198 protein-coding genes, 2 tRNA genes, 1 pseudogene and 1 riboswitch (1 of these 202 running past the window's edge) are annotated in these 224216 nt (G+C 69.4%); of the genes and pseudogenes, 104 read left to right on the top strand and 97 right to left on the bottom strand.

Annotated elements, in window-relative coordinates; all coding sequences use genetic code 11:
• Positions 1-75, bottom strand: the beginning of a protein-coding gene (locus ACWGSK_RS07665; protein WP_452455464.1) for an MFS transporter. 1179 nt of this gene lie to the left of the window's left edge; the window shows 75 of its 1254 coding nt (coding positions 1-75); its start codon is at positions 73-75; its stop codon lies beyond the left edge, outside the window.
• 263 nt (positions 76-338) lie between these two features.
• Between ACWGSK_RS07665 and ACWGSK_RS07670 the strand changes: the two genes are divergently transcribed.
• Both ACWGSK_RS07670 and ACWGSK_RS07675 read left to right on the top strand, forming a co-directional pair.
• Entirely contained in the window at positions 339-1094 is a 756-nt protein-coding gene (locus tag ACWGSK_RS07670; RefSeq protein WP_358515232.1) for an SDR family oxidoreductase, read from the top strand.
• Between the two features lie 173 nt (positions 1095-1267).
• Complete coding sequence (locus ACWGSK_RS07675) at positions 1268-2896, top strand: AMP-binding protein (RefSeq protein WP_452455465.1); 1629 nt, start codon at positions 1268-1270, stop codon at positions 2894-2896.
• A gap of 40 nt (positions 2897-2936) precedes the next feature.
• Here ACWGSK_RS07675 and ACWGSK_RS07680 read toward each other — a convergent pair whose 3' ends face one another.
• Together ACWGSK_RS07680 and ACWGSK_RS07685 are read right to left on the bottom strand one after the other, a co-directional pair.
• The gene (locus ACWGSK_RS07680) at positions 2937-3206 is read right to left on the bottom strand and encodes an HPr family phosphocarrier protein (protein WP_358515227.1); all 270 of its coding nucleotides are present in this window, start codon (positions 3204-3206) and stop codon (positions 2937-2939) included.
• 64 nt (positions 3207-3270) lie between these two features.
• Positions 3271-4212 carry a 1-phosphofructokinase family hexose kinase gene (locus tag ACWGSK_RS07685; RefSeq protein WP_452455466.1) on the bottom strand — a complete coding sequence of 314 codons (942 nt, stop codon included), beginning with the start codon at positions 4210-4212 and terminating at the stop codon, positions 3271-3273.
• 286 nt (positions 4213-4498) lie between these two features.
• Here ACWGSK_RS07685 and ACWGSK_RS07690 point away from each other — a divergent pair, with 286 nt between their 5' ends.
• The 6 genes from ACWGSK_RS07690 to ACWGSK_RS07715 all read left to right on the top strand — a co-directional run bounded on the left by ACWGSK_RS07690 (position 4499) and on the right by ACWGSK_RS07715 (position 10256).
• Positions 4499-5260 (top strand): DeoR/GlpR family DNA-binding transcription regulator, encoded by a 762-nt coding sequence (locus ACWGSK_RS07690; protein ID WP_452455467.1) that lies wholly within the window; start codon positions 4499-4501, stop codon positions 5258-5260.
• Between the two features lie 60 nt (positions 5261-5320).
• A complete protein-coding gene (gene mtlA / locus ACWGSK_RS07695) occupies positions 5321-6415 on the top strand; it encodes a mannitol-specific PTS transporter subunit IIC (RefSeq protein ID WP_452455468.1) in 1095 nt (364 codons plus the stop codon).
• Between the two features lie 62 nt (positions 6416-6477).
• Positions 6478-6786 (top strand): PTS lactose transporter subunit IIB, encoded by a 309-nt coding sequence (locus ACWGSK_RS07700; RefSeq protein ID WP_067604073.1) that lies wholly within the window; start codon positions 6478-6480, stop codon positions 6784-6786.
• A complete protein-coding gene (locus ACWGSK_RS07705) occupies positions 6776-7216 on the top strand; it encodes a PTS sugar transporter subunit IIA (protein WP_452455469.1) in 441 nt (146 codons plus the stop codon). Before ACWGSK_RS07700 ends, ACWGSK_RS07705 begins: the two co-directional genes overlap by 11 nt.
• 92 nt (positions 7217-7308) lie before the next feature.
• A complete protein-coding gene (locus tag ACWGSK_RS07710) occupies positions 7309-8349 on the top strand; it encodes a zinc-dependent dehydrogenase (protein ID WP_358513771.1) in 1041 nt (346 codons plus the stop codon).
• 176 nt (positions 8350-8525) lie between these two features.
• The gene (locus ACWGSK_RS07715) at positions 8526-10256 is read left to right on the top strand and encodes a phosphoenolpyruvate--protein phosphotransferase (RefSeq protein ID WP_452455470.1); all 1731 of its coding nucleotides are present in this window, start codon (positions 8526-8528) and stop codon (positions 10254-10256) included.
• Between the two features lie 272 nt (positions 10257-10528).
• On the opposite strand, the gene ACWGSK_RS07720 is transcribed toward ACWGSK_RS07715, so the two are convergent.
• The gene (locus ACWGSK_RS07720) at positions 10529-11170 is read right to left on the bottom strand and encodes a TetR/AcrR family transcriptional regulator (protein WP_358513767.1); all 642 of its coding nucleotides are present in this window, start codon (positions 11168-11170) and stop codon (positions 10529-10531) included.
• Between the two features lie 158 nt (positions 11171-11328).
• Here ACWGSK_RS07720 and ACWGSK_RS07725 point away from each other — a divergent pair, with 158 nt between their 5' ends.
• Positions 11329-12903, top strand: a complete 1575-nt coding sequence (locus ACWGSK_RS07725; RefSeq protein WP_452455471.1) for an MFS transporter — start codon at positions 11329-11331, stop codon at positions 12901-12903.
• Between the two features lie 95 nt (positions 12904-12998).
• Here the strand turns inward: ACWGSK_RS07725 and argJ are convergent, their stop codons facing one another.
• Entirely contained in the window at positions 12999-14159 is a 1161-nt protein-coding gene (gene argJ, locus ACWGSK_RS07730) for a bifunctional glutamate N-acetyltransferase/amino-acid acetyltransferase ArgJ (RefSeq protein WP_452455472.1), read from the bottom strand.
• Between the two features lie 175 nt (positions 14160-14334).
• Between argJ and ACWGSK_RS07735 the strand changes: the two genes are divergently transcribed.
• Positions 14335-15369 (top strand): serine hydrolase domain-containing protein, encoded by a 1035-nt coding sequence (locus tag ACWGSK_RS07735; protein ID WP_452455473.1) that lies wholly within the window; start codon positions 14335-14337, stop codon positions 15367-15369.
• Here the strand turns inward: ACWGSK_RS07735 and otsB are convergent.
• On the bottom strand, positions 15338-16183 hold the full coding sequence (otsB, locus tag ACWGSK_RS07740; protein ID WP_452455474.1) for a trehalose-phosphatase: 846 nt from the start codon (positions 16181-16183) through the stop codon (positions 15338-15340). The genes ACWGSK_RS07735 and otsB overlap by 32 nt on opposite strands.
• A gap of 144 nt (positions 16184-16327) precedes the next feature.
• On the bottom strand, positions 16328-16612 hold the full coding sequence (locus ACWGSK_RS07745; RefSeq protein ID WP_358513759.1) for a DUF3263 domain-containing protein: 285 nt from the start codon (positions 16610-16612) through the stop codon (positions 16328-16330).
• Positions 16613-16842: 230 nt separating this feature from the next.
• Between ACWGSK_RS07745 and ACWGSK_RS07750 the strand changes: the two genes are divergently transcribed.
• From ACWGSK_RS07750 to ACWGSK_RS07760, 3 genes are all read left to right on the top strand, one after another.
• Positions 16843-18009: a S8 family serine peptidase gene (locus ACWGSK_RS07750; protein WP_452455475.1), complete on the top strand. Its 1167-nt coding sequence runs from the start codon at positions 16843-16845 to the stop codon at positions 18007-18009.
• Between the two features lie 308 nt (positions 18010-18317).
• Positions 18318-19094, top strand: a complete 777-nt coding sequence (locus tag ACWGSK_RS07755; protein ID WP_452455476.1) for a class I SAM-dependent methyltransferase — start codon at positions 18318-18320, stop codon at positions 19092-19094.
• Positions 19095-19331: 237 nt separating this feature from the next.
• Positions 19332-19928: a GrpB family protein gene (locus ACWGSK_RS07760; protein WP_452455477.1), complete on the top strand. Its 597-nt coding sequence runs from the start codon at positions 19332-19334 to the stop codon at positions 19926-19928.
• Between the two features lie 12 nt (positions 19929-19940).
• Here ACWGSK_RS07760 and ACWGSK_RS07765 read toward each other — a convergent pair whose 3' ends face one another.
• Positions 19941-21377 carry an alpha,alpha-trehalose-phosphate synthase (UDP-forming) gene (locus ACWGSK_RS07765; protein ID WP_358513751.1) on the bottom strand — a complete coding sequence of 479 codons (1437 nt, stop codon included), beginning with the start codon at positions 21375-21377 and terminating at the stop codon, positions 19941-19943.
• Positions 21378-21697: 320 nt separating this feature from the next.
• Positions 21698-21836, top strand: a riboswitch (SAM riboswitch).
• A 13-nt stretch (positions 21837-21849) separates the two neighbouring features.
• On the opposite strand from ACWGSK_RS07765, the gene thrC reads away from it, so the two are divergent.
• From thrC to groL (ACWGSK_RS07795), 6 genes are all read left to right on the top strand, one after another.
• Complete coding sequence (gene thrC / locus ACWGSK_RS07770; RefSeq protein ID WP_358513749.1) at positions 21850-23109, top strand: threonine synthase; 1260 nt, start codon at positions 21850-21852, stop codon at positions 23107-23109.
• Positions 23110-23161: 52 nt separating this feature from the next.
• Positions 23162-23440 carry a ubiquitin-like small modifier protein 1 gene (locus tag ACWGSK_RS07775; RefSeq protein WP_358513747.1) on the top strand — a complete coding sequence of 93 codons (279 nt, stop codon included), beginning with the start codon at positions 23162-23164 and terminating at the stop codon, positions 23438-23440.
• Positions 23441-23545: 105 nt separating this feature from the next.
• Positions 23546-24151: a PadR family transcriptional regulator gene (locus ACWGSK_RS07780; RefSeq protein WP_452455478.1), complete on the top strand. Its 606-nt coding sequence runs from the start codon at positions 23546-23548 to the stop codon at positions 24149-24151.
• 116 nt (positions 24152-24267) lie between these two features.
• On the top strand, positions 24268-25239 hold the full coding sequence (locus tag ACWGSK_RS07785; RefSeq protein ID WP_358513743.1) for an ATP-binding cassette domain-containing protein: 972 nt from the start codon (positions 24268-24270) through the stop codon (positions 25237-25239).
• On the top strand, positions 25236-26033 hold the full coding sequence (locus tag ACWGSK_RS07790) for an ABC transporter permease (RefSeq protein WP_452455479.1): 798 nt from the start codon (positions 25236-25238) through the stop codon (positions 26031-26033). The genes ACWGSK_RS07785 and ACWGSK_RS07790 overlap by 4 nt, the downstream gene beginning before the upstream one ends.
• A gap of 369 nt (positions 26034-26402) precedes the next feature.
• A complete protein-coding gene (gene groL, locus ACWGSK_RS07795) occupies positions 26403-28034 on the top strand; it encodes a chaperonin GroEL (protein ID WP_358513740.1) in 1632 nt (543 codons plus the stop codon).
• Positions 28035-28128: 94 nt separating this feature from the next.
• Here the strand turns inward: groL (ACWGSK_RS07795) and ACWGSK_RS07800 are convergent, their stop codons facing one another.
• On the bottom strand, positions 28129-28596 hold the full coding sequence (locus ACWGSK_RS07800) for an NUDIX hydrolase (RefSeq protein ID WP_358513738.1): 468 nt from the start codon (positions 28594-28596) through the stop codon (positions 28129-28131).
• A 101-nt stretch (positions 28597-28697) separates the two neighbouring features.
• Positions 28698-29450, bottom strand: a complete 753-nt coding sequence (locus ACWGSK_RS07805) for an SAM-dependent methyltransferase (RefSeq protein WP_452455480.1) — start codon at positions 29448-29450, stop codon at positions 28698-28700.
• A 137-nt stretch (positions 29451-29587) separates the two neighbouring features.
• Between ACWGSK_RS07805 and ACWGSK_RS07810 the strand changes: the two genes are divergently transcribed.
• Complete coding sequence (locus ACWGSK_RS07810) at positions 29588-30190, top strand: Uma2 family endonuclease (protein ID WP_452455534.1); 603 nt, start codon at positions 29588-29590, stop codon at positions 30188-30190.
• 10 nt (positions 30191-30200) lie between these two features.
• Here the strand turns inward: ACWGSK_RS07810 and ACWGSK_RS07815 are convergent, their stop codons facing one another.
• The 4 genes from ACWGSK_RS07815 to ACWGSK_RS07830 all read right to left on the bottom strand — a co-directional run bounded on the left by ACWGSK_RS07815 (position 30201) and on the right by ACWGSK_RS07830 (position 34353).
• Complete coding sequence (locus ACWGSK_RS07815; RefSeq protein ID WP_452455481.1) at positions 30201-32024, bottom strand: ABC transporter ATP-binding protein; 1824 nt, start codon at positions 32022-32024, stop codon at positions 30201-30203.
• Positions 32021-33757, bottom strand: coding sequence for an ABC transporter ATP-binding protein (locus ACWGSK_RS07820; protein WP_358513732.1), 1737 nt, complete (start codon positions 33755-33757; stop codon positions 32021-32023). Before ACWGSK_RS07820 ends, ACWGSK_RS07815 begins: the two co-directional genes overlap by 4 nt.
• 75 nt (positions 33758-33832) lie before the next feature.
• Complete coding sequence (locus ACWGSK_RS07825; protein ID WP_358513730.1) at positions 33833-34090, bottom strand: type II toxin-antitoxin system RelE family toxin; 258 nt, start codon at positions 34088-34090, stop codon at positions 33833-33835.
• Entirely contained in the window at positions 34087-34353 is a 267-nt protein-coding gene (locus ACWGSK_RS07830) for a type II toxin-antitoxin system Phd/YefM family antitoxin (protein WP_358513728.1), read from the bottom strand. Before ACWGSK_RS07830 ends, ACWGSK_RS07825 begins: the two co-directional genes overlap by 4 nt.
• A 128-nt stretch (positions 34354-34481) precedes the next feature.
• On the opposite strand from ACWGSK_RS07830, the gene ACWGSK_RS07835 reads away from it, so the two are divergent.
• Complete coding sequence (locus ACWGSK_RS07835; protein WP_358513726.1) at positions 34482-35357, top strand: CPBP family intramembrane glutamic endopeptidase; 876 nt, start codon at positions 34482-34484, stop codon at positions 35355-35357.
• Here ACWGSK_RS07835 and ACWGSK_RS07840 read toward each other — a convergent pair.
• Positions 35350-35778: an NUDIX hydrolase gene (locus tag ACWGSK_RS07840; protein ID WP_358513724.1), complete on the bottom strand. Its 429-nt coding sequence runs from the start codon at positions 35776-35778 to the stop codon at positions 35350-35352. The two genes, ACWGSK_RS07835 and ACWGSK_RS07840, sit on opposite strands and share 8 nt — an antisense overlap.
• Before the next feature lie 134 nt (positions 35779-35912).
• Here ACWGSK_RS07840 and ACWGSK_RS07845 point away from each other — a divergent pair, with 134 nt between their 5' ends.
• Both ACWGSK_RS07845 and ACWGSK_RS07850 read left to right on the top strand, forming a co-directional pair.
• On the top strand, positions 35913-37010 hold the full coding sequence (locus ACWGSK_RS07845; RefSeq protein WP_452455482.1) for a zeta toxin family protein: 1098 nt from the start codon (positions 35913-35915) through the stop codon (positions 37008-37010).
• A gap of 11 nt (positions 37011-37021) precedes the next feature.
• Positions 37022-37609: an LURP-one-related/scramblase family protein gene (locus ACWGSK_RS07850; RefSeq protein WP_358513720.1), complete on the top strand. Its 588-nt coding sequence runs from the start codon at positions 37022-37024 to the stop codon at positions 37607-37609.
• Positions 37610-37658: 49 nt separating this feature from the next.
• Here ACWGSK_RS07850 and ACWGSK_RS07855 read toward each other — a convergent pair whose 3' ends face one another.
• Positions 37659-38633 carry a R2-like ligand-binding oxidase gene (locus ACWGSK_RS07855; protein WP_358513718.1) on the bottom strand — a complete coding sequence of 325 codons (975 nt, stop codon included), beginning with the start codon at positions 38631-38633 and terminating at the stop codon, positions 37659-37661.
• A gap of 217 nt (positions 38634-38850) precedes the next feature.
• Here ACWGSK_RS07855 and ACWGSK_RS07860 point away from each other — a divergent pair, with 217 nt between their 5' ends.
• The gene (locus ACWGSK_RS07860) at positions 38851-39087 is read left to right on the top strand and encodes a hypothetical protein (RefSeq protein WP_358513716.1); all 237 of its coding nucleotides are present in this window, start codon (positions 38851-38853) and stop codon (positions 39085-39087) included.
• 31 nt (positions 39088-39118) lie between these two features.
• Here ACWGSK_RS07860 and ACWGSK_RS07865 read toward each other — a convergent pair whose 3' ends face one another.
• From ACWGSK_RS07865 to ACWGSK_RS07885, 5 genes are all read right to left on the bottom strand, one after another.
• Positions 39119-40765, bottom strand: coding sequence for a DNA repair helicase XPB (locus ACWGSK_RS07865; protein ID WP_358513714.1), 1647 nt, complete (start codon positions 40763-40765; stop codon positions 39119-39121).
• A gap of 72 nt (positions 40766-40837) precedes the next feature.
• A complete protein-coding gene (locus tag ACWGSK_RS07870; protein WP_452455483.1) occupies positions 40838-41293 on the bottom strand; it encodes a hypothetical protein in 456 nt (151 codons plus the stop codon).
• A 51-nt stretch (positions 41294-41344) separates the two neighbouring features.
• Complete coding sequence (locus ACWGSK_RS07875) at positions 41345-41839, bottom strand: hypothetical protein (protein ID WP_358513710.1); 495 nt, start codon at positions 41837-41839, stop codon at positions 41345-41347.
• 117 nt (positions 41840-41956) lie between these two features.
• On the bottom strand, positions 41957-42379 hold the full coding sequence (locus ACWGSK_RS07880) for a hypothetical protein (protein WP_452455484.1): 423 nt from the start codon (positions 42377-42379) through the stop codon (positions 41957-41959).
• 83 nt (positions 42380-42462) lie between these two features.
• Positions 42463-44904, bottom strand: a complete 2442-nt coding sequence (locus tag ACWGSK_RS07885; RefSeq protein WP_358516268.1) for a helicase-associated domain-containing protein — start codon at positions 44902-44904, stop codon at positions 42463-42465.
• Positions 44905-45070: 166 nt separating this feature from the next.
• Here ACWGSK_RS07885 and ACWGSK_RS07890 point away from each other — a divergent pair, with 166 nt between their 5' ends.
• The 4 genes from ACWGSK_RS07890 to ACWGSK_RS07905 all read left to right on the top strand — a co-directional run bounded on the left by ACWGSK_RS07890 (position 45071) and on the right by ACWGSK_RS07905 (position 51192).
• On the top strand, positions 45071-45829 hold the full coding sequence (locus ACWGSK_RS07890) for a hypothetical protein (protein WP_358516265.1): 759 nt from the start codon (positions 45071-45073) through the stop codon (positions 45827-45829).
• A gap of 510 nt (positions 45830-46339) precedes the next feature.
• On the top strand, positions 46340-46723 hold the full coding sequence (locus tag ACWGSK_RS07895) for a cold-shock protein (RefSeq protein ID WP_358516262.1): 384 nt from the start codon (positions 46340-46342) through the stop codon (positions 46721-46723).
• A gap of 311 nt (positions 46724-47034) precedes the next feature.
• A complete protein-coding gene (locus ACWGSK_RS07900; RefSeq protein WP_358515162.1) occupies positions 47035-47790 on the top strand; it encodes a DUF3027 domain-containing protein in 756 nt (251 codons plus the stop codon).
• Between the two features lie 261 nt (positions 47791-48051).
• Entirely contained in the window at positions 48052-51192 is a 3141-nt protein-coding gene (locus ACWGSK_RS07905; RefSeq protein ID WP_358515112.1) for a sacsin N-terminal ATP-binding-like domain-containing protein, read from the top strand.
• Positions 51193-51252: 60 nt separating this feature from the next.
• Here the strand turns inward: ACWGSK_RS07905 and ACWGSK_RS07910 are convergent, their stop codons facing one another.
• Positions 51253-52128 carry an MOSC domain-containing protein gene (locus ACWGSK_RS07910; RefSeq protein WP_358515115.1) on the bottom strand — a complete coding sequence of 292 codons (876 nt, stop codon included), beginning with the start codon at positions 52126-52128 and terminating at the stop codon, positions 51253-51255.
• 134 nt (positions 52129-52262) lie between these two features.
• Between ACWGSK_RS07910 and ACWGSK_RS07915 the strand changes: the two genes are divergently transcribed.
• On the top strand, positions 52263-53795 hold the full coding sequence (locus tag ACWGSK_RS07915; protein ID WP_452455485.1) for an MFS transporter: 1533 nt from the start codon (positions 52263-52265) through the stop codon (positions 53793-53795).
• A 15-nt stretch (positions 53796-53810) separates the two neighbouring features.
• Here the strand turns inward: ACWGSK_RS07915 and ACWGSK_RS07920 are convergent, their stop codons facing one another.
• Together ACWGSK_RS07920 and ACWGSK_RS07925 are read right to left on the bottom strand one after the other, a co-directional pair.
• The gene (locus tag ACWGSK_RS07920; protein WP_358515120.1) at positions 53811-55307 is read right to left on the bottom strand and encodes a class I SAM-dependent methyltransferase; all 1497 of its coding nucleotides are present in this window, start codon (positions 55305-55307) and stop codon (positions 53811-53813) included.
• Between the two features lie 41 nt (positions 55308-55348).
• Positions 55349-55624, bottom strand: coding sequence for a DUF2530 domain-containing protein (locus tag ACWGSK_RS07925; protein WP_358515123.1), 276 nt, complete (start codon positions 55622-55624; stop codon positions 55349-55351).
• 218 nt (positions 55625-55842) lie between these two features.
• Between ACWGSK_RS07925 and ACWGSK_RS07930 the strand changes: the two genes are divergently transcribed.
• Both ACWGSK_RS07930 and ACWGSK_RS07935 read left to right on the top strand, forming a co-directional pair.
• Entirely contained in the window at positions 55843-57303 is a 1461-nt protein-coding gene (locus ACWGSK_RS07930) for an NCS2 family permease (protein ID WP_452455486.1), read from the top strand.
• 191 nt (positions 57304-57494) lie between these two features.
• On the top strand, positions 57495-58871 hold the full coding sequence (locus ACWGSK_RS07935; protein ID WP_452455487.1) for an MFS transporter: 1377 nt from the start codon (positions 57495-57497) through the stop codon (positions 58869-58871).
• Here the strand turns inward: ACWGSK_RS07935 and ACWGSK_RS07940 are convergent.
• Positions 58861-59604, bottom strand: coding sequence for a sulfite exporter TauE/SafE family protein (locus ACWGSK_RS07940; RefSeq protein ID WP_452455488.1), 744 nt, complete (start codon positions 59602-59604; stop codon positions 58861-58863). The genes ACWGSK_RS07935 and ACWGSK_RS07940 overlap by 11 nt on opposite strands.
• A 76-nt stretch (positions 59605-59680) precedes the next feature.
• Between ACWGSK_RS07940 and thpR the strand changes: the two genes are divergently transcribed.
• The 3 genes from thpR to ACWGSK_RS07955 all read left to right on the top strand — a co-directional run bounded on the left by thpR (position 59681) and on the right by ACWGSK_RS07955 (position 62035).
• On the top strand, positions 59681-60262 hold the full coding sequence (thpR, locus tag ACWGSK_RS07945; RefSeq protein ID WP_358515131.1) for an RNA 2',3'-cyclic phosphodiesterase: 582 nt from the start codon (positions 59681-59683) through the stop codon (positions 60260-60262).
• Between the two features lie 161 nt (positions 60263-60423).
• Complete coding sequence (locus ACWGSK_RS07950) at positions 60424-61641, top strand: MFS transporter (protein ID WP_452455489.1); 1218 nt, start codon at positions 60424-60426, stop codon at positions 61639-61641.
• A gap of 40 nt (positions 61642-61681) precedes the next feature.
• A complete protein-coding gene (locus ACWGSK_RS07955) occupies positions 61682-62035 on the top strand; it encodes a MerR family transcriptional regulator (RefSeq protein WP_358515136.1) in 354 nt (117 codons plus the stop codon).
• A gap of 31 nt (positions 62036-62066) precedes the next feature.
• Here ACWGSK_RS07955 and ACWGSK_RS07960 read toward each other — a convergent pair whose 3' ends face one another.
• The gene (locus ACWGSK_RS07960) at positions 62067-62792 is read right to left on the bottom strand and encodes a 3-keto-5-aminohexanoate cleavage protein (RefSeq protein ID WP_452455490.1); all 726 of its coding nucleotides are present in this window, start codon (positions 62790-62792) and stop codon (positions 62067-62069) included.
• A gap of 91 nt (positions 62793-62883) precedes the next feature.
• On the opposite strand from ACWGSK_RS07960, the gene ACWGSK_RS07965 reads away from it, so the two are divergent.
• Positions 62884-63957 (top strand): hypothetical protein, encoded by a 1074-nt coding sequence (locus tag ACWGSK_RS07965; RefSeq protein WP_358515143.1) that lies wholly within the window; start codon positions 62884-62886, stop codon positions 63955-63957.
• A 7-nt stretch (positions 63958-63964) separates the two neighbouring features.
• On the opposite strand, the gene ACWGSK_RS07970 is transcribed toward ACWGSK_RS07965, so the two are convergent.
• A complete protein-coding gene (locus tag ACWGSK_RS07970) occupies positions 63965-64561 on the bottom strand; it encodes a CGNR zinc finger domain-containing protein (protein ID WP_358515146.1) in 597 nt (198 codons plus the stop codon).
• Positions 64562-64626: 65 nt separating this feature from the next.
• On the opposite strand from ACWGSK_RS07970, the gene ACWGSK_RS07975 reads away from it, so the two are divergent.
• Entirely contained in the window at positions 64627-65076 is a 450-nt protein-coding gene (locus ACWGSK_RS07975) for a VOC family protein (RefSeq protein WP_358515149.1), read from the top strand.
• 128 nt (positions 65077-65204) lie between these two features.
• Here ACWGSK_RS07975 and ACWGSK_RS07980 read toward each other — a convergent pair whose 3' ends face one another.
• Complete coding sequence (locus ACWGSK_RS07980; protein ID WP_358515152.1) at positions 65205-65795, bottom strand: hypothetical protein; 591 nt, start codon at positions 65793-65795, stop codon at positions 65205-65207.
• The gene (locus tag ACWGSK_RS07985; RefSeq protein ID WP_358515155.1) at positions 65792-66328 is read right to left on the bottom strand and encodes an ATP-binding protein; all 537 of its coding nucleotides are present in this window, start codon (positions 66326-66328) and stop codon (positions 65792-65794) included. The genes ACWGSK_RS07980 and ACWGSK_RS07985 overlap by 4 nt, the downstream gene beginning before the upstream one ends.
• Before the next feature lie 218 nt (positions 66329-66546).
• Between ACWGSK_RS07985 and ACWGSK_RS07990 the strand changes: the two genes are divergently transcribed.
• Together ACWGSK_RS07990 and ACWGSK_RS07995 are read left to right on the top strand one after the other, a co-directional pair.
• Entirely contained in the window at positions 66547-67410 is an 864-nt protein-coding gene (locus ACWGSK_RS07990) for a helix-turn-helix domain-containing protein (RefSeq protein WP_358515157.1), read from the top strand.
• Entirely contained in the window at positions 67407-67619 is a 213-nt protein-coding gene (locus ACWGSK_RS07995) for a DUF397 domain-containing protein (RefSeq protein WP_358515160.1), read from the top strand. The genes ACWGSK_RS07990 and ACWGSK_RS07995 overlap by 4 nt, the downstream gene beginning before the upstream one ends.
• 138 nt (positions 67620-67757) lie before the next feature.
• On the opposite strand, the gene ACWGSK_RS08000 is transcribed toward ACWGSK_RS07995, so the two are convergent.
• The gene (locus ACWGSK_RS08000; protein ID WP_358506856.1) at positions 67758-68762 is read right to left on the bottom strand and encodes a glycerophosphodiester phosphodiesterase family protein; all 1005 of its coding nucleotides are present in this window, start codon (positions 68760-68762) and stop codon (positions 67758-67760) included.
• Positions 68763-68860: 98 nt separating this feature from the next.
• Positions 68861-69982 (bottom strand): phosphoserine transaminase, encoded by a 1122-nt coding sequence (gene serC / locus ACWGSK_RS08005; RefSeq protein ID WP_358506858.1) that lies wholly within the window; start codon positions 69980-69982, stop codon positions 68861-68863.
• Between the two features lie 223 nt (positions 69983-70205).
• Between serC and ACWGSK_RS08010 the strand changes: the two genes are divergently transcribed.
• The 5 genes from ACWGSK_RS08010 (at position 70206) to ACWGSK_RS08030 (ending at position 79337) form a co-directional block, all read left to right on the top strand.
• Positions 70206-73934, top strand: coding sequence for an ABC transporter substrate-binding protein (locus tag ACWGSK_RS08010; protein WP_452455491.1), 3729 nt, complete (start codon positions 70206-70208; stop codon positions 73932-73934).
• A gap of 87 nt (positions 73935-74021) precedes the next feature.
• On the top strand, positions 74022-74675 hold the full coding sequence (pdxH, locus tag ACWGSK_RS08015) for a pyridoxamine 5'-phosphate oxidase (protein WP_358506862.1): 654 nt from the start codon (positions 74022-74024) through the stop codon (positions 74673-74675).
• Positions 74676-75056: 381 nt separating this feature from the next.
• The gene (locus tag ACWGSK_RS08020) at positions 75057-75755 is read left to right on the top strand and encodes a metal-dependent transcriptional regulator (protein WP_358506864.1); all 699 of its coding nucleotides are present in this window, start codon (positions 75057-75059) and stop codon (positions 75753-75755) included.
• Between the two features lie 152 nt (positions 75756-75907).
• A complete protein-coding gene (locus tag ACWGSK_RS08025; RefSeq protein ID WP_358506866.1) occupies positions 75908-78211 on the top strand; it encodes an ATP-binding SpoIIE family protein phosphatase in 2304 nt (767 codons plus the stop codon).
• 394 nt (positions 78212-78605) lie between these two features.
• Positions 78606-79337, top strand: coding sequence for an NPP1 family protein (locus tag ACWGSK_RS08030; RefSeq protein WP_358506868.1), 732 nt, complete (start codon positions 78606-78608; stop codon positions 79335-79337).
• Between the two features lie 129 nt (positions 79338-79466).
• On the opposite strand, the gene ACWGSK_RS08035 is transcribed toward ACWGSK_RS08030, so the two are convergent.
• A complete protein-coding gene (locus ACWGSK_RS08035; protein ID WP_358506870.1) occupies positions 79467-79634 on the bottom strand; it encodes a hypothetical protein in 168 nt (55 codons plus the stop codon).
• A 241-nt stretch (positions 79635-79875) separates the two neighbouring features.
• Positions 79876-81018, bottom strand: a complete 1143-nt coding sequence (locus ACWGSK_RS08040; protein ID WP_358506872.1) for an acyl-CoA dehydrogenase family protein — start codon at positions 81016-81018, stop codon at positions 79876-79878.
• Positions 81019-81224: 206 nt separating this feature from the next.
• Here ACWGSK_RS08040 and ACWGSK_RS08045 point away from each other — a divergent pair, with 206 nt between their 5' ends.
• The 3 genes from ACWGSK_RS08045 to ACWGSK_RS08055 all read left to right on the top strand — a co-directional run bounded on the left by ACWGSK_RS08045 (position 81225) and on the right by ACWGSK_RS08055 (position 84856).
• Positions 81225-83279 carry an MDR family MFS transporter gene (locus ACWGSK_RS08045; RefSeq protein WP_358506873.1) on the top strand — a complete coding sequence of 685 codons (2055 nt, stop codon included), beginning with the start codon at positions 81225-81227 and terminating at the stop codon, positions 83277-83279.
• Positions 83280-83384: 105 nt separating this feature from the next.
• A complete protein-coding gene (locus ACWGSK_RS08050; protein ID WP_358506875.1) occupies positions 83385-84527 on the top strand; it encodes an acetyl-CoA C-acetyltransferase in 1143 nt (380 codons plus the stop codon).
• A gap of 104 nt (positions 84528-84631) precedes the next feature.
• Positions 84632-84856: a hypothetical protein gene (locus ACWGSK_RS08055; RefSeq protein ID WP_452455492.1), complete on the top strand. Its 225-nt coding sequence runs from the start codon at positions 84632-84634 to the stop codon at positions 84854-84856.
• 106 nt (positions 84857-84962) lie between these two features.
• On the opposite strand, the gene ACWGSK_RS08060 is transcribed toward ACWGSK_RS08055, so the two are convergent.
• Positions 84963-86210 carry a winged helix-turn-helix domain-containing protein gene (locus tag ACWGSK_RS08060; protein WP_452455493.1) on the bottom strand — a complete coding sequence of 416 codons (1248 nt, stop codon included), beginning with the start codon at positions 86208-86210 and terminating at the stop codon, positions 84963-84965.
• Positions 86211-86470: 260 nt separating this feature from the next.
• Here ACWGSK_RS08060 and ACWGSK_RS08065 point away from each other — a divergent pair, with 260 nt between their 5' ends.
• Complete coding sequence (locus ACWGSK_RS08065; protein WP_452455494.1) at positions 86471-87295, top strand: exodeoxyribonuclease III; 825 nt, start codon at positions 86471-86473, stop codon at positions 87293-87295.
• An 8-nt stretch (positions 87296-87303) separates the two neighbouring features.
• Positions 87304-88209, top strand: a complete 906-nt coding sequence (locus ACWGSK_RS08070) for a ribokinase (protein WP_358506883.1) — start codon at positions 87304-87306, stop codon at positions 88207-88209.
• A gap of 71 nt (positions 88210-88280) precedes the next feature.
• On the opposite strand, the gene ACWGSK_RS08075 is transcribed toward ACWGSK_RS08070, so the two are convergent.
• Both ACWGSK_RS08075 and argS read right to left on the bottom strand, forming a co-directional pair.
• Complete coding sequence (locus ACWGSK_RS08075) at positions 88281-88883, bottom strand: YceI family protein (RefSeq protein WP_452455495.1); 603 nt, start codon at positions 88881-88883, stop codon at positions 88281-88283.
• Between the two features lie 287 nt (positions 88884-89170).
• Positions 89171-90916, bottom strand: coding sequence for an arginine--tRNA ligase (gene argS / locus ACWGSK_RS08080; RefSeq protein ID WP_452455496.1), 1746 nt, complete (start codon positions 90914-90916; stop codon positions 89171-89173).
• Positions 90917-91026: 110 nt separating this feature from the next.
• Between argS and ACWGSK_RS08085 the strand changes: the two genes are divergently transcribed.
• Positions 91027-91467 (top strand): protein-tyrosine phosphatase family protein, encoded by a 441-nt coding sequence (locus ACWGSK_RS08085; RefSeq protein WP_452455497.1) that lies wholly within the window; start codon positions 91027-91029, stop codon positions 91465-91467.
• Between the two features lie 25 nt (positions 91468-91492).
• On the opposite strand, the gene plsX is transcribed toward ACWGSK_RS08085, so the two are convergent.
• Positions 91493-92566, bottom strand: a complete 1074-nt coding sequence (plsX, locus tag ACWGSK_RS08090; RefSeq protein ID WP_358506891.1) for a phosphate acyltransferase PlsX — start codon at positions 92564-92566, stop codon at positions 91493-91495.
• Positions 92567-92873: 307 nt separating this feature from the next.
• Here plsX and ACWGSK_RS08095 point away from each other — a divergent pair, with 307 nt between their 5' ends.
• On the top strand, positions 92874-94235 hold the full coding sequence (locus tag ACWGSK_RS08095) for a KamA family radical SAM protein (protein WP_358506893.1): 1362 nt from the start codon (positions 92874-92876) through the stop codon (positions 94233-94235).
• A gap of 292 nt (positions 94236-94527) precedes the next feature.
• Here ACWGSK_RS08095 and ACWGSK_RS08100 read toward each other — a convergent pair whose 3' ends face one another.
• Both ACWGSK_RS08100 and ACWGSK_RS08105 read right to left on the bottom strand, forming a co-directional pair.
• A complete protein-coding gene (locus ACWGSK_RS08100) occupies positions 94528-94761 on the bottom strand; it encodes a DUF397 domain-containing protein (RefSeq protein WP_358506895.1) in 234 nt (77 codons plus the stop codon).
• 375 nt (positions 94762-95136) lie between these two features.
• Complete coding sequence (locus ACWGSK_RS08105; protein ID WP_358506897.1) at positions 95137-96063, bottom strand: helix-turn-helix domain-containing protein; 927 nt, start codon at positions 96061-96063, stop codon at positions 95137-95139.
• A 286-nt stretch (positions 96064-96349) separates the two neighbouring features.
• On the opposite strand from ACWGSK_RS08105, the gene ACWGSK_RS08110 reads away from it, so the two are divergent.
• Both ACWGSK_RS08110 and ACWGSK_RS08115 read left to right on the top strand, forming a co-directional pair.
• Positions 96350-96880, top strand: coding sequence for an ATP-binding protein (locus ACWGSK_RS08110; RefSeq protein WP_358506898.1), 531 nt, complete (start codon positions 96350-96352; stop codon positions 96878-96880).
• Positions 96881-97055: 175 nt separating this feature from the next.
• On the top strand, positions 97056-97415 hold the full coding sequence (locus tag ACWGSK_RS08115) for an STAS domain-containing protein (RefSeq protein WP_358506900.1): 360 nt from the start codon (positions 97056-97058) through the stop codon (positions 97413-97415).
• 73 nt (positions 97416-97488) lie between these two features.
• Here the strand turns inward: ACWGSK_RS08115 and glmS are convergent, their stop codons facing one another.
• Entirely contained in the window at positions 97489-99342 is a 1854-nt protein-coding gene (gene glmS / locus ACWGSK_RS08120) for a glutamine--fructose-6-phosphate transaminase (isomerizing) (RefSeq protein ID WP_452455498.1), read from the bottom strand.
• 333 nt (positions 99343-99675) lie between these two features.
• Here glmS and coaA point away from each other — a divergent pair, with 333 nt between their 5' ends.
• The 3 genes from coaA to ACWGSK_RS08135 all read left to right on the top strand — a co-directional run bounded on the left by coaA (position 99676) and on the right by ACWGSK_RS08135 (position 104715).
• Positions 99676-100581, top strand: a complete 906-nt coding sequence (gene coaA, locus ACWGSK_RS08125; protein ID WP_358507052.1) for a type I pantothenate kinase — start codon at positions 99676-99678, stop codon at positions 100579-100581.
• A gap of 198 nt (positions 100582-100779) precedes the next feature.
• Complete coding sequence (locus tag ACWGSK_RS08130) at positions 100780-102939, top strand: HelD family protein (protein ID WP_452455499.1); 2160 nt, start codon at positions 100780-100782, stop codon at positions 102937-102939.
• Positions 102940-103059: 120 nt separating this feature from the next.
• On the top strand, positions 103060-104715 hold the full coding sequence (locus tag ACWGSK_RS08135; protein ID WP_358507054.1) for a hypothetical protein: 1656 nt from the start codon (positions 103060-103062) through the stop codon (positions 104713-104715).
• A 7-nt stretch (positions 104716-104722) separates the two neighbouring features.
• Here ACWGSK_RS08135 and ACWGSK_RS08140 read toward each other — a convergent pair whose 3' ends face one another.
• Positions 104723-105451, bottom strand: coding sequence for a DUF998 domain-containing protein (locus ACWGSK_RS08140; RefSeq protein ID WP_452455500.1), 729 nt, complete (start codon positions 105449-105451; stop codon positions 104723-104725).
• Between the two features lie 232 nt (positions 105452-105683).
• Between ACWGSK_RS08140 and ACWGSK_RS08145 the strand changes: the two genes are divergently transcribed.
• Together ACWGSK_RS08145 and ACWGSK_RS08150 are read left to right on the top strand one after the other, a co-directional pair.
• Positions 105684-106586, top strand: coding sequence for a universal stress protein (locus ACWGSK_RS08145; protein ID WP_358506907.1), 903 nt, complete (start codon positions 105684-105686; stop codon positions 106584-106586).
• A gap of 402 nt (positions 106587-106988) precedes the next feature.
• Complete coding sequence (locus ACWGSK_RS08150) at positions 106989-108797, top strand: phosphoenolpyruvate carboxykinase (GTP) (protein WP_452455535.1); 1809 nt, start codon at positions 106989-106991, stop codon at positions 108795-108797.
• A gap of 94 nt (positions 108798-108891) precedes the next feature.
• On the opposite strand, the gene ACWGSK_RS08155 is transcribed toward ACWGSK_RS08150, so the two are convergent.
• Positions 108892-109434, bottom strand: a complete 543-nt coding sequence (locus ACWGSK_RS08155; protein WP_358506909.1) for a hypothetical protein — start codon at positions 109432-109434, stop codon at positions 108892-108894.
• A 199-nt stretch (positions 109435-109633) separates the two neighbouring features.
• On the opposite strand from ACWGSK_RS08155, the gene ACWGSK_RS08160 reads away from it, so the two are divergent.
• Positions 109634-110407 (top strand): bestrophin-like domain, encoded by a 774-nt coding sequence (locus tag ACWGSK_RS08160; RefSeq protein ID WP_358506911.1) that lies wholly within the window; start codon positions 109634-109636, stop codon positions 110405-110407.
• Between the two features lie 5 nt (positions 110408-110412).
• Here ACWGSK_RS08160 and ACWGSK_RS08165 read toward each other — a convergent pair whose 3' ends face one another.
• The 13 genes from ACWGSK_RS08165 to ACWGSK_RS08225 form a co-directional block, all read right to left on the bottom strand.
• Positions 110413-111021, bottom strand: coding sequence for a hypothetical protein (locus ACWGSK_RS08165; RefSeq protein WP_452455501.1), 609 nt, complete (start codon positions 111019-111021; stop codon positions 110413-110415).
• A gap of 77 nt (positions 111022-111098) precedes the next feature.
• Positions 111099-112754, bottom strand: a complete 1656-nt coding sequence (locus ACWGSK_RS08170; protein WP_452455502.1) for a sodium/solute symporter — start codon at positions 112752-112754, stop codon at positions 111099-111101.
• On the bottom strand, positions 112751-113176 hold the full coding sequence (locus tag ACWGSK_RS08175) for a hypothetical protein (protein WP_358506916.1): 426 nt from the start codon (positions 113174-113176) through the stop codon (positions 112751-112753). The genes ACWGSK_RS08170 and ACWGSK_RS08175 overlap by 4 nt, the downstream gene beginning before the upstream one ends.
• Entirely contained in the window at positions 113177-113965 is a 789-nt protein-coding gene (locus ACWGSK_RS08180; RefSeq protein WP_358506918.1) for a LytR/AlgR family response regulator transcription factor, read from the bottom strand.
• Positions 113962-114978, bottom strand: coding sequence for a sensor histidine kinase (locus ACWGSK_RS08185; RefSeq protein ID WP_358506919.1), 1017 nt, complete (start codon positions 114976-114978; stop codon positions 113962-113964). Before ACWGSK_RS08185 ends, ACWGSK_RS08180 begins: the two co-directional genes overlap by 4 nt.
• A 323-nt stretch (positions 114979-115301) precedes the next feature.
• On the bottom strand, positions 115302-116999 hold the full coding sequence (locus ACWGSK_RS08190) for a solute symporter family protein (protein ID WP_358506921.1): 1698 nt from the start codon (positions 116997-116999) through the stop codon (positions 115302-115304).
• Positions 116996-117403 (bottom strand): DUF485 domain-containing protein, encoded by a 408-nt coding sequence (locus ACWGSK_RS08195; RefSeq protein ID WP_358506923.1) that lies wholly within the window; start codon positions 117401-117403, stop codon positions 116996-116998. Before ACWGSK_RS08195 ends, ACWGSK_RS08190 begins: the two co-directional genes overlap by 4 nt.
• Positions 117404-117758: 355 nt before the next feature.
• Positions 117759-118565 (bottom strand): HAD family hydrolase, encoded by an 807-nt coding sequence (locus ACWGSK_RS08200; protein WP_452455503.1) that lies wholly within the window; start codon positions 118563-118565, stop codon positions 117759-117761.
• Between the two features lie 67 nt (positions 118566-118632).
• Positions 118633-119526: an STM4011 family radical SAM protein gene (locus ACWGSK_RS08205; RefSeq protein WP_358507058.1), complete on the bottom strand. Its 894-nt coding sequence runs from the start codon at positions 119524-119526 to the stop codon at positions 118633-118635.
• Between the two features lie 44 nt (positions 119527-119570).
• Positions 119571-120905 carry an STM4012 family radical SAM protein gene (locus tag ACWGSK_RS08210; RefSeq protein WP_358507060.1) on the bottom strand — a complete coding sequence of 445 codons (1335 nt, stop codon included), beginning with the start codon at positions 120903-120905 and terminating at the stop codon, positions 119571-119573.
• Between the two features lie 11 nt (positions 120906-120916).
• Positions 120917-121765, bottom strand: a complete 849-nt coding sequence (locus tag ACWGSK_RS08215; RefSeq protein ID WP_452455536.1) for an STM4013/SEN3800 family hydrolase — start codon at positions 121763-121765, stop codon at positions 120917-120919.
• 44 nt (positions 121766-121809) lie between these two features.
• On the bottom strand, positions 121810-122973 hold the full coding sequence (locus ACWGSK_RS08220; RefSeq protein WP_452455504.1) for an STM4014 family protein: 1164 nt from the start codon (positions 122971-122973) through the stop codon (positions 121810-121812).
• Positions 122970-124040 (bottom strand): STM4015 family protein, encoded by a 1071-nt coding sequence (locus ACWGSK_RS08225; protein WP_452455505.1) that lies wholly within the window; start codon positions 124038-124040, stop codon positions 122970-122972. Before ACWGSK_RS08225 ends, ACWGSK_RS08220 begins: the two co-directional genes overlap by 4 nt.
• 177 nt (positions 124041-124217) lie before the next feature.
• Between ACWGSK_RS08225 and ACWGSK_RS08230 the strand changes: the two genes are divergently transcribed.
• Both ACWGSK_RS08230 and ACWGSK_RS08235 read left to right on the top strand, forming a co-directional pair.
• Positions 124218-125009 carry a class I SAM-dependent methyltransferase gene (locus ACWGSK_RS08230; protein ID WP_358506930.1) on the top strand — a complete coding sequence of 264 codons (792 nt, stop codon included), beginning with the start codon at positions 124218-124220 and terminating at the stop codon, positions 125007-125009.
• Between the two features lie 129 nt (positions 125010-125138).
• Positions 125139-126377, top strand: a complete 1239-nt coding sequence (locus tag ACWGSK_RS08235) for a phospholipase D-like domain-containing protein (protein ID WP_358506932.1) — start codon at positions 125139-125141, stop codon at positions 126375-126377.
• Positions 126378-126473: 96 nt separating this feature from the next.
• Here the strand turns inward: ACWGSK_RS08235 and ACWGSK_RS08240 are convergent, their stop codons facing one another.
• Positions 126474-126689 carry a calcium-binding protein gene (locus ACWGSK_RS08240; protein WP_358506934.1) on the bottom strand — a complete coding sequence of 72 codons (216 nt, stop codon included), beginning with the start codon at positions 126687-126689 and terminating at the stop codon, positions 126474-126476.
• A 280-nt stretch (positions 126690-126969) separates the two neighbouring features.
• Positions 126970-127045 (bottom strand) — tRNA-Arg (locus tag ACWGSK_RS08245).
• Positions 127046-127460: 415 nt separating this feature from the next.
• Here ACWGSK_RS08245 and ACWGSK_RS08250 point away from each other — a divergent pair.
• On the top strand, positions 127461-128570 hold the full coding sequence (locus tag ACWGSK_RS08250) for a D-alanyl-D-alanine carboxypeptidase family protein (protein WP_358506936.1): 1110 nt from the start codon (positions 127461-127463) through the stop codon (positions 128568-128570).
• Between the two features lie 67 nt (positions 128571-128637).
• Here the strand turns inward: ACWGSK_RS08250 and ACWGSK_RS08255 are convergent, their stop codons facing one another.
• The 4 genes from ACWGSK_RS08255 to ACWGSK_RS08270 all read right to left on the bottom strand — a co-directional run bounded on the left by ACWGSK_RS08255 (position 128638) and on the right by ACWGSK_RS08270 (position 131162).
• Positions 128638-129063: an MscL family protein gene (locus ACWGSK_RS08255; RefSeq protein WP_358506938.1), complete on the bottom strand. Its 426-nt coding sequence runs from the start codon at positions 129061-129063 to the stop codon at positions 128638-128640.
• An 86-nt stretch (positions 129064-129149) separates the two neighbouring features.
• On the bottom strand, positions 129150-129800 hold the full coding sequence (locus tag ACWGSK_RS08260) for an SAF domain-containing protein (RefSeq protein ID WP_358506940.1): 651 nt from the start codon (positions 129798-129800) through the stop codon (positions 129150-129152).
• Positions 129801-129978: 178 nt separating this feature from the next.
• Positions 129979-130341 carry an FmdB family zinc ribbon protein gene (locus tag ACWGSK_RS08265; RefSeq protein ID WP_358506942.1) on the bottom strand — a complete coding sequence of 121 codons (363 nt, stop codon included), beginning with the start codon at positions 130339-130341 and terminating at the stop codon, positions 129979-129981.
• Between the two features lie 155 nt (positions 130342-130496).
• A complete protein-coding gene (locus ACWGSK_RS08270; RefSeq protein WP_358506944.1) occupies positions 130497-131162 on the bottom strand; it encodes a 5-formyltetrahydrofolate cyclo-ligase in 666 nt (221 codons plus the stop codon).
• A gap of 172 nt (positions 131163-131334) precedes the next feature.
• Here ACWGSK_RS08270 and galU point away from each other — a divergent pair, with 172 nt between their 5' ends.
• The 8 genes from galU (at position 131335) to ACWGSK_RS08310 (ending at position 138620) form a co-directional block, all read left to right on the top strand.
• Entirely contained in the window at positions 131335-132273 is a 939-nt protein-coding gene (galU, locus tag ACWGSK_RS08275; RefSeq protein WP_358506946.1) for a UTP--glucose-1-phosphate uridylyltransferase GalU, read from the top strand.
• A gap of 101 nt (positions 132274-132374) precedes the next feature.
• Positions 132375-133604, top strand: coding sequence for a molybdotransferase-like divisome protein Glp (glp, locus tag ACWGSK_RS08280; protein WP_358506948.1), 1230 nt, complete (start codon positions 132375-132377; stop codon positions 133602-133604).
• Between the two features lie 132 nt (positions 133605-133736).
• Positions 133737-134240 carry a cyclic pyranopterin monophosphate synthase MoaC gene (moaC, locus tag ACWGSK_RS08285; protein ID WP_358506950.1) on the top strand — a complete coding sequence of 168 codons (504 nt, stop codon included), beginning with the start codon at positions 133737-133739 and terminating at the stop codon, positions 134238-134240.
• The gene (locus ACWGSK_RS08290; RefSeq protein ID WP_358506952.1) at positions 134230-134754 is read left to right on the top strand and encodes a MogA/MoaB family molybdenum cofactor biosynthesis protein; all 525 of its coding nucleotides are present in this window, start codon (positions 134230-134232) and stop codon (positions 134752-134754) included. The genes moaC and ACWGSK_RS08290 overlap by 11 nt, the downstream gene beginning before the upstream one ends.
• Before the next feature lie 252 nt (positions 134755-135006).
• On the top strand, positions 135007-135726 hold the full coding sequence (locus ACWGSK_RS08295; protein WP_358506954.1) for a GNAT family N-acetyltransferase: 720 nt from the start codon (positions 135007-135009) through the stop codon (positions 135724-135726).
• 404 nt (positions 135727-136130) lie between these two features.
• Positions 136131-136787, top strand: coding sequence for a divisome protein SepX/GlpR (gene sepX, locus ACWGSK_RS08300; protein ID WP_358506956.1), 657 nt, complete (start codon positions 136131-136133; stop codon positions 136785-136787).
• A gap of 69 nt (positions 136788-136856) precedes the next feature.
• Positions 136857-136930, top strand: a tRNA-Ala gene (locus ACWGSK_RS08305).
• 1150 nt (positions 136931-138080) lie between these two features.
• Complete coding sequence (locus ACWGSK_RS08310; RefSeq protein ID WP_358506958.1) at positions 138081-138620, top strand: hypothetical protein; 540 nt, start codon at positions 138081-138083, stop codon at positions 138618-138620.
• 33 nt (positions 138621-138653) lie between these two features.
• Here ACWGSK_RS08310 and ACWGSK_RS08315 read toward each other — a convergent pair whose 3' ends face one another.
• From ACWGSK_RS08315 to ACWGSK_RS08325, 3 genes are all read right to left on the bottom strand, one after another.
• Complete coding sequence (locus ACWGSK_RS08315) at positions 138654-138965, bottom strand: sec-independent translocase (protein WP_067600557.1); 312 nt, start codon at positions 138963-138965, stop codon at positions 138654-138656.
• 179 nt (positions 138966-139144) lie between these two features.
• The gene (locus tag ACWGSK_RS08320) at positions 139145-139348 is read right to left on the bottom strand and encodes a cold-shock protein (RefSeq protein ID WP_017603347.1); all 204 of its coding nucleotides are present in this window, start codon (positions 139346-139348) and stop codon (positions 139145-139147) included.
• Between the two features lie 326 nt (positions 139349-139674).
• Entirely contained in the window at positions 139675-141312 is a 1638-nt protein-coding gene (locus ACWGSK_RS08325) for a dolichyl-phosphate-mannose--protein mannosyltransferase (RefSeq protein ID WP_452455506.1), read from the bottom strand.
• Positions 141313-141424: 112 nt separating this feature from the next.
• On the opposite strand from ACWGSK_RS08325, the gene rsmI reads away from it, so the two are divergent.
• Both rsmI and ACWGSK_RS08335 read left to right on the top strand, forming a co-directional pair.
• Positions 141425-142300 carry a 16S rRNA (cytidine(1402)-2'-O)-methyltransferase gene (rsmI, locus tag ACWGSK_RS08330; protein WP_358506963.1) on the top strand — a complete coding sequence of 292 codons (876 nt, stop codon included), beginning with the start codon at positions 141425-141427 and terminating at the stop codon, positions 142298-142300.
• An 89-nt stretch (positions 142301-142389) separates the two neighbouring features.
• Positions 142390-143052, top strand: a complete 663-nt coding sequence (locus ACWGSK_RS08335) for an AIM24 family protein (protein ID WP_358506965.1) — start codon at positions 142390-142392, stop codon at positions 143050-143052.
• Between the two features lie 86 nt (positions 143053-143138).
• Here the strand turns inward: ACWGSK_RS08335 and secD are convergent, their stop codons facing one another.
• Positions 143139-145814: a protein translocase subunit SecD gene (secD, locus tag ACWGSK_RS08340; RefSeq protein WP_452455507.1), complete on the bottom strand. Its 2676-nt coding sequence runs from the start codon at positions 145812-145814 to the stop codon at positions 143139-143141.
• A gap of 142 nt (positions 145815-145956) precedes the next feature.
• A complete protein-coding gene (locus ACWGSK_RS08345) occupies positions 145957-146415 on the bottom strand; it encodes a hypothetical protein (RefSeq protein WP_452455508.1) in 459 nt (152 codons plus the stop codon).
• A 281-nt stretch (positions 146416-146696) separates the two neighbouring features.
• Between ACWGSK_RS08345 and metG the strand changes: the two genes are divergently transcribed.
• Together metG and ACWGSK_RS08355 are read left to right on the top strand one after the other, a co-directional pair.
• A complete protein-coding gene (gene metG / locus ACWGSK_RS08350) occupies positions 146697-148562 on the top strand; it encodes a methionine--tRNA ligase (RefSeq protein WP_452455509.1) in 1866 nt (621 codons plus the stop codon).
• An 89-nt stretch (positions 148563-148651) separates the two neighbouring features.
• Positions 148652-149575, top strand: a complete 924-nt coding sequence (locus tag ACWGSK_RS08355) for a TatD family hydrolase (protein WP_358507064.1) — start codon at positions 148652-148654, stop codon at positions 149573-149575.
• Here ACWGSK_RS08355 and rsgA read toward each other — a convergent pair.
• From rsgA to tnpA, 4 genes are all read right to left on the bottom strand, one after another.
• Entirely contained in the window at positions 149572-150687 is a 1116-nt protein-coding gene (gene rsgA / locus ACWGSK_RS08360; RefSeq protein ID WP_452455510.1) for a ribosome small subunit-dependent GTPase A, read from the bottom strand. The two genes, ACWGSK_RS08355 and rsgA, sit on opposite strands and share 4 nt — an antisense overlap.
• Before the next feature lie 268 nt (positions 150688-150955).
• On the bottom strand, positions 150956-151831 hold the full coding sequence (locus tag ACWGSK_RS08365) for an MHYT domain-containing protein (protein ID WP_452455511.1): 876 nt from the start codon (positions 151829-151831) through the stop codon (positions 150956-150958).
• A gap of 127 nt (positions 151832-151958) precedes the next feature.
• Positions 151959-152729, bottom strand: a complete 771-nt coding sequence (locus tag ACWGSK_RS08370) for an MHYT domain-containing protein (RefSeq protein WP_358506977.1) — start codon at positions 152727-152729, stop codon at positions 151959-151961.
• A 296-nt stretch (positions 152730-153025) separates the two neighbouring features.
• A complete protein-coding gene (gene tnpA / locus ACWGSK_RS08375; protein ID WP_358506979.1) occupies positions 153026-153442 on the bottom strand; it encodes an IS200/IS605 family transposase in 417 nt (138 codons plus the stop codon).
• A 28-nt stretch (positions 153443-153470) separates the two neighbouring features.
• Between tnpA and ACWGSK_RS08380 the strand changes: the two are divergent.
• A pseudogene (locus tag ACWGSK_RS08380) lies at positions 153471-154667 on the top strand (RNA-guided endonuclease InsQ/TnpB family protein); the annotation flags it as partial.
• A gap of 109 nt (positions 154668-154776) precedes the next feature.
• On the opposite strand, the gene ACWGSK_RS08385 reads toward ACWGSK_RS08380, so the two are convergent.
• Positions 154777-155319, bottom strand: a complete 543-nt coding sequence (locus ACWGSK_RS08385; RefSeq protein WP_358507066.1) for a TetR/AcrR family transcriptional regulator — start codon at positions 155317-155319, stop codon at positions 154777-154779.
• A gap of 490 nt (positions 155320-155809) precedes the next feature.
• On the opposite strand from ACWGSK_RS08385, the gene ACWGSK_RS08390 reads away from it, so the two are divergent.
• The 3 genes from ACWGSK_RS08390 (at position 155810) to ACWGSK_RS08400 (ending at position 157150) form a co-directional block, all read left to right on the top strand.
• Positions 155810-156301 (top strand): hypothetical protein, encoded by a 492-nt coding sequence (locus tag ACWGSK_RS08390; protein WP_358506983.1) that lies wholly within the window; start codon positions 155810-155812, stop codon positions 156299-156301.
• 98 nt (positions 156302-156399) lie between these two features.
• Positions 156400-156771 (top strand): hypothetical protein, encoded by a 372-nt coding sequence (locus tag ACWGSK_RS08395; RefSeq protein ID WP_358506984.1) that lies wholly within the window; start codon positions 156400-156402, stop codon positions 156769-156771.
• Between the two features lie 136 nt (positions 156772-156907).
• Positions 156908-157150: a hypothetical protein gene (locus ACWGSK_RS08400; RefSeq protein ID WP_358506986.1), complete on the top strand. Its 243-nt coding sequence runs from the start codon at positions 156908-156910 to the stop codon at positions 157148-157150.
• Between the two features lie 32 nt (positions 157151-157182).
• Here ACWGSK_RS08400 and ACWGSK_RS08405 read toward each other — a convergent pair whose 3' ends face one another.
• The 16 genes from ACWGSK_RS08405 to ACWGSK_RS08480 all read right to left on the bottom strand — a co-directional run bounded on the left by ACWGSK_RS08405 (position 157183) and on the right by ACWGSK_RS08480 (position 176991).
• Entirely contained in the window at positions 157183-158187 is a 1005-nt protein-coding gene (locus tag ACWGSK_RS08405; RefSeq protein WP_358506988.1) for a sugar phosphate isomerase/epimerase family protein, read from the bottom strand.
• Between the two features lie 40 nt (positions 158188-158227).
• Positions 158228-159625, bottom strand: coding sequence for an alkaline phosphatase family protein (locus ACWGSK_RS08410; RefSeq protein WP_358506990.1), 1398 nt, complete (start codon positions 159623-159625; stop codon positions 158228-158230).
• 43 nt (positions 159626-159668) lie between these two features.
• On the bottom strand, positions 159669-160832 hold the full coding sequence (gene eboE / locus ACWGSK_RS08415) for a metabolite traffic protein EboE (protein ID WP_358506992.1): 1164 nt from the start codon (positions 160830-160832) through the stop codon (positions 159669-159671).
• Entirely contained in the window at positions 160829-161698 is an 870-nt protein-coding gene (locus ACWGSK_RS08420; RefSeq protein ID WP_358506994.1) for a TatD family hydrolase, read from the bottom strand. The genes eboE and ACWGSK_RS08420 overlap by 4 nt, the downstream gene beginning before the upstream one ends.
• Entirely contained in the window at positions 161699-162355 is a 657-nt protein-coding gene (locus tag ACWGSK_RS08425) for an EboA domain-containing protein (protein WP_358506996.1), read from the bottom strand.
• Positions 162352-163197, bottom strand: a complete 846-nt coding sequence (locus tag ACWGSK_RS08430) for a sugar phosphate isomerase/epimerase family protein (protein WP_358506998.1) — start codon at positions 163195-163197, stop codon at positions 162352-162354. Before ACWGSK_RS08430 ends, ACWGSK_RS08425 begins: the two co-directional genes overlap by 4 nt.
• A complete protein-coding gene (locus ACWGSK_RS08435; protein ID WP_358507000.1) occupies positions 163194-164075 on the bottom strand; it encodes an SCO3242 family prenyltransferase in 882 nt (293 codons plus the stop codon). The genes ACWGSK_RS08430 and ACWGSK_RS08435 overlap by 4 nt, the downstream gene beginning before the upstream one ends.
• Positions 164072-165229: an inositol-3-phosphate synthase gene (locus ACWGSK_RS08440; RefSeq protein ID WP_358507002.1), complete on the bottom strand. Its 1158-nt coding sequence runs from the start codon at positions 165227-165229 to the stop codon at positions 164072-164074. The genes ACWGSK_RS08435 and ACWGSK_RS08440 overlap by 4 nt, the downstream gene beginning before the upstream one ends.
• Positions 165230-165243: 14 nt before the next feature.
• Positions 165244-165999, bottom strand: a complete 756-nt coding sequence (locus tag ACWGSK_RS08445) for a hypothetical protein (protein ID WP_358507004.1) — start codon at positions 165997-165999, stop codon at positions 165244-165246.
• A gap of 74 nt (positions 166000-166073) precedes the next feature.
• Positions 166074-169901: a ThuA domain-containing protein gene (locus tag ACWGSK_RS08450; RefSeq protein ID WP_358507006.1), complete on the bottom strand. Its 3828-nt coding sequence runs from the start codon at positions 169899-169901 to the stop codon at positions 166074-166076.
• Between the two features lie 190 nt (positions 169902-170091).
• Positions 170092-170976: a sugar phosphate isomerase/epimerase family protein gene (locus tag ACWGSK_RS08455; RefSeq protein WP_358507008.1), complete on the bottom strand. Its 885-nt coding sequence runs from the start codon at positions 170974-170976 to the stop codon at positions 170092-170094.
• On the bottom strand, positions 170977-172191 hold the full coding sequence (locus ACWGSK_RS08460; RefSeq protein WP_358507010.1) for a substrate-binding domain-containing protein: 1215 nt from the start codon (positions 172189-172191) through the stop codon (positions 170977-170979). It abuts the gene before it with no gap.
• Positions 172192-172197: 6 nt separating this feature from the next.
• Positions 172198-173241, bottom strand: coding sequence for an ABC transporter permease (locus ACWGSK_RS08465; protein WP_452455512.1), 1044 nt, complete (start codon positions 173239-173241; stop codon positions 172198-172200).
• On the bottom strand, positions 173238-174326 hold the full coding sequence (locus ACWGSK_RS08470) for an ABC transporter permease (protein WP_452455513.1): 1089 nt from the start codon (positions 174324-174326) through the stop codon (positions 173238-173240). Before ACWGSK_RS08470 ends, ACWGSK_RS08465 begins: the two co-directional genes overlap by 4 nt.
• Positions 174323-175837, bottom strand: coding sequence for a sugar ABC transporter ATP-binding protein (locus ACWGSK_RS08475; protein WP_358507016.1), 1515 nt, complete (start codon positions 175835-175837; stop codon positions 174323-174325). Before ACWGSK_RS08475 ends, ACWGSK_RS08470 begins: the two co-directional genes overlap by 4 nt.
• The gene (locus ACWGSK_RS08480; protein WP_358507068.1) at positions 175834-176991 is read right to left on the bottom strand and encodes a Gfo/Idh/MocA family protein; all 1158 of its coding nucleotides are present in this window, start codon (positions 176989-176991) and stop codon (positions 175834-175836) included. The genes ACWGSK_RS08475 and ACWGSK_RS08480 overlap by 4 nt, the downstream gene beginning before the upstream one ends.
• A 115-nt stretch (positions 176992-177106) precedes the next feature.
• On the opposite strand from ACWGSK_RS08480, the gene ACWGSK_RS08485 reads away from it, so the two are divergent.
• Positions 177107-178291, top strand: coding sequence for an ROK family transcriptional regulator (locus ACWGSK_RS08485; RefSeq protein WP_358507018.1), 1185 nt, complete (start codon positions 177107-177109; stop codon positions 178289-178291).
• A 3-nt stretch (positions 178292-178294) separates the two neighbouring features.
• On the opposite strand, the gene ACWGSK_RS08490 is transcribed toward ACWGSK_RS08485, so the two are convergent.
• Both ACWGSK_RS08490 and ACWGSK_RS08495 read right to left on the bottom strand, forming a co-directional pair.
• Positions 178295-179704, bottom strand: a complete 1410-nt coding sequence (locus tag ACWGSK_RS08490) for a DUF6177 family protein (RefSeq protein WP_452455514.1) — start codon at positions 179702-179704, stop codon at positions 178295-178297.
• A 156-nt stretch (positions 179705-179860) separates the two neighbouring features.
• Positions 179861-180484 carry a DUF6069 family protein gene (locus tag ACWGSK_RS08495; protein WP_358507022.1) on the bottom strand — a complete coding sequence of 208 codons (624 nt, stop codon included), beginning with the start codon at positions 180482-180484 and terminating at the stop codon, positions 179861-179863.
• An 89-nt stretch (positions 180485-180573) separates the two neighbouring features.
• Between ACWGSK_RS08495 and alr the strand changes: the two genes are divergently transcribed.
• From alr to ACWGSK_RS08525, 6 genes are all read left to right on the top strand, one after another.
• Positions 180574-181701, top strand: coding sequence for an alanine racemase (gene alr / locus ACWGSK_RS08500; RefSeq protein ID WP_358507024.1), 1128 nt, complete (start codon positions 180574-180576; stop codon positions 181699-181701).
• Positions 181702-181818: 117 nt separating this feature from the next.
• Positions 181819-182331 carry a tRNA (adenosine(37)-N6)-threonylcarbamoyltransferase complex ATPase subunit type 1 TsaE gene (tsaE, locus tag ACWGSK_RS08505; protein WP_358507026.1) on the top strand — a complete coding sequence of 171 codons (513 nt, stop codon included), beginning with the start codon at positions 181819-181821 and terminating at the stop codon, positions 182329-182331.
• Positions 182332-182342: 11 nt separating this feature from the next.
• Positions 182343-183014, top strand: coding sequence for a tRNA (adenosine(37)-N6)-threonylcarbamoyltransferase complex dimerization subunit type 1 TsaB (gene tsaB, locus ACWGSK_RS08510; protein ID WP_452455515.1), 672 nt, complete (start codon positions 182343-182345; stop codon positions 183012-183014).
• A gap of 23 nt (positions 183015-183037) precedes the next feature.
• Positions 183038-183478: a ribosomal protein S18-alanine N-acetyltransferase gene (rimI, locus tag ACWGSK_RS08515; protein ID WP_358507029.1), complete on the top strand. Its 441-nt coding sequence runs from the start codon at positions 183038-183040 to the stop codon at positions 183476-183478.
• Positions 183471-184502, top strand: coding sequence for a tRNA (adenosine(37)-N6)-threonylcarbamoyltransferase complex transferase subunit TsaD (gene tsaD, locus ACWGSK_RS08520; protein WP_358507031.1), 1032 nt, complete (start codon positions 183471-183473; stop codon positions 184500-184502). The genes rimI and tsaD overlap by 8 nt, the downstream gene beginning before the upstream one ends.
• A 44-nt stretch (positions 184503-184546) precedes the next feature.
• The gene (locus ACWGSK_RS08525) at positions 184547-185503 is read left to right on the top strand and encodes a zinc-binding dehydrogenase (protein ID WP_452455516.1); all 957 of its coding nucleotides are present in this window, start codon (positions 184547-184549) and stop codon (positions 185501-185503) included.
• A 76-nt stretch (positions 185504-185579) separates the two neighbouring features.
• Here ACWGSK_RS08525 and ACWGSK_RS08530 read toward each other — a convergent pair whose 3' ends face one another.
• From ACWGSK_RS08530 to ACWGSK_RS08540, 3 genes are all read right to left on the bottom strand, one after another.
• The gene (locus tag ACWGSK_RS08530; protein ID WP_452455517.1) at positions 185580-185966 is read right to left on the bottom strand and encodes an aegerolysin family protein; all 387 of its coding nucleotides are present in this window, start codon (positions 185964-185966) and stop codon (positions 185580-185582) included.
• 364 nt (positions 185967-186330) lie between these two features.
• A complete protein-coding gene (locus tag ACWGSK_RS08535) occupies positions 186331-188301 on the bottom strand; it encodes a hypothetical protein (protein WP_358507037.1) in 1971 nt (656 codons plus the stop codon).
• 349 nt (positions 188302-188650) lie between these two features.
• The gene (locus ACWGSK_RS08540; protein ID WP_452455518.1) at positions 188651-189910 is read right to left on the bottom strand and encodes a class I SAM-dependent methyltransferase; all 1260 of its coding nucleotides are present in this window, start codon (positions 189908-189910) and stop codon (positions 188651-188653) included.
• 230 nt (positions 189911-190140) lie between these two features.
• Here ACWGSK_RS08540 and groES point away from each other — a divergent pair, with 230 nt between their 5' ends.
• From groES to ACWGSK_RS08570, 6 genes are all read left to right on the top strand, one after another.
• The gene (gene groES, locus ACWGSK_RS08545) at positions 190141-190452 is read left to right on the top strand and encodes a co-chaperone GroES (RefSeq protein ID WP_067600482.1); all 312 of its coding nucleotides are present in this window, start codon (positions 190141-190143) and stop codon (positions 190450-190452) included.
• Positions 190453-190559: 107 nt separating this feature from the next.
• Positions 190560-192158: a chaperonin GroEL gene (gene groL, locus ACWGSK_RS08550; RefSeq protein WP_358507041.1), complete on the top strand. Its 1599-nt coding sequence runs from the start codon at positions 190560-190562 to the stop codon at positions 192156-192158.
• A gap of 282 nt (positions 192159-192440) precedes the next feature.
• Positions 192441-192995: an RNA polymerase sigma factor ShbA gene (gene shbA / locus ACWGSK_RS08555; protein WP_358507070.1), complete on the top strand. Its 555-nt coding sequence runs from the start codon at positions 192441-192443 to the stop codon at positions 192993-192995.
• A 295-nt stretch (positions 192996-193290) separates the two neighbouring features.
• Positions 193291-194781, top strand: coding sequence for an IMP dehydrogenase (gene guaB, locus ACWGSK_RS08560; protein WP_358507043.1), 1491 nt, complete (start codon positions 193291-193293; stop codon positions 194779-194781).
• Positions 194782-194896: 115 nt separating this feature from the next.
• Positions 194897-196003, top strand: a complete 1107-nt coding sequence (locus ACWGSK_RS08565; protein ID WP_358507072.1) for a GuaB3 family IMP dehydrogenase-related protein — start codon at positions 194897-194899, stop codon at positions 196001-196003.
• A gap of 169 nt (positions 196004-196172) precedes the next feature.
• The gene (locus tag ACWGSK_RS08570; RefSeq protein WP_358507045.1) at positions 196173-197048 is read left to right on the top strand and encodes a lytic transglycosylase domain-containing protein; all 876 of its coding nucleotides are present in this window, start codon (positions 196173-196175) and stop codon (positions 197046-197048) included.
• On the opposite strand, the gene ACWGSK_RS08575 is transcribed toward ACWGSK_RS08570, so the two are convergent.
• Positions 197030-197413, bottom strand: coding sequence for a SpoIIAA family protein (locus ACWGSK_RS08575; protein ID WP_358507046.1), 384 nt, complete (start codon positions 197411-197413; stop codon positions 197030-197032). The two genes, ACWGSK_RS08570 and ACWGSK_RS08575, sit on opposite strands and share 19 nt — an antisense overlap.
• A 199-nt stretch (positions 197414-197612) precedes the next feature.
• Positions 197613-198056 (bottom strand): DUF3224 domain-containing protein, encoded by a 444-nt coding sequence (locus tag ACWGSK_RS08580; RefSeq protein WP_358507048.1) that lies wholly within the window; start codon positions 198054-198056, stop codon positions 197613-197615.
• 96 nt (positions 198057-198152) lie between these two features.
• Here ACWGSK_RS08580 and ACWGSK_RS08585 point away from each other — a divergent pair, with 96 nt between their 5' ends.
• Together ACWGSK_RS08585 and ACWGSK_RS08590 are read left to right on the top strand one after the other, a co-directional pair.
• Positions 198153-199136: a helix-turn-helix transcriptional regulator gene (locus ACWGSK_RS08585; protein WP_452455519.1), complete on the top strand. Its 984-nt coding sequence runs from the start codon at positions 198153-198155 to the stop codon at positions 199134-199136.
• Between the two features lie 926 nt (positions 199137-200062).
• The gene (locus ACWGSK_RS08590; protein ID WP_452455520.1) at positions 200063-201430 is read left to right on the top strand and encodes a DUF222 domain-containing protein; all 1368 of its coding nucleotides are present in this window, start codon (positions 200063-200065) and stop codon (positions 201428-201430) included.
• Positions 201431-202620: 1190 nt separating this feature from the next.
• Here ACWGSK_RS08590 and ACWGSK_RS08595 read toward each other — a convergent pair.
• Positions 202621-203127, bottom strand: coding sequence for a MarR family winged helix-turn-helix transcriptional regulator (locus ACWGSK_RS08595; protein ID WP_358516165.1), 507 nt, complete (start codon positions 203125-203127; stop codon positions 202621-202623).
• Between the two features lie 102 nt (positions 203128-203229).
• Between ACWGSK_RS08595 and ACWGSK_RS08600 the strand changes: the two genes are divergently transcribed.
• From ACWGSK_RS08600 to ACWGSK_RS08615, 4 genes are all read left to right on the top strand, one after another.
• Positions 203230-204624, top strand: coding sequence for an MFS transporter (locus ACWGSK_RS08600; RefSeq protein WP_358516168.1), 1395 nt, complete (start codon positions 203230-203232; stop codon positions 204622-204624).
• 98 nt (positions 204625-204722) lie between these two features.
• A complete protein-coding gene (gene glpD, locus ACWGSK_RS08605; protein WP_358516170.1) occupies positions 204723-206456 on the top strand; it encodes a glycerol-3-phosphate dehydrogenase in 1734 nt (577 codons plus the stop codon).
• Between the two features lie 76 nt (positions 206457-206532).
• Entirely contained in the window at positions 206533-207213 is a 681-nt protein-coding gene (locus ACWGSK_RS08610) for a response regulator transcription factor (RefSeq protein WP_358516172.1), read from the top strand.
• 9 nt (positions 207214-207222) lie between these two features.
• Entirely contained in the window at positions 207223-208635 is a 1413-nt protein-coding gene (locus ACWGSK_RS08615; protein WP_452455521.1) for a sensor histidine kinase, read from the top strand.
• 7 nt (positions 208636-208642) lie between these two features.
• Here the strand turns inward: ACWGSK_RS08615 and ACWGSK_RS08620 are convergent, their stop codons facing one another.
• Positions 208643-209647, bottom strand: a complete 1005-nt coding sequence (locus ACWGSK_RS08620) for a TAXI family TRAP transporter solute-binding subunit (RefSeq protein ID WP_452455522.1) — start codon at positions 209645-209647, stop codon at positions 208643-208645.
• A gap of 165 nt (positions 209648-209812) precedes the next feature.
• On the opposite strand from ACWGSK_RS08620, the gene ACWGSK_RS08625 reads away from it, so the two are divergent.
• The 8 genes from ACWGSK_RS08625 (at position 209813) to ACWGSK_RS08660 (ending at position 222883) form a co-directional block, all read left to right on the top strand.
• A complete protein-coding gene (locus tag ACWGSK_RS08625) occupies positions 209813-210862 on the top strand; it encodes a TAXI family TRAP transporter solute-binding subunit (protein ID WP_452455523.1) in 1050 nt (349 codons plus the stop codon).
• Positions 210863-210868: 6 nt separating this feature from the next.
• The gene (locus tag ACWGSK_RS08630; RefSeq protein ID WP_452455524.1) at positions 210869-211411 is read left to right on the top strand and encodes a DUF1850 domain-containing protein; all 543 of its coding nucleotides are present in this window, start codon (positions 210869-210871) and stop codon (positions 211409-211411) included.
• Between the two features lie 14 nt (positions 211412-211425).
• A complete protein-coding gene (locus ACWGSK_RS08635; RefSeq protein ID WP_452455525.1) occupies positions 211426-213543 on the top strand; it encodes a TRAP transporter permease in 2118 nt (705 codons plus the stop codon).
• Positions 213544-213562: 19 nt separating this feature from the next.
• Positions 213563-214588, top strand: coding sequence for a hypothetical protein (locus ACWGSK_RS08640; RefSeq protein ID WP_452455537.1), 1026 nt, complete (start codon positions 213563-213565; stop codon positions 214586-214588).
• A gap of 43 nt (positions 214589-214631) precedes the next feature.
• Entirely contained in the window at positions 214632-216104 is a 1473-nt protein-coding gene (locus tag ACWGSK_RS08645) for a 3' terminal RNA ribose 2'-O-methyltransferase Hen1 (RefSeq protein WP_452455526.1), read from the top strand.
• Complete coding sequence (locus ACWGSK_RS08650; protein ID WP_452455527.1) at positions 216101-218668, top strand: polynucleotide kinase-phosphatase; 2568 nt, start codon at positions 216101-216103, stop codon at positions 218666-218668. The genes ACWGSK_RS08645 and ACWGSK_RS08650 overlap by 4 nt, the downstream gene beginning before the upstream one ends.
• A gap of 118 nt (positions 218669-218786) precedes the next feature.
• Positions 218787-220817: a GTP-binding protein gene (locus ACWGSK_RS08655; RefSeq protein ID WP_452455528.1), complete on the top strand. Its 2031-nt coding sequence runs from the start codon at positions 218787-218789 to the stop codon at positions 220815-220817.
• Between the two features lie 245 nt (positions 220818-221062).
• Complete coding sequence (locus ACWGSK_RS08660; RefSeq protein ID WP_452455538.1) at positions 221063-222883, top strand: endonuclease/exonuclease/phosphatase family protein; 1821 nt, start codon at positions 221063-221065, stop codon at positions 222881-222883.
• A gap of 21 nt (positions 222884-222904) precedes the next feature.
• Here the strand turns inward: ACWGSK_RS08660 and ACWGSK_RS08665 are convergent, their stop codons facing one another.
• The gene (locus ACWGSK_RS08665) at positions 222905-223264 is read right to left on the bottom strand and encodes a gamma-glutamylcyclotransferase family protein (protein WP_452455529.1); all 360 of its coding nucleotides are present in this window, start codon (positions 223262-223264) and stop codon (positions 222905-222907) included.
• Positions 223265-224216: the final 952 nt, after the last annotated feature.

Consider the following 224216-nt stretch of genomic DNA (forward strand, 5'->3'; position numbering starts at 1 on the left):
GCCGAGTGAGTACACGGTGAATCGTCGAAGTAGTGACCGTTCTCCGGGCGGTGCGGGATATTCTGTTTCGGCCATGGGCGTTCTTCCCAAGCGGTGGAATTGCAGCGGAGGATGAATTCCGCCGAAAATACCATGGTGTTTCGCCCGGGGTCACGGGTTATTTCGCGTCCTCGGTCCGGATGGATCAGCCCCGGTGCGCGAGGTAGAGGCGGATCACGGCAGCGAGGTCGTCCAGGTCGTCCGGATCCTCTGGCACGGTGGCGCGGGTCCTCCCGTTCGGCGACCCACCCGCCCGGATACGCTCGGCGCGACAACGTCAGTCCTGGGGAGGAACCAACATGACAGCGACCGCGGTCGTCACCGGAGCCAGCAGCGGGATCGGCGCGGCCACCGCTCGCGGACTCGCCGCCGAGGGCTACGAGGTGGTCCTGGTCGCCCGTCGCGCCGACCGGATCGAGGCCCTGGCCGAAGAGATCACCGAGGCCGGCCGGGTCGCGCGGGCACAGGTCCTCGACGTCACCGACCGGGCCGCCGTCGATGCCTTCGCCGAGGCACTGGGCTCCTGCGACGTGCTCGTCAACAACGCGGGCGGCGCGATCGGCACGGAGACGGTGGCCACCGGCGACCCCGCCGACTGGCGGCGGATGTACGAGGTCAACGTCCTGGGCGTGCTCAACATGACCCAGGCCCTGCTGCCCAAGCTCATCGCGAGCGGGGACGGCACCGTCCTCCTGGTCTCCTCGGTGGCCGGGCACGTCGTCTACGAGGGCGGCGGCGGTTACGTGGCGGCCAAGCACGGCGCGCACACCCTGGCGGCCACGCTCCGCCTGGAACTGGTCGGGGAACCGGTCCGGGTGCTGGAAGTGGCCCCCGGCATGGTCAAGACCGAGGAGTTCTCGCTCAACCGCCTGCGTGGCGACAAGGAGGGCGCCGACGCCGTCTACGAGGGCGTCCCCGACCCGCTGTCCGCGGAGGACGTCGCCGACACCATCGTGTGGGCGATCACCCGCCCCTCGCACGTCAACATCGACCTGTTGGTGCTCCGCCCCCGCGCCCAGGCCGCCCAGCACAAGGTCCACCGGGTCAAGGAGTAGACCGGCGCTCCGGTTGCGGGGGCCTTCCCACCGGACACCGGTGGGAAGGCCCCCGACGTGCTTCACAGGCACCCGACCCTCGTGATACGTGTGATCCGGCGCACATGACCACAAAGGTGACGACGAGTCCCCGGTCATGGCGTCCTCCGTCTCTCACATCCAGGAGTCCGGACTTGAGTACAACCGAACCCCGACCGAGTTACGCCTCCGGAACGTCGACCACACCCTTGCTCGGCGACACGATCGGCGTGAACCTGGCGCGTACCGTCGCCGCCCATCCCGACCAGGACGCGCTGATCGACCGGCCCGCCGGGCTCCGGCTCACCTACCGGGAGTTCGACGCCGAGGTCGACCGCGTCGCCCTCGGCCTGCTCGCCCTCGGAGTGGTCAAGGGCGACCGCGTGGGGATCTGGTCCCCGAACCGCGCGGAGTGGGTCCTCATCCAGTACGCCACGGCGCGGATCGGCTCGGTACTGGTCAACATCAACCCCGCCTACCGGACCCACGAACTGGAGTACGTCCTCCAGCAGTCGGGGACCTCCGTCCTGGTCGCCGCGCCCTCCTTCAAGACCTCCGACTACGCGGGCATGATCGAGGAGGTGCGCGGCAAGTGCCCGGACCTGCGCGAGGTCTTGCTCTTCGGCGGGGCCGGCTGGGACTCCCTGCTCGAAGCGGGCGGTCGCGGTGATCGGTCGCGACTGGCCGAGGTGGAGGCGACCCTGTCCCCGGACGACCCGGTCAACATCCAGTACACGTCGGGCACCACCGGGTTCCCCAAGGGCGCGACCCTGTCCCACCACAACATCCTCAACAACGGATTCTCCGTGGGAGAGCTGCTGGGGTACACCGAACGGGATCGAATCGCGATTCCGGTGCCGTTCTACCACTGCTTCGGCATGGTGATGGCCAATCTCGCGGCCACCAGTCACGGGTCCTGCATGGTCATCCCCGGGCCCGGATTCGACCCGGCGGCCTCGCTGGAGGCGGTCCAGGCCGAACGCTGCACCTCGCTGTACGGGGTCCCCGCCATGTTCATCGCCGAGCTCGCCCTACCGGACTTCGACGACTACGACCTGTCCTCGCTGCGCACCGGCATCATGGCCGGCTCGCCCTGCCCGGCGGAGATCATGCGCAAGGTCATCGACCGGATGGGCATGTCCGAGGTCTCCATCTGCTACGGCATGACCGAGACCTCTCCGGTGAGCACCCAGACCCGGCGGGACGACTCGTTGGAACGCCGCGTGTCCACGGTGGGCCGCGTCGGCCCACACCTGGAGGTCAAGGTGACCGACCCGGGGTCCGGGGTCACCGTCCCGCGCGGCGTCCCGGGCGAGCTGTGCACCCGCGGCTACTCGGTGATGCTCGGGTACTGGAACGATCCGGAGAAGACCGCCGAGGCCATCGACTCGGGACGCTGGATGCACACCGGCGACCTCGCCGTCATGGACGAGGACGGGTACGTGAGCATCACCGGCCGGATCAAGGACATGGTGATCCGCGGTGGGGAGAACGTCTACCCGCGCGAGATCGAGGAACTCCTCCACACCCACCCCGACCTCTTGGACGCCCAGGTCATCGGGGTCCCGGACGAACGGTACGGCGAGGAACTCATGGTGTGGGTCCGCATGAGGGACGGGGCCGATCCGTTGACCGTCGAGTCACTGCGGGCCTTCTGCGAGGGGCGTATCGCCCACTACAAGATCCCGCGTTACGTCCACGTGGTGGACGAGTTCCCGATGACGGTGACCGGCAAGGTGCGCAAGGTCCAGATGCGCGAGGAGGCCATCCGCCTCCTCGGGTGACGCGGCGGGCCCCTCACCGTCGGGTGAGGGGCCCACGCGCCTATTTCGGGTCGAGTTCCTTGCCGAGTAGCTCCACGAGGCCGTCCAGCGCCTCGTCCGCGCCCTCGGCGTCGCAGGTCAGGGTGACGGTCTCCCCATGAGAGGCCCCCATGGACATCACGGCGAGGACGCTGCGCGCGTCCACCTCCTTGTGTCCCTCGCGGGAGATCATCACGGGCAGGCCGGTCTCGTTGACGGCCTGCACGAACAGGGCCGCGGGGCGGGCGTGCAGGCCCAGCTGGGAGCCGATGGCTACGGTGCGTTCGGACATGTCGGTCCTCGGGGTCTCGTGGTTCGTGGCCGGTGGTCGGGTGTTCATGGCCGCCGATGGGTGGTCAGAGCTTGTCGATCCGCCACAGGGGGTCGGGTCCGGTCATCGAGACGATGCCGTCGTCGGTCACGTCTTCGGGGCGGGGGACGGTGGTCCCCGGCAGGGACACGGCGGCGGTGCCCCAGGCCACGGCCCGACGCAGCCGTTCCTCGGGGGTGCCCTCAAGGGCGAGGAAACCGGCCAGCGCGCTGTCACCCGCGCCCACGGTACTCCGGGTGCGTACCCGGGGTCCCCTGGCCCACAACACTTGCCCGGCGTCCACGTACAGGGCCCCGTGTCCGCCGAGGGTGACCAGGGCGGCGCCGTTCCCCCCGGCGAGGACCTCGCGCGCCGCGCCGGTGACCTCCCCGATGGTCGTCGGCGTGCGGCCGACCAGGCCGGACAGCTCCTCCAGGTTGGGCTTGAGCAGTTCCACCGAACCCGCACGCGCCGCGGACCCGAGTGGGGCGCCCGAGGTGTCCAGCGCGAGCGGTACCCCGTGGCCGGCGGCGAGTTCGGCCACTCGAACGTAGAGGTCGTCGGGGGCGCCCACGGGCAGGCTCCCACTGGCCACCATCCAGTCGGGACCCTTGGCGAGTTCGTCCTCCACGGCTCGGAGCAGGGCCCGGACCTCGGCGGGGGAGAGCGTGGGGCCCGCGGCGTTGAGCTTGGTGGTGGTGCCGTCGGACTCGGTGACGGCGAAGTTGCCGCGGGTCTCGCCCTCGATGGGGACGGTGACCCGGGGCAGGCCACCGAGGAGGGCGGTGAGTTCGGCGCCGCCGCCCCCGCCGACGGGAAGGATCGCGCGGGTGTCGACGCCCGCTTCGAGCAGGGCTCGGGCGACGTTGACGCCCTTGCCGCCGGCCTGGGCGCGTGTGGCGCGTATCCGCACGACCTCGCCTCGGACGAGGCCGTCGACCTCAAGAGTGTGGTCGACGCTCGGATTCGGGGTGAGGGTCAGGATCATGGGAGCTCTTTTCGAGGGGTGGGGCTGCCCGGCCTGCGTGTGGGGATGGTTTTGATTATGTGTGTTTGCCTGCGCCTGTCAACAGCGTGGGATGTGGTGGGGGAAGGATGGGGGGTCGGGCGGGAGTGCCCCTGTGTGCTGTGATGGCCAAGGTGGTTGACCAGAGTTTTCCTGAAATGGCGCGATCATCGTGAGTGCTGGGATATTGGGTGGAGATACCCCTTGTGTGTCCCACGCAACACGATTATGCTCACCCAAAACCACACCGAAACACAGGTGATCCCACATGTACGCGGAAGAGCGCCAGCAGGTGATCCTCGAACGCGCCCGCCGTGACGGCCGGGTCGACGTCACGGGGCTCGCCTCGGAGTTCGACGTCACCTACGAGACCATCCGCCGCGACCTCACCGCCCTCGAACGGCACGGGGTCCTGCGCAGGGTCCACGGCGGCGCGATCCCCGTCGAGCGTCTGGGTTTCGAACCCACGCTCAACGTGCGCGACTCCGTCATGACAGAGGAGAAGGAACGGATCGCCAAGGCGGCGCTGGCCGAACTCCCCGAGGAGGGCGCGGTCCTCCTCGACGCGGGCTCCACCACCGGCCGCATGGCCGAACAGCTGCCCACGGACCGGGAGCTCATCGTCGTCACCAACTCCCTCTCCATCGCCCTCACCCTCACCACCCGCCCCAACATCAACCTCATGTTGCTCGGCGGCCGGCTACGGAACCGGACCCAGGCAAGCGTCGACGCCTGGGCCCTACGATCCCTCGCCGAGTCCTACGTCGACGTCGCCTTCATGGCCGCCAACGGAGTGTCCGTCGAACGCGGGCTCACCACCCCCGACCCGGCCGAGGCCGAGGTCAAGCGGGCCATGATCGCCTCCGCCCGACGCGCAGTCCTGCTCGCCGACCACACCAAGGTCGGCAACGACCACTTCGCCCGTTTCGCCAACGTCGAGGACCTCGACCTGATCGTCACCGACGACAAACTCGCCGATGGTCTGGCCGACGAACTGGAGTCGGCGGGACCGGCGGTCCAAGTGGTCTGACCCCACACCGTCCACTCCTCGGCGGGCCACCACCGCCGCACCTCTCAGGAGGTTCCCCCCATGTCCACCCAGCAGAGCGAGAGCCGATTCGCCTCGGTCCGCTCCGGAGTCCAACGCTTCGGCGGCTTCCTCGCGGGCATGGTCATGCCCAACATCGGCGCCTTCATCGCCTGGGGCCTGATCACCGCGCTGTTCATCCCCGACGGCTGGTGGCCCAACGAACACCTCGCCCAGCTCGTCGACCCGATGATCGCCTACCTGTTGCCGCTGCTCATCGGCTACACCGGCGGTCACCTGGTCTACGACAAGCGCGGTGGTGTCGTCGGCGCGATCGCGACCATCGGTGTCATCGTCTCCGCGGACATCCCGATGTTCCTCGGCGCCATGGTCGTCGGACCGCTCACCGCCTACCTGATGAAGCAGTTCGACCGTGTCGCCCAGCCGCGCACGCCGTCCGGCTTCGAGATGCTCGTCAACAACTTCAGCGCCGGAATCCTCGGCGGTGTCATGGCGGGCCTGGGGCTGTACGCCATCGGCCCGGTCGTGACCGCCGTCGCCGGCTGGCTGGGCTCCGGGGTCCAGTTCCTCATCGACATGTCACTGCTGCCGCTGGTGTCGTTGATCGTGGAACCCGCCAAGATCCTCTTCCTGAACAACGCCATCAACCATGGTGTCCTCGGCCCCTTGGGCGTGGCCCGAGTGGCCGAGCAGGGCAAGGCGATCGAGTTCCTCGTCGAGACCAGTCCCGGCCCCGGCCTGGGCATCCTGTTGGCCTGCATGCTGTTCGGCCCCAAGCTCAGCCGGGCCACCGCCCCGGGCGCGATCGTCATCCACTTCCTCGGCGGCATCCACGAGATCTACTTCCCGTACATCCTCGCCCAGCCCAAGCTCCTCCTGGCCGTGATCGGCGGAGGCATGTCCGGCGTGACCACCTTCATGCTCCTCGACGCCGGACTCGTCGCCACCCCGGCACCGGGCAGCATCATCGCCCTGATGGCGGTCACCCCGCGCGGCGACCACATCGCGGTCCTCGCCGGTGTCCTCATCGGTACGGTCGTCTCGTTCCTCATCGCCTCGGCCCTACTCGGCTTCGGGCGCGCCGAACGCAAGGCCGAACGCGAGGCCGCCGCGGTGGCGGAGACCAAGGACGCCTAGCCGTCCGGGCCCATCCGGGCCGCAAGACCACCCCCAGTCCAGGTTCAGCACAGGAGGGCCACATGGCCACCATCGAAGGATCCGCCGTCAAGAAGGTCGTCGTCGCCTGCGACGCCGGCATGGGCAGCAGCGTCCTGCTCACCACCCAGCTCAAGAAGACCCTCGCCCCCTACGACGTCACCGTGGAGCACTCCCCGGTGGACCGCGTCCCCGACGACGCCGACCTCGTGCTCTGCCACTCCGGCCTGGTCGCCCGGGCCCGGACCCGCGTGCCCGACACCGTCGTCATCGGTTTCCAGATGTTCCTCGGCGACCCCGTGTTCACCAAGGTGGAGGCGGCCATCCGGGACGGTGGGACCCTTGGCGACTGATCTCGTCCTCAACGCGGACGCCGTCCGGCTCGGCCGCACCGCCCGCGACCGCGCCGACGCCATCGACCAGTGCGGCGCCCTGCTGGTGGAGTTGGGCGCGGTCGACCCCGGATACGTGAGCGCGATGCACGAACGGGAGGCCTCCATCCCCACCTTCGTGGGCGAGGGCGTGGCCATCCCGCACGGCACCGACGCCTCCCGCGTCCTCGTGCGCAAGGCGGCGCTCGCCGTCGTCCAGTTCCCCGAGGGGGTCGACTGGGGCGGTCCCACCGTGCACGTGGCCATCGGCATCGCCGCGTCGGGCGAGGAACACCTGCGGGTGCTGTCCTCCCTGGCCGGGGTCCTCACCGACCCCGAAAGGGCGGCGCGGCTCCGGTCGGCGGAGGACCCCGACGAGGTCCTCGAACTGCTCGCCCCCGCCGCGGGCTGATCACCGCGTACCCCCGGTGGACCCGTGCCACCGCTTCCTCGAACGGTCGGGGGCGGACACCCCGCCCCCGACCCCACAAGAAAGGCCCCACCATGCTCGTCGCCCGTTTCTACGCCCCCGGGGACATCCGCCTGGAACAGGCGCCCGAACCCACGCCGGGGGCGGGGCAGCTCAAGATCGCCGTCGCCAACTGCTCCACTTGCGGCACCGACGTCAAGATCTCCCGACACGGTCACCACCACATCCGTCCGCCCCGGGTGATCGGACACGAGATCTCCGGTCGGATCGTGGAGGTCGGCGAGGGGGTCACCGGCTGGTCGGAGGGGGACCGGGTACAGGTCATCGCCGCCATCCCGTGCGGCACCTGCGTGGAGTGCGCCGACGGCCGGTTCACGGTGTGCTCGCGCCAGGAGTCCATGGGCTACCACTACGACGGCGGGTTCGCCGAGTACATGATCATCCCCGAGGCGGTGCTGGCCGTGGACGGCGTCAACCGGGTGCCCGACAACGTCTCCCTCGCCGAGGCTTCCGTGGCCGAACCCCTCGCCTGCGTGCTCAACGGTCAGGAGATCGCCGGGGTCGGCGAGGGCGACAAGGTGGTGGTGATCGGCGCCGGACCCATCGGCTGTCTGCACGTCCGTCTGGCCCGGGCCAAGGGCGCCTCCGAGGTGTACCTGGTGGACCTGAACCGGGGTCGCCTGGACATGTCCGCCGAACTGGTGCGTCCCGACGCCGCGATCTGCGGGTCGGACACCGACGCCGTCGCCGAGGTGCTGAAGCTGACCGGCGACCGGGGCGCGGACCTGGTCATCACCGCGGCCGCGTCCGGCAAGGCCCAGGAGGACGCGGTGCGGATGGTGGCGCGCAGCGGCCGGATCAGCCTCTTCGGTGGGCTGCCCAAGGACGCGCCGATCATCGCGCTGGACGCCAACGCGGTCCACTACCGGGAGCTCTCGATCTTCGGGGCCAACGGCTCCAGCCCCGAACACAACAAGCGCGCCCTCGACCTCATCTCCACCGGGGCGGTGCCGGTCGCCGACCTCATCACCGAACGGATGCCGCTGGCCGACGTGCACAAGGCGATCGAGACGGTCGCGGCGGGCACCGCGGTCAAGGTGACCATCGAGCCCTGACCGTTCCGGGAGACACCCACGCCCGGCCCCGGTAGGCGCGCACGCCGGCCCCTGCCCGGTTATCCACAGATTCGGGATCGGGGCCGGCGCCGGCGCCGTTTTCGGGGTTGGCTGGACCCGACGGATCATCGTCCCCACCATCACAGCTGGCCCCCATCAGTCGCAGGAGAGCACACATGGCGCAGACGGAACCCGTCCAGAACCCGGCCTCCGGCCCCGCCCCCGAGGGCCCGCTCAAGGGCATCGCCGCCGGGCCGGGCGCCGCGGTGGCGCCCGTCGCCCGGATGGCCGACCCGCCCGCCCTGCCCGCGCACGAACCCGTGGTCGACGATCCGGCGGCGGAGGAGGGCGCCGCCCTCGCCGCCCTGGACGAGGTGGGCGCGGAACTGGACGCGCGGGCGGCCGACGTCGAGGGCGAGGCCGCCGCGGTGCTGACCACCCTGGCGATGATGGCCCGAGACCCCGACCTGCGTAGGCAGATCGGCGAGCTCGCCCGGGGAGGTCGCCCGGCGGCCTGGGCGGTCCATACGGCGTGCGGCCGCTACCAGGAGCTTCTGCTCGCGGCCGGAGGGTACCTGGCCGAACGCGCCGCCGACCTGGCCGACATCCGGGACAGGGCGGTGGCGGTGTTGCTCGGACTCCCGATGCCGGGCCTGCCCGATCCCGGACATCCGTACGTGTTGGTCGCCCGGGACCTCGCGCCGGCCGATACGGTGCGGCTCGACCCGGCGAGGGTGAAGGCCATCGTCACCCGACTGGGCGGTCCCACCAGCCACACCGTGATCCTGGCCCGCTCCCTGGGTCTGCCCGCGGTGGTGGGCTGCTCGGGAGCGGAACACCTGGTGGACGGTGTGACGGTGGCGGTGGACGGCGACGCGGGCACCGTCGAGGTGGACCCGGACACCGAGGTCGTCGAGCGTATCCAGGGGCGGGCCGAACGCCGCCGGATCCTGCTGGCCGAGTCCGGTGGGCCGGGCCGTACCGCCGACGGTGTGCCGATCGCGTTGCTGCTCAACGCGGGCGAGGGCGACCCGGACGAGGCCGGCGCGCACGACAGCGAGGGGATCGGGCTGTTGCGCACCGAGTTCCTCTTCCTCGACCGGGCGGAGCCACCCACGGTGGCCGAGCAGACCGAGGCCTACACCCGGTTGTTCCGGGCCTTCGCCGGTCGGGTGGTGACGGTGCGGACCCTGGACGCGGGTTCGGACAAGCCCCTGGAGTTCGCGCCGACGGGTGAGGAGGCCAACCCGGCCCTGGGCGTGCGCGGGTTCCGTACGTCGAGGCTTCACCCACGGCTGCTCACCGACCAGCTCACCGCGATCTCCGCGGCCGAACACGCGGCCGCCGCCGACGGGGCCTCCGCCCGGGTCCGGGTGATGGCTCCGATGGTCTCCACCCCGGCGGAGGCGGGCGAGTTCGCCGAACTGGCGAGATCGGCCGGGATCACCGAGGTCGGTGTGATGGTGGAGGTGCCGGCCGCCGCGCTGTTGGCCGACCGGCTGCTGCGCCGTGTGGACTTCGTGTCGATCGGCACCAACGACCTGGCGCAGTACACCATGGGGGCCGACCGGACTCTGGAGAGCCTGCCGGAGCTGCTGGACCCATGGCAGCCGTCGCTGTTGCACCTGCTGGCCAAGGTGGGGCGGGCGGGGGAGGCGCTGGGCCAACCCGTGGGGGTGTGCGGTGAGGCCGCGGCCGACCCACTGCTCGCCGTGGTGCTGGTGGGTCTCGGGGCGACCAGCCTGTCCATGGCGTCCCCGGCGCTGCCCGCGGTGCGCTACGTCCTGTCCCGGCACTCGCACGCCCAATGCCGACGCCTGGCCGAGCTGGCCCTGGCGGCGGAGGACCCGGAGCGGGCCAGGAAGGTGGTGCGCGAGGCGGCGCATCCGGAGGCCCTACGGCTCTGATCCGAGGGGTCGTGTTCCGCGAACACGACCCTGCCGCGCGGGGCCCCGGAGCCCCGGCGGCACCGTCACGGCGTCCTCATCGGTCGACGGCCGAACCCGGGCCGACCGTGAGGACGTGCGGTGACTTCGCCGACGGACCCGACCCACGTGCCGAGCCACACCGGGACGCTCCGGGGGACCCACCGTCCGGGCCCCCGGAGCGGCGCCTCACCACGAGCGCCCTCACCACACGCGGCCCCATCGCCTCCGGGCTCGTCGGGTGGTGGGCCCGGTCAGGTGCCGGTGGGGGTGCCCCAGCCGCCGCCGACGGCTTCGGGGACCAGGTCCAGCTGTTCCAGGAAGCAGGCGAGCAGGCGGCCGAGGTCCTCGCATCCGGAGGCGCACCAGATCTGGTGGCCGTTGCTCAGGGCGGCGAAGAACACCGAGGCGACCAGTGACGGGCGGTGGTCGGTGGTCGGGTCCACCCCCGCGCGTTCCCCCAGGACCTTGGCGAGGCGTGCCTGGCGCCGATGGTGGTAGCGCATGTTCGCCTCGATCAGCTCGGGACTGCGGGCGATGAGGTTGCTCGCGCTGCCCTGGAGGTGCAGGTCCTCGCGCTCCAGGTACTCCCAGTGGTCGCGCATCGCGTTGCGCAGGGCACGGAACGGTGCCTCGTCGGCGGGGCGTTCGCGCAGGGAGTCGAACAGACTCTGGTCCACGCCCTCCGCGGCCTCCAGGACCACGTCCTCCTTGGAGGCGAAGTACCGGAAGAACGTGCGCTGGGATACGTCGACGGCTGCGGCGATCTCCTCCGTGGTGGTCCCCTCGAACCCGCGCTCGTGGAACAGGCGGATCGCCGCGTCGATGAGGTCCCTGCGCATGCGCGCCTTCTTGCGCTCACGTAGACCGGTCGGTTCGGAGCTCGTCACGGTCATGGACGGCCTCCTTCCTCGGTGGCCTCGGATCTCGCACCCACTGCGAGGATACATGCGGGCCAGTATGACGTCAGTCACTGACTTCTTGCATGGATTGCGAAGTGTCAGTGGCTGTCATAATCTCGCCCGGTAGCCAACGGGGAACCATCGGGGGAGCCATGACCGCACAGACCGCCGCACCACCGACACGGGTGGCCGAACGCCTCACCCGGAGCCCCTGGGCGACGCTGGTCGCCATCGCCTTCGGCGTGATGATGGTGGCCTTGGACGGGACCATCGTGGCCGTCGCGAACCCGGCGATCGGCGCGAGCCTCGGGGCGTCCCTGGCCGAGTTGCAGTGGGTCACCCACGGCTACCTGCTGGGCCTCGCCGTCTTCCTCATCACCGCGGGCAAGCTCGGCGACCGCTTCGGCCACCGGAACACCTACCTGGTGGGCGTGGTCGGCTTCGTCGTGGCCTCGGTGGCCATCGCCCTGTCCTCCGGGGTCCTCATGTTGGTCGCCTTCCGGATCGTCCAAGGCGTTTTCGGGGCGCTCCTGCTGCCGTCGGCCATGGGCCTGATGCGCGCGAGCTTCCCGCCCAGCAAGCTCGGCCGGGCCTTCGGGGTGTTCGGCAGCCTGATCGGCGCGGCCACCGCCGGCGGTCCCATCCTGGGCGGCGTCCTCGTCGACGCGCTCAGCTGGGAGGCGGTCTTCTACATCAACGTCCCGGTGGGCGTGATCGCCCTGGTCCTGGGCCTGTGGCTACTGGCCGCCAACCGGCCCACCGACCCGGGAAGCCGCATGGACCTGCCCGGCATCGTCCTCATCAGCATCGCAGTCTTCGCCCTGGTGTGGGCACTGGTGGAGGCGCCGAGCATCGGCTGGGGCCACCCCGTCACCCTGGGTTCCCTGGGTGGGGCGATCCTGTTCGCCCTCGCCTTCGTGCTCTGGGAGCGCAAGCCCGAACAGCCGCTCATCCCGCTCGCGCTGTTCGCCAACCCCTCCCTGGCCATCGGTGTGGTGCTGATGGTGTTCATGGCCGTGAGCCTGATGGGCTCGCTGTTCTTCATCACCTTCTACCTACAGGGCGTGCGAGGGATGAGCCCCGCCCAGACCGGAACGCAGCTCATCTCGATGACCGCGACCATGGCCATCGTCTCTCCGATCGCGGGACGGATCCTCGACCGGGTCGGCGCACGGTTGCCCACCACCATCGGCCTGCTGTCCGCGGCGGCGGGCATGTTCCTGCTCTCCCGACTGACCCTGGACACCTCGGTGGTGTACCTGTCGATCGGGTTCGTCCTGCTGGGAGTGGGGCTGAGCCTGGTGATGACCGGTGCCACCGCCGCGATCATCGGGAACGCGCCGGTGCGCTTCGCCGGTGTCGCCTCCGCCGTGCAACAGGCGGCGATGCAGCTCGGCGGTTCGCTGGGCACGGCGGTCCTGGGCGCGGTCATGTCCGCGACCATCGTCACGAGGCTGCCGGACCACTACGGCGCCTTCGGCCAGGACGCGCCCTCCGGTGGTGAACTGAGCTCCATGCAGAGCGTCATCGCCCAGGGCGGCGCCGTCCTGCCCGAAGGGGCCGACGCCGACACCGTCTCCGCGATCACCACGGCGAGCAACCTGGCCTTCCTGGACGGCCTGCACCTGGCCTTCCTCATCGCCGCGGGGCTGCTGTTCGCGGGCGCGATCCTGTCGCTGTTCATGCGCGGGGGGAGGATGACCGACGGCCCCGCCGTGCACATCTGACCGCGGCGCGGTCCCGAGAGCGGCGTGCCCCCGAAACACCGTGGCCCCGGAGGAATCCGTTCCTCCGGGGCCACGTCGTCGTTCGTGGGGGTGGCTCAGGTCGTGTAGTCGGCGTTGATCCGGATGTAGCCCTCGGTCAGGTCACAGCCGTAGACGGTGAAGTCACCGTCGGCGATACCCAGGTCGACCCCGATCAGCACCTCCTGGCCCTTCATGTGCCGGGCGGCGCGCTCCAGGGTCTCCTCGGTGGCCTCTGCGGGGAAGGTCTCCACGTCACCGAAGACGATGCGCACGTTCTCCGGCAGCACGTCGGTCTCGTCCGAGCACTTGCCCACGGCCATCGCGACCCGGCCCCAGTTGGGGTCGGCCCCGTGCACGGCGGTCTTGACCAGCGGAGAGTTCACCACGGCCTTGCCCACGCGCTTGGCCTGCGCGTCGTCGCGAGCTCCGGTGACCCGCACCTCGATGAGCTTGCCCGCGCCCTCGCCGTCGGAGGCGATCATCCGGACCAGCCTCAGCGCCGTCTCGTACAGCGCTTCCTCGAACTCGGCGACGTCCACCGGGCCGGCCACACCGTTGGCGATGATCGCGGCGGAGTCGCTCGTGGAGGTGTCGGTGTCGATGCTGAGCGCGTTGAAGGTGCGGTCCACCACCCGGCGGAACACCTCGTCCAGAACCGGTTGCTCCAGCTCGGCGTCGGTGAAGAACCAGGCCAGCATGGTCGCCATGTTCGGCTCGATCATGCCCACACCCTTGGCCATGCCGGTGAGGGTCGCCCCGCCCACCTTCGCGCCGACGATCTTGGGGTGGGTGTCGGTGGTCATCATCGCCGACGCGGCGCGGTCCAGGTCGGCCGGCGGGAACTCGGCCGGCAGCCCGTCCAGGTAGGCGCGGACCCGTTCCATCGGGTAGGGGCGTCCGATGACGCCGGTGGAAGCGATCAGGAGTTCGTCGGGGTCGACGCCGGCGGCCCGGGCCACCCGGTCCCGCACCTCGCGCGCGTCCCGGGTGCCGACCTGTCCGGTGGCCACGTTGGCGTTGCGGGCTATCACGGTGACTCCGCGGGCACGGCCGGCCGAGGCCGCCTCCCGGCTCAGGCGCACACTGGGCCCGGCGAACCGGGACCTGGTGAACACGGCGGACACCACCGCCGGGGTCTGGGAGACGACGGCGAAGAAATCGTCGTCGGGGTCCTTGATCCCCATGTTTCCGGCCACGCCGACGAAACCGGCGGGAACGGGGGTCTGGCTGCTCATCGTCCTCCTCGGGAAACTCCTGAACGCCAGCCTACTTCGCCACGCCCGACCCCCTCGATTACGGCCTCCACCTGCGCGGGTTTCGTACTGTTCGTTGACGACACGGGTGTGACAAGCCGGATCGAACGGGGTATCCGCCGAGAGTGGGGGAAGACCGCTCGGGGGGAGGCGTGTGGTGCACGATGGTGACTGGCTCACGGAGACGGGGGCACGGATCCGTGGGGTCCTGAAGGTGATGGTGGACGCCGACTGGCTACCCGGTGGGGCCGCGGTGGTCGGTACCGGTGGCATGTGGGAGTTCGTCGCGGTCGGTCGGATCGACGACGAACACGACACCGCGCCGGACGTCTCCTACGACGTCGCGAGCCTGACGAAGGTGATGGCGACCTGGCCGCTGGTCGGTAGGGCGGTCGCCGAGGGGGTTTTGGACCTCAACGCTCCGATGTCCGAATACTTCGAGGGGGAGGACCTTCCCGGGGCCTGGGTGACCACCAGACAGATCCTCACGCACACCAGCAGACTCAACCAGGTGACCTGGTTGGAACGGTACGTGGGCACCGACCAGGACCTGGCCGAGGCCATCCTGTCCGATCCTTTGGAGGATCCCGGCTACCTGTACATCGACCGTGGGTTCATCCTGCTGGGGTTGCTGCTGGAACGCCTGTACGGCAAGGGCCTGGACCGATTGGCCGCCGACTTCTGGGCCGGCTTGGGCATGCGCTCGACCACCTTCGGTCCGCTGCCACGCTCGCCCGGCGTGGCCCCCACCGAGCGTCGACTCGTCGGAACCGCTCCCACCTGGGGCGTGGTGCACGACGAGGCCGCGGCGCTGATGGGCGGTGTGGCCGGGCACGCCGGGGCGTTCACCACCGCCATCGACCTGGGCACCTTCGCTCGGGAGATGCTGCGCCTGCACGAGATCGGGGCGGAGGGGGAGATCCCCGGTTCGTACGTGCGGGAGAGCTGGACCCCGCAGGTGGACGCGGGAGGGCGGCTCTCCCGCGGGTTGGGTTGGCTGGTCACACCGGAAGGGGTGGTCTACCACAACGGGTTCACGGGGACGAGCCTGTTCATGCACCCCGAGAGCGGACGGTACGTGGGCGTGCTCACCAACGCCGTCCACCACGGGCGAGACCGCACCGGCCTGGTGGACCTGCGCGGCGCCGCCCGGTCGGCGCTCACGCCACAGGCCCACGAATCCTCTCCGTGATCTCCCCAAGGAACACGGCGAGCCCGGCGGGACCGGGGACGGTCAGGTCGGCGGCCTCGGCCACCGCGGTGACCTCGTCGGAGGACGAACAAACGGTGAGCCCGGGTGTCCCGCGTTCGCGCAGGGCCGTGACGGCCGCGAAGGCCGGCAGGTCACCGAGGTCGTCACCGGCGTAGAGGATCGAACGCGCGGCCCTCTCCTCCACCAGGGAGGTGAGGGCCGCGCCCTTGTCCACGCCCTGGGGGCGGAGCTCGATCACCATCCTCCCGGGCTCCAGTTTGAGGTCGGCGCGTTCGGCCAGGTCGGCCAGTGGTCCGGACAGCAGTTCCAACGCCCGGTCGGGGTCGTCGGCGCGGCGGGTGTGCACGGCCAGCGAACGGCCCTTGTCCTCGATCCAGGTACCCGCGGGAGCCCCGGACGCGTCGACCAGCGCGGGGAGTTCGGCGCGGACCAGGGCCACCCCCGGCGGTGGATCCGCGGCGATCACACGGCCGTCCACCCAGCGTTCGGCCCCGTAGTGGCCGAGGACGACGATGCCGGGCACCTGGTCCAGACCGCCCAGACGCACCGCGGTGGCCGCGGGGCGGCCGGTGATCACCGCGACGGTTCCGACCAGTGCGGACAGCGCGGCCAGCGCCTCCACGACCCCGGGTTGGGGTGCGGAGGCGCGGGGGTCGGCGACGATGGGGGCGAGTGTGCCGTCGAAGTCGAAGCCGGTCAGCGCGGTGGAGGGTTGGTCGAGTAGCGCCCGCAGGCCGGCGCGTCCGGCCTCGGTGCCGGGTGCGAGCGGGTTACCGGGCTCGATCGGGGACATGCGGAAGACCTCGTCGTAGTCGTCGATGGGCCGCGCGGCGCGGGCCCTGGCGTGGACGTGTGGTCTCCGCCGAGGGGAGAGCGCGCAGGTTCGGCTTCGTGCGGATGCGGGGATCGTCCCTGGCGCACGTACCGGCCCGGTGGGTCAGATCTGAATGCCCAGGCGGCGGGCGTTGCGTTGTCGTCGACGGTCGGCGCGCAGACGGCGCAGACGCTTGACGGTCATGGGGTCGAAGGCGAGCGCCTCCGGGCGCTCGACCAGACCGTTGAGCAGTTGGTAGTACCGGGTCGCGGAGAACCCGAACTCATCGCGGATCGCCTGTTCCTTGGAGCCCTCGAACTTCCACCACTGGCGTTCGAAGGCGAGGATGCGCTGTTCGCGTTCGGCGAGGGCCGACTGACCGTCCTTGGACGGACCGATATTCGGCATGGGACACCCCCTGGACGGGTAATTGGTTTGTCCGGATCGGCGCGACTCATGCTAGCGACTCGACATGCCGGATGAGGAGCGGAAAACTCAGGAGTGGCACCAGGGCTACAGTTGCCTTCCCTACCCGGGTGGTCACTTGTCCAAGCTTGGAACCTGTGCTCGTGACAGAATCGCGAGGGTCCGGGGAGGGCCCGGCGGAACGCCGACCGCAACGTTCGAGGGAGCCTGACGTGCTCGGGGGCAACAGCCGTAGCAGGACACATTCGCGCCATCTGTTGGGCGCCACGGCCGGGACCTGCGCGTCCTTGGTCGTACTGGGGTTGACGGTGGCGCCCGCCGCCTCCTCGGAGATCCCCGACTTCCGTCCCGATCAGTGGGCCTTGACGTCCATCGGGGCGCAGGACGTTTGGGAGGAGACCCAGGGACAGGGCATCACCGTGGCGTTGCCCGGGGTGTCGGTCGATGAGGAACATCCCGACCTGCGCGACAACGTGGAGATCGACGACGGGTTCGGCTCCAACGGGGCCGACGACGAGCAGGGGACCGCGGCGGCCGGCCTGGTGGCGGCGCACGGCCACGGCATGGACGCCGACGGTGGGGTGCTCGGGGTCGCCCCCGAAGCGAACGTCCTGGTGCTGCCCACCGAGGACGACCTGCCCGGTGCCATCCGTCACGCCGTGGACGAGGACGTTCAGATCGTCCTGCTGCCCGATGAGGTCGGTGACGACGAGGACCTGACCGAGGCCATCGCGGCGGCCGCCGGCGGGGGAGCCCTGGTGGTGGGCCCCGCGGGTGGGAACACGGACGAGAACGTCCTGACGGTGGCGGGGGTGGACGAGGACGGCGCGCTCATCCCGGACTCGCCCGACGCCTCCGCGATCGACCTCGTGGCACCCGGCGCCGAACTGCGGACCGCCGGCCAAGACCTGCGCCAGGCCGACGTGACCGGGACGCCCTACGCGGCCGCCGTCGTCGCCGGCGCGGCCGCGCTGCTGGCCGCCGAGTACCCGCAGCTGAGCCCGGCCCAGGTGCGCGAAGCCTTGGTCGATGGGGCTCAGCCGGGTCCCGACGGCCTGCCGTCGTTGCAGGTGGGCGATGCGGTGGCCCAGGCCTCGGGTACGGCCGAGGACGTCCCCCTCGTCGACGAGAACCTGGTCCAGGAGGAGGACGAGGGCGTCCCGGTGTGGGTGTGGTTCGCCCTGGTCGGTGTGGTGTTCGCGATCGTCGTGCTCGTGCTGGTGCTGTGGGTGCGCCGCAGCAGCGCCGACCCGTACGGGGTGAAGGCCGAACGGGAGGCCGAGGACGCGGAGTTGGCGGCGGCCCGGGCCGAGCAGGCCAAGGCCGAGGAACGCCCGTCCCGGCGCAAGAAGGGCGGCCGTCGCCGCAAGGCCAAGTAGCGGTGAGGCCGGGTGACCGGGTGACCGCGTGACCGGGTGATGGTGGGGTCGCGTGGCCGGTCGCTGGAGGACGATGACGTGTGGTGTGGGGGCGTTCCCGGGTGGGGAGCGCCCCCTCGTGTGTGCGGGGTGGGTCATGGGCAGCACGAGGTGGGCGGGGCCCAGAGCCCCCCGAATACGACGTTACGGCTCACGCGGGCCCTGGAACAGCGGCGGACCCGGAGCCTGTGGAAAACCCCTGGGGGCGGGAAGGGGGCACGGTTTAGGGTGGCACCGCCCCCCACCCCTTCCACGACGGGAGAAGCCGCATGGCGCGTAAGGCGGACGGAAGCGCGGGTGACGCCGACTACGGCGTGATCGCCAGGACCTACACCGACCACCGTCGGCCCGACCCCCGGATCGCCTCCTTCGTGCACGCGGCCCTGGGCGACGCGCGCACGGTGCTCAACGTCGGGGCCGGCGCGGGCTCCTACGAGCCGGCGGACCGGAAGGTCACCCCGGTGGAACCCTCGTCCAGCATGCGGGCCCGCAGACCCGACGACCTCCCGAAGGCGGTGAACGCCACCGCCGAGTCCCTGCCCTTCCCCGACGGTTCCTTCGACGCCGCCATGACCACGTTCAGCGTCCACCAGTGGTCGGATCCCACGGCCGGACTGGCCGAGGTACGACGGGTCACCGATGGACCGGTCGCGGTGCTCACCTGTGACCCGGACCTGGTGCGCCGTTTCTGGCTGTACGAATACGCCCCGGAAGTCCTGGACACCGAGGCGCGACGCTACCCGTCCATGTCCGACCTGTCCGAGGGTCTGGGCGGGCGCACCACGGTCACCCGGGTGCCGATCCCCCTCGACTGCTCGGACGGTTTCAACGAGGCCTACTACGGGCGGCCGGAGGCGCTGCTGGACTCCACGGCCCGGCAGGCCTGTTCGGCGTGGAGCTTCGTCTCGGAGGAGGTCCACGAACGCTTCCACGCGGACCTGTCCCGAGCCCTGGACGATGGCACATGGGACCGAGACCACGGTCACCTTCGATCGACCCCGGAACTGGAGGGTTCCCTCGTCCTGCTGGTCTCCGTTCCCGAATGAGCCGGGTGGTCGTCCGGGGGCCGTTCGACTTTGCTTCCAGGGGCTTTCGGGCGACCGTCCGGGTACCTTCGCCGGGTGTGGTGTAGTCCGGTTCCCGGTACCAGGGGAAAGGCGAAGGAAAGCACCATCGCCGAACGTCACCGCAGGTCGACGTATGGTCACGTCACAAATGCGCGTGCATATGTAAGCCACGCGAAGGCCCTTGACTCGAACAGCGCGGACGGCAAGGCTTTGAAAATGTCCTCCCTGGAATCCCCGTCCCTGCCCTCGCGCGGCGCCACCCGGACCGATTCGCACGACCACAACCTGGTCAACGGTCGGGTCAACGTCGTCCCCTACGACCCCAAGTGGCCCTACCTGTTCCAACGGGAGGCCGATCGCGTCCGTCAGGCCCTCGGCGAGCGTGTCCTGGTGATCGAGCACATCGGGTCCACCGCCGTTCCCGGTCTGGACGCCAAGGCCTGCATCGACATCCGCCTGGGGGTGGCCGACCCCACGGACGAGCCCGCCTACCTGCCGGAACTGGAGGAGATCGGGTACAGCGTCCGCGTTGGCTTCGAGGGCGAGCACGACCACCGACTCCTCAAGGGCTCACGCGTCAACGTGAACCTCTACGTCGGTACGAGGGAGTGCCCGGCGCTCGAACGCATGAGCCTGTTCCGCGACCACCTGATCGCCGACGCCGGCGCGCGCGAACGCTACGCCGCCGTCAAACGCGAGTTGGGCGAGCGGGAATGGGAACACCTCCAGGACTACACCGGGGCCAAGGGGGAGATCATCACCGAACTCATGGCCGAGGCCGAGTCCTGGAAGGCGTCCCGGAGTCCGAACTGACCTCCGTTCCGCTCAGCCCAGGGAACGGATCTGGTCCTGGAACCAGCGACGAGGCGGCAGCGCCACCGCCGCCTCCGCCAGCCGCTCCCGACGCTTGCTCCGCTCCGCCTCCGGCATCGTCAACGCCGCGTGCAGCGCCTCCGCCGTCTCCACCGTGTCATAGGGGTTGACCAGCAGCGCGTCCTCGCCCAACTCGTCGGCCGCGCCCGCCTCCCGGGACAGCACCAGGACGGAGTCGCGCTCGGACAACACCGGGCCCTCCTTGGCGACCAGGTTCATCCCGTCCCGGATCGGGTTGACCAGCAGCACGTCCGCGATCTGGAACGAGGCCAGCGACCGCGGGTAGTCGTCGTTGACCTCCAGCACCACCGGCGTCCACTCGGGGGTGGCGAACTCCTCGTTGATCTCCTTGGCCGTCCGCAGCACCGAGTCGGTGTAGGTCCGGTACTCGGGCACGTCGCCCCGGCTCGGGTAGGCGAACGCCAGGTGCGTGACCCGCCCACGCCACTCCGGGTGCGCCCTCAAGAGCTCCCGATAGGCCTCCAGGCCGCGCACGATGTTCTTGGACAACTCGGTGCGGTCCACTCGCACGATCAGCCTGGTGTCGCCGACCAGGTCGATCAGTGTCCGCCGGCGCTCGGCCACGGCCGGTTCCGAGGCGCTCTCCCGCAGCCCGTCGGCGTCCGCGCCCAAGGCGTGCACACCCACCTCGACCACGCGGCCGCCGTACTCCACCGTGCGCTGCCCGAGGTCGACGTCGGCGCGCAGGATCTCGGCGCAGCAACGCAGGAAGGCCTCGGCCCATCGAGGGCTGTGGAAACCGAGCCGGTCGGCGCCGAGCATGCCCTCCAGCAGTTCCCGGGCCACATGGGTCGGCAGCATCCGGAAGTACTCCGGGGGAGCCCAGGGGGTGTGCGAGAAGTGCGCGATCCGCAGGTCGGGGCGGCGGGTGCGCAGAATGCGCGGCACCAGGGCCAGGTGGTAGTCCTGCACGGCCACGCGGGCGTTGTCCGAGGCCCCGCTCACCAGGGCCTCGGCGAAGGCGTTGTTGTAGGCGGAGTAGTCCTCCCAACGCCTGCGGAAGTCCGAACCGAAGGAGGGCTTGTTCGGGGTGTCGTACAACATGTGCTGCACGAACCACAGGATCGAGTTGGCCACTTCGGTGTAGGCGCCGGCCAGGGTCTCCTCCGGAATGTCCAGCATGTGGACGCGCATGCCGTCGAGGTCGTGCGTCCGGTCCAGTCGGGCCTCCGGGGCCTCGGCCGCGGCGCGCCGGTCGGCGTCGGACAGGCCCGCGCACACCCACAGGGCGTCGATCTCGGTCGCCACCGAACTCATCCCCGACACCAGTCCACCGCCGCCCCTGCGGTGCTCCAGGGAGCCGTCGGCCGTCGTGGAGAAGGAGACCGGTCCTCTGTTGGAGGCGATGAGGATCTGTGCCTTGTCCACGTGTGAGGTCCTCTCAAGTGCGCGAACGAGTGTCGCGGTGGGAAGGTGGGGAAGTCGTGGATGCACCCCCGGCGATCCGGAGGCGCACCCTAGGTCTCGCCGGAGCGCCCGGGCCCCAAACCCACCCCTGGTCAACGGGGAGGATCATCACGCTCCACGGGCACGACACGCGCGCGACGCGGCGCCGATCGGGGTCGTCTCATCCTGTGTCGAATAGCGAGACGCTTGGTGTAATCCGGATCACCCGGCATGGAAAACCGGTCAGGGCGTCGGTTACAGTGACGGTGCGTTCTCCGAGCGGAGAAGCCACAACTTCATATTGCTCATCCAGAGGGGTGGAGGGACCGGCCCTACGAAGCCCCGGCAACCATCTCGACATGTGGACGCACCATCGCGTACCGGTCGAGGCAGGTGCCAACTCCGGCCTGGGGCCAAGGTGGCCACCAGGGAAGATGAGGGGAGACACCTCGCCATGGCGATCGCCGCCGCTGAACCCACCGCTGTCCGCGCCTTCGGCCCCGGAACCGCCCTTTCCTGTCGAGAGTGCGGCGAGCGTTATGAACTTTCGCCGAGCTTCGCCTGTCAGTTCTGTTTCGGCCCCCTGGAGATCGCCTACGACTTCGGGACCGTCACCCGCGAGGAGATCGAGAGCGGCCCCAAGAACATCTGGCGCTACCGCTCCCTCCTGCCGGTCCCCACGAACGTGGCCGAGCTGCCCAACATGAACCCCGGCTTCACGCCCCTGGTCGGGGCCGACCGCCTCGCCGCCGAACTCGGGCTGAAGTCCCTGCACGTCAAGGACGACTCCGCCAACCCCACGCACTCCTTCAAGGACCGCGTGGTCGCGATCGCCGTCGAGGCCGCCCGCACATTCGGATTCACCACCCTGTCCTGTTCCTCCACCGGGAACCTCGCCGGCGCGGTCGGTGCCGCGGCCGCGCGGGCCGGCTTCGAGTCGTGCGTGTTCATCCCCGCCGGGCTGGAGGAGGGCAAGGTCGTCATGGCGGCCGTCTACGGCGGCAAGGTCGTGGCCATCGACGGCAACTACGACGACGTCAACCGCTTCTGCTCCGAACTCATCGGCGACGAGGCCGGTGAGAGCTGGGGTTTCACCAACGTCAACCTGCGGCCCTACTACGCCGAGGGTTCCAAGACGCTGGCCTACGAGATCGCCGAGCAGCTCGGCTGGCGACTGCCCGAGCAGATCGTCGTCCCGATCGCCTCCGGCTCCCAGCTCACCAAGATCGACAAGGGCTTCCAGGAGCTCATCAAGGTCGGCCTGGTCGAGGACCGCCCCTACAAGGTGTTCGGGGCGCAGGCCACGGGCTGCTCCCCGGTCGCCAAGGCGTGGGAGAACGGCCACGACGTCATCCAGCCGGTCAAGCCGGACACGATCGCCAAGTCCCTGGCCATCGGCAACCCGGCGGACGGGCCATACGTCCTGGACATCGCCGAGCGCACCGGTGGTTCGGTGGAGCACGTGGGCGACGACGAGATCGTCGACGCCATCAAGCTGCTGGCCCGTACCGAGGGCATCTTCGCCGAGACAGCGGGCGGTGTGACCACCGGCGTCCTGCGCAAGCTGGTCCGCGAGGGCCGGATCGACCCCGAGGCCGAGACCGTCATCGTCAACACCGGTGACGGGCTCAAGACCCTCAACGCCGTCGACTCCGGCGTCACGGCCACCATCAAGCCCTCCCTCGACGCGTTCAAGGCCCAGGGCCTGGTCTGATCGTCCGGCCACGCGCCACCACCCACCACCGCACTCACCAGGAGATCCGCACATGAGCGCCAGCGTCCGCGTCCCCACCATCCTGCGCACCTACACCGACGACGCCTCCGAGGTCACCGCCGAGGGCGCCACCCTCGCCGAGATCCTCGACGACCTGGAGGCCAACCACCCGGGTATCCGGGCCCGCATCCTCGACGACAACGGCAAGGTGCGCCGTTTCGTGAACGTCTACGTCGGTGACGAGGACGTGCGTTTCGAGAAGGGCCTGCAGACCGAGGTCAGGGCCGGTCAGCAGGTGTCGATCATCCCCGCGGTCGCCGGGGGCTGCTGACCGTAGGAACGATGAGGGGGCGGGCGCTCGACGCGTCCGCCCCCTCACTTCTTCTCCGCGGGCCTCATAACCTGGGAGGAGGTTTCTTCCGGGACGAGGGTGGCGATGTCGGCGACACGGTTGTTGGTGCTCGGTGTGGTGCGCGTCCACGGGGGGACGCACGGCTACCGCGTGGGCCGTGACCTCATGGACTGGGGAGCCAAGGAATGGGCCAACGTGAAGTGGGGGTCGATCTACCACGCCCTGCGCAAGCTGTCCGAACAGGGAAAACTCCGTGAGTTCGTGTCCCCGGGCGATGAGATCACCGACCGCACCTCCTACGAGCTCACCGAGGAGGGCGAGGTGGAGTTCCGCCGGCTGTTGCGGGGGGCACTGCGCCACGCCGGCGACGACCACGCCCTGTTGTACGCCGGGGTCACTCTGATGCCCTGCCTGCCCCGGGCGGAGGTGATCGAGGCCCTGCGAGAGCGGTTGATCGCGTTGGAGAAGAGCAACGTCGAGACGGCGGCGGCGATCGACTCCTCGGCGGCGGAATGGGGCAAGCCCGCCCACGTGCGTGAACTCTTCCGGCTGTGGCACATCACCGTCGAGGCGGGGGCCGAGTGGACCCGACGGCTCCTCGGGGAACTGGAGGCGGGGGAGTACGTGATGGCCGACGAATCGCCCGACGCCTTCGGCAATCCGGCCACCGGGCCCGCTCGGCCCTCCTGACCGCCGGCCCCATGCGGCTTCGCCTCGGGCCACTCGGGCCTGAGTATTAAAACTTGAGTATCTGGCTTCGGTAGTGCATCCTGATCCGTGTATTCAAATTTTAATAGGAGGATCGCGTGATCCGAACACACGAGCTGACCCGGGACTTCCGGGTCGGCAAGGACACCGTCGAAGCCGTACGCGGAGTCGACATGGAAGTGGTCGAAGGAGAACTCGTGGCGCTCCTGGGACCCAACGGAGCCGGCAAGAGCACCACCCTGCGCATGCTCACCACACTGCTCGAACCCACCTCGGGTACCGCCGTGGTCGCCGGACACGACGTGCGCGCCGAGCCCGCCGAGGTGCGACGCCGGATCGGCTTCGTCGGGCAGGGACACAGCGGGGCCGATGACCAGCGCGCCCGCGACGAACTCCACTACCAAGGGCGGCTCTACGGCCTGGACCGACGCACCGCCCGGTCCCGCACCGACGAACTCCTGGAGATGCTCGACCTCACCGCGGTCGCCGACCGTGAGACGACCACCCTCTCCGGCGGTCAACGACGCAGGCTCGACATCGCCATGGGACTCATCCACCGACCCGGCCTGCTCTTCCTCGACGAGCCCTCCACCGGGCTGGACCCGCAGAGCCGCGCCGACCTGTGGGAACACGTGGCCCGGCTTCGGTCGGAGTACGGCACCACCGTCGTGCTCACCACCCACTACCTGGAGGAGGCCGACAACGCGGCGGAACGGGTGCTGGTCATCGACCACGGTCGCCTGATCGCCGACGGCACCCCCGACGAACTCAAGGGGCGCGTCTCCGGGGACCTGATCCGGTTCACCCTCGACGAGACGCACCTGGCGGAGAAGGCCGCGGAAGTGGCCGCGACCCTGAGCGACGGAGCGGTGCCCGAGGTCACCGAGGTGGAAGCGAGCGGCGCGGAGGTGGCCCTACGGGTCGAACGCGGGGACGCCTTCCTGCCCGGGTTGCTGCGCGCACTCGACGAGTCCGGTGTCCAGCCGAGCAGCGTCCAAGTGCAGCGGCCCACCCTGGACGACGTCTTCCTGACGCTGACCGGCCGCAGTCTGCGCGAGGAGGGGCGATGAGCCGGGCCACCACCGGATCGGCGATCCGGCGACCCGCCGTGCCCGGATTCGTGCGCGACACCGGGATCGTGTTCGCCCGCCAGATCCGCCCGATGCTGTACCGGCCCCACCTGATCGCCTTCGGGATGCTGCAACCCCTGCTCTACCTGGTGCTGTTCGCACCCCTGTTGGGCGGGCTGGCCGGGGTCGAGGGCGAGAATCCCTGGCAGTGGTTCGTCCCCGGGCTGCTGGTGATGATGGCGCTGTTCTCGGCCGGGTTCTCCGGGTTCGGGCTGCTTCCGGAGATGGCGTCGGGGGCGCATGAACGCCTCCTGGCCACGCCGGCGGGCCGGGTGCCCCTGCTGCTCGGCCGGGTCCTGCGGGAGATGGTGGTCGTGGTGGCACAGATCCTGCTGATCCTCGTGGTGGTGGTGCCGTTGGGCTTCCGCACCACACCGGTCGGGGCCCTGTCCGGTGTCGCCCTGTTGGCGGTCCTCGGCATCGGGCTGTCCACGCTGTCCTACCTGGCGGCGCTGGCGGCCAAGCAGACCTACGTGTTCGCGCCGATCATCCAGACCGTGATGATGCCGCTGCTCCTGCTGTCCGGGGTGCTGTTGCCGATGGAACTGGCGCCCGGGTGGCTGTACACGCTGTCCAGGCTCAACCCGATCGCGCACGTGGTGGACGCCGCCCGGGTGCTGTTCGGCGGTGGTCCCTGGGACACCCCGGTCCTGGTCGGTTGGGCCATGGCGCTCGCGATGACCGTCCTGGCCCTGGCCGTGGGATCGCGTGCGATGCGACGGATGAACACCTGAGCCGAACCGATCGGTGACGGTGGGTGCTCACCCGGACCTTCCCGGATGAGGGAGCGACGGAGTCGCCACCGGGTCCAGGTGTCACCATCTGTTCGCCCAACGCTCAAATGCCCCGGTTCGGGCACGTCATCGCAGGTGATGGGTGTTTTCGAGGTCATGGAAATCGTGACCACATCGTTTGCACTCTCCAAGGCCGAGTGCTAAAAAGATGAGTGGTTAGCACTCAGCATGGCCGAGTGCTAATCGGATCGAGGCTGCGAGATCGTGGGCCTCCGGCAGCAGGGTTGCCGGATCGACCACGGTCGTCCGTCGCGGGCGCACGCCTCGTCCCATCGCGTATCAGCCCGGTCACGGGAGGACAAGAACTCAATGGCAGCCAAACTGATCGCGTTCGACGAGGAGGCCCGTCGCGGCCTCGAGCGTGGCATGAACCAGCTCGCGGACGCCGTGAAGGTCACCCTCGGCCCGAAGGGCCGCAACGTCGTCCTGGAGAAGAAGTGGGGCGCCCCCACGATCACCAACGACGGTGTCTCCATCGCCAAGGAGATCGAGCTCGAGGACCCCTGGGAGAAGATCGGGGCCGAGCTGGTCAAGGAGGTCGCCAAGAAGACGGACGACGTCGCCGGTGACGGTACGACCACCGCCACCGTCCTGGCCCAGGCCCTCGTACGCGAGGGTCTGCGCAACGTCGCCGCCGGCGCCAACCCGGTCGGCCTCAAGCGCGGCATCGAGGTCGCCGTGGCTCGCATCAACGAGGAGCTCGGCAACCTCTCCAAGGACATCGAGACCAAGGAGCAGATCGCCTCCACCGCCTCGATCTCCGCCGGCGACGACCAGATCGGCGAGAGCATCGCCGAGGCCATGGACAAGGTCGGCAAGGAAGGCGTCATCACCGTCGAGGAGGGGCAGACCTTCGGGCTCGAGCTGGAGCTCGCCGAGGGCATGCGCTTCGACAAGGGCTACATCTCGCCCTACTTCGCCACCGACCTTGAGCGCATGGAGACGGTCCTTGAGGACCCCTACATCCTCATCGTCAACTCCAAGATCTCCAACAACAACGAGTTCCTGCCCGTTGTCGAGAAGGTCCTGCAGGCCGGTCGTCCGCTGATGGTCATCGCCGAGGACGTCGCCGACGGCGCCCTGCAGACCCTGGTGGTCAACAAGATCCGCGGCACCTTCAAGTCCGTCGCCGTCAAGGCTCCGGGCTTCGGTGACCGTCGCAAGGCTCAGCTCGGCGACATCGCCGTCCTGACCGGCGGCCAGGTCGTCACCGAGGAGGTCGGCCTCAAGCTGGAGAGCACCGAGCTCGACATGCTGGGTCGCGCCCGCAAGGTCGTCGTCACCAAGGACGAGACCACCATCGTCGACGGTGCCGGTGACGCCACCGCCATCGCCGGTCGCGTGAACGAGATCCGCAACGAGATCGAGCGCACCGACTCCGACTACGACCGCGAGAAGCTCCAGGAGCGTCTCGCCCGTCTGGCCGGCGGCGTGGCCGTCATCAAGGCCGGTGCCGCCACCGAGGTGGAGCTCAAGGAGCGCAAGCACCGCATCGAGGACGCCGTCCGCAACGCCAAGGCGGCCGTCGAAGAGGGCATCCTGCCCGGTGGTGGCGTCGCGCTGCTGCAGGCCAGTGTCCCCGCCTTCGAGAAGCTGGAGCTGGAGGGTGACGAGGCCATCGGCGCCGACATCGTCCGCCGCGCCATCGCCGAGCCGCTCAAGCAGATCGCGATCAACGCCGGCCTTGAGGGCGGCGTCGTGGCCGAGAAGGTCAGGAACCTGGAGCCCGGCTTCGGTCTGAACGCCGCTTCCGGTGAGTACACCGACCTGTTCAAGGACGGCGTCATCGACCCGACCAAGGTCACCCGTTCCGCTCTGCAGAACGCGTCCTCGATCGCCGGTCTGTTCCTGACGACCGAGGCCGTCATCGCCGAGAAGCCGGAGAAGGCCGCGGCTCCCGCCGGCGACCCGACCGGTGGCATGGGCGGCATGGACTTCTAAGAGGTTCAGGAGTCCGAGGTCCGGATACGCGACCTCGCCCGCGACGACCGGGCGGCCCTTCACGGGGCCGCCCGGTTTCGCTGTTTCCGGGGCCTCAGGTGAGAGTGTCGCGGTGGTCGAGCCACTCCCGGACCGCGGCCTTCACCTGCGGGGTGAGATCGCTGTCGGAGTGCTTCTCGGCCGGGAACCACCGAAAGTCCGTGTGCTCCTGCGACAACCGCACGGGTGTGCCGTCATGTGGTCGCGCGAACGTGAACTGGCGTTTGCGCTCGCCGTGCCGTGAGTCGTAGTCGAACCAGCTCACGAAGGGCTCCAACAGGAGTGGGGCGCCCACGGGCGTGCCGATCTCCTCGTGCAGTTCCCGGGCCAACCCGCCGAGGAGGGTCTCGCCCGGTTCCACTCCACCCGAGGGCAGACTCTCCGCCCCTGGGAAGGAGGTCTCGTCGTCGCGACGGCGCAGCAGGAGGATCTCCCGCCCGAAGTCCCGGTGGACGATCGCGCCCGCCGAGAACCCCTCGATCCCCGACCGTCGGGCGTCGTCGGCGAGTGCCCGCGTGTCCATAAGCCTCCTCCCCCGGGGAACCGGCCGGCCCCCGGAAACGATCATGCGTGCGCCGGGACGCGCGCGCAACCGGCGCCCGGAGAACCCGTGGACAACCCTTCTCAGACCCGCAGGAGGGTCAGGTAGGCGAAGCCGAGCACAGCCCGACCATGCAGACGGAGTCGCCGGTGGGCGTCGGTGCGCCGGACGACCTCGTCGAAGTCGGGGGAGTGGGGGTTGTCCCGGATCCAGTCCTCCATGCCCCACGCGTTGCCGTTCTCGAAGTGGTCCCACTCGTCCACCGTGGCCTCCGACAGGGAGTACAGCCGGAAACCATGGGAGAGCGCGAAGTCGACCAGGTCGGGCAATGACCGGTACTGGTCACGGGGGACCACCGCCATCGCGGTGATCTCCTCCTCGGTGGGCGGACGCTTCCAGTAGCACTCACCGAACAGCACCCGGCCGCCCGGACGCGTCAGGTCGGCCAGGGCGGAGAGCGCGTTCCCGGTGTGCGTGATGGGGTCACCACCCCACACATGGGTGGCGCCCACGTTGAACACCACGTCGGAGGCTTCGCCCTTCCACGCACCGACGTCCCCGACCTCCAGTTCCACCCGGCCGGCCAGCCCCCTGGCCTCGGCGCCGGCCCGACCATGCCGGATGTTCTCCTCCCCGAGGTCGATACCGAAGCCGGTGGCCTCCGGCTCGGTGGCCAGGGTGCGAAGGAGGAGTTCGGCCCAGCCACAGCCCAGGTCCACGACGTGGCGCCCCTCCAAGGGGCCGAGTGAGTGGATCAGACGCGTGGCCCGCTCGTCGGAGAGGGGACCGTTGAAATCGAGGTCGCGGTGCATGGGAGGGAACGCCGGGGAGGTCATCCGAGCAGTGTCCTTCGCCCCGACGGGCTCGTCCAATGTTTTTCCGCGCCCGTCGGGGTTATCGTGCGAAGTGTCGGGTGGACAGGCGCGCAAGGCGCTAGGTTCCTGTCCGGAGGTGCGAGGAAATGAGTCTGACGATGACGGAGACCGTTCCGGCGACGGGGATGTCGCGATGGGACCACGCCCTGAGCACCTGGAAGGAATTGGACGTGCCCGACGGCTGGCGGGCCGAGATCGTTGATGACAACGGAGTCTTGCTCGTGGCACCCCCATCCGACCCCCACAACTTCATCGCGGTTCGGATCACTCGTGCGCTGAACGGGGTTCTTCCGGATGACTGGGACGTGTATCAGACGCTGGGAATCCAGATCCCCGCCATTGAGCGGCTCTACGTGCCTGATCTGGTGGTTATGCCGGAATCGGTCGTTCTCGATCCCGGACAGACCCCCAACCCGGCCGACGGGGCCGAACTGGTGGTCGAGATCGTCTCCAAGAGCAGTATGGACATCGACCGTAAGAAGAAGCTGTGGGGCTACGCGCACGCCCCTGTTCCGCTCTACCTGCTGGTCGACGCCTGGGACGAGACCGGACCTTCTGTCACGTTGTACGAACAACCTGGAAACGGTCGCTACAACCACGCCACCACCGTGGACTTCGGCGAGAAGATCCGGCTTCCGGAGCCCTTCGACCTGGAGATCGACACCTCCCGGTTCCCTCGCCCGGACCAGTGGCCTTCGTGAGGTCGCCGGTCTAGGTATCGCCGTGCCAGGCGTGCCACAGCCGGGCGTACGAACCTCCTCGATCCAGCAACTCCTCGTGGGATCCGAGTTCGGCGACCGTTCCGTGTTCGACCACCGCGACGCGATCGGCGTCGTGGGCGGTGTACAGGCGGTGGGCGATCGCGACCACGGTGCGGCCGGACAGCACAACGGCCAGGGAACGCTCCAGGTCGCGGGCGGAGCGGGGGTCGATCAGGGACGTGGCCTCATCCAGCACCAGGACCTGAGGATCGGCGAGCATGACCCGGGCCAGGGCGAGTTGTTGCACGTGGGCCGGGTCGAGGGCGTCCTGCCCCGAACCCACCCTCGTGTCCAGGCCCTCCGGTAGGGAACGCACCCAGGCGTCGGCGTCGACCGCCTCCAGGGCGTGCCACAGACGGGCGCGGTCGGTGTCCTTCTCGTCGAGGGCCAACGCGAGGTTGTCGGCGATGGTGCCGCGGAACACGTGGCTCTCCTGGCTGAGCAGGATCACCCGCTCGCGACGTTCCTCGGGGGTCAGGGACGCCAGGTCCACCCCGCCGACGCGCACACTGCCCGAACCCGGGAGATACGTCCCGGCCAGCAGCTTGCCGAGGGTGGACTTGCCCGCGCCACTGGGCCCCACCATGGCCAACCTCTCGCCCGGACGCAGGTCCAGGTCCACGCCGTGCAGCACGTCGGTACCGGAGGCGTAGCCGAACCGGACGTCGCGGATCGACACGGTTCCGGGATCGCGGGGCTCGGTCCCCGCCCCGGGACAGGTCTCCTCGGTGGCGAACCGTACGCCCAACAGCCGACGTAGCGCGGTGAAGCCCACCATCACGTTGTCGACCTGGTCGATCATGTGTTCCAGGGGCCTGGACATCTGCACGGTCAGGAAGACGGCCGTGGCGATCTGCCCCAGGGACAGTTCGCCCTGGGTGAACAGCAACCCCGAGACCAGGAACGTCGTGGCCGCGGCGAACAGATAGGAGAACTCCAGCGGCGGGTACCACACGCAGCGCAGCCACAGCGTGTACCTCTCGGCGGCGTAGGCGCGTCGAACGTCGGCGTCGGTGCGCAGGTCCTGCCACTCCTGGCGGCCCAGCGCCTCCAGGGTGTGCGCGCCCTCCACCGTGTCGGACACACCCTGGGTCAGCCGCGAGTACGTACCCATCTCGGCGAGGTAGCCGTCCGCCGCCCGGCGGGCGTACCAACGGGAGGACATCCAGATGAGCAGGGCGGACGGAACCCACGCGAGGAGGAGGGCCGGGTGCAACACGGCCTGGGCCGCCAGGATGACCAGCACCGTCGTCAGACCGGTGGCGATCACCGGTACCGATCGGCGCACCATGGTGCTGAGCGAGTTGATGTCGCGCCCCGTACGGGAGACCAGGTCACCGGTGCCGGCGCGTTCCACGGTGCCGAGCGGCAGCCTCAAGACCGCGTGCACGAACTCCTCGCGCAGTTCGGCCAGCAGCCCCTCACCGAAACGGATCGACTGTGACACCGCTCCGAGCAGCAGAGCGGCGTTGACCAGGAGGGAGACCACGATCAGCAGGGCCATGACGTCCACGTGCGCCGGTGCGGCGCCCTCGCGAACGGCGTCCACGATCATCCCGAGCATCCAGGGGGCGACCAGCGCCGAAGCGGTGGCCAGGGCGTACAGAACCACCACGAGGAACAGCAGCGGGCCGTGTTCGCGGCCGGCTCGGCGCAACCGCACCCATACCGCCGAAACGGGTGCGACGGGCAGCGCCGTCGGTTCGATCGGCGCGGTGGGCGGCCCATCGAACATCGGCCCGGGTGAGGACGGGGGTTCGTCGATGCGGGTCATACCTTCTCCTCCGTCGTCTCCCCCGTCGCGCGCAGGACGGTCGCGGCGTAGGCGTCCAGGTGGAGAAGGTCCCGGTGGGATCCCTCGGCCACCACGCGGCCGGCCTCGACGAACTGGACGTGGTCGGTGCGGTCGAGCAGCAGCGGGTTGGTGGTGACCACCCCGGTGGTGCGACCGAGGCGGGCCTCGACGAGACGTTCGGCGATGGCCGCCTGGGAATGGGCGTCGACCGCGGAGGTGGGTTCGACCAGCAACAACACCTCGGGGTCCATGAGCAGGGCGCGGGTGAGCCGAAGCCGTTGCTGTTGGCCGCCGGAGTACTCACGGCCGCGTTCGGTGAGCTTCGCGTCGAAGCCCCTCGGGGACTGGGCGAGCACGTCCTCGGCCGCGGCGGCCCGGATCATCGCGGTCAGTTCCTCGTCGGTGCGGGCACCTCGGGGGTCGAGTTCGTCGCGCAACCGGCCGGAGAACAGGTGGGCGTCGTTGCCGGCGACCAGGACGCGATGGCGTACCTCCCGCAGTGGGAGGTCGCGCAGCCGGACGGAACGATCGCCGACCAAGACGGCTCCCTCGCCGTCGTCGCGGTAGCGCCCCAACCGTTCGACGAGGGTGGCCGTGTCGGAGTGGTCGGCGCAGACGACCCCGGTGACACGTCCGTGGACGAGCCGTACCCCACTGTCGGGGTCGTACAGGTCGCAGGGGCCGTCGGGGAACGGCGCGGGGGTCCGGGGATCGGGCAGGTCGTGGTCCAGGCTCAGGACCCGGACCACCCGCGAGGCCGCCACCCGGGCGGTCACCAGGTCGGAGAAGAAGCGCATGAAGAAGCGCACGGCCGTGGCCAGGGCACCGGTGTATCCGTAGAAGGCGACGAGTTGTCCCACGGTGATCTCGCCGACCAACGCCAGTCGCGCGCCGTACCAGACGATCCCCACCAACAGCAGCCCCGGATAGAGGGTGCGGACGGCCTCCAGGGCCGCGTCCATCCATCCGACACGGACCCCGGCGGCGCGCACCCGCTGGGACTCGGCCCGGTAGCGTTCGCCCACCGAACGTTCGCCGCCCACTCCGCGCAGGACCCGTAGTCCGGCGACCAGGTCGGTGGCCCTGGTGGTCAGGTCGGCCTGCCGATCCCGGTGGGTGCGCGTACGACGGTTGAGCGGCCGTAGCAGCGGGCTCATGCCGACGACGATCACCGGTACCGCGATCAGCGAGATCAGCCCGAAGGTGACGTGCGAGGTCAACATCAGGAAACCGACCATCAGCACCGAGACCACGGAGGAGACCATCAGGTTGGAGCGTTCGAAGAAGCCGCCGATGTGATCGATGTCGTCGGTGCCGACCGCCACGACCTCGCCGGTGGGAAGACGGCGGGTGAGGGTCGGGCCGAGTCGGGAGGAGTGGCGGGTGACCGACTGCACCGTGCGGTAGGCGGAGGCGTACCAGTTGAAGCAGGCGGCCCGTTCGAACAGGGGGGCGACCAAGGCGGCTGTCACCAGGGAGCACAGCGCGATGAGGGTGAACCAGTACAGCAGGGAACCGAGGTCACCGGCGGCCAGGTCCGAGTCCAGGGCGGCACCGAGCAGGTAGGAAACCAGGATCGTGCCCAGGACGTAGACCGAGGCGATCGACGAGGACCACAGCAGGGAACCCCACTCCCGCCGGGCCAGCCAGAGCAGGTAGTGGTCGGCCGAGCGGTGGTCGGGGGTGCCCGGGGGCTGAGGCAAGTGGCGCACGTTCAAGGACTCTAACCAGGGGAACCGAAGGCGGCCACCGATTTTTCGCGTCCAGGATGAGTGGCCCGCGCTAGATCAGTCGTACACCGTGGACCGGTGCCCGACGTGCACCACCCAGACGACGAGTTCTTCGTCTTCCACCGTGTAGACGACTCGATAGTCGCCCACCCTGAGACGCCGCACCTCCGGGTTTCCGACCAATGCCGTGGTTCCGTAACCCAGGGGGTCGTGCTCTAGTTCAGTGAGCTTACGGAATACCGCCATGGCTATATTGCGCGGAAGTTTGCGAAGTTCTGAACGGGCTTCCGGGCGAAAGATCGTCCGATAGTTCACTCGGGACCGTCCAAGATCTCCGCCATGACTTCTTCCATCGGGATCCCCTGCGCAGGATTGCTCATACGTTCCCGGACCATGCGCATGATTTCCTGCTCTTCGAATTGCTGGTATCGACGCAGGAGGTCGATGGGTACAACCGCTGCCACCTCTCTTCCGCGTCTGGTGATCACTGTCGGCGAGTCTTCGCGATCCGCTCGGTCAACGACGTCGGCGATGTGATCGCGTACTTGACGGATGGTCTCCACCTGCATTTCGCTCATGGAACCAATGGTACACCTGGTCCCTTCGGTACGTGTGGACCAGGGAATGCGTCACGCCGGCGGGGTCAGGGAGGTTTCCGGGTGATTCCGGATGTCGCCGGCCGCGGTGGGAGGGGAAGGATGCGGACATGGACGAAACCAGCCCCCAGGAAGTCCGTGTCGACGACATCCCTCGCCCGAACCTCCCCCTGCGGATCCTCGCCGTCATGGCGGGGTCCGTGCTGATCTGGTACTCGCTCTCGGCGCTCAACGAGCTACTGCCCTTGCGACCCGGCGGTGGCGGCAACCTCGCCCACTGGATGAACGCCTTGTTCGTCACCGTCCTGGCGCTGCCCATGGTCTGGGCGGCCCGCCGTTTCCTGGACCGACGCCCGTGGAGCGGTCTGGGTCTGACCGGGGTCCGTGAGGCCTGGCGGCCGTTGCTCGTGGGCGCGCTCTCCTGGCTGCTGCCCGCGTCGGTGGGGCTGGGGGTCGCCCTCGCCCTGGGTGCTTCGATCAGCCCCAGCGCCCCCGCCGGCGAGATCGTGTTCTCCCTGGCCGTACTGACGGTCCTGGTGCTGCTCTACGAGGCCCTGCCGGAGGAACTGATCTTCCGGGGATACCTGTTCCGCAACCTGGAGACCGCGATGCCCGCCTGGCTCGCGGTGGTGGCCCAGGCGGCGCTGTTCACCCTGTTCGGCACGGGTCTGTGGGTGCTCGGCGGTGGCTGGGAGGTGTTGGCCGAACGTCTGCCGCTGTTCCTGGGCATGGGCCTGGTGCTCGGCTGCATCCGGGTGGTCGCCGCGAACGTCTGGGCCTGTGTGGGATTCCACCTGGCCTTCCAGATCGCGGCCCAGGCCCTGTTGAGCTGGGAACTGTTCGAGGTGCGGGGCCTGGACACGGTCATGGGGACCGTCTTCCTGCTCCCGTTCGTGCTCGGGGTGACCGTCGCGATGCTGCTGCTGCGCGACACCGGTTCCTGGTCGGGGAGGGCCCCCGACCCCGTGGCGGAAACGGTCAGGTGACCAGGCCGCGGGCGTGGAGCAGTCCCACCAGGTCGCGGACGGCGGGGGCGCACCGCTCACGTTCGGCGTGGCCGATCCACTCCAGCTCGGTGATCTCGTTGTCGGCGACGAGCTCCCCGTCGTGCTCGGCGGTGTAGCACACCAGTTCCACGCGGGTCCCCGGTGCCTGACCGTGCGCCTCCTGGTCGATCACCGCCACGCGTTGGAACGTGCCGGGGCGCAACACCGCGCCGACCTCCTCCAACGCCTCGCGCGCCACGGCCTGCTCATCCGTCTCACCCGGATCGCGCTTGCCGCCGGGCAGGTACAGCCGGTCCCGGTCCTCCGGGCGAACGCACAACAGGCGTCCGTCACGTACGTGGACCCAAGAGAGCGCCTCGATGACGACGGGCGCTTCGGCGGTGAAGGAGGTCGAAGACATGTGGCCACTTTAGGCCGGACGGGAACCGGGCCGTTCGCCGACCCGAGGTGACGCGAAGCACTAAAATCCGGGGTGCCGGCGGTAGCCCACTCGCGCGTCCCACGGAGGCGTGCCACGGCAGAGATCGGACGTACATGACCCCCTCCAGCACTGGAACCGAACCCGGCCTCGGCCCCGACCCCGTCGGTGGGACTCCCCTGACGCGGGTCGCTCCACTGCTCTCGGAGAGCTCCAGCGGCGGCGTCCCACCCCAGTCCGCCGAGCGACGTCAGGCCGTCGAACGCGCCTACAACCTCTACAGCGCGGCCATCGGCGCCTGCCTGGCCCGGGGGGAGGACGACCCGGGACTGGTCGAACGCGCCGCCCTTCTCCTGGCGGAGGAAGCACGCCTGCCGTTCCTGACGTCGGAGGAGGTCGACCGGGCCTGTGCCGTCCTGCCCGGTGCCATCGCCGAGCTGCGCGGCGCACCGGTGCGAGCGCCCGCCGGTTCCACCCCGGACGACCTGCGTGAGCTGTCCGAGGAAACGCTGGATTCCCTGTTCGACCTGGCCCTGCGGGATCGGCTTACCGGGACCCCGCGCGAGCACCCGCGACTGCTGCTGTTCGGCGGCCAGCCGGGCTCGGGCAAGTCCACCCTCCAACGCCTGCTCCTGCCGGTCCTGCCGGAGGGCACGGTCGGCTACGACGGGGACGACCTGCTGCGCCTGTCGCCCGACTACGAATGGGCCATGAGCGCCGACGACAAGGTCGCCTCCAACTCCGTGTCCAAGCAGGTCGGCGCCCTGCACCGGCGGGCCATGGAACACGTTCGACGCGGACGCTACGACGTCGTGTGCAGCCACCCCTTGGGTCGCGCCGACTGGGCCGCCTCCTGGGTCTCGGGCTTCAAGGAGGCCGGTTACCGGGTCGAGGTGGCGTTCGTGGCCACCCATTCCTCCAACAGCGGTTTCGCGATCGTGGACCGGCATGCCCGTGCCACCCGCGACCAGGGTTTCGGCCGATGGTTGCCGAAGATCCACCATGACCGCTTCTACCTTGGTGTTCCCAACAGCATCGAGTTCCTGGAGACCCACCGTCTGGTCGACTCGATGTACGTGATGTCCCGCGAGGGCGAGGTGCTCTACGCCGACCACCAGGACGGCGGAGAGTGGTACCGAGAGCCGTTCGGCCGGATCGCGTTGGAGGCCGAAAGGGGCCGACGCGAACTCTGGCGCGTCGAGGACGACGTCTAGGATCCCTGCCCATGGACATCTTCAACGCGAACCCCCTGGTGGTACGCCAGCCCAAGCGCTTCATGGTCGACGTCTCCGACTACGAGGTGTACGACGCCTACGGCCGCCCCATCGCGCAGGTGCGCGAACAGGGAGCCGACGGCGGCATGCAGGTGCTCCGGGCCCTGTCCCGCGACACCGGTGGGTTCGAACGGCGCGTGCACGTCAACGACATGTACGGACGGACCGGGCTCGTCATCCAGAAGCACTGGTCCTGGATGACCGCCTCCACCAGCGTGAACCTGCCGGACGGCCGGCCGGTGGGGACCATCGAACAGGACCTGAAGTTCTTCGGCTCCAAGTTCACCCTGATGGACCCCTGGAAGCGGGTGGTCGGCGGTATCGAGGGCGACTTCATCGGTATGGACTTCCGGCTCAAGGACCACGCCGACCACGAGATCGCCCGTGTGGACCGTCGTATGCCCGACCTGGGGGAGATGTTCACCTCGGCCGACAGCTACGCGCTGCACCAGCGCTACCCGTCGCTGCCCCAGCCCCTGGGCACGCTGGTGGTGGCCGCCGCCATCGTCATCGACCTGGTCCTGAAGGAGGGCAAGTGACCCGGCGGGCCCGGCCTCGGGCCCACCCGCCCCGCGCGGCCCAGGCCGTTCACCCCTCCAGGGCGGCCATGGCGGCGCGGTCCTCCTCGCCGAAGCGTTCCTCCAGGGCTTCGGGGGAGGCGTCCAGGTCGATTCGGGCCACCGGGATCCCCCGGGCGGACTCGATGGCGCCCAATCGTCGGGTCGCCCGGTCGGCGGCGTAGTCGAGCAGTTTGCCGGGAGGCAGCTCGTACCGCTGCGTCTCAGGATCGTCGGAGGGGGTGTCGCCCCGTTCGACGGTGCCCAGCACGTGGGGCAACAGTTCTTCGAGGCGTTCGCTCACCACGTCCCAATTGCGGTCGTCGGCGGCCACGTGGCGCCGACAGGTGAAGGTTCCCCAAGCCATGTGGCGGCGCTCGTCGTCGCCGATCCGGCGGATGATCCGCCGCATCCCCGGGAAGATCCCGCGCACGGTGCACACGTGGTTCCAGGCGTAGTAGCCGGTCAGCGCGAGGGAACCCTCGATGATGTGGTTGTAGGTGACCGAGGCGCGCACCTGGTTGCGCGGGCTCGGGTCGTCCAGGAGCGCCTCCAGGGACCGGGGGAGTTCCTCGTAGAACAGCGCCCGGTAGCCGGGATTCTTGTCGACGAACCCGTGCAGGTCGTCGTGGACCCCGAGCGCGTCCAACCACAGGCGGAAGGCCTGGACGTGCTTGGCCTCCTCGAACGCGAACTGGGTCAGGTACATCTCGTCGCCCAGACGGCCCTCCGCGGCCATGGCGCGCAGGAACGGCTGGATGTCCTCGGTGACGGCCTCCTCTCCGGCGACGAAGAGCGAGCACAGCCGTAGGATCCGGGTCCTGGCCTCGTCGTCGAGCCTCTTCCAGTCCTCGGCGTCCTGTTCCAGGTCGATGTCGGTCGGGTTCCAGAACTTCGCGTTGCCCTTGACGAACAGCTTGAGGGGAAGCGAGTCCCAGTTCAGGCCGCCGCCGCGCAGTGAGTGGAAGCCGTCGCGCCGGGGTCTGTCGGGGATCGTCGTGGCCATGTCGCATACCTCCGTGGGGGGTGGGGTCGCACTCATGATTGGACACGAGGACCTTCCGTGTAAACCCCTGGGGGTGGTCCAGGTCACCGGAGACCCGGGTTCCACGCGCATCGCCTGATGGGGGCGGGATCCGGTCGGAGTCGGCGGCGATCCGACATCGCCGAAACGGTACGGTCGAAGGAATACGCTCGCTTGAACGATCCGATCGGGGGACGACGTGTTCTGTGGTGATCCCGGCAGTGCCGGCTACTCCGCGTGCGCCGCCCAGTCCCAGCTCTTCGCGCTGGCCTCGGTGATCCCCGCGCTGCTCGGCCTGGCCCTGCTGGTGGCCGCCTTCACGGCGCCCTCCGTGCGCGGGGACCGACTGCTGCGCACCCGAACCCTCAGCTACTCCCTCGTGGCCTGGGGGATCGCCGCGGGAACCTACGTGATGGGCGGCCTGCCCTCCCTGTAGTCCTGCGCCTTCCGCCTCGCCGGTGGCGTGATCAGATCTCCTCGCCGGCGAGCAGGTCACCGGCGTCGGCGATCCGGTAGGCGTACCCTTGCTCGGCCAGGAACCGCTGCCGGTGGGCGGCGTAGTCCTGATCCAGGGTGTCGCGGGCGACCACCGCGTAGAAGCGGGCGGTCCGGCCGTCCGTCTTGGGGCGCAGGACCCGGCCCAGCCGCTGGGCCTCCTCCTGCCGGGAACCGAAGGAACCCGACACCTGTACCGCCACACCCGCCTCGGGCAGGTCGATCGAGAAGTTCGCGACCTTGGACACCACCAGGGTGCGCAGCTCACCGGAGCGGAACGCGTCGTACAGCCGCTCGCGTTCCTTGTTGCGGGTCTCGCCCTTGATCACCGGGGCGCCCAACCGCTCCCCGAGTTCGTCCAACTGGTCGATGTAGGAGCCGATCACCAACACCTGGTCCTCGGGGTGGCGATCCACGATCTCGCGCACGACCGACGTCTTGGACTCCGTGGAGGCGCAGAACCGGTACCGGTCCTCCGGTTCGGCGGTCGCGTACGCCAGCCGCTCGGACTCGGTCAGGTCCACCCGGACCTCCACGCAGTCCGCCGGGGCGATCCACCCCTGGTTCTCCATGTCCTTCCATGGGGCGTCGTAGCGCTTGGGGCCGATCAGGGAGAACACGTCACCCTCGCGGCCGTCCTCACGGACCAGGGTCGCGGTCAGTCCGAGGCGCCGCCGGGCCTGCAGGTCGGCGGTCATCCGGAAGATCGGCGCGGGCAACAGGTGCACCTCGTCGTAGACGACCAGGCCCCAGTCGCGAGCGTCGAACAGCTCCAGGTGCGTGTACACGCCCTTCTTGCGCGAGGCCATCACCTGGTAGGTGGCGATGGTGACCGGGCGGATCTCCTTCTTGGTGCCCGAGTACTCGCCGATCTCGTCCTCGGTGAGGGAGGTGCGGCGCAGCAGCTCCGCCTTCCACTGGTGCACCGAGACCGTGTTCGTCACCAGGATGAGCGTGGTCTTGCCGGTCATCGCCATGGCCGCCGCGCCCACGATCGTCTTGCCCGCTCCGCATGGCAGCACCACCACACCGGATCCGCCGGCGTGGAAGCTCTCGGCGGCCTCCCGCTGGTAGCCGCGCAGGTCCCAGTCGCCGTCGGCCAGGTCGATCGGGTGCTTCTCCCCGTCGACGTATCCGGCCAGGTCCTCGGCGGGCCAACCGATCTTCAGCAGCGCCTGCTTGAGGTTGCCGCGCTCGCTCGGGTGCACCGAGACGGAGTCCTCGCTCAGTCGTTCGCCCAGCATCCCCTTGAGCTTCTTGGCCCGGACGACCTCCTCCAGGACCGCGCGATCGGAGGACTCCAGGACCAGACCGTTCCGAGGGTCTCCGACCAGCTTCAGACGCCCGTACCGCCCCATCGTCTCGGCGATGTCCACGAGCAGCGAATGCGGCACCGGGAACTTGGAGAATCGGATGAGGGCGTCCACGACCTGCTCGGCGTCGTGCCCGGCGGCCCGCGCGTTCCACAGGGCCAGCGGGGTGATCCGGTAGGTGTGCACGTGCTCGGGCGCACGCTCCAGCTCCGCGAACGGGGCGATGGTCCGGCGGCACTCGCCGGCCTGTTCGTGGTCGATTTCGAGGAGGAGGGTCTTGTCGGACTGGACGATCAAACAGGACACGCAGGGACCTTCCGAAGCGCGGTGAGAGGGGTGGCCTCCGGTGCAACACCGGAGACCGCCCGAACATGCCCGTCAGGCATCGATGGCGATCACGGTGATGATGAACCCGAAGAACAGCACCAGGAGACCTATGACCACGCCGTTGGCGATCCAGGCGTAGCGGGTGAAACGGGAGACCCTCTCCTGGTCGACCGTCTCACTGACCGCCATGATCGAGAAGATGAGTCCGATCGCGGCGAAGATCCCGTAGCAGGAGATCACCAGGAGGATCGACGTGACCAGCGCGCCGATCGCGCCGCCCTTCGCCAACGGCACCGGGTACATCGGGTAGGCCGGGTACGCCTGCGGCGGCGGGGGCGGATAGGCGGGCTGCTGCGCCATGTAGGGGTCCTGGTAAGGGGCCTGGTACGGGCCGGGCGGGGGCGGCCCGTAACCCGGTCCGTACCCTGGACCGCCGTACGGATCGGAAGCGGAGTAACCACCCGTGTTGTCGCCTTCCGGCGGGCCCTGGTTCCTGTCGTCGTACATGCCGTGCCTTAGGGGTTCGGGCTCCATGCCGGGAGCCGGGGGAAGGGGCGGTCAGAATCCGAGAAGCATGGCCAGGGCCGCGAAGACGATCACGGGGACCACGAAGACCACGGACAGCGCCACGTAAGCGAAGTTACAGGCCCAGGTGTAGCGGATGTACCTCTCCACCTGGACCGCGTCGGGGATCTTGCGCAGGGCCATGATCCCGAGCACGATGCCCGGGACGTTGGCGACGAGCACGAAGAACCACAACCCGAGTGAGAGACCGAGCGCCGGGACGATCAGTGTGAGCCCGGCGACGACCAGCGCGGCGACGGCTCCGCCGACCCTGGCAGGGGGGCCGGAAGGGCCCGGGGCCGCCGGGGCCGATAGTGGCTCCGAGACGTTCGGCGAGCCGGTGGCGGGAGGCGTCGTCGGTGAGGGTGAGGTCCCCGTGGGCGCGGCGCCCACGGGACGCATGGGGCGTCGGCGTGTGGCCGCCACGTGGGACGTGGTGCCCTGTCCTCGTTCCCAGAAGGCGCGAGGATCGCTCCGGTCGCTGCGCAAGGCCTACCGTGCCTCCCTGGTCCAAAGGCGGAAATGTCGGGTCCGGTCCCTTGCTCGCATACCCGCCCTCATCGGTTCGGACGCGGAACGCAGGCTCTCGGTTCCGCCAACCGGCGGTCAGTACTGCGTCACATCGACGATGCCCTGGATCCAGTCGCCCGCCTGCGTGAACATGACGAACGTCAACACCGCCATCACGAAGAACATCACCGCCGCGGCGCCCAGGCAGTACCAGGAGTAGCGGGTCAGGACCTCGGCCTGGTCCGGACGGCCCCGGTCCCGGGCGTGCGCCGCTCGGACCGCGAAGGTGATCCCCGCGATGCCGAAGATCCAGTTGGCGCAGCACAACGCCGTCACCAGGTGCAGGATCAGCGCCATGGTGGAACTGTTGGCGCCTCCGCCCGCGACGGGCGAGGAGGACGTGGAGCGGTCCTCGTCGCGTTCCCTTTCGGGCGCCCGGTCCCGTCCCACGTGTTCGCGGTCCTCCCGCCCCCGGTCACGGGGGGAAGAGGCTCCGGGGGGCAGCGAAGCGTTGCTCATTCGGGGTGTCTCTCGCCGTTGGTGGTCGACAGGGCCACTCTAGTCCGTGTGGTTCGGAGCGTGAGTGGGATGGGGGTCAGGGGTCAGGGGTCGGGGGAGAGTTCGGCGACGCCGGTGACCCGGTGGAGCGCGAACCGGTGCACGGCGTCACGGGTGGTGTCGTAGGCGGTGAGGAAACCCCCGTCCACGCGGGTGGGCACGACGATCCGGCTGACCTGGCGGCCGTCGGTGTCGGTGTAGCCGATCCACACCCGTCGCTCATCGGCCAGGACCCGTTCGAGCACCTCGACGAGCGCGTTCACGCGCGCCGCCGGGCCGTCGTTCTCCGGCAGCTCCACCGGAATCCGTGCGACGTTCGTGGCCTCGTCCCCGGCGCGCAGCGCGCGGACGGCGGCGCGGGCGAGTTCCGGATCGCCCGCGTGCTCGCGGACGGGGAGCCCGTCCGGTTCGGCGCGGCGTACCTCGGGCCGACTCAATCGGATGGTCCCGTCTCCGCTCTCGGCCACCGGGTGGTAACCGAGTCGGTCCAAGCGCTCCGTCAGGGCGGCGCGGGTGAGCCCGCTGACCACGACGGTGGGGGCCAGGAGCACCAGTTCCAGATCGGTGGCCCGACGGTCGCCGACCAGTTCGGTGAGCAGGGCGGGCTCGTCGCAACGCAGATAGCTGGTGGCGGACCCGGCGCGCAGTCTGCCGTGCCTGCGCCCCACGTCCGAGATCAGGTAACGCAGTGCCTGGGGCAAGGGCGTACGCGAGTGGCGTTCCAGCATCGCGGTGAGGTCGGCGACCCCGCGTCCGGCGTCCAGCGCCCGGCGCACGGATGACTCGGTGAAGCGGTAGACCGTGGCACCGCCGGTGGACTCCACGTCCGCGGTCAAGGCGAGTTCGCGCGCCAGTTGGGTCACCAACGGACCCGGGGCCACCGCGGTCATGTCGCCCTGCACCAGCACGTAGTCCAGCGGCTGGGGCAACTCGGTGGCCAGGAGTGCCGCGGAGGCGTCCTCGTCGCCGGAGAGCCACGGGCGGGTGTGGGCGGCGAGGGCGCCCATTCCGGTCAGGCCCAGAGTGGCCGCCTCGGCCACCGTCGCCTCGACCAGTTCGGTGTACAGGGGCGACTGGCGGCGGGGATACCGCCAGGCCAGACGGGCCCTCAGGGAGTCGGCCTCCGGGACGCTCCCCGGAGCGGCCGACGCGAGTTCGGTCAGCACGTCACGGCGAACCTGCGGCGCGGCCGGGCGTGCGAGTCCCGGGCCGAGCACGTTGTGCGAGCGCCCACCGGAGTCCTGCGATCCGGCCAGGGAGGGCACCCGGTCCGAATCCGCCCAGGCCCGCGCCAAACGCGACCAGCGACGTTCCGGAGGACTCTCCCGCCACAGGTCGTACTCGCGGGTGGGCAACCATTCCCCGGACAGTCGGTCGTCGGTGGCGAGCAGCCCGGCGGCGTGGGCCGTCTCCAGGAACAGGGCGGCGGTCGTGTCGTCGGTGTCCATGCCCTGGGCGGCGCGGCGCAGGTCGCGCACGCCCAACCCCCCGTTACGCAGCACCGCGGCGGGTTCCTGGGACCAGCGTTCCAAGAGCTCCTCGATGGCGCGCAGCACCACGAAGGCCTGCCCCGCGGCGGCGCGGGAGACCGTGTCGGGATCGACGGAACGCCCTTCGAAGTCGGGCGGTGCGGTGCCGACGTCCTGGAACAGCACCCCCGAACGAAGGAACAGCCCGACCTCGCGCGGCAGCGTCAGCGTGTCGTCGCCGGTGGGCAGGAGCAGGCCACGGGCGATGAGGGAATCCACCGGTGAGGACGCCGTGGCGAGGGAGACCTCTCGTCGGGCGTCCGTGACGGTGCCGTTGGGCGGCCCCCAGGTGAGACTGTCCAGCAGTCGACGGGCGGAGGCGTCGACCTGTTCGACGAGGGCGCGTACCCGGTCGGGGTCGGACAGGGCGGTGGCGACCGACTCCACCGGCGACCCGGCGGTGGAGTGGGGGACCAGGTCGTCGGCCAGACGTTTGACCGCCCCGTGCGGCAGGGCCGCCAGCGGAACCCGCGCGGGCGGGCCCAAGCGTGCGGGGTGCGGCAGTAGCTCGCGCAGGACCTGCACCGGGCGCAGTCGGCCCCGGTCGGGCCAGATCAGGGCCAGGGACCGTAGGGCGTCCAGGGCGGTGTCGAGAGGTTCCGTTCCGAGCGTGTCGGCGGGGGTGAACCCGAGTCCGTGCGCGAGGTCGGAGGGGAGCGCGCCGACCGGTTCCGACAGGCGGTCGTCGCCCAGGGCGACCACGGACTCCAACACCTGGAGCGTGAACCGGTCCAGTCGTTCCAGGGCGCGCAGCGTCGCGTTGCGCGAGGTCGCACGGTGGGCCAGCGCCCCGATGTCCGCCGGGACCGGGCGACCCAGGTCGGGGCGGCCCCGCAGGAGGGCGGTGAGTTCCTCGTCGGAGCGGGATCGCAGCCAGGACGTGAACGTGGGGGGACGCCCCGACGTCGAATCGTCGGGGCTGTCGCTTGAGGACTCTGGCCGTGCGTTGTGCGTCATCGGTTTCAACGCTAAGCGATCTTGCTCCTTGGATCGCACCGCCTCACCAACAGGCCCCCGCGACACCGTGATCACACCGCCTCGGGCCGATTCCAGGGGGAATTCGCCGGCCGAAAATCGGTGGGGAGGGGTTAAAAGGCAGGTCAATGTGGGCCAATATGGGGCCATGACCCAGCGCTCGGAACAATTGGTACTCGACTATCTCTCCGAGGTCGGACTCGCGCTGTACGGTCGTGTCTCGGCGAAGGAACGGACCGCCTATCTGACGGCTCTGCGCGCGCGTATCGACGAGCGCAGAGGGGCGGCCGGCGACGACGTCGACACCGTGCGGCGGATCCTTCGTGGCTTCGGAGCCCCGGAACACCTCGTTCGGGAGGAGTTGACCGGGGAGGCCTTCGACCTTGAGGACGACGAAATGATCCCGGCCAGACCCAGGCACGCGGATCGACCCCCGCCGCCCTGGCGCGGTGGCCCCAGCCAAGGCTTCATGTCCCTGCTGGAGGGCCCCGGTCAGACCGAGTTGCGGATGGACGGTCGGACCAGGCGCCGCAGGTCCGGGACGATGCGCAACGGCCTTCTCCTGGTCCGCCACCACACCCCCGAAGCGGTCGCGCTCGGCGTGTTCGTGCTCGCCGGCGTGTGGTGGGACGCGGCCTTCGTGTGGGTGCTCGGAGCCGCGCTCCTGCTGCTCAGCCATGTGTGGGGGGCCCGTGAGAAGTGGGTCGGGGTGGGGTTTCCGCTCCTGGCCTGTGTGGTCGGGGTGGCCCTGTGGGACGGTGACGCGAAGTTCGTCGACCTCTACATCCAGCAGGCCCTGCCCTCGACCGGGGTTCCGGCCCTGGGCATCGCCTCCCTCGTATGCGTGCTCTACCTCTTCCCCAAGGCCGCCCGCTCCGCTCGGGCCGCCGACCGGGCCGGAGGCTGACCGAACCGGGCGACCGACCGAGCCGGGAGCCATCGCCCCGGACTCGTCCCCGCCGGTCATCGCTTGGCAAATCCTGGGGAATACCTTTTCCGGTCGGCCCGTTACGGAGCATCCACGGTCGACATCTCGGGTAGTCAGGTCCATATACCGCCGTTTTCGCTACATGGCGGTCACGTCGGGTGGTCCGGCCGCCAGCTCGGGCACCGACCCGTCGACGGAGTCCCCGATTCCGCCGAGTCCCGTCCCACACTCCGCACCCAGCGGTGACGGGGGCGACGTCGACATCCACGAGGCCCGGGTGAGCCGTATCCGGGCCTCGTTCTCATGTCCGGCCGCCACTTCCTCCCCCTACTCCGGCCACGCACAATTCCCTCTCGCCTTGGCGAGTACGCGGGTACTAGCCTTGACCCCAACTATGGAAACCAGGGGTCGCCGGGGTGGGGAAAGGGTGGACGGCACCGCTTTCCACGCCCTCGCGTCGCCCGCCAGTGAAAGCATGAGGTCACTACCGTGCCCACCGGCAAGGTCAAGTGGTACGACGGCGACAAGGGTTTCGGCTTTCTCACCCGGGACGACGGCGGTGAGGTCTTCGTCCATTCCACAGCCCTGCCCTCCGGCACCACCTCACTGCGCCCCGGTCAACGGGTCGAGTTCGGTGTGGCGGAGGGGCGTAAGGGCGCGCAGGCGCTGCAGGTGCAGCTACTGGAGACCCAGCACTCCGTGGCCAAGGCGCGGCGCAAGAAGCCCGACGAGATGGTGGTCATCACCGAGGACCTCATCAAACTCCTGGAGAACGTCTCCAACAACTACCGGCGGGGCCGACACCCCGACAAGCGCGAGGCGGGCAGGGTCGCCCAGGTACTACGTGTGGTGGCGGACGACCTGGAGGCCTGACCGGTGAGGGGTCGTGGTGGCCGTCGAGGCCGGCCACCACGACCGAGTCCCGGGCCACTCGGGTTCCCCGCATGTGACGAATCAGGAGACGATCGTTACCGGAAGACGCGGGGGAGGGGTGGAGAGCGGCCGGTTCCGGCCGGCCGCAACGACCTTCCAGGCAGACGGTGTGACAAGAGATGACCAAGAGGTCGCAATCGGACGAACCTTGACCGGCCTTGTGGTCAAATCGGTGCCCGCGATCAGTGAGAATGGGGGACGTGAGCCCTTCTCGACGTTCTCCTGTACCGGACAAGGCATGTATCGACGCGGTGGATCTGGCCCGCTCGGTGGCGGCGGAGGTCGGGCGACCCGAATGGGTGGGTGAGCACCTCACCGCCCAGGTCGAGGACACACGCCTGGTCACCCACTACTTCGAGTGCCTGGACCCCTCATACCCGGGATGGACCTACGCGGTCACCGTGGTGCGCGCTTCGCGTGCCAGGAACGTCACGGTCAACGAGGTGGTCCAGCTTCCCGGAGAGGGTGCGCTCATTGCACCCGAGTGGGTTCCATGGAAGGAACGAGTGCGCCCCGGCGACCTCGGCGCGGGAGACCTCCTGCCCACCGAGGAAGGCGACGAACGACTCGTCCCCGGTTACGCGCAGGTGCCCGACAGCGAACTCGACGCCGAGGGCATGGACAAGCAGATGGTGTGGGAGCTCGGACTGGGCCGTCGCCAGGTACTCTCCGAAACCGGCCGTGAACAGGCCGCGGAGCGCTGGTACAACGGCGACGCCGGACCGCGCAGCCCCGTCGCCACGGCCGCGCCGGCCCGCTGCGGCACCTGCGGCTTCATGACCCCGCTGGCCGGTGAGCTGCGCCAGATGTTCGGGGTGTGCACCAACGAGTTCGCCCCCGACGACGGCAAGGTCGTCTCGCTCGACCACGGCTGTGGCGCCCACTCCGAGGTCCGTCGACCCGGCCCGCAGAACGAGCCGGTCGGACCGGTCGTCGACGAGATGGGTTACGACCACATCGTCTTCGACGACACCACGGAACTGGAACTGGTCTCCTCCGACTCCTGAGAGTCCCACCACGGGCACGGATCCACCCGGAAAACACGAAACGAGGGCCCCGTCGCACACCGCGGCGGGGCCCTCGCACGTCCCGACCCCGTTCGCCCCTCACACCCCGGGCACCACGCGCCGCGCCGCCTCCACGGCCGGGGGACGGGGGGAGGGAGGTGGGCTAGGGTCGAGCCGACCCATTGGCTCACCTCGCCCGGATCGTGCGCGCCCACGCGCCGAACCGATCGCACCGTGTGCCCCGCGCAGGAGGAGACCATCATGGCCGAGCCGGTGACCGCGTCGGTGACCGATCCTTACGACACCGCCGAACTACGCAGACGCGTGCTGTCGGCGTGGGCGGACGCGCCCGCCCGCTTCCGGGAGGACGCCAACGCCGAAGAGGACTTCGCGCTGGGCGGCTACCGGGACCGGGTGGTGGTGGAACTGGCGCAGAACGCCGCCGACGCCGCACGACGCGCCGGGGTGCCCGGGCGGCTCCGCCTGGAACTGGCCGGCGACCGTCTCACCGCGGCCAACACCGGCGCCCACCTGACCTCGGACGGGGTGGAATCGCTCGCCACCCTGCGAGCCTCCACCAAACGCGGTGACGAAGACTCCGTGGGCCGGTTCGGGGTCGGTTTCTCCGCGGTGGCGGCGCTCAGCGACAACGTCGTCGTGGACTCAGGGCACGGGGCCGTGCACTTCTCCGCCGAACGCGCCCGCGCCGTGGTCACCGACCTGCTGGACGTCAACGGCACCCACGCCGACCTCGCGGACGAGGTGGCGCGGCGCTCCGGGCACGTACCGATGCTGAGGCTGCCCTTCCCCGCCGACGTGCTGCCGGAGCGTCCCGAGGGCGACTTCGACACGGTCGTCACCTTGGTGCTCCGGGACGAGCGGGCCCGCGAACGGGTGCGGGAACTGCTGGAGCGCACCGGTGAAGCGCTGCTGCTCGCCTTGGAGGGCCTGTCCGAGGTGCGCGTCGTGGTCGACGGCGCCGAACGACTGCTCACCCGATCCGAGGGTGACGAGGCCGCCGGGATCGACCTGGTCACCACCGGCCACAGCGACGACGGCACCCGGGTCACCCGTTGGCGGACCCTGTCCCGCTCCGGCGAGTTCGACCCCCACCTGCTCTCGGACCGGCCCACCGAGGACCGCGAACGCACCGCGTGGTCGCTGACCTGGGCCGTACCGATCGACGAGGAGGGCCGGGTCGGGGCGCTGCCCGCCGACGTCGAGAGCGTCGTGCACGCGCCGACCCCCACCGACACCGAACTCGACCTGTCGGCGGTGCTCATCGGAACGTTCCCCTTGGGTTCGGACCGTCGTTCGGTGCAACCCGGAGGCACCACCGACCTGCTGCTCACGGAGGCGGCCGACGCCTACTGCGCGTTGCTGCGCCGATTCGACCCCCGCGACGCCCTCGACCTGGTGCCCGCCACCCGGGTGGGCGGCGGTGCCATCGACGCGGTCTTCCGGGCCCATGTCGCCGAACCGCTCCTGGACACCGCGTTCCTGGTCACCGCCGTCGGACACCCCGTCGCACCGCGCGACGCCGTCCTCCTGGACACGGGCGGTTCCAGCGGGGTCCCCGAACTCGTCGACCTGCTCGCGGAGTCGGCCCCACCGCTGCTGCCCGGCACGTGGAGTCCTCGCCACCCCGCACTCGTCTCGCTTCGCGTGCGCCGCTTGGGCCTGGCCGACCTCGCCGACCTTCTCGGGGACGCCCAACGGCCGCCCTCCTGGTGGGCCTCGCTTTACAAGGCCCTGGCCACCGCGGGCACCGCCGGCGCCGACCTCGACGAACTCGGGTCCCTACCGGTGCCCTTGGCCGACGACCGGCTCGTCCGCGGTCCCCGCTCCCTGCTGTTGCCCACCGACGACTGGGCCCGGGTGGTCGACGCCGAGGGCAACCGGCTCGACCCCGCCGTCCTGGCGACCCTGGGCGTGCGCGTGGTCCACCCCGAGGCCGTCCACCCGCTCCTGTTGCGCCTGGGCGCGGTCGAGGCGGAGGCCGCCACGGTACTGGCCGACCCCAACACCGAGGGCGCCGTCCGTACGTCCCTGGACGCCGAGGACCCCGAACCGATCGCCGAGGCCGTCCTGGACCTGGTCGCCGCCGCCGGTGTCACCGTCGAGGACCTGCCCTGGCTGTCCGAGCTCGCACTGCGCGACGACGAGGACGGTTACTCCGTCGCCGCCGAACTCCTGGTCCCCGGCGCGCCGTTGGCCGAACTGCTGGTCCACGACGCCCCGTTCGGGACCGTGCACGAGGACCTCGTCCGCAGGCACGGATCCGACGCGCTGCGGGCCGTGGGCGCCCTGTGGGGGCTCACCGTGGTGCGCGCAGAGGAGGTCGCCCTGGGGGAGGACCCGGGTTCGATCTTCGACGGGGCCGCGGGGGAGGACGGTCCGGAAGGGCTGGAGGACTGGTCCGACGAGCTCCTGGAACGTCTCGGCGATCCGGAGCTGCCTCCGGTCGTCCCCGAGCTGGTGTGCGTGGCCGACCTCGACTACATCGCCGACGACGCCTGGCCCAAGGCCTTGACGATGCTCTCCTCCGGGTCCCTGCGTGCGGCCGTCACCGAACCGGCGCGGTTGTTGACGTCGGACGGCCGGGTCGTGGACACGCCCTCCTATACCGCCTGGTGGTTGCGCACCCGTGCCCTGCTGAACGATCGCGCGCCGGTGGAGCTGCGCACCGCCGACGCCGACCCCGGGCTCCTGGGCCTCTACGACGAGGTGCCCGCCGAGATCGACCCCGAGTTCGCCCGGGCCCTGGGGGTGCGCAGGAGCCTTCCCGACCTGCTCGCCGACCCCGATGGCCCCGACGACCTCCTGGGGCGACTGGCCGATCCGGCCCGGCACGTCGACCGTTCCGCGCTGCGGCGTCTGTGGACCGCCCTGGCGGATCTGGACGCCGACCGAGTCGCCCCGCCCGACCTGGTGCGGGCCGTCCGGGCCGGCTCGATCGTGGTCGCCGACTCGGATGACGCCGTGGTGGTGGACTCACCGGACCTGCTGCCCCTGTTGGAGGACCGGCCGCTGGTGTTGGCCGCGGCCGACGCCGCCGAACGGTTGGCCGACGTCCTCGACCTGGATCTGGCCTCCGAGGTCGTCACCGGGAAGGTGAACTCCACGGGGCGGATCCGCGCCGTGCCGGACGAGGCGGCGCTGTTCCTCGACGGGTCGGAGGGTTTGGACCGTACCTACCTGCACCATCAGACCCTCACCGTGGACGGGGTCGAGGTGGACTGGTACGCGGGTGACGGGACGGTGCACGCCTCCGGCACGGAGGGGCTGGCCCGGGCGCTGTGCTGGCGTGCCGGGCAGTGGTCGCGCCGCCACCTGTTGGCGGCGGTGCTGCGCGATCCGTCGGCCGCGGCGCACCTGCTCGCCGAGTCCGACCTGGATTAGGCCCCTCCCACCTCCCCGAGGATCTCGCCACCGGCCCGCTACCGGTGGCGAGATCACGGCTCAGGCGAGGGCGTCCGCCAGGCGCGGGCCCAGACCCTGCTCCGGCTCGGCCCACTCGGTGACCTCCAACGGGTCGCCGACGGACACGGCGCCGGGGGCGGTCACTGCGAACTTCGAGCAGAACGCCACGCCGCCGTCGTCCGCGCGTCGGTATCCGGCCAGGGCGCGCAACGGTTCGGGTCCGCGCTTGTCACCGGTCTCCTGGTCGACGGTGGTCACCGCGCACCGGATGCACACCTTCGCGTAACCGAGCTCCGCGGTGCCCAGGCGGACCCTGCGCACCCGGTCCTCGGTGTGCGCCTCCGGCCAGCCGGACACGATGACGTTGGGTCGGAACCGCGAGATCGGTACGGGCTCGCCCCCGGTGGCGAGGATGCGTTCGTTGAGCAGGTCCAGTGAGGACAGCGAGGCCAACACGGCGGCGTGGCCGTCGGCGAACCCCGCGGTGCCGGTGGTCAGGCCCCTGGTCTCGCGCCGGTGGTCGTCGGGCACCCGCACGAGCCTGCTGGACGAACCGAGCACCTCCGTCAACCACGCGGCGGCCTCCTCGCCCTGGTCAACGCCCTGAAAGGGGTTCCCGTGCACGGTGACGTCCAGGCGCGGGCCGTCGAGGGTGGTCTTGAGTTCGAGTGGTTCGGCCCCGGGGGTCCGCAGCGTCAGACGGGTGGCGTCGGCGTCGATCTCCGGGACGAGCCGCGCCATCCGAGGGTCCCTCCGCTGGCTGCGGAAGGTGCCGGAGTCGTCGACCACCATGAAGGAGCGGTCGTGGGCGAGACCGGCGGCGGTGACCTTGGAGGTCGACAGCGGGACGCCCGCGCACCCCTTCACGGGGTAGGTGACGAGCACGCTCACACGGGCGATGGGTTCAGGGGCCATGCGACCAAGTTAGTGGAACCACCGCTCCGACCGCTCCGACCACTCCGACCCGATCGCCCTGGGCGTCGTGACCGCCCTGATGGTGCGTTCCGTCGACCGGACCGGCAGGATGGGGAGTGGCGAAAGGGGCGTTCGTGAGCGACGTGAGGAATGGGACCGAAGCACCGGTCCTGGGTCCGGCCCGAAGGTGGCTGGTCCTGGCCGCGGTCTCCGCCGGGCTGCTGCTGATCTCGGTGGACATGACGGTGCTGTACACGGCGCTGCCCACCTTGAGCGCCGACCTCGGCGCGAACGCCTCCCAGCGTCTGTGGATCATCAACGCCTATCCCCTGGTCATGGCGGGGCTGTTGCTGGGCGCCGGGACCCTCGGCGACCGGGTCGGGCACAAACGCATGTACCTGATCGGGCTGGTCCTGTTCGGGTCGGCGTCCCTGGTGGCCGCCTACGCCACGATCCCGGAGATCCTGGTCGCCGGGCGCGCCTTCCTCGCGGTGGGCGCCGCCGCGATGATGCCCGCCACCCTGTCGCTGATCCGGATCACCTTCACCGACGAACACGAGCGCGGCATCGCGATCGGCGTGTGGGGGACCATGGCCATGGTGGGCGCCGCCATCGGACCGATCGTCGGCGGGCTCCTGCTGGCGTACTTCTGGTGGGGCTCGGTCTTCCTGGTGAACGTGCCGATCGTGCTGGTGGCCCTGGTGCTGGCGGCCGTGGTCGCGCCGGGTGGCTCGGGCGGTTCCGACCACCCCTGGGACCTGATCGGTTCGGTCCAGGTGATGGCCGGTCTGGCGGGCGCGGTGTACGCGATCAAGGAGGTCACCGGGCCGGAACCCCGGGCCACGGCGGTGCTCGCGGCGCTGGTGGTCTCGGTGGCGGGTTGGTGGACCTTCGTACGTCGCCAACGAGGACGCCCCTACCCGTTGATCGACTTCGCGCTGCTGCGCGACCCGCGCATCCTCATCGGGGTGCTGGCCGCGGCCATGGCGATGTTCGCCGTCGCCGGGGTACAGCTGGTGCTGACCCAACGCCTTCAACTGGTGCTGGACCTGACCCCGTTCCACGCGGGGGCGGTGGTGGCCGCCATGGCCCTGGGCGCGCTACCGGTCGGTGTCACCGCCGGGGCGCTCCTGTCCCGTCTGGGCACGCGACCGGTGATCGGCACCGGCCTGTTGGTGACCGCGGCGGGCACGGCGTTGGTCCTGTTCACCTCGAACCTCCCGCTCGCCTGGACGGTCACCGGGTTGCTGGTTGCGGGCGCCGGCACCGGGGCCGCGATGACCGCCGCCTCCGCCGCGATCGTGGGGTACGCGCCCGAACACCGGGCCGGGATGGCCTCCTCTGTGGAGGAGGTCTCCTACGAACTCGGCAGCCTGACCGGCGTGGCGATCCTGGGCAGCCTGCTCTCCGCCGTCTACGCCCGGACCGTCGCCCTGCCCGAGGGCGCCCCCGCCGAGGCGGCCGGCGGGCTGGACGAGGCCCGCGGGGTCGCCGCGGGGATGGAGGAGGACGCCGCGGCCGCACTGCTGGCGGAGGCCGTCCACGCCTTCGACAACGGCTACCGGGCGACCCTGCTCATCGCCGTCGTCGTACTGACGGCGAGCGGCCTGTTCGGATTCCTGTACAAGCGGGGGAGCGCCTCGGAGACGACCCCCGCGCAAGGGTGAGCCGCCCCCGTCGGATCAGCGGGTGACGCGGAAGAAACCCTCGGAGATGAGGGTGCGCAGCGCGTCCGGGGTGCGTTCGCGGACGGTCTCCTGGTCCTCGCCCATGAGCTCGGCGATCGCGTCCAACAGCGGACCGACCGGCATGGTGCCGTCGCAGACGCTGGCCAGGGCCGCCTCCACGGTGCCGATCCGGGCCACCCGGTGCAGGCCCTCCCGCTGCCGGAGCAGGATCTTCTCCGGGTCGGGCGCGCCCGGCACGCCCACTCGCTCCTCGACCACACCGGGTGCGAGCGCCACGTGCGCCGCCAACAGGGCGGCGTCGGTGAGCCGTCGCGCGGTCATCGATCCGTCCACCACGTCCGGCAGGTAGCGCCCCACGGGCTGCTCGATGTCGTGTCGCAGTTCCTCGACCCGGACCGTGGCGTCCTGGGCGACGTCGTTGCGCAGACTGATCCAGCCGAACCCGATGCCCTTGATGCCCTCGCGCTCGAAGTAGTCCAGCCAGGCGTCGTAGCGCCGCGTGTACTCGGGGGTCCCGTGCTCGCAGGAGTCTCGTAGCCACAGTTCCACGTACTCGGCCGGGTCCTGGACGTCGCGCTGGACCACCCAGCCAGAACAGCCGGTGCCGGTGATCCATCCACCGACCCGGTCCTCCCAGTCGTCGCCGTCGGTGTGGGTCCAGTTGGCCAGGAACTGGGCCCAGCCGCCGTCGGTGAGATGGGCGGGGGCCTGTCTGACCAGTTCGGCGCAGACGGTGTCGCCCGGCAGGTCGGACTCGCGGTAGGTGTATCGGGCCGCGTCGGGGGTGATGACGAAGGGCGGGTTGGACACGATCAGGTCGAAGCGTTCGTCCTTGACCGGTTCGAACAGCGAACCCTGGAGCAGACGGGCGTCGTGGACCCCGGACAGCGCGAGGCTGATCCCCGCCAGGTGGACGGCGCGCGGGTTGAGGTCGGTGGCCACCACCTCACGTGCCCTGGAAGCCAAGTGCAGGGCCTGGACCCCACAGCCGGTGCCCAGGTCCAGTGCGCGTTCGAAGGGCCCGTCGACCATCAACCGGGACAGGTTCGCGGAGGCCCCGCCCGTGCCCACGACGTGGTCGTGGCCGGGGACGTCACCGCTGCCGGGACGCACCTTGGGGTCGGACACCACGAAGCCCGGGCGGCCGTCCTCCAGTTCCCAGGGGCCCAGGTGCACCAGTGCTCGGACCACCTGACCCTCGGGTCCGTCGTCGACGCGCACCAGGCCGGCTTCGGCGAGTTCGTCCACGGGAAGGATGCCGCGGGCGGCGCGGAGCGGGACGGCGCCGCGCAGCCACCACAGGCGCAGCAGCAGTCCGAGGCGTTCCTCTCCGCCGGTGGCGCGCAGGGCGGGCACCAGCTGTTCGCGGGCCAAGGCCTTTGCGGCGGCGTCGCCGAGCCGGTCGCGGACCCCGGACACCGTGTAGTCGGCGTCGATGAGGATGCCGCGAAGACGGTCGGCGAGACCGCGCGGGAATTCTGTCTCAGACACTCGCCCATTATCGGGCAGGTTCACGGTGCGGCCGGCACAGGTCAGGGGGTTTCGGAACGGTCCTCGATCCTTCCGTCGGCGTGTTCGACCGTCTCTCCGCGCTTGCGGAGGAGATGGGGGATGTAGAGGAAACCGAAGACGCCGAGGGCGATTCCGGTCACACAGACACCGATCCACCAGCGTTCGGAGTCGGGCAAGGAGTCGCCCATGACGAGCAGCACGATGAGCGCGACCGCCCACGCGCCGGTACCGATGGCGGCCGGCACTCGGTAGTCGGTCTCGTGAACTTCCGGGTCTGGTCGGCGAGGTTTGCGCACGGGTTCAGGCTATCCGGTGCCGCCGGTCCGAGGGGGAGGATGCGTCGTGGGAGGTCGGAGCGGAGATGCGTTGCTCACATTTGGAGATCCGATCATCCGATCACATGGCGATTTGTACAAAACTGGAGTGACTCCAGAGGATGCTGTTGTACGAATATGCAACTAATCTGGCGCACAATCCTTGATGTCCCGTAACACGAGCAGGTCAGGCTGACGACGTGAACGCATCGAATCCATCCCCCACCGACGAACACACCAGACGGCCCACGGGGCCGATCGACCGCTACTTCAAGATCACGGAACGTGGTTCGACCCTCGGAACCGAGATCCGAGGCGGCATGGCGACCTTCTTCGCCATGGCCTACATCGTGGTCCTCAACCCACTGATCATCGGCACCGCCGAGGACGTCAACGGGGACACCCTGGGGCTCCCGGGCGTCGCCGCCATGACCGCGCTGGTGGCGGCCCTCTCCTGTGTCCTCATGGGTGTGGTCAGCCGCTACCCGTTCGCCATCGCCGCGGGTATGGGCCTCAACGCGGTCGTCGCTTACGGGATCGCTCCCCTGATGTCCTGGGCGGACGTCTTCCTGCTGATCATCGTCGAGGGCGTCCTGCTCTTGATCCTGGTACTCACCGGGTTCCGTACCGCCGTGTTCGCCGCGATCCCGCCCGGCCTCAAGGTCGCGATCGCCGTCGGTGTGGGCCTCTTCCTCGCCCTGATCGGCCTGGTGAACGCCGGCTTCATCCAGGCCGGTGACGGCACCCTGGTCCAGCTGGGCAACGGCGGTCTCAACGGCTGGCCCATCCTGATCTTCGTCATCGGTCTCCTGGTCAGCATCGCCCTCTACGTGCGCAACGTCCGAGGCGCCCTGCTCCTGGGCATCGTGGTCGCCACGGCCCTCGCCATCCTGGTGGAGACCCTGCTCGGTGACGGCGCCGAGGGCCTCGGCTGGGCGCTCACCGTTCCCAGCATTCCCACCAGCGTGGACGACCTCGTGGCGGTGCCCGACGTCTCCCTTCTCGGCCTCTTCACCGAAGGCGGGTTCAACATCGCCGAGCGGTGGTCCGACGTCGGTGTCGCCACCGTGATCATGCTGATCTTCACGCTGCTCCTGGCGGACTTCTTCGACACCATGGGCACCATGGTGGGCGTCGCGCACCAGGGTGGCCTGGCCGACGACGACGGCAACATCGAGGGCACCCGTGAGGTCCTGGTCGCCGACTCCGTGGGCACCATCCTCGGTGGTCTGGGTTCGGCGTCGGTCGCGACCCTGTACGCCGAGTCCGCCGCGGGTGTCGGTGAGGGCGCCCGTACCGGTATCGCGCCGATCGTCACCGGTGCGATGTTCATGATCGCGACGCTCTTCACCCCGCTGGTGAGCCTGGTGCCCTTCGAGGCCGCCACACCGGTGCTGGTGATCGTGGGCTTCATGATGCTCACCCAGGTCACCAACATCGACTTCAAGGACCCGGCGATCGGCATCGGCTCCTTCCTGGCGATCATCATGATGCCGTTCACCTACTCGATCGCGAACGGCATCGGGTTCGGTCTGCTCGGCTTCGCCTTCGTCATGTTGGTCACGGGGCGCGCGCGCCGAGTGCACCCGCTGCTCTGGCTCATCTCGGTGGTCTTCCTGATCCACTTCGCGGAACCGGCGATCTACGCCCTGATCGGCTGATCCCGCCGCGGATCGAACCGCGTTCCCCGTCACACGTGGGGTCGTCCCACGGGTGACGGGGAATGGAAGCGGCGGTGAACGGCGTTGACCCGAGTGATGAGTCAACGCCGTTTACTTCTTTGTTCCCGTACCTCCGCCACGATGCTGGTTTCAGCCCCCCTCCACGGGTTCGCCCGACAGGGGAGGGGATGATGCGACGTATCGCGATGTTCCGTTCGCTGGGCGTGCGCAACTACCGGATCTACGCCTTGGGCCAGCTCGTGTCCAACCCCGGCACCTGGATGCAGCGCATCGCCCAGGACTGGCTGGTGCTCCAGCTCAGCGGCGGAAGCGGTATCGCGCTGGGCATGACCACCGCCCTACAGTTCCTGCCCATGCTCTTCTTCGGGCTCTGGGGCGGCGCCATGGTCGACCGTTTCGACAAGCGTCGCCTGCTGGTCCTGACCCAGGCCGCCATGGGCGTATTGGCCGTGGCGCTCGGTGTGCTGGCCACCCTCGGCGCCGCCGAGGTCTGGCACGTGTACCTCTTCGCCTTCGGCCTCGGCATGATCACCGTGCTCGACAACCCGGGGCGGCAGGCGTTCGTCCCGGAGATGGTCGACCGCGACCTGCTGCCCAACGCGATCGCCCTGAACAGCGCCAGCTTCCAGCTCGGACGGGTCACCGGGCCCGCCATCGCCGGTCTGTTGATCGGCCTCATCGGCAGCGGCCCCGTGTTCATGATCAACGGCGCCTCGTTCGGTTTCACGATCGTGGCGCTGCTGATGATCCGCGCCGGTGAGCTCAACTCCACCGACCGCGTGCCGCGCGGCAAGGGCCAGATCAGGGAGGGGCTGCGCTACATCGGTGGCAGACGCGACCTCGTCGTGCTGTTGGCCTTGGCGGCTTCGGTGCAGTTCTTCGGCGCCAACAGCCAGAACCAGATCGCGCTCATGGTCAACAACGTGTTCGAGAGCGGAGCCGAGGCGTTCGGAGTGGCCGCCGCGGCCCTCGCGGTGGGCGCGCTCGCGGGCGCGCTGTTGGCCGCCCGACGCGAACACCCACGGCTGCGACTGGTGCTCATCGGTTCGATGGGCTTCGGGGTCACCCAGTTGATCGCCGGGTTCATGCCCGGCTACGTGGCGTTCGTCGTGGTCCTGGTCCCCATGGGCGTGCTCTTCATGACCTACGTGACCACCCTCAACGCCACCTTCCAGCTCAGCGTCGACCCTCGGATGCGAGGACGGGCGATGAGCATGTTCCTGTTGGTGTTCATGGGCGTGGCCCCGATCGGCGCCCCGGTGGTGGGCATGCTCGCCGACGCGTTCGGCCCCAGGGTCAGCCTCATCGTGGGCGGTGCGGTCACCATGGTCGTGGTCGCCGTGCTCTCGGCCATGCTCCTGCGGATCAAGGGCGTCCACGCGCGCGAACTGCTGCCGGCCCGCCGGCGCGGCTCCACCGGAGTCGCGGCCGACCCCGAATCAGGTACGGCGTCCGGTTCGCCGGAGGTTCCCGAGACGGATCGACGGGGTGTTCCCGAGGCGGACCGCGTCGCGGCACCGGAGGGGGCGCGGGGAGTCAGGCGGTGACCACCCGCGTGACCATGGACACCGAACTCACCACCAACAGCACCAGGACGGTGCGGCGGAAGAGTTCGGCGTCCAACCTCCGGAACAACCGTTCCCCGGCGAAGGTGCCGAGCAGCAGGGCCGGAACACCCACCGCCACCAGGCCGCCCACCTGCGGGGTCAGCTGACCGCCGAACCCGAACCCCACCAGCGTCGCCGCACTCGTGACGGAGAACGCCACCGCCAGCGTGGCGCGTTGGATCCTCGGTGGGAGATCGGCCAGCCGGGACCCCTGGAGGCCGGCCACCAGGAGCGGCCCGTCGATCGCGGTCGCGGCGAAGGACGCACCGGAGAGCACGCTCATCCCCGCCACCGCGCCCATCCCACCGGGCACCCGTACCCGCAGCCCCACCAGCAGGGTCCCCACGACCACCGAGAGCGCGATCAGCAGCAACAACGTCGACTCGGGCACGACGTTGAGCGCCCACAGACCGAACGGGACCCCGACGAGCACACACCCCGACAACAACACAGAACCCTTGCGGTCCACGTGCGCCCGGTCGCCGATCGCCACCCACAGGTTCAGCGGAACCGACAAGGTCGCGGCGAGCACCACCGAGGTCACCGGGTCCAACAGCAGCGCCAGCAAGGGGACGGACACCAGGGCGAAGCCGAACCCGGCGGCGATCCGGACCAGCGCCGCCAAGGTGAGCACGACGAACACACCGGCGAGGACGAACATGGGGCGGCTCACGGGGAAGAGTTCGGAGGGGACCCGGCGACCCTAACCCGAGCAGGACGTTTCGCCTACGAGAGGAGGGGATGACCCCATGAGGTTGTTCGTCGCGCTGTGGCCTCCCCGGGAGGTCCTGGACGCACTGGGCGAGGCCGTGCGCCGAGGACGTGGGCACGAACCGGGGTTGCGCTGGACCCGACGCGAGGAGTGGCACCTCACCCTGCTGTTCCTCGGTGAGGTGGCCGACGAACGCGCCCCCGGGCTCGCCGACGCGCTGGAGCGCGCCGTCCACGGCCACCCCGCACCCGACCTGGCGCTCGACGGTTGGGGCGCCTTTCCCCGAAGCGACGGTCCCGCCTCGGTGTTCTGGGCGGGAGTGACCGGCCCACTGGAAGGGCTCGTCCACGACCTGACCGCGGTCGCGCGCACGAACGAGGTGCCCGTCGCGTCACGTCCCTTCGTGCCGCACCTCACCCTCGCCCGCGCCCGCCCACCGCGTTCCCCCGCCCAGATCCTGCACGCGCTGGGACACCCGCCTCGGATCGGTTGGCGGGCCGATCGAATCGACCTGGTGGAGAGCCGGCCCGGAAGGGCGGACCGCTACCGGACCGCCCGGACCTGGCGACTACCCTGGGATGGCGAATCCCAACGAGCACCGGAGCGCGGCACGTCATGAGCATGCTGACCAACAACCGCAAGCAGCGCTGGCTGCTGCCAGTGGTGCTCGCCTCGATCATGGCGATCGTGATCCTGGGCGCCCTCCTCGGCTGACCGGGCCGGGCCCGACCGAGGCGCGACTTGACCCTGACACCTGTGTCAGGGTTTTAGCGTTCCGGCATGTCCTCACGCACACCACGTCCGGGGTGGCTGCTCTGCCTGACCCTGGCCGCCTTCGCCGTCGGTACCGACGACCTGCTCATCGCCGGACTCCTCCCCGTCATCGCCCAGGACCTCCACGTGGGCACGGCCGCGGCCGGACAGCTGGTCACGGTCTTCTCGATCACCTACGCCGTCGCGGCGCCGCCGTTGGCCGTGGCCACGGCCCGCCTGCCCCGACGCGCCCTGCTGCTCGGCGCGCTCGCCCTGTTCGCGCTGGTCAACCTGATCACCGCCCTGGCCCCCGGGTACGTCGCGCTGATGGCGCTGCGGGTCTGCGCCGCGCTGGTGGCGGCCCTCATCACCCCGGTGGCCTTCGCCATGGCGGCGGGGCTGTCCGCGCCCGAACGCACCGGTCGCGCGGTCGGAATGGTGGCGGCGGGCCTCACCGTGTCGCTGTTCCTGGGGGTACCGGCCGGCACCTTGCTCGGGGCCGCCTTCGGCTGGCGCGCGGCCTTCGTCGCCGTGGCCGCCCTCACCTTCCTGGTCCTGCTCGCTTCGGCCGTTCTGTTGCCCTCGCTCCCCGGATCCTCGCAGACGGGCCCGCGTGAGCAGTTCAGGGTGTTGGCCCGTCCCGCGATCCTGTTCTGCGTCACCGGGACCGTCCTGGGCGCGAGCTGCGGGTTCATGACCTACACCTACGTCGCTCCGGTCACCGTGGACCTCACCGGTTCCTCGGGCGTGGTCCTGGCTCCCCTGATCGCCACGATCGGTGTGGCCGGCGCGCTCGGCACCCTGGCGTGCGGGCGGGCCACCGACCGGTGGGGCGCCGACCGGGTCCTGTTGGTCACCTTCGTCGGGATGGTGGCCACCAGTGTCGTCCTGGCGCTCCTCGCCCCGCTGACCGATGGAGGGCTCCCGGTGTGGGCCCTGGGCGGGGTCTTCGCGGTGTGGGGTTTCGCCGCCTGGGGTTTCGCCGCGCCCATGAGCGCCCGACTGCTCCGCCTGGCCGGGGACGCCGGCACCGAGGCCCTCGCCCTCAACACCGGCGGACTCTACGTGGGCACCGCGGTTGCGAGCATGGTCGGTGGGGCGGTGGTGGCCTCCTCCGGGGGCGCGGCGGTGCCCGCGGCCGCCGCGGTCATCGGACTCGTGGCCCTGGTGGTGATGGTCCTGTCCGTTCGCCGATACCCCACCGAGGTTCCCGAGCCCCTGGTCCGCCAGGGGAGCGGAGCCTAGTCTGGGACGGATGGTGACGGCGACGGGACACGGAGGATCCATGCGCATCGGAGAACTCGCCGAACTCAGCGGCGCCAGCGTGCGCTCCCTGCGTTACTACGAGAAGCGAGGACTCCTGGCCTCCGAACGGGCCGAGAACGGCTACCGCGAATACGGACCGGACGCGGTCGACCGGGTCCGCAACATTCGGTTGCTCCTGGAGTCCGGGCTGACCTCCGAGGACATCGGGGAACTGCGGGCCTGCCTCGAACTGGACCTGATCCGCGAACCCGACTGCGCCGCGGCCGTCGCCCTCTACGAGCAAAGGCTCCGGGCGGTCCGCGAACGCATCGACGCGCTCTCGGCGACCGAGGAACGTCTCGAACGTCGACTGGCCGAGAACCGCGGGGCGTAGAGGCGCGGAACGTGGGAGGGCGCGATCGGACTCAGGCGGTGGTGGTGGCCAGACCGACCGCGTGGGCGACGAGCGCGGCGTTGTCGTAGGCCTCCGTGCCGTCCGGCAGCCGCATCGTGTCCTCCAGGCCCATCCGGACGTCGTACCCGGCGTCCAGGGCGGCCTCCAACATCGGCCACGCCGTGGCGTCCGCTCCGTGCAGCAACCGCGGCGTGCGCACCCTCGCACGGTCCAGCAGGGTGTTGATCGCGTCCGCGTTGCGCCGCGCGTCCTCGATGGCCACCTGGGTGGGCTCCACCAGCACGGTGGCGACCTCGATCCCGGTGGCCACCAGGATCCGGGCCGCGTCCACCGTCCACACCCCGGCCTCCACCTCCACGCGGCGATCGCCCAACAGGTGGATCAGGTCCACCGACCCCGCCTCGTGCAGGTTCACCGAAACCGAGTCGGGCAGGGTGGGTGACGCCCACCTCTGCACCAGGTCGTAACGTCTCCACGGGTCCGACTCGGCGGAGAGGGACGTGGTCAGGGACACCGGGACGTCGGGGCCGTCGGCCCGTAACCGCTCCATCAGCGCCGACACCACGGACGGCTCCAGCGACTCGGCTCCACTCGGATCGCGTGGGTGAACGTGGAGGGCGGTCGCACCCGCTTCCACCACGGAGTGGGCGTCGGCGACGAGTTGGTCGACGGACACGGGCAGGGAGGGGTGGGCACCCGGGCGGCGATCACCGTTGAGACAGGCGACGATCCTCATAGGACTCTCCTTACGGCGCTCTGTAAGCCGAATGTGCCCGTTCGCGCCCGGGTGCAAGCCACTTGTGCCCGCCCCTGGCAGGATGGCCGGTATGAGAACTCCTCTGGCCCTCTGCGCGGCTGCCCTGTTCCTCCTCGCCTCCGCGGTGCCCGCCGCGGCTGAGACGGAGCTTCCCGAGGACGGGGACGGGGGGACGGACTACCCGCGCGGTGGGGAGGGGCCGGAGGGGTCGGAGATCGCCTTCGAGTTCGAGGACCCGCGCATCTCCGAGTCCAGCGGGTTGGCCCCGTCGCTGCGCCACGAGGGCGTGTGGTGGACGCACAACGACAGCGGTGACCACCCCAGCGAGGTGTACGCCGTGAACGAGGACGGGGAGACCGTCGCCACGGTCACCCTGAACCTGGAACGTCGTGACTGGGAGGCCGTCAGCGTCGCCGAGGGGCCGGAGGGGGAACCGACGGTGTTCGTCGGCGACATCGGCGACAACTTCGGCGGCGGCTGGCCGAACATCCGGGTGTACCACTTCGCCGAACCCGAGGTCCTGGGCGACATGGTCCTGGATCCGGCGGTGCTGACCTTCACCTACGAGGACGGCGGTCGCGACGCCGAGGGCATGATGATCGACCCGCGCGACGGGCATCTGTACGTGGTCTCCAAGGAGTTCTCCGGCGGTGTGTACGCGGCCCCCGAGAACATGGACCCCGAGGGGGAGAACGTGCTGGAGCGGGTCGACTCCGCGCCCCTGTTCGCCACCGACGCCGCGTTCAGCGCCGACGGCACCCGTTACGCCATCCGTACCTACTGGGGCGTGACGATCTACGACTCCGCGGACGGTGTCCCGGGTACTTCCGTGGGCTCCTTCGACCTGCCGGAGAGCGACCAGGGCGAGTCGATCGCCTTCACCCCGGAGGGAACCGGGCTCATGGCCGGCACCGAGGGCGAACACGCCCCGGTCTGGCGGGTGCCGTTGGAAGGGGACCAACGGCCCGAACACGCGGTGGTGGACGAACCGGCGGAGTCGTCCCCGGACACCCCGGAGGGGGCGACCGAGGACGTCGAGGAGGAACAGGGCGCGGCCATCGGCTCCACCCCGCTCATCCTCGGGGGCGTCGCCGTCGCGGTCGTGTTGATCGGCGCCATCACCTGGCTCGCCCGCCGAGGCTGAGTCGGATTCACGGGGCCTCGGCCCGCCGTTCGCGCAGGGCGCGGACCTTGGCCCGGTTCCCGCAGCGTTCCATGGAACACCAGCGGCGCTTGCCCGGCCGTGAGGTGTCCACGAACAGCAGTCGACAGTCGTGCGCGGAACACTCCCGGACACGGTGGGCGTGGTCACCGGTGAGTAGGTCGATGGCGTCGCGGGCGAACTCCGACAGGGCCTGTGCGGCGTCGCAGGGCAGAACCCAGGTGGTGTTCCCGTCACCGAGCAACCGGGGCGCGAGCGGCGGATGCTCCGCGGCCGCGTTGATCCGTGCGACGTCCGCTTCGTCGGGAGGCTCCGGCAGGGCGCGCAGCGCGCGGTGGAGGGTGTCGCGCAGCTCCCGGGCGTCGCGGAGCTCGGCCTCGGTGACCCGGACCCGGGCGGGGTCGAGGCGCAGGCCGCAGTCGGCCAGCCAGCGCGCCAGGTCGTCGGGTTCGCGCAAGGCCTCCCACCTGGCGAAATCACCGGGGCCGCCGGTGACCAGCAGCTCCAGGCACAGGCTCCCCGGGTCGAAGAGGTAGGCGGAACCATCGGACGGTGTCATCGGCAAGCCGGTTGTGCTCTGTCTCACGTAACCAGTATAACTGGAATCAGAGGTCGGGGTAGGGTCCCGTCCCTGATCGGAGGAGTTGGACGATGGCTCTCGACTACCAGATCGTCGTGGACTGTGCCGCGCCGCTCACGCTCTCCCGCTTCTGGGCGGCGGCGATGGGTTACGAACCGGAGGACAACAGCGCCCTCATCGAACACGTGCTCGCTCAAGGGTTGGCAGGGGAGGACGACTACACGGTCGTCGACGGGCGCAAGGCCTGGCGCACGATCGCGGTCATCCGTCATCCGGAGGACCCCGTGCACGAGTTCACCGGTGCCGGCCTGGGGCGACGCATCCTGTTCCAGCAGGTGCCCGAACCCAAGACGGTCAAGAACCGGATGCACCTGGACCTACGGACGGCGCCGGGGGAGCGTGACGTCGAAGTGGCTCGTCTGGAGGGACTGGGCGCCGTCTCCGTCGCCGTCGTCGAGGAACCCGGGGCCTCACACGTGAGCATGAGGGACCCAGAGGGCAACGAGTTCGACGTGCAGTAGTCCTCACCTGCTCGGCTGAGAGGCCGTGAAGTGGTTCTCATGCCTGGTCGTGTCCTGTTTTCCTCCCGAACCCCGGCCGCACCGCTCTCCGTGCGCCGGTGCGGCCTTTGGAAGTGGGTTCTGGTGGGTCAGCTCAGGAGGGTGATCAAGGGTTGGGCCATGGCGCCGGCCAGTGCGGCCAGGGCGTAGCCGGTCAGCAGGTGGCCGATCCGGCGGCGGGGTTTGCGGTGGCTCGCCGGACGGTGCGGCCGGTCCGACCTGCGTGGGAGCGGCGGGGGCGGCACTTGTTCTCGGCGGGGGCGCGGGATCGGTAGCGGATGGGCGGGCTCGCGGTCCGGGTCCGGGGCCGGGGCTCGGTCGGGCACCTGGTCATGCCACCAAGGGAGCGGTTGGGGCCGGTCGGGTTCTTCGGCCCGTCGTGTGGCGGCGATCCGCATCCATTCGGGTAGGTCTCCGCGTTCGAGTCGGCGGCGGAGTCCGGGGGTGTCGGGCATGTGGGCCAGGAGGGCACGTTCCCTGGGGGTACGGCCCAGCGAGACCAGCGGCGGGAGTGACGTGGGGCCGGTTTCGTTGCTCTGGGGGGTGTCGATCGGTGCCGGTCGTGGTGCCGATGTCGTTGCCGGGCGGCTTCCCGGGCGGTGTGGGGTGTGGCTGAAGCGTCGACCCCGGGGTGCGTCCAGCACCCGGCGCAGGTCCATGGGGATGGTCGCGTTGCTCATCGCCCACCCCCGCAGACGCAAGTGGTGGTGGACGCGGGCGTGGGGTAGGTGAACTCGGCCCACAGCACGGTGCCGAGCGCGGCGGGCAGAGACGGGTCGGTCCAGCGCTGGGTGCCCCACTCGCTCGCCAGTTGGTGGATGAGCAGCAAGCCGCGCCCGGACTCGGCCTCTTCCCATTCCTCCACCGAACCCCGGACCGGCGGGCACAAGGGCTGGGTGTCCAGGGGTCCGTCGTCGATGACCGATAGGCGCACGGTGGTCTCGCGGCCCATGACGATCGGGGTGGAGAGCAGGCGGACCACTGTGCCGCCAGGACGCTGAGAGCGGGAGTGCGTGACGGCGTTGGCGAAGGCCTCGCTGCCGCACAGCTCGATGTCCTCGCACAGGGAGCGGGGTACCCCGGCCAGGGCATGCAGGTCAGAGCGCAGTTCCGCCCGGAAGCGGGTGCAGGTGGAGCGGGTTCCGGGGTAGTGGCGGGCTTGCCAGCGCCGCCCCGGGTAGGCGGGCGTGGGGATTTCAGGGACAATGGACATGTCGGCAACTCCTGCTTGAAGGGTTGGTTGTCGGCCCGGCTCTGGCGGGTGTCATCAGCACCTGCCAGAGCCCTTTTCGTGTGCGGAACCGGTCGCCAGCTCCACTAGCTCTATGGTGATACACCAGAGACAAAAAATCCATGTATTGGAAAAAACAAGAGTCGTATATCCGAAAAGTGTATTTTGCGATTGCTGGAATAATGGGGCAGGTCCACTACATGCACGAGGAGACAGCCGTGGCCCAGGGTTCCCCCGTTCGCCGCCGTCATCTGGTCAGCCAGCTCAAGCGGCTCCGCGCACATGCGAAGCTGTCGCAGGAGGAAGTCTCCAAACGCATGGGCTGGGACCCCGGAAAGATCATCAGAATCGAGACCGGCAAGTTCATCCGCCTGAACTCGGCCGACGTCTCCGAGCTGTGCCGCCTCTACGGCTCCACCGATGAACTACGCGAGGACCTGGTCGACATCGCCAAAGCCTCGCGCACGCAGAAGCCCTGGTGGTTCCAGTACAAGGACGTCAGCATCGGAGCCTTCTACGGCCTGGAGCATGAGGCGGCCAAGATCCAGCACTACACAGTCGGCCTGATCCCCGGCCTGCTCCAGCACCCGGACTACATCGAGGCGATGATGGCCCGGGGCTTCGTCCCAGATCAGGAAGAGCGCAGTCGGCGGGTGGAGGCGCGTATGCAGCGCCATACGAATGTCCTGCAACGGGAAGCGCCTCCACGCATCTGGATGATCTTGGACGAATCCTGTCTGCGCTGCGTCATCGGCGGACCCGAGGTCATGGCCGTCCAGCTCGACCACCTGTTGACCCTCTCAGCGCGCGCCTCGACCAATATCCAGGTGCTACCGGCATCCGTGGGCATGTCCCGCACCTATGGGTTCTCGCTGCTCACCTTCGAGGAGAACGACCGCGCGTTGTTCGTCGATGTTCCCCCGAACGGGTTGTTCTTCGAGGACCAAGCGGACATCGTGGAACACGAGATAGCTTTTGACCAACTACAGGCGTCCGCGCTCTCCACCTCCGAGTCGCAGACCCTCCTCAAGACGCTGATCGACGAATATAGAAGGCCGTCATGACTCCGAATACGACCACCGACGAATCCTTCATCCCCGCCGTCCCTTGGCACAAGGCGAGTTACACGAACGACCGTGGAGAATGTGTCGAGGTCGCGGAGGGGCCGATCACCGGGGTTCGCGACACCAAGCACCGTGAACTCGGAGCGCTCTTCTTCTCCAGCGGCGAGTGGGAGTCCTTCCTCCACACCGCCAAGCGCGACCTCGGCTGACGAAGCCCCCACAACCGTCGCGGGTGGGGCGCAGAGGCCCCACCCGCAACGGTGGTCTTGTACTTGTGGTCGACTCCGGCGCCGGAGTCGACCACAAGTACAAGACCACGGGGGATCAGGGCCCGGTGCCGGGACGGTCTAGTCGGTCGGCTGGGGGTCCAGGAAGTGCTCTCGACACAAGAAGGCGTGCCGAGAGAAATCACTGAACACGCCGTCCACGCCGACCTCGAAGAACGCCTCGTACTCGGCGGCGAAACCCCCGTAGTCCTTGGGGTCACCGTCCGAACGCAGGTCGGTGGGCAGGAAGTGGTTCTCGCTGCGGAAAGTGAACGGGTGCACCAGCAGCCCGGCCTCGTGGGCGTCGTCGACCAGGGTGGTGGGCTGACCCAGCGAACCGTCCTCGTTGGTGGTGATGACCAGGCTCTTGTGCGGTCCGATGGCGTGCGCGAACGTCGCCACCTCGGCCAACCCCTCCGGCGTCGTGTAGTGCAGCCAGTGCTCCTCGGTGCCCATCAGGTACACCAGCGGCAGCCCGGTCTCGGCGAGCTTGCGCAGGCTCTCGGCCTCGAAGGACTGGAGGAACACCGGGACCCGGGGCTCCTCGCCGACCAACTCCGCCTCACGCAGCGCCGCGATCAGCTTCGGCTCCAGGTCCAGACCCTGCTCGACGTGGTGGGCGGGGTGCTTGGTCTCGGGGTAGATCCCGACCGGGCGACCCAGCTCCTGGGTGAGGGTCAGGGCCAGCTCGATGACCTCCTGGAGCGTGGGGATCTCGTAGGTGCCGTCCATCACCGCGTTGTCCGGCCGCACCTTCGCCATACGCTCGATCGCGCGCAGGGTCTTGATCTCGGCCAGGGTGAAGTCCTGGGCGAAGAACCCCTCCACCGTGCGCCCGTCGATGGTCCGGGTGACCCTCCGATCGGCGAACTCGGGACGGCCGGCCACGTCCGTGGTCTCGCCGATCTCCTGTTCGTGCCGGCAGATCAGGTGGCCGTCCTTGGTGGCGACCAGGTCCATCTCGATGAAGTCGCCGCCGTGCCTGGCCGCCAGCTCATAGGAGGCCAGGGTGTGCTCGGGCCGGTGACCCGAGGCTCCCCGGTGCGAAATGATCTTGATGGGGATTTCTTGCTTGTTCCTGCGCACAGTCGAACCGTCCTGAGAAACGATGAGCGGTAGTAAGAGGAGGAGGCCGACCCACGCACGGCGGGTCGGCTTCCATTCTCCAAGGTCGTCGGACCGGGTCAGGACAGCTTGGTCAGCACGTGGTCGATGCACTCGGTGAGTGCGTTGACGTCGCTGGGCTCCACGGCCGGGAACATCGCCACACGCAGCTGGTTACGGCCGAGCTTGCGGTAGGGCTCGGTGTCCACGACGCCGTTGGCGCGCAGCACCTCGGCGATCCTGGCGGCGTCGACGTCCTCGGAGAAGTCGATGGTGCCGACCACCTGGGAACGCTGGGCCGGGTCCGCCACGAAGGGCGAGGTGACCGAGGTGCGGTCCGCCCAGTTGTAGAGGATCGAGGAGGACTCGTGGGTGCGCGCCACGGTCCACTTCAGCCCACCCTGCTCGTTCATCCACTCCAGCTGCTCGGCCAGGAGCAGCAGGGTGGCCACGGCCGGGGTGTTGTAGGTCTGGTCCTTGGCGGAGTTGGAGATCGCGGTGGGCAGGGAGAAGAACTCGGGGACGTAGCGTCCGCTCGCGGCGATCTCCTCGACCCGGGCCAGGGCCTTGGGCGACATGATCGCGATCCACAGCCCACCGTCGGCGGCGAAGCTCTTCTGTGGGGCGAAGTAGTAGACGTCGGTCTCGGCGATGTCCACCGGCAGACCACCCGCGCCACTGGTGGCGTCCACGAGCACGAGGGCGTCCTCGTCGGCGCCGGCCACACGCTTGATCGGCGCGGCCACACCGGTCGAGGTCTCGTTGTGGGTGAGGGCGTACACGTCCACGCCGGCCTCGGCGACGGCCTCGCCGTGGGTGCCGGGGGCGGTGCTGATGATCGTGGGCTCCGCCAACCACGGAGCGCCCTGGGCGACCTTGGCGAACTTGCTCGAGAACTCACCGAAGGACAGGTGCTGCGACTTGGAGCGCAGCAGTCCGTGCGCGGCGATGTCCCAGAAGGCGGTGGTGCCGCCGTTGCCCAGGACCACCTCGTAGCCGTCGGGCAGGGAGAACAGGCCGCGCACCCCGGCACGGACCCGACCCACGAGGGACTTCACCGGCTTCTTGCGGTGGGAGGTGCCCATGTAATGGGAACCGGAGGCGGCGAGGGCGTCGAGTTGCGCGGCTCGGACTTTGGACGGGCCGCTCCCGAAACGACCGTCGGCGGGCAGCAGGTTCGCGGGAATCTGAATCTCGGTCACACCGCACAGCGTAGTGGTGGACCCGGTGACGCCGCCGGTCAGGGCGGCGATTGGTCGCGTGAAATCACGTGAACGTCGGTAGGTGCCTTCACACGATTGTTCGGTGTCCGGTATTGGACAGCGACGATTTCGCTTCGCCCGGTGAAAAACCGTTCACCTTGTTGTCTAATGGGGCGCTTCCCAGGGGTGATGAGCGATACGAACGGTGGAAGGGAGGCGCTTCGTGACGGACCGGAACGGCAGCGATCGATCGGATGGCACGCCCCGGAGGGCCGGTGACCTGCCCGGTTTCCTTCAGGTCTTCGAGGCGTTGAGGTCACGTCCGCGATGGGGCCTGCATCGAAGGCTGCGTCGTATGGAGGCCCGCGTCGCCCATCGGCGCCCCGCCGGCAAGGGCAAGGTCCAACGCGGCGATCTGGCCGAACCCCCGCCCGTGCTCGACCTGGTGCTGGACGACGCCACCGATCACGCCGAGGTCCGGCGCATGCTCGTCCAACAGTGCGCCGTAGATCCCGTTTGGCTTCTCCCACCTCGGTCCACCGAGAAGCCGGAGGAGACCAGGGAGCCGGGAAAGGCGCGAATGGCCGACCCCGCCCACGATCCGCGTGAATGGTTCAAGGATCAAGGAACGCGTCCCCTGGGTCCCCAGGCCCGCCCCGAACTGGCCGACACCGTGCCGCGCGGCCTGCCCCGGGGGCGCTACGAGGCACTCGACTCCGACACCGACGTCACCACCGACGAGCTCTACGACTACATCGAACACCTGGTGAACGACGGGTTCGCCTGGAAGGACTCCCCACCGAAACCGAAGAGGGGTCGCAGACCTCCACCTCCGCCACGTCTGCCGCGTCTGAACTCCCTGCTGTGGCTGCGCCGCTGCGATCTCATCGAGATCAGGAGCAGGGCGAGCGGTGACCGATCCGAGAAGACCCCCGAACACGGCCGTCTGGAGAACACCAGCCAGGGGCAGACCGCGGTCATCAACGGGTTGCGCGAGGCTCGCCTGAACTACGCGATCCAGTATCGGGCGGACCTCCTGGACCGCGTCGAACAGGCCGGACACGGTTCGAGCGAGGAAGAACCACCCTCGCGTGGCGAGATCTTCAGCGCCACCGCGCTCGTCCACTGGCGCAGACTCGCGCGGGTCGCCGCCGTCACCTCACGTTGGGTCACACGGATCTCGGGCAAGGCCACCTTCGGGCTGGCGGACGAGAAGATCCTCACCCCGCTGGCCTTCATCGTCTCGCTCGTCGTCACCGCCACCCCCTTCGCCTTCGTGGGTCTGGCCGCCCAGCAGCTCGGTGAGATCGTGTCACTGCTGACCGGCGTGTTCCTGGCGGTCGTGTACCTGCTCACCGTTTTCTTCTTCTTCCTGCCGTGGCGCCCCTACCGGTGGCTCAACCACCACCGGTACGTCATGGACCCGGTCGAGGACGACTCCCGGCAAGCACAGGAACCCGCGCCCGAGGGCCAGGGAAGGGTCGGGCGGCACCGCGCACGCGGTGTGCACCTGCTCAACGAGCTCCACCACCCCCAACGCAACAAGGGGCGGATCGGCGGCGCCGATCCGCGGAAGGGGGCCCACCCACCCGGCACCCATCGCATCGCGGTGAACGCGCTACTCGACGACCTCCACCAGGTCTACGGCGCGAACCGAAGTCGCGGGCGGGCCCGTGCCTCCCGCCCCGTCCTCGTCTACGACCAGCGGGGCCTGGGCCGCGTGGGCCGCTACCTCATCCGATTGATCGAGGACGAACGGCTGCGGCGCGCTCTGCCCGACCCCCTGCTGCTGGTGCAGATCCGGGATCGTGACGGGGAGAAGCCGCTGATCGGCGGTGAGATCGCCGTCGCCAGGTACAAGAATCTGCCGGAGTTCGACGGGACCGACTCGGTCCCCAAGGAGATCCGTGGCTGGCACCGTGAACGCCACCTGTCCGGCGCGCTCGGCGCCCGACGCACCCTTACCCTGCACGTCGCCGGGCGGCCACCGGAGTCGCGGGAGAGGAGCTGGCGGACCGAACCCACGTGGGTGATGACCCGCCCCGTCAAGGCCGCTGCGGTGAGCACGGGCGCGGTCGCGGTGACCGGCTTCCTCGTACTGGCCGGTCTGGTCCTGATCCCGGAGCAAGCACAGGCGCTCCATCCGTGTATCGATGAGGGGTCCTGGGTGCCCCAGGGCATTACCAGGGTCAAGGGCAAGGATCGGAAGGAATGCTATGGGGTGACCTTCGGCGACTTCGTATTCGACGAACGGCTGCGGGAGGTCACCGAGCTGATCGGGGACCAGAACGACGCGGTGGACGACTCGGGGAAGCCCTACGTGACGATCGCCTATGTCGGGGAACTGAGCGCTGCGGATTCCAAGGACGCTAAGTACGTCGAGGACGTTAAGGCCTTCAAGAAGGACACCAAGGACTCCGAGGACTCCTCTCCGGTCGAAAACGACGGCTCCGAGCTGGCAGGGGTCCAGGGCGAACTGCTTGGTCTCGCCTACCAGCAGGAACTACAAAACGATGAACGGGGAAAGGATCGGCCCAACATCAAAATCCTCCTCGGCAACGTGGGGGAGGACTGGACGTACTCCAAGGAGACGGCCAAGGAGATCGTCGATATGGCGAAGGACGAGAGCCTCGCCATGGATCGACCGATCGCCGCCATCGGCTTCGGGCACAGCGTGGTCAACAACAGCTTGGCCATCAGGGAGGTCGGCAAAGCGTCCCTGACGATGATGGGGACCACCGCCACCTTCGACGACGTCGCTCGTTCCGGGGCCGGAGGGCACAATCGCTTCTTCTTTCCGGTGGCGCCGTCCAACAGTCGCATCGCGGCGCAGGCCGCCCAATGGGCCTTAGAGGGTGTCTCTTGGACCGACCCCGAGGGGGCGGAACACGGCCTACCCGAGCATAAGACGGCCGTGGCGCTCGCTGACGCCGAGACCGACGCCAAAAATAATGAGCACGAACAGTACGGTCGGCACTTGGCGCAGGAGTTCATGGAGGCCTTCGTCAAGGGCAGTGAGACAAAAGACGGTGAGATAAATGGAGAGGCCTGGCGCAGCTCGGAGGTCCTCGACTCCGACGAGTACGACAGCCAGGGGGTTCTGCTTTACCAGGACAAAACGACCCTCCGCGAACAACTGAGGGGAATCTGCTCGGATGACCCGCCCGACCTGATCTACTACGCCGGTCGCTCGGAGGACTTCTCCGGGTTCTACAACGCACTCATTCATTCCAAGGGAGCGAAGTGCAGCAGCGGTGAAGTGACCATCCTCGGTGGTGACGACATATCCAAGCACCTCTCCGACGAGGAGCAGACCATCGAGGATTCTGCCGAAACCCATCCGGTCTTCTACACGCCGCTGGCACCCAGCGGCCCCTGGGGAACCGAAGAGGAAGAGGAAGGTCTCAGCGGTAGCGGCCAGGGCTTCTACTCCGCTATGAGTCGACTCGTGTGCGAGCACTACGGGAGAGGGTCCCAGCAGGACTGCGCCGATAAGGAGTTGTGGGATAAGAATCTGCTGTCCGCGGACTGGTTGCCCTCCATTGCCCACGCGGCCATCGGCAACGACGCCCTCCTGGTTATCGCCGACGCCCTGCCTCCCACCGGACCGACCAAGGGGGAACCGGCGAACGACGGGTTGCGGCAGCGGCTCGGTCTCGACCAGCAGCCCTTTCTGCGCACCGATGACGACTACGAGGAGAAGCGGGACGAACTGTACGGCCAGGTCGAGGAGTTCGAAGGGCTAACCGGGGTCTCCGGGTACATCAACTTCGACAACGACAACGACGGCAACTGGCTCGGCGGGCGCATGGTCCAACTGGTGCTCGTCGGCCCCAGGGTCACCGACCAGACCGGCGACGTGCAACGTCAGCACGTCCTCCAACGCTGCGGTACGCGCAATTCCACCACCGTCGAGCCGGGCCCGCAGTGCCTGCCGGTGGACGTGGGGTGATGACGGGCGGCGGGGGAGGACCCGTGGACACGCGGGAGGCGGGGGGCGGCCGGCGCCGCCCGGCCCCGACGCGAGATCATGCCGGGTGTGGACCACCAGAACCCCGCCGAGCTGCGGAAACCGTACATGGGTGAGCCCTTGCGTCGATCGGATCTGGCGGAATCGCCGATGGCCCAGTTCCACCTGTGGTTCGACCAGGCCTGCGAGGCGGGTCTGGCCGAACCCAACGCCATGGTGCTGTCGTCGGTGGAACCGTCGGGCCTTCCCCGGTCGCGCACGGTGCTCATGAAGGGCTATGACGGCTCGGGACTGCGCTTCTTCACCAACTACACCTCGCGCAAGGGTCGTGCCCTGGCCGCCGATCCGCGGGCGTCGGTGGTGTTCCCCTGGCACGCGATCCGCCGCCAAGTGCTGTTCGCGGGTGTGGTGGAACGCCTCGACGACGAGGAGAACGACCGCTACTTCGCGTCCCGACCACGCGGCTCCCAGCTGGGCGCCTGGGCGAGTGAACGGCAATCGCGGCCGGTCGCCGATCGCGAGGAGTTGGATCACCTGTTCCACGAGTTCGACTCGGTGTGGGGCGAGGACGAGGCCATCCCGCGGCCCGAGTACTGGGGCGGGTATCGGCTGATCCCGCAGGAGGTGGAATTCTGGCAGGGTGGTCCGGACCGCATGCACGACCGGTTCCGCTACCTGCTCGGCGCGGACGGGGAATGGACGATCGACCGCCTCGCTCCCTAAGGGAACCGGGTGGCCGGGCCGCTACGGGGTGATGTTGGTCGCTTCGTACATGAGTTCGGGAGTCGTCGAGTCACGATTCGGGACGTGGGCAGGGGTCTTAAGTAGTTCATTTTTCAACCGAATGGCCTGCACACCTGTGACCTCGGTCCCTTGCGTCACATGAGTCTCACGGGTCGTTCGTGTCCGCATCGTGAGACGAAGGGGAAAATCAGGCTCGGCGCGCCAGGATATGCTTGGTGCATCGGTGGTCGCTCCAGCGGTACCTCGGACGTCCCGGTCCCACCCGGCCCCAGGGAATCACGTGGTCCCGGCCTGTGTTGAGAGAGACCTGCCGTGCTTGTCGTGACCGCGCGACGAGCACAGAGCCTTGGGAGGGGAGTCTTGACCGCACACGGGCTGATCGACACCACGGAGATGTATCTCCGTACGGTCTTCGAGCTCGAGGAAGAGGGCATCGTCCCGCTTCGAGCGCGTATCGCCGAGCGCCTGCACCAGAGCGGACCAACGGTGAGCCAGACGGTCGCCCGTATGGAGCGCGACGGACTGCTGCGGGTCGAGAACGACCGTCACCTGGTGATGACCGAGGAGGGGCGCAGGCTGGCCACCCACGTCATGCGCAAGCACCGGCTCGCCGAGCGCCTTCTGGTCGACGTCATCGGGCTGCCCTGGGAGGACGTCCACATCGAGGCCTGTCGCTGGGAGCACGTCATCTCCGAGGAGGTCGAGAAGCGCCTGGTGACGCTGCTCAACGCCCCCTCGGTGTGCCCGCACGGCAACCCGATCCCCGGCCTCGACGAGCTGGGCCTGGAGGGGTACGCCCCCGAACCGTTCACCGACGACTCCATCGTGCCGATGGTGGACGCGGCCTCGAACACGGACACCACCGTCACCGTGCGTCGCATCAGTGAACAGCTCCAGCCGGACGCCGACATCATGCTCACCTTGCGCGAATCCGGGGTACAACCCGGACAGGAAGTGGTCCTTCGGGCTTCGGACGGCGGAGTGCGGATCATCGGCGAGGACGGTCACAGCGACCTCCCCGCGGATGTCGCCGGGCACATCTTCGTCGCCAAGCCGTGAAACGTCCGTACACGTTGATTGGTTGTTCATCGGGATTGTCTCATTGCGCTGCGGGAACGTTGACGGTGTTGCTACGCTCGCCCCAAGGTGCGGTCGTTCGGGGTACCCGGAGCGGGCATGTATGCAGCTCATGACGGCGAGGTGGCGGCTAGATGACACGGTGGGGTGAGCCCTTCCGGGAGAGTGACGCGCTCGCCACGGCAGAGGTCGTGGATCAGGCCGAGATCGCCATCGTCGTCATCGACCGGTTCAGCCTCCTTCGGTACTGGAACCCCTACGCTCGCGAGCTGTTCGGGTTCATGGGCGGTCGTGACCACATCGGCCTGTCCCTACTGGACATCGGCATCCACGAGTCCGACCGCGAACACGCCTCCCAACTGGCCCGCCGCGTCCTTCGCGGCGAACCGTGGGAGGGCACCTTCGCGGTGCTCAAGGGCGACTCCACCTGGATCCACGTGCGAGCGCAGGCCGTGCCCATGCGCGACGACTCGGGCGAGATCGACGGCATAACCCTCATCGCCCGCGAGGCCCTGCGCAGTGGTCGGGTCGAGGAACAGTACGGGCTGCTCGAACGGATCGGCAGCCGCCTGGCCGGCTCCCTGGAGTTCGACTCCACCGTCAAGGGCGTGGCCGGGATCCTCGTCCCCCAGTTCGCCGACCACTGCTTCATCGACCTCTACGACCACGAACGGTTGGTCCGGCAGGTCTCCGTGCACGCCGAGGGCTGGACGCCCCCGCCCCGCACCTGGTTCGACGTCGGGGACGAGGTCCGCTACCCCGAACGCCACTTCGTCACCCAGGCGCTGCGTCGACTCGAAACCGTGGTCAGCAGCGACTACCTGTACGAGAACTCGCCCAACGACCGCTCCGACCGGGTCTCCCGCCAGGTCGGCGTCACCTCCGCGATCGCCGCGCCGCTCCGTGCCCGTGGTGAGGTGCTGGGCGTGCTCACCCTGGCCCTGTCCGGCCTCTCCCCTCGACAGAAGAGCAGCTACGGCGGCTTCGACCGCGACCTGGTCGGCGCCATCGCCTCCCGGGTCGCCCTGGCCATCGACAACGCCCGTCTGTTCGAGCAGGAACGCTCCACGGCGCTGGCCTTCCAGAACAGCCTGTTGCCCGGTGACTTCCCTCCCCTGGACGGGCTGACGGTCGCCAAGCAGTACCTGCCGGCCGGTCCGCTGGAGGCGCACGGCCACGGGGTGCAGACCCAGGTGGGCGGAGACTTCTACGACGCCATCCCCCTGTCCGCCGGACGGGTGGGCCTGGTCATCGGTGACGTGGAGGGCCGCGGCCCGCACGCCGCCGCCGTCATGGGCCAGCTGCGCGCCGCCCTGCGCGCCTTCGCCCAGGCCGACCGCGAACCCGCCGACATCCTGCGCGAGCTGGACGAGTGGGTGCGCCAGCTGGGCACCCCCGACGACAAGGGCGGGGTCTGGATCCCCAGCGTCAGTTGCCTGTACATGGTCTACGACGCCTGGTCCCGGGAGTTGTCCTACGCCAACGCCGGGCACGCGTCGCCCCTCCTCATCAACTCCGACACCGTGGAGACCCTGGACCTGGAGGTCACCGACCGCATGCTCGGCGTTCGCGCCAAGGGCGGGTCGGGGGAGGACATCGTCTACCACCAGGCCGACCTGCGCCTGCCCACCGGCGCGACCCTGGTGATGTACACCGACGGTCTGGTGGATCGCAAACCCGTGGGCGGCAAGTCCGACCCCGAACGTGCCCTGGCGCAGCTGACCGAACGCGTCGCCGAGGTCGCGGACAAGGACGTCGAACAGATCGCCGAGGCGGCCGTGTACAGCGTGCCGGGCGAGCTGGACGACGACACCGCGCTGTTGGTCGTGCGCACGCACTCCGAGGAGTTGGCGCTGCGCGAGGGCTGGTTCCCGTCCGAGGCCTCCACCGTGGGCGAGGCCCGACACCTGGCCGCGGACACCTTCAAGGAGTGGGGCGTCGATCGGGACCAGGCCGAACTGGCCTGCCTCCTCGTCTCGGAGATCGTCACCAACGTGGTCATCCACGCCACCCCTCGCCCCGTGCACCGTGAGTTCACCGGCGGCGGGGTGCTGGACTCGGAGACCCCGCTGGAGGGCGGCGGAGCGCCCGACGAGTTCGACGAGGACTGGAGCGACCTCTTGGAGGCCGTCGCGGAGGAGGACGAGTCCAGCGACGACTCCGGCGACAAGGAGTTCCTGCTCCGGTTGCGCCGTGGCGCCAACGCCGTGTGGGTGGAGGTCTTCGACCACGACCTGCGACTTCCCCGGATCCGCAGCGCCGCCGCCGACGACGAGGGCGGACGTGGCCTGTACCTGGTGGAGCAGCTCGCCAGCCGGTGGGGTTCGCGTCCCACACCGGACGGCAAGGCCGTGTGGTTCGAGATGCCGATGCACGCCCCCGAAGAGGCCGAGGACGTGGCGGCCGACGAGGCGGAGAAGGTCGACGAGGACGTCTGAGCCGGCGTGCGGCGGTGTGCCGGGCGGGTCACCGCCGCACACCGCCGCCCCGACCGACCCGGTCCTTCCGGTCTGCGACCACCACCATCGGCCACGGGGATCTCGAAGTGCCGATTCGATGATTCACCCTCTTTTCCCAGGTGGGGTAACGTGCCCCGTTAAACCTGTTCCGGGTCGCTGAAAAAAGGCCGTCAGAACACCTTGCCTTACTGTAGTCGGATGGTTACTTTATCCAGTGGTAAACGGACATCCCGCTGCGGAAATGGTGGTGTGTGCATTGTCGTCCGGGGCGGGAAAACTGGTCCTGAGTTCCACCGGTGATTTCGGGGGAGAAAGCCCCGATGGGATCGCCGGCCCCCTTCGGCGACCCTGGGTGTTCGCCAAGAGGGGTGGTGTGTCCCTCCTCGGGGCCTTCGCGATCGTGCTTGCCCTCGCGGCTCCGGCGTTCGCCGAGCCCCCGACCTCCCTGCCCGCGAATTCCTCCGAGGCCGAAGCGAAATGGCAACCGGCCTTCGACTACGACACGGACGGTTGTTATTCGACGCCCGCGATCGGACCCGATGGCAGTGTCGCCGAAGGGTTGAACACCTCGGGGGCACTGAACGGAAACTGTCGCGACCAGTCCGACCTGGACAACACCAATTCTTATTCTCGCGCCAAGTGTGATGACAGTGGTTGGTGCGCCTACATGTACGCCCTCTACTTCGAAAAGGACCAGGTCCTGCCCGGATGCTGTGGGCATCGGCACGACCTGGAACACGTCGTGGTGTGGGTCCTCGACGACGAGGCGCGCCACGTGTCGGCCTCGGCGCACGGAGACTACGACACCCGGGCGGCGGAGGACCTCCTCTGGGAGGGCACCCACCCCAAGATCGTCTACCACAAGGACGGCGCCTCCACCCACGCCTTCCGGTTCGCCGCCGACCACGACGACCCACCCGAGAACCACTACGGGGTCTGGCAGTACCCGGACCTGGTGGGCTGGGACGGCTACCCCGAGGGGATCAGGGACATCCTCGTGAGGGCCGACTACGGCTCCGCGCAGCTCGACCTCAAGGACGAGCGGTTCGGTGACTCGCTCGCCAAGGCCGTTCCCGACGGGATCGACTTCGACCCGTACGCCTGAACCATCGAGGCCGAGGCTCGGGCGGCCGGTCCCCACCCGCCTATGGGATCGTTCGTTCGTGCCTCGCCGATTCTCCGGACGCCGAAGGGCCCGCCTCGTGAGGCGGGCCCTTGGTGTGTTCGACGTCGGTCAGCGCCAGGACCAGGCCCACAGCAGCATGCAGACGAAGATGAAGACCAGGACGATGGCACCGGTCTTCCACGGAATGTGGACCTTCGGACGGAGCTTGCGGACGCCGAGGACCAACAGGATGACCAACAGCCCCATCACGATGAGGCCGTCCCACGCTCCGCTCATGACCGGGACCCTTCCGAACGGGGGTTTAGGGCATGTTCCGCGAATACATACCCTGCTGCGCGGCGCCCCAGCGGCACCGTCACTGCGTTCTCATCAGTCGACAGCCAAACCCGGGCGGGCCCCCGCTGTGCGACACTGCCGAGCTTGCGAGGCCGTGCACAGTAGGGGCACTCCTTCTTCGGCCTTGTGCCGGCACCACTGGATGCGCCGCTCGCGACGGGCAGCATCCACGGAATACGCCCTACAGACCCAGGCCCCGGCCCACGATCTCCTTCATGATCTCGGTGGTGCCACCGAAGATCGTCTGGACGCGTGAGTCCTGCCAAGCCCGTGCCACGGGGTATTCCATCATGTACCCGTACCCACCGTGAAGCTGGAGGCAACGGTCCATGACCCGGTTGCACATCTCGGTGGTCCACCACTTGGCCTTCGCGGCGTCCTCGACGGTGAGCTCACCCCGGTTGAGCAGCTGGACCGCCCGGTCCACGTAGGTGCGGCCCAGGTCCACCTCGGTGGCCGACTCGGCCAGGACGAAACGGGTGTTCTGGAAGCGTCCGATAGGTCGACCGAAGGCGGTGCGGTCACGGCAGTACTCGATGGTGTGCTGGAGCATGAAGTCGGCCGAGGCCACCGCGCAGGTGGCGATGGACAATCGCTCCTGCGGCAGGTTCCGCATCAGGTGGATGAAGCCCTGGCCCTCGGTGCCGATGAGGTTGGCCGCGGGCACGCGCACGTCGTCGAAGAACAGTTCGGCGGTGTCCTGCGCCTTCATGCCGACCTTGTCGAGGTTGCGGCCACGGTCGAAGCCGGGCGTATCGCGTTCGACGCAGATCAGGGAGAAGCCCTGCGCACCCGCCTCGGGGTCGGTCTGGGCGACCACGACCACCAGGTCGGCGTTGATGCCGTTGGTGATGAAGGTCTTGGCGCCGTTGAGCACGAACTCGTCGCCGTCGCGTACCGCGGAGGTCTTGATCCCTTGGAGGTCGCTGCCGGTCCCGGGCTCGGTCATGGCGATGGCGGTGATCAGCTCACCGGAGGCGAAGCCCGGCAGCCAGCGCTTCTTCTGCTCGTCGTTGGTCAGGCCCACCAGGTAGGGGGCCATGACGTCGTTCTGGAGGGTGACGCCGAGGCCTGTGGCGTGGGCACGGCAGATCTCCTCGTTGACGATCTGGTTGTAGCGGTAGTCGTGGACGCCGGTACCCCCGTACTCCTCGGGCACGCCGTGACCGAGCAGCCCGACCCGGCCCGCCCCGACCCACACCTGACGGGGGACGACGCCGTCCTTCTCCCACTGGCCGTGGAAGGGCTGGACCTCCCGCTTGAGGAACTCCGCGACCGATTCGCGGAAGAGTTCCTGGTCGGCGTCGAAGAGTTCCCGCTTCATGTGCTGCTCCGAGGGTGTCGGGGATCACTGTGTTCCCACACGGTAACCGAATCACGTTCGGTTATGAAGGTCGGGAGGCAAGTGGGGGCAAAGTTCCCGTTCCCCCTGGCGGTTCCCCGACCCGAGGAGGAAGGGGCTTCCTAGTGTGGCCGCAGCGGGGGCGCCGGACGGTGAGCGTCGCCTGCCACGATCGGGGAGGCGATTCGATGGCCCGTGGCGGCGGCGCCGACCAGGGCGCGGAGGATCGGCGCGAGCACCAAGGTGCGCGGATCGCGTTGATCATGACCGCCCTGATGCTCACGGTCCTGTTGTCCGCGCTCGACCAAACGATCGTGTCGACCGCGCTGCCGACGATCGTCGCCGACCTGGGCGGGCTCAACCACCTGTCCTGGGTGATCACCGCCTACCTCCTGGCCGTCACCGCCAGCACCCCGCTGTGGGGCAAGCTCGGCGACCAGTTCGGCCGCAAGAAGCTGTTCCTCACCTGCATCGCCGTGTTCCTCGTGGGCTCGATGCTGTGCGGGATCGCCCAGAACATGCTCCAACTGATCCTCTCCCGCGGCTTCCAGGGGATCGGTGGCGGCGGTCTCATGGTGTTGGCCTCGGCCCTCATCGGCGACGTGGTCTCACCACGCGAGCGCGGCAAGTACCAAGGGCTCTTCGGAGCGGTCTTCGGCGTATCCAGTGTCGCGGGCCCTCTCCTGGGCGGGTTGTTCGTGGACCACCTGTCGTGGCGGTGGGTGTTCTACGTGAACCTCCCACTGGGGCTGCTGGCGTTCGTGACGGTCCTGCGCTTCCTGCCCGGCCGTTCGCCCTACGGACGGCAGAACATCGACTACGCGGGCATCGTCCTGCTCGCCGCCACCGCCGTGTGCCTCACCCTGGTCGCCTCCTGGGGCGGGAGCGTGTACGGCTGGCTGTCCTGGCAGATCATCGGCCTGTCGGCGGGCGCGGTGGTCCTCGGCCTGGGCTGGTGGCTCACCGCCCGTCGGGCCACCGACCCGGTCATACCGCTGGGTCTGTTCCGTGATTCCACCGCCGTGGTGGCCATGGCCATCGGCTTCTGCGTGGGCTTCGCGATGATGGGGTCGATGGCGTTCCTGCCGTTGTTCCTCCAGATCGTGCACGGACTGTCTCCGACGGCGTCCGGTCTGCATCTGCTGCCGATGGTCGTGGGCATGCTGATCACCTCCGTCACGAGCGGTCGCCTGGTGACGCACACCGGAAGGTACAAGCCCTATCCGATCGCGGGAATGGCGCTCACCGCGACCGGCCTGTTCCTGATGTCGGGGATGGGGCCGGACAGTTCGCTGCTGGAGATGAGCCTGTACTTCTTCGTCCTGGGCGTCGGCCTGGGCCTGGTGATGCAGGTGGTGGTCGTGGTGGTGCAGAACGCCGTGGCCTACGAGGACCTGGGCGTGGCCACGTCGACGGCCACCTTCTTCCGGTCGATCGGGGGTTCGTTCGGCACGGCCGTGTTCGGCGCGGTCTTCGCCGGACAACTCGCCTCGAACCTGGCCGAGCGCGCGGAGGAGATCCGTCTGCCGCCCGGGGTGAAACCCATGGATCTGGAGTCCGACCCCAGGGCGCTGGATCAACTGTCGCCCGGCGAACAGGCGGGCTTCCTGGAGGCCTACGCCGACGCCATCGACGTCGTCTTCCTGACGGCCGTTCCCGTGGCGATCATCGGGTTCGTGCTGGCGGTGTTCCTGAAGCAGATCCCGTTGCGCACCACCATCACCACCCCGGACCTGGACGAGACCTTCTCCCCGGTGGCGGCGCCGAGCCGGACCACGATCGCTCAGGTCGAGCACGAGATCTACCAGGCCACCGGGGCCGAGGGCGCCGAGACGATGTACGGAAGGTTGCGGGAGGCCGCCGGTCTGGACGTGTCCATCGAGGGCTGCTGGGCGCTCAGCCACCTGGGCGTCAAGGGTCCGCTCTCGGTGGACCAACTGCATCGGTTCTCCGGCCTGGCGGTGTCCCGGTGGAGGAACGTGCACCAAGAACTCTTGGAGAACGGCTACCTGGTCTCCGACAGCGAGCCGTGGGAGTTGAACTGGCGCGGTGAGGACGCCGTCCGCAGACTCTACGAGGCGCAGCGCACCGCGTTGCGCTCCCTGCTCTCGGACTTCGACCCGGACGAGCATCCCGACGTGTTCGAGGTCCTGGAGAAGGTCACCGGGGACACCCTGGGCGATCAACGCGACGCGGGCCGCCTGGGTGACGCCGACGGGGGCCCGGATCGAGAGCGCGGCTGAGCTGGGCCGAGGGCGGGAAGTCGGGGGCGGGGGCTTGCCAGGGAGGTGAAACCGAATACAGTTCGGTTCAATAGGACGTCACATCCCAGCCCCTTGGAGGACCCCGTGGCCGAGGCATACATCGTCGGCGCAGTTCGTACCCCCGTCGGCACCAAGAAGGGCGCGCTCGCCGCGGTGCACCCGGCGGACCTGGGGGCGCACGTCCTCAAGGAACTCATCGAGCGCACCGGGGTCGACCCCTCCGCCGTCGAGGACGTCATCATGGGCGTGGTCAGCCAGGCCGGACCGCAGGCCCTGGACCTGGCCCGCACCGCGTGGCTCTCCGCGGGACTACCCGAGACCGTCGCCGGTGTCACCATCGACCGCCAGTGCGGCTCCTCCCAGCAGTCCATCCACTTCGCCGCCCAGGGCGTCATGTCCGGGACCCAGGACCTCGTCGTGGCGTCCGGTGTGGAGAACATGGGCATGGTGCCGATGGGCTCCAACGTCCAGCACGCCATCGAGAACGGCATCTCGCTGTACGGCGAGGGCTGGATCGAGCGTTACGGGACCCAGGAGATCTCCCAGTTCCGCGGCGCCCAGCTCATGTGTGAGAAGTGGGGCTACAAGCGCGAGCAGCTGGAGCGGTTCGCCCTGGAAAGCCACCGTCGCGCCGCCGCCGCTCTGGAGGCGGGCCACTTCGACTCCCAGATCGCGCCGATCGCCGGCGTCTCCCAGGACGAGGGCGTGCGCCCCGACACCACCATGGAGAAGATGGCCGGACTCAAGCCGCTGCGCGAGGGTTGGGAGCTCACCGCCGCGATCGCCAGCCAGATCTCCGTCGGCGCCGGCGCCCTGCTCATCGCCTCCGAACGCGCGGTGAAGCAGCACGGCCTGACCCCGCTCGCCCGCATCGTCCAGCTGTCGCTGATCGGCGACGACCCGGTCTACATGCTCACCGCGCCCATCCCCGCGACCAAGATCGCCTTGGAGAAGGCCGGTCTGAGCATCGACGACATCGACGTCACCGAGATCAACGAGGCGTTCGCGCCGGTGCCGATGTCGTGGATCGACGAACTGGGCGCCGACCCGGCCAAGGTCAACCCCAACGGTGGCGCCATCGCCCTGGGCCACCCGCTGGGCGCCACCGGTTCGGTCCTGATGACCAAACTGGTCAACGAACTGCACCGCACCGGCGGTCGCTACGGCCTGCAGACCATGTGCGAGGGCGGTGGCCAGGCCAACGTCACCATCATCGAACGCGTCTGACCCGCGCCCCCGAACGGGCCGCGCACCCACGGTGCGCGGCCCGTTCTCGTATCGGATCCAGGAAGCCGCTTGATAGCAGGCATGCAGGCGGTCACGATTCAGGTATGAGTCAGAGCGAGCACCCCACCCGGATGATGCGCGCGGTCACCGACCCGGGCCTGGAGGATGACGAGGCTCGGACGGTCCGAGCCAAACTCGCGCGGGCAGGCCTCCTGGATGAATCGGGTACCCCGCGCTCTCGGCCGAGTCGGGAGGCCGTCGAGAGGGCTCGCCGTGCCGCTGGAGGGGGAACCCCTTTGGAGGGTCTGGTGACGGAAGGCCGCGAGTGAGCGTATTCGCCGACACGTCCGCGATGACCAAGCTCTACGCGGACGAGCACGGAAATCGTGCGGTTCGTGCTCTGGAGCGGTTCACACCGGCGTCCGAAGAGCCCCCTCAGGTCGGGCGTCCCGGCCGGCGTGGGGTGGGGAGCGCCTCGCCGCCCACGCCGTTGTCCAGGCCGAGCCAGTCGGCCATCTCGGCCAGCTGTTCCATGAGCGCCGGCATGGTGTCGGCCGGGGCGTCCTCCTCCAGGGTGATCCGGCGGGCCAGGAGGGTTCCCGACGCGCGGTCGGCCTTGAGGTCGACCCGGGCGACCAGGTCCTCTCCCAGCAGGAACGGCAGCACGTAGTAGCCGTGCACGCGCTTGGCGGCGGGCACGTAGATCTCCAGTCGGTAGCGGAACCCGAACAGCTCCTCGGCCCGGTCGCGTGTCCACACCAGGGAGTCGAAGGGGCTCAGCAGGGCACGGGCCTCGACCTTGCGGGGGATTCGGGCGTCCTTGTGCAGGTAGGCGGTGCGCTCCCGGCCGCGTACGGACACCGGGACCAGTTCACCGGCCTCCACCAGGTCGCCGATGGCGGCGCGGGTCTCGGCGCCCTTGAGCCGGAAGTAGTCGCGCAGATCGGGTTCGGTGGCGATGCCGTGGGCCCGGGCGGCGATGGCCACCAGCTCCCGGTGCGCCTCCTGCGGGGTGGGGTGGGCGAGACCGTGCACCGCGGAGGGCAGCACGCGTTCGGGCAGGTCGTAGCGGCGTTCGAACTGGACGTTGCGTCCGTTGGTGGTGAGGTCGCCGATCCAGAACAGGTATTCCAGGCACTTCTTGACCTCGGACCAGTTCCACCCCCAGTGCTCCTTGGTGCGAGGCGCGTCCTGGGCCAGTGAGCCCTCGACCTCGCGGGCGGTGGCCGGACCGACCCGGGCCACCTCTTCGTAGACGGCCTTGACCAGGTGCGGCTTCTCCTCGCGGATGCCGTTCAACCAGCCGACGCGTTCCTGGGCGCGGTTGCGTTCCATCCGGTGCCGCATGAGCCGGTGGGTTCCGGGTGGCACCAGGCTGGCCTCATGGGCCCAGCACTCGACCAGCCGGGCCGGGCCGGACCCGACGGCGGTGGTGGTCGCCCGGTCCAGCAGGGCGGGGTCGTAGGCGCCCAGGCGGGCGAAGACCGGCAGGTACTGGCTGCGGGCGAGCACGTTCACGCTGTCGATCTGTAGGATCCCGATCCGGCGCAGCACCCGTGCCAGGTGGGCGAGGGTGGGTTCGCCCTTGGGACGTGGATCGGCGAAACCCTGGGCGGCCAAGGCTATGCGGCGGGCCTGGGATGGGGAGAACTCGGCGTCGCGACGGGGGTGCGGTTCGACCATGCGACCCAACCTAACCTCCGGCACCGACGATCCGAGGTCTTCTCGGTTTCGGAGGGCTTTCCGGCCGATCGACGAAAAAACCTTGCGCACAATGCGAACCGTAGGGAAGACTCGGCCGTCCAAGGAAGCGCGACGGAAAACAACCGAGCATGTGCCGGGAGTCGCACGACCCCGGTGCGGAGGACGGCCGCACCGGGGTTTCCTCATGTCAGGGGCCTGCCCGGGGCCGGGACGTCGGCGGGATGACTTAGCCTTCTGCTGTGCGTATCGCGACATGGAATGTGAACAGTGCCCGGGCCAGGGCCGAGCGGATCGGTGACTGGTTGGACCGCAGCGACGTCGACGTCGTCGCCATCCAGGAGACCAAGGCCCGCGACGACCAGTTCCCGGCGTCGGTCTTCACCGACCGCGGCTACGAGGTCGCCCATCACGGCCTCTCCCAGTGGAACGGGGTCGCGATCGCCTCGCGGGTGGGTCTCGACGACGTCCGGATCGGCTTCCCCGGCCAGCCCGGCTTCGGCGACCCCGAGGAACGCGAGGCCCGCGCCATCGCCGCCACCTGCGATGGTGTCCAGGTGTGGAGCCTGTACGTGCCCAACGGGCGCGAGATCGGCCACCCCCACTACGACTACAAGCTGCGCTGGTTGGAGGCCCTGCGTCAGGCCGGCACCGCCCGCCTGGCCGAGGACCCCCAGGCGCAGATCGCCTACGTGGGCGACTTCAACATCGCCCCCCAGGACGACGACGTGTGGGACGTCGCCGCCTTCGAGGGGCTCACCCACGTCACCGAACCCGAGCGCGCCGCCTTCACCGGGCTGGTCGAGGCCGGGTTCGAGGAGGTCGTGCGCGAGTACACGCCGGGCCCGGGCGTGTACACCTACTGGGACTACAAGGGGCTGGCGTTCCCCAAGCGCAGGGGCATGCGCATCGACTTCGTGCTCGCCTCGCCGGCGCTCAAGGCCCGGGTGACCGGCGCGAGCATCGACCGCGAGGAACGCAAGGGCAAGGGCGCCTCGGACCACGCGCCCGTCATCGTGGCGTTGGACGGGGCCGACAGTCGGCCCGTCGACCGGGAGAAGAAGTGAGCGACGACGTGAATTCCAGAGTGCCCCGCCTGGCGGTCTTCGGCAGCGTCAACATGGACCTGGTCGCCTACGTGGGACGGATGCCGGGCGGTGGCGAGACCGTCACCGGTACCGACTTCCGGCAGGTTCCCGGCGGCAAGGGCGCCAACCAGGCCGTGGCCGCGGCGCGGGCGGGTGCTCGGGTGGCCTTCCTCGGCGCCGTCGGTGAGGACACCTTCGGGTCGGAGTTGCGCGCCAACCTGGAGGCGGAGGGGATCGACGTCAAGGGACTGCGCACCGTGCCGGGCGTCTCCGGCATCGCCCACATCGTGGTGGAGGGGGACGGCGGCAACCGCATCATCGTGGTCCCCGGTGCCAACGGTGAGGTCTCCGGGGTACCGGAGTCCGACCGCGGGCTGCTGGAGGGCGTCGACGCGCTGCTGCTCCAGTTGGAGTTGCCCATGGAGGCCGTGGTGGCCGGGGCGCGGATGGGTCGTGAGACGGGTGTGCCGGTCTACCTGACCCCCGCGCCCGCGCGTGAGCTCCCCGACGAGCTCCTGGCCGACGTGGACGTGCTGGTCCCCAACCAGCACGAGGCGGCGGCGATCACCGGACACGACGAACCGGTCGCCGCGCTGGCCGCGCTGCTGGAGCGTGTTCCGGAGGTGTTGCTGACCCTGGGTTCGGCCGGGTCGCTGTACGGGCGTCGCGGTGAGGAGCCGGTGGCGGTCCCGGCGCGGCGGGTGAAGGCGGTGGACACCACCGCCGCGGGTGACACCTTCTGCGGGTCCTTCGCGGTGGCCCGGGCCGAGGGGCGTTCTCCGCGAGAGGCGATGGAGTTCGCCGCGACCGCGGCCGCGATCTCCGTGGGACGGCACGGAGCGAGCTCATCGATGGCCACGCGCGATGAGGTGGAGGCCCTGCTCAAGGGCTGAACCGAGGACGCGAGCGTCGCTCTGTCGGGCGCACGACTTGAGGGCCCGGGTGGGTACGGCACCCGGACGGTTCAGGGCGTGTGCCCGATCTGCTTGAGGAAGGGCGCGGGGTCCTGGTTCTGGACGCGGACCTCCAGCACGACGTCGACCAGGTCGCCGACCATCCGGCCGCCCCAGGGGAGCGGGCCGCCGTCTCCCACGCCGAACTCGGACAGGTGCAGCTGGGTGGTGGCGGAGAAGAAGTGTCCGTAGGTGTCGTTCGGGGACACGTAGTCGGGTGCCTCACCGACCCATTCCGCGGCCAGGCTGACGGGACGTGAGCGGCCGTGCAGTTCCAGGTCTCCGTGGACCCGGAAGGAGTTCTGCCGGCGGCCGGGCTCCAAGGAGGTCGAGGTGAAGCGCAGCTTCGGGTGGTTCGTGACGTCCAGGAAGTCGGCCGAGCGCAGGTGGTCGTCCCGGGCCCGCACCCCGGTGTTGACGCTGGCGGTGGCGATCTCCACCTCGACGGAGGAGAGGGTGGGGTTATCGGTCACGTGCAGCTGACCGTACGCGTCGCCGAAGGTTCCCTGAACCCGACCGAAGCGCAGGTAGTGGGCGACGAAGATCAGGCTCGAGTGCAGTGGATCCAGGTACCAGGTACCCGGACCGGGGCCGAAGCCCGCGGCGGCTGTCATAGACGATATCTCCCGCTTGTCTGGTATGGGGCTTTTGTCCACATACTGTAAGTGTGATGTTCCACCGCAACGTGGAGTTCCGGTTCGAGTCACCACGAGAGATTCGACTCGCTCTGTCCGGGAAGTCCTCGAAAGCGACCATGACCAGCGACATCGAACCCCCTGGGAGGGGCTCTCGGACGGTCGGTCCAGGGCGGCCCCGACCGGTTCCGGCCATCGCGGGACGGGAGGGGCCGGAGAACGAGAAAGGGCCGGGGCGTTCACCCCGGCCCTTCGTCCACTCGCGACTACATGTACTCGGGGGACTCCACACCGAGCAGGTCCAGGCCACGCACCAGCACCCGCAGCGCCACCGCGACCAGGGCCAGTCGCGACTCGCGCTCGGCGTCGGTCGCGGCGGTCAGCACCGGGCAGTGCTCGTAGAACGCCGTGAGCGTCTGAGCCAGCTCGAACAGGTACGAGGACAGACGGTGCGGCTGTAGCAGGTCGCCGGTCTGTTCCACCACGGGGCCGAAGCCCAGCAGCTTCAGCGCCAGATCGCGCTCGGCGCTCTCGGACACGGTGATCCGACCCTCGATCCCGGTCGGGTCCACCTCGCCCTTACGGAAGATCGAACGGATCCGCGCCTGCGCGTACTGCAGGTACGGGCCGGTGTTGCCGGTCAGCGCCAGCATCCGGTCGAAGTCGAACACGTACTCGGTGTCGTGCGAGACCGACAGGTCCGCGTACTTCACCGCGCCGATGCCGACCTTGCGGGCGATCTCGGCCCGGCTCTCCTCGTCCAGGTCGGGGCGGGTCTCGGCGACCACGGCGGCGGCCCGGTCGACCGCCTCGTCCAGCAGCTGCATGAGCCGGACCGGTTGGCCGCTGCGGGTACGCAGGATCTTGCCGTCCGACCCCAGCACGTTGCCGATCTGCACGTGCGTGGTCTCCACGTCCGCCGGCAGCCACCCGGCCTTGCGGGCGGTGGACCACACCATCTTGAAGTGCATGGCCTGCGGAGCGCCCACCACGTACAGGACGCGGTCGGCCTTGAGGTCGTCCACCCGGTAACGGATGGTCGCCAGGTCCGTGGTGGCGTAGCCGTAGCCGCCGTCGCTCTTGCGGATGATCAGTGGCACCGGCTTGTCCTCGCGGCCGGTGAAGCCGTCCAGGAACACGCACAGGGCGCCGTCGCTGACCTCGGCGATGCCCTTGGACTCCAGCTCCGCGCACACGTCGGCGAGCATGTCGTTGTAGCTGCTCTCACCGGCCAGGTCGTCGTCGGTGAGGGTCACGCCGAGCCGGGCGTACACCTTGTTGAAGTAGACCTTGGAGAGGCCCACCAGCTTGCGCCACAACCGCAGCGTCTCCTCGTCGCCGCCCTGGAGGGCGACCACCCGACGGCGGGCGCGCGCGGCGAAGTCGCCGTGGTCCTCGCCGGAGGAGTCGAACTTGGTGCGGGCCGCCTGGTAGAAGGCGTTGGGGTCGGTGGTGAGCAGGTCGGACTCGGGGGAGTCCTCCCCGACCTCCAGCAGGTGCTCGATGAGCATGCCGAAGGGGGTGCCCCAGTCGCCGATGTGGTTCTGCCGGATGACGTTGTGACCCAGGAACTCCAGGGTGCGGGCCAAGGAGTCGCCCACGACCGTGGTGCGCAGGTGCCCGACGTGCATCTCCTTGGCCACGTTGGGCGCGGAGTAGTCGAGCGGGATGTTCTTCCGCTCCTGCAGGGGCACGCCGACGCGGTCGTCGTCGAGGAGCAGGCGCGCCTGGTCGGCGATCCAGTCCTCGCGAAGCGTGAGGTTGATGAAGCCCGGGCCGCTGACCTCGACGTCACGGCAGACGTCGGAGACGTCCAGGTGCTCCATGATCGCCGCGGAGACCTCGCGGGGCTTTCGGCCCAGACGCTTTGCGAGCGCGAGTGCGGCGTTCGCCTGGTAGTCAGCGAACTGGGACGGGCGGATGACGGGGTCGGTGTCGGCGAACTCGGGACCGAAGGCGGCGCCGAGGGCGGACTGGACCCGTCGCGAGAGTACTTCCTGCGGGTCGGCCATGGCTCCAAGCCTACCGACCGGCCACACCCGTCCCTACTGATATGGCCCAGGCCACATCCAGGACTTTCGGGGGCTGTGCGGAACCCCGACCCCTCCCTAGGCTTGAAGACATGAGAGACAGGAACCAACTGTGGGATCCGGCCTCCCCCGGAGTCATGCGACTGCCCTCCGGACGCCTGGTGCGCGGTCGCGGACTCGCCCTGCCGCTGCCGGCCGGCCCGCGCCCGGAGTTCGCGGTGTACCTGCTCGACCATGAACCGCCCACGGTCCAGTGGGTGGCCAGGTGGGTGCGCTGGGAGGACTTCGGGCTACCCACGGACGACACGGACACCCTGGAGCGCCTGCGGGAGGCGCTGGAGCGTTCGGGGGAGCAGCGGGTGGAACTGGCCTGTCTCGGCGGCCGGGGACGTACGGGGACGGCGCTGGCCTGTCTGACGGTCCTCGACGGCGTGCCCGCGAAGGACACGGTGGGTTACGTGCGCGAGCACTACTCGACGCTCGCCGTGGAGACCACCGAACAGGAGGAGTACGTCCGCGGCCTCGCCGTGTAGTTCTGCGCCCTCGGCGGGGGGCCGATCAGCGTTCGTCCTGTGGGCGCCGGTGGAGCCAGACCGGTGAACGGTGGTGCACCCGTCGGCGTATCCGCTCGTCCATCCGCCCGCCCGCCAGGTCGTTGGCGAGCCGACAGGCGTGGGCCACGCTCGTGCGGTTGCTGTCGCCGTGGGCGATCACCACCGTGCCGTTCAGGCCGAGCAGGGCGGCGCCCCCGTAGGTCTCGCTGTCGAAGCGCTCGCGCAGTCGGCGCAACGCGCCTCGTTGCAGCACGGCCCCGGCCTTGGCGATGGTGGAGGAGGTGATCGCCTCCTTCATGGCGTTGAGGGTGAACCCGGCGGTCCCCTCGACGGTCTTGAGCGCCACGTTGCCGGTGTGCCCGTCGGTGACCACCACGTCCACCTTCCCGGTGAGCAGGTCGTGGCCCTCGACGTTGCCCTGGAAGTCCAGGTCCGGAACCTCGGCCAGCAGCTCCACCGTGCGGCGGACCAGCTTGTTGCCCTTCCCCGGTTCGGAACCGATGGTCAGCATGCCCACCCGCGGGTTCTCGACGCCGAACGCCGTCTGCGCGTACGCGCAACCCAGGTGCGCGAACTGCACGAGCATCTCCGGCTTGGCGTCGGCGTTGGCGCCGGCGTCCACCAGGATCGTGGGCGTGGGCAGGGTGGGAAGGGTCACCGCCAGCGCGGGTCGTAGGACCCCCGGTCGGGTGCGCAGGCGGACGGTGGAGGTGGCCACGATCCCTCCGGTGGAACCCGCCGAGACCAGGGCGTCGGCGTCGCCGCGTCGGATGAGTCGGCAGGCGACGGCGGCGCTGGACCGGGGGCGCCGCCAGCTGGCCAGGGCGCCCTCGTCCATCGCGATGCTGTCCTCGGCGTGTACGACCGGGATGTCGCGCAGGGCGCCCTCCTCGGCGAGCATCGCCGCGATCTCGGTGCGTCGGCCCACCAGAAGCACGCGAAGGCCCAGGTCGCGGACGGCCGTCACGGCCCCGCGCACGATCTCTCGGGGTGCGTTGTCGCCACCCATGGCGTCCACCGCGATGATCGGCGGTGACGTTCGCGGAGCGGGGGATTCCGCGTCGGGTGTGCCACTCATCGTCGGTTGGTTCCTCACAGTCCGGGGATGCTACCGCGTCACCCTCGTCACGCCTTTATCGGGCGCGTTCGTACACTCATGCGAGGATACTTCCAGAATGTCCAGGTCAGGGCTGGATTTAACGTGGGGTGGGTACAAGACCCCCTGCGGGGGTATATCCGCTCGCCGGCTCCCCTGCTCGGAACACTCCGTGCACGGGAGACAACCGAATTTTCATCCAGAGGTGGTCCACCGGTACCCGTAATGCCGGAGCCACCCGCTCAGGGCTGCCTTCCGGGCACCCTGCCTACCGCAGGAGAGGAGAGGCGTGAGCGTTACGCCTGACGCGGCACAGTCCCCGTCCGCCGGACGTCGGTTTCGTGCCTACACGACGAAACACCTCGACGAGTTCACGGCGCGAGCCGGTCTCTCGACCGATGAGCGGCTCGCGGTCAAGGCGGTGGCACACGTGCTGCCGTTCCGCGTCAACAGCTACGTCATCGACGAGCTCATCGATTGGGACGCCGCTCCAGACGATCCGATCTACCGACTGGTCTTCCCCCAGTCGGACATGCTTCCGAAAGAGGACGTCGCCCGCATCGCCGACCTGCTGAGCGCCGGTGCCGGGCGAAAGGAGCTCAACGAGGCCGCCAACCAGGTCCGCGCCAAGCTCAACCCGCACCCCGCCGGACAGATGGACCTCAACGTGCCCACCATGGGCAACGAGGAGCCCATCCCCGGCATTCAGCACAAGTACAAGGAGACGGTGCTCTTCTTCCCGAAGCAGGGGCAGACGTGCCACGCGTACTGCACCTACTGCTTCCGTTGGGCACAGTTCGTCGGTGACGCCGACCTGAAGTTCGCGTCGGGCGAGATCGACCAGATGGTCGAGTACGTGCGTTCGCACCCCGAGGTCACCAGCGTCCTGTTCACCGGTGGCGACCCGATGATCATGGGCGAGGGGGTCATCTCCCGCTACATCGAGCCGCTGCTGGAGATCGAGCACCTCGAAGCGATCCGGATCGGTACGAAGGCCCTGGCCTACTGGCCGCAGCGCTTCACCACCGACCCGGACGCCGACGACACGCTGCGCCTGTTCGAGAAGGTCGTCGCCTCGGGCAAGAACCTCGCGTTCATGGCGCACTTCTCGCACCCGAACGAGATGCGTCCGGAGCTCGTGCAGGAGGCCGTGCGCCGCATCCGCGCGACCGGCGCCGTCATCCGCACGCAGGCTCCGCTGATCCGCACGATCAACGACGACTCCGCCACCTGGGAGAGCATGTGGCGGACGCACGTGCGGCACGGCATGGTGCCCTATTACATGTTCGTGGAGCGTGACACCGGCCCGCAGGACTACTTCGCGGTGCCGCTGGCCGAGGCCTACGACATCTTCCGTGGTGCCTACCAGAAGGTCTCGGGTCTGGCCCGGACGGTCCGTGGACCGTCCATGTCGGCGACCCCGGGCAAGGTGTGCGTGGACGGGGTGACGGAGATCGCGGGAGAGAAGGTCTTCGTCCTCCACTTCATCCAGGCGCGCGACCCGGAGCTGGTCGGCAAGCCGTTCTTCGCCCAGTACGACGAGAACGCGGCCTGGTTGTTCGACCTCAAGCCCGCCCTGGGCGCCACCCACCTGCCGTGGGAACAGGCCCCGGTCGGCGCCAACGGTCTGGTCGACCCCACTCGCATCTGACACGGAGCGTCGGACGCGTGAGGTTCAAGCGGTCCCGTCGGCCCATCCCTTGGGGCGGGCGGGACCGGGCGAGGTCGGCGGTCCCTTACCGCCGAACGTGCCACGCACCGGAACGACCTCCGATGAACAGACGGAGCCCGGCACCTGGTTTGGGGCCGGGCTCCGCTCGTGTGTACGTCGTGGACGGATGTCGGTCCGCGTGGCACGGGAGTGGACCACGCGGACCTCGACGTACACACGTTCCCGGGCTGGCTCTTCGTGGGGGGGTGGGGTGCCCGGGGTGGGGCGAGGGTCAGCTCAAGAGGGCGTCGAAGTCACCGGTCTTGGCGCCTCGAACGAAGGCCTTGATCTCCTCGGGGGTGTAGACGAGGGCGGGACCCTCGGGATCTCGGGAGTTCCGTACGGCGATGTCGCCGTCGGGGAGGGTGGCGACCTCTACGCAGTTCCCGTCCGGGTTGCTCCAGCTGCTCTTGGTCCAATCGACCCGTAGCCGGTCCGCGGGAACGCCGTTGTAGATCGGATACATCCTCAACCTCCTGGAACTTCGGGGGACTCGCGGGTGGTCCACAGGCGGCTCCAGCGCGCCGCACTCATCGGATCGGGCCGCCACGGTCCCGCCGATCGGGTCGGCCGCGCCACCGGATGGTCCTGATGTCCCCTTGCGAGGCCAAAGCGTAGTGCATGCACGTGCATCCGTGATTGCATCGGCAAGCACTCATGGGTCCGCGCGTAGAACCCCGGTGGAGGAACCGCATGTCAGGCCTAACGCGTGACGGGCGCCGATGGTTCGCCGTTTTCGGATCGTTCTTCACTCGTGGCCGAAGTAGGACACGCGGGGAAAGGACGAAGCCCCGGGCGTGAGACGACCGGGGCGGGTGGGGAAACGGGGGGAAGGTGGTGGTCAGTCGCCGTAGCGCTCCAGGAAGCCTTTGAGGATGCCCTCGGTCTGCGCCGGTAGCGGGGCCTGGGTGGCGAGGTGGTCCATGGTCTGGGCGTAGCCGCTCGTGTCGTCGTACTTGTCGAAGTACAGCGCGCTGTTCAACTGTTCCAGATACACCACGTCGGGCAGTTGCGGCGTGGGGAAGCGCATGATGCTGAACGGGCCGCCCGCCGCGGGGTGACCGCCCATGTCGAACGTGGCGATCTGGATGGTGATGTTGGGTCGCCGGGCCATCTCGATGAGGTGTTCGATCTGCTCGCGCATCACCTTCGAGTCGCCGTAGGGCCGGTGCAGCACCGCCTCGTCGATCACCGCCCACAGCCGCGGGGCGGGGATCTCCGCGTCGGGTCCGTCGGACAGACGACGCTGCCGATGCATGCGCATCTTCACGCGACTGTTCACGTCGTCGTCGGAGGTGGCCGTGCGGGAGAGGCGGATGACGGAGCGCGCGTACCCCTCGGTCTGCAGCAGTCCGGGGACGAACTGCACCTCGAAGGTACGGATCACCGACGCGGCCTCCTCCAAACCGACGTAGACCCCGAACCAGTGGGGCAGCACGTCACCGTACTTGTGCCACCACCCCTGGGCGTTGGCGCTGGAGATCAGCCCCAGGAGGGCCTCGCGCTGCTCACGCTCGTCCACTCCGTAGAGCTTCAGCAGGTCGTCGACGTCACGACGCTTGAAACTGACCTGACCGAGCTCCATTCGGCTGATCTTGGCGTGGGACGCGCGGATGGCGTATCCGGCGTCGTGCCGGGAAATGTCCTTCTCCTGGCGCAGCCGTCTGAGCTGGGTGCCCAACAGAATGCGCAGCACTGTGGGCCCACCACTGGAATTGGCCAGGAAATCCTGTGTGGCCTGGTGGTTCTCGACGGGATCGGCTACCACTTCGCCTCCCTAGGAGTGGTATTGGCGCGAGCGACCGCTCAGTATACCGATGCTGTTCTCGCCTCGACAGGTCTCGACGTGGATTCGGAGTGGGACCAAGGTCCCGTTCTACGAATCAACGGCGATGAGGGTGAATTCTTCGCCAGGCCCCTACCAATAAGGCCGAAGCTTCCTATAGGGTTGCCGAACGTTGATCTGCACGTGCATCTGTGTCTTACGTCTGTAAGCGACATACAGGACACTGCGGAAGCGGACTCGCGAACCGACATCACCCGTGAGGACAGTGATGAACGCAGAGCTGATGCCCTCGGAGCTGCAGACCAGGGCATCCTGGGGCCACCCGGCACTACCGCGGGGTCGGTGGGACGTCGGGCTCGGCGACCTGAGGATCGGACAGGGCACGCTCGGGCTGGGCGCGGCCGCGCACGCCTACGCCGCGGTGCCCACCTCGGTCGGCGCGGCCCGACGATTCGCCGTCAAGTGCCTGAACGAGTGGGGGATGTCCGAGGTCACCGAGAACCTCTGCCTGATCGTCTCCGAACTCGTCGGCAACTCCTGTCGCCACGCCGTCTCCGGACGCGTCCCCGAGGACACCCGTGTCCTCCTCCAACTCCGACCACTGCCCTCCGTCGACGCCGTGGTCTGCATGGTCGCCGACCCCGAGGCGCGAGGGCCGATGCGGGTCTCCGCGCACCAATTCGCCGAATCCGGCCGGGGCCTCGGCCTCGTCGCCGCTTTCGCGCGTGAATGGGGATGGAATCCCATCACCGGACACGGAAAGGTCGTCTGGGCGGAGTGCGGCCCGGACCCCTTCTGACCTCGAAAGGCATCATCGGGCATCTCCCTGGCCCACTCCGGAACGGAAAAAGCGGAAGGGAACGCGGGAGAGCGGTTACGACTCCTCTGGGCGAGTAGGCTGTCAACGCATGTCGGTATTCGACCGGCAGCGATAGACGAACAACCCCACAGACCCCGAACCGTGGGAGTGAGGCGTGGCCGTACTGGACCCCGACCGTGAGCACTTCCCCTGCGATGGCACGACCATCGTGCGCTTGGATGGCGAGATCGACATCGCCACCGCCGAGGAGGCCTACTCCCGGTTGAGCGCCGCCGTCCTGGAGGCGTGCGCGATCGTCGACCTGTCCGACGTCGGCTTCATCGACGCCTCCGGGGTCAACGTCCTCATCGGAGCGGCCCGACTGGCCTCCGGCCGTCAGCGGCACCTGCTGATCGCGGGCGCCCCCCGGCAGCTCCATCGGATCCTCGACGTACTCGAACTGCGCTCCGTGCTGCCGACCCACCCGGATACCCTGGCGGCCCGCGCCACCCACGCCGCATGGGCGGCCCACTGAGCGGTACCCGAAAGGGACGGGGCGTGCCGCCCGGGGGAACACCCCCGTTCGACACGCCCCGCGAGGGACGTTCCTACTCCACGGTCACGCTCTTGGCGAGATTGCGCGGCTGGTCGACGTCGTTGCCCTTGGCCAGGGCCAGCTCACAGGCGAACACCTGCATGGGGATCGTCGAGACGATCGGCTGCAGCAGGGTCGGCACCGCGGGGATCTCGATGAGCACGTCCGAGTACGGTCGGACCGACTCGTCGCCCTCCTCGGCGATCACGATGGTGCGGGCGCCACGGGCGCGCACCTCCTGGATGTTCGACACGATCTTGTCGTGCAGCACGCTGCGGCCCTTGGGGGAGGGGACCACCACGACGACCGGCAGGCCCTCCTCGATCAACGCGATCGGGCCGTGCTTGAGCTCACCGGCGGCGAACGCCTCGGCGTGCATGTACGCCAATTCCTTGAGCTTGAGAGCACCCTCCATCGCCACGGGGTAGCCCACGTGGCGGCCCAGGAACAGGACCGTGTCCGCGTCCGCCAGCGAGTGGGCCAGCTCACGGACCGGCTGGATCGTGTCCAGGACCTTCTCGATCTGCTCGGGCATCGTGGCGAGCTGGGCGATGACGGCGTTGATCTCGTCGCCGAACTTCATCCCGCGGACCTGCGCCAGGTAGAGACCGACCAGGTAGCAGGCGGCCAGCTGGGTGAGGAAGGTCTTGGTGGCGGCCACCCCGACCTCCGGACCGGCGTGTGTGTACAGCACACCGTCGGATTCGCGCGGGATGGTGGACCCGTTGACGTTGCAGATCGCCAGGACCTTGGCGCGCTGCTCCCGGGCGTAACGGACCGCCATCAGGGTGTCCATGCTCTCGCCGGACTGGGAGATGGCGATGACCAGGGTCTGCTGGTCCAGGATCGGGTCGCGGTAGCGGAACTCGCTGGCGACCTCCACCTCGCAGGGGATCCGGCACCAGTGCTCGACGGCGTACTTGGCGATCAGACCCGCGTGGTAGGAGGTACCGCAGGCGATGATGACGATCTTCTCGACGCCGCGCAGGTCGGCGGGGCTCAGACGCATCTCGTCCAGAGTGAGCTGGCCGTCGACGGTCACCCGGCCCAGGAGGGTGTCGGCCACCGCGCGCGGCTGCTCGACGATCTCCTTGAGCATGAAGTAGTCGTAGCCGTCCTTCTCGGCGGCGGAGGCGTCCCAGTCCACGTGGTACTCGTTGACGTCCACGGGGACGCCGTCGTAGTCGGTGACGACCACGGAGTCGGCGCGCAGTTCCACGACCTGGTCCTGGCCCAGTTCCACGGCCTCGCGGGTGTGGGCGATGAACGCCGCCACGTCGCTGGCCAGGAAGTTCTCGCCCTCGCCACGGCCGACGACCAGCGGGGAGTTGCGGCGGGCCGCGACGACCAGGTCGGGGTCGTCGGTGGAGACCGCGACCAGGGTGAAGGCGCCCTCCAGACGCTTGCAGACGTCGCGCATGGCGCCGGCCAGGTCACCGTCGCCCCGGCTCGCCAGCGTGGTGCTGAGCAGGTGGGAGGCGACCTCGGTGTCGGTCTCGGACAGGAACTTGCAGCCCTGCTCCTCCAGCTCCACCCGGAGGGTGGCGAAGTTCTCGATGATGCCGTTGTGGACGATCGCGACCCGGTTGTCGTTGTCGACGTGGGGGTGGGCGTTCACGTCGTTGGGGGCACCATGGGTGGCCCAACGGGTGTGCCCGATCCCGGCGCCGTCCCCGGAGATGGGTCGCTCTTCAAGGGCCTGACGCAGGTTGGCGAGCTTACCGGCTCGCTTGTCCGTGTGCAGGGCGCCCTCGCCCAGCACGGCGACACCCGCGGAGTCATATCCGCGGTACTCCAACCTCGCGAGGCCGTTCACAACGACCTCAAGCGCCGGTTGCGGCCCGACGTAGCCAACGATTCCGCACATGGCCGCCAGCGTAAGTGAAAAGGTGGGCTGGTTCGACCAGTGAGAGGTCCATACCACTCACTGTTTTCGCAGGTCTCGGTATAGACCATTTGGTGTATGCGGAGTGGATCGCGCAGGTGGGGGGACTGGTCTGGTCCACGAGTGGAACCGGTTCCACTCCGTCCGGATCAGGACAAAAAACCTTCGGAGTCGGCGTGGTGAACGTGTGGTTTCGGGAACGATCGCGCACCAGGTCGGCCAATGAGGGGGCCGGCCGCCCGGGACGGCGGAGCGGCTGCTCTAGGGTGGTCAACCGTGTCTCACGTGACGAAGAACGGCTTCTCCTCACCGTACGTGGAGTTGGACCGCCCGGCCTGGGCCGCGCTCCGCGCCTCCACGCCCCTGTCCCTGACCGAAGCCGACCTCAACGAGCTTCGCGGGACCAACGACCCCACCTCCCTTGAGGAGGTGCGCGACATCTACCTGCCCCTGTCCAGGTTGCTCAACCTGTACGTCGGCGCCACCCAGCAGCGGCACGCGGCGGTGCGCGCGTTCCTCGGCGAGTCCGATCGCCCGGCCCCGTTCATCATCGGGGTCGCCGGCAGCGTCGCCGTGGGCAAGTCCACCACCGCGCGGCTCTTGCGCTCCCTGCTCGCCCAGTGGCCCAACCATCCCGACGTCGAACTGGTCAGCACCGACAACTTCCTGTACCCCAACGCCGTCCTTCAGTCCCGCGGACTCATGCGGCGCAAGGGGTTCCCGGAGAGCTACGACCGGCGCGCCCTGGTCAGGTTCGTCTCGGAGATGAAGGCCGGTGCCGAGCGCCTCGACATTCCGGTGTACTCCCACCTGCACTACGACGTGGTGCCCGACGAACGCCAGACGGTTCACCGGCCCGACATCCTCATCGTGGAGGGCATCAACGTCCTGCAGCCCGCCACCGCCGGACGCCTGGCCGTCGCCGACTTCTTCGACTACTCCATCTACGTCGACGCCAAGGTGGAGAACGTCCGCAACTGGTACCTGGACCGGTTCCGGGAACTGCGCCGGACCGCCTTCTCCGACCCGCGTTCCTACTTCCACCACATGGCCACCACCATCGGCGAGGACGAGGCCGTGGATTTCGCGGCCAACACCTGGCGCACCGTCAACGAGGTCAACCTCCTGGAGAACATCCGCCCGACCCGTGGCCGCGCCACGCTCGTGCTGTTCAAAGGCGAGGATCACCGCGTCAGCCGGGTCCGCCTGCGTAAGACCTGAGGGACGAAACCGGCCAAAGGCTGCACAAAAGGGCGGGGTTCGCCCGTTCGGGTAGATTGGATCGTTCGGTCTCGCGACCCCACGGGGTCGTCTGTGCGCGCTCAATGGATCGGAACGAACCGGACCTCATCGGTGACCGGGGCGGGACCCCGCGCACGCGCGAAGCCGCGTCCTGTCCCGCCGACCAGAGGTCCGCCCATGACCACAGCCGATCCCACGACCATGCCTCCCGAGTCCGAACCCGATCCCGAACTCGCATCCGAACGCCGTCATCTCGCGGCGGCCCGCGCCGCCCTGAACCGCATGCGCGAGCACGTCGACGCCACCGAGCTGCTCTTCGGTGACGTGGTCAAGGACAAGGTCACCGACGCCGCCCTGCGCCGCGGCCGTGAGCGTCGACTCGCGGAGCTGACCGACATCCCCGACGCGCCCCTGTACTTCGGACGCCTGGACTTCGACCACGGCACCGTCTTCCTGGAGGAGGACGAAGAGGGCGGGTCCGGACCCCGGGCCGCCGACGAGCCCGACCGGATCCACATCGGCCGACGCCACGTGTACGACGCCGACGGCCGCCCCATGGTCCTGGACTGGCGCGCGCCCATCAGCATCGCCTACTACCGGGCCTCGCCCGCGGACCGGATGCTGGTGCGCATCCGGCGCCGCTACGGGTTCACCACCACGCCCGACGCCGACGGTGAGCCTCGGACGCTCCTCACCGCCTTCGAGGACGAGGACCTCCTGGCCGACCCGGACGCACCGGCCCCCGCCAGTGAGCTCCTCACCACGGAGATCGAACGGCCGCGCACCGGACCCATGCGCGACATCGTCGCCACCATCCAGCCCGAGCAGGACGATCTGGTCCGAGCACCGCTGGAGACCACCCTGTGCGTCCAGGGCGCTCCCGGCACCGGCAAGACCGTCGTGGGCCTGCACCGCATCGCCTACCTGCTCTACACCGAGCGCGCACGGCTCTCCCGCACCGGGGTGGCGATCATCGGGCCCAACCGCTCCTTCCTGTCCTACATCCGCGACGTCCTGCCCGCCCTCGGCGAGGTGGACGTCCACCAGACCACCGTCGTCGACCTGCTCACCCGGGACCTGCCCGAACGGGCCAGGCACGCCCAGGGATGGATCCGCCGGATGGAGACCCCGGATGCCGCGCGGGTCAAGGGTTCCGCGGTCATGGCCGAGGTGCTCCGGCGCGACCTGTGGGCGAACCTGCGCGAACCGGAGGAGACGGTGATGGTGCGCGAGGGCTCGCGCCGGTGGCGGCTGTACCCGGAGGACGTGCGCCCGCTCGTCACCGAACTGGCCGAACGCGGGGTGGCCTACGGTTCGGGGCGTGAACTGCTCTCGCACCGCATGGCGCACGTGATCCTCACCCGAATGGAGGCCGAGGGCCGGACCTGTGACGACCGCACCCACACACGGGTACGCAGGGACCCGGCGATCCGTACGGCGGTCACCGCGCTGTGGCCCAAGGTCGACCCACTGAAGATGGTGCTGGGGCTGTTCACCGACCCCGAACGCCTGGCCCGCGCGGCGGAGGGCCTGCTCACCGCCGAGGAACAGGCCCTGCTGCGGCTGCCGGGCAACCCGCGCGGCCCCAAGTCCGCGAAGTGGTCGGAAGAGGACCTGGCGCTGGTGGACGAGGCGGCGGCGCTGATCGAACGCCCTTCCGGGATGGGGCACGTCGTGGTGGACGAGGCCCAGGACCTGAGCCCGATGCAGTGCCGGGCGATCGCGCGACGCAGTGGTTCCGGGTCGCTCACGGTCCTCGGGGACATCGCCCAGGGCACGAGCCCCTCGGCCGCGCGAAACTGGTCGACGCTCCTGGAACACCTGGGAAAGCCCACCGGCCACCTGCACGTGCTGGACCGTGGCTACCGGGTGCCCGCGCAGATCATCGACTTCGCCGCCCGACTGCTGCCCACCATCGCCCCGGGGCTGGGGGTTCCGTCCGCGGTGCGCCGGTCGCCGGGGGCGCTGCGTCTCTCCCCGGCCGTGGGCGACCTGGCCCCCACGGTGGCGAAGGCCTGCCGCGCCGCGCTCAAGGGTGAGGGGTCGGTGGGCCTGATCGCCGCCGACCACCAGATCGCCGAACTGAGGTCGGCCCTGGCCGCCGAAGGGGTGGAGGCGCCCTTGTTGGGCGAGGCCGGTCTGGACGACGCGCGACTGATCGCGGTTCCGGCGAGCCTGGCCAAGGGCCTGGAGTTCGACGCCGTGGTGGTGGTCGAGCCCGCCGCGATCGTCGAGGCCGAGGAACGGGGAGCCAACCGCCTGTACGTGGTCCTGACCCGAGCGGTGAGTTCGCTGCACGTGGTCCACGGCCGTGCCCTGCCACCCGAACTCACCTGAATTCGGACACGCGTCCGGCCGCGAGGGGACCTTCGACCGGAAATGGTCGGCCCGGGCGAAACCTCGCCGCCACTTTCCACGTCCGACAGGGGCGAGGACACGTGTGAAGGGGGAGCGGTGATGCGGGGAGTCGTCCTCGACGATCTCAGGTATCCGGAGGGGACGGGGGACCCGGCCCTGGACCGACGGCTGTGGCGGGCGTTGGAACAGGCCGGGGCCGATGAACCGGAACGCGCCGGCGAGGATCTGCGCGAACTGCACCGGGAACTCGGCGAGCGGCTGGGCGCCGACCATCCCGACACCCTGTCCGTTCGGGTCCACGCGGCGCTGTGCCTGGAACGGAGGGGCGACCCGGTGGGGGCCGCCGTCGACCTCAGCGGACTATGGGGAGAACTGTCCGTGAGCGTCGGCCCCCTGCATCCCCACATGCTCGCCCTGCAGGCCGAGATCGCCCGGCTGTGGGGAGAATCCGACCTCGTCGACCTGGCGGCCGATGGCTATGGCCGCCTCGTGGACCTGCTCGAACAGGCCCGTGGCGTCGACGACCCCGACTCCCTCGCCGCCCGGGAACGGCAGGCCTGGTGGACCGGGAAGACCGGACAACCGGAAAAGGCCGCGCTCGCCTACGCCGACCTGCTGGACCGACAGCGCCGCGCTCTGGGCCCCAACCACGCCGACGTCCTGGAGAGTCGTGGGGAACTGGTGCGCTGGTACTCCGCCGCCGGCGACCGGGCGAGGGCGGCACGGGTCTGCGCGGACCAGGTCGCCGCCCGAGAGCGCGTCCAAGGCCTCTCCCACCCCGACACCCTCGCCGCCCTCCTCCAATCGACGAGACTGCACTCGGAGGCCGGGGATCCGGCCGGCGCGGCGCGGGCCTGCGCCGCGCTACTCCGTGCCCGGCTGACGACGAAGCCGCTCCGAGACCGTGAGGTCCTCAACACCCGTCGGATGCTCGCCCATCACCGGGTCGAGGCCGGGGACCTGCTGCGGGCCGAACACGACTACGAGGAGCTCCTTCCGGACCTGGAATCCTCCCTGCCGTCGGACCACCGCATCACCCTGCTGGCCCGGTTCGGCCGTGCCCGCCTGCTGTTCCTGTTGGGCGAGACCGACCTGACCAGGACCGAACTGGCCCAGACCCTCCCCGGCCTGCGGCGGGTGTTGGGGGAGGACCACGAGGACGTACTGGACGCGTGGTTCCTGCTGGCTGCCTCCATGGTCACCACGGGCGAATCGGAGGAGGCGCTCATCGAGGCCGAGGCGCTTCTGCCGCGGCTACGCGACCGGTACGGTCCGCGCCACCACACGACCCTGTTCGCTCGGGCGCATGTCCTGGAGGGACGCGGCGACCCGGCCGCACTCGATGTCTACGGGGAACTGCGTGCCGAGTGGGAGCGAGCCCTGGGCCCCACCCACCCCAACACCCTGCTCGTCCGGCTCCGGCTGGCCACCGAGGGCGACCTGTCCGAGGAGGTCGAGCGGCGCGCGCTCACCGCCCTGTTCGAGGAGTTCCGCACGGCGTTGGGACCGACCCACGGGCTGACCGTCATGTTCCGGGCGCTGCTCATCACCCTGGAGGAGGACGAGGTCACGTCCCTGTCCGAGTTGGGCGAGCTTTACCGGCGGTGCGTGGAGAACCTGGGGACCGACGCCCCCGGCACCCGGGCCGCGTTGGAGGCCTACACCGAGTGGCTGGGGCACGTCGTAGGTCGGGAGAGCGGCCTGGAAGGCCCCGACACCCCCGAGGTTCCGGAGGGTGTCGGGCGGCAGGCGTGACGGCGGGTCAGCTCAGCCGCTCGGGCGCGCGGACCCGGTCGCCACGTCGCTTCCAATGGCCGGGGACCAACCCCACGGCCAGCAGCCACAGGGCGACCGTCACCAGGTGGAGGCGTTCCGCCATCCCCAACGCGACCCCCGGGGAGCCGTCCCCGGACGAGAGGTACACGCCGGCGGCGAGCACCAGGACGACCACGGCGGCCACCGCCTGCGCGGCGGTGATCAGCGCCAACACGATCCAGGAGCGTTCGCCCGCCACGTGCCGGTCCCTGGTGAGCGCGGCCGAGGCCACCAACGCCGCGAGGGTCGCTACCACGGCCAGCGGCGGTTGGAGGACGCTCACGCCGCCCATCCCCTCCACCACGGACTCCACCGCGCACGCCGCGTCGGTGGACACCACACACCGCCCGGGCAGCAGGGACGAGATCAGGGACGTGACGCCGAACACGACCATGGACCACCACGAGATCGTCAGCCACCGGCGCGGTCGCTCGGCGCCCAGTGCCAGCCCGAGGCCGGCTGCGAGCACGACCAGGATCGCGGCGGTCCGATGGGCGCTGTCCAACATCCGCCCGAATGTGGAGTCGGGGTCGGCCAACGCGCCGGTGTCGGAGCCGAGCCCGACAGGAAAGACGACCTCCAGTGCCCACATGCTGTAGACCACGGCGGCCACCACCGCGGCCACACGGCCGTCACGGTGGTCCCAGTGCAGGTGTCCGGTGTTCGAGTGGGACATCGCGTTCCCCATCCGCCGATGACTCGCTTATGTCTCTCGGACGCGACCTGACGTCCGCGCGTTCCGTTCCTGCGGGGACACTGGTCGTCCTGGGACCTTACGTCACCCAACTCGCGGCGGCACTGTTATCCGCGGGTGCGTGTTCAGGCGTCATCATCGGGAAGAGCATGGAAACACCGGCGGGGGACGAAGTTCCCATGGCCGCCGATACCTACGGAAAGGGCGCACGCAGATGAACGGCGCTACCACGACACGATGGATCGTCGTGGGGGTGGACGGCAGCGACTCCAGCAGGCACGCGTTGGAATGGTCGGCGCACCAGGCCATGCTTCGTGGTCTGGGCGTGTTGATCGTCGCCGCCGCGCGCCCGCTGGCCACGGACGGTTTCGACGTGTGGTCGAGCGTCGAGGAACAGGCTCGGGCGACGGAGGGCTCGGGGGCACGAACTCTGCTCGACCACGCGCAGGACTGGGTGTCACGGCTGTTCCCCGAACTGTCCGTGCGTACCCGGATGTCGTTCGACCGGCCCGCCCAGGCCCTGATCACGGAGTCCCACGAACCGGGGGTGGCGGCGGTCGTGGTGGGCTCGCGCGGACTGAGCGGGATCGCCGCGGCGTTCGTGGGGTCGGTGGGCATCGAACTGGCCGCTCGTTCACCTGTGCCGGTCATAGTGCTGCCCCGGGACCACGCCGCCGCGCACGGGGTGCGCAGCCGGGTCATCGTGGGGGTGGACGGTTCCGAGCCAAGCCGTCGGGCGTTGAAGTTCGCCTTCGACCAGGCGGAGTTCGCCGACGCCGACCTGGTGGCGGTCAGCGCCTGGCAGCCGTTGGTGGCGTTCGCCGCCGCGACCGGACCCATCCCGCCGGAACTGTTCGACGACGCGACGGCCGCGGAGGCCGCCAGGCAGGCCCTGGACGAGGAACTGATGGACCTGCGGTTGGCGCGGTCCAACGTCCGGGTGCGCACACGGGTGGTCCGCGCGCACCCGGTGGTGGCCCTTCTCGAAGAGGCCACCCCCGCCGACCTGATCGTGGTGGGCTCGCGCGGCCGCGGCGGGTTCCGCGGCCTGCTGCTGGGCTCGGTGAGCCACTCGGTCCTGCACGGCGCCCGGGGCCCGGTGGCCATACTTCGTTGATCTGCGAAGACCCGACAGTGGTCTAGGCGGTGTTTTTTCGGGCCTCCGCCGGCGCTTCGTCCCACCCGTCGCCCGCCGCCAACCCTCAACGGACGCCTTCGGCGCAGCCTTGTCGGGGGTTCGGCGACCCCCGTGTGACGAACAGCACGGTGTGTCGTCGTGGATACGCCTCCGGCCCGCAGTGCAGGGAAAAGCGGCCCCGAGTCGTGCCGGGGCGAGCCCGTCGAGCGCGTGTGGGCGCACCGTGGTCGAGTGCCCGAATCCCTTGCCATGCAGCGGAATCCGATATCTCGCGCGGCCATTATTAGACCACTGGCCTAGACCAATTGGTCAGTTCTGCTCCTCGTCGTTCATCATTCGAGAGATCTCGTCATTCGAAGAGGAGCCGTTGTGACTGCTGACGTGGGTATTGACGTGGGCACCGCCCTGACCGACAACGAAGAACTCATCTCCTGGGTTCGTGACGTCGCGGAGCTGACCAGGCCGGACGAGGTCGTGTGGTGTGACGGCTCCGAGGAGGAATGGACCCGCCTCACCGACCTACTGGTCGAGCAGGGCACGTTCACCCGCCTCAACTCCGAGAAACGGCCCAACAGCTTCTACTGCAAGTCCGACCCGAGCGACGTCGCCCGAGTGGAGGACCGCACCTTCATCTGCTCCGAGCGCGAAGAGGACGCGGGCCCCACCAACAACTGGATCGCCCCGGACGAGATGCGCGACACCTTCGGCGAGGTCTTCAAGGGCGCCATGCGCGGTCGCACCATGTACGTGGTGCCCTTCTGCATGGGCCCCCTCGGCGGTGACATCTCCCAGCTCGGCGTCGAGATCACCGACTCCCCCTACGTCGTCGTCTCCATGCGCATCATGGCCCGCATGGGCACCGCCGCCCTGCGCCTCATCGAGGAGCGCGGCGATTTCGTCAAGGCCATCCACTCCGTCGGCGCCCCGCTGGAGCTCGGACAGCAGGACGTCGCCTGGCCCTGCAACACCACCAAGTACATCTCGCACTTCCCCGAGACCCGTGAGATCTGGTCCTACGGCTCCGGCTACGGCGGCAACGCCCTGCTCGGCAAGAAGTGCTACGCGCTGCGCATCGCCTCGGTCATGGCCCGTGACCAGGGCTGGCTCGCCGAGCACATGCTGATCCTCAAGGTGACCTCGCCGCGGGGCGAGTCCCACTACGTCGCCGCCGCCTTCCCGAGCGCCTGCGGCAAGACCAACCTCGCCATGCTCCAGCCGACCATCCCCGGCTGGAAGGTCGAGACCGTCGGTGACGACATCGCCTGGATGCGCTTCGGCGCCGACGGACGGCTGCGCGCCATCAACCCCGAGGCCGGCTTTTTCGGCGTCGCGCCCGGCACCGGCGCCAAGACCAACGCCAACGCGGTCGAGACACTGTGGGGCAACAGCATCTTCACCAACGTCGCCCTCACCGAGGACGGCGACGTGTGGTGGGAGGGCCTCACCGAGGAGCCCCCGGCCGGCCTGACCGACTGGAAGGGTCGTCCCTGGACCCCCGAGTCCGGTGAGCCCGCCGCCCACCCCAACTCCCGCTTCACCACCCCGGCCGGGCAGGCCCCGACGATCGCCGACGAGTGGGAGGACCCCGCGGGTGTGCCGATCTCGGCCATCCTGTTCGGTGGCCGTCGCGCCACCGCGGTGCCGCTGGTGAGCGAGTCCCTCAGCTGGCAGCACGGCGTCTACCTCGGCGCCAACGTCTCCTCCGAGAAGACCGCCGCCCAGGAGGGCTCCGTCGGTGAGCTGCGTCGCGACCCGTTCGCGATGCTGCCGTTCTGCGGCTACAACATGGGCGACTACTTCGCCCACTGGCTGAAGATCGGTGCCGGCGCCGACCAGGCCGCGCTGCCCAAGATCTTCTACGTCAACTGGTTCAAGAAGGACGCCGACGGCAAGATCGTCTGGCCGGGCTTCGGTGAGAACAGCCGCGTCATCAAGTGGATCGTCGACCGGCTCGAAGGCGAGGCCGAGGCCGTGGAGACCCCGATCGGTCTGGTGCCGACCGCCGACGGCATCGACACCGAGGGGCTGGACATCTCCGACGAGGACATGAGGTTCGTCCTCGACGTCGACACCGACGTCTGGAAGCAGGAGGCCGCGCTGGTCCCCGAGTTCTTCAAGACCTTCGGTGACAACCTCCCCAACGAGCTCTGGGACGAGTACCACGCGCTGGTGAACCGCCTGGAAGGGTGACCATCCAGGTCGTCCCCTCCCTTTCCGCGCATCGGGGGTCGACCGACTGCGAGGGGGCGCGGGCACGACGGTGCCCGCGCCCCCTCGTCGTGGGTCAGCGACAGGAGACGTGGCCGGTGCGGAACGTCGTGTCCTGCTCAGAGACGTGCATCCGTCCCTGGACGTTGCCGATCGAGGCGATGCCGGTGGTGAAGGACGCGGACCGGCCCGCGGAGATCACCTGGGGCCCGCCCTTGCGTTCCAGCCGACCGATCTGGCCGACGCGCAGCTCCACGGTGATCCGGCTTCCGGAGGCCTTGGAGTAGCTCACCCTCGCGGTGGTGCAGTCGGTGGTCCGGATGGTGAGGGTCCCGTGGGTGAGCGCGGCCGAGTCGGCGGCCAGGGTGCCGACCTCGTCGGGATTCTCCACGGTGTCGGCGTACTCGGGGTTCTCGGCCAGGAAGGTCTCCAGGCTCTCCACATCATCACCGACCTCGTAGAAGCCATCGTCGGTGATGATGACCTCCACGGAGGAGCGCTGCGCGCGATCGTCCTCGGCGACCGCGGCGGAAGGGGCGAGGAGGACCGAGGCGGTGGTCACGGCGGCGAGCGCGGTGAGTCGGGACAAGGGTCCACGGGGGGAGAGGAGGGTGGGCACGGGTGGTCCTTCCGAGGACGCTGGAGTGGGGAGAGCGGCGCTGAGAACGTACCAACCGGTACGTCGGGGTCCAAGGGGCGAGGTCTCGGCGGACGGGGCGGGGGACAAATGCGGGCGTTCATCCGTTCCGGGGGCGGGGCCGGTCGGGGCGTGTTAACGATGACCAGTCGATACCCGTTTCTCCTGCTGGGAGCCCCGATTGTCCACCCTGCTGCTGCTTGCCGCCCTCTTGATCGTCATGGTCGCCGGCGCCGTACTGATCTCCCGACGCCTCCAGGTCGACGATGAGTTCTCCGGCGGTGCCCTGGGCGCCACCATCGCTCCCTGCGTGCTCGCCCTCTACCTCGTGGCCGCCGCCATGGGCGCGGTGATCGCCTGGGAGAACTTCACCACCGCGGAGGACGGGATCGTCGCCGAGGCCGGCGCGGCGCAATCCTTGTACTGGAGCACCACCGCCCTGCCCGAGGACGAGGCCACCGTGGTTCGCGAGAACCTTCGCGCCTACCTGACGACCGTGGTCGAGGACGATTGGCCGCGCATGGTGGCCGAGGGGGAACTCAGCACCGAGGGGGACGAGGCGATGGCCGAACTGACCACGTCGGTGCGCACGCTCTCGGCGTCCGACTCCGGTGACGGTCTCGACCGATTGACCGCGCGCCAGGAACTCGGCAACCTCAGCGACGCGCGCGTGGCCAGGTCCGACACCGCCGGGGACGACATTCCGACGCTGTTGCTGGTGCTGACCGCCGCGTCCGGCGCGGTGGTCGCGGTGATGCCGTTCGCGATGATCAAGCGCGGTGCCCGGGTGGCCTACCTGTGGGCCGCCGTCAACCTGCTGTTCGTGTTCGCCACCATCGCGCTGCTCTTCTACATCGGTGATCCCTACGCGTCGGCGTTGAAGGCCGACGCCGAGGGGTTGACGGCGGTGCTGGCCACCTTCGAACGCGTCGACTCGACGATCGTCACGCCCTGACCTCCTTACCTTTGCCGGGTGGCGCCGGCGCGGCCGGCACCGGCGGCGGCGACGGCGCCCACCACGGCGATGAGGACCATGGTGCGCATCGGTGTGAAGACCCCGGACGCGGCGTCGGCGGTGGTTCGGTCGGCGGCGACGAGGGGTTCCTGATGGGCGGTCTCGACCACTCGGGCCGCCTCCGCCGGTGTGCGGGGCTCCGCGGGTTCGGCGGGTTCGGGCGCCGGTGGTGTCTCGGGCTCGGGCGATCGCGGTGCGGCCGGTTCCGCGGTGGCCGGCGTCGGTGTCGGCGCGGTCGTGGTTTCGGGGACGGGAACCTCGGGGACGAGCCGGCCCGGTTCGGGCACGGGCTCGGGCAGGAAGGCCGGCGGTGACAGCGGGCAGTCGCCCGGACCGATCACGACCGTCACCTCACCCGCGCACACGATCACCCGGTCCGGGCCGGACTCCACATAGGTGTCGGGGGTGTCCACACGGACGTCCTGGGGCCCGGCCGTGACACTCGTGTCGGGGGGCGGGGCGTACCCGGACTCGTCGGCCTGGGCCGCCGCGCAGGAGCACAGCACGACTCCGGCGGCGAACAGGAAGGGAAACGCACGCGGCGGGCGAGGCACGCTACTCCTCGTGGCTGGTCATGGACACGGGGTAATCGTACTCCGCCGGGTCCCCTCCCGTCCCGCGAACGGGGTGGTCAGGGCGAGTGCAGGCGCAGGACCGCGTGTTCGGCCCATTCCGGGGGCCGGGTGAAACGTGAGACGACCATCATCGTCAGGAACGCCAAGGGGATGGTCCAAGCCGCCGGTTGGGCCAACAACACGGTCCCCCACCCCGGGAGCGTGGGCAGCAGGATCGACCACCCCACCGCCCCGGTGGCGGTGGCCCCGCCCACGATCAGTCCGGCGGCGGCGCCCGGCAGGGTCAGCCGGCGCCACCAGATCCCCAACACCAGCAGGGGACAGAAGGTGGACGCGGCGACGGTGAACGCCCACACCACCAGTGCGTTGATGTCGATCATCTGCGCGGGCAGCGCCAACAGGACGGACACGCAGGCGCCGATCACCACGGCCAGCCGCAGGCGGGGCACACTGCCTTGGAAGAGGTCGTGCGACAGCCCGCCGGCCAGGGCCAGTAACAGCCCGGAGGAAGTGGACAGGAAGGCGCCGAAGGCACCCGCGGCGACCATCGCCGTCAGGAGGGTCCCCACCGAGCCCGGGACCGCCTGTGCCGGCAGCACGACCGTCACGGTGTCGGTGCCCTGCAACATCACCAGCTGTGGGGTGAGCACGCGGCCCAACAGCCCGTACACGGTGGGGAACAGGTAGAACAGTCCCAGCAGCGCGATCACGCCCACGGCCACCCGGCGGGCGATCCGCGCGGTCGGACTGGTGTGGAAACGCATGATCACGTGCGGCAGACCCATACAACCCAGGGTGATGGCGAGCAGCGTCGACCAGGTCTCGAACAGCGGGTAGCCGCCCAGGTCCAGCAGGGGAGTGCTCCACCGTTCACCGCCCAGCTCCGGCAGGCCCTCGGGGTGCGGGATGGTGGCGCCCTCCGGGAACACGTACTCCGTGCCCTGCTCCACGGAGTGCCCTCCCGCGGCGAGCTCCAACTCCTCGCCGTCGGCGGTGACCACGGTGACCGGTTCGTCCAACGTGAACTCGGTACCGATGGTGAACTCCACCGGCGTGGCCTGTGGGAAGTGCGTACCCCATTCGGGGTGCAGCGCCTCGGAGCGGGTGTCGGCACCGGCGTGCACCACCAGGTAGATCGCCGGCACCGCCAGGAACGTCAACTTGATGACGTAGTGGAAGGCCTGCACGTAGGTGGCCGAACGCATGCCGCCCGCCGCGATGGAACCACTCACCACCAACCCGGCCAGCAGCACCCCGACCCAGTAGGGGGTTCCGCTGACCAGGCTCAACACCACCCCGGCCCCCTTGAACTGGGGGACCAGGTACAGCAGCATGATGATCAGCACCACGCAGCCGCACAGCTTCCGCAGACGGGGCGCGCCCAGTCGGTACTCGGCGAAGTCCGGCACGGTGAAGGCGCCCGAACGTCGCATCGGTCCGGCCACCAGCGCGACCACGGCCACGTACCCGGCGGTGAACCCCGCCGCGTACCACATGGTGCCCAACCCGTTCTTGAGCAGCAGTCCGGCCAGGCCGAGCACGGAGGCGGCGGACAGGTACTCACCGGCGATCGCCAGGGCGTTCCAGTTCGGCGACACCCGCCGTGAGGCGACCAGGAAGTCGGAGGTGGACCGCGCGGCCCGCACCCCGTAGATCCCGATGACCAGGCTCGCGACGAGCACCAGGCCGATGGCCAGGACGGCGGAGGTCATGAGGTCCCGTCATCGAGAGGGGGCGGTTCGTCGTCACGGGGCGACCGGTCGACGGCCCCGTCCCGAGCGACGGCCTCGGCCCGGTCCTCCAGACGTTCGGCCGACCGCACGTGCCACAGCGCCAGGCCGAACAACGACGGGTAGATCGCCACGGTCAGCAGCAGCCAGGAGATCGGTACCTCCATCACCCGGAGGTCTCCGAGCGAGGGGAACAGGGAGAAGGCGCCGCTCAGCCCGAACAGCACCAGCCCCAGCAACGTCACGGTGCGCACGGCCTTGCGTCGCTGCGCGCGGAACAGCGCTCGGGCGGCCTCGGTGTCCACGGGTTCGGGTACCGGCTGCAGGTGCTGCACCGGCCGGTTGCCCCTGGCCAACGCGATCCTCGTCTGCGGGCTGGTGAGCTTCTCACGGCGTGGACTCAACTACTGCTCCTTGGCCGTCCCCGGGCGCCCGGTCGCCGAACGGCCGAGCTGGTCGCGCTTGGCCGCCTCCAAGAGTTGGGCGCGCAGATGGCGTCCGTGGCGGCGACTCACGGGCACGTCCCCGGCCGGGGTCCCGGCCACCAGACCGGAGGAGGAGGTCACCCGAAGGTCCCGGACCCAGGGGATGGCGATGAGGAAGCCCCGGTGCACCCGGACGAACCCGGCCGAGGCCCACACCTCCTCCAGGTACGACAGCGACAGCCGGATCAGGTGGGTGCCCTCGGCGGTGTGCAACCGCACGTAGTCACCTTGGGCCTCCACGAACTGCACGTCGTCGCGCTTGACGAACACGGTGCGCCGGCCGGTGTCGATCTGCACCACGTGCAGATCCTCCGCCGGGGAGGAGGTGGCGTTGGAGTCGCGCAGTTGCGCGATCCGGCCCACGGCCTCGGCCAGGCGCTCGGGACGGATCGGTTTGAGCAGGTAGTCCACCGCGCCGATCCCGAACGCCTCCACGGCGTGCGCCTCCGACGCGGTCACGAACACGATCGACGGCGGCTCCGACATCACGCTCAGCACCCGGGCCACGTCCATACCGTCCAACCCGGGCATGAGGATGTCGAGGAAGGCGGCGTCGATGTTGGTCGTACCCAACAGCCGCACCGCCGAGGCCCCGTTCGAGGCCACCAGGACCTCCGACACCTCGGTCATGTCGCCCAGGAGCGAGGCCATCTCCTGGCGGGTGGACGCCTCGTCCTCCACCACCAGCACACGGAGTTCGGGGTTCATCGCACGACCACCCCGGGTGCGAACCTCGGTACGCGCACGGTCACCTTCGTTCCCTCCCCCAGTGCGGTTTCGATCATCAGACCGTACTCCGGTCCGTAGACCGCTCGCAGCCGCTGGTCCACGTTGGCCAGACCGACGCTACGGGCCTCGGGCCCGGTGCCCGCGAGGAGGGCGCGTGCCAGTTCCGGGTGCATGCCCACCCCGTCGTCCTCGATCTCGATGACGCAGAGCGGACCCTCACCGAAACCGGACACGCTGATGTGACCACGTCCCTCCTTGCGTTCCAGTCCGTGCCGGATCGCGTTCTCCACGATCGGTTGCACCACCAGGAACGGGATGGCGATCGGCAACACCTCGGGCGCCATCCGCACGGTGATGTCCAACCGGTCGTGGAAACGGGCGCGCTGTAGTTCGAGGTAGGTCTGCGTGGCCTCCAACTCGTCGGAGACCGTGGCGTAGTCGCCCTTGTCGGAGAACCCGTACCGCAGGTAGTCGGCGAAGTCCGACAGCAGTTGGCGGGACCGGTCGGGGTCGGTGCGTACCAACGCCGCGATCACGGCGAGGGAGTTGTGCATGAAGTGCGGGGAGATCTGGGCGCGCAGGGTACGCAGATCGGCGGCGGCGATCCGGGCCCGGGCCCGGCGCAGCGCCGCGTGGTCCAGGCTGTCCGAGACCAGCGCCGCGGCCGCCTCGACGTCCGACTCCACCGGTTCGCCGATGGCCACCAACGCGCCGGCGAGTTCGTCGGCCACGTGCAGCGGGACCGCGCAGACCGAGGTGCCGTCCGCCAGGCGGGTACGGGCACTGCCGCCGTACTCGAAGACCTGGGCCAGGACGGCCTCGATCTCCTCGGGCCCGGGACGGACCCCGCTCGCGGTGACCGGCCCGTCCAGGTCGGCCAGCAGGACACCCTCCACGGAGAGGATCCGACGCAGCCTTCTTGCGGCCGCGCCCACGCTGCGACCATGCAACCCGTCCTGGAGGTCGACTCCCAGGGCGTGGACCTGGCGCATCAACTCGACGCTCGCCCGACGATCCGAAGAGGAGGGGCGCCGGGAGGGGGAAAGCCACGACAGCCACCGATACGACACGCACCGATCTTATCCCCGCATAGTGTGTCAACGGTCACGTCGAAGGGGTGCCTTTCCGAATTCACGTGGAATGGCCCGCCACCCCCGGGAGGAGGGGTGACGGGCCGGGACGCACGGTACGCGGTCGGGAGATGGCCACGTTCCGTGCGTGGCCCCCGTAAGCGGCTGACCGGGGGCCGGGGAAGGACCTCGGGGCTGTTCCGTGAATCACGCCGAAGCGCCGGCGGAGGCTCTGAGGGCCCCGCCTAGTGGTCGACGGCCTTCTCGGAGCCCGCACCGGTGAGGGCACGAACCTGGAGCATCGCGAACTTGTCGAAGTCCTGCTCCTTGGACATGTACGTGCCGACGATGGCGCACAGGAGGCTGATCGGCACCGACACCAGGGCCGGGTTGGGCAGCGGGAACCAGGCGAAGTCCACGTTCGGCATGAGCGCGGTCTCCGAACCGGACACCACCGGGGAGAAGAACACCAGACCGACGGCGCTGATCAGACCACCGTAGATACCGGCCAGGGCGCCGGAGGTGTTGAAGCGCTTCCAGAACAGGCTCAGCAGCAGGGTCGGCAGGTTGGCCGAGGCCGCCATCGCGAACGCCAGCGAGACCAGGAAGGCCACGTTGAGGTTCTGCGCGAAGATCGCCAGAACGATCGCCACCACGCCGACGCCGATGGCGGCGAAGCGGGCGACCCTGACCTCTTCGGCGCCGGTGGCCTTGCCCTTGCGCAGGACCGAGTTGTAGAAGTCGTGTGCCAGCGAGGACGACGAGGCGATGACCAGACCCGCGACGGTCGACAGGATCGCCGCGAACGCGGCCGACGCGATGACCGCCAGCAGGATCGCACCGGCCATCTCGCCGCCGATGCGCTCACCCACGACGGTGGCCAACTGAGGTGCCGCCGTGTTACCGGCCGCGTCCTGGGCCGTGATGGCCTCGTGTCCGACCAGGGCGGCGGCGCCGAAGCCCAGCACCAGGGTCATGACGTAGAAGGTGCCGATGAGGCCGATGCCCCAGTTGACGGACTTGCGGGCGCTCTGCGAGTCGGGAACGGTGTAGAAGCGGATGAGGATGTGCGGCAGACCCGCGGTGCCCAGGACCAACGCCAGTCCGAGGCTGATCAGGTCCAGCTTGTTCCACAGGGTCTGGATCGGGTCGCCGGCGACCTCGACCCCGTAGCGCAGGCCGGGCTCCAGGAACCCGGCCGCGTTACCGTCCGCCGCCGCCTGGCTGGAGTTGGCGGCGTCGGTCATCAGGGCGCCGAGGTTGAAGCCGTACAGCGAGAGGGTCAAAAGCGTGAGCAGCGCGGCGCCGGCCATCAGGATGACGGCCTTGACGATCTGCACCCAGGTGGTGCCCTTCATGCCGCCGAAGGCCACGTAGATGGTCATCAACAGACCGATGACGACGATGCCGACGATCTTCGCGGTCGGCGCGTCCATGCCGAGGAAGGTCTGACCCTCCTGGATGCCCAGGAGCAGGGCGATCAGGGCGCCCGCGCCGACCATCTGCGCGAGAAGGTAGAAGATCGACACGACGACGGTCGAGATCGCGGCGGCCGTCCGCACGGGGCGCTGCTGCATGCGGTAGGAGAGAACGTCGCCCATGGTGTAGCGGCCGGAGTTGCGCAGCAGCTCGGCGACCAGCAGCAGGGCCACCAGCCAGGCGACGAGGAAACCGATGGAGTAGAGGAAACCGTCGTAGCCGAACAGGGCGATCATGCCGGCGATGCCCAGGAACGACGCGGCGGACATGTAGTCACTGCCGATCGCGAGGCCGTTCTGCAACGGAGAGAAACCGCGACCGCCGGAGTGGAAGTCGGTGGCCGAACGGGTGTTGCGGCTGGCCCAGATCGTGATGCCGATCGTGGCCGCCACCATCAGGCCGAAGAGGACCAGGGTGACCAGACGGCTGCTGTCACTCATGGCCGCTTCCTGTGCGAGGATCATCGGCCCGCCTCCTGGTCGTTGCCGCCGTTGGCGCCGTTCTGAAGCTCGGTGCGCAGCTCGGTGGCGCGCGTGTCGAAGTTCCGGTTCGCGTACCTCGTGTAGAGGATCGCGATGCCGAAGGTCGAGACGAACTGGAGGATCCCGAAGACCAGTGCGACGTTGACGCCGCCGAACAGTTCGATGCCCATCACGCCGCGGCCGAAGGCGGACATCAGCACGTAGAGCAGGTACCAGGCCATGAAGGCGATACTCATCGGGAAGATGAAGCGGTACAGCCGGTGCTTCAGGTCGATGAACCGTGGATCCGCGTGCATGGTCACGTAGGCGGAATCCTTGATGGGCTCGTCTCCACCCCCGTTCTCGGGTGGGGGAGCCGGGTCCTGCGCGGGCCTGTCGGTTGCCATGGTGTCGGTACCTCCGGGGGGATGGGCGGGACGGTGACGCTGGTCAGGACACATCTCAAAGGTGTGACCTGCGTTACTCGGCACTGTAAGGAGCGACACCCCACATTGAGCAGGGGGCGCGCCCGGGCGCGCGCCGAACGCGGGTGCGAAGCGTCGAGCGGTCGCCCACCGTGCGGTGAACGGTCGCCATCCACGACGAACGGTCGCCGGGTGGTCGTGTCCAGGGTCGTTGGGACTCGTCTTCCGGGATGATCGGCCCCCTCACCCCGCAGGATCCCCGTGCGCACGGCCGTCGAACCGACGTGGCCCCGGCGGACGCTCCGCCGGGGCCACGGTCGTTTCGGCCGGTGGTTCCTCACCCTCGCAACAGTTGCTCCACCACACGTCCCACGCCGTCCTCGTGGCTGGGCGGGGCCACCAGCAGCCCCAGTTCCGGGTCGAGCAGTTCGGGGTGGCCGCTGCGCATCGCGTAGCCGGCGCCGGCCCAGGTGAGCGAGGACCGGTCGTTGGGCATGTCGCCGAAGGCCACGACCTCCTCGCGGGAGACCCCCCATTCCTCGCAGAGCAGTGCCAAAGTGCTGCCCTTGTTCACCCCGGTCGCGCTCACCTCGACCAACCCGGACGAACCGGAGTAGGTCACCTCCGCCAGGGGGCCGATGGACTCGGAGGCGGCGTCGAGCATCAGGTGCACGGGCATGGCGGTGGACCGGGCGAGGAGTTTGGTGACGGGGTTCGCGGCCGCCAGCAGGGCGTCGGTGTCCTCCAACACCTCGGTCACCCAGTCCCGGGGCATCCAGGACTCCAGCGTGTAGTCGGCGTCGTGGTAGAAGCCGACGCCGGTCTCCACCGCGAACCCGACCTCGGGCAGAGCGCCCCGGAGCTTGTCCACGAGGGTTCCGGAGGTGTCGCGGTCGATCGCCCTGACCAGTGGTTCGCGGCCGGGCACCTGGGCGTGGGCACCATTGCCGCAGACCACCGCGGCGCACTCGAACAGTTCGGCGATGGCGGCGGTGTCGCGGGGTGGTCGGGCGGTCACGATGACCACCCGGATTCCGGCGTCGACGGCGTCGTTCAGAGCCCTGAGGTTGCGTTCGGAGACCTCACCTGATCGGCCCAGGAGGGTGCCGTCGAGGTCGGTGGCGATGACACGGGGAAGGACCATGGGACGAATTATGGCCGTCCCCGGTGACGGTTTCGAAGGGGGCGTCGGTACTTCTCACGTGGATGTGTCAGGAGCCGCGGATCGCCGGGATCCGCTCGACCACCCCGCCCCGGAACACGTCGTACAGGTCCAGGGACTCCAGGTGGACGTAGCCGATGTGGCAGTCGCAGGTGGTCAGCGGGCAACCCGAGGGCCCGAGTCGTTCGCGGAAGGACCCGTCGTAGAGGTTGCCCAGGGGGAGGTCCACGAAGTGACAGCGCCGCACGTTTCCGTCCCCGTCAACGGACAGCACACTCTCACCGGTGCGACAGGGAAGGTCACGGCTGGGATGGGGCAGCCGACTGTAGTGGAAGTGCGGGTCGATCCGCTGCCAGGTCGCGGCTTCGGCGTCGGTGTAGGAACGTCCCTCGGCCGCGTTCACCCACAGGTACACCTCGTCGGGCAGGGCGGCGCGCATCCGAGTGGCCGCCTCCACGTGCTCGGGCAGCCCCACTACGCCGACGCTGAACCGCACCCCGAGGTCGATGAGCTCGCGAGCCTTGGCCAGGAACCGCTCGTGGGCGACCTCACCGGGGTGGTAGGTGGTCCACAGCGCCGCCGAGTCGAGGTCGCAGTCGGCGAGCCAGCCCAGGCGTCCGCCCAGGTTGGTCTGGATCGCGACCCGGTCCACGTGCGGCAGTCGGCTGAGCCGGACGATCGCCCGCCGGTACCAGGACCGGACCAGACCCTCGCCCCACGGGGTGAACAGCACCGAGATCCGGGTCCCGGGATCGTGCTCGGCGCGTTCGGCCACCCAGTCGGTGAAACGCTCCAGCGCCGCCCGGTCCACTCGCAGGGTGTCGGGGGAGTCCCGACGCTTGGCGAACGGGCAGTACGGGCAGTCGTAGTCGCAGCTGGCCAGCGGGCCCCGGTAGAGCAGGGTCAAGTGAGCGGGCAGGGCGGCGCGCGCGGGGGGACCCATGGTCGGGTCCGGGAGCGGCACGGCGGAGTCGGACGGCACCGGCCTCACCCCGCCTCGTACTCGGCCATGAGCCGGTTCACCCGAGCCGAGAACAGGTCCGGCCCGATCGAGTCGGAGTGGGCCAGCCCCTCCTCGGTGAGCCGGATCGTCGCGGCGTCGACGGAGTCCTCCCCGGCGACCAGCCACCCGCGCGCGGCCAGCGCGCCGAATTCCTCGGCGAGATCCGCCACCGGGTGGCCGCCGAACCGTTCGGCGTAGGCCCGCGCGTCCAGGCCCTCCACCCGCAACAGCGACTGCAGGACGTGGCGGCGCCGACGTTCCTCCTCGTCCAGGTGGAATCCCACCTCGGCACGGGCGAAGTCCCCGGCGTCGCGCCCCACGTAGTCCTCGATGATCGACCGCACCTTGCCCACGCCCACCGCGTAGTCGAACGAGTAATGGGTGCCCGAGGTGTAGGAGCGCGCCCCACAGCCCAGCCCCACCATGCCGTCGGTCTGGCAGCAGTGGTCGGGGGCGGTCGTCTCGGCGGCGTCGGCCCGTCGGAACATGCGCATAGACACCTGCTCGTAGCCGTGCTCGCGCAGGTGGTCGCGGCCCCGCCGATACAGGGACAGCCGGTGGTCGTCCCACTCTCGGGCACGACGGCCCAACCCGGTCAGCGGCCGCACGTACAGCGGGTACAGGTAGACCTCCTCCGGCGACCAGGACAGCGCCGTGTCCAACGAGTACCGCCAGGTGTCCGGGGTCTGCCGCTCGATGCCGTAGATGAGGTCGACGTTGAGGTCGGCGTCGGTGCACGCCCGGATGTCGGCCAGGGCGCGGTCCACCTCCGCGCGTTTTTGCGGCCGTCCGGCGGCGTGCGCCTCACTGTCGATGAAGCTCTGCACCCCCATGCTGATCCGGGTGGCGCCGCGCTCGGCCAACACCGCCAGCCGATCCGGGGTCGCGGTGGCGGGCGAGGTCTCCACCGAGGTGGGGATCGCGGTCAGATCCACGCCCAGGGTGCGTTCGAGCAGGTCGTAGACGCGGACCAGTTCCGTGGCGGTCAGGTAGGTGGGGGTGCCTCCGCCCAGGGCCGCGCGGGCGAACGACGCGTCCTCGGGCAGACAGGAGGCGACCACGTCGGCCTGCCGCTCAAGGGCGTCGAGGAAGGCGGTCACCTGCTCGGCCGGGGGAGTGGAGCGGGTGAACAGGTTGCAGAACCCGCACCGCATCTCGCAGAACGGGATGTGCGCGTACAGCGACAGCGCGCTCACGTCCTCGCCCCGCCACAGGTCGGCCAGGTGGGGCCGGTCGTCGAAGGGGCGGTAGGCGGTCTTGTGCGGGTAGGCGTACACGTACGAGCGGTACGGGGAGTCCGCGCGCACGGGTTCGGTCATGGGGACGAGGCTCACGCCTTCTCCTTCTTCTCGTCGGGTGCCGGGGCCTCGGAACGGTAGCCGTGCGGCAGGACCGCGTGGGTGTAGGGAACGGTCCACACGACCTCGTGACCGATCCGGTGCCCGGTATGGCCGTCCTCGCCGTAGGCGGTGCCGTGGTCGGAGCACACGATCGCGAAGCAGGGGCGCCGGGCACTCATGGCCGCCAACAACGGTGGCAGGTGCCGGTCCACGTACTCCAGCGCGGCCGCGTGGCTGGCGCGGGTGTCCCCGGCCTCCCGGGTCGCACCGGGCAGGTGGAACCAGTTGGGCTGGTGCAGGGCGGCCACGTTCAACAGCAGGAACAGGGGGCGGTCGGCGGGGACGTCCTCGCTGATCCGCACGGCGCATTCGACCTGGTTCTCGAAGGAGTGGGGGTCGGCGACCCCGAACGACTCCTCCCAGTGGCTCTCGGCGAACAGGTTCGGCAGCACCGACCCCAGCGCCGACCGACGGTTGAAGAAGCCCGTGCCGCCCACGCAGGCGGTGTGATAGCCCTCGGCCGCCAGCCCGGAGGCCAGATCGGCGGTCTCGAACGTCCAGGTGCCGGGGGCGGTGGACACGCTGCCGGGGAACGACGCCGCGAACAGGCGCGGATGGGGCCCGGGCGAGGCGGGGGTGGGCAGGAACCCGGACAGCATCGCCAGGTGGGAGGCGTAGGTGAAGCTCCCCGGCGCGTGCCGCTCCTGCCAACCGCCCGCGGGCAGCAACCGGGCCAGGTGGGGCGTGCGCCCGGCGGCGGCGAGTTCGACCGCCACGTCGTATCGCAGCGTGTCCAGGGTGAGCAGCAGAAGGTCGTGCGTGCCCACCACGGTGTTCATGTCCGGGGTGGCTCCCGGCAGGAACGGCCCGGGGGTACTGGTGTTCAACGGTGTTCCAAGGTGGGTGTCGAGGGTGACGGGTCGGGGTGAAGGGGCGGCACAGGGAAGCGGCCGGTCGTGAGCGCGTGCAACTGCTCGGCGTGGGTGCCGCGGCCCTCGTGCAGTACCCGCGGGAGCAGGTCGCCGAAGGCGTTCACCTCGCAGATCGTGAAACGGTGCCATCCCGGGGAGAGCATCAGGTCCACTCCCACGTGCAGAGTCGAATCGAACACCTCGGCGGCCGCCTCGGCGGTGGCCATGGCCTCCCGCCACGCGTGCGGTCCCATGGCCTCGCGGAGCGCGTCCACGTCACCACGAGTGTTGCCCAGGTGCAGGTTGGTCAACGGGGAGCGTGAGGAGCGCACCACGACGTGGGTGGCGCGTCCGGCGACCACCAGGACCCGCAGGTCCACCACACGGCCGTCGAAGCCGGCCTTGGGCAGCCAACGTTCCACGTGCAGGCCGTCCGGGGCCAGGGCGTCCACCACGGCCGCCACCTCCGCCTCGGTGGTGTAGGTGCGCAGTCGTAGCGAGTTGAACAACTCCACCGATCCGTCCCGCGCCCGGGTGAGGTCGGCGGAGGTGACCGCCTTGACCCTGCCCGCCCCACCGGTGGCCAGCGCGATCACCCCGGAGGCCGAGGAACCGTGCGCGGGTTTGACGAACACCCGACGCGCGTGGTGCTCGTCCATGCGTTCGCGCAGGGCCGCGTAGTCGGTGATCGGTCCGGGCAGAGCGTCCGCCACCGCGACCCCGGCCGACGCCAGACGCGCGTGAGCGCGGCGTTTGTCGCACATGTCGACCAGGTCGGTGAGGTCCTGCACCAGGTGTGCGCCGGGGGTCGCGGCCACCAGGGCGGACAGGCGGTCCAACGCGCGGACGAACCCACGGTGCTGGTCGGCCGTGCCCTCGGCCCGGTACGGGTCGGGGTCCGCCGCCCATCCGCGAAGCAGACGGGCAGTGGTGACGTCCTCGCCGGGTGAGTCCACCCGTACCAACGCACCGGGAGGCAGCGACGGCGACCCGGTCGGGTCGGCCAGCTCGTGCCAGGGCAGCACCATCGGCTCGGGCCACCCCGCCTCCCGCGCGGCCGCCACGAACAGCGCGCGGCGCCGGTTTCCGGGCACGCACACCACGACCAGTGGCCGCCCGGCCAGGGGAGTGCTCACTCGGTGACGGAGGGGTAGTAGGCGTACTCGTCGTCGGGGTCGTCGCTGTCGGGAACCTCCCGCTCGGAGAGATCCACCTCCAGGCCCGCGGACGCGAAGGCGGCGCGCACCCGCTCCGTGTCCTCCTCCGACAGGTAGTGGTGACGCAGGTCCAGTCTCTCCAGGTGGGCCATCGCCGGCACCGAGGCGAGCAGGTGGTCCACGTCCCGGCCGCGCAACGAACCCTCGGAGAGGTCCACGGAGGTCAGCCGGGCGAGCACGGGCGCCTCGACCAGGGCGCGCAGCCACCGGCCGGTGTCCTGGGCGTTGCGCAGGCCCAGGTGGCGCAGGTTCGGGAGGGCGTCGCCGGACAGGACCGGGGCCAGGTCCTCGGGGATGGCGTCACCCCCGTACTGGTCGACGCCCAGCCACAGCTCCAGGTGCTCCAGGTTCGGTAGTCCGGAGGAGAGGACCTGGCGTACGACGGGGCCGGGAAGACCACCGCTCTGCAGGGTCAGGGACCGCAGACCGGTGTGCTCGTCCACCCGCAGGGCCAGCGTGCTCGCGTCCGGGAAACCGCCGCCGTCGCCCGTGCCACGGACCGTCAGTTCCGCCAGGCGAGGGTAGGCGGCCAGGAGCGGCGCCAGATCGGACTGCTGGATCCAGGAGATCTCGGTCTCCTCGAACGTGATGTCACCGAAGAACAGCGAGCGCAAAGCCGGAAAGGCGGCGGCGTGTTCGACGAGCAGGTCCCGCACCCCGGCGGAGGAGACCTCGGGGTCGTCGTACAAGCCCCAGTCACCGATGACCAGTGCGACGACCCGGGTGGTGTCCACGTCGCGGACGAACCGGGTCAAGTAATCGGCGAGTTCCTCACCGTCCTCGGCGACCCGCAGTCGCCAGGCCACGTCGCCGGGGGCGGTCATGGCCTTGTCCATCCGCTCCCGTTGCGGAACGGACGTCGGCGCCTCCTCGTCGTTCCTGCGGGCCTGCCGGGCGGCTTGGCGTAGCAGCTGATCCTCGGCGCCCTCCGACAGGAAGTCCACCACGGGCAGTCCCGCGTACTCGGTGAGGTGTTCGCTGTTCATCGGTTCGCCTTCTTCTCAGGTCCGGAGCCGCTGTCAGGGGATGCGCTATTTCTAGCAGTGGCCGGAGACGATCGAGGCTGTGCCGTGGCCCGGTGATGGCGGCCGGGGCCGGTCGAACCGCCTCCGGGCGCGGCGCTGCGGCGGGACAACTCCACGGGCCGGTGTGAGAGTGGGGCAATGGCTACTCACAGTGAACTCCGGGACTTCTGGGAGCACCGCCTGGAAGAGGACTGGACCGAGAGCGGGGTGGGATACCGAGCGCTCGGGCGGCCCTTCAACAGGTGGATGTACCGGGTGCGGGAGGAGGTCTTCCTCCGTGAGGTGGGCCGACTGGAGCCGCGCGGGGCGCGCGTTCTCGACGCGGGCAGCGGAACCGGCTTCTACGTGGACCTATGGGATCGACTCGGGGCCGACGTGGTCACCGGTTGCGACATGGCCCACGCAGCGGTGGAACGTCTGCGCGGACGCTTCCCCCAACACCGTTTCGTCCGCCAGGACGTGTCCGCCCTGGACGCCTTCGAGGACGCGAGCTTCGACGCCGCCTCGTGCATGGACGTGCTCTTCCACATCACCGACGACGATCGCTACGCGGCGGCCCTGGAGGGCCTGGGCCGGGTGGTACGTCCCGGCGGAGCGCTCGTCATCTCCGAGAACTGCCTGCAACGGCCCGAACAACGTGGGGAACACCAGGTCAATCGCACCCTGGAGACCATCACCTCACTCGCCGACAAGGCCGGGTTCGACGTGGTCCGGCGGGTGCCCATGCTCGTGCTGATGAACGCCCAGGTCGACGCCGCACTGCCCTGGCGCAAGCTCTGGGGCGGGTTCCTGCGGGCGGTCACCGTCACCTCGTTCACCGGTCGGCTGGCCGGCGCCCTCCTCTACCGGGTGGACCGTCGGCTGGTCCGTGGCCGATGGGAAGGACCCACCACCGAACTGCTCGTGCTGCGCAGGCGCGAACGGGACTGACCCGGCCCGCGGCGAGGCGGTTCGTCCGAGGTCCACCGTGCACGGCCGGATACGGTTGGGACACAAACCGTGCCGGGCCGCGCCCCAGGGCGACCCACGGCAGACGGCCTGTTCCGGGGAGGCGACCGTATGCTGAGACGTTCGACCGTCATGACCTGGGTTCGGCGAGGGCTCTTGGGGCTCCTCGCCACTCAGATCGCCGTGGTGGCGACCCTTGTCGGGATCGACCACTGGCGAAAGAAGGTGCGCCCGCACCGGGTGAACTTCCCCCGTACCGAACCCACGTCCCTGCCGCTCGGGGGCAACACCACCACCGTCTACACCTATGGCGCCGACCTGTTCGAGGACATGCTCGGGGCCATCCGTGGTGCCCGCCGTCGCGTCCTCTTCGAGTCCTTCATCATCAAGTCCGACGCCGTGGGCCAAGAGTTCAAGGCCGCCCTGATCGAGGCGGCCGAACGCGGTGTCGAGGTGTACGTCGTCTACGACGGTTTCGCGAACCTGGTGGTGCCCCGTCGGTTCTTCGAGTTCCCACCCTCGGTACGGGTTCTGCGCTACCCGGTGTTCCGGCTCGGGATGCTCCTCCTGGACATGCGCAAGTCCGGCCGGGACCACCGCAAGATCCTCACCGTCGACGGCGAGATCGGCTTCGTCGGCGGGTTCAACATCGGCTCCACCTACGCGATGGAGTGGCGCGACACCCACCTGCGGGTGGCCGGCCCGGTGGTGTGGGAGCTGGAGAACGCCTTCGTCGACTTCTGGAACAGCAACAAGGCCGAGGGCGAACCCGAACTGGACGGGTTGGGCGAGGCCGAATGGGACCCCCACATCCGCGTCCATCGCAACGTTCCCGAACAGCTCATCTATCCGATCCGGGCGATGCTCCTGGAGGCGCTGGACCGTGCCAGGGACAGGGTCCTCTTCACCCAGGCGTACTTCATCCCCGACCAGGAGCTCGCGAACGCGCTCATCGATGCCGCCGGCCGGGGAGTGGACGTCAACGTCCTCGTCCCGGAGAACTCCAACCACGTCGTCGCGGACTGGTTGGCGCGCGGCCGCTACTCCGAACTGCTCCGCGGTGGGGTGCGGCTGTGGCTGTACCAGGGCACGATGGTGCACGCCAAGACCGCCACGGTGGACAGCCGGTGGAGCACCATCGGCACCGCCAACGTGGACCGGCTCAGCCTCATCGGCAACTACGAGATCAACGTGGAGCTCTTCGACGAGGGTGTGGCCAAGCACCTGGAGCGGGTCTTCGACGTCGACCTCACCAACGCCCGCGAGCTGACCGAGGAGGAGTGGCGAGGCCGCCCCATCATGGCCAAGTTCAGCGAGATCGTCCTGGCCCCGTGGCGTAGCTTTCTCTGAGGGCTCTCGGGGGCGTGGTGACCGGAGCAGGGAGGTTCCGCCGTGGGACCCGATTTCGACGCCCCCTCGCTCAAGGCCGCGCCGACTCACGTGGGATCACTCCTCGGGGGAGAACCGGGGGAACCTGCGCGGAAAGAACACCTCGGGCTCCGCGCGACGTGGCCGCGGTCCACCCCAGTGCTGGGGCCCCGGATGGGGATCCCTGCTGAGCGCGGACGCGATCGCCGAGGGCGACCCACCTCGTTGCCGCCCTCGTGACCGACCGTTCCCCCGCTCGGTGTCGCGTTCGGTCTCGTAGTCTCCGTTCGCCACCCGGCTCACCCCCGCTCGCCCTGGATCACGCGTGTCCGGCCTGGTCGGCCGGGTCTCCATGATCGAGGTCGGAGCCTCGGGAAGCCCGTCCCGACACGACGTGGCCGGACGATTCCGTCCAGAGTTCTCCCGAGAACGGGGCCTTCACGGAACCAAAGAGTCGGTGCCGAACGCGCTGTCCGCGATACTTGTGGGGACTTGACCGTCCGTGGGGGAAACCATGGGGGAGCGAAAAGGCGTGGGCACCATCCCCGATGGAGGACGGCGCCCACGCCTTGTGTGGCGGCCCCGGCAGGATTCGAACCTGCGGCACCCGCTTTAGGAGAGCGGTGCTCTATCCCCTGAGCTACGGAGCCATGATTTTGACGGAGGTTACCCCGTCGCGGGGTCAAGCCTAACCCAGGATGGGCGTGCATGGGATGTCGATTGATGTTCCTGCGGTGCCGCGGGAGCACGCTGTGTGCGTGGCGGAGTACGCTGACCTACGATTGGTTGTCCTGGTGACGGTGTGATGTTGTTCATGTCGCGTGTCGTGATTATGGCGGCTTGAGCGTTACGGTCACTGTGGGTTGATGGATGTGACCTCCATCGGTGACCCGATGACCAGGCCTTCCGCCGGGGGTCGAGTGGGACGCCCCGCAGGGGAGCGGCTCGCTGTCCGCGGCCGTGGCCGCCGGATGGAACTGCCCAGTGTGTCCGCATGTGGACATGTAGTACGTTGCCATGCGGCCACGAGTAGATGTTCGAGGAAAAGCAGCCGGAGGATCATTCGTGCCGTTCAATTCTGATTCGGCGCGGCGCAGGTTCCGCGTGTCGGGTGGCGGGGCGCTGTCCGCCCTGAGCCTGTCGCAGCGGGTCCGGATGACGCAGGCGCTGACGCTCGTTCTGGTCACCGCGCTGCTCGTCGTTCCCATGCCGCAAGCCGCACTGGCACCCGCTTCCGCAGAGGCCGACCTTGAGGACCTGAGGAACAACGCGGAAGAGGCGACTCAGGAGCTGGAGGACGCCACCGACGAGTACGTCGAGCGTCAAGAGGCCGTGGAGGCCGCTCAGGAGGATCTGGTCGGGACGCTCCACGACCTGCAGCAGATCGAGGTCGACCTCGGTGAGATGCGCGAACCGCTCGCCCAGCTGGCCAGCACCATGTACCAGCAGCCCGACGCGGGCGTACTCGGCATCCTCGCCACCGGTGACCTCGACGAGGACCTCCAGACCCAGTCCTACGCCGCCAAGCTGTCCGAGGACAACCAGGCGCTGATCCAGGACGCCACGGACCTGCGTGAGGAGCAGGTCGGGCTGGCGAGCGAGGCGCAGGAACTACAGACCTTCACCCAGCTTGAGCAGGCGGAACTCGCCGCCCAGGTGGATGATCTGCGCGCCCAGTCCGAGGAGAGCACCAACGCGCTCACCGACGAACTGGAGTCGCGTGGTCTGGACCCCGACACCTTCATGGCCGCCTCGGAGTGCGACGCCTCGGCGGGTTCCAAGGCGGACGGCTACCCCAACGGGCTGCTGCCGAAGGATTCCCTGTGTGAGATGTACGACGGACATTTCCTGAGAGCGGACGCCGCCAAGTCCTTCCTCGAACTCAACATGAAGCACGTCGAGCAGTACGGCGAGAACATCTGCATCACCAGCTCCTACCGTGACCTGCCCAACCAGCACCGTGTGTACGGCGAGGTGGCACCCGGTTTCGCGGCGGTCCCGGGCACGAGTAACCACGGTCTGGGGCAGGCGATCGACCTGGGCTGTGGCATCCAGAACTTCCGTTCCGAGAAATGGAACTGGATGGAGACCAACGGAGGCGACCACGGCTGGGTCCACCCGGCCTGGGCCAAGTCCAGTCCGTTCGAGCCCTGGCACTGGGAGTACGAGGGCTGATCGGCCCGTGAACCCGTAGGGCGGCCCCGCGGGGCCGCCCTTACGCGTGTGCGGGGACCCGTGTGGGTCAGGCCGTGCTCTCCGGGGTCGCGGCGATCTCCGGGGTGACCTCACCGGTGCAGTGGGCGCACCTACCGGCCCTCTTGTCGATGTCGGAGAAGCAGTGCGGGCACTCGCGGGTGGTCGCCTCCTCCGCCTTGATGAACTTCTCCATGAGCTTGCCGAGCGGCAACACCACGAGGAAGTACAGGATCGCCGCGGTCATCAGGAAGGAGATGAGGGCGTCGATGAAGGAGCCGTAGAGGAACCTGCTGCCGTTGATCTCGAAGTAGAGGTCGCCGAAGGTGGGAACACCCCCGAAGATGCCGAGCAGCGGGGTGATGAACCCTTCGGTGAACGCCGTGATGAGACTGGCGAAGACGGAGCCGATGACTACCGCGACGGCGAGCTGCACCAGGTTTCCCTGGAGCAGGAACTTCTTGAAGCCTTCCATGGGGTACTGCCCTACGTGTTCGGAGTTGTTCGGGAAGGCGCCGCGGCGCGGCGCCTCGAATAGCTTTCACCAGCTCCGGAGATGGGTCAACCACGGATGATGACGGACAGTCGCGAAACGGTCGCGTGCCCGGCCAGCACGCGGGCCTCCTCCGTGGTGGCGGCGATGAGGATCAGCGCACCGCCCTCACCGGTGGTGCCCTCCTCCGCCGGTACGTCGAGCACCGGACGGTCGCCGACCACCTCGATGGCGGGACCCGCGCGGGCGGGTGGGCCACCGAGTTCGTCCATGGCCCGGGCGGCCAGTACGTCGACCCTGCTGCCGGGGGAGAGAAGGGCCACCGCCCCGGGATCGGAGACTCGGACCGGCACCGCCACCATGTCGGGGCCGTAGGGGGCGGCGGGTGGGTCGCCCAGGCGGGCGTCGGTCAGAACCTCGCCCGCGCGCACGGGTGCGTTCGGAACGAGGCCGGTGGGTGGATCCTCGGGGGAGAGGGCGCCTTCGGGAAGCAGTCGGTCCGGCAGGGTCCGACCGGCGAGGTCGGCCTCGGTCACCGGCCCGGTGGCGTCCAGGTCGCGTGCGGCGACCAGTACTTCCGTGGAGGGTTCGGGAGGGGGTCGCAGGACCAAGACGGCGCCGATCGCCGCGCAGGCGGCCAGGAGGGCCGCCACGGCGCGTCGGTACCGGTCCAGGAGGCGCAGGAGCCCACGTCGGTGACGGTAGGGGGTGGTGGTCATGCCTTCAACGCTAGAACGGCGGAAGAGGGCCGGACCGGTTATCCACAGGCCGGATTCCCCTGATCCTCCCCGGGCCGTGGAAGACCACGGAACGCTCGGGCGGCTCCGGTCACCGACACGCGAAAGCGCCGCCGGAGGATCCCGGCGGCGCGGACAGGTCAACGGAGGGTGGGGCGGCTCAGCTCTTGCTCGTGCTCGCGGTGGTGGTGTTGCCGGTGCTCTTGCCGCCGGAGGAGTCGCCGCCGGAGGAGGCGCTCTTGGCGGTGGAGTCGCCGGACTTGGCCGAGTCTCCGGAGCCGGAGGGCTTGGAGTCCTTGCCCTCGGCGGAGCCCGAACCGGTCATGGCCGAGCTGTTGGAGGTGCTGGAGCTGCTGTCGGTGCGGTAGAAACCGGAGCCCTTGAAGACGATCCCCACGGCCGAGTACACCTTGCGCAGGCGCCCCTCGCACTCGGGGCAGACCGTCAGCGAGTCGTCGCTGAAGCTCTGCACGACCTCCATCTGGGCGTCGCACTCGGTGCACGCATACTGATACGTAGGCACTGTTCCGGGTCCTCCTTGCTGGCACTCTCACCCGTTGACTGCTAAATAGTACGCGTTCGCCGACCACGGCCGCGACCGCCCCTCATCCGGAGGGATCACCGATGGGGAGGGGCACCGAAAGCGACAACGTCGCGATGTGACCGCTTAATCCCCGGTCAGTCCTCGGCCGACCCCGACCCGGACCCTCTCCGGCCACGGCCCCAGTCGGGCCAGACCGTGGCGGCGGGGTCGAAGGCGTGCAGCCCGCCACCCGGAGTGACCACCGCGTCCACGGGCCGATCATGGGGCTCCGAGGGCAGCTCCACGACGAACTCCTCGTCGTGGACCACCGCGATCGCCGGGGTGTGCGGGCCCTTGTGCGCCAGGGCGCGGTCGTAGCAGCCCGCCCCTCGTCCCATGCGTACACCGTGGTGGTCCACCGCCAGGGCCGGACAGATCACCGCGTCGGCGCGGCCCAACACCTCGGGCCCGTAACGGTGCCCGGTGGGTTCCACCAGCCCGCGCCCGGACGGGGAGAGGGAGTCGGGGCCGTCGAAGGACGCCCAGTCCAGGGTGTGGTCGGGAAGGAAGATCGGTAGCAGGACGTACGTGCCGCGCTTCCACAGCGCGTGCACGAGCCTGCGGGTGTCGGGCTCACCGCCGACCGAGTAGTAACAGGCCACGGTTCCGCCCATCGCCAGCCAGGGCAGGTCCATCAGGGCGTCGCGGACCCTCGATCCCACCCGGTCGCGCTCCCGCGGTCCCCGCTTCCGACGCTCGGCGAGGAGACGCTCGCGCAGCGCGCGCTTGTCGGCCCGTTCGCGGCCGTTCGGATCACCCATGCGCCCCAGTGTGGCACCGCCGTCCCGGATGTCCCAGGGACGCTCGTACGTCGACCCGGGTGAACTCCGGGTGGCGTTTTCTCCGCCTCCTCCCGAAAGGACGGGGACTTCTCGTCGCCACGTCCGTGGACCGAGCACGAGAACGGCTCGCTCTGCCCTAAAGTGCCTGACCATGAGCGCCGACATCGACCAGACGCGTCCCTCGACCTCCTCCGTGACCAAGGCGGTCGTCCCCGCGGCGGGTCTGGGCACCCGCTTCCTGCCCGCGACCAAGGCCACTCCCAAGGAGATGCTGCCGATCGTGGACAAGCCCGCGATCCAGTACGTCGTGGAGGAGGCGGTGGAGTCGGGTCTCCACGACGTCCTCATGATCACCGGACGCAGTAAGCGTTCCATCGAGGACCACTTCGACCGCGCCTACGAGCTGGAGGTCGCCCTTGAGGCCAAGGGCGACGCGGAGCGGCTCCGTTCGGTCCGTGAGTCCAGCGACCTCGCCCAGGTCCACTACGTCCGCCAGGGTGAGCCCCGCGGGCTCGGGCACGCTGTGCTGTGCGCGGAGGCGCACGTGGGCGACAACCCCTTCGCCGTGCTGCTGGGCGACGACCTGATCGAGACCGCCGACCTGCTGCGACGCATGATCGAGGTGCGTCGCGAACACGGAGGCAGTGTCGTGGCGCTCATGGAGGTCGAGCCCGAACAGGTCTCCCTCTACGGTTGCGCCGCGGTGGAACCCACCGAGGAGGAGGACGTCGTCACGGTCACCGACCTGGTGGAGAAGCCCGCGCGGGAAGAGGCGCCGAGCCGTTGGGCGATCATCGGTCGCTACGTCTGCGACCCCGCGGTCTTCGAGGTCCTGCACCGCACCCCGCCGGGGCGCGGCGGTGAGATCCAGCTGACGGACGCCCTGCTCGAACTCACCCGCACCAAGCCCGAGGAGGGCGGTGGCGTACGCGGGGTCCTGCTGCGGGGACAGCGCTACGACACCGGCAACAAGGCCGACTACATCCGCACCGTGGTCGACTTCGCCTGCCGGCGCCCGGACCTGGCCGAGGAGCTCCTGCCCTGGCTGCGCGAGTTCGTCGACCGCCACGACCGCGCCGACCGGAGCTGACCCGCCCGGCGCGTCCCACCGGTGTCAGTGGTCACAATGGGGTGGGGGCGGACCACACGAGTGGACCGTTCCCAGCGCGCACCACGAACCGGAGGGACCCCATGAAGAGCGTCGAACAGCACGTCTCCGATCTGCTGGCGCTGGTCGCCGTGCCCGAGGCGACGGAGCTCGACCTGCTCCGGGCCCACGGGACGGTACTCGCCGAACCGGTGGTCTCCGAGGTGTCCCTGCCGGGCTTCGACAACTCCTCGATGGACGGTTACGCCGTCCACTCCGGCGACCTGGAACACGCCTCGCCCGGCTCCCCGGTCAGACTGCCGGTGGTGGCCGACATCCCGGCGGGCGACCCGTCCCCGAGCGCGATCCGCCCCGGCCTGTGCGCGCGCATCATGACCGGCGCACCCATGCCCACGGGCGCCGACGCGGTCGTCCCGGTCGAGTGGACCGACGGTGGGAGCGTGGAGGTCCTCGTCGAGCGTCCGGCCACGCCCGGGGGGTTCGTGCGCAGGAGCGGAGAGGACGTCGAGGCGGGCGCGCGTGTGCTGAACGCCGGGACCCTCATCGGGGCGGGGGAGATGGGTGTGCTCGCCGCGGTCGGCCGCCGGACCGTCCCGGCCGTCCCCCGGCCCAGGGTCGTGGTCCTCTCCACCGGTGAGGAACTGGTCGAACCCGGGCGCCCGCTCGGCCCCGGCCAGATCTACGAGTCGAACAGCTACATGATCGCGGCCGCGGCGAAGGAGGCCGGGGGCGAGGCGCACCGCCACGGCTTCGTCGGCGACGACCCGGTCAGCGTTCGTGACGCCCTGGAGGGGCTGCTGCTGCGCGCCGACATCGTCGTCACCACCGGTGGCGTCAGCATGGGCGCCTACGACGTGGTCAAGGAGGTGCTCGGCAGGCAGGGGACCGTCGAGTTCACCTCGGTGGCGATGCAGCCCGGCAAGCCCCAGGGATACGGCACGATCGGCCCGGACGAGACCCCCATCATCACGCTGCCGGGCAACCCGGTGAGCGCCTTCGTCTCCTTCCAGATGTTCGTACGGCCGGTGCTGCGGAAGCTGCGCGGTCTCGACCCGACGCCCCTACCGACCGTGCGCGCCCGACTGTCCACCGCGGTCACCTCGCCGAAGGGTCGACGTTCCTACCTGCGCGCCGTGCTGTCGCCGGCGGACCCCGGCACCGAAGCGGCGCACACCGTCTCGCCCGCCGTCCGACAGGGTTCGCACCAGCTGTCCGCGCTGGCCGACGCCAACGGCCTCCTCGTCGTCCCGGAGGAGGTCACGGAGCTGCCGGCGGGTGCGATCGCGGAGGTCCTGGCGCTGCCCGGGCACTGACCCGAGGCGGTCTCCGCGCCGTTGTCACCGTGGAGGAGTACGGTCATGCGTGGGACGCGCCGACGCGCGCCCCACGCGGCCGGCGCACCGATGGGCCGCGTGGTCCACACGCGAAGACGACGGGTGACCCCGATGACCGACACCCCGAAGCCGGAGGCGCACCCCTCCGGCCTGACCCACCTCGACGAATCCGGCGCCGCGCGCATGGTGGACGTCTCCCGCAAGGACGTCAGCGCCCGCAGCGCGACCGCCACCGGCCGGGTCCTGCTCAACGCCGCGACCGTCGCCGCCCTGCGCGGCGGAGAGGTCCCCAAGGGCGACGCCCTCGCGGTCGCGCGCATCGCCGGCATCCAGGGCGCCAAGCGCACCCCCGACCTGGTGCCGCTGTGCCACCCCATCGCGGTGCACGGTGTCGACGTGGACCTGACGGTCCTCGACGACGGCGTGGACATCTCCGCCACGGTCCGTACCGCGGACCGCACGGGCGTCGAGATGGAGGCGCTCACCTGCGTGATGACCGCGGCGCTCGGCTTGGTCGACATGGTCAAGGCCATCGACCCGGAGGCCGAGGTCACCGCGGTCAGGGTCGAGGAGAAGCTCGGCGGGAAGAAGGGGCACTGGAAGCGTGGCGACTGAGCCGAACGAACGCTCCGCGCGTCGGGTCGCCGTGGTCACCGCCTCGAACCGGGCGGCCGCCGGGGTCTACCCGGATCGCTCCGGGCCGGTGATCGTGGAGCGCCTGCGCGGCCTGGGATTCACGGTGGTGGGGCCCTGGGTGGTGCCGGATGGTCCACCGGTGACCCAGGCGCTGTTGCGCGCGCACCACGAGGGCGCCGACGCCGTGCTGACCACGGGTGGCACCGGTCTCACCCCCCAGGACCGCACCCCCGAGGCCACCCGTCCGCTGTTGGCCTTCGAGGTCCCGGGCATCCCCGAGGCGCTGCGCGCCGCGGGGCGCGACAAGGGAGTGCCCACCGCGATCCTCTCCCGAGGCCTGGCGGGGGTCGTGGAGCGGGAGGGACACAGCATGCTCGTGGTGAACCTGCCCGGCTCCCGAGGCGGCGTGGGCGACGGAATGGACGTGCTGGCACCCGTTCTGGGGCACGCGATCGACCAGATGCGGGGCGGTGACCACCCCCGGTCGGAATGAGACCCGGTAATGACCACAATCACATCCCGGGCATTCCGGAAGCAGAGAATTCCTTGACCCTAGTACGGTTTTTGGTGCAGGAGTGAATGGAGTTTGGAATCATCCGATTCCTGTGTGGCGGAGGTTACACCCGCTACCGCGTGTCCCCAGGGGTGGAATACTGGAAGGGCTCACCGGTACCGGGCGTGGCCACGCCCCGAGGGCCGGTGGTGTATCCGCGCCGGGTGGTGCACAGGGCCACGGAGGGACGACGTGAAACGCAGACAGAGGTGGCCGGTCACCCTCAAGGAGGGGGCGATCGCGCTTCGCCCACTGCGCCTGCGCGACGCCCCCGCCCTGCGTGATACCCGTGCGCGCAACGCCGAGTGGCTGCGGCCGTGGGAGCCCACCTACCCGGAGATGCCGTTGCGCACCACCGGGGTCTCCCCCTACGTCGCGATGATCCAGGCCATCCGCGGTGAGGCGCGCCAGGGGCTGTCCATGCCCTGGGCGGTCACCTACGACGACCGTTTCGTAGGACAGCTCACAGTGGGCGCCATCGTGTGGGGTTCGGCCAGATCGGCACAGGTCGGTTACTGGATCGACAGCGCCTACGCGGGGAGGGGCATCACCCCGACCGCGGTCGCGTTGGCCGTCGACCACTCCTTCTTCAGCGTCGGACTGCACCGGATCGAGGCCAATGTCCGACCCGAGAACCGGGCCAGCAGACGCGTGGTCACCAAACTCGGTTTCCGGGACGAGGGCGTGCGACGCAGACAGCTGCACATCGACGGGGCCTGGCGGGACCATATTTGTTATGGACTCACCGCGGAGGAGGTGCCCCGGGGGGTTTTGCGTCGTTGGTACGACGGGGGGTCTTCCGGTCCGACCTCGGAGGGTGGTTCCGGCCCCGGTTCGGCATTGGGGCCGGATGGCCCGAACGGCGGCGAGGATCCACGTGATCCGGCGAGTCCGAACCCGTGGCCGAACTGAACGTGACAGCATCACGGGTGCGTCCGAAGCCTAAACCTCACTTTAAGCACATTGATTCATTACTTTGCGTTGAATTGGCACTGCGCTCCGCAGTCACCATCTGACCTGCGATTTCTTCCGGAGGGGTGGAGCGACCGAAACTGAGGGTCCACAATCTTGCGACACTCCGGTCGGAATGCGGCGCATTTATGGACACGGGGTCGTACCGTGCGGAACATAGACGCATTGACGATGCGGGCAACACGTGGATATGGCACACGGGATTCGTTCCGGCTCCGACCCGGAGTAGGAACGGTACCGAGCCGGGGGGCGTCGGTACTCCCGGGACAGTGTTCATGTACACGCGGCGCGGTGTCGACGAAGTGTCGATCAACGTTCAGTGGCCGTCATCGTGAGGAGGGGTGATGAGCAGCTCTCCCCTGTACCTCGCCATCGTGGTGGTCTGGCTCATCGTCCTGGTGCCGATGCTGTTGCGCAAGGACGCGGTCGAGCCGACCCACGAGGAGACCCGACGCGACGACGCCGAGCCGGACGCCGACGAGGTCGACGAGTCGTTCGAGGAGGAAGAGGCGGACGAGGAGGACCCGGATCTCACCGAGACCCAGGTCATCACCCGGCCGCGGGCGCACCGGGAACACGCGGCCGAGGAGGCCGAGGAGCCGCGTCCCGTCGAACGGGGCCCGATGCCCGCACCCGAATCCCGGGCCCGGGTCATCGCCCGCCGTCGTCGGCGCACCAGCGCGCTCACCCTGCTCAACGTCGCCACCATCGTGGCCGTCGCCTTCGGTCTCGGTCCCTGGTGGGTGATCGCGCCGCCGATCCTGTTGCTCGTCGGACACTTCGCACTGTTGCGGGAGGCGGCCAAGGTCGACGCCGAGCGGCGTCGGGCCCGCCTCAAGGCACGTCGCCGGGCCTACCTGCGCGCACGTCGGGACCGTGACCGCCAGGAACACGAGGCCCGGGAGGCCCAGCGCCTGGCCAAGGTGATCGCCCTCCAGGAGCGCCGCAGTCAGGTCTACGACCAGTACGCGGACGCACGCCTGCGGGCCGCCGGAGACTGACCCCGGTCCGAACGCCCGATCGGGCGTTCGGACCACTCGAACTTTCCTGCTAAAGTTGGTCACGTCTTCGGGGCTGTGGCGCAGACCGGTAGCGCACCTCGTTCGCATCGAGGGGGTCAGGGGTTCAAATCCCCTCAGCTCCACCGAAGAGAAGAAGCCGAGGGGAAGTACGTCTTCCCCTCGGCTTCTTCGTCTTTCAAGACCGAGAAAGAGCAGGGCCCGATCCGTGGATCGGGCCCTTTCTCGTGCTCGTGATGGGGTCGGACGCCGTGTTCGCTGTTCCCTGCGGCGGGAGGTCATCCGGACCTGAGCCCCGAGTGTCACCGGCGAAGCGTCTATCCCCTGCGGCGGGGTGGTGCCGATGCGGTCCCCAGCCTATCCACCGAGGCACCGGGACGCCTATGGGTTCGGCCTCTGGATCGACCACCGGGTCCTCGTGCTCGTCCGAACCTCTTCACGGAGAGGAGCGGTGTCTAGAAGGGTTCAGGCGCATACTCGGTTTTGGCCGTGTCCGAAACGGGGATGCCCGGGGCCTCAGGGACGCGAGTCCGGATGGAACCGGGTTTTCAGAAGATCACCGAAAGTGATGTCTCTCTTCTGGTGAAGGGTCGCGGAAGTACCGCTATGTGGGGGTTTCTGGGCTGATGTGCGGATGCGGATGCCCGCCCGTGACGTCGTCACACGCCCCGACCCCGAGGAGGGTCGGGTTCCGCGAGTCGATTTCGATACTCCTCGTGGCAATAGCGAGACCGTCGCTCTCCGTTATGTCGGTCCCTTCTGATTTCCCTTCTCGAGGGACTTGTCCCTGCAGGTCATCGGAGACGCTGTCGCGCCATGAAGAGTATGGAAACCGGTCTGAGCTGCGCCGATTCCGTCTTCTATGGCCATTTCGGAACCGGTGCCACAACCTTTGGTCGATCGTCGGCCATGGAATGATGAATATTCGGCCTCGGACCTTGTGGACTCTGTCGCGATAGGACATCTTGGTTCCGGGATGGGCTGGAAACACCAAGAAAGGTAGATGCCATGACCGTGCACGCGCAGAGCTCTCGTAAGAACAACGGCTGGACCTGGTGGTAACCAGGCCGGCTTGACGGCGCCGACGCGGCGTCCGTCACGCTTGGAGGGCCCGTTCGACATCGTCGACGGGCCCTTACCCATGTCCGCCCAAGACACTCCGCTCCGTGATCGCGAGGGGGATTTGACCGAACACCCGACCGGGTAAGAGCCCGGTACGTCGTCCGGGCCGTCCGGGTCGGGGCCGAAACGAAGGTGAAGGGGCGACCAGTAGCAGTGTCCGACTCCCCTCAGCAGTCAGGCGGATACGAATACCCGAAGGAACCGGAGCCCACGGGTGGGTACGCGCGCCCACCCATCCCGGAGGGAGCGCCGAGCGGACGCCCACCCGAGAGCCGGGTGGAGCCCATCCCGGAGGAGTCCACGGCGGTCGTCGGAGAGGGATTCCGGCGCACCACCAGAGCGCGCAACAAGACCATGCGAGCCGAACGCGGCCGGGGGTTCTGGCGCCTGGGGACGTCCACGGTCCTGTACGTGATGGTGGTCGGGGGTATGGCCGACTACGTGGACCCGCAGGTACGCGTCATCGCCCACCTCGCGTTCTGGCTGTTCATCGGGGTGGGTCTGGGGCTGACGGTGGCCCGAGAACGCCGGCACGACTGGGCGCCGCGACCCCGATGGCCGTGGCTGCTCGCGGCGCTGGGCGGCGCGGTGACGGCGGAGGTGCTCATCCTGGCGGTGGGATCGCCCGCGATCATCGTGGGATCGATCGTCCTGCTCGTGCTGGGGGCGTTCTTCCTCATGCTGGTGGGCTGAGCGCCGGGCCGGTGGAGCAGGGGGAAGGACGGCTCAGGTGGCCTCGTCGTCGAAGGGCGGGCGCTTGCCGTTCAGGCGGGAGACCGGCTTCTTGTCGGTCTCCTCCTCTTCTTCCCAGAAGTGCTTCTGAATGAATCTCTTCGGGTTGAGGTCCTGGACGTCGAAGTCCTTGTACTCCGGGCCGAGCCCCTCCTTGATGTCGTTGGAGGCGGAGTTGGCCATGGTGCGGAGCTGGCGCAGGACACGGCCGACCTGTTGCGCGGCCTTCGGGAGCTGGTCCGGCCCGAAGATCAGCAACGCGAGAAGGAGGAGGACGACGAACTCTCCACCGCTGATGCCGAACATGTATGGTCCTCGCCTTCGGGTGCTGACCGGCTTCAAGCAGGTTAACCGGTATCGCCATGCTTGGGTAACCGTGTCCCCATCCAACACCCATCGGTGGCTCTCGGAGCACATCGGGGTCTTGAAGGCGAACCAGCCCTCCACTCGGCGAGCGGAGGGCTGGGGAAACGCACGTGTGACGGTCAGACCGTGCGAACGTCCGCCGCCTGCGGGCCCTTCGGGCCCTGGATGATGTCGAACTCGACCTTCTGGTCCTCTTCCAGGTTCCGGAAGCCGGTGCCCGCGATCGCAGAGTAGTGAACGAACACGTCGGGCTGACCACCCTCGACGGCGATGAACCCGAAACCCTTCTCAGAGTTGAACCACTTCACGGTGCCCTGAGCCATGTGCTCTCCCTTGGGGACTACGGCGGGACCGCACCCTGCTGGTCCCGGGTCGCCGGGCGCCGGACCGAAGAAGGGTCATACCCGAATCGACAAGCGCCCACGTGAAGTTCCGCGAGGCGCCTCGGGCATCCATGGAAACTACAACAGCAACCAGTTGCAGACAGTACCAGGGAGGATGGGACCTTGCCGAGACCTTTCGGCCATGAATCCCCGATATCCGAGTGTCCTGTTGCGGCTACTCGAAAAGGTTGATTTCCCGCCCTTGTGCGACTAATGGAGTTGTGCCCGGGGAACGATTTCGGCCGTTCCCCGGGCGGGTCCACTCGTTAGGAGGCATCGCGTCCGTAGATCCACACCTCGAACCACAACCGATCGCCCCAGGTGTCGTCCGGCAATGGATAGGCCGATAGGACCGGGTACAGGTAGGCGAAGTGCGCGATGGTCAACAACACCACGACACCGAAGACCACTCCGCCGAGCGCGCGCGTGTACGGAGCGAAGCGCGGACTGTCCTCTCCCGCGCCCATCAGCATCCCCAACATCAGCACGATGCCGAGCACCAGGAACGGCAGGAACGGCAGCGCGTAGAACAGGAACATCGGGCGGTCCGGGTAGGCGAACCAGGGGAGCCAACCGGCGGCGACCGCGAGCAGCACAGCGCCGGCCCGCCAGTCGCGGAAGGTGATCCACCAGCCCAGCATCACCACCATGGCGATGATGCTCACCCACCAGATGACCGGGGTCCCGATGGACACCACCGAGGTCACACAGCTCCCGGTGTCGCACCCGACGGCCTGCCCGTCGTAGTGGAACATCACCGGGGTGCGCATGATCAGCCACTCCCACGGCGCGGAGATGTAGGTGTGGTCGCTGGTGAGGCCGGAGTGGAAGTTCATCATCCGGCCGTGGTAGTCGATCAGACTCCACAGGGCCTCCAACGGTGTGGCCACGATGTTCGGCAGCCAGTCGGGGGCCAGACCATCGGCGAAGTCCCGGTTGTAACCACCGCGGGTGAACAACCACCCGGACCAGGAGACCAGGTAGACGATCCCGGCGACCACCACGGTCTGTAGGAACGCGGGTACGGCGTCGATGCCCAGCCAACGGCCGAAGACACGACGCTGGCCGACGCTGCGCCGGGCACCGTAGTCCCAGGCGACGGTGAGCAGACCGAAGGCGGCGATGAAGAACAGGGCCGACCACTTGGTGCCGACCGCCAGGCCGAAGCACAGACCGGCGGCCAGGCGCCACCAGCGCATGCCCAACCAACCCACCGTGGTCAGGTCGACCCCGGCCTCCGCCAGGCGGACCAGGCGCTCCCTCGTCTTGTCCCGGTCGATCACCAGACAGGTGAACCCCGCCAGGATCCACAGGGTGAGGAAGATGTCCACCATGGCGATGCGGCTCAGGGTGAAGTGCAGGCCGTCCAAGGCCAGGATCAGCCCGGCGGTGCAGCCGAGAAGGACGGAGCGGGTCATCCGGGTGGCGAGCCGGACCAGGATGAGAACGGAGATCATCCCGGCCAGGGCGGAGGCCACCCGCCAACCTTCGGGGCTGACCGCCGACCCGAACGGCATCAGCGTCCACAGCCAGTCGCCGAGCGCGATCATCCACTTGCCGACGGGCGGATGGACGATGAAGTCGCCCGCGCCGGTGAAGATGTTCGGATTGCCCTCGGCCAACATGGTGTCCGAGTTGTCGAGGGTCTCGTGCTCGTATCCGAAACGCCACAGGGCGAAGGCGTCCGTGGCGTAGTAGGTCTCGTCGAAGTAGATCCGTTCCGGCTGCCCGAGGTTGAAGAACCTGAGCGCCCCCGCGAACAACGCGACGAGGCCGGCGCCCAGCCAACCCGGCCATGCGGGTATGGGCATGCGGGGCACGAAGCGGGAACGGAGGTCGGAGGGCCGGGCCGCGGCCGGAGGGGGCGAGGGCTCGGCCTCGCTGGGAAGTGCGGTGGTGGTCATCTCGGCTCGTAGGTTGGGGTCAGAGATGGAGGTCCGTTGCGGGCGGGCCGTGAAACCGGGTTTCGGATGGTTCGATCATGGCCAACCGTAGCGCGACAGGACGGGGATCACAGTGGTTGAGGGTGTCGAGAGAACACAGCCGGGCGGAAGGCTCGTCCTGGCCGGGTTGCCCATCGGGAACCTGGAGGACGCGCCACCTCGGCTGTTGCACGCGCTGGAGGGGGCGCGCGTGATCGCCGCGGAGGACACACGTCGATTGCGTCAATTCGCCTCCCGTGCGGGCATCCGCCTCGGTGGTGAGTCCGGTGCCCGCGTCGTGTCCTACTACGACGCGAACGAGAGCCGCAGAGGAGACGAACTCCTCGCCGATCTGCGGCGGGGCGAGGAGGTCCTGGTCGTCACCGACGCGGGGATGCCGGGGGTGTCCGACCCCGGCTACCGCCTGGCGGCGGCCTGCGCCGAGGAGGGGATCCCCGTCACCTCGATCCCGGGGCCGTCGGCGGTGACCACCGCACTGGTGGTCTCCGGACTTCCCACCGACCGATTCTGCTTCGAGGGGTTCCCACCGCGCAAGGGCCTGAGGCCTTACCTGGAGGAGCTGGCCGACGAGCGCCGGACGATGGTCTTCTTCGAGAGCCCGCACCGGATCGCCGCCACCCTGCGGACGATGGCCGCGGCGTTCGGCGCCCAACGCCGGGCGGCGGTCTGCCGTGAGCTCACCAAGACCTACGAACAGGTGCGCCGGGGCGGCCTGGGCGAGCTGGCCGAGTGGGCCGCCGACGGTGTGCGCGGCGAGATCTCGGTGGTGGTGGAGGGCGCCCGGCCTCGCGCGGAGAGCACGAGCGACACCGACCTGATCGTCGCCGTGGGGGAGCTGGAGGACGAGGGGATGCGCCGCAAGGAGGCCATCGTCCGGGTCGCCAAGGAGACCGGTGTGCCCAAGCGCCGTGTCTACGACCTGGTCCACGGTGTCGTCGAGGCGGAGTGACCCCGGCGGATACGACCGCCGGGGAAACCAACTCCCGGGTCGGTGCGTCGAACAGCACTGAGACCGAAGTGACGAAAGAGGATTCCCACATGCGCAGTGAGCTCTTCCAACAAGCCCAGGAGACCCAGCAGCCGGGGATGCACCTGCAGAACCGCAAGATGCTGAGAGTGGGGCTCAACGGTGAGTTCTACGCCCGACAGGGCGCGATGGTCGCCTACCAAGGGCAGGTCGAGTTCGCGTACCAGGGCGCGGGCAGCGTCGGCCGGTTCATGAAGAAGGCGTTCACGGGCGAGGGCCTGCCACTGATGAAGGTGTCCGGGCGGGGGGACGTGTTCTTGGCCCACGAGGCCTGGGACGTGCACCTGATCGACCTGGAGGAGGAGTCCCTCACCGTCAACGGCGCCAACGTCCTGGCCTTCGAGCCCACCCTGAACTGGGACATCCAGAAGGTGCAGGGGTTCGGCGGCATGGTGGCCGGAGGACTCTTCAACACGGTCTTCACCGGGCGGGGCCGGATCGCCGTGGCCTGCCACGGGAGCCCGGTGCTGCTCAACGTGGATCAGCCGACCTTCGTCGACACCCAGGCCGCCGTCGCCTGGAGTACTTCCCTGCAGGCCGACATCCGCAGCACGGTCAAGGCCGGAGCGATCATCGGGCGCGGCAGTGGTGAGGCCTTCCAGCTCGCTCTGCAGGGGCAGGGCTTCGTGCTCGTCCAGGGCTCCGAGGGCGCACCGACCCCCACCAACGGCTGAGCGGACCGCGCACAGGAGAAGGGCCCCGAACCGCACGACCTGGGCGGTTCGGGGCCCCTCGTTTCTCGGGCCGGTGAAGGCGCGCCCTAGACGACCGCTCCGTCGTCCGCGTCGCGGGCGGCCTTGGCCGCCACCTTCTGCTTGGCCTTGCGTTCCTTGATCACGTGCGGCGCGGGCGTCTTGTCCCACTTCTGCAGCCAGATGGCGATCGGTACCGCGACGAACACGGTGGAGACCACACCGGTGGACAGACCGACCAACATGGCGATGGAGAAGTCCTGGAGCGAGGACCCACCGAGGAAGGTGAGGAAGATCAGGATGATCCACGCACCGACGGTCGTGTTCACCGTACGCGGCAGGGTGTTGAGGATCGCGCGGTTGGCGATCTCGGTGAACGAGGACTTGTCGTCCTTCGCCCACTCGTCTCGCACCCTGTCGAACACCACCACCGAGTCGTTGACGGTGAACCCGATGACACTCAGGATCGCGGCGAGGAAGACCCCGTCGATGGGCTTGCCGAGCCAGATGAACAGGCCGACGACCAACAGCATGTTGAAGCCCAGCGACACCATGGTGGAGACACCGAAGGACCAGCGGAAACGCCAGGCCAGGTAGATCATCTGCAGGGCCAGGGCCGCGCCGAGCGCGATCAGGGCCCGGTTGCGCAGCTCGTCGCCCATGCTCGGACCGATCAGCTCGTCGCTGATCAGGTCCACGCCACCGGTCTCCTCGGCGATGGCCTCGGTGATGCCGTTGGCCTCCGTGTCGGAGATGTCGCCGGTGCGGACGGACAGGTCGCCGTCACCGGACTCCTGGACCACCGCGGTGTCCGAACCCGCGAAGTCGAGCGCGGAGATGACACCTCGGGCCTCGTCGATGGACAGGTCCTGCTCGCCGGTGATCTCGTACTCCAGGACGCGACCACCGGTGAACTCGACACCGAGGTTGGTGTCGCGGACCAACGGTGCCGCGATCGCGGTGACCACGATCAGCGCGGCGACGATGAGTCCGACGCGGCGGAAGTTCATCAGCTGCGGGTTCTTCTCGACCAACCAGCTGCGGACCTTGCCGATGCGGTTGATGCCGCTGATCGAGGGGTGCTTCTTGATGACGGTTCGACGCACCGCCCACTCCACGAACACGCGCGCGATGACGAGCGCGGAGATCATGGAGGCGATGGTGCCCAGGCTCAGGGTCACACCGAAGCCCTGAACGGTGCCGGAGGCGAAGAAGAACAGCAGGGCGGCGGCCAGGATCGTGGTGACGTTGGTGTCGAGGACCGCGCTCCAGGCCTTCTGCGTGCCCTGGACGAAAGCCTTCTCCAGGTTGGGCGGCACCGCGCGGCGACGGCGACGGGCCAGGGCGCCGGTCTCCTTGCCCTCCTTGCCCTCCTTGTCGGACTCCTTCATGCCGGAGGCCTTGTTCGCCTCGTAGACCTGCTGTTGGCGCTGGTACTCCTCACGCGCCCGTTCGAAGATCAGCACGTTGGCGTCGATGGCCATACCGATCGCCAACACGAAACCGGCCAGACCCGGCAACGTCAGTGTGGCGCTGATGGCCACCAACGCGCCGTAGGCGATCAGGGTGTAGAACGCCAGGGCCAGGGAGGCCAGGAAACCGACCATGCGGTACACCACCGTGATGTACAGCGCGGTGAACGCGATGCCCAGGATGGCGGCGATGGCGCTGGCCTCGATGGCGGCGGCGCCGAGGGTCGGACCGACGGTCTGACGCTGGACCTCGGTGACCGGCAGCGGCAGCGAGCCACCCTCGATCAGCACGGCCAGCTCTTCGGCGGTCTCGCTGTTGAAGTCGCCGCTGATGGTGGTCTGGCCGCCGGCCATGCCCACCTCACAGGCGGTCTCCGCCGTCACCTGCGGGGACGAGATGACCTGGTCGTCCAGGACGATCGCGACGCGGCGACGTGGGTCGCCCTCTTGGAAACAGGCGGCCTGCCCGGTCAGTTCCTGCCACTGGTCACGGCCTTCGCCGCGGAAGGCGACGTTGACGACCCACTGGGCGCGGTTGACCTGGTCGAGGCCGGCCTCGGCGCTGGAGACGCGGTCGCCCTGGATGGCGGCCTCGCCCAGCTGGAGCATGGTGCCCTCGGAGTCGGGCAGGGTCACCGCGACGTCCTCGGGGTTCTCCGCGGGGGGACCGGCGGGCGCCTGGGGCATGCCGCCACCACCGGGGTCGCCGCCCATGCCGCCGAGGATCTCCTCCATCTCCTCCTGCGTCATCTCGCCGCCCTCGCCACCGGCGGGGGCTTCGCCCCCACCCTCGGCGGGAGCCTCGCCCTCGCCGTCGGAGGGGGCGCGGGCCTCGTCGGCCGGCGGGTTGGCGAAGTCTCCACCCTGGGGCGCCTGGACGCCCTGGCCACCGCCGGACTCGCCCACGCCGAGGACCGGGTGGAAGGACAGCTGGGCGGTCTGGCCGACGATCTGCGCGGCCTCCGCCGGGTCCTGTACGCCGGGTAGTTCGACGATGATCCGGTTCTCACCGGAACGCGACATGTTCGCCTCGGCCACACCGAGACGGTCGATGCGCTGACGCAGCACCTCGACGACCTTGTCGGTGTTCTCCGAGTCGGCGGCGGTGCCGTCGGGGCCGTCCTGGGTTTCGAGGACGATCTGCGTACCGCCGCTCAGGTCGAGACCCAGGCGCGGTGGGATGAACCACGCCGCGCCGAACGCGACGAGGATGACGAGGAGGGAGATGAGCGCGCGTGTCCAGCGCGCTCCCGCTCCCGTTTGACTGGACAAGGGGTGAACCTCTCACTGCGGATGGTGGAACCGGTCGCGTGCCCGGGCACCGGACGGCTCGCGCGCGGCGCGAGGCCCGGGACCGAACGGGGGGTGCGAGGGCCCGGACCCGTACGAGACGGGTGAGGACCGACCGGGTTGGTCAGACGGTGGTGTGCGCGGTGAGAGGGGGCGCCCGGGTGGATGGCAGCCCCTCGGCGTCGACCTGTTCGGGAACGGGGTCGTGAAGGGGGAGGGGCAGCGGCCACCAGGGTTGGTCCCACACCGCCAGGCGCAGGGCGCAAGAGGGGATCGCGTCGGGCAGGTCCCGCAGTACCAACCGCTGATCGCAGGTGGAGGCGGGTGGCCCGAGCGCGACCGTCTGTGGGTCGACGTAGGGTCCGACCTCCTTGCCCGCCTCCTTGGCGGAGGGGGAGGGGCCGGAGTCGGCGGTGGTCGCCGGGGCGTCGGCCGAACCGACCGAGGAGGGGAGAGCCTCCCCATCACCGGACGGCGCGGCGGCCAAGGGGAAGGACAGCACGACCATCAACACCACGCCGGCGATCAGGGACGCGGTGTTCCGGGCAGGACGGGGTATGGCACGGGTATCCGTGGTGACCACCGCCTCGGGACCGGGTTGGAGGGTCGCTCTCTGTCGTTCCGCGTCGGCGCTCCGGTGACACTCGACGTCGTTGAGCCGAGCATAAGGGCAGGGACCCACCCCGGGGAATCACTGCCGGCCGCCCTGTGGACAACCGTTGCCGGAACGTATGCGGCCGACCGTCCGGGAAGCCCGGGGCGGAGGAGCGGGGGAAGGGGCGGGAAGCGCCGCCACATCGGGGAATCGGCGCCGTGGCCAGGGAGGCGGCCCGCGTACACCCCGGCCGGCTTTAGGCTTGGGTCATGTCGTCGAATCGCCACATCCTGACCGCGGTCGCCTGGCCCTACGCCAACGGCCCGCGCCACATCGGCCACGTCTCCGGTTTCGGGGTCCCCTCGGACGTCTTCTCGCGCTTCCAGCGAATGTCGGGGAACAACGTGCTGATGGTCAGCGGTACCGACGAACACGGCACCCCCATCCAGGTGCTGGCCGACCAGGAGGGCGTCAGCGCCCGCGAGCTGGCCGACCGCTACAACCGGATCATCGCCGAGGACCTCGTCGCCCTCGGCCTGTCCTACGACCTGTTCACCCGCACCACCACCGGCAACCACTACTCCGTCGTCCAGCGGCTGTTCACCACGCTCCACGACAACGGATACGTCTTCACGCGCACCACCAAGGGCGCGATCTCCCCCTCCACCGGCCGCACCCTGCCGGACCGCTACATCGAGGGCACCTGCCCCATCTGTGCCTACGACGGTGCCCGCGGTGACCAGTGCGACAACTGCGGCAACCAGCTCGACCCGATCGACCTGATCTCGCCGCGGTCCCGGATCAACGGGGAGACCCCCGAGTTCACGGACACCGAGCACTTCATGCTCGACCTGCCCGCCTTCGCCGAGATCCTCACCGAGTGGCTCAAGGGCAAGGAAGAGGAAGTGACCGCCTCGGAGCCGTCCGGTGATGGTGGTGGGCGCCGGGTGGGGTGGCGGCCCAACGTCCTTAAGTTCTCCCTGAACCTGCTGGAGGACCTCCAGCCGCGCGCGGTCACCCGTGACCTCAACTGGGGTGTGCCGATCCCGCTGGAGGGGTGGAGCGAGAACGCCAACAAGCGCCTGTACGTCTGGTTCGACGCGGTCATCGGCTACCTGTCCGCGTCCATCGAGTGGGCCGAGCGCGTGGGCGAGCCCGACGCCTGGAAGCGCTGGTGGCAGGAGAAGGACAGCGAGTCCTTCTACTTCATGGGCAAGGACAACATCGTCTTCCACTCGGTCATCTGGCCGTCCATCCTGCTAGGCGCGAGCGGCAAGGGCGACCGGGGCGGTGAGGTCGGAACGCTGGGCGAGCTGAACGTCCCCGACGAGGTGGTCTCCAGCGAGTTCCTCACCATGGAGGGGCAGAAGTTCTCCTCCTCGCGCCGTGTGGTGATCTACGTGCGCGACTTCCTGGAGCGCTACTCCGCCGACGCGCTGCGGTACTACATCATGGCCGCCGGACCGGAGAACCAGGACACCGACTTCACCTGGGCCGAGTTCGTGCGCCGCAACAACGACGAGCTGGTCGCGGCCTGGGGCAACCTGGTCAACCGGTCCATCTCCATGGCCGCCAAGAACCTGGGCGAGATCCCCGCCGCCGGTGAGCTCACCGACGAGGACCGCGGGGTCCTGGCCGACTCCAAGGCCGCCTTCGACACCGTCGGAGCCCGCCTGGAGCGCTCACAGTTCAAGGCCGCCCTGCAGGAGGCGATGCGCACCGTCTCCGAGGCCAACAAGTACATCTCCGACCAGGCTCCGTGGGCGCTGAAGAAGACCGACCCCGAGCGGATGGCCACCGTTCTGCACGTGGCGCTGCAGCTGGTCCAGGACGCCAACACCCTGCTCACCCCGTTCCTGCCCGTCGCCGCCAACAAGGTGTACGCGATGCTGGGTGGCACCGGGACCTGGACCGGCATGCCCCGGATCGAGTCGGGTCACGACACCATCGGTGACTCCGAGGAGAAGGTGGACTACCCGGTCATCACCGGCGACTACGCCGACAACGACGCCCGGTGGGCCTCGACGCCGATCGTCCCGGGCACCCCGCTGAGCCGCCCGGAGCCGCTGTTCACCAAGCTCGACCCGTCCGTGGTCGACGAGGAACTCGCGCGCCTGGCCGGCGACACCGAGTAATCGAGCACATGAGTACCCGCGGGCCCCGAGAACACCTCGGGGCCCGCGGGGAATCTCCAATGACCGAGGGACGACGGAGGAAGGTCGACGTGGGCAAGCGCAGTGGCAAGGCGGTCAAGGAGCGCAACGCGCAGACTCCTCCGGCGGCGCCCGAGGCGTTGCGGGTACGGGTGGCCGACAGCCACACCCATATGGACATGCAGTCCCCCGAGGTCCCCGAGATCATCGCCGCGGCCGAGGCCGTGGGCGTGACCCCACTGGTGCAGGTGGGCGTGGACCTGTCCTCTTCGCGCTGGGCGGTCGAGGTCGCCGAGCGGTACCCCGGGAAGGTGTGGGCCGCGGTGGCCCTGCACCCCAATGAGGCCCCGCGCGTGGTGCACGGCGACGGCGCCGAGGGTGTGGAGGCCGACGACACCGACTGGACGGAGAAGGCCCGTCCCGCCGGTGGCATCGAGGCCTTGGAGGCCGAACTCGCCGAGATCGACGCCCTGGCCGGTCGCCCCGAGGTGGTCGCGGTCGGGGAGACCGGCATGGACACCTTCCGGACCGGGCCCGAGGGCGCGCGTGCCCAGGAGGAGTCCTTTCGCCGACACATCGCCATCGCCAAGAGGCACGGCAAGGCGCTCATGATCCACGACCGTGAGGCGCACGAGGACGTCCTGCGGATCCTGGTGGAGGAGGGCGCCCCCGAACGGGTGGTCTTCCACTGCTTCTCCGGCGACGCCGAGATGGCCAAGGTGTGCGCCGAGCACGGCTACTTCATGAGCTTCGCGGGCAACGTCACCTTCGCCGGCGCCGAATCACTCCGCGAGGCGGCGCGCGCGGCCCCCGCCGAGTCGATCCTGGTGGAGACCGACGCGCCCTTCCTCACCCCCAAGCCCTACCGGGGCCGACCCAACGCGCCCTACCTGATTCCGCTGACGCTGCGCGTGCTCGCCGAGGTCAAGGGGATGGACGAGGACGAGCTCGCCACCATCGTGGCGGACAACGCCCGTCGCGCCTTCGATTTCTAGAACCCTCGTTTGCGCCAGGCGTTCTCGCGGCCCTGACGGTCCTTCCGCTTCCATTCCTTACGACGGGCGGCGCGCAGTCGGGAGTCGTTGCGGCTCCGGTTCCACTCGGCCTCCCGACGCAGCCGGAACCAGCGGTCCAACCGGGCCGCGTCCAGTTCGCCCTCGTCGACGGCGGCGTTGACCGCGCAACCGGGTTCGTTTCCGTGTGAGCAGTCCCGGAACCGGCACCGCTCGACCAGGGCGTGGATGTCGGCGAAGGTCCGATCGACCCCGGTCTCGCCCCCGGGAACGTCGATTCGACGCACCCCCGGAATGTCCAGGAACAGGGCGCCACCGGGCATCGTGACCAGTTGCCGGTGGGTGGTGGTGTGCCGGCCTCGGCTGTCCTGCCGGATCTCGCCGGTCCCCATCACCTCCCGCTCGGCCAGTGCGTTGAGCAGGCTGGACTTGCCGGCTCCTGAGGTGCCCAACAGCACCCACGTGTCACCGGCGCTCAGTCGGGCGGCCAGGTCGGGCAGTCCGTCGCCGGTGTGCGCGCTGACGCCGTACACGTCCGCGCCGGTGGTGACGGCCCGGACCAGTTCGAGGACGTCCGGAAGCCGATCCCCGGCCAGTTCGGACTTGGTGACGGCCACGACCGGGGTGGCACCGCTCGCCCAGGCGAGGCTGAGGAACCGCTCCAGTCGGCCCACGTTGGGGCCCTGGTCGGCGGCCTCGCAGATGAGGACGACGTCGATGTTGGCGGCCAGGACCTGGTCGTGCGAGTCCTTGGCCACGCCCTGTCGGACCAGGGTCCCGGTACGTGCCAGCACGGCCTCGACCACCCAGGTGTCACCGGAGCGGCGGACCGCCACCCAGTCGCCGCCGGTGGGCGCGGTGGAACGGTCCGACTCGGCGGCCCTGCGCACCTCGGGTGACAGGTCGGCGGTGGCGGGCTCGGGTAGGTGGACGGCGACGGCGCCGCGTCGGGCCTCGATGACGCGGGCCGGTCGCAGGTGGTGCGGGGACGTCAGGGCGTCGAAGGCCGCGGAGACCCGCGGGTTCCATCCCAGCCGGGTCAGAGGGTGTTCGGGCAGGCCGGTCGTGCCGGTGTGTTCGCTGTGCTGACTCACGTCGTCTCTTCTTGGTACGGCGCGAGTCGGGGCCGTCGAGGTGCGGCGGCTCAGGACTCGCGGGAGATGAAAGAGGTGCCGTTGTGGGGGGTGGACACGAGGACGGGCATCGTGTGCTCCTCTCTTCTTCTCCCGCGGAAAGGGGCGGGAACCGGTGTGGCCGGCGCGGTGCGCGCCCGGTTCGATTCGAGACGAGCCTAGGCCGTGGTGCCCCCGGGACGCCAGTGGTTTTCACGGTCCCGGGGCACCACGCGAGTGCGGAACCGGTTCAGCGGTTCCTGGTCCACACGTCGTCACCCGGGCGGGGGGTTTCCTGGTCCAGGGGTGCGACGGGGGAGCCGTGCCGGGGCGCGTAGTCCTCCTGGCTTCGCAGCACGGCGTGCTCGGTGGAGCGGTGGGAGGGGCGCGTGTAGTCCCGACGGTCGTCCTCGTCGCCGCTCAGCAGCAGGAAGAGGCTGCAGATCAGCATGAAGACGAACAGGCTCACGATCAGGGGAAGGGCCAACTCGGTGGCCTTGACGCCTTCCGGGGCTCCGTAGTGGGTCATCTCCGGGCTGTCGACGTGCAGTCCGGCCATACCGGTGTAGTGCATGGCCGACACCGCGAGCCCCATCACCAGGGATGCTCCGAAGATGGCGCCGTTGTGCTTCAGGTTCCGGGCGAACCACAGGGCCACGGTGGACGCCACCAGGCCGATGACGCAGGAGGCGACGACGGGGAGGGCGTTGTGGTGCATCTCCCCGTGCAGGTTCATCGACGCCATGCCGGTGTAGTGCATCGAGACGACGCCGACGCCGAGCAGGGTTCCGGACAGCAGCAGGCGTCCGTTGCTCTGGTTCTGGATGACCAGGTGCAGGGCCAGACCCATGACGAGGATGGGTACGACGCCGCTGACCAGGGTCAGGAGCGGGTCGTACCTGATGATCGTCCCGGGGATGGTGTGTCCCAGCATGGCGATGAAGTGCATCGACCACACGGCGATACCACCGAGGGACAGCGCCGCCAGGATCAGCCACTGCCAACGGACCAGACCGGCCGAACGACGGGCCCTCGCAGTGAAGACCAGCCCGAGGAAGGAACCGATGACGGAGACCGCGTAGGCGAGGGCGGGGGTGAGTAGACCTTGGGGGAATATGTCGGCCATGGCCGCAGGCCTCTACTTTCTATGACTCCAGTCACAAATGTGACCAGCAATCACAGATGGTAGAGACCGACCGTAATCCCCGCCAGAGGTGTGAAGACGGATTTCGTGACCACTTTCGGCCAGTTGGTCAGCCGTGGTTTTCGATCGACCGGCGATGGGAACCGCGTTTGTTCGAATCCGCGCCGTCCTCCACCCCCAGCATCAGGAGCAGGCTGCACACCAGCAGGAACACGAACAGGCCCACCACGAGCGGCAGTAGCAGGTCGATGCCGGTCGAGCCGGCCAAGGTGTCGGTGGTGCGTTCGGTCAGGGTGACGTCGACGCCGAACATGCCCGTGTAGTGCATGGCCGAGACCGCGACACCCATCACCAGGGCGGCGGCCAGGATGCTGAGCGTGCCGCGCAGCCGCCAGGAGAACCAGAGGGCGACCGTGGCCGCGACCAGGGCGATCGCCGTCGCCAGGACGACGAACAGGGGATCGTGGTGCATCTCGCCGTGCATGTGCATCGAGGCCATCCCGATGTAGTGCATGGAGACGATCCCGGAGCCCGCGATCACCCCGCTGATGAGGAGACGGGTGTTGTTCGGTTCGGTGCTCATCAGGAACAGCGCCACGGCCATGACGAAGATCGCGAGCAACCCGCTGGCTATGGTGAGCCCGGCGTCGTAGCGGATCGGGGTGCCGTGCACCTGGAAGCCCAGCATGGCGATGAAGTGCATCGACCAGATGGCGGTACCCCCGAGGCAGATCGCGCTCAGGGCCAGCCACCACCACCGGGCCGCGCCGGTGGACGTTCGGAGGCGGCGGGCGAACATCAAACCGATGAAGGATCCGATCACGGAGACCGCGTAGGCGCCTATCGGCGTCAGCAATCCGGTGTTGAAGTGGTCGATCATGATTTCCGCGTCCCTGGGCGTAAAAGGGTGAATCCTTAGCCTTCAGGATAAAATGCCTGTTCAGGGGCGTCGGGCGCGGAGAGCGTAAGGGGTCGTGGCCCGGGCCTCGGCGGGCCGACGGAAGCGCGCGGCCGTTGGGGGAGCCGTTTTCGGTTCACTCGGAATATGTGGTTTTTATCACCAAATGGGTTGCTGTGGGGCGAATGTTCGCTTGACCCCCAGGGCTACCTGTTTTATCCGAGAGTGCTCCGGCCTTCAGGCCGGAGGTGAATCGGATCCGAACCTGCGCCGGTCCGTCAGGACGGGCGTTTCTGGTCCTGGATGTACCGCCGAAGGACGCTGATCGGCGCACCCCCGACCGACCCGGCGAAATAGGACCCCGACCACAACCGCTTGGCTCGCCAGTAGTGGCGCTCAAGCTCAGGGAACTCCTGACGCAACCTACGCGAGGACACCCCCTTGAGGCTGTTGACCAGCTTGGATACCGCGACCTTGGGTGGGAAGTCCACCAGCAGATGGACATGGTCCACCTCGCCGTTGAACTCCACCAACTCTGATTCGAAGTCGGCGCACACCGCCCGCATGACCTCCTCCATCCGCCACAGGTGGCGGTCGGCGAAGACCTCATGCCGATACTTCGTCACGAAAACCAAGTGCGCGTGCATCGCGAAAACACAGTGTCTACCAGCCCTGACATTGCTCTCATTGGCCATAAACCAATGATAGAATGCGAGCATGTAGCTTCGATACACCTACCGCCTTTACCCGGACAGGGACCAGCGCGCCGCGCTCGCCCGCTTGTTCGGGTGTGTGCGAGTGGTGTTCAACGACGCTCTGGAACGCCAGAATCCCGTGAAGGCGTCGAACAAGCTGCTCGGTTCCCCCAAGGCACGGACCGCCCAGGGCCCCTACCAGCGGGTACCCAAGAACACCGAGTTGTCCAAAGCGCTGATCACCGAAGCGAAGCGGACCCCGCAACGGGAATGGCTTGCGCAGGTGTCCTCGGTCCCGCTCCAGCAGGCGTTGCGGGACCTGGACAAGGCGTGGAAAGCGCACGAGGACTCCAAGAGCGGAAAGCGCAAAGGCGCGAAGGTGGGGGCGCCTCGGTTCAAATCGCGCCGTGATAACACCCAGTCGGCCCGGTTCACCAACAACGCCAAATGGAAGATCACCGCCCCTGGGAAGTTGTCCCTGCCCAGGGTCGGCCAGATCAAGGTGGTGTGGTCACGCGAGCTGCCGTCCACTCCGACCTCGGTCACCGTGATCAAGGATGCCGCTGATCGGTACTTCGCCTCGTTCGTGGTCCAGACAAACGCCGATGAGGTACTGCCCGAGACCACGCCGGAGGTCGGGATCGATCTGGGATTGTCGCACTTCGCGGTGCTGTCGGACGGAACGAAGATCACCAACCCGCGGTTCCTGCGCCGTGCCGAACGCAAGCTGAAGAGAACCCAGAGAGCACTCTCCCGCAAGACCAAGGGCTCCAACAACAGGGCCAAGGCCCGTCGGAAGGTGGCCCGCGCTCACGTTCGGATGGCCGATGCCCGTCGGAACTTTCACCACAAGCTGTCCGCCACGCTGGTACGCGAGAACCAAGCCATCCACGTGGAGGATCTGTCGGTGCAGGGGCTGGGACGCACCCGGATGGCCAAGAGCGTGCACGATGCCGGCTGGTCGGCATTTGTGAACATGCTTCAGTACAAGGCCACCAGGTACGGGCGCTCCTTCTCCAAGGTCGACCGGTTCCTGGCCTCCTCACAAACCTGCTCAGAATGCTGGGCCATCGATGGACCCAAACCCTTGCACGTACGGGAATGGACGTGCAAGGCGTGTGAAACCACCCACGATCGGGACGTGAACGCGGCCCGCATCGTCCTGGCGGCCGGACGGGCCGACAGGTCAAACGCCTGTGGAGGGACTGTAAGACCAGCCGCTTGAGGTTGGCAGGACCCAGGGAAACAGGAACCAGTGCGCGCTGTGAGGCGCGTAGTGCCACCTGCCCGACAAGGGCGGGTCGGAATCCCCGTCGTTCACGGCGGGGAGGACGTCAATCCTTGGGCGCGCGCATCCCCTGGAACGCGATGCGGATCAAGGCGTCGGCGATCTCCTCGCAGGCCAGTCCTCGGTCGGGCTTGTACCACTCGACGATCGAGTTGACCATGCCGAACAGCAGACGTGAGGCGACCGCGGGGTCCACGTCGCTGCGGATGTCGCCGTCGACCACGCCTTCGCGTACCAGATCGGCGATCAGGTGGTCGAAGCGACGCCGGCGCTCCAACGCCCGCTTCTCCACGTCGGTGTTGCCTCGCACCCGCAGCAGCAGGGTCACGTGCGGAAGTTCCTCGACCAGCACCCGGACGCTGCCGCGCATCACGTGTTCCAGGCGGTCGATGGCCCGCCCGGTGGTCGCGCCCTCTTCCCCGGTCACCTCGAACAACGCGTCCATCGCCAGGTCCAGCGACCGACGCAGCAGTTCGGTCTTGCCGGAGACGTGGTGGTAGATCGCGGACTTGGTCACACCCAGGGCGCGGGCCAGGTCCTCCATGCTCGTGCCGTCATACCCGCGTTCGTTGAAGACGCGGGCGGCCACGCGCAGCACGGAGTCGGCGTCGTGCCCCGGGCGGCCGGAGCGGCGCCGTCCGGTCGAGCGTGCGGCGGGGTCGTCGGGTGCGGAAGTTCGGGCCACGGTTGTCGAACCTACCTTGCGGCGGAGGGCTGGAGCGCGTGGAAGGTCGGGTCCTCCCACGTGTCGACCGGATCGGCCTACTGAACGAACGGTCGGTAACACACCCTAGGGCCTGTTCGTGTGCCTTGCGTTCCGTGAGCGAAAGTCCCGAAACAGAACAACGGACCTCATTCGCCGACACTGGCCGAAAAGTCCACAGAACGCATTCTGAGAATCAAACGCCACTTACTTCTTTTCCGCGAAATGGCAGGCCAGAAGGTGCGTAAATATTAAATGCCGGAAAAGCCTGCGAGAAGGACGATGGCGTCTTATTCTCGAATCGTCCGCTACCGGGACATCGTTCGATTCCGCCCGTGGGCCGACCGGATCGGCTCCGCCCTCACAAAGGAACGCCGTGCACGCCATCGACCAACAGATGCGGGAGATGCTCCAGACCCCTGGCGTACGCAGTGTCTGTCTCGTCGACTGGCGAGGCGACCGCGCCCTGTCCCACGTCGGAGAGGACGACGGGACCTCGGGCGCGGCGGCGATGCTCCAGGCCATCGCCGGCGGGCCGCTCTGCGCCGCCCAGACGGTGGAGGACGTGGTGGTCACCGAGGTCGACCACCACGTGCTGTACGCGGTCCTTCGCGGCTCGCACTACTGCGTGCAGGTCCGCGTGGAGCGCGACCAGGGCAATCTCGGGATCGCCCTGCGCAGACTGCGGGACCTGGCCGACAACGTCGAACCACCCGAACACGACACCCACCCGCCCCGCCGTGGCCACGGCCGTCCGATCAGGCCCAGGGCCCTGGTCACCCTGGACCGACCGATGCTGGAACGGGTCCTATCCGGGCTGCGCGCCCTTTCGGTGGAGCGGCCCGAAGCGGAAACGGTGGTCGCGTGAACGGTGGTTCGCCCCCGCGCCACCGGGGTCCGGGACTGCGTCGTTGGATCGCCGACCGGAGAGAGCTGCGCCGAATCAACCAAAGGAAAGAGAAGGACATGCCCAACATCGAAGCCGGACTCAAGGAAATGATGGAGATCGAGGGCGCCGTCGGGGCCGCGGTGGTCGACTACAGCAGCGGAATGGCCCTGGGCACCCTCAGTTCGAACAAGTCCCTGGACCTCACGGTGGCCGCCGCGGGCAACACCGAGGTCGTCCGGGCCAAGATGCGGACCATGGACCAACTGGGCCTGAACGACGCGATCGAGGACATCCTCATCACCCTGTCCGGGCAATACCACGTCATCCGGCCCCTCACCAGCCGCAAGGGGCAGGGACTCTTCCTCTACCTGGCGATGGACCGCGCCCGCGGGAACCTCGCCCTGGCCAGGCACCGGCTCAAGGGCATCGAGGAGACCCTGGAGATCTGAGGCCGGTCCCGGGACGGTGGGTGGGTCCGGGCCCGCCCCCACCGTCCCGGTCGGCTCTCCCCAGGCGCTTTCCCACCTCGCCACGGATGGGAGAGAATGTCGTCGACCATCCCCCCGAACCGCAGGGAGACCGGCGATGTTCCGGATCGCGATCAGTCGGCTCACCGATGACGGCCGACGCATCACCCCCGAACACCGGGGCACGGCCCTGTCCATCGACGAGGCGGTCCTCGCCCTGCGCGAGGTGCTGCCCGGCGTGGACACCAGTGCCTTCGGCGGTGACGCCGTCCAACGCTCGGTGAACCGGGTCAACGACTTCCGCCACGACGTGGGGACCGACGGCGGGGAGTTCCGCGTCGTCATCGCCCCCATGATGTGACGGGCCGACGTGGGGGGCCGCGGCCGGATCCGTCAGCCGGAGCCGAACGCGGAGTCGAAGGAAGACGTGGGCGGGTCGAAGACGTTGGCCCGCACGAACCTCACCGCCTCCGCCGCACCGGTCAGACGGTCCATTCCGGCGTCCTCCCACTCGATGGAGATCGGCCCGTCGTAGCCGATCGAGTTCAGCACGCGGAAACACGCCTCCCATGGCACGTCGCCCCGGCCGGTGGACACGAAGTCCCAGCCCCGACGCGGGTCGCCCCACGGCAGGTGTGAGCCCAGACGTCCGTTACGGCCGCCGCCCACGCGCTTGCGGGCGTCCTTGCAGTCCACGTGGTAGATCCGGTCCCGGAAGTCCCACAGGAATCCGATCGGGTCGATGTCCTGCCACACCATGTGGCTGGGATCCCAGTTCAACCCGAACGCCTCCCGGTGCCCCACCGCCTCCAGGGCCGCCTGTGTCGACCAGTAGTCGTAGGCGATCTCCGAGGGATGCACCTCGTGGGCGAAGCGCACGCCCACCTCGTCGAACACGTCCAGGATCGGGTTCCACCGGTCGGCGAAGTCCCGGTAACCGGCCTGGATGACGTCGTCGCCCACCGGCGGGAACATCGCCACGTACTTCCAGATCGCGGAGCCGGTGAAGCCCACCACCGTGGACACGCCCAGCCTCGCGGCCGCCCGGGCGGTCAGCTTCATCTCCTCGGCGGCGCGCCGCCGCACGCCCTCGGGGTCGCCGTCGCCCCAGACCCGGGACGGCAGGATGTCCCGGTGGCGGTGGTCGATGGGGTCGTCGCACACCGCCTGGCCCAGCAGGTGGTTGGAGATGGCCCACACGCCGAGCCCGTGCCGTTCGAGGATCTCCCGGCGCCCCTGGACGTAGGAGTCGTCGACGGCGGCGCGGGTGACGTCCAGGTGGTCGCCCCAGCAGGCGATCTCCAGTCCGTCGTAGCCCCAGGAAGAGGCGAGTTCGCACACCTTCTCGAAGGGCAGGTCGGCCCACTGGCCGGTGAAGAGGGTGACCGGTCTGGTCATCGTGCATCCTCCGTTGTTCGGGGGGTCGGGGCCGGTTGCGTCATAGCGGGGTCGACCTCGTCGGTGCCGGCACACCGACGAGGTCGAGTATGAGATCGCGGACCTCGGTGGCCGCGAAACGATCCCGGTCCGGGATGGGGCCGTCGCACAACAACAGCGGTCCGTCCTCGGGATCGGTGTGGGGGCGTCCGTGGGTTCCGCGCACACAGCCCGGATCCAGGGGGACGACGTTCATCGCGTACCGCAGGCCGACCTTCTTGCGGATCAGGCCCGCCGCGGCCCGCGCCTTGACCATCGGGTCGGCGGGGTCGAGGAACAGCTCGGCCGGGTCGTATCCGGGCTTGCGGTGGATGTCGACGCCACGCGCGAAGTCGGGGGCGCGGTCGTCGTCCAGCCAGTAGTAGTAGGTGAACCAGGCGCCCGGATCGGCGAACAGCACCAGTTCGCCGGAGCGGTCGTGGTCGAGTCCGTGACCGGCCTGCGCCGCCCGGTCCAGGACCAGGTCCACACCCTCCAGGCCGGCCACGACCTCGGTGACCGCGGGCAGGTCGGCGGGGTCGTCCACGTAGACGTGGGCGCACTGGTGGTCGGCGACCGCGAAGGCGCGCGAGGCCCACGGGTCCAGGTACTCCATGCCCTCCTGCGTGTACACCTCCAGCAGCCCGGCCTCGCGCAGCGCGCGGTTGACGTGCACGGGGCGGTCGGCCGGGGTGATGCCGTACTCGCTGAGCACCAGCACGGTGACACCGGCCGCCTCGGCGTCGTCCAACAGCGGCGCCAGCGCGGCGTCGAGGTCGCCGACCGCCTTGAGGGCCTGTTCGGATCCCGGGCCGAAGCGTTGTAGGTCGTAGTCCAGGTGCGGGACGTAACACAGGGTCAGGTCGGCCCTGGGCAACAGTCGACGGGTGGCGGCCACGATCCACTCGGTGGAGCGGAGGGAGGCGGTCGGCCCCCAGTAGTGGAACAGGGGGAAGGGGCCCAGCTCATCGGTGAGTTCGTCGTGCAGCGCCACCGGCCGGGCATAGTAGTCAGGGGACTTGCGCCCGTCCGCGTGGTAGACGGGCCTGGGCGTGATGGTCCAGTCGGTGGTGGCGCCCATGGCGTACCACCAGCACACGTTGGCGGTCCGGAAACCGGGGCGGTGCCTGCGGGCGGTCTCCCACACCTTCTCGCCCTGGACCAGCCGGTTGTGCTGGCGCCACAGGTGCACCTCTCCCAGGTCACGGAAGTACCAGCCGTTGGCGACGGCGCCGTGGCCGGCCGGGGTGGCGCCGGTGAGGAACGTGGACTGCACGGTGCAGGTCACGGCGGGCAGGACGGTCTCCAAGGTGGCCTGCCGGCCCCGTTCCGCCAGGGCCCGCAGACGGGGCGCGTGCCGAAGCAGCCGGGGGGTGAGGCCGACCGCGTCGATGACGAGGAGGCGGCGGTCCTGGGTCATGGGGAACGGTCCCTTCCTTCGGGGGTCACGGGCCATCGGGCGTTCACAGGGCGGTCAGTCCGAGGTCGAGGAGCCGGTCCCGGGTCCAGGCGAGCTCGGCGGCGATCCCCTCGATCAGCCCGTCCTCGCCCACGGGCCTGCTGCCCTCGGGCAACACCGTCCAGGTGTAGGTCTCGACTTCGAGGTGGTCGGTGCGGGCGCCCTCGGGCCCCAGGAGGTGGGCGAGGGTCTCGGTGAGGTGGTCGGTGGTGCCGCGCAACGGTTCGTTCGCGGGGGAGTGCAGGGGCGCGTGGAAGTGGGTGCGCCAGGGGCCGCGTCCGCGCAACGGGCGAGGGCCGTGGAGGGCGTCGGGCAGGTCGTCGCGGCCCTGGGCGCGCCCGCCCACGAGCTCACGGGTCTGGTGCAGGAACCGGTCCTCGGCGAAGGCGGCGAGCGCCTCCCTGGCCCGAGGGGCGGACGGGTCGGGGACCTCCAGGGCCGCCGACACCTGGGTCTTGACCACCGGCAGCCCGGCGTCGGCCAGGCGGGCGAGCGCCGGTCCGGGTTCCTCGAACCCCACCGCCAGGTGGCAGGTGTCCAGGCACACGCCCAGGTGCGCGGGCGATCCGGAGAGGAACCGGGCGGCGTCGTGGGTGCTCTCCACCACGCACCCCGGTTCGGGTTCCAGGGCGACCCGGACCGGGCGTCCCGCGTCGGCGAGTTCGGCCAGGGCCCCGGACAGCTCGGTCAGGTGCCCGCGGGCGACCACCAGCCGCTCCGACGACCAGGGCTCCCGCCAGGCGAGGGGCAGGGTGGAGACGCTACCCCGGGCGGCGTCGTCGGGCATCAGCCGGGCCAGGATCCGGGCGCAGTCCACCGTGTAGTCCAACCGGGCGCGGTCGGTCCAGTCCGGACTGTAGACGGCGTGCTTGACCACCGGGTCGTGGAAGCCGGTGTAGGGGAACGCGTTGAGGGTGACGGTCTCCAGCCCCGCCGTCTCCAGGCCCTCGCGCAACCGGTCGACCAGGGCGGGGTCCGCGGCCAGCTCGCGGGCCAGGGGAGCGGGAAGCCACAACCCGAGCCCCAACAGGTCGACGCCCAGGGCGGAGCGGACCCCGCCGCCGAACACCCGGATCTGGCGCAGGACACCGTCGAGGTCCTCGGCCGGGTGGACATTGGTGCAATAGGCCAGATGGACGACGGTGCCGTCGGGGTGGCGGAACCTCATCCGGCGTCCCCCTCGGGGCGTTCGCCGCGCAGGATCGAGTTGCCCTCGAAGGTCGCCCCGACCGACGAGGCGCCCTCCAACGACAGGCGACCGCTTCGGGCGAAGAAGTCCACCGGGTTGCGCCACAGCACCCGGTCCACCTCGTCGTCGGTGAAACCCGCGGCCAGCATGGCCCGCCCCGTGTACAGGGTCGAGAGCGGGTCGCTGTGCCCCCAATCGGCGGCCGAGTTCACCACCATCCGGTCGGTGCCCCACTCCGAGAGGATCCGCACCATCCGGTCCGGGTCCATCTTGGTGTCGGGGTAGATGGAGAAACCCATGACGCACCCGGAGTCGTGCACCATCGCCACGGTGGTCTCGTTGAGGTGGTCCACCAGCACCATCTCGGGGGAGACACCCGACTCGGCGACCAGCCGGAGCGTGTGCCGCGTCCCCTCGGCCTTGTCCCGGTGCGGGGTGTGCACCAACACCGGCAGGGCGAACTCCTTGGCCAGCTCCAGCTGCCGGCGGAAGACCTTCTCCTCCTCCGGGGTGCGCGAGTCGAAGCCGACCTCGCCGACCGCCACCACACCGTCCTTGGCCAGGTAACGGGGGAGGACGTCGAGCACCCCGGTCAGCCGGGGGTCGTTGGCCTCCTTGGGGTTGAGCGCGATGGTGCAGTGGTGGGCGATCCCGAACTGTGCGGCGCGGAAGCGCTCCCAACCGATGAGTCCGTCGAAGTAGTCGCGGAAGGAACCGACGCCGGTGCGCGGCTGCCCCGTCCAGAAGGCGGGTTCCACCAGCGCTCGCACCCCGGCGTCGTACATCGCCCGGTAGTCGGTGGTGGTGCGCGAGGTCATGTGGATGTGAGGTTCGAAGATGCGCATTCAGCCCTCCTGCGGCCGTTCGTGGAAGGGGTGTTCGGGGAAACGGTCCAGGACCGACCGGGCGTCGGCCGGTACGGCCCGACCCGCGGCCGCGCGTTCGTGGGCGAAGTCCGCGCACATGCGGGCCAGTTCGAGGTCGACCCGGGTGTCCAGCCCCGCCACCAGACGCAGCGGCACCCCGACGAACAGGCACTTGAGCACGGTCTGTCGCCAGGCGTGGTCGTCCAACAGGGACTGGGCGGGATTCGCGGCCGCCGCCGCGATCAGCCGGGTGTCGTTGGTGCGCAGGCCGTCGGCGAGCAGGTTCCGCATCGTCCCCGCGACCTCGGGCACCGTGCCGTCCAGCAGGTGGAGGCCGTGCAGCACCGCGCGTTTCTCGTCGGCGTCGCCGTATTCGTACAGATCGGTGATCTCCGTGGCCGCGTCCGCCGGCGGCAGGGAGCCCACCACGGTCCGTAGGAGTTCGATCCGGGCCGAATCCTCCACCGTCGGTCCGAGTGTTCCGGTGGGGTCGCCCGAAGGTCCGGGCCCACGGGCCACCCGCCGCCCCACCGCGGGGAAGAGAACGGCGACACGGGAGGGCCGCTCCGCCACCTGGGCGCACAGGGAGTCCAACACCGATCGGGCCTTGTCGTCCAACGGCTCCAACGCGCTCAAGCCTCCTCCTCGACCCGGGCCCAGGCGGCGTCCAGGGCGCGCTTGGACCTCTCCGCGACCACCGGGGCGGCGTGACCGTGCCGGGGCAGCTCCACCGACGCCATGCCGGTGTATCCCACCCGGCGCAGGGCGCCCAGGACCCCGGGCAGGTCGATCTCGCCGTCCCCGAACTCCAGGTGCTCGTGTACGTGGGGGCGCATGTCGTCCAGTTGCACGTTGGCGATCAGCGGGCCCGCCCGCTCGACCGCGCCCTCGGGGCCATCGGGTTCGTTGCACACCCCGTGGCCCACGTCGAGGGTCACCCGCAGCCGCTCGGGGTCGCCGAGCCTGCTCCGTAGCTCCAGGACGTCCGCCAACCGTTCGGCGAACATGCCCGGTTCCGGTTCGAAGGCGCAGTCCACGCCCAGTTCGTCCGCGACGACCAGGACCTTCTCCACCTCCGAGGTGAGCCGGTCCCACCCCTGGCCGATGGTGGCGCCCTCGGGCAGGATCCCGGACCAGAAGGACACCGCCTCGGCTCCCAGCTCGTCGGCGACGCGCACCGCGCGTTTGAGCAGGTCGACCCGGACGTCCCGGCCGGTGTCGGAGACCAGGGTGGGCTCGTGCTTGCGTCGGGGATCCAGCAGGTAGCGGGCACCGGTCTCGATCACCGACGCCAGACCCAAGGTGTCCAGCCGGCGCCCGATCGCCCTCACCCGGGCCTTGGCGTCCAGGGAGAACGGATCCAGGTGCGGGTGGTCCAGGGTCAGCCCGACCCCCTCGTACCCGAGGTCGGCGATGATCGAGAGCGCGTCGTCGATCCGGTGGTCCCAGAACCCGTTGGTGCCGTATCCGAACCTCATGTCACCGCCACCCTCCGCGAAGCACGGGCGACGACGGGGGCTCCCACCGCCAGCGCGCAGGCCGGTACGGGTGCGCCATAGCGGGACAGCAACGCGGCCTGGAGCGGAATCATGCCGCGGATGCCCACGCCGGTCGCCTCCCGCGCGTGTTCGGCCGCGGGGTCGGCCAGCGCCCGCCCCTGGGCGAGGCCGACCGTGCCGGCGTAGGCCCCCGCGAACATCCCGGCGATCACCTCGTCCACCGCGTCGCGCGGGGTCTGGGGTCCGGTCCGGCCGGGAAGGGCCGCCACGACGGCCCCGGCCAGGGTGCAGGCCAACGAGCCCGCAGCGATCCCCGGGCGGGTGCCGTGCACCTCGCCCCGGCTCAGCGCGGTCACACCCAGGGTGTGCACGGCCATCGCCACGGCCGGCCGCACCGCCCGCCCGGGTCGGTCGCCGGCGCCGAGCAGAACGTCCAGACCGCGGGCCGTCGCCATCCCCAACGGCGACAGCCGGGTGGGTTTGAGCACCAGGTCGTAGGTCCACACCGTCGCGGCCAGGGCGGAGGCGACCAGTGCCGTCCGCCGCCCGCCGGCCAGCGCCGCCACACCCACACCCGCCACCGTGAGCCCGGACGCGACCGCCAAGGCCTCGCCGGGAGCCACCGCGCCGGAGGGGATGGGGCGTTCGGGGCGTTCGGCCGCGTCCAACTCGCGGTCGGCGTAGTCGTTGAGGGCCATCCCCGCCCAGTACAGACACACCGAGGAGAGCGGCAACGCCCACGTACGCGGCTCGCGCAGCCGTCCTGCGGCGGCCGCCCCGGTCAGGGTGTCGCCCAGGACGGAGAGGGCGGCGGGCAGGCGCACGAGACGGGCCAATGATCGGACCTTCGCGTTCATCTTCGAGCACCCCCGTCCTCGGCGCACCAGGCGGTCAGGGCCCGCCACTGCTCGGAGAGCCCGTGCACGTCGCTCGCGGCCGGGTCCTTGAAGAAGAAGCCCAGTTCCGGCACCGGTCCGACCCGGCCGCACCGGTGGGCGTGCGCGGCCAGCCGGGCCAGGTCCAGCACCAACGGGGCGGCGAGGGCCGAGTCGTACCCCGACCAGGTGAACTGCAGGGTCATCCTGGCGCCCAGGAACCCCTCGAAGGACACGTGGTCCCAGGCGGTCTTGGTGTCGCCCAGGTCCGGCACGTAGTCGATGTGCAACGGACCGTCCACCGGGTGCCCCAGCAGGTGCTCCAGGCCACGCGCCTTGGACGCGGACTTGTTGTCGTTGCTCTCGGGGTCGTCGAGGGTGCGCCCGTCCCCGCCGCCCAGCAGATTGGTGGAGGACCACGAACGCACCCGAAGGGCGCGCGCGGCGAACATGGGCGCCAGCGCGCTCTTGACCAGGGTCTCCCCGGTCTTGCCGTCCGAACCGGCCCACGGCAGCCCCAGCCGTTCCGCCAGGGTGGCCAGAGCGGGCGGACGGGGCCCCGCGTTGGGCGTGAACTCCACGAAGGAACAGCCCGCGCGCAGGGCCGCGTACGCGTAGACCGAGCTCGCCGGAACCCGGGCGGTTCCCGCGTCCAGGGCCGCCTCCAGGAGGTCGGGATCGGCGAGCTCGGGGCTCGGTCTCGGAGTCGGCTCGGTGCTGGACACGTCCACGACCACCACCCGCTCCAGCGACTCCGCTTCGGCGAACTCCCGGATGTCCTCCTCCAGGGCGTCCGCGTCGCGGCGGGAGAACCCCTCGGAGCGTGGCTCCAGCCCCTTGCGGATCCGCCGGTCCACCTCGCCCAGTTCCTCGGCGAACGCCTCGGGCAGGTGCGGCGGCACCACCCCCGACCTGGCCAACGGCTCCGCGCTCTTGACCAGATGGGTACCGCGGACGTCGTGACCGGCGAACACCAGGTCACCGATGCCGGGCAGGTCCGCGTCGGCGAACTCGGGGCGTTCGGTGACGCACCCGGTCGGCTCGGCGGCTCCGGCCCGGACGGCCAGGGCGCCGAGGACGGCCGTGGTGGCGACCGATCCGCGCGCCCCCACCGACCACACTCCGATTCGTGTCATACGGAACTCCCCTGTCAGTGGTCGTGGTCTCCGGGCGCTCCGTCGACGGCCCCGTCGCCGTCCTCGGCCTCGTCGGGCTCCAACGCGCCGCTGCCCGGGGCGGCCGGGAGGTACAGGTGGATGTGGCCGTGACCGGCGTCGATGCTGATCACGTCCAGTTGGGTGGCGGCCACCGACCACGCGCGAACCGCCTGGTCACGCAGGTCGATGGTGAGTTCGAGGAGTTCGGCGCCCTGTTCCCCGTCGGCGGCGACGGCGACGTCGAGGGTGTCCAAGGTGGATCCGAGCACGTCCACGGAGCCGCGCAGACCCGCGTGGGTGACGTTGAAGCCGGTCTCGCCGGACTCGGCGTGGTCCAGGTGGGCGCGGGCGTTGTCGGTGGTCCGGTTCCAGTCGGCGATGGTGTCGGAGTCGGGGAGGTCCCCGGCGGGCTCGGATCCGTCCTCGGGCAGCGCCTCGCCCAGGGCCTCCAGGACGGGCACGAGTTCCTCGTGCGCGGCGCGGGTGTGCTCGATGAGCTCCGCCACCTGGCCGACGTGACGATCGGTCGCGGAGGCCTCCAACTCGGCGACGCGGGCCGGGTCGGGGGTGACGGCGCCATCACCGCCGTCGACGATCGTGACCACCAGCGCGACGACGGCGCCCACGAGCAGGATGGATCCGCCGGTCAACCACCAGGTGAGGCGGCCGGCCTCGCGGGTCACCACCTTCTCGGTCGTGTCGGGCCCGGCCGAGCCCCGATCGTCCTTCTGTCGTTTCCGGGTGCTCAACTGGCACCTCCTGTCCTGGCGCTGACCGGCTGGGGGGAGCGGCGGGGCCGAGGCCGGCCCCGCCGCGGGTGGTGCTATTCGATGTCGGACACCTGGACGTCGCGGAACCACACCGTGTCGGCGTCACCGTGGTTCTGCAGACCGACGTGTCCCGCGGACAGGTCACGGTCGGGGTCGGTGTTCTCGAACTCGTTGACCAACTCGCCGTTGATCAGGATCCGGATGTGGGGGTCCGTGACCTCGATCTCCATCGAGTTCCACTCGCCCACGACCTCCGGGTGGGAGGTGGCCGCCTGGAAGTCGTAGACGGCGCCCGTCCGGGTGATCGGGTCGCCCTCCGGCGCGCCGAACGGATCGATCTGGATCTCGTAGCCCTCGTCGACGGCGACCCACGGGTCGTCACCGGGCTCGGGGAAGCCGACGAAGACTCCGGAGTTGTCGGTCTCCTCGTGAGTCAGGTAGTCGACCTTCAACCGGTAGGAGTCCAGCTCCGTCTCGTGCCAGAGCAGCCCCATGCCGCCGGACGATTCGAGCACGCAGCCCTCGTCGGTCTCGACGACGTCGAAGCCGCCCGGACCGGCCATGTTCCAGCCGTCCAACGACTCGCCGTCCCACAGGGCGGTAGCGCCGTCGTCGACGTTCGGCGGCTCGCAGCCCTCGGGCTCCGGCTCCGGCTCGGGTTCGGGTTCCGGTTCGGGCTCCGGCTCCTCTCCGTGGTGATCGGCGTTCACGTCGAAGTAGTTGAGGTTGAACAGGTTCTCGTCCGCACCGGCGTCCCCGTTGGTGAAGACCAGGAACAGTTCCATCGTGCCGCCCGGGTCGGTGACGTCCATGGTGACGTCGGCCCACTCCTGCCAGCCGCCGGTGGGTTCGACGTCGACGGAGCCGACCACTTCACCGTCGGGGGCACCCGCGCGGGCCTCGATGGCGCCGCCCGCTCCTTCGGAGGCCACACGGAAGTCGATCTGCTCGACCCCGTGCAGGTTGACCGGGTCGTAGGCGACCCAGCTGCCGTCGAAGACGCCACCGATGTTGCGCAGACCACCCTCGGGGTCCTCGGTGGTCTCGGTGACGACGTTCTCGCTGTCGGTGAAGTACTGCGCCTGCATCCGCGACGGGTTGAGCTTGACCCCGTCGCTGCCGGTCAGGGCCGGGACATCGTCCCCGCCCCCGTCGGTGTACTCGGCCTGGAGCACCCAGAAGATGTTCATGTCGTGGCCGTGACCACCGTCGGTCCCGGTCTCGCTGACACCCTCACAGCCCTCGTACTGGGTCCAGGGATGGGCGTGGGTGTCGTGGCCGAGCGAGGACGTGACCTCCACGTCGGCGCAGTCGACGCCGTCCCCGATCGAGCCGTCCTCGGCGTCCTCCACGGACACCTCGAACGGGATCTCGTCGCCCCAGTCGAAGAACTGACCGTCCAGGGGCGTCTGGAACGCCACCTCGGGCGCGGTGTTGCCCGCGGTGATCGATACCGTGGCCGTACCTGTGCGCCCCTCCTCGTCCGTCAGCGTGAGGGAGACGTTGTAGCGTCCGCCCTCCTCGAAGGTGTGGGTCGGGGAGACCTCGGTCGAACTCTCGCCGTCACCGAAGTTCCACTCGTGGTCGAAGGCGAGACCACCGGGGTGGAAGGACTCCTCCCCGGAGAACTCCACGGTCAGCGGCGCCGCGCCGGAGGTGGCATCGGTGCCGATGCGGGCCACCGGGCTGTCCCCGGAACCCGCGTAGTCGATACGGGAGATCGCCGAGTCCTCGGCGCCGCCGAAGTATCCCGAGCCGTACTCCAGCACGTACAGGGCGCCGTCCGGGCCGAACTCCATGTCCATGGGGTTGGCCAGGTCGATGTCCGGAACGGTCTCGGTGATGTCGAGGACGCCGCCCTCGTCGTCGAGGTGGACCTGCTTGATCCACTGGCGGCTCCACTCGTACAGCAGCGGGACGCCGTCGTAGTACTCGGGCCACTTGTTGTCCGAGTCCAGTTCGGGGTCGAAGTCGTAGGCCGGGCCGCCCATCGGGGCGCCACCGCCCGTGCCCAGGTGCGGGAACTCCTCGGATTCGTCGTAGTCGTACCAGATCGCCGCCGGGGTGATCGGGGGAGTCTTCTCCAGTCCGGTGTTGCGCGGGGAGTCGTTGACCGGGGCGTCGCAGTCGAACGGCTCGCCCGAGGTCCCCTCACCGAAGTCGTGGTCGACGTAGGGGGAGTTGTTCCCGATGCAGTACGGCCAGCCGATGTTGACCGGTTCGGTGATGTGGTGCCACGTCACCGTGTTCTGCGGTCCTCGCTCGGGGTCGGCCTCGGGGGCGTCCGGCCCGTAGTCGGCCAGATAGACGCTGCCGTCCTCCTGGTCGACGCTGAACCGGAACGGGTTGCGCAGACCCATGGCGAGGATCTCGGGGCGGGTCGGTTCACCGTCGGAGGACTCCGGCGGGAACAGGTTGCCCTCGGGGATGTCGTAGCTTCCGTCCTCGTTCACCGAGACCCGCAGCAGCTTGCCGCGCAGGTCGTTGGTGTTGCCCGAGCTGCGCTGGGCGTCGAAGGCCGGGTTGCGGGTCTCGCGCTCGTCGTGCGGGCTGAACCCGTCGGAGCCGAACGCGCTGGTGTCGTCACCGGTGGACAGCAGCAGGTTGCCGTCCGGGTCGAAGTCGATGTCACCACCGACGTGGCAGCACATGCCGCGGGTGGCCTCGACCTCCAGGATCACCTGCTCGCTCTCCAGGTCCAGGCTCGGTTCCTCACCGTCCACGAACTGGAAGCGCGACAGGTTGTTGTGCGCCTCGTAGGGTTCGAAGTCCTCCGGTTCGCCGTCCTCGGGGGCGGCGCCGGACGGGACCCCGTCCAGGACGGGCGCGTAGTACAGGTACACCCACCCGTTCTCCTCGAAGTCCGGGTCCAGGGCCACGCCCTGGAGGCCGTCCTCGTCGTGGTCGTAGACGGGCACGTCCGCCAGCGCGGCGGTGCTGTAGCTGTCCGGCGACCACAGGGACACCTGCCCGTTGCGGGAGGTGTGCATGACCCGGCCGTCCGGCAGGACCGCCATGCCCATGGGTTCGCCGACGTTCTCCTCGCCCTGGGCGAGCGTCACCTTCTCGAAGTTGTCCCATTGAGTGGCACCGCAGTCGCCCTCGACCTGCCCGGCGGCCCACTGGAGGCCTCCCAACAGGTGCTCGGAGAACTCGGGCTCGGTGTAGGACTCGATGGTGTGGCCGCCGCCCGTGTACCAGGACCGACCGCCGTCGTAGACCTGACACCAGGCGATCGGGTGGTCGAAGCCCATCTGCCCGGCGGGGTCGACCTCGTCCTCATAGGAGGCCTCGTTCAGGCCGGCGAGGACGTGTACGTCACCGCGCGGGCTGACGTCGAAGTCGTACCACTCGTCGTGCCGCTCCCAACTCGCCGGGAGCATGTCGGTGGAGGGATGGGCCCGGTCGTTGACCATGACCTCGGCGTCCTGGGTGCCGGGCGGGTGGCTGGAGAAGTACGCGCCGACCAGTTCGCCGTACCACTCCCAGTCGTAGTGGGTGTCGGAGGCGGAGTGGACGCCGACGTAGCCGCCGCCCTCCTGGACGTAGTTCTCGAAGGCGGCCTGCTGGTCCTCGTCCAGGACGTCGCCGGTGGTGGAGAGCCAGATGACCACGTCGAAGCGGGCCAGGTCCTCGTCGTTGAAGACCTCGGCGTCCTCGGTGTGCTCGGTCTCGAAGCCGTGTTCCTCGGCGAGGGCCTCGTAGAGGGCGATGCCGTGCGGGATGGAGTCGTGTCGGAAACCGGTGGTCTTGGAGAAGATGAGCGCGCTGAACGTGTCCTGTTCGGCTTCGTCGGCCTGGGCCGGGACCGACGTCAGGCCGAGGGCCAGGGCGACGGCCGCGGCCGTCGCGGCGAGTGCTCGTAGGGGACTGCTGATCACGGATTACCTCACCTGGGGGTGGGGGTCGATGAGTCCGTGCGGCGTGCCGGCGCCGACGGCAGGGACGATCTCGCGGTCACGGTGGACCGGGCCGGTCGAGGACCGGCGTCCGGTCGCGGTGCGGGCGCGAACCGTTCGGGGTGTTCCTGCTATCGCGTTCGGAGGCGGGGGATGGCCGCCTCATCGTGTGTCAGTACACGGCGGCTCCTTTCGACGGGGGCAGGGAGGTCGTGAGCGGGCGGAGGAAGGCCAGGCCGTCGACAGCGATCGCGTCCTGGGAGACGGCCAGGGGCCGCCACACGGACGCGGCCGTGGCGATGGACTCATTGTCGGCAGTGAACGACTCGATGACCAGGGGTCCAAAGTAACCGGATTTACCCAGGTTGCTCACGATGCGTGACCAGTCCAGGTGGTCGGCTCCGGGCGTCCCACGATCGTTCGCGCAGACCTGGACGTGATGGATCCGGCCGGCGGCGCGGGTGATCGCGTCCGCCACATCCCGCTCCTCGATGTTCATGTGGTAGAGGTCCAGCGCCAGCCCGCAGTGCTCCGCGGGCAGGTCGGCGAGGACCTCCAGGGCCTGGTCGACGGTGTTGAGCACGCTGGTCTCGTACCGGTTCAGCGGCTCCACGGCCACCCGCACCCCCGCGGCCGACGCGTGGTCGACCACGGGGGCGAGCGCCTCGGTGAGTTCGGCGCGCAGTCCCGCCCGCTCAGACGGGGACATCCGCCACGTACGTCCCACCGAGGCGTAGGCCGGGCCCGCGACGACGGTGGAACCGACCTCCGCCGCGGCGTCCACGACCCGTCTCAGGTAGTCCCGGGTCGCCTGTCGGGTGTCGGTGTCGGTCGCCACCAGTTCCCGACCCGGCCCCATGACCAGCACGACGCTCGCGTCCAACCCCAGGTCCTCCAGGAGGACGCGGGCACGCCGGGGGTCCCAGTCGCCGATGTTCTCCACCGGCAGCTCCAGCAGATCGAACCCCCACCCGGCGACGCGGGGCGCGATCCGTTCCAGCGCGGCGTCGGTCAGCGGAGACGTCCACACCCAGGTGTTGACCCCCAGCGCGCGCATCTACCGGTCCACCCAGGCCTCGGGGAAGCCCGGCAGGTCCTCGCCGCCGAACTTCGCGTAGTGCAGGGACGGCATGTCGGAGTTGCGGTCCAGGTAGTCGTCGAGCTCGTCCTCACGGATCGGGTCCTGAGGCAGGACCCACTCGGCCGGGACCTCCTCGCCGGCCAGGATCATGCCCGCGGCGATGACCGGGGTGCGCCACTGGAAGTTGGAGTACACCGGCGCGATCGCGGTCAGCCCCTCCTCGTCCCACTTGCGCATGAAGCTCAGCTCGTCCTCACCGGCGATCACCGGGTAGGGCTGACCGGCGTCCTCGAAGGCCTCCAGACCCGCCACGGCGCCGTCACCGGCGTCCATCCAGATGCCGTTGACCTCACCGCGCTGCAGGTGCTGGGAGACCAGGTCCTTGATCTGGGCGCCATCGCCCTCGGTGAACTCGAAACCGAGCACGTCCAGCTCGCTGTCGGCGAAGATCTCCTGAGCGGCCGCCCACCGGTGCTCCAGCACGTCGACACCGGGCAGGATGCGCAGTGCCAGGACGGTCGAACCCGGCTCCAGGTTCTCCACCAGGAAGTCGGCCGCGTCGGCGCCATAGGCGTAACCGCCGATCGGATGGATGAACGTGACCATGCAGTCGCTGTTCACGCCACGGTCGAAGACGACAACCGGGACACCGCTCTCACAGGCGGTCTCCACGGCCGGGGTGAGGGTGGCGGTGGTGGACGGGGAGATGATGATCGCGTCGCAGTTCCCCGAGTCCACGAACGCCTGGATGTCGGAGATCTGCTGGTTGTCGTCGTCGGCCGCGTCGGAGCTGTCGAAGCTGCCGATCCGGCCCTCGTCGACCAGCGCCTCGACCTGCTGCTCCATGGTGATGAAGCCGGTCACGCGCCAGGGGTTGGACACCGACGCGTTGGAGAAGCACAGGTGCGCGTCCTCCGGGTCGTCGATGGCGAAGTCGGAGGTGTCGACCCACTCGGGTTCGATCGCCTGCATCCAGGGCTCGTCGGCGGGGCCCTCGGGTTCGATGTCGCGCTGGGCCATCTGGGCGTCGAACTCGGCCTGGTCGAACCACTCGGCGTCCGGGGACAGCTCGCCGCCGTTCTCGCCCTCGGCCGTGCCTTCGTCGGGGTTCTCGGGTGCGTCGGTCGTACAGGCGCTGAGTACCAGTGTCAGGCCGGCCGCGCCGGCGAGGAGTACGCGGGATGCGCGCATGGGGGGTTACCTCCTGGAAGAGTCGAGCTGCCGCTCGTTCGGGGGGTCCGGTCGCCTTCGCGGACGAGTCGGTGGACGCGGGTCGCCGCGACGGGAGGCGTAGGCCACCGCCGCGATGATGATGAGCCCCTGGGCCGTCGGCTGGATGGTCGACGGCAGGTACAGCTGGTTGAACAGGGTGAAGAGCGCCTCCACGGTGAGGGCGCCGAGCACGGCGGCCACGACGGTTCCGCGACCACCGCCCAACACCACGCCGCCCAGGACGACGGCGGTGATGGCGGTGAACTCCAATCCCTCACCGACCTGGGCGGTCACCCCGGCGAAGCCGCCGATCAGGACGGCGGCCACGGTGGCCATGAGGGAGGACCCGACGAAGGCCAGGGTGCGCACCCGCCACACCCGGACCCCGGAGAAGGCGGCGGCGGTGTCGTTGTCACCGGTCGCCATGAGGGAACGTCCGTAGGGCGAACGCATCAGGAGGATCGCCCCGACCGTGAGCACCGCGGCGATGACCAGCGCCCACGGGAGCTGTCCCAGCACCGGGACACCCTCCAGACCGTGTCGGCCGAACACACGGAAGCCCTCCGACAGGGCTCCGGTGGGCGCGCCTCCGGTCCAGTAGCGCACGGCGCCGAACAGGATCAGCATCGTGCCGAGGGTGGTGATGATCGACGGGACCTTCAGCAGGGTGGTGACCAGGCCGTTGACCAGACCCACCAACAGACCGAAGAGCAGCATCAGCCCGATCACCGGGTAGGTCATCGCCTCGTCGCCGTCGATGAGGCGCGCGACGATCACCACCTGGGCGCCGACCAGCGAACCCACCGACAGGTCGAACTCACCGGAGACGATCACCAGGTACTGGCCGATCGCGAGGACGACCAGCGGGGCCGCCTTCTTCGCGAACGCCATCAGCGGCGGCCCCTCGAAGAACGACGGGTTCTGGGTGGCGATGACCACGAAGATCAGCACCAGCAGCACGGACACGGTCCCGGTACCACCGCGCAGGGTGGACAGGAAGCGGGCGCGGGCGGTCGTCGGTTCGGTCATCGGGTACCTCCCCGGGCCGCGGGTTCCGCTTCCGGTGGTGAAGTCGGGGGATCCGGGGGACCGCTCGCCGAGGGTGGTGCGCCGCCGGAGGGGAAACGGAGGCGGACGGCCGTCCGGGCGTGCTGCCCACGGGCGTAGATGGCCACTGCGGCGATGACGATGGCGCCGCGCAGTACGTCCTTGACGAACGGGTCGACGGACAGGGTGTTGAAGACCGTGTCGAGGGTGGCGAGGATGAACACGCCCGCGACGGTCCCGGCGACGCCGCCGCGCCCGCCCAACAGGTACGTCCCGCCCAGTACGACCGCGGCGATGGCCTCCAGCTCGTAGCCGTTGCCGTACACCAGCGTGTTGCCGGTGCCGAAGCGCGAGGCCAGCAGCAGACCGGCGACGCCGGCCGTCATGGAGCACAGCACGTGCGCGATGATCACCGGCAGCTCGGGGCGGATCCCCGACAGGCGCGCCACCTCGGCGTCACCGCCCACGGCGTACATGTGGAAACCGGTCCGGGTGCGACGCAGGAACAGGATCACGGCCACGGCCAGCGCCAACATCACCAGTGTGGAGACCGGCAGGACGCCGACCCTGGAGAGACCGAACATCTGGAACTCGGCCGGGATCGACCCGCCGGGACCCTGGAAACGAGTGTCCAGGTAGCCCTTGATGATCAGCCCCATGCCCAGGGTGGCGATGAACGGGTTGACCCTCAGCTTGGTGATGATGAGCCCGTTGACCAGGCCGATCAACGCGGCCAGGCCCAAGGTGGCCCCGATGCCGAGGACGATGCGGGAGGGGTCTCCCGCCATCGTGATCGCGGCGACCATGGTGGACAGCGCCGTCACGTACCCCACCGACAGGTCGAGGGAACGACACAGGATCACCAGGGTCTGCCCGATGGCGAGGAACCCCAGCAGACTGGACCGGGTGAACAGGTCCACCGTGTTGGCCGCGGTGAACAGGTTGCCGCCGCGGAGGGCCACGAACAGGGCACCGCCCACCAGCACGATCACCAGGGCGAGGTAGACCAGGCCGGTGGTGCCGGTACGGGCGCGCAGGTTCCTCGAAGCGGAGACGACTCGGGTCACGGGGCGGCCTCCTCACGGTGTACGGAGGCACCGGTGGCCAGGGCCATCACGGTCTCCTCGCTGGAACCACCCGGAAGTTCGCCGGCCACCCGGCCGTCGTCGAGCACGACGAGACGGTCGGACATCCCGATGAGCTCGGGCAGCTCGGAGGATATGAGCAGGATCGCCACCCCGGCGGCGGCGAGTTCGCGCATCAGGGAGTACACGGCCTGTTTGGCGCCCACGTCGATCCCGCGCGTGGGTTCGTCCAGGATCATGACGCCGGGGTCGGTGGCCAGCCACTTGGCCAGAACCACCTTCTGTTGGTTTCCGCCGGACAGGAACCGGACCTCCTGCCCGTGGCCGCCGCGGGCGACCAGCTCCAGGGAGGAGAGGATGCCCGGGATCCGCCGGGCGCGCCGCCCCGAACCGAACGGCAGCACGGCGTCGAGCACCAGGCGGGCGTTGGCCAGGACGGACTGATCGAGCAGTAGGCCCTGGCTCTTGCGATCCTCGGTGACCAACGCCAGGCCGGCGCGTACCGCCTGCCTGGGTGAACGCGGGTCGATCCGACGTCCGTCGACGTGGACCTCACCTCGGGTGAACCGGTCGACGCCGAAGAGCCCGTGCGCGATCTCGGTGCGGCCGCTGCCCTGGAGCCCGGCCAGCCCGACGATCTCGCCGCCGCGTACCTCCAGGTCGATCCCGTCCAGTCGGGTGTTCCCCGCGCCGGACACCGACAGGCGCACCTCGCCCACGTGTTCTCCGTGGGGTCCGAGGGGTTCGGGGAAGACGGAGGAGACCGGCCGGCCCACCATCTTGCGGACCAGCTCCGCGGGTCGGGTGTCGGCGGCCACCATCGTGTCCACCAGGTGACCGTCCTTGAGCACGGTGATGGTGTCGGCCAGGTCGAAGATCTCCTTCAACCGGTGCGAGACGTAGAGGATGCCCACACCGCGCTCCCGCAGCCGGGCGATGATCCGGTAGAGGACCTCGACCTCGTGGTCGGCCAGGGCGGCGGTCGGCTCGTCCATCGAGATGACGCGTGCGTCGTGGGAGAGCGCCTTGACGATCTCCACCACCTGCTGCTCGGCCACCGACAGGTGCCGCACCTTCGACCAGGGGGCGATGCCCGCCAACCCGAGGTCGGCCAGGAGTTCGGCGGTGGCGCTCTCCATCGCCCGATCGTCCACCATGCCCCGGGTGCGGGTCTCCCGCCCGAGGAACACGTTCTGGGCGACCGTGCGCTCCGGGAGCAGGTTGAACTCCTGGAAGACGGTGGAGACCCCGGCGCGCTGGGCCCTGACGGGGTGCTCGAAGGAGACCTCCGCGCCGTCGAGTTCGATCCGGCCGGTGTCGGCCCTGTGCACCCCCGCCAGCACCTTCATGAGCGTGGACTTGCCCGCGCCGTTCTCCCCGACCAACGCGTGCAGTTCGCCGGCGCGCAGCTCCAGGTCGACCCCGTGCAGGACGCGCACGCCCAGGAAGGACTTGCCGATGCCGGTCATCCTGAGCAGGGGCGCGCCGGTCATACCGGTTCCACCTCTTCTATGGCGGGGACGTCGACCCAGCGACGTTCCGCGGCCGAGAGCAGCACGGACTCGGCGATCGCTGCCGCGCGCAGACCGTCGGCGAACACCGGAAGGCCGTCCGGTTCGTCTCCGGCGATCGCCGCCCCGGTGTCGTGGACCAGAGCGTTGAAGCAGTCCTGGTAGCCCTGCGGGTGGCCGACGGGCAGGGTGACCAGACGCGCGGCCTGGGAGCTGAGTTCGGGGTCGTCCCGGGAGATGATCCCGGTCCGGCCGCGCCCGCCCTCCCACAGGGTCTCGGGGTGTTCCTGGTCGAAGCGCAGCGAACCCTTCGTCCCGGAGACCTCCAACACCAACTGGTTCTTCCGGCCCGGGGAGACCTGGCTGATCACGGCGTTGCCCACGGCCCCGCCCCCGGTGGCGAACTGGAAGGACACCAGGTCCTCCGTGGTGACGGGCCGGCCGCCGTTCTCCCCGCGGGTGTCGGTGATCCGGGAGACCTGGGCGCTGACCTCGGTGATGCGGTCGCCGGTGACGAATTCGAGCATGTCGCACCAGTGCGAGCCGATGTCGCCGAAGGCCCGGGTGGGCCCGCCGAGCTCGGGGTCGACCCGCCAGTTGCTCTCCTCGGGGTGGAGGAGCCAGTCCTGTAGGTAGCCGCCATGGGCCAGACCGACCCGGCCGATGGAACCGGAGGCCACGCGCGCGCGGGCCTCGCGCGCCATGGGATGGAAGCGATAGACGAAGGGCACCACGGCGACCCGGCCCGCCGCGGAGGCGGCGCGGGTGAGCTCGCGGGCGGTGTCGGCGTCGGTGGCCAGGGGCTTCTCGCACACCACGTGCTTTCCGGCGGCCAAGGCGGCCAGGGAGAGTGGAGCGTGCAGGTGGTTGGGGGTGCACACGTGCACCACGTCCACGTCGGGGCTGTGGATGAGGTCGAGGGCGTCGGCGTGGGCCCGGGCGATGCCGTGCTCGGCGCGGAACCGTTCCGCCTTGGCGTGGGAGGAACCGGCGACCCCGACGACCTCGCCGCCGTTGGCGCGGACGGCGTGGGAGTGGACCCGTCCCATGAAGCCGGTGCCGACGATCGCCGCTCGGTAGGCCTGGGGGATGGCCGGTCCGGACGAGGGGGCGTCCGAACTTGTGACCTTCTTCACTGACATGTCTGGGACGTTACGTCGGACTTATGTCGACGGTCAAGCATAAGTTGCCGGATCTGGACAAATTAGTTGGCTGACAGGAAATCAATAGATCCTGTGATTCACTGTTCGCATGACGGAAGACGCGCTCACCACGGCCGCACCCGGCGCCGGGACCCTGCTCCGGCTGCTGCGCGACGGCCGCCCCCGCACCCGCTCCGAACTGGCCACCGTCACCGGATTGGCCCGCTCCACCGTCACCCAACGCGTCGACGCGCTCCTGGCCAGTGGACTCATCGGTCCCGCGGGAGAAGCGGTCTCCACCGGCGGTCGCCCGCCCACGACCTTCTCGTTCCGACCCGAGGCGCGAGTGGTCCTGGCCGCCGACCTCGGCGCCACCCACGCGCGTCTGGCCCTCACCGACATGTCCGGCACCGTCCTGGCCGAGGACCGCGCCGACCTCGACATCGCCCTGGGGCCCGAACCCGTCCTGGACTGGGTCGTCGAACACGGCCTCGCCCTACTGGACACCGCCGACCGCGACGCCGACGAACTCCTCGGTGTGGGCATCGGCCTGCCCGGACCGGTCGAACACTCCACGGGACGCGCCGTCAACCCGCCGATCATGCCCGGCTGGGACGACTTCGACGTGGCCGGACACGTCAGCGCCTCGATCCGACGACCCGTGCTGGTCGACAACGACGTCAACATCATGGCCCTGGGCGAACACCACGTCGCCTGGCCCGGCGCCGGACACCTGATGTTCGTCAAGGTCGCCACCGGTATCGGCTGCGGCATCATCAGCGAGGGCCGCGTCTACCGCGGGGCCCAAGGCGCGGCCGGCGACATGGGACACATCCACGTCCCCAACGGCGAACAACGGCCCTGCCGTTGCGGCAACACCGGCTGTCTCGAAGCGGTCGCCAGCGGACACGCCCTCGCCGAGGTGCTCACCTCCGCCGGGGTCCCCGCCACGGGTGCGCGCCAGGTGGTGGAACTGTCCCGGAACGGGTCCGTCCCCGCCCTGCGCGCCCTACGTCAGGCGGGTCGCGACATCGGCGAGGTCCTGGCCGCCGCGGTCAACATGTTCAACCCGTCCGTGATCGTCATCGGCGGCGCGCTGGCCCTGGCCGGAGACCACCTCCTCGCCGGGGCCCGCGAGATCATCTACCAGCGGTCACTGCCGCTGGCCACCGAGAACCTCAGCATCGTCTCCTCCAAGGCCGGGGAGAGCGCCGGCGTCATCGGTGCGGCCGTCATGGTCATCGACCACTGTCTCAGCGCCCGTCACGCCCAGACCCTGGTCATGGGCGCCTGACGGTCACCGGCGACCCGGCTGGGAGCCCGGGGGCCGCAGGTGCCGCATCAGCGACCGGAACCGGCGCCACGCGTCCGGCTCCACCCCGTCCCCGATCCGGTACCAGACCACCGGGGTCATCGGCGGGCCGAACGCCTCGCCGCGAACCGGGGCGGCCAGCGCGCTCGACCTGCCGACCGCCAACACGCCCTCGGCGCCCACCGCCAGTCCCACCGGGATCGGCACGCCGGCCCAGCGCGGTGGCTGGAGCAGGTCGGTACGACCCATCGCGCGTCGCACGGTCATGGACCGCAGCCCGTCACGCTCGGCCAGTTCCCGCACCAGCGGCTCCAGCGCCTCCAGATCCGGTTCGTCCTCCGTCGCGACCGTGAAACGCACGCTCTCGCGCACCCCGGAGGTGATGGGGGAGACCCGCCAACGCCCACCGAACACGGGTTCGGCTCCGTGCGGGCCGTGGAAGAGGGCGGTGGTCTCACCGGGGGCGCGCCCCCGGGCCAGGGTGGTGAGGTCGACGGTGTCCCACTCGCGGGAGAGCGGTTCGGCCACGCCCCACACCGCGGGCGGGGCTCCGCCGAGCCGTTCGGCGAGCAGTTCCACCACCCCTCCCAGCTCCGGCTCGTCGGAGGCGGGGTGGTCCATCTGCAGGTCCACGTGCAGGTGGGAGCCGGTGACGTGTTGCTGTCGTGCTCGAAAGTCCGGGTGGGGGCCGTCCGCCGCCCGCATCCGAGAGTCGGGGACATAACCCACGTCGTCCCGCCACACCAGCGGGAGACCGTTGAAACCGTCGTAGTGGTGGCCGTCGTCGGTACGCACCACCCAGGTGGCGTTCGGGTCGCCCAAGAGCCCGCGCAGGGCGTGCGTGAGCACACTGTCGGAGGGGGTGACCACCTGCAACCCGAGGCCCTCGCGCCCGTACCGGGCCAGGGCGTCCACCAACCAGCCGGACAGCGACACGATCGGGCGGTCCTGCACCAGCACCGCGTGTCGCTCGGTCACCGCGCTCACCGCCGGATGGTCGGTGCCCCCGAGCAGGTGGGGTTCCCGCACAAGCCGCGACTCCGGTTCCCACACGACCCCGCCATGTCTCTCGACCAGGGCTTCGGTGAAACGGCGGGCCAACGCCGACGTGTCCACGTCCTCCAACTCGGTGCCCCTCGCCTCCACCCACAGCGGCTGCGCGGGAAGCTCGTCGGCGAGGCCCCGGCCCAGCAGGCGGTCGGCCTCGGACGAGGTGGCCAACCTCTGCCCGGACTGCACGGCGAGCACCAACCGCCCGGAGTCCTCGCGCAGCTCCACCACGGTGCCCTCGGCCACCAACCGGATCCGCAACGCCGGATCGACCGCGGCCAGGGCCTCCAGCAACGAACGACGGTCGGGGCTCCGCGCCAACAGGGCGATCACGTCACGACTCAACCGGGGGCTCCTCCACGGGGGATTCAGGGCGACCCATACGTTATCGGCCCCTCCCCCGGCCCCTGGGGCACGGGCGCACGAAAGGGGGACGGGACCTGGCGTCCAGGTCCCGTCCCATTCTTGGTGGCGTCTTCGTCTCGTCGTCGGCGTGTCCGGTCAGACATCTCGGCGAGCACGTTCCTCTTCGGCCTTTTGAAGCTCGGCTCGGGCACGTGCCTCGTCGTACTCGGCGTCCTCTTCCATCGCGTGGTAGCGAGCGGGGTCGTACTCACGCTGGTTCACGTCGGGCAGGATGCCCTCGTGTCGCAGGGCCCGACCGGGACGCTCGTCGGGGGTGGCCGGAACCCGGCTGATGATGGCGCTGCGGCCCACGCCGCGCAACAGCGAGGCGATGGCGATACCGCAGATCAGGTTGACCAGGCCGGTGAAGACCTGACTGGAGAGTTCAGCGCCCTGGGTGAAGGGCGTGAAGGCCGCGATGGCCGTGGCCAGACCCATGATCCAGCCGAAGAACGAGAGCGCGCGTGGCGCCGACAGCAACAGCATGTACAGCAGGGCGGTCGCGAGCAGTGCGACCAGACCCGCCACCAGTGCGTAGCCCACCGTCCCCGCGTCACCCAGGTAACCGGCGTCCTCCGGTGCCAGGACCGGGACGCCGAAGACTCCGCGGACGACCAGGGTCCCCGCGAAGATCACCAGGGCGGCGACCACCGCGGTGGCCAGGCCACCCGACCAGAGCCGGCTGACATTGACGGCTCGTTCACTTCCGTTTTCGTTCATACCGATATCCCTGGAATAGGGCCGTAAGTCGGTCGTAGCCCACATACCCGCAGCTCCCTGACCTAACCAGAGCGTGGAACACTGTGGGTATGGCTCCTTTCGCGCACGCCCGCGTCAACCTGGACGCGATCACCTCCAACGCACGTCTGCTCCGCGAGCGGGCCGGTGGAACACCGCTCATGGGTGTGGTCAAGGCCGACGGGTACGGGCACGGCATGGTGCCCGCGGCCCGCGCCCTCCTCGCCGGCGGCGCGTCCTGGCTGGGCACCGCGCTGATCAAGGAGGGTCTGGAACTGCGTCGGGCCGGGATCACCGTCCCCGTCATGTCCTGGATCATCCCGCCGGGGGAGCCCGTGGGCGAGGCCATCGAGGCCGACATCGACCTGGGCGTCAGCGACCGGGGCGTGCTGGACGAGGTGATCGCCGAGGCCCGGCGTCTGGGGCGGACGGCCCGTGTCCAGCTCAAGACCGACACCGGACTCAACCGCGGTGGTGTGTCCCCCGAGGACTGGGAATCGGTGGTCGAGGCCGCGGCCCGCGCCGAGGAGGAGGGGTTCATCAAGGTCAGCGGGGTGTGGTCGCACTTCGCCTGCGCCGACGAGATCGGACACCCCTCGATCCGCGCGCAGCTGGACGTGTTCCACAGGTCCCTCGACATCGCCGAGAAGGCGGGGTTGGAGCCGCAGGTACGGCACATCGCCAACTCGGCCGCGCTGCTGACCCTGCCCGAGGCCCGATTCGACCTCGTCCGCGGCGGAATCGCGAGTTATGGACTGTGCCCGATTCCGGATTTCGACGTGCCCGGATTGCGGCCCGCGATGACCCTCGAATCCAAGGTCGCGCTCACCAAGCGGGTCCCCGCCGGCAGCGGCGTCTCCTACGGACACCGTTACCTCACCGAACACGAGACCTCCCTGGCACTCGTGCCGCTGGGCTACGCCGACGGCGTCCCCCGGGCCGCCACCAACAAGGGCCCGGTGCTCCTGGGCGGACGTCGCCGCACCATCGCGGGAACAGTCTGCATGGACCAGTTCGTTGTCGATGTCGAGAACGACCCCGTGGCCCCGGGTGAGTACGCGGTACTGTTCGGCGACCCGGACGAGCACCCGAACGTCCCCACCGCTCAGGAGTGGGCAGAGGTCCTGGACACCATCCCGTACGAGATCGTCACGCGGATCGGTGTGCGCGTGCCCCGCGAGTACGTCGGCGGGGCGTGACCCACTCGCCGAAATCGGTCACCGCTACCTCCTGTCCCGCCTAACCTGGGTGAAGAGGGAAATCCGGCGTGCCTCCACGGCCGACCGAAACCACAACCGGAACCAGCTGCGAGCCCGATGACCAACACCACTGCCACCACCAACGGCGTGCCCCACGTCCACGCGGTCACCGCCGCCACCGACGACGCCATGCGCGCCCTGGGCCGTGACCTCGCCGCGCTCACCCGCCCCGGAGACCTGCTCATCCTCTCCGGTCCCCTGGGCGCGGGTAAGACCACCTTCACCCAGGGCCTGGGCCAGGGCCTGGACGTACGAGGATCGGTCACCTCGCCCACCTTCGTCATCTCCCGGATCCACCCCTCCCTGAGCGGCGGACCCGCCCTCGTGCACGTGGACGCCTACCGGCTCGGCGGCTCCGAGGAGATCGACGACATCGACCTGGACATGACCCTCCCGGAGTCCGTCACCGTCGTGGAGTGGGGCGAGGGCGTGGCCGAGGGCCTGGCCGACGACCGGCTGGAGATTCGGATCGAACGCCACCCCGACGACACCCGCACCGTCCACCTGCGCCCGGTCGGCGCCCGGTGGACCGACATCGAACTGCCCGGCACCACGGCCGGGCGCGGATAGGCGGAACACCCGTGTTGCTCCTGGCCTTCGACACCGCCACCTCGGCGGTCACCGCAGCCGTCGGCGAGACCGACGACGAGGGCGCCTTCACCCTCCGCGCGAGCGCGAGTTCGGTGGACGCCCGACGCCACGGTGAACTCCTCACCCCGACGGTGCGTGGAGTGCTCACCGAGTCCGGGCTCGAACCGACCGACCTCGACCAGATCGTGGTGGGGGTGGGCCCCGGCCCCTACACCGGCCTCCGGGTCGGCCTGGCCACCGGGCACGCCCTCGCCGACGCGCTCGGGATCCCCTGCCACGGGATGACCACCCTGGACGCCCTGGCCTTCGCGACCAAGCGCACCGAACCCTTCCTCGCGATGACCGACGCCCGCCGCAAGGAGGTGTTCTGGGCGCGCTACGACGACCACCTCACCCGGGTGGGCGAGGTGCGGGTCGACCGGCCCGCCGAGATCGACACCGAGGGGCTGCCCCTGGTCGGTGACGGCGCCCGCATGTACACCGAGGCGCTCGACTCCCCGGCCGCGGAACCGTACCTGCCGGACGCCGCCGCCATGGCCGAACTCGCCCTGTCGCGTCTGCACCGTGGTGAGAAGCTCCCCGAACCAGGCCCCCTCTACCTGCGCCGGCCCGACGCCGTCGAACCGAGCGCGCCGAAGAAGGTCCGCCAGTGGGTGAAGTGAGGGCCCGACCGACCCTGCGTCCCATGACCGACGAGGACGTTCCCGCCGTCATGGAACTGGAACGACGCCTGTTCCCGCACGACGCCTGGAGCGAGGGCATGCTCCGCGACGAACTCGCCGAGACCGCCACCCGCCACTACGTCGTGGCCGTGTCCGCCGGCGCCCTCGTCGGCTACGCCGGACTGCGCTTCGTCCCACCCGAGGGCGACGTGCAGACCATGGCCGTGGCCGAGGAGGCCTGGGGGAGGGGCATCGGGCGGGCGCTGCTCACCGAACTCCTCGACCAAGGGGCGGCGCGCGGCGTCACCCACACGTTCCTGGAGGTGCGTTCGGACAACCCACGCGCCCAGGACCTGTACCGACGTTTCGGTTTCGTCGAACTCGGCGTTCGGCGCGGCTACTACAAGGGAGCGGACGCCATCGTCATGCGGCGTATCGCTCAGGAGGGAACCACCGATGAGTGAGCCGTTGATCCTGGGGATCGAGTCGTCCTGCGACGAGACCGGTGTGGCGCTGGTGCGCGGCTGTGAACTGCTCGGTGACTCGGTGGCCTCCAGCGTCGACCAGCACGTGCGCTTCGGTGGAGTGGTACCCGAGGTGGCCAGCCGCGCCCACCTGGAGGCCATGACCCCCACGGTGCACCGCGCCCTGGACAACGCGGGGGTGTCCCTCTCCGACGTCGACGCGATCGCCGTCACCGCGGGCCCCGGTCTGGCCGGAGCCCTGCTGGTGGGGGTGTCCGCCGCCAAGGCCTACGCCATGGCGCTCGGCAAACCGCTGTACGGCGTCAACCACCTGGTCGGCCACGTGGCCGTGGACCAGCTGGAGCACGGTCCGCTGCCCAAGCCGTCCATCGCCTTGCTGGTCTCGGGTGGACACACATCGTTGTTGCTGGTCAACGACCTGGCCACCGACGTGGTCTCGCTCGGCGACACCGTCGACGACGCCGCGGGTGAGGCCTACGACAAGGTGGCCCGGCTACTGGAGCTGCCCTACCCGGGTGGACCGCCCATCGACCAGGCCGCCCAGCGCGGCGACCCCAAGGCGATCCGGTTCCCGCGTGGCAAGTGGGGCGATGGCACCTACGACTTCTCCTTCTCCGGGCTGAAGACCGCCGTGGCCCGCCACGTCGAGGACGCCGACCGTCGGGGCGAGCCCCTGGTGGTCGCCGACATCGCCGCCGCCTTCCAGGAGTCGGTCGTGGACGTGCTCACCCGCAAGGCCGTGGACGCCTGTATGGAGCACGGAGTGCGCACCCTGGTCATCAGCGGTGGCGTGGCGGCCAACTCGGCGCTGCGCGCCCTGGCCGAGCAGCGTTGCGCCGAGGCCGGGATCGAGCTGCGGGTGCCGCGACCCAGGCTGTGCACCGACAACGGGGCGATGATCGCCGCTTTGGGCGCCGAGGTGGTGAAGGCGGGCCTGCCGCCGTCGTCCCTGGCCCTGGCCACGGACACCTCACTACCGGTGGGGTCCCCACTGGCGGTGTGAACCGAGGCTGGAACCGGGCTCGGCCGGCGTGGTTGGGTACGGGTATGTTCGCCATCACCGCAGCACGCATATCCTTCGACGATCCCCTTTCCGGGCTGGACCTCGGTGAGCGTCCCGACCCCGAACCCCGGGAGGGGTGGACGACCGTTCGGGTCAAGGCCGCCTCGCTCAACCACCACGACGTCTGGAGCCTGCGCGGGGTCGCCCTCAAGGAGGAACGGCTTCCGATGATCCTGGGCGGGGACGCCGCCGGGATCGACGAGGACGGCAACGAGGTCATCGTGCACGGTGTGGTGACCGAGCCTCCCGTGCCCGGCAGATCGCCGCGCTTCTCCCTGCTGTCCGAGATCCACGACGGCACCCTCGCCGAGAAGGTCCTGGTGCCGAAGGAGAACCTTCTCCCCAAGCCGCCTGAGCTGTCCTTCGAGGAGGCCGCGTGCCTGCCCACGGCCTGGCTGACCGCCTACAGCATGTTGTTCGGCAAGGCCGATCTACGGCCCGGGTCGACCGTGCTGGTGCAGGGTGCCGGCGGTGGGGTCTCCGGCGCGCTCATCACCCTGGCCGCGCGGGTGGGCCACCGGGTGTACGTGACCGGTAGGGACGAGACCAAACGCGCCAAGGCCATGGAACTGGGGGCCTACGCGGCGGTGCCCTCGGGGGAGCGTCTGCCGGAGAAGGTGGACGTGGTGTTCGACTCGGTGGGGCAGGCCACGTGGAAGCACTCCATCCTGTCCCTCAAACCGGGTGGCGCCGTCATCACCTGCGGGGCCACCAGCGGTGACGCCCCGTCCGCCGAACTGACCAGGATGTTCTTCCTGCAGTTGCGCGTGCTGGGTTCGACGATGGGCACCAAGGAGGAGCTCCGGGCCCTGGTCGAGATGTGCGTGCGCACCGGCGTCCGGCCCCGGATCGACCGGGTGCTGCCGCTCAAGGACGCGAAGGAGGGGTTCCGGGCGATGGCCGAGGGCGACCTCTTCGGCAAGATCGTCCTGACTCCCTGACACCCTGACAGCAGAGAAGCGGGCCCCGGCGGAGCGTGTCCGCCGGGGCCAGTCGTGTCGGCCGTGATCATCGGGCTCAACGGCCGTCGACGACCTTCACGGTGACGTCTTCGACCCTGCCGCCCCCCGCGAAACCATCGATGGAGGCGGCGATGTCCTGGTGGGAGGTCTTGGTGGTGACCTTGTTGCTCGCTCCCGAGAGCCAGGGCACGTCCCAGTAGATGGTCACGGTGGCCTCCGGCTCGTCCCCGAGCTGGTAGACCACGTAGCCCTCGGTCCCGGAGGAGGTGTTCGACCTGCCGCTGGAACGGAAGGCCAGGATGCTCTCCCTGGCAGGGACGTCGACCGGGTACTGGTTGGGGGAGTCCTTCCACTTCCCCCAGATCAGGTGTTCCGACTGGAACTTGAGGGGCTGGTGGGTCCGGTTGTTGATGTGACAGATCATTTGCAGGCTGTCGGCCATGACGCACTCCTTTCGTTTTGCGAAAAACGCGGTCGAGGCAATGGCGTAATGTTCCGCCATTGCTTTTAAGCGTAACAATAAAGGATTCGATCCCACAAGGTAAAAATGGCGGGAACTTGCGCAACCCTGGCATCAAGTGAACTAATTTCATTTCTTTTTCGGGCGAGTTTCGCCATTTCCTTATAAGGGTTATTCTGGAAAGTTATTTTTTCTATTCACATCCGTTTTCACCTGGGATGATCGTTCACTCGCGGCGCAGGGTCAACGCCTTCCGCTCCCCGGAGCAGACCGGGTGGAACACGAAAGGGGCCCGGAGCGATAGTGCTCCGGGCCCCGACTCGCCCGCCGTGAGTCGAACGGCGACCTAGTCGTCGTCCTCGTCGTCGCCGCGACGCTTCTTCTTGCCGTCACGGCCCGGGCGCAGAAGTGCTTCGGCCAGCGCCAGAACCGTTTCCTCCAGGGAGGAGAATCGCTTGGTGATGTCGTCGTGCGAGTTCTCCACCGCCTCGGTGACGGTCTCCTCGAACTCGTGCCGGTCGGGACGCTGCTTGAGTTCGCGCAGGACCGGGTCCACCGCCGAGGTGACGTGCGCGTCGATCTCGTCGAGCTTGTCGGAGTGGTCCGGCTGCGGACGGTCCACCAGCTCGGTCAGACGCCGGTGCAGCTCGCTGACCTCCAGGGTCTGGGGGAGCTGGTTGAGTCGCTGGTTGAGCGCCTCCAACCGGTCGTCGATGGCCTCCATCCGGCCGTCGACCCCCTCGAAGTGACCGCTGACGCCCTCGAACTTGCCCTCGACACCGTTGACCCGGCCGTCGATGCCGTCCAGGCGACCGTTGACGCCGTCCATCCGGCCGTCGACGCGGTCGATCTTGCCCTCGACGCTCTCGAAGCTGCCCTCGAAGTGTCCCTCGAAGGTGTCGAACCGGTCGGTGAGCCGACCCAGCTCGTGGTCGACCTTGCCGGTGATCTGCGACAGGTGGGTGTCCACCTTGCCGTTGAGGGCCTCACGATGCCGCTCCAGCCGCTCGTCGAGCGCGCTTCGGTGGCTCTGGGTCTGCTCGGTGAGGGTTTCGGTGAGCGTCTGGTGGCGCTCCTCGCTCTCCGAGGTGAGCCGCTCGTGCGCCTCCTGGATGGAGGTGCTCAGCTCGGCCAGGTCCGTGGCGGTCTTCTCGGTGTCCTGGGCGACCTTGGTGGCGAGGGCGTCGGCGCGCTCGGTGACGGACTCGCGCAGGCTCTCGGCGGTCGCCTCGGCGTGCTCGCGGGTCTCGGTCCGGCCCAGCTCGATCTGCTCGTCCAGCTCCGACAGTCGCTGACGCAGGTGTGTGCGCAGGTCGGTGAGGGAGGACTCGTGGTTCTCCCGCAGCTTGGTGAGCGTGCCGGTGAGGTCGGCGACGGCGGCGGTGGCCTCGGCGTGGTTCTCCTCGGCCTGGGTGCTTAGGTGACCCACGCTCTCGGTGAATTTGCCGGTGAGGGCCTCGTGCCGCTCCTGGGAGGTCGTGGCGAGGGACTTGAGCCCCTCGGCCAGTTCCTTGTGGCGCTCGCCCAGCTCGCCGGTGTTCTCCTGCAGGCGGGCCAGCAGGGTCTCGTTCTGCTGAGAGGCGCTCTCATCGACGAGGGTGCGCAGTTCGGCGGTGCGGTCGGCGAGGGTGGTGTTGAGCTCGGCGCGGCTCTCCCGGACGGCCTCGCGGGTCTGCTCGACCGCCTCGCCCAGGGCGTCCTTGCCCTCCACGAACCTGCCGGCCAGCTCCTCGTGACGCTCCCCGAGAGTGGTGTCCAAGGTGGCGAGCGCGGTCTCGATGGCCTCGGTGCGCCCGTTGAGGGTCTCCAGGGCGGTGTCGAGGGCGTCCAGACGGGTGCCGAAGGTCTCGCCAAGCGCGGTGACGCGCTCGCCGACCTCCACCACCTGCTCCGCGGTCCGGGTCCCGGTCTCGGCCATGCGCTGCAGACGGGTCAGCGCGGTGTCGAGGTGGCCGGCGATGCGGTGGGTGTCGGCCCGTAGGGAGGGCATGTCCGACAGGGGCTTGACCTGTTGACCGAGAACCTCGATGTGCTCGGCGAGGGCCTCGGCCCACTCCGGCGGACGGGCCAGGAAGTCGTCGATCCGACCGTCGACCGCGGTGATCGACTCGGCGAGTGAGGTGAGCTCGCGTTCGCGCAGCTCGCGCAGCAGCCACTCCATGCCTTCGAGGCGCTGGCGCATCTCCTCGCTGACGGCCCCCTGGGACTTCTGCTCGGAGACGTGTTCCTGGGCTGCCTGGGAGAGGAGGTCGCGCATCCGGTCGGAGACACCGGACTGCCCCCCGCCGTTGAGGAAGTTGTGATTGGTCTGTTCCACCGAGGTGCTCCTTATGGTTCTGGCGCTCCCGCCCTCGCCCGGTGCTTCGGACGGTGGAGGTTTCCGGGAGGACGGGTTCTCGATGGTCCCCGGATGGGCGGCGTGACGCGCCGACTAGGCCTCAACGTGACGAAAGCGTGACTGTGCGTACACATTGGGGGTGTGGGCGCTGTGCCGGTCCGGGTGAGCCCATGAGAAAGGGGAAGAGTACGGCGGGGGCCAGTTTAACGACATCACCCGGCGTAACCAGGGGGGTCCATGAAAGATGTCGTTATGTGAGGTAACGATATGGTTCGCGCCCGGTGGTTCGAGTTACGTGCGGGCTTTTTCCTCGAAAGTCGAGGGGCTTCTATGGCGTCCCGATTTCGCGACACAGCAGGTAGAAGGGTTTTTCGCCGATGCGGGTGAGGGCGATGGTCATCTTCTCCGGACCGGACGCCTTCAGATCGCGCCGAAGCCTCTCCGTGTCCACGGCCGATCCCCGTTTCTTGATCGTTATCGTTCCGGCCCGGTGGGCCCGCACCGAAGCGCGAAGTCTCTTGGCCGAGAACGGCGCGCACTCCACGATCTCCAGCACCCGCCACAGCGGTGAGACCTCGACCCGGTCCGAGGTGAAGTAGGCGATCCGCTCGTCCAACAGGGCCCCGTCCACCTTGGCCGCGGCCTCGGCCACCAGGTGCGAACGCACCACCGCCGGGTCCGGGTCGTAGAGATAGCGTCGCGCCGCCGACACCGGAGCGGGCCCCAGGTCTGGGACGGCGTCCAGACGCGCGACGGAACCCTCGCTCGCCAACAGCCCGGGCCGCTCGTGCAGCACCGTGGCGCGGCGCCGAGGCCCCTCCGCGAGCGCGCCGAACCACAGGGCCGTCTCCTTCAGTTCGCCGTCCACCGAGATCCACTCCACGGCGGCCGCGGGGGACAGGGCCTCGTGCGGGATGCCCGGCGCCGCCTTCAGACAGGCCGCGCCCGCGGCCTCGGCCAGGGCGGTGGCCACGTCCCACGGGGGTGAATAGGACGCCGGGTCGAACACCCGACCCCGGCCCCCGCGGCGGGCCGGGTCACAGAACAACAGGGGATGGGCGCCGGGGGCCACCTCGTTCACGTCGCCCTCGCGCACATCGGCGTGATCGGACAGGCCCAAGGCCTCGATGTTGGCGCGGGCCACCGCCACCGTGAGGGGGTCGGCGTCCACCCCCTCCACCGGAACCCCCACCTCGGCCAGGGCCAACAGGTCGGCTCCCACGCCGCAGCACAGGTCGCCCGCCGGGCCACCGTTCAGGACGGAACCGGCCACCTCGGCGACCCGTTCGGCGCGGTGGGCCGCGATCGAGGCCCGGGTCGACTGCTCCAGGCCGTCGGGGGTGAAGAACATCCGCATCGCGCGCTCCCCGAACTTGGCGCGTCCACGCTCACGCAACCCCACCTGGGTCATCACCGCGTTGACGAGTTCGGACACGGGAAGGTCCGGGGCCAGGGCGGACACCGCCGGGTTCGCGCGCAGCCGAGAGGCCGTCGACAGGGGATCCTTCGCGGCGGAGGCGGGGTCCACTTCGGCCAGGACCTCCCGTCCCGCGTCGGTGAGCAGCGCCGAGAAGGCGGGAAGGTGCATGGGTTCTCCTGCGGTGGGCACGACGAGAAGGCGAGCCCGCCCCCGTGACCAGGACCCTCGCCACATTTCCATTCTGGCACTCTCGGGGGTAGAGTGCTAACCGCGACGAGGCCGGTCTGGCACCCGCGACGACAGGCCGCCGCGGTCGCCCCTTTTACGAAGAGCCGGTCCGTGCTCCCGCACGGGCCGCCGTTCAGGACACCGAAACCTTGAAGGGGGAGGTCACTACCGTGTCGACCGCCACCAAGACCGTGCTGAAGCCGCTTGAGGACCGCGTCGTGGTCAAGACCCTGGAGGCCGAGCAGACCACCGCCTCCGGTCTGGTCATTCCGGACACCGCCAAGGAGAAGCCCCAGGAGGGCGAGGTCCTGGCCGTGGGTCCCGGCCGCTGGGACGACGAGGGCGACAAGCGCATTCCGCTGGACGTCAGCGTCGGCGACGTCGTTCTGTACAGCAAGTACGGCGGCACCGAGGTCAAGTACGACGGCGAGGAGTACCTGGTGCTCTCCGCCCGCGACCTCCTCGCGGTCGTCGAGAAGTAGCTCTCGGCGTTCGATCCTCGACATCCCGCACCGGTCGGCCCTCGAAGCCGGGCGGGGCGGGATGTCCTCGTTACATGACCTCACAACGGTAAGAGGAAACACCACAGATGCCGAAGATCCTGGAGTTCGAGGACGACGCCCGTCGCGCCCTTGAGCGGGGCGTGGACCGTCTCGCCGACGCCGTGAAGGTGACGCTCGGTCCGCGCGGCCGCAACGTCGTCATCGACAAGAAGTTCGGCGCCCCCACCATCACGAACGACGGTGTGACCGTCGCCCGTGAGATCGAGCTGGAGGAGCCCTACGAGAACCTGGGCGCCCAGCTGGTCAAGGAGGTCGCCACCAAGACCAACGACGCCGCGGGTGACGGAACCACCACGGCCACCGTGCTGGCCCAGGCGCTGGTCCGCGAGGGCCTGCGCAGCGTGGCGGCCGGTGCCTCCCCGATGTCCCTGAAGAAGGGCATCGACACCGCCGCCCAGCAGGTGTCCGAGACCCTGCTGGAGCGCGCCGTTCCGATCAAGGAGCGCTCCGACATCGCCTACGTGGCGACCAACTCGGCCCAGGACGCCCAGATCGGCGACCTGATCGCCGAGGCGTTCGACAAGGTCGGCAAGGACGGTGTCATCACCGTCGAGGAGTCCCCGGCGTTCGGGCTGGAGCTCGACTTCACCGAGGGTCTGCAGTTCGACAAGGGCTACATCTCCCCGTACTTCGTCACGGACGGGGACCGCCAGGAGGCGGTGCTGGAGGACGCCCTCATCCTCATCAGCCAGGGCAAGATCGGCAACCTCAACGAGCTGCTGCCGCTCCTGGAGAAGGTCGTCCAGACCAAGAAGCCGCTGCTGATCATCGCCGAGGACGTCGAGGGCGACGCCCTGGGCGCCCTGGTGCTGAACAAGATGCGCGGTGCGCTCAACGTCGCCGCGGTCAAGGCGCCCGGCTTCGGTGAGCGTCGCAAGGCCATGCTCCAGGACATCGCCGTCCTCACCGGCGGTCAGGTCATCTCCGAAGAGGTCGGCCTGAGCCTGGACAACGCCGAGCTGGACGTGCTGGGCACCGCCCGTCGCATCACCATCACCAAGGACGACACGACCATCGTCGACGGTGCCGGTGCGCAGGCCGACGTCGAGGACCGCGTCCGCCAGATCCGCAACGAGATCGAGGCGAGCGACTCCGACTGGGACCGCGAGAAGCTCCAGGAGCGCCTCGCCAAGCTCGCGGGCGGCGTCTCGGTGCTGAGCGTGGGCGCGGCCACCGAGATCGAGCTCAAGGAGAAGAAGCACCGCTTGGAGGACGCCATCTCGGCGACTCGTGCGGCCATCGAGGAGGGCATCGTCGCCGGTGGCGGCGCCTCCCTGGTGCACGCTTCCACCGCCCTGGGCGACCTCGGCCTGACCGGCGACGAGGCGACCGGCGTGTCCATCGTCCGTCGCGCGCTGGTCGAGCCGGCCCGTTGGATCGCGGAGAACGCCGGTGCCGAGGGCTACGTCGTGACCCACAAGATCTCCGAGCTGGAGATCGGCCACGGGTTCAACGCCGCCACGGGCACCTACGGCGACCTGACCGGTGCGGGCATCCTCGACCCGGTCAAGGTCACCCGTTCCGCCGTTCAGAACGCCGCTTCCATCGCGGGCATGCTGCTGACCACCGAGGTGCTGGTCGCGGACAAGCCCGAGGAGGACGAGGGCGACGGTCACTCCCACTAGGGGGTGAGACGTCGAGCGGGGGCGGGCCGCCACGGTATCCCGCCCCCGCTCGCTGAAGCGGCTCGGAGTGGTCGGTCTCACTATCATGGGGGAAGGTCGAAAGAGCATCTTCTCTGCGGTGATTTCGGGCCATTTTTCCAAAATGTGACCATTCCGTAGTTGCCGATTGGAGTGGTTGGGTCCCGTGATGCGGGCATCATTCCTAACGTGACGGATGCAGGCGCCCGGGGGGGCGTTACCGCGCAGCGGACAGGGACGCCCTCCGACGTGCGCGAAACGGGTTTGAACCAACTGGGATCGCTCGCCGTTCAGGGGGACGACGGGGCGATGGACTCGCTGCTGCGCGAGATCCGACCCATGGTGGTGCGGTACTGCCACAGCAGGCTGGCGCGGGTGTCGGGGCTGGCACACCACTCCGACGACGTCGCGCAGGAGGTCTGCATCGCCCTGATCACGGCGATCCCCAGATACCAGGACCGGGGCAGGCCCTTCGCCTCCTTCGTGTTCGGCATCGCGGCGCACAAGGTCGCCGACACCCTTCGAGTGGCCGGACGAGTGGAGACGGTCCCCACCGACACCGTGCCGGAGCCGCCGGACGAGGGGCCCGGACCGGAAGAGGCCGCCGTGCGCGTCATCGAGGCGCAGCGGGCCAGAGAGCTCCTCGACGAGCTTCCCGAACAACAGCGCAGACTGCTGGTGTTGCGGGTGATCACAGGACTGACAGCGGACGAGACGGGACATCTTCTTGGAATGTCGGCAGGGGCGGTACGGGTTGCCCAGCACCGAGCTATTGCTCGGCTTCGGAAGGTGGCCCTGGCGAACCGCGTCCTCCCATAAGGCCTCGATCGAGCACGGACGCGTGCCCGGGCCGGGCACGAGAGCCTGCCCGAACCGCATCACCTTCCTCCCCCCGAGGCGCTCCCGCGGGTACTGCCGTTACCCCCACGCTTCGTCCCGGTGATCCTTCGGTGACCTCCGCTCTCGGGCCGACCGTGACGTTGCGCACTTCATGGCCGTGGTGACGGGGCGAACAGTCCATTCCACCTGGGGAGCACGACACGACGTCCTAGGATGAGACGACACGCGGGGGTGATCCGCGCAGGTGTTGCCGGTCAACAGCGGAGGTTGTGTCATGAGCCAGGAGTACAGCGAGTACGGGGACAAACTGCTCCCGCCGGGGCTGACCTACGATGACGTCCTGCTGGTACCGGGTTACTCCGATCTTCAACCCGGCGACGTGGACACCGCCACCCGCCTGTCCCGCAACATCGAACTCAGCATCCCGCTGCTGTCCGCCGCGATGGACACCGTCACCGAGGCCCGCATGGCCGTGGCGATGGCCCGCCAAGGCGGCGCCGGGGTCCTGCACCGCAACCTCTCCGCCGAGGACCAGGCCGGCCACATCGACCTGGTCAAGCGCTCCGAGGCCGGCATGGTCACCGACCCGGTCACCTGTCAGCCCGAGGACGACCTCGCCGAGGTCGAGCGCCTGTGCGCCCACTACCGGATCTCCGGTGTCCCGGTCACCGACGCCCAGGGCAGGCTCGTCGGCATCGTCACCAACCGCGACATGCGCTTCGAGGACGACCGCTCCCGCCTGGTACGCGAGGTCATGACCACGGAGAACCTGGTCACCGCGCCGGTCGGGGTCAGCCGCGAGAAGGCCTTCGGGCTGCTGCGCAAGCACAAGGTCGAGAAGCTTCCGCTGGTGGACGCCGACAACCGCCTCCGCGGCCTCATCACCGTCAAGGACTTCATCAAGAGCGAGCAGTTCCCCGACGCCACCAAGGACGCGGACGGCCGTCTCGTCGTCGGCGGCGCCGTCGGCGTGGGCACCGAGGCGGAGGAACGCGCCAAGCTGCTCGTCGACGCCGGGGTCGACTTCCTCGTCGTCGACACCGCGCACGGCCACTCCGCGGGGCTCGCCGACATGATCGCCAAGCTCAAGGCCAACTCCCGCGCCGACATCGTCGCCGGCAACGTGGCCACCCGAGCCGGGGCCCAGTTGCTCATCGACGCCGGTGCCGACGCCGTCAAGGTCGGCGTGGGCCCGGGTTCCATCTGCACCACCCGGGTGGTCGCCGGTGTGGGCGCCCCACAGCTCACCGCGATCCTGGAAGCGGCCAAGGCGTGCGGCCCGGCCGGTGTTCCGCTCATCGCCGACGGCGGCCTCCAGTACTCCGGCGAGATCGCCAAGGCGATCACCGCCGGCGCGAGCACCGTCATGCTCGGCAGCCTCCTCGCCGGTGTGGAGGAGAGCCCGGGTGAGCTCATCTTCATCAACGGCAAGCAGTTCAAGGCCTACCGCGGCATGGGGTCGCTGGGCGCCATGCGCGGCCGCTCCTTCTCCAAGGACCGCTACGCCCAGGCCGACGTCTCCTCCGAGGACAAGCTCGTCCCCGAGGGCATCGAAGGTCAGGTGCCCTTCCGTGGCCCCCTCTCGGCCGTCGCCCACCAGCTCGTCGGTGGACTGCACCAGTCCATGTGGTACGCGGGCACCAGCACCCTGCCCGAACTGCGTGAACGCGGCCAGCTCATGCGCATCACCAGCGCCGGCCTGCGTGAAAGCCACCCGCACGACATCAAGATGACGGTGGAAGCACCCAACTACAACGCCCGCTGAAGCACGAACGGGAAATGAGAGGGTGACCGTGGACGGATAGACTCACGTCCGCGGTCATCGCGCCGGTCGACCGACCGGCGCCGCACGTCAGAGGGGAAGCGAAGCGTTGGCTCAGGTGGAGATCGGGCTGGGTAAGAACGGGCGTCGCGCCTACGAACTCGATGAGATCGGGATCGTGCCGGCCAGGCGAACCCGAGACCCGGAGGAAGTGTCGATCTCCTGGCAGATCGACGCCTACCGGTTCGAGACGCCCCTGGTGGTCAGCCCCATGGACAGCGTCGCCTCGCCCAAGACCGTCGTCGCGGTCGGGCAACAGGGCGGCCTCGGCGTTCTGGACCTGGAAGGTCTGTGGACGCGGTACGAGGACCCGGAGCCGTTGCTCCAGGAGATTCGTGAACTCGACGACGTGGCGGCCACCAAGCGGCTCCAGGAGATCTACTCCGCCCCCATCCAGGAGGAGCTGATCGGTCGCCGGATCGAGGAGATCCGCGACACCGGCCTGGTCACCGCGGTCCGTCTGTCGCCGCAGCGCACCGCCCAGTACCACAAGGCGGTCGTCGACGCGGGTGTGGACATCTTCGTCATCCGCGGCACCACGGTCTCCGCCGAGCACGTCTCGGGCCGGGCCGAGCCGCTCAACCTCAAGCAGTTCATCTACGACCTCGACGTCCCCGTCGTGGTCGGCGGCTGCGCCACCTACACCGCCGCCCTGCACCTGATGCGCACCGGCGCGGCCGGCGTGCTGGTCGGTTTCGGTGGCGGGTCGGGTCACACCACCCGTTCCGTTCTGGGTGTGGCGGTCCCCATGGCCAGCGCCATCGGCGACGTCGCCGCGGCCCGCCGCGACTACCTCGACGAGTCCGGTGGCCGCTACGTGCACGTCATCGCCGACGGTGGCATGACCGGCAGCGGTGACATCGCCAAGGCCCTGGCCTGCGGTGCCGACGCCGTCATGGTCGGATCACCGCTGGCCCGCGCCGCCGAGGCGCCCGGCGGCGGCTACCACTGGGGCAGTGAGGCTCACCACGGTGAACTTCCGCGCGGCGAGCGGGTCGAGGTCGGCACCATCGGTGACCTCAAGTCGATCCTGCACGGGCCGGCCTCCACCAGTGACGGCTCCATGAACCTCATGGGAGCCCTGCGGCGCACCATGGCGACCTCTGGTTACTCGGACCTGAAGGAGTTCCAGCGGGTCGAGGTCGTCGTCAACCCGCACCGGTAGAGACGACCGCGAACACGCGACGCGACACCACGAGGACGCCCCGCCCATCGGCGGGGCGTTCCTCGTTTCCAAACGCCCACCGGTGAGATCCGGTCGAGACCATGTGCGACCATGGGGCGAGTTTTGATGTGTTGTTACGTCTTGGTGACCTTTCCTTGGGGAGGACTGCATGGGTGGCAGCGTGAGCGACGCCCGGCGGCGTCGAAGCCGTGGGCCGATGATCGCGGTCAGTCTCGCCTTGGCCGTTTGCCTGTTGGTGACGGTGGGGGTCGTGGTCCTGGTCGGGCGGGTGTCCACCGCGCTCAACGAATGGGAACCACCGACCGCCGCCTCCGTGGACCCCTCGGACGGCACCATCGCGACCCCGCCGCACGACGAGCTGACCGGGCCCCCCGAACACACCGGGGTGACGCCGCGTACCGACGACGAGACCGGAGAGCCCGCCGAGGCCGGTGCGGACGAACAGTCCCGCCCCGCGCCCGGAGCGCAGCGTCCCGACGACACCTGGCTGGACGAGGTCGCCGACGCGACCGGGATCCCGCGCCGGGCGCTGGAGGGCTACGCGAGCGCGCAGCTGGTGCTCGACGAGGACCAGGCCGAGTGCGGCCTGTCCTGGCCGACCCTGGCGGGGATCGGCTTCATCGAATCCCGCCACGGCACCTACGCGGGCGGTGAGATCGGCCCGGACGGCAAGACCACCGTGAACGTCATCGGCATCCCGCTCGACGGCACCAACAACACCCGGGCAATTCCGGACACCGACGGTGGTGAACTGGACGAGGACACCGAGTGGGACCGGGCGGTCGGCCCGATGCAGTTCATCCCGGTGACCTGGGACAAATGGGCGGAGTCGCTGGAGGGAGAGACCCCCGACCCGCACAACATCGACGACGCGGCCCTGTCCGCCGCCCGCTACCTGTGCGAGGACGGCCGTGACCTGAGCGCCACCGAGGACTGGGTGGACGCGATCTTCGAGTACAACCGGTCCGACTCCTACCGGGACGACGTCCTCGCCTACGCGCACGCCTACGCCGACGCCTCCTGAGAGGTTCCCCGGTCACGCGCCCAGGCCCAGGCCTGATCCTCCTCATCGGCCTCGAAGAAGCGCAGGTCCATGTCGACGAAGGCGTCCGCCAGGGTGGTGAGGTACTCCACGACCCGGCTGTCGCCGACCACCGCGTAGCGCTCGATCTGGTGGAAGTGCTCCTTGGCGAACCGCAGTCGCTCGCCGAGCGTGGGGGTCTCTCCGGTCGGCCACCCGTGGACCCGGACCAGGAGGCGGACCCCGCCGGACCGGTCGATGGCGCGGCGGACCTCTTCCAGGAGTTCCTCGAAGGACTCCTGGGAGATGGTGCCCTCCACCTCGAACCCGAGTACGTCGTCCTCACCGGAGTCCAGTCTTCTGTACATGGCCCCTCCGTTCCTCGAATGGCGGCGTGCGGGCGCACCTACCCGCTCGGGGCGGTGACCATGCGTTCCGGGAATCGGGGTTGTCCACAGGCGGGGAACGGTGGGTGGTGCCGGAGCCCCCGCCCGTGGTCTTCTCTCTGTATGGGGGAGCCCCGGCTCTCGTCGGCTTCGGCGTGCCCGGAACCGGCCGCGTCCCCTCTCAGGGCAACGTGTACTCGAAGACGTAGGCCACCGAAGGCTCCCCGTGCGCGGCCACGTACCGGCCGGCTCCCCGCAGCCCCGTCAACTCCCCGGTGCCGGACACCACCTCGAATTCACAGCGCACCTCGCCCCGCCCCGCGAAGGTTCCACGTTCCGCCACGATGAACGTGCCCGGACGGCCGTCCAGGGTGCCGCTCAGCCGCTGGAAACCGGTGAACGAGCCGGTTCCGTCCTCCAAGTAGACGAACGTGTAGGCGCAGTCGGTGTCGGCCGCCTCGATCCCGCCGCTGTAGTGGTTGGTCACGTGGGCCCGGGCGAGCTTGGGCGAGGGGCCCTCCGACAATTCCTCCTCCTTCCAGTCCGCGAAGGTGAAGGTGCCCTCCGTGCGTGTGGTCGTCTGCGTCGAGTGTGCTGACTGTGGCGTCTGTGCTGTGCGGGACATGGTGCCCCTCCCGGTTCTTTCGGATCCCTTGTGCTTCGAGAACCAGCCTCTCCGAGGTACCTGACATCCACTGGCAGGTATGGAGAGAATGTTCGTATGCGCGCCGATCGGCTTGTCTCCCTGCTCCTGCTGCTGCAGAACCGAGGTCGGATGAGCGCGCCCGAACTCTCCGCGGAGCTGGAGGTATCGGTGCGCACCATCTACCGGGACGTCGAGGCGCTCGGCACGGCCGGGATCCCGGTGCTCGCCGACCGCGGACCCGAGGGCGGCTACCGGCTGATGGACGGTTACCGCACCCGGCTGACCGGACTCACCGACGCCGAGGCGGAGTCCCTGTTCCTGATCGGGGTTCCCACCGCGGCCCGTGACCTGGGGTTGGACGCGGTGCTCACGACCGCCCGACACAAACTGCGTGCGGCCCTGCCCACCCCGCTCGCGGAACGGGCCGCCCGCGCCCAGGATCGTTTCCACCTGGACGCCCCGGCCTGGTTCCGCGACGCCGACGAGGTCCCGCACCTCGGTGTCATCACCGAGGCGGTGTGGGAACGCCGGATCCTGCTGGTTCGCTACCTGCGCTGGCGGGGCGAGGTGGAACGGGAGCTGTGCCCGCTCGGCATCGTGCTCAAGGGCGGTACCTGGTACCTGGTGGCCCTGGCCGGTGAGGGCCCGGAGTCGTCGGTGCGAACCTACCGAGTGTCACGCGTGCAGGAGGCCCACCCGACCGGCGAACTCTTCGACCGCCCGACCGGCTTCGACCTGGTCGAGTACTGGGAGGAGTCGGCCCGCCGACTGGAGGCATCGATGCTCCAGGGAACTGCGCACCTGCGCCTCGCCCCGGAAGCCGTGAAGCTGCTGCCGATGCGCTTCGGCGCGATAGGCCGCCGTGCTCTGGAAGCGGCCACCCCGGCGGGGGACGACGGGTGGGTGGAAGTCCACTTGGAGGTGGAGTCGCTCCCAGTGGCGGTTGGAGATCTGCTGCGCATGGGAGCGAGCGCGGAAGTACTGGGCCCACCAGATTTGAGAAGGGCCGTGGCGGCGGAGGCTGCGGCAATGGCCAGCCTGTACGGGGGTGGGGAGTAGGTGCGTGGAGTAGGGATGAGGAGGGGAATGGGGATCGGGGTGGCGGGCGGGGAGGTAGTGGTGGACGGGGAAGTAGTGGTGAGTGGGGAAGCGGTGGTGAGTGTGGGGTGGGCGCGGGTTATCCACAGGTGGATGGGTTCGGGGTGGTGGTGGGGTCGGTAGGCGTGATCCCATCGATCTTGGGGGAGCCGCTGGTTTCGCCGGTTTCGTGCTGCCCGGGGGTTGTTCGTGCTGTCCAGGTGTGGGGTGGGATGGGTGAGGTGCCTGGGGCGGGAGTCTTGGGGTTGTTGGGGCGCCTCGGGTTTCTGGCTCTTTGGGGTGATTGGGCGTTGTGGGGGTGGGTTCTCCCTCCTTCCCCGCCGCGTGATTATTGCCGCCCGCACCGTACGCGTCAAGGCAACGTCGAGTGCTGTAGCGCTGTGGTGGGTGGCCTTGACCCGCACGGCACGGGCGGCGGTTTGGCGGCTATCGGGGAAGGAGGGAGAGTGGTTGAGGTCCCAACGGCCCCGGGCTTCGCCCGGTCCGGCCGTAGCCGGCCGGATCCCTTCCCTTCCGCCTGGTGTCCTCGTGGGGCGCGTCGCCACTACGTGACGGGTCGGGTAACGAAGAGCCCGCTACAGGCGGGGCACGGGGCGGGCCGCGTCCCAGCGGTAGCCGGCCCTGGTCTTCTCAGCGATGATCTTGCTCGTAGCGCCCATTTGGGCGCCCAACATGGCGCTACGGACAAGATCGTTTCCATTCAGAGCCCCTTCCCTCGAATTCGCTAGGAGCATCTCCGCGATAGACGGATCCGACCATAGCGAAAAGGGGTTGCGGGCAACCCGAAACAGAGGCTCTCACATAGCAGGAATGCCGGATCCAGAATTCGACTAATAAACTCGTAGGGAGGCCTGTCGTTATCGTGGGTGTTCGCATATAATCAGAGTATGAGCTTTCCTCCCCACGCACCGCACCCGGCCGGGAACACCCCGGTCGATAAAGCGATGGCGGGTGCGCGGGAGATGGCGGTGGAATTCTCCGGACGGGATATCCCGTTCGGGTGTGAAGCCGATGTGCTCGCCCAGTTCGGCCGGATCAACCAGGAAACAGACCGCATCCGCTATGGGATGCTGCCCGCCCTGGCCCGTATGGAGGCCACCGGTTCTCTGTTGGAAGAGGGTGGCCAGCGCAGTATCCAGGCGTGGATCCCCCACCAGTGGGGGACCTCCCCGGCCGAGGCCAAGAGCCTCGCCACCCTCGCCCGGGCGTTGTACAAACAGCAACTGCCCTTGGTGGAAGAAGCCTTCCAAGGTGAGGTCTTGTCGCTGGGTGAGGCGTGCGCCATCGCGACCTCCACCGAAAAGGCTGTGGGTGAGTGGGCGAAAGTCCTGGAAACGGCGGATGAGGAATTCCGTGCCCAGCGTCCTTCGGTGGAGGGGTTTCGGGCCCGGTTGGAACTCGGGTTGATCGGTTTCAAGGCCGAGTGCCCGCAGGCTTCGGTGCGCCAGTTGCGGGACGCGGCGAAATGGTTCGTCGCCCGCCTGGACCCCGACAAAGCCGACCGGGACTACGACGAAACGTTCGAGAACCGGGGCGCCCAGTTCTCGCCCACGTTCGAGTCCGGGTTTCTGTTGCGGATGTGGGGGCCGGGGGCCGATAACGAGCTGATCCAGGCCGCTCTGCAGGCTTATACCGATCCGTATGGGCCGGAGAACGCGGCGATGCCGAAGCATCAGCGCACTTATGACGCGATGATGCGGATCTTCGAGACCGCTCTGACCCATCGGGATTGCTCCAGCCTGAGCCGCCAACCGTTGGCGACCCTCAACATCACCGTCCCCCTCAAACGCTTCCTCGGAGACGGCACCGCAGAGCCGGCCGTCACCGAGGATGGTGTGGTGTTGCCCGATCAGATGGTGGCCCGTTTGACCCCCGAAAGTTGGTTGCGCCGGTTCGTGACCGACGCCCAGGGCCGGACTCTGTTGGATGTGGGGCGTAAGCAGCGGTGCGCTCCGGATCCGGTGCGCCAGGCGGCGGGGTTCAAGAAGCCCTACTGCGAGTGGTACGAAGGCTGTGACATGCCGCGTAGCTGGTCGCAGTACGACCACATCGTCCCCTTCTCCCACGGCGGGGCCACCAGCGCCGAGAACATGCAGGTGCTCTGCTCGACCCACAACCGGCTCAAGCACCGGTTGCAGGCGAAGGTGAACCGGCAGATCTGGGAACACCACCACGCCCAGAACCGCCAGGAAGCGGGAAAGGAAGCCGGGTCCGGGGATGGGGAAGGAGAGCCGGCCCCAGCCACCGCCCCCTAACCACCACCCGCTCCCACACCCACGCGTTTCCGCCAGGTGGAACACCACCCCGGCGAGAACACCCCGCCGCGACCACCCCGAGTGGGTGTCAGACCCCAAGGGCCCGTGCCCTGTGGGGATATCCGCATGCCCACCCCTGCGAACCCCCCACCCAGAGCCATATCCCGGGGACAGAGTGGCTCCCATCGGGGGTGTCGACAGCACACGGCCCTACTACGGATGCCGGCACCACTTCCACCCCCGGTACTGGCTCCCGCCCCAGGTACCGGCCCACCGGCACCACCAACCCCGTGCAACCCTGTGCTGTCTCTTCATCATGATGATCTTGTCCGTAGCGCCATGTTGGGCGCCCAACATGGCGCTAGGAGCAAGATCATCGCTGTGAAGATCAGGGCCGGCTACCGCGGGGACGCGGCCCGCCATCCGCCCTACCTGTAGCGGGTACTTCGTTACCTCACCGGTCACGTAGTGGCGACGCGGCCCACGAGGACACCAGAGGGAAGGGAAGGGATCCGGCCGGCCACGGCCGGAGTGGGCCGCAGGCCCGCAGGGCCCTTGGGACCTCAACCACTCTCCCCCTTCCCCGATAGCCGCCAAACCGCCGCCCGTGCCGTACGGGTCAAGGCCATCAGGGCCGCTGCCAGAGCACACAACATCGCCTTGACGCGTGCGGTGCGGGCGGCAACAATCACGCGGCGGGGAAGGAGGGAGAACCCACCCCCACCCCGCCCAACAACCCAAGGGCACCTACCCGAGGCGCCCCACCAACCACCCCCACCCCGCCCAACCACCCCAAGAGCCAGAAAACCGAGGCGCCCCACCAACCACCCACACAACGCCCAACAACCCAAGGGCACCTACCCGAGGCGCCCCACCAACCACCCCCACCCCGCCCAACCACCCCAAAAAGCCAGAAACCCGAGGCGCCCCACCAACCACCCACACAACGCCCAACAACCCCAAGACTCCCGACCCCAGGCGCCTCACCATCAACCTCTGGGCAGCACAAAACCGGCGGAACCAGAAGCTCCCCCAATATCAAGAAGACATCACCCACCCCATCGACCGCCACCCCACCACCACTTACCTGTGGATAACCCCCGGAGCCCACGTCCACCCACACCCAAACCAACACGCCCCATGTCCCGCGCCCCCACCCCCACCCCCACCCCCACCCACCCCCACCGAGGTCAGGTGCCGGGGCTCTCGTGAACGGGGCTTTTCTCGCGGGCCAAAGGGCTGCTGGGGGCGAGCCGGGTGAGCAAGGTGCGGCTGATGTCCAGGAGTTGGTCGCGCTGTTCGGGGGTGAGCAGGTCCAGGAGGTTCTCGCGCATGCTCGCCACGTGCGGGCCGCCGGCGCGGTGGAGGACTTCGCGGCCCTGGTCGGTGAGGACGGCGAACCAGCTGCGGCGGTCGGTCTCGCAATGCCGGCGTTCCACGAAGCCGGCCTCGGTGAGCTTGCGGACGGCGTGGGTGATCCGGCTGGGTTTGGTGTGGGTGAGTTCGGCCAGCTCGCTCATGCGCAGGGACCCGTGCTCGTTCTTGGAGAGCAGGACCAGCAGTTCGTAGTAGGTCAGGGGTAGGTCGACCTCCTGTTGGACGTCGCGTTCCACGCGCTGGTCCAGCAGGCGGAACGCCAGGGTGACGGCGTCCCAGGTGCGTTCCTCGGTGGCGCTGACGTGGCAGTGGTCGCTCATGGCCAAATATTACCACGCTGGATTATTGCGTACTGAAATACTTTGGAGTTACTGTCATGCTGAATCTTTCAGCGCTGGAGTAACTTTGATGAGGGAACCCCGATGACCTACACGGCACCGGCCAGTGCCCGCCGGCCACGTTTGTTGCCGGCCTTGTTCGTGCTGGCCATGGCCCACTTCACCCTGTCCGTGGACTTCAACGTCGTCTACATCGCCTTACCCGAGATCGGCCGGGAACTGGGGCTGGACGCCGGCGGCCTGCAGTGGGTCGTCTCCGCCTTCGCCCTGGGCTACGGGGGCTTCCTGCTTTTGGGTGGTCGGGCCGTCGACCGGCTCGGTGCGCGCAGGATGCTGGTCCTCGGTGCCGCCTTGATGGCCGGAGCCTCGGTGGTCGGCGCCCTGGTCGGCGTCCTCACCTGGCCCCCGACGGTACTCATCGGCGCCCGAGCCGCGCAGGGATTCGGAGCCGCCCTGATCTTTCCCGCCACCCTGGCCTTGGTGAACACGGCCTTCGACGCGGGCCCCGCGCGAAACCGTGCGCTCGCGGTCTGGGGCAGCGCCGGGGCCTTCGGTGCCTTGGCCGGGGGAGCACTCGGCGGTGTCCTCACCAGTCTGCTCGGGTGGGCCTCGGTCTTCTGGGCGCTGGTCCCGCTCGCCCTGGTCGTGGCCATCGCCGCACCGCGGGTGCTGCCCACCGACCCCCGGAGCGAGGGCCTGGCCGGTTTCGACCTGCCCGGCTCGGCCCTGGCCACCGGTGGTGCGCTCCTCCTGGTGTTCGGGATCTCCCGGATCCAGGAGGACGTTCGGACGGGCGTCGGCGTGATCGTGCTGGGGGCGGTGACGCTGGGGCTCTTCCTCCTGGTGGAGCGCGGGGGCGCCGACCCGTTGCTGCCGCTCGGCCTGCTTCGTGTGCGTTCCCTGTGGGTGAGCGCGGTGCTGGTCTTCGTGCTCATGGGTGTGATCGGCGCACTGCACTTCGTCTACACCACGCACGTCCAGGACGGTCTGGGGTTGGGGCCGTTGGCCGCGGGGCTGGGCTTCCTGCCCCAAGGGGTGGTGGCCATGCTCGGCTCCGCCTTCCTGTTGCCCCGGCTGCTCGGCCGTTGGGGTTCGCGGCGGATCTTGTTCGTCGGCGTGCTCGGTGTCGCGGTGACCTCGGTCGTCTTCGCCTGGGCGGTCTCCGGTGACCACTACTGGATGGTTCTGCCCGCGGTGCTGCTGCTCGGGCTCACGGCGGGCACCGTGTATCCGGCGGTGTTCGCGGTGGCGGGTGAGGAGGTCGACGCTGCCCGCCAGGGAGTGGCCTCGGCTACGGTGTCCACGGCGCAGCAACTCGGCGGAGCGGTCGGACTCGCGGCGCTGGTAGCGGTCGCGGGCACCGGGGGTGGACTCACCGCGGCCTCGCTGACGGGGGGAGCGGCCTTGACCGTCGTGGCGTTCCTGGCACTGGCGATCCGTGTGGCGCCGCGAGCGGGGCGGGCCACGCGGTTAACCTGAGGCCCCACCGGTCGGTCGCCACACCGATCGGGCCGATGGACGGGGCTTTGGGCGGGTATGCGCCTGGGAGGAAGACCCATCGATACGGAGGACGACCAATGGCGACCACCTGGCTGGGACCGGAGAGCCGCACCGCGGCGCTGGCATCCATGGCGGACGAGGAGCTCGACGTCCTCGTTGTCGGAGGTGGGATCGTGGGGGCGGGTATCGCCCTGGACGCGGTCTCACGCGGACTCTCCACGGGGCTGATCGAGGCGCGCGACTACGCCTCGGGTACCTCCAGCAGATCCAGCAAACTCATCCACGGCGGCCTGCGTTACCTGGAACAACTCGACTTCGAGCTGGTCCGTGAAGCGCTCCATGAACGCGGTCTGTTGCTCACCACCATCGCGCCGCACCTGGTGCGTCCGGTACCGTTCCTGTTCCCGTTCCAGCATCACTGGGAGCGGTTCTACATCGGCGCGGGCGTCACCCTTTACGACGCGCTCGCGATGAGCTCCCGCAACAACCGGGGACTGCCCTCGCACCGACACCTGACCAGGTCCGGCGCGATGAAGGTGTTCCCGGCGCTCAAGCGCAGCTCCCTGGCCGGCGCGATCCAGTACTGGGACTGTCAGGTCGACGACGCCCGTTTCGTCACCACGGTCCTGCGCACGGCGGCGGGACTGGGCGCGCGGATCGCCTCCCGGGTACAGGCGGTCGAGTTCCTCCGTGAGGGCGAACACGTGGTCGGGGCGATGGCCGCCGACCTGGAGAGCGGCGAGAAGGTCCGGATCCGCGCCCGGCAGGTGGTCAACGCCGCGGGTGTGTGGACCGACGACATCCAGGAGATGGTCGGAGGCCGTGGCCAGGTCCACGTCAGCGCCTCCAAGGGTGTGCACCTGGTGGTACCGCGGGACCGTATCCAGGCCTCGTCCGGGATGATCCTGCAGACCGAGAAGAGCGTGCTGTTCGTGATCCCGTGGGGCCGCCACTGGATCATCGGCACCACCGACACCCCGTGGGACCTGGACAAGGAGAACCCCGCGGCCAGCCGCGCCGACATCGACTACGTCCTGGACCACGTCAACCAGGTGCTGCGCACGCCGCTGAGTCGGGACGACGTCGAGGGCGTCTACGCGGGTCTGCGGCCGTTGCTGTCGGGGGAGTCCGACGAGACCTCCAAGCTGTCCCGAGAGCACACCGTCGCCCACCCGGTGCCGGGTCTGGTGCTCATCGCGGGCGGCAAGTACACCACCTACCGGGTCATGGCCAAGGACGCGGTGGACGCGGTAGCGCATGGACTGGGCGGGGCCGTTCCGAACTCGGTCACCGACAAGCTGCCCCTGGTGGGCGCGGACGGGTACGCGGCCCTGTACAACCAGCGTCACCGTCTGGCCCGGGACTCCGGGCTCCACGTCTCACGGGTCACACACCTGCTGCGTCGGTTCGGCTCCCAGGTCCACGATCTCCTCGACCTGATCAAGGAGCGCCGTGACCTGGCCCGTCCGTTGGCGGGTTCCGATGACTACCTGAGGGCGGAGGTCGTCTACGCGGTGCACGCGGAGGGAGCCCGTCACCTTGAGGACGTCCTGACCCGTCGTACCCGCATCTCCTTCGAGACCTGGGACCGGGGCATCGCCGCCGCGGAGGAGGCGGCAGAGCTGATGGCCGAACCCCTGGGGTGGGCCAAGGAGCAGGTGGAACGCGAGGTGGAGTTCTACCGCAAGGGCATCGAGGCCGAGCGGGTGGCCCAGGAACAGGACACCGACCAGGAGGCGGACGCGGTCCAGCTCGGCGCCCCGGAGATCGTTCCGGACGTGCACATCGCTCGGCCCGGAGGCCGTTCCTGACGGGGGTCGCACGGGGCGGTTAGGGTGCGTACCACCGCGTTGTTACGCACACCCCCTCCGCGAAGGACCCTCGGTCATGATCAAGGTGCTGCTCGTCGAGGACGACGTCCGGCTCGCCGACGCGCTCGCCGGGGCGCTTGAGACGAACGGCTACGAGGTCGTGCAGGTTCGTACCGCCGGGGACGCGCTCGCCGCGTCCCCGGCGGACGTCGTCCTGTTGGACCTCGGCCTCCCGGACATGGACGGCATCGACCTGTGTCGTGCGCTCCGTGAGCGTCAGGACTTCGGGGACACCGCCATCATCATGGTCACCGCGCGGGGACGACAACGCGAACGCGTCCTCGGGCTGCGTTCGGGCGCCGACGACTACGTGGTCAAACCCCTGGCCATCGAGGAACTGTGCGCCCGGATGGAAGCGGTGCTGCGTCGCACCGGCACACGTTCGGGCACCGTGCTGGAGGCGGGCCCCGTCCGGGTGGACACCGGTACCCGAGTCGTCACCTGCGAGGGTCGTCCGGTGGAGCTCACCCGCAAGGAGTTCGACCTGCTCGTGGTGCTGGTGCGCGAGGCCGGCGGGGTGGTCCCGCGCGAGCACCTGCTGTTGCGGGTGTGGCAGACCTCCTGGCCCGGCACGCTGCGCACCCTGGAGGTGCACATCGGCACCCTGCGCGCCAAGTTGGAGGCGCCTCGGCTCATCCAGACCGTCCGCGGGGTGGGTTACCGGATGGCGGTCGGTTCCCCCGTCTCCCGGGTCTGAGGATCCGGGATGCGCAGACGTTTGGTGACGGTGTACGTCACCCTGCTGGTGGCGGCCTGCCTGGCGTTGGCGGTGCCGCTGTGCGTCAGCATCGCCGCACGCGGCACCTCGGACATGATGCTGGACCGGATCAACGACACCGCCCGATTCGCGGGGTTGGCCGAGCCCAGCGTCCTCACCGGTAACGAGGGCACCCTCTCCGCCGAACTCGCCGCCTACGAGGAGGTCTACGGGATCATGGCGGTGGTGGTGGATCGGGACGGCGAGGTGGTGGTCTCCTCTCGACCGGGGTTGACCCTGGCCGACCTGGACCCGAACGGCTGGCCGGAGGGCGGGGAAGCGATATCCGGCCCGGTGCGCACGGCCCTGGCCGGCAACCGGATGGGCGCCGACAGCGTGGTCTGGCCCTGGCAGGAGGGTCCGCTCATCGTCGCCGAACCCATCGGCCGTTCCGGTGAGGTCGTGGGTGCCGCCGTCACCTTCTCGCCCACCGAGTCCCTGCGCCGCGCCACCACCGTTCAGTGGGGGGTGGCGTGGCTGGTGGCCACCGCGTTGATGCTGGTCGGCATCACGGCGGCCGGTCCGCTCACCCGGTGGATCCTGCGTCCCATCGACGACCTCGACGAGGCCACCCGCGCGGTGAGCGGCGGCAGCCTGGACACCCGGGTGCGCACAGCCGCCGGGCCGGATGAGCTGCGCCGCCTGGGCGAGTCGTTCAACCAGATGGCCGACACCATCACCTCCATGCTGGAGAGCCAGCGCACCTTCGTCGCCTACGCCGGCCACCAGGTGCGCAACCCCCTGGCCGCGCTGCGGCTTCGGGTGGACGGTTTGTCCCGTCATCTGGGCCAAGAGGGCGCGCAGGACCACCGTCTGGCGCTGGACGAGGTCGACCGACTCACCCGTATCTGCGACGGCCTGCTCACCCTGGCCCGGGCCGAGGACGCCGAGCACTCGATGGTGTGGGAGGACGCGCGGGAGGTCGCGGAGGACCGGGTGGCGGCGTGGCTCCCCATCGCCGATCGCGCCGGCGCGGAGCTGACCTGCGAGGGCGCCTCCGACGTGTCGGTGCCGTGTGCGGAGGGCACCCTCGACCAGGCCCTGGACGTGCTCATCGACAACGCGTTGAAGTTCGGTGGCGCGGGGGTCCGGATCGTCGTTCGGGTGGACGAACCCGTTCGGTACGAGGAGGGCGGCGGCCACCTGGACATGCGAGTGGTGGACGACGGGCCGGGGCTCCCCGCCGAAGAGCTCGAACGCGCCACAGAACCCTTCTGGCGGGACGGCGGGGGCACCGGCGGCGGTTCCGGGCTCGGGCTGTCCATCGTGGTCACCCTGCTGGAACTCCAGGGCGCGGAACTCACCCTGCGGCCCGCCCACCCGAACGGCATCGACGCACGGATCCGCCTACCGCTGCCCTAGAGAACACTCAGGGGACCGATGGGCGTTCGTCGTGCGCGTACTTGACCGACCGGTAGTAGGCGGTGGCACCCGGGTGCAGGGGCACCGGCAGGGTGGCGATGGCCGATCGCGGGTGCAGGTGAAGGGCGACCGGGTGGATCTCCACCAGTGCGTTCCGCGACTCGAACAGGATCCGGGTGAACTCCCGGGCGGTCCGGTCCGGCATTCGAGAACCGGCCACCATCAGGCTCGGCACCCCTATGGTGCGCACCGCGGGCACGTTCTCGTAGGTCTCGGCCGGCACGGGGAGTTCGGAGTAGAACTCCCCGTACTCGTCCACCAGCTCCGGAACGTGCTCGGACAGGTCCAGCAGTCGCACCGGGGTCCGCGTGGCCAGGTCGGAGACGGCCTGGGTCGGCAGGCCTCCGGACCAGAAGAACGCGTCGATGCGTTCGTCCTCCAACGCTCGGACCGAGCCGCCGATGGACAACCGCTGTCGGTCCACGTCCGAGTCGGTGTCCTCGGCCAGACCCGCGGTGTCCAGTAGCCGTTCGGCGATCATCTCGGTGCCCGAACCCCTGGCTCCCACCGAAACGGAGGTCCCGGCCAGGTCCGCGACCTCCTCGTAGGGGGAGTCCGCGCGCACCACCACGTGCGTGTAGTTGTCGTACAACCGGGCGATGGCCTTGATGGGCAGCGGCCGATCGAACGGTTCCCGGCCCTCGACGGCCAGCGCGGCCACGTCCGCGAGGGTGAAGGCGGCGTCCAGCGCGCCGGAGGCGACCAGCCGATTGTTCTCCACGCTCGCCGCGGTGGTCAGGGCGGTGATCTGGGTGTTCGGGTCGGGGTCGGTCACCCTCGCCAACCCGGCGCCATAGACGTGGTACACGCCGCCACTACCGCCTGTGCCGATGGCCAGGCGGAGTGGGTCCGAGCGTGGAGGATGCGACCAGGAGAGCAGACAGACGGTCAGGAGACCGGCGGTCAGGATTCGGGAGGTCGCCCACAGACGGTGGGTGGGGGGCCGCGCCATGTTCGCACGATAGCAACCGGACCCGAACCTCAGGAAAGGCTCAAATCCCACCCGTTGGGGTGTTGCTCCCACGGACACGGCCACTACCTTTCTGGCGACGGAAAGTGGCCCCTGTCACACCCCTGATCCCCCCTGCCCCAGAACCCCCGAGAGGACCGACCGACCATGCGACGCACACTGCTGTCCCTGGCCGCCATCCCCGCCAGCGTCGTCACGCTCGCCGCCTGTGGCGCGCAGCCGGCCGAGCAGGCGACCGAGGACGTCGGGCTCGGTGGAGCCCCGGTCCAGTCCGACCTCAGCATCGTCACCGGTGGTACCAGCGGTGTGTACTACCCGATCGGTGGCGCGCTGCGCTCCATCATCGGGGACAACCTGGAGGGCCAGAGCGCCTCCGTCGAGGCCACTGGCGCCTCCGTGGAGAACATCCGCCTCCTCAACAGCGGCGACGGCCACCTGGCCATCGTCCAGGGTGACGCCGCCGACCAGGGCTTCAACGGCACCGGCGACTTCGAGGCCGACCCGGCCCGGACGTACTCCCTCGCGGTCATGTACCCCAACGTGTTCCACGCGGTGACCCTGGCCGACATCGCCGCGGACAAGGGCTTCGAGTGCTTCTCCGACGTGGTGGGCAACCGCTACTCCGTCGGTGACATCGGTAGTGGCAACGAGGCCACCACCAACCAGGTGTTCGAGACGTTGGAGATCGCCTCGACCGAGGTGGAGCTCCAGCAGCTGGGTTACGCCGAGACCGCCAACGCCCTGTCCAACGGCCAGCTCGACGCCGGTTCCTGGGTCGTCGGCGAGGGCCACTCGGGCATCACCGAGCTGGGCACCACCGAGGACATCGACATCATCGAGATGTGCGACGAGGAGCGCGAGGCCATCGTCGCCGGTTACGGCGGCTACACCGAGCACACCATCCCCGGCGGCACCTACCCGGGCATCGACGACGACGTGAACACCATCGCGGTGTGGAACGCCCTGGTCGTGCCCGGTGAGTTCAACGAGGACCAGGCCTACGAGATCACCAAGGCGATGTTCGACAACATCGACGAGGTCGTCGGCGTCTACGCCCCGGGCGAGGACTACCTCGTCCCGGAGACCATCGAGAACAGCCCGGTCCCGGTCCACCCGGGCGCCGTCCGCTTCTACGAGGAGGAGGGCGTCGAGATCCCCGAGGACCTGTTGCCCGAGACCGACTCCACCGAAGAGTAGGCATCCGTGCTCCGGTCCGCCAGCACCGCCGCCCTCCTCGTGGGGGCGGCGGTCGCCGCCGCCGCGCTGCCGTTGTGGCCCGCGCTCCGGCTGAGTGTGGACGAGGACCGGCTCGGCCACCTGCCCCTGGCTGAGGGTGAACTGTTCACCATCTCCTACGTCCACTCGATCGACCACCTGCCGATCGAGGAGTACATCGAGGTCAGGGACGGGAACCTGGTGGTCGACGCCACCCGACTGCGTCAGTTCGGCGCGGGCATGGGCCACCGGCCGGGGGAGGGCACCGGCCGGGCCGACGGCGAGTGGTGGGTCATCGAGGACATGGACCGCGACATCGGCACGGAGGTGGCGATCCGCGTGGGCGCGCCCTCGGTCGACCACCGTGTCGGTACCCCCGACTCCGAGGTGCGGCTCTCCCCGTGCCTGGCCTCCCGACGGGTGGTCGTCGAACCCGTTCGGGCGACCACCCTCCAGTTGCTGTTCGACTCCGACCCCCAGCCGGAGTGCGACACGCCCACCGACCGAAAACCCAACGAAGCACCCCAGTGAACCCGAGGAAGAACATGGCCAAGACCGGAACCTCCGCCGGCGCGTTGCCCGACGTCGACGGTCTCGGCGAGGACGCCCCGCCGTTCTGGCGGAAGGTCGCCGCCGAGCGTTGGGGGGAGGGCAAGGGCGGAATGATCGTGGGCGGAGTCGTCCTCCTCCTCGGTATCGCCCTGACCGCCTTCCAGCTCTACATCGCCCTGCGCGCCGGGCTCGACGCCCGCCAGCAGCGCCTCATCCACCTGATGCTGGTGATGTTGCTGGTCTTCCTCATCATGCCGCCGTTCAAGAAGGGCAGGGCCGAGGGCAACCCGGTCCTGTTCGTGATCGGCGCGGTGGTCGACCTGGTCATGGTCGTGGGCACAGTCGTGGTCAGCCTCTATCCGATCGTCTTCCAGTCCGAACTGGCCCGTCGCGCGGGGGCCTACACCGAACTGGACTGGATCATGGGCGCGCTCGCGATCGTGATCCTGTTGGAGGCCACCCGCCGCTCGGTCGGTCTGGTCATGGTGATCCTCGTGGCGGGCTTCCTGTACTACGCGTGGATCGGCCCGATGATCCCCGGCCGGTTCGGTCACTCGGGGGCCACCTACGAGCGCATCGCCACCCACACCTACCTGGGCAACGACGGCATCTACGGGCTGACGCTCGGGGTCGTGGTCACCTTCGTGTTCGTGTTCATCCTGTTCGGCGCGCTGCTGTCCAAGACCGGCGGCGGCAACTTCTTCGTCGGACTGGCCTACGTCCTGACCGGGCGGATGGTCGGCGGTCCCGCCAAGGGCGCGGTACTGGGCAGCGCCCTGATGGGTTCGGTCTCGGGCAGCGCCATCGCCAACGTGGTCACCACCGGCCCGTTCACGATCCCGTTGATGAAGAGGGTCGGCTACAAGAAGCACGACGCGGCGGGCGTGGAGGCCGCGGCGTCCACCGGTGGCCAGATCCTGCCGCCCATCATGGGCGCGGGCGCGTTCCTCATGGCCGAGCGGTTGGGCATCCCCTACGCCGACATCGTCAAGGTCGCGATCATCCCCGCGATCATGTACTTCGCGCTGATGTTCCTGTTCGTGGACATCCTCGCCCGCAAGCACAACGTCGGGACGATGAAGAAGGAGGACGTCCCCGCCTTCGCGATCGTGATGCGCGCGGGCTGGCACTTCCTGGCCCCGTTGGTCCTGCTCATCGTGCTGCTGCTCAACTACGTGCCGCCCACACAGGCGGGCCTGGCGGCCTGTGGCGCCCTGTTGGTCGTGGCCATGCTGCGCGCGGGCAGCCGCCTGAGCGTCCAGGACTTCCTGGAGGTGTTCGTCATGGCCGCCCGCAGTACCCTGCCGGTGTCGGTGGCGTGCGCCGTCGCGGGGGTCATCGTCGGGGTGGTCGGCCTCACCGGCCTCGGTCTGGTCTTCTCCGACGTGCTGGTCAACGCCTTCGCCGGGAACCTGTTCATGACCCTGGTGATGGTCGCGCTGGCCTCCCTGATCATGGGTATCGGCCTGCCGGTGACCGCCTCCTACGTGGTTCTGGTCATCCTGGCCGGCCCGGCGCTGGAACAGCTGGGCCTGGCGCTCATCGTCGCGCACATGATCGTGTACTGGCTCAGCCAGGACTCCAACGTGACCCCTCCGGTGGCCTTCGCGGCGTTCGCGGCGGCGGGCATCGCCGACTCCAAGCCGATGCGTTCGGGTGTGTCCGCGTGGAAGTTCGCCAAGGGCCTCTACCTGATCCCGCTGCTCATGGCCTACTCGGCGCTCATGGAGGTCGACGGTCCCGTTCTCGACCTGGTGATCGCGATCGTCACGGGGTCGGTCGCACTGGCGGCCGGAGCCATAGCCATCGAGGGTTGGTTCCTGCGCCGCACCATGATCGGCGAACGGATCGCCTTCGGTCTGTCCGCGGCCCTGGTCCTCATCGCCCCCGAGTGGACCGGATGGACGGAGTCGTTGCTGTCGGTCCACGTGGCCTCGCACTGGTTCGTGCTGGCCGGCAGCGCCGCCTGTACCGCGCTCATCGTCCTGCAGGTGATCAACCACCGTCGGGACAAGGCCAAGGGTCTGGTCGCGCCGCTGGGACAACCGCGGCCGGGTACCGACGTCGAGACGGAGGAGACGCAGGAGAAGGCCGACCGGTCCATGACCTAACCTCGCTGACATGGCAGGCATGTGGCGATTCGGACGGAAACCCTCCAAGGTGCTCGGCGGCACCGACCTCGAAGGGGCCCTGGTCTCGGCGTCCCTTGGCACGGACCCGCTGCTGCGCGCCGGCTGCGCCGCGGTCCGCCAAGGAGACGTCGAGGTGGGCGCCTCGCTCCTGCTGGAGACCCGAGACGACCCCGAGGCCCGCTCCCACCAGGCCGAAGCCCTGGGCCGGTCCGCTCTGGACCGGCCCGACGAGGTGGCCGGACTGGTGGAGGAGGGCGCGGACCCCGCCGACACGCTGCTGTGGCTGGGGCACGCCCTGTTGGCCCGTGCCATGTCGTTGCCGTCGGGAGGGACCGCCGAACACAAGGCGGTGGAGGCCGCGCTGCACGAGGCGCGCGTGCCCCTGGCCGAGTCCGCCCGGCTCAACCCCGACGACGCCGCCCCCTGGGCCGCGTTGCAGACCGTGGCCATGGGGCTCGGGGACCGGTCCGAACGCGAACGCTCCTGGACCGAGGCGCACGCTCGCGCGCCCCACCTGGTGCCCGCCCACATGACCCGGGTCCGGGCCCTGGCCCCGAGCCGAGGCGGGTCGGTGGAGGAGATGTTCGCCGCGGCGGGCGCGGCGGCCGACACCGCGCCCGAGGGTAGCCCGCTCCCGGCGGTGTTGGCCCTGGCCCACGCCGAGTACCTGCGTGGGGAACAGCGCCGGTTGATCGAGGAGGGCAAGAGCCCCTACATCGTGTCCATGAGCCTGGGCCGGCTGCACGGTGAGGGGGTCCGCGAGCTCTTCCGGCTCGCTCGGGCGTGGGTGTCGGCCGGGGTTCCGCACGTGCGCGACGTGCAGGCGCACCACCTGTTCGCGTGGGCGTTCCATCGGTCGGGCGAGTCCGATCCGGCGCGCTGGCACCTGGGCGCGGTCGGCCGGTTCTACAACGAGATCCCCTGGTCCTTCTTCGGGCCGGCCCGCGTGGAGATCGCCCGGGCCATGGCCGAACTGGGCGTGGATCCGCGCCAGGCCCCCGAGGTCGACACCGAAGCGGGATGAAAAGCACTGGTGACCAGGTGCGGCGGTCCGCCACAATGCATGGGTGCTACTGACGATCACGACCACGGCCCGCCCGGCGACAGACCTCGGATACCTGCTCCACAAACATCCCGACAAGGCGCAGAGCTTCGAGCAGTCCTTCGGTACGGCGCACGTCTTCTACCCCGAAGCCACCGAGGAACGCTGCACGGCCGCGCTGTTGCTGGAAGTCGACCCGCAGGCGCTGCTGCGCACGCGCACGTCGGTGAGCACCCCCGACTTCGCCCTGGCCCAGTACGTCAACGACCGCCCCTACGCCTCGTCGTCGCTGTTCACGGTGGCGCTGGGCAGGGTGCTACGGACCGCGATCCGTGGTGTGTGCGAGGGGCGCCCCGAACTGGCCGCCACGCCCATCCCACTGGAGCTGCGCCTGCCCGCGGTGCCGTGTCGATCGGGGCCGGAGCGGGCCCGTGCCCTGTTCGAGCCACTCGGCTGGACGGTGCGCGCCGAACCGGTGCCACTGGACCCCGGGCTGCCCGGCTGGGGTGACTCCCACTACCTGTCACTCACCCTGACCGGCACCCTGCGGCTGTCCGACGCCCTCAGCCACCTGTACGTGCTGCTGCCCGCGATGGAGGGCGGCAACAGGCACTACTGGGTGGACTCCACCGAGATCGACAAACTGTTGCGCGCCGGCGGCGCCCCCGTGGACGGGGTCGAAGCCGAGGACGGCGCGGGATGGCTCGCCGAGCACCCCGAACGCGAGTGGATCACCCGGCGCTACCTCGCCCGCCGGGATCGGTACGTGCGCTCCGCCCTGGCCCGCCTGACCGAACACGAGGAGCCCCAGGAGGACGTCGTCGACCCGGTGGTCGAGGAACGTGAGCCGTCCCTGGCCGATCGGCGGGCGGACGCGATCGAGACGATCCTGGAGTCCGAGCACGTCTCCAGCGTCATCGACCTGGGCTGTGGCGGCGGAAAGCTGCTGGAGCGGCTGGTCCGGCACCGGAACCTGGAGCGGATCACCGGGGTGGACGTCCACCTGGGCGGTCTGGAGATCGCCCACCGCAAGCTCTGCAAGGGGTGCGACCCGGGCGGCGGCCGTGGCCACAGGCCGCTGTTCGCCGACGCGGCCGCGGGCCGATCCGACCGAAGGCCCCGGCCCGAGCTGCTACTCGGCTCCGTGGTCTACCGGGACGAACGCTTCCACGGCCACGACGCCGCCGTCCTCATGGAGGTCGTCGAACACCTCGACCCCTCCAGGCTGCCCGCCATGGAGGACGTCGTCTTCGGTGACACCGCGCCCCGTGTCGTCGTGGTCACCACACCCAACGTCGAGTACAACCGCCACTACGAGGGCCTGACCGACGGATCCTTCCGCCACGCCGACCACCGCTTCGAGTGGACCCGCGCCGAGTTCGCGGCGTGGGCCGACCGGGTCGCCGAACAGTACGGCTACACCGTCCGGTACCTGCCGGTCGGCGACGAACACCCCGAGACCGGGGCACCGACACAGATGGGGGTCTTCACCCGATGACCGAGACGAACCTCCGCGTGCCCCGGATGGGGCTCGTCCTGCTGGTCGGGGTCTCCGGGTCGGGAAAATCGACCTTCGCCGCCGAGCACTTCGAGCCCACCCAGGTGATCGGCTCCGACTTCTGCCGCGGCATGGTCAGCGACGACGAGAACGACCAGACCGCCACCGCCGACGCGTTCGCGCTGCTGAACACGATCGTGGACATCCGGCTGCGGCGTGGACTGCTCACCGTCGTGGACGCCACCAACGTCCAGCGCAAGGCCCGCGAGCAGCTCATTCGCATCGCCAAGGACAACAACGTCCTGACCACCGCGATCGTGTTGGACGTACCCGAGTCCGTGGCCGTGGCGCGCAACCGTTCCCGACCGGAACGCGACTTCGGCGACCACGTCGTACGCCGACAGCGCCGGGACCTGCGCGACGGGTTCAAGCGCATGGCACGCGAGGGCGTGCGCAAGGTGTACGTCCTCAAGGGCCAGGAGGAGATCGACGCCGCCCGGATCGAACTGGAACGCCCCTGGCCGGACCGGACCGAACTCACCGGGCCCTTCGACATCCTCGGTGACGTCCACGGCTGCCGCTCCGAGCTGGAGTCCCTGCTCGGCGACCTCGGCTACGAGATACGACGCGACGACCAGGGACGGCCCGTGGGCGCGCACCACCCCGAGGGGCGCACGGCCGTGTTCGTCGGCGACCTCGTCGACCGTGGACCGGACAGCCCCGGCGTGCTGCGCCTGGTCATGGGGATGGTCGCCGACGGCGACGCCCTCTGTGTGCCCGGCAACCACGAGAACAAGCTGGTCCGCTACATGCGCAAGGGCGCGGGCAAGCTCACCCACGGTCTGGCCGAGACCGTCGAACAACTGGGGCGCGAGAGCGAGGAGTTCCGCGAGCGGGTCCTGGAGTTCTGCGACGGCCTCGTCAGCCACCTCGTCCTGGACGACGGGAAGCTGGTGATCGCCCACGCCGGGCTCAAGGAGGAGTACCACGGGCGTGCCTCCGGGCGGGTCCGCTCCTTCGCCCTGTACGGCGAGACCACCGGGGAGACCGATGAGTTCGGCCTGCCGGTACGCCTGCCCTGGGCACGCGACTACCGGGGCAGGGCCGCGGTCGTGTACGGGCACGTACCCACCAACAAGGCCGAATGGCTCAACAACACCATCTGCCTGGACACCGGCTGCGTGTTCGGTGGGCGTCTCACCGCGCTGCGCTACCCGGAGCGCGAGATCGTGGACGTGGACGCGGAACAGGTCTGGTACGCACCGGTACGACCGCTGGCGGAGGAGACGTCGAGGGACAACGACCGGAACGCCGGTCAGGCCGTCGACATCACCGACCTCGGCATGGGCGACCTCCACGCCGGCCTGTTCGTCGACACCGACGACGGAGTCGTACGGGCGAACGCGGAGAGCGCCATGGCCGCGCTGGAGGTCATGAGCCGCTTCGCCGTCGACCCGAGGTGGCTGGTGTACCTGCCGCCCACGATGGCGCCCGCGCCCACCGCGGCCGACCCGGGCCTGCTGGAACACCCCGCCGAGGCCTTCGAGTCCTTCCGTTCCTCCGGCATCGGTCAGGTGATCTGCGAGGAGAAGCACATGGGCTCGCGGGCCGTGGCGGTGCTGTGCCGGGACGAGGCCGCCGCCGAACGGCGCTTCGTCCCCGGGGAACTCGGCACCGTCTTCACCCGCACCGGCCGGCCCTTCTTCAAGGACGCCGACCTCCAGAGGACGATGGTCGACGAACTGCGTCGCGCGGTCTCCGACGCCGGCCTGTGGGACAAGCTCGGTACCGACTGGGTCGCCCTGGACGGAGAAATGCTGCCCTGGTCGGCCAAGGCCGGCTCGCTCATCCGTGACCAGTACGCGTCGGTGGGCGCTGCGGCGAGGGCCTCGCTGCCGGCCGCCGGCGCCGCGCTGGCCGCCGCGGCCGAACGCGGGGTGGACGTCTCCGGGCTCGCCGCGACCATCGAACGCCGCACCGGGCAGATGGCGGCGTTCAGCGACGTCTACCGCCGCTACACCTGGGAGACCGACGGGGTGAAGGGCCTGCGGTTCGCCCCGTTCATGCTGCTGGCCACCGAGGGGCGCGAGTACACCGAGGCCGACCACCTCTGGCACATGAGCGTGGCCGAACAGCTCGCCGACGCCCACCCGATGATCCACCGCACCCGTTACCGGGTCGTGGACACCACCGACGGCGACGCCCGCGAGGCCGCCGCCGGGTGGTGGCGGGAGATGGTCGACGTCGGTGGTGAGGGCATGGTGGTCAAGCCGCTGCTCGGGGCACGGGCCATGGCCCGCAAGGGACTGGCGCAGCCGGGGCTGAAGGTGCGCGGACCCGAATACCTGAGGATCATCTACGGGGCCGACTACACCGACCCCGAACGGATCGCGGTGCTCAAGGACCGCAGGCTCGGCCGCAAGGCGGGACTGGCCATGCGCGAGCACAAGCTCGGGCTGACGGCCCTGTCCCGGCTGGCGGCGGGCGAACCGCTGTGGCGGGTGCACGAGCCGGTCTTCGCGCTGCTGGCGCTGGAGACCGAACCGGTCGACCCCCGCCTGTGACCGTGTGGGATCGACAGGGCGGGGCACGCGGGAAATCCCCTTGCGTGTCCCGCTTCCGCCGTCCATCATCGTCCTGACCAGCACCGACAACAGAGAGGTCACGGCATGCGGCGTTCCTATGGAGTTCTCGAACCCATCTTCCGGATCGAAACCCTGCTGGGAACCGCATTTGGCCACCCTGAACATCGGAATCCTCGCGCACGTCGACGCGGGTAAGACCAGTCTCACCGAGCGTCTGCTCTTCGACGCCGGTGCCATTCACCGGCTCGGCAGCGTCGACTCCGGCGACACCCGGACCGACACCGGCCGGATCGAACGCGAACGCGGCATCACCGTACGCACCGCCGTGGCGCCCTTCCGGATCGGTGCCACCCGGGTCAACCTGATCGACACCCCCGGTCACGCCGACTTCGTCGCCGAGGTCGAGCGCGCCCTGTCGGTACTCGACGGCGCGGTACTCGTGCTGTCCGCCGTCGAGGGGGTACAGCCGCACACCCGCCTGCTCATGCGCGTCCTGCGTCGGATGCGCCTGCCGGTGCTGCTCTTCGTCAACAAGACCGACCGCGGCGGGGCCGACCCCGAGCGTGTCCTCGACCAGGTCCGGCGTCGCCTCACCGACCGCGTCCTGGCCTTGGACACCGTGCGTGAACCGGGGACCCGAGGGGCGCGTACCCTGTCGTGCCACTGGGACGATCCGGGGCTGGCGGAGCGGGCCGCGGAACTGCTCGCAGAGGAGGACGACACCCTCTTGGCGGCGCTGGTCGACGATCGTCCCCCACCGCTGGGCGACGCGCTGCGGGAGAACGTCCGCGACCAGGTCGGACGCGGGCTTGTGTACCCGGTGCTGTCCGGATCGGCGGTCACCGGCGCGGGAATTCCCGAGTTGACGGCGGCCCTCACCGAGCTGTTGCCCGCCACGGTTCGGACCGACGGCTCCGAGGAGCCACACGGGACCGTGTTCGCGATCGAGCGTTCGGCTTCGGGGGAGAAGACCGGATACCTGCGGCTGTTCTCCGGGCGCCTGGCCCCACGGGACCGGGTTCGGTTCGAACGGGCCGACCCCGCCGACGGCGAACCCCACCAGGGCCGCATCACCTACCTGGAGGTGGCCGGTTCGGAGGGTGAGCGGGGTCGATCCCTGACCGCGGGCGGTATCGGACGGATCCGCGGCCTGCCCGGGCTGCGGGTGGGCGACCGGATGGGTCCGCCGACCGTGCCGGTGAGCCTGGCCGACCCCGCGCTGGAGTCCGTCGTCCGCCCGGTGCGTCCGCAAGACTCGATCCGCCTTCACGCGGCGCTCACCGCGCTCTCGGACCAGGATCCGCTGATCCGGCTGCGCGCGGTGCCGGGGGAGGGGCTCTCGGTCCTGCTCCACGGAGAGGTCCAGAAGGAGGTCGTCGCCGCCACCCTGGCCGACGACTTCGGGGTCGAGGCGGTCTTCGCGCCCAGCAGCGTGGTGCACACCGAACGCCCATCCGGCTCCGGTACGGCGATCGAGCCGATCGACCTCGCACGGGAGATCGGGGGCCCGGTCACGGTCGGTCTGCGGGTGGACCCGGGGGAGGAGGGAAGCGGAGTGGTGTTCCGTCGGGAGACGGAGCTGGGCGCCCTGCTCGCCGCCTACGACCACGCGGTCGAGGGCAGCGTGCGCGACACCCTCCGGCAGGGACTGTACGGGTGGCCGGTGACCGATTGCGTGGTCACGCTGGTCCGCAGCGGCTACATCGCGCCGCTGACGGAGGCGGCGCACTTCCGGCTGCTCACCCCGATGGTGCTGATGCGCGCGCTCGACGCCGCGGGCACCCGCGTACACGAACCCGTGCGCGAGTTCGAACTGGAGGTCCCGGATGACGCGCTGAGCGCGGCCGTCTCCCACCTGCACGCCTGTGGGGCGCGGGTGCGGGACTCGGTCCGCACCGCCGAGGGGTGGCGGGTGACCGGTGAGATCCCGGTCCGCGGCACCGACACCTTCCGGACCCGGCTTTCGGGGCTCTCCCGAGGCGAGGGCGTGTGGTGGACCCGGCCCGGGGGAGACCGGCCGGTGCGGGGGCGCGTGCCTCGTCGGACCCGCACCGACGGCAACCCGCTGAACCCGGAAGAGTACCTGGTCCACCTGGGCAACGCGGGCCGCACCGGGATCGTCGGGTAGCCGAAGGGGGACAGATCGGCGGGAACGCCCCGGACTTGGAGGATCACACCAGGTTCGGGGCGACGCTTTGTCATGGGATCACCACAATCGGATCGCACTTCGTCTTCTTTTCACGCCCACTCTTTCGAGCGGACACCCCCGAGGGTGATGATGAGCCGGCACAAAATCCCCACACCCCCGACACCACCGGAGATGCAGGCGTGTCCCCAACCCCCTACCGAACCACCGGCGTCGTCCTCGCCGCCATGGCCCTGGGTGCCGGACTGGTCGCCGCGGTGCCCGCCCTGGCCGATGGTGAACAGGCACCGGCCGAACCGGGCGACCTACGCGTCCACGACGTCCAAGGCACCACCCGGACCTCACCCCTGGTGGACGAGGAGGTCGTCGGCCTGCCCGGTGTGGTCACCGCCATCGCCGGATTCGGCAGCGCACAGGGCTTCTGGTTCCAGGACCCCGAAGCCGACGACGACCCCCGCACCAGCGAAGCGCTGTTCGTCTTCACCGGGTCCACCACCCCCGACGTCGAGGTCGGTGACGAGGTCCTGGTCTCCGGGCGGGTGAGCGAGTACGCCCAACAGGAGGGCGCCCAGACCATCACCCAGCTCGACCAGGCGTCCTGGAACGTCGTTTCCAGCGGCAACGGGCTACCCGAGTCGGTTCTGCTGGAAGAGGACACCGTCCCCGGGGCCTACGCGCCCGCGCCCGGCGGTGACATCTCCGAACTGGAACTGGAACCCGACGCCTACGCCCTCGACTTCTGGGCCGCGCACGAGCACATGCGGGTCCGGGTGGAGGACGCCCCCGTCATCGCGCCCACCGACGGCTACGACGCCCTGTGGGTGACCACGCGACCCGACGAGAACGCCACGGCGAACGGCGGCGCCCACTACGGCTCCTACGACGACCCCAACAGCGGCCGGGTGAAGATCGAGTCGCTGATCGACCACGCGGAACGTCCCTTCCCGGACGCGAACGTCGGCGACACCCTCACCGGGGTCACCGAGGGGCCCGTGTACTACAGCCGGTTCGGCGGTCACCTCATCCGCGCCACCACCCTGGGCGGGCACGCCACGGGTGACCTGGAGCGGCGGCCGGTCCGCGAGACCGAGCGGCACGAGGTCTCCGTGGCCACCTACAACGTCGAGAACCTCGGTGGTACCGACGACCAGGCGGACTTCGACGCCCTCGCCGAGGGGTTCGTGGAGTACGTCGGTTCACCCGACATCGTCGGCCTGGAGGAGATCCAGGACGACAGCGGTGAGACGGACGACGGCGTGGTCGACGCCGGCCTCACCCTGGACCGACTCGTCGACGCGATCGCCGCCGCCGGTGGCCCCTCCTACGAGTGGCGCCAGATCAGCCCGGAGGACAAACAGGACGGCGGCGTGCCCGGCGGCAACATCCGCAACGCGTTCCTCTTCAACCCGGACCGGGCCCGGTTCGTGGACGTGGCGGGCGGCGACGCCACCACCGCCGTGGAGGTCGTCGAGGGTGAGTACGGGGCCGAACTTTCGGTGTCCCCGGGCCGCGTCAGCCCCGAGAACGAGGCCTGGGAGGAGAGCCGCAAACCCCTGGTCGGCCACTTCCGGGCCCTCAACCGCGACGTGTACGTGGTCACCAACCACTTCAACTCCAAGGGCGGCGACGAAGCCCTGCACGGGGTCCAGCAGCCGCCGAACCGGTCCAGCGAGGTGCAGCGGGGCGCCCAAGCGGAGCTGGTCCGGGAGTTCGCCGACGAGCTCCTGGCGGTGGATCCCGACGCGAACCTGGTGGTGATGGGCGACCTGAACGACTTCCAGTTCTCCCACACCCTGGACGTCCTCACCGGCGACGGCGCGCTCACCAACCCGATGGTGGACCTGCTGGAGCCGACCGAGGGTTACAACTATGTCTTCGACGGCAATTCACAGGCCCTCGATCACATCCTGGTGAACGAGGCCCTGGCCGGCCGGGTCGACTACGAGGTCGTTCGGATCAACTCCGAGTTCCACGACCAGGTCAGCGACCACGACCCACAGGTGCTGTGGATCGACACCCGACGCGGCACCCCGCCGCACCGAGGCTGACCCACTCGTTCGCGCCGGGCCTCAGCCGCCCGAGGCCCGGCGCAGGGCGTAGACGTTCGCCCGCACCGTTTCCCCGGCTCCGCCGTCTTCTCCACCACTCAGCCGGACCGGGGCCAGGACCCGCCTGTACTCATCACCCTCGAAGTCGTCGAGGCGCCTCCAGTGACGGCCCAGCTCCTCCGAGCCGAACACGAAGCCGTGGACCTCGGGGCCGGAGTCGTCCAGCACGATGCCCGGATACCCGGCCGCCGCGCCCCAGCCCTGCTGGACCAGCTCTCCCCGGACCGTCGCCGGTTCCCATACGCCGGGGACGTCCGCCAAGACATGCTCGTTGGGCCTACCCGGGGCAAGCGTTCCGTAGACGAAGAGTCGTTCGATCATCCGATCAATCTAACAAGTGCCTCTGAACAGGGAACATCCTGCTGGGGGCGTGAGTGTCTCGGATGGGTGAGTGGGGTCGGGGTCGGGGGTGGGGGTGCGACTGGGGGTTTGGGCTTGGGGGTTATCCACAGGTCTGAGTTTTCGGGCTGGTGGACTGTTCCGGCTACGTGATCCCATTGATCTTGGGGGAGCCGCTGGTTCCGCCGGTTTTGTGCTGCCCAGGGGTTGATGGTGGGGCGCTTCAGGCCGTGATCCTGCGGGTTGTTGGGCGTTGTGTGGGTGGTTGGTGGGGCGCCTCGGGTAGGGGCCCTTGAGGTTGTTGGGCGGGGTGGGGGTGGGTTCTCCCTCCTTCCCCGCCGCGTGATTGTTGCCGCCCGCACCGCACGCGTCAAGGCGATGTTGAGTTGCTCATCAGCGTGGTGGGTGGCCTTGACCCGTACGGTGCGGGCGGCGGTTTGGCGGCTATCGGGGAAGGGGGGAGAGTGGTTGGGGTCCCAACGGCCCCGGGCTTCGCCCGGTCCGGCCGTGGCCGGCCGGATTCCTTCCCCCCGTCTGGCTTTCTCGTGGGGCGCGTCGCCACTACGTGACGGGTCCGGTCACGAAGGCCCCGCTACAGGTGAGGCACGGGGCCGGGCGCGTCCCCGCGGTAGCCGGCCCTGGTCTTCACAGCGATGATCTTGCTCCTAGCGCCCATTTGGGCGCCCAACATGGCGCTACGGACAAGATCGTTTCCATTCAGAGCCCCTCCATCGAAGTCGCTAGGAGCATCTCCGTAATAGGTGGATCCGGTCATAGGGGAAGGGGTTGTGGATAACCCAGAATGGCCACCCCATCTATAATAGGCACATTCACCGACATGGAAATAGGTTGAATATACCCACCGGTAAGCCTGCCATTTCCTGGTGTGTTCGCGTATAATCAGAGTATGAGCTTTCCTCCCCACGCATCGCGC

This window comes from Nocardiopsis sp. NPDC055551, from assembly GCF_053619415.1.

What these genes read in the sequence shown, in the direction of transcription:
- ACWGSK_RS07670 (WP_358515232.1), top strand. Translation starts at nt 339, where the DNA reads ATGACAGCGACCGCGGTCGTCACCGGAGCCAGCAGCGGGATCGGCGCG.
- ACWGSK_RS07680 (WP_358515227.1), bottom strand. Translation starts at nt 3,206, where the DNA reads ATGTCCGAACGCACCGTAGCCATCGGCTCCCAGCTGGGCCTGCACGCC.
- ACWGSK_RS07685 (WP_452455466.1), bottom strand. Translation starts at nt 4,212, where the DNA reads ATGATCCTGACCCTCACCCCGAATCCGAGCGTCGACCACACTCTTGAG.
- ACWGSK_RS07690 (WP_452455467.1), top strand. Translation starts at nt 4,499, where the DNA reads ATGTACGCGGAAGAGCGCCAGCAGGTGATCCTCGAACGCGCCCGCCGT.
- mtlA (WP_452455468.1), top strand. Translation starts at nt 5,321, where the DNA reads ATGTCCACCCAGCAGAGCGAGAGCCGATTCGCCTCGGTCCGCTCCGGA.
- ACWGSK_RS07700 (WP_067604073.1), top strand. Translation starts at nt 6,478, where the DNA reads ATGGCCACCATCGAAGGATCCGCCGTCAAGAAGGTCGTCGTCGCCTGC.
- ACWGSK_RS07710 (WP_358513771.1), top strand. Translation starts at nt 7,309, where the DNA reads ATGCTCGTCGCCCGTTTCTACGCCCCCGGGGACATCCGCCTGGAACAG.
- ACWGSK_RS07715 (WP_452455470.1), top strand. Translation starts at nt 8,526, where the DNA reads ATGGCGCAGACGGAACCCGTCCAGAACCCGGCCTCCGGCCCCGCCCCC.
- ACWGSK_RS07720 (WP_358513767.1), bottom strand. Translation starts at nt 11,170, where the DNA reads ATGACCGTGACGAGCTCCGAACCGACCGGTCTACGTGAGCGCAAGAAG.
- ACWGSK_RS07725 (WP_452455471.1), top strand. Translation starts at nt 11,329, where the DNA reads ATGACCGCACAGACCGCCGCACCACCGACACGGGTGGCCGAACGCCTC.
- argJ (WP_452455472.1), bottom strand. Translation starts at nt 14,159, where the DNA reads ATGAGCAGCCAGACCCCCGTTCCCGCCGGTTTCGTCGGCGTGGCCGGA.
- otsB (WP_452455474.1), bottom strand. Translation starts at nt 16,183, where the DNA reads ATGTCCCCGATCGAGCCCGGTAACCCGCTCGCACCCGGCACCGAGGCC.
- ACWGSK_RS07745 (WP_358513759.1), bottom strand. Translation starts at nt 16,612, where the DNA reads ATGCCGAATATCGGTCCGTCCAAGGACGGTCAGTCGGCCCTCGCCGAA.
- ACWGSK_RS07755 (WP_452455476.1), top strand. Translation starts at nt 18,318, where the DNA reads ATGGCGCGTAAGGCGGACGGAAGCGCGGGTGACGCCGACTACGGCGTG.
- ACWGSK_RS07760 (WP_452455477.1), top strand. Translation starts at nt 19,332, where the DNA reads ATGTCCTCCCTGGAATCCCCGTCCCTGCCCTCGCGCGGCGCCACCCGG.
- thrC (WP_358513749.1), top strand. Translation starts at nt 21,850, where the DNA reads ATGGCGATCGCCGCCGCTGAACCCACCGCTGTCCGCGCCTTCGGCCCC.
- ACWGSK_RS07775 (WP_358513747.1), top strand. Translation starts at nt 23,162, where the DNA reads ATGAGCGCCAGCGTCCGCGTCCCCACCATCCTGCGCACCTACACCGAC.
- ACWGSK_RS07780 (WP_452455478.1), top strand. Translation starts at nt 23,546, where the DNA reads ATGTCGGCGACACGGTTGTTGGTGCTCGGTGTGGTGCGCGTCCACGGG.
- ACWGSK_RS07790 (WP_452455479.1), top strand. Translation starts at nt 25,236, where the DNA reads ATGAGCCGGGCCACCACCGGATCGGCGATCCGGCGACCCGCCGTGCCC.
- groL (WP_358513740.1), top strand. Translation starts at nt 26,403, where the DNA reads ATGGCAGCCAAACTGATCGCGTTCGACGAGGAGGCCCGTCGCGGCCTC.
- ACWGSK_RS07800 (WP_358513738.1), bottom strand. Translation starts at nt 28,596, where the DNA reads ATGGACACGCGGGCACTCGCCGACGACGCCCGACGGTCGGGGATCGAG.
- ACWGSK_RS07805 (WP_452455480.1), bottom strand. Translation starts at nt 29,450, where the DNA reads ATGACCTCCCCGGCGTTCCCTCCCATGCACCGCGACCTCGATTTCAAC.
- ACWGSK_RS07810 (WP_452455534.1), top strand. Translation starts at nt 29,588, where the DNA reads ATGACGGAGACCGTTCCGGCGACGGGGATGTCGCGATGGGACCACGCC.
- ACWGSK_RS07815 (WP_452455481.1), bottom strand. Translation starts at nt 32,024, where the DNA reads ATGACCCGCATCGACGAACCCCCGTCCTCACCCGGGCCGATGTTCGAT.
- ACWGSK_RS07830 (WP_358513728.1), bottom strand. Translation starts at nt 34,353, where the DNA reads ATGAGCGAAATGCAGGTGGAGACCATCCGTCAAGTACGCGATCACATC.
- ACWGSK_RS07835 (WP_358513726.1), top strand. Translation starts at nt 34,482, where the DNA reads ATGGACGAAACCAGCCCCCAGGAAGTCCGTGTCGACGACATCCCTCGC.
- ACWGSK_RS07840 (WP_358513724.1), bottom strand. Translation starts at nt 35,778, where the DNA reads ATGTCTTCGACCTCCTTCACCGCCGAAGCGCCCGTCGTCATCGAGGCG.
- ACWGSK_RS07845 (WP_452455482.1), top strand. Translation starts at nt 35,913, where the DNA reads ATGACCCCCTCCAGCACTGGAACCGAACCCGGCCTCGGCCCCGACCCC.
- ACWGSK_RS07850 (WP_358513720.1), top strand. Translation starts at nt 37,022, where the DNA reads ATGGACATCTTCAACGCGAACCCCCTGGTGGTACGCCAGCCCAAGCGC.
- ACWGSK_RS07855 (WP_358513718.1), bottom strand. Translation starts at nt 38,633, where the DNA reads ATGGCCACGACGATCCCCGACAGACCCCGGCGCGACGGCTTCCACTCA.
- ACWGSK_RS07870 (WP_452455483.1), bottom strand. Translation starts at nt 41,293, where the DNA reads ATGTACGACGACAGGAACCAGGGCCCGCCGGAAGGCGACAACACGGGT.
- ACWGSK_RS07880 (WP_452455484.1), bottom strand. Translation starts at nt 42,379, where the DNA reads ATGAGCAACGCTTCGCTGCCCCCCGGAGCCTCTTCCCCCCGTGACCGG.
- ACWGSK_RS07885 (WP_358516268.1), bottom strand. Translation starts at nt 44,904, where the DNA reads ATGACGCACAACGCACGGCCAGAGTCCTCAAGCGACAGCCCCGACGAT.
- ACWGSK_RS07890 (WP_358516265.1), top strand. Translation starts at nt 45,071, where the DNA reads ATGACCCAGCGCTCGGAACAATTGGTACTCGACTATCTCTCCGAGGTC.
- ACWGSK_RS07905 (WP_358515112.1), top strand. Translation starts at nt 48,052, where the DNA reads ATGGCCGAGCCGGTGACCGCGTCGGTGACCGATCCTTACGACACCGCC.
- ACWGSK_RS07910 (WP_358515115.1), bottom strand. Translation starts at nt 52,128, where the DNA reads ATGGCCCCTGAACCCATCGCCCGTGTGAGCGTGCTCGTCACCTACCCC.
- ACWGSK_RS07935 (WP_452455487.1), top strand. Translation starts at nt 57,495, where the DNA reads ATGCGACGTATCGCGATGTTCCGTTCGCTGGGCGTGCGCAACTACCGG.
- thpR (WP_358515131.1), top strand. Translation starts at nt 59,681, where the DNA reads ATGAGGTTGTTCGTCGCGCTGTGGCCTCCCCGGGAGGTCCTGGACGCA.
- ACWGSK_RS07950 (WP_452455489.1), top strand. Translation starts at nt 60,424, where the DNA reads ATGTCCTCACGCACACCACGTCCGGGGTGGCTGCTCTGCCTGACCCTG.
- ACWGSK_RS07955 (WP_358515136.1), top strand. Translation starts at nt 61,682, where the DNA reads ATGCGCATCGGAGAACTCGCCGAACTCAGCGGCGCCAGCGTGCGCTCC.
- ACWGSK_RS07960 (WP_452455490.1), bottom strand. Translation starts at nt 62,792, where the DNA reads ATGAGGATCGTCGCCTGTCTCAACGGTGATCGCCGCCCGGGTGCCCAC.
- ACWGSK_RS07965 (WP_358515143.1), top strand. Translation starts at nt 62,884, where the DNA reads ATGAGAACTCCTCTGGCCCTCTGCGCGGCTGCCCTGTTCCTCCTCGCC.
- ACWGSK_RS07975 (WP_358515149.1), top strand. Translation starts at nt 64,627, where the DNA reads ATGGCTCTCGACTACCAGATCGTCGTGGACTGTGCCGCGCCGCTCACG.
- ACWGSK_RS07980 (WP_358515152.1), bottom strand. Translation starts at nt 65,795, where the DNA reads ATGAGCAACGCGACCATCCCCATGGACCTGCGCCGGGTGCTGGACGCA.
- ACWGSK_RS07985 (WP_358515155.1), bottom strand. Translation starts at nt 66,328, where the DNA reads ATGTCCATTGTCCCTGAAATCCCCACGCCCGCCTACCCGGGGCGGCGC.
- ACWGSK_RS07990 (WP_358515157.1), top strand. Translation starts at nt 66,547, where the DNA reads ATGCACGAGGAGACAGCCGTGGCCCAGGGTTCCCCCGTTCGCCGCCGT.
- ACWGSK_RS07995 (WP_358515160.1), top strand. Translation starts at nt 67,407, where the DNA reads ATGACTCCGAATACGACCACCGACGAATCCTTCATCCCCGCCGTCCCT.
- ACWGSK_RS08025 (WP_358506866.1), top strand. Translation starts at nt 75,908, where the DNA reads ATGACACGGTGGGGTGAGCCCTTCCGGGAGAGTGACGCGCTCGCCACG.
- ACWGSK_RS08035 (WP_358506870.1), bottom strand. Translation starts at nt 79,634, where the DNA reads ATGAGCGGAGCGTGGGACGGCCTCATCGTGATGGGGCTGTTGGTCATC.
- ACWGSK_RS08040 (WP_358506872.1), bottom strand. Translation starts at nt 81,018, where the DNA reads ATGAAGCGGGAACTCTTCGACGCCGACCAGGAACTCTTCCGCGAATCG.
- ACWGSK_RS08045 (WP_358506873.1), top strand. Translation starts at nt 81,225, where the DNA reads ATGGCCCGTGGCGGCGGCGCCGACCAGGGCGCGGAGGATCGGCGCGAG.
- ACWGSK_RS08055 (WP_452455492.1), top strand. Translation starts at nt 84,632, where the DNA reads ATGAGTCAGAGCGAGCACCCCACCCGGATGATGCGCGCGGTCACCGAC.
- ACWGSK_RS08060 (WP_452455493.1), bottom strand. Translation starts at nt 86,210, where the DNA reads ATGGTCGAACCGCACCCCCGTCGCGACGCCGAGTTCTCCCCATCCCAG.
- ACWGSK_RS08075 (WP_452455495.1), bottom strand. Translation starts at nt 88,883, where the DNA reads ATGACAGCCGCCGCGGGCTTCGGCCCCGGTCCGGGTACCTGGTACCTG.
- argS (WP_452455496.1), bottom strand. Translation starts at nt 90,916, where the DNA reads ATGGCCGACCCGCAGGAAGTACTCTCGCGACGGGTCCAGTCCGCCCTC.
- ACWGSK_RS08085 (WP_452455497.1), top strand. Translation starts at nt 91,027, where the DNA reads ATGAGAGACAGGAACCAACTGTGGGATCCGGCCTCCCCCGGAGTCATG.
- plsX (WP_358506891.1), bottom strand. Translation starts at nt 92,566, where the DNA reads ATGAGTGGCACACCCGACGCGGAATCCCCCGCTCCGCGAACGTCACCG.
- ACWGSK_RS08100 (WP_358506895.1), bottom strand. Translation starts at nt 94,761, where the DNA reads ATGTATCCGATCTACAACGGCGTTCCCGCGGACCGGCTACGGGTCGAT.
- ACWGSK_RS08110 (WP_358506898.1), top strand. Translation starts at nt 96,350, where the DNA reads ATGAACGCAGAGCTGATGCCCTCGGAGCTGCAGACCAGGGCATCCTGG.
- glmS (WP_452455498.1), bottom strand. Translation starts at nt 99,342, where the DNA reads ATGTGCGGAATCGTTGGCTACGTCGGGCCGCAACCGGCGCTTGAGGTC.
- ACWGSK_RS08130 (WP_452455499.1), top strand. Translation starts at nt 100,780, where the DNA reads ATGACCACAGCCGATCCCACGACCATGCCTCCCGAGTCCGAACCCGAT.
- ACWGSK_RS08135 (WP_358507054.1), top strand. Translation starts at nt 103,060, where the DNA reads ATGCGGGGAGTCGTCCTCGACGATCTCAGGTATCCGGAGGGGACGGGG.
- ACWGSK_RS08140 (WP_452455500.1), bottom strand. Translation starts at nt 105,451, where the DNA reads ATGTCCCACTCGAACACCGGACACCTGCACTGGGACCACCGTGACGGC.
- ACWGSK_RS08145 (WP_358506907.1), top strand. Translation starts at nt 105,684, where the DNA reads ATGAACGGCGCTACCACGACACGATGGATCGTCGTGGGGGTGGACGGC.
- ACWGSK_RS08170 (WP_452455502.1), bottom strand. Translation starts at nt 112,754, where the DNA reads ATGACCTCCGCCGTCCTGGCCATCGGCCTGGTGCTCGTCGCGAGCCTG.
- ACWGSK_RS08180 (WP_358506918.1), bottom strand. Translation starts at nt 113,965, where the DNA reads ATGAACCCCGAACTCCGTGTGCTGGTGGTGGAGGACGAGGCGTCCACC.
- ACWGSK_RS08185 (WP_358506919.1), bottom strand. Translation starts at nt 114,978, where the DNA reads ATGCGCCAGGTCCACGCCCTGGGAGTCGACCTCCAGGACGGGTTGCAT.
- ACWGSK_RS08190 (WP_358506921.1), bottom strand. Translation starts at nt 116,999, where the DNA reads ATGATCCTCGCACAGGAAGCGGCCATGAGTGACAGCAGCCGTCTGGTC.
- ACWGSK_RS08195 (WP_358506923.1), bottom strand. Translation starts at nt 117,403, where the DNA reads ATGGCAACCGACAGGCCCGCGCAGGACCCGGCTCCCCCACCCGAGAAC.
- ACWGSK_RS08200 (WP_452455503.1), bottom strand. Translation starts at nt 118,565, where the DNA reads ATGGTCCTTCCCCGTGTCATCGCCACCGACCTCGACGGCACCCTCCTG.
- ACWGSK_RS08205 (WP_358507058.1), bottom strand. Translation starts at nt 119,526, where the DNA reads ATGGGTCCCCCCGCGCGCGCCGCCCTGCCCGCTCACTTGACCCTGCTC.
- ACWGSK_RS08210 (WP_358507060.1), bottom strand. Translation starts at nt 120,905, where the DNA reads ATGACCGAACCCGTGCGCGCGGACTCCCCGTACCGCTCGTACGTGTAC.
- ACWGSK_RS08215 (WP_452455536.1), bottom strand. Translation starts at nt 121,765, where the DNA reads ATGAACACCGTGGTGGGCACGCACGACCTTCTGCTGCTCACCCTGGAC.
- ACWGSK_RS08225 (WP_452455505.1), bottom strand. Translation starts at nt 124,040, where the DNA reads ATGAACAGCGAACACCTCACCGAGTACGCGGGACTGCCCGTGGTGGAC.
- ACWGSK_RS08230 (WP_358506930.1), top strand. Translation starts at nt 124,218, where the DNA reads ATGGCTACTCACAGTGAACTCCGGGACTTCTGGGAGCACCGCCTGGAA.
- ACWGSK_RS08235 (WP_358506932.1), top strand. Translation starts at nt 125,139, where the DNA reads ATGCTGAGACGTTCGACCGTCATGACCTGGGTTCGGCGAGGGCTCTTG.
- ACWGSK_RS08255 (WP_358506938.1), bottom strand. Translation starts at nt 129,063, where the DNA reads ATGGAAGGCTTCAAGAAGTTCCTGCTCCAGGGAAACCTGGTGCAGCTC.
- ACWGSK_RS08260 (WP_358506940.1), bottom strand. Translation starts at nt 129,800, where the DNA reads ATGACCACCACCCCCTACCGTCACCGACGTGGGCTCCTGCGCCTCCTG.
- ACWGSK_RS08270 (WP_358506944.1), bottom strand. Translation starts at nt 131,162, where the DNA reads ATGGGTGATCCGAACGGCCGCGAACGGGCCGACAAGCGCGCGCTGCGC.
- galU (WP_358506946.1), top strand. Translation starts at nt 131,335, where the DNA reads ATGAGCGCCGACATCGACCAGACGCGTCCCTCGACCTCCTCCGTGACC.
- glp (WP_358506948.1), top strand. Translation starts at nt 132,375, where the DNA reads ATGAAGAGCGTCGAACAGCACGTCTCCGATCTGCTGGCGCTGGTCGCC.
- moaC (WP_358506950.1), top strand. Translation starts at nt 133,737, where the DNA reads ATGACCGACACCCCGAAGCCGGAGGCGCACCCCTCCGGCCTGACCCAC.
- sepX (WP_358506956.1), top strand. Translation starts at nt 136,131, where the DNA reads ATGAGCAGCTCTCCCCTGTACCTCGCCATCGTGGTGGTCTGGCTCATC.
- ACWGSK_RS08315 (WP_067600557.1), bottom strand. Translation starts at nt 138,965, where the DNA reads ATGTTCGGCATCAGCGGTGGAGAGTTCGTCGTCCTCCTCCTTCTCGCG.
- ACWGSK_RS08320 (WP_017603347.1), bottom strand. Translation starts at nt 139,348, where the DNA reads ATGGCTCAGGGCACCGTGAAGTGGTTCAACTCTGAGAAGGGTTTCGGG.
- ACWGSK_RS08325 (WP_452455506.1), bottom strand. Translation starts at nt 141,312, where the DNA reads ATGACCACCACCGCACTTCCCAGCGAGGCCGAGCCCTCGCCCCCTCCG.
- ACWGSK_RS08335 (WP_358506965.1), top strand. Translation starts at nt 142,390, where the DNA reads ATGCGCAGTGAGCTCTTCCAACAAGCCCAGGAGACCCAGCAGCCGGGG.
- metG (WP_452455509.1), top strand. Translation starts at nt 146,697, where the DNA reads ATGTCGTCGAATCGCCACATCCTGACCGCGGTCGCCTGGCCCTACGCC.
- ACWGSK_RS08365 (WP_452455511.1), bottom strand. Translation starts at nt 151,831, where the DNA reads ATGGCCGACATATTCCCCCAAGGTCTACTCACCCCCGCCCTCGCCTAC.
- ACWGSK_RS08370 (WP_358506977.1), bottom strand. Translation starts at nt 152,729, where the DNA reads ATGATCGACCACTTCAACACCGGATTGCTGACGCCGATAGGCGCCTAC.
- tnpA (WP_358506979.1), bottom strand. Translation starts at nt 153,442, where the DNA reads ATGGCCAATGAGAGCAATGTCAGGGCTGGTAGACACTGTGTTTTCGCG.
- ACWGSK_RS08395 (WP_358506984.1), top strand. Translation starts at nt 156,400, where the DNA reads ATGCCCAACATCGAAGCCGGACTCAAGGAAATGATGGAGATCGAGGGC.
- ACWGSK_RS08400 (WP_358506986.1), top strand. Translation starts at nt 156,908, where the DNA reads ATGTTCCGGATCGCGATCAGTCGGCTCACCGATGACGGCCGACGCATC.
- ACWGSK_RS08405 (WP_358506988.1), bottom strand. Translation starts at nt 158,187, where the DNA reads ATGACCAGACCGGTCACCCTCTTCACCGGCCAGTGGGCCGACCTGCCC.
- ACWGSK_RS08410 (WP_358506990.1), bottom strand. Translation starts at nt 159,625, where the DNA reads ATGACCCAGGACCGCCGCCTCCTCGTCATCGACGCGGTCGGCCTCACC.
- eboE (WP_358506992.1), bottom strand. Translation starts at nt 160,832, where the DNA reads ATGAGGTTCCGCCACCCCGACGGCACCGTCGTCCATCTGGCCTATTGC.
- ACWGSK_RS08420 (WP_358506994.1), bottom strand. Translation starts at nt 161,698, where the DNA reads ATGCGCATCTTCGAACCTCACATCCACATGACCTCGCGCACCACCACC.
- ACWGSK_RS08430 (WP_358506998.1), bottom strand. Translation starts at nt 163,197, where the DNA reads ATGAGGTTCGGATACGGCACCAACGGGTTCTGGGACCACCGGATCGAC.
- ACWGSK_RS08435 (WP_358507000.1), bottom strand. Translation starts at nt 164,075, where the DNA reads ATGAACGCGAAGGTCCGATCATTGGCCCGTCTCGTGCGCCTGCCCGCC.
- ACWGSK_RS08440 (WP_358507002.1), bottom strand. Translation starts at nt 165,229, where the DNA reads ATGACACGAATCGGAGTGTGGTCGGTGGGGGCGCGCGGATCGGTCGCC.
- ACWGSK_RS08455 (WP_358507008.1), bottom strand. Translation starts at nt 170,976, where the DNA reads ATGCGCGCGCTGGGGGTCAACACCTGGGTGTGGACGTCTCCGCTGACC.
- ACWGSK_RS08460 (WP_358507010.1), bottom strand. Translation starts at nt 172,191, where the DNA reads ATGCGCGCATCCCGCGTACTCCTCGCCGGCGCGGCCGGCCTGACACTG.
- ACWGSK_RS08465 (WP_452455512.1), bottom strand. Translation starts at nt 173,241, where the DNA reads ATGACCGAACCGACGACCGCCCGCGCCCGCTTCCTGTCCACCCTGCGC.
- ACWGSK_RS08475 (WP_358507016.1), bottom strand. Translation starts at nt 175,837, where the DNA reads ATGACCGGCGCGCCCCTGCTCAGGATGACCGGCATCGGCAAGTCCTTC.
- ACWGSK_RS08485 (WP_358507018.1), top strand. Translation starts at nt 177,107, where the DNA reads ATGACGGAAGACGCGCTCACCACGGCCGCACCCGGCGCCGGGACCCTG.
- ACWGSK_RS08495 (WP_358507022.1), bottom strand. Translation starts at nt 180,484, where the DNA reads ATGAACGAAAACGGAAGTGAACGAGCCGTCAATGTCAGCCGGCTCTGG.
- alr (WP_358507024.1), top strand. Translation starts at nt 180,574, where the DNA reads ATGGCTCCTTTCGCGCACGCCCGCGTCAACCTGGACGCGATCACCTCC.
- tsaE (WP_358507026.1), top strand. Translation starts at nt 181,819, where the DNA reads ATGACCAACACCACTGCCACCACCAACGGCGTGCCCCACGTCCACGCG.
- rimI (WP_358507029.1), top strand. Translation starts at nt 183,038, where the DNA reads ATGACCGACGAGGACGTTCCCGCCGTCATGGAACTGGAACGACGCCTG.
- tsaD (WP_358507031.1), top strand. Translation starts at nt 183,471, where the DNA reads ATGAGTGAGCCGTTGATCCTGGGGATCGAGTCGTCCTGCGACGAGACC.
- ACWGSK_RS08525 (WP_452455516.1), top strand. Translation starts at nt 184,547, where the DNA reads ATGTTCGCCATCACCGCAGCACGCATATCCTTCGACGATCCCCTTTCC.
- ACWGSK_RS08530 (WP_452455517.1), bottom strand. Translation starts at nt 185,966, where the DNA reads ATGGCCGACAGCCTGCAAATGATCTGTCACATCAACAACCGGACCCAC.
- ACWGSK_RS08540 (WP_452455518.1), bottom strand. Translation starts at nt 189,910, where the DNA reads ATGCACCTTCCCGCCTTCTCGGCGCTGCTCACCGACGCGGGACGGGAG.
- groL (WP_358507041.1), top strand. Translation starts at nt 190,560, where the DNA reads ATGCCGAAGATCCTGGAGTTCGAGGACGACGCCCGTCGCGCCCTTGAG.
- guaB (WP_358507043.1), top strand. Translation starts at nt 193,291, where the DNA reads ATGAGCCAGGAGTACAGCGAGTACGGGGACAAACTGCTCCCGCCGGGG.
- ACWGSK_RS08570 (WP_358507045.1), top strand. Translation starts at nt 196,173, where the DNA reads ATGGGTGGCAGCGTGAGCGACGCCCGGCGGCGTCGAAGCCGTGGGCCG.
- ACWGSK_RS08575 (WP_358507046.1), bottom strand. Translation starts at nt 197,413, where the DNA reads ATGTACAGAAGACTGGACTCCGGTGAGGACGACGTACTCGGGTTCGAG.
- ACWGSK_RS08580 (WP_358507048.1), bottom strand. Translation starts at nt 198,056, where the DNA reads ATGTCCCGCACAGCACAGACGCCACAGTCAGCACACTCGACGCAGACG.
- ACWGSK_RS08585 (WP_452455519.1), top strand. Translation starts at nt 198,153, where the DNA reads ATGCGCGCCGATCGGCTTGTCTCCCTGCTCCTGCTGCTGCAGAACCGA.
- ACWGSK_RS08590 (WP_452455520.1), top strand. Translation starts at nt 200,063, where the DNA reads ATGAGCTTTCCTCCCCACGCACCGCACCCGGCCGGGAACACCCCGGTC.
- ACWGSK_RS08595 (WP_358516165.1), bottom strand. Translation starts at nt 203,127, where the DNA reads ATGAGCGACCACTGCCACGTCAGCGCCACCGAGGAACGCACCTGGGAC.
- ACWGSK_RS08600 (WP_358516168.1), top strand. Translation starts at nt 203,230, where the DNA reads ATGACCTACACGGCACCGGCCAGTGCCCGCCGGCCACGTTTGTTGCCG.
- glpD (WP_358516170.1), top strand. Translation starts at nt 204,723, where the DNA reads ATGGCGACCACCTGGCTGGGACCGGAGAGCCGCACCGCGGCGCTGGCA.
- ACWGSK_RS08610 (WP_358516172.1), top strand. Translation starts at nt 206,533, where the DNA reads ATGATCAAGGTGCTGCTCGTCGAGGACGACGTCCGGCTCGCCGACGCG.
- ACWGSK_RS08615 (WP_452455521.1), top strand. Translation starts at nt 207,223, where the DNA reads ATGCGCAGACGTTTGGTGACGGTGTACGTCACCCTGCTGGTGGCGGCC.
- ACWGSK_RS08620 (WP_452455522.1), bottom strand. Translation starts at nt 209,647, where the DNA reads ATGGCGCGGCCCCCCACCCACCGTCTGTGGGCGACCTCCCGAATCCTG.
- ACWGSK_RS08625 (WP_452455523.1), top strand. Translation starts at nt 209,813, where the DNA reads ATGCGACGCACACTGCTGTCCCTGGCCGCCATCCCCGCCAGCGTCGTC.
- ACWGSK_RS08635 (WP_452455525.1), top strand. Translation starts at nt 211,426, where the DNA reads ATGGCCAAGACCGGAACCTCCGCCGGCGCGTTGCCCGACGTCGACGGT.
- ACWGSK_RS08640 (WP_452455537.1), top strand. Translation starts at nt 213,563, where the DNA reads ATGTGGCGATTCGGACGGAAACCCTCCAAGGTGCTCGGCGGCACCGAC.
- ACWGSK_RS08650 (WP_452455527.1), top strand. Translation starts at nt 216,101, where the DNA reads ATGACCGAGACGAACCTCCGCGTGCCCCGGATGGGGCTCGTCCTGCTG.
- ACWGSK_RS08655 (WP_452455528.1), top strand. Translation starts at nt 218,787, where the DNA reads ATGGAGTTCTCGAACCCATCTTCCGGATCGAAACCCTGCTGGGAACCG.
- ACWGSK_RS08660 (WP_452455538.1), top strand. Translation starts at nt 221,063, where the DNA reads ATGGCCCTGGGTGCCGGACTGGTCGCCGCGGTGCCCGCCCTGGCCGAT.
- ACWGSK_RS08665 (WP_452455529.1), bottom strand. Translation starts at nt 223,264, where the DNA reads ATGATCGAACGACTCTTCGTCTACGGAACGCTTGCCCCGGGTAGGCCC.